The organism is Quadrisphaera setariae (genome assembly GCF_008041935.1).
In the GTDB taxonomy this organism is placed as follows: Bacteria; Actinomycetota; Actinomycetes; order Actinomycetales; family Quadrisphaeraceae; genus Quadrisphaera; species Quadrisphaera setariae.
The window spans coordinates 115,344-346,029 of record NZ_VKAC01000005.1; the positions used below are offsets into that span (position 1 = coordinate 115,344).

The 230,686-nt window shown below is 74.9% G+C and carries 202 protein-coding genes and 2 tRNA genes (1 of these 204 running past the window's edge); 139 read left to right on the forward strand and 65 right to left on the reverse strand.

Translation table 11 applies throughout. The annotated features are described in order from the left end of the window. Together FMM08_RS09505 and FMM08_RS09510 are read right to left on the reverse strand one after the other, a co-directional pair. Window positions 1-854 carry the 5' portion of a glycosyltransferase gene (locus FMM08_RS09505; RefSeq protein WP_147926131.1) on the reverse strand. It extends 385 nt beyond the left edge of the window, so 854 of the gene's 1,239 nt are visible here — the first part of the coding sequence; the start codon lies at window positions 852-854; its stop codon lies off the left edge, out of view. Between the two features lie 228 nt (window positions 855-1,082). Continuing rightward, window positions 1,083-2,240, reverse strand: coding sequence for a glycosyltransferase family 4 protein (locus tag FMM08_RS09510; protein WP_222710611.1), 1,158 nt, complete (start codon window positions 2,238-2,240; stop codon window positions 1,083-1,085). Window positions 2,241-2,318: 78 nt separating this feature from the next. On the opposite strand from FMM08_RS09510, the gene FMM08_RS09515 reads away from it, so the two are divergent. After that, complete coding sequence (locus tag FMM08_RS09515; protein WP_147926132.1) at window positions 2,319-3,512, forward strand: aminotransferase class I/II-fold pyridoxal phosphate-dependent enzyme; 1,194 nt, start codon at window positions 2,319-2,321, stop codon at window positions 3,510-3,512. A 149-nt stretch (window positions 3,513-3,661) separates the two neighbouring features. Further along, window positions 3,662-5,341, forward strand: a complete 1,680-nt coding sequence (locus FMM08_RS09520) for a glycoside hydrolase family 16 protein (RefSeq protein ID WP_147926133.1) — start codon at window positions 3,662-3,664, stop codon at window positions 5,339-5,341. 36 nt (window positions 5,342-5,377) lie between these two features. On the opposite strand, the gene FMM08_RS09525 is transcribed toward FMM08_RS09520, so the two are convergent. The 3 genes from FMM08_RS09525 to FMM08_RS09535 form a co-directional block, all read right to left on the reverse strand. Then, window positions 5,378-6,745: a UDP-glucose dehydrogenase family protein gene (locus FMM08_RS09525; protein ID WP_147926134.1), complete on the reverse strand. Its 1,368-nt coding sequence runs from the start codon at window positions 6,743-6,745 to the stop codon at window positions 5,378-5,380. Window positions 6,746-6,897: 152 nt separating this feature from the next. Then, window positions 6,898-7,311 carry a DUF805 domain-containing protein gene (locus tag FMM08_RS09530; protein WP_147926135.1) on the reverse strand — a complete coding sequence of 138 codons (414 nt, stop codon included), beginning with the start codon at window positions 7,309-7,311 and terminating at the stop codon, window positions 6,898-6,900. 104 nt (window positions 7,312-7,415) lie between these two features. Continuing rightward, on the reverse strand, window positions 7,416-8,165 hold the full coding sequence (locus tag FMM08_RS09535; protein ID WP_147926136.1) for a neutral zinc metallopeptidase: 750 nt from the start codon (window positions 8,163-8,165) through the stop codon (window positions 7,416-7,418). Window positions 8,166-8,427: 262 nt separating this feature from the next. On the opposite strand from FMM08_RS09535, the gene FMM08_RS09540 reads away from it, so the two are divergent. The 9 genes from FMM08_RS09540 (at window position 8,428) to FMM08_RS09580 (ending at window position 16,951) form a co-directional block, all read left to right on the forward strand. Then, window positions 8,428-8,640, forward strand: a complete 213-nt coding sequence (locus FMM08_RS09540; RefSeq protein WP_147926137.1) for a hypothetical protein — start codon at window positions 8,428-8,430, stop codon at window positions 8,638-8,640. Window positions 8,641-8,727: 87 nt separating this feature from the next. Beyond that, window positions 8,728-9,243, forward strand: a complete 516-nt coding sequence (locus FMM08_RS09545; protein ID WP_147926138.1) for a DUF427 domain-containing protein — start codon at window positions 8,728-8,730, stop codon at window positions 9,241-9,243. Between the two features lie 272 nt (window positions 9,244-9,515). Continuing rightward, a complete protein-coding gene (locus FMM08_RS09550) occupies window positions 9,516-10,568 on the forward strand; it encodes a LacI family DNA-binding transcriptional regulator (protein ID WP_187279660.1) in 1,053 nt (350 codons plus the stop codon). 159 nt (window positions 10,569-10,727) lie between these two features. Next, the gene (locus FMM08_RS09555) at window positions 10,728-11,963 is read left to right on the forward strand and encodes a sugar ABC transporter substrate-binding protein (RefSeq protein WP_147926331.1); all 1,236 of its coding nucleotides are present in this window, start codon (window positions 10,728-10,730) and stop codon (window positions 11,961-11,963) included. Between the two features lie 11 nt (window positions 11,964-11,974). Beyond that, window positions 11,975-12,976: a carbohydrate ABC transporter permease gene (locus FMM08_RS09560; protein WP_147926140.1), complete on the forward strand. Its 1,002-nt coding sequence runs from the start codon at window positions 11,975-11,977 to the stop codon at window positions 12,974-12,976. A 131-nt stretch (window positions 12,977-13,107) separates the two neighbouring features. After that, window positions 13,108-13,860, forward strand: a complete 753-nt coding sequence (locus FMM08_RS09565) for a carbohydrate ABC transporter permease (protein WP_147926332.1) — start codon at window positions 13,108-13,110, stop codon at window positions 13,858-13,860. A 47-nt stretch (window positions 13,861-13,907) separates the two neighbouring features. Further along, the gene (locus FMM08_RS09570) at window positions 13,908-14,795 is read left to right on the forward strand and encodes a ThuA domain-containing protein (protein WP_147926141.1); all 888 of its coding nucleotides are present in this window, start codon (window positions 13,908-13,910) and stop codon (window positions 14,793-14,795) included. Further along, entirely contained in the window at window positions 14,792-15,913 is a 1,122-nt protein-coding gene (locus tag FMM08_RS09575) for a Gfo/Idh/MocA family protein (protein WP_255472222.1), read from the forward strand. Before FMM08_RS09570 ends, FMM08_RS09575 begins: the two co-directional genes overlap by 4 nt. Before the next feature lie 183 nt (window positions 15,914-16,096). Further along, the gene (locus FMM08_RS09580) at window positions 16,097-16,951 is read left to right on the forward strand and encodes a substrate-binding domain-containing protein (RefSeq protein WP_147926142.1); all 855 of its coding nucleotides are present in this window, start codon (window positions 16,097-16,099) and stop codon (window positions 16,949-16,951) included. A 32-nt stretch (window positions 16,952-16,983) separates the two neighbouring features. Here the strand turns inward: FMM08_RS09580 and FMM08_RS22985 are convergent, their stop codons facing one another. Both FMM08_RS22985 and FMM08_RS09590 read right to left on the reverse strand, forming a co-directional pair. Continuing rightward, the gene (locus FMM08_RS22985) at window positions 16,984-18,105 is read right to left on the reverse strand and encodes a hypothetical protein (RefSeq protein WP_187279661.1); all 1,122 of its coding nucleotides are present in this window, start codon (window positions 18,103-18,105) and stop codon (window positions 16,984-16,986) included. A gap of 197 nt (window positions 18,106-18,302) precedes the next feature. Further along, complete coding sequence (locus FMM08_RS09590; RefSeq protein ID WP_147926143.1) at window positions 18,303-18,716, reverse strand: hypothetical protein; 414 nt, start codon at window positions 18,714-18,716, stop codon at window positions 18,303-18,305. On the opposite strand from FMM08_RS09590, the gene FMM08_RS09595 reads away from it, so the two are divergent. Together FMM08_RS09595 and FMM08_RS09600 are read left to right on the forward strand one after the other, a co-directional pair. Further along, window positions 18,706-18,975 carry a hypothetical protein gene (locus FMM08_RS09595; protein ID WP_147926144.1) on the forward strand — a complete coding sequence of 90 codons (270 nt, stop codon included), beginning with the start codon at window positions 18,706-18,708 and terminating at the stop codon, window positions 18,973-18,975. The two genes, FMM08_RS09590 and FMM08_RS09595, sit on opposite strands and share 11 nt — an antisense overlap. A gap of 9 nt (window positions 18,976-18,984) precedes the next feature. After that, window positions 18,985-19,767 carry a hypothetical protein gene (locus FMM08_RS09600; RefSeq protein ID WP_147926145.1) on the forward strand — a complete coding sequence of 261 codons (783 nt, stop codon included), beginning with the start codon at window positions 18,985-18,987 and terminating at the stop codon, window positions 19,765-19,767. Here the strand turns inward: FMM08_RS09600 and FMM08_RS09605 are convergent. Both FMM08_RS09605 and FMM08_RS09610 read right to left on the reverse strand, forming a co-directional pair. Further along, the gene (locus FMM08_RS09605; protein WP_147926146.1) at window positions 19,736-21,106 is read right to left on the reverse strand and encodes a hypothetical protein; all 1,371 of its coding nucleotides are present in this window, start codon (window positions 21,104-21,106) and stop codon (window positions 19,736-19,738) included. The genes FMM08_RS09600 and FMM08_RS09605 overlap by 32 nt on opposite strands. 151 nt (window positions 21,107-21,257) lie before the next feature. Next, window positions 21,258-22,463, reverse strand: coding sequence for a hypothetical protein (locus FMM08_RS09610; RefSeq protein ID WP_147926147.1), 1,206 nt, complete (start codon window positions 22,461-22,463; stop codon window positions 21,258-21,260). Window positions 22,464-22,606: 143 nt separating this feature from the next. Here FMM08_RS09610 and metG point away from each other — a divergent pair, with 143 nt between their 5' ends. The 8 genes from metG (at window position 22,607) to FMM08_RS09650 (ending at window position 33,622) form a co-directional block, all read left to right on the forward strand. After that, window positions 22,607-24,403, forward strand: a complete 1,797-nt coding sequence (gene metG, locus FMM08_RS09615) for a methionine--tRNA ligase (RefSeq protein WP_147926148.1) — start codon at window positions 22,607-22,609, stop codon at window positions 24,401-24,403. A 271-nt stretch (window positions 24,404-24,674) separates the two neighbouring features. After that, the gene (locus tag FMM08_RS09620) at window positions 24,675-25,589 is read left to right on the forward strand and encodes a hypothetical protein (protein ID WP_147926149.1); all 915 of its coding nucleotides are present in this window, start codon (window positions 24,675-24,677) and stop codon (window positions 25,587-25,589) included. Window positions 25,590-25,745: 156 nt separating this feature from the next. Beyond that, the gene (locus FMM08_RS09625) at window positions 25,746-26,627 is read left to right on the forward strand and encodes a TatD family hydrolase (protein ID WP_255472224.1); all 882 of its coding nucleotides are present in this window, start codon (window positions 25,746-25,748) and stop codon (window positions 26,625-26,627) included. Between the two features lie 311 nt (window positions 26,628-26,938). Beyond that, entirely contained in the window at window positions 26,939-28,057 is a 1,119-nt protein-coding gene (locus tag FMM08_RS09630; protein WP_187279662.1) for a resuscitation-promoting factor, read from the forward strand. A gap of 36 nt (window positions 28,058-28,093) precedes the next feature. After that, complete coding sequence (gene rsmA / locus FMM08_RS09635) at window positions 28,094-29,014, forward strand: 16S rRNA (adenine(1518)-N(6)/adenine(1519)-N(6))-dimethyltransferase RsmA (RefSeq protein WP_147926152.1); 921 nt, start codon at window positions 28,094-28,096, stop codon at window positions 29,012-29,014. A gap of 158 nt (window positions 29,015-29,172) precedes the next feature. Next, on the forward strand, window positions 29,173-30,666 hold the full coding sequence (locus FMM08_RS09640) for a sugar transferase (RefSeq protein ID WP_147926153.1): 1,494 nt from the start codon (window positions 29,173-29,175) through the stop codon (window positions 30,664-30,666). A 49-nt stretch (window positions 30,667-30,715) separates the two neighbouring features. Further along, window positions 30,716-31,705, forward strand: a complete 990-nt coding sequence (locus tag FMM08_RS09645; protein ID WP_147926154.1) for a 4-(cytidine 5'-diphospho)-2-C-methyl-D-erythritol kinase — start codon at window positions 30,716-30,718, stop codon at window positions 31,703-31,705. Window positions 31,706-31,759: 54 nt separating this feature from the next. Beyond that, complete coding sequence (locus FMM08_RS09650; RefSeq protein WP_147926155.1) at window positions 31,760-33,622, forward strand: ABC-F family ATP-binding cassette domain-containing protein; 1,863 nt, start codon at window positions 31,760-31,762, stop codon at window positions 33,620-33,622. Window positions 33,623-33,631: 9 nt separating this feature from the next. Here FMM08_RS09650 and FMM08_RS22990 read toward each other — a convergent pair whose 3' ends face one another. The 3 genes from FMM08_RS22990 to FMM08_RS09665 are packed head-to-tail and all read right to left on the reverse strand — an operon-like array spanning window position 33,632 to window position 36,529. After that, on the reverse strand, window positions 33,632-34,507 hold the full coding sequence (locus FMM08_RS22990; protein ID WP_187279663.1) for a hypothetical protein: 876 nt from the start codon (window positions 34,505-34,507) through the stop codon (window positions 33,632-33,634). Window positions 34,508-34,520: 13 nt separating this feature from the next. Further along, window positions 34,521-35,522: a hypothetical protein gene (locus FMM08_RS09660; RefSeq protein WP_147926156.1), complete on the reverse strand. Its 1,002-nt coding sequence runs from the start codon at window positions 35,520-35,522 to the stop codon at window positions 34,521-34,523. Beyond that, complete coding sequence (locus FMM08_RS09665; protein WP_147926157.1) at window positions 35,519-36,529, reverse strand: toxic anion resistance protein; 1,011 nt, start codon at window positions 36,527-36,529, stop codon at window positions 35,519-35,521. Before FMM08_RS09665 ends, FMM08_RS09660 begins: the two co-directional genes overlap by 4 nt. A 176-nt stretch (window positions 36,530-36,705) precedes the next feature. Between FMM08_RS09665 and rfbA the strand changes: the two genes are divergently transcribed. Both rfbA and rfbB read left to right on the forward strand, forming a co-directional pair. Beyond that, window positions 36,706-37,629, forward strand: a complete 924-nt coding sequence (gene rfbA / locus FMM08_RS09670; protein ID WP_147926158.1) for a glucose-1-phosphate thymidylyltransferase RfbA — start codon at window positions 36,706-36,708, stop codon at window positions 37,627-37,629. Further along, window positions 37,626-38,660 (forward strand): dTDP-glucose 4,6-dehydratase, encoded by a 1,035-nt coding sequence (gene rfbB, locus FMM08_RS09675; RefSeq protein WP_255472226.1) that lies wholly within the window; start codon window positions 37,626-37,628, stop codon window positions 38,658-38,660. Before rfbA ends, rfbB begins: the two co-directional genes overlap by 4 nt. 97 nt (window positions 38,661-38,757) lie before the next feature. Here rfbB and FMM08_RS09680 read toward each other — a convergent pair whose 3' ends face one another. The 5 genes from FMM08_RS09680 to FMM08_RS09700 form a co-directional block, all read right to left on the reverse strand. Continuing rightward, window positions 38,758-39,879 (reverse strand): LCP family protein, encoded by a 1,122-nt coding sequence (locus FMM08_RS09680; protein ID WP_147926159.1) that lies wholly within the window; start codon window positions 39,877-39,879, stop codon window positions 38,758-38,760. Between the two features lie 155 nt (window positions 39,880-40,034). Continuing rightward, window positions 40,035-40,904: a dTDP-4-dehydrorhamnose reductase gene (gene rfbD, locus FMM08_RS09685; RefSeq protein WP_147926160.1), complete on the reverse strand. Its 870-nt coding sequence runs from the start codon at window positions 40,902-40,904 to the stop codon at window positions 40,035-40,037. Continuing rightward, a complete protein-coding gene (locus FMM08_RS09690) occupies window positions 40,901-41,557 on the reverse strand; it encodes a dTDP-4-dehydrorhamnose 3,5-epimerase family protein (RefSeq protein WP_147926161.1) in 657 nt (218 codons plus the stop codon). The genes rfbD and FMM08_RS09690 overlap by 4 nt, the downstream gene beginning before the upstream one ends. A gap of 55 nt (window positions 41,558-41,612) precedes the next feature. Then, complete coding sequence (locus tag FMM08_RS09695; protein ID WP_255472227.1) at window positions 41,613-42,143, reverse strand: MarR family winged helix-turn-helix transcriptional regulator; 531 nt, start codon at window positions 42,141-42,143, stop codon at window positions 41,613-41,615. A 6-nt stretch (window positions 42,144-42,149) separates the two neighbouring features. Further along, window positions 42,150-42,752, reverse strand: a complete 603-nt coding sequence (locus FMM08_RS09700; protein WP_147926336.1) for a TetR/AcrR family transcriptional regulator — start codon at window positions 42,750-42,752, stop codon at window positions 42,150-42,152. Between the two features lie 179 nt (window positions 42,753-42,931). On the opposite strand from FMM08_RS09700, the gene FMM08_RS09705 reads away from it, so the two are divergent. The 13 genes from FMM08_RS09705 (at window position 42,932) to FMM08_RS09765 (ending at window position 63,245) form a co-directional block, all read left to right on the forward strand. Further along, window positions 42,932-43,189: a hypothetical protein gene (locus tag FMM08_RS09705; RefSeq protein WP_147926162.1), complete on the forward strand. Its 258-nt coding sequence runs from the start codon at window positions 42,932-42,934 to the stop codon at window positions 43,187-43,189. Window positions 43,190-43,369: 180 nt separating this feature from the next. Then, on the forward strand, window positions 43,370-44,905 hold the full coding sequence (locus FMM08_RS09710; protein ID WP_147926163.1) for a sugar transferase: 1,536 nt from the start codon (window positions 43,370-43,372) through the stop codon (window positions 44,903-44,905). A 141-nt stretch (window positions 44,906-45,046) separates the two neighbouring features. After that, window positions 45,047-46,342, forward strand: a complete 1,296-nt coding sequence (locus FMM08_RS09720; RefSeq protein ID WP_187279664.1) for an alginate lyase family protein — start codon at window positions 45,047-45,049, stop codon at window positions 46,340-46,342. 69 nt (window positions 46,343-46,411) lie between these two features. Continuing rightward, complete coding sequence (locus tag FMM08_RS09725; protein ID WP_147926165.1) at window positions 46,412-48,556, forward strand: alginate lyase family protein; 2,145 nt, start codon at window positions 46,412-46,414, stop codon at window positions 48,554-48,556. Between the two features lie 125 nt (window positions 48,557-48,681). Continuing rightward, on the forward strand, window positions 48,682-49,929 hold the full coding sequence (locus FMM08_RS09730) for a DUF1972 domain-containing protein (RefSeq protein WP_222710612.1): 1,248 nt from the start codon (window positions 48,682-48,684) through the stop codon (window positions 49,927-49,929). Window position 49,930: 1 nt separating this feature from the next. Further along, a complete protein-coding gene (locus tag FMM08_RS09735; protein ID WP_147926166.1) occupies window positions 49,931-50,590 on the forward strand; it encodes a hypothetical protein in 660 nt (219 codons plus the stop codon). Between the two features lie 70 nt (window positions 50,591-50,660). Continuing rightward, the gene (locus FMM08_RS09740) at window positions 50,661-52,151 is read left to right on the forward strand and encodes a hypothetical protein (protein WP_147926167.1); all 1,491 of its coding nucleotides are present in this window, start codon (window positions 50,661-50,663) and stop codon (window positions 52,149-52,151) included. After that, the gene (locus FMM08_RS09745; RefSeq protein WP_147926168.1) at window positions 52,148-53,545 is read left to right on the forward strand and encodes a tyrosine-protein kinase domain-containing protein; all 1,398 of its coding nucleotides are present in this window, start codon (window positions 52,148-52,150) and stop codon (window positions 53,543-53,545) included. Before FMM08_RS09740 ends, FMM08_RS09745 begins: the two co-directional genes overlap by 4 nt. Window positions 53,546-53,963: 418 nt before the next feature. Beyond that, window positions 53,964-54,119, forward strand: a complete 156-nt coding sequence (locus FMM08_RS23360; RefSeq protein ID WP_222710613.1) for a hypothetical protein — start codon at window positions 53,964-53,966, stop codon at window positions 54,117-54,119. A gap of 204 nt (window positions 54,120-54,323) precedes the next feature. Then, window positions 54,324-59,513, forward strand: a complete 5,190-nt coding sequence (locus FMM08_RS09750; protein ID WP_187279665.1) for a PKD domain-containing protein — start codon at window positions 54,324-54,326, stop codon at window positions 59,511-59,513. A 134-nt stretch (window positions 59,514-59,647) separates the two neighbouring features. Further along, on the forward strand, window positions 59,648-61,099 hold the full coding sequence (locus tag FMM08_RS09755) for a lipopolysaccharide biosynthesis protein (RefSeq protein ID WP_187279666.1): 1,452 nt from the start codon (window positions 59,648-59,650) through the stop codon (window positions 61,097-61,099). Beyond that, the gene (locus FMM08_RS09760) at window positions 61,096-62,235 is read left to right on the forward strand and encodes a glycosyltransferase family 4 protein (RefSeq protein WP_147926171.1); all 1,140 of its coding nucleotides are present in this window, start codon (window positions 61,096-61,098) and stop codon (window positions 62,233-62,235) included. The genes FMM08_RS09755 and FMM08_RS09760 overlap by 4 nt, the downstream gene beginning before the upstream one ends. Continuing rightward, window positions 62,232-63,245 carry a glycosyltransferase family 2 protein gene (locus FMM08_RS09765; protein ID WP_222710614.1) on the forward strand — a complete coding sequence of 338 codons (1,014 nt, stop codon included), beginning with the start codon at window positions 62,232-62,234 and terminating at the stop codon, window positions 63,243-63,245. Before FMM08_RS09760 ends, FMM08_RS09765 begins: the two co-directional genes overlap by 4 nt. Window positions 63,246-63,321: 76 nt before the next feature. On the opposite strand, the gene FMM08_RS09770 is transcribed toward FMM08_RS09765, so the two are convergent. Both FMM08_RS09770 and FMM08_RS09775 read right to left on the reverse strand, forming a co-directional pair. Further along, a complete protein-coding gene (locus FMM08_RS09770) occupies window positions 63,322-64,416 on the reverse strand; it encodes a glycosyltransferase family 4 protein (RefSeq protein ID WP_187279667.1) in 1,095 nt (364 codons plus the stop codon). Continuing rightward, window positions 64,413-65,225 carry a CDP-alcohol phosphatidyltransferase family protein gene (locus tag FMM08_RS09775; protein WP_147926173.1) on the reverse strand — a complete coding sequence of 271 codons (813 nt, stop codon included), beginning with the start codon at window positions 65,223-65,225 and terminating at the stop codon, window positions 64,413-64,415. The genes FMM08_RS09770 and FMM08_RS09775 overlap by 4 nt, the downstream gene beginning before the upstream one ends. A gap of 288 nt (window positions 65,226-65,513) precedes the next feature. On the opposite strand from FMM08_RS09775, the gene FMM08_RS09780 reads away from it, so the two are divergent. Further along, window positions 65,514-66,965: a tyrosine-protein kinase domain-containing protein gene (locus tag FMM08_RS09780; RefSeq protein WP_187279668.1), complete on the forward strand. Its 1,452-nt coding sequence runs from the start codon at window positions 65,514-65,516 to the stop codon at window positions 66,963-66,965. Here FMM08_RS09780 and FMM08_RS09785 read toward each other — a convergent pair. Continuing rightward, window positions 66,949-67,368: an FAD synthase family protein gene (locus FMM08_RS09785; protein ID WP_147926175.1), complete on the reverse strand. Its 420-nt coding sequence runs from the start codon at window positions 67,366-67,368 to the stop codon at window positions 66,949-66,951. The two genes, FMM08_RS09780 and FMM08_RS09785, sit on opposite strands and share 17 nt — an antisense overlap. Before the next feature lie 148 nt (window positions 67,369-67,516). On the opposite strand from FMM08_RS09785, the gene FMM08_RS09790 reads away from it, so the two are divergent. The 10 genes from FMM08_RS09790 (at window position 67,517) to FMM08_RS09835 (ending at window position 75,241) form a co-directional block, all read left to right on the forward strand. Continuing rightward, window positions 67,517-68,545 (forward strand): DUF6492 family protein, encoded by a 1,029-nt coding sequence (locus FMM08_RS09790; RefSeq protein ID WP_147926176.1) that lies wholly within the window; start codon window positions 67,517-67,519, stop codon window positions 68,543-68,545. A 28-nt stretch (window positions 68,546-68,573) separates the two neighbouring features. Further along, window positions 68,574-69,149 carry an arsenate reductase/protein-tyrosine-phosphatase family protein gene (locus FMM08_RS09795; protein ID WP_147926177.1) on the forward strand — a complete coding sequence of 192 codons (576 nt, stop codon included), beginning with the start codon at window positions 68,574-68,576 and terminating at the stop codon, window positions 69,147-69,149. Between the two features lie 42 nt (window positions 69,150-69,191). Beyond that, window positions 69,192-70,145, forward strand: coding sequence for a helix-turn-helix domain-containing protein (locus FMM08_RS09800; RefSeq protein WP_147926178.1), 954 nt, complete (start codon window positions 69,192-69,194; stop codon window positions 70,143-70,145). A 7-nt stretch (window positions 70,146-70,152) separates the two neighbouring features. Next, a tRNA-Gln gene (locus FMM08_RS09805) sits at window positions 70,153-70,224 on the forward strand. A gap of 128 nt (window positions 70,225-70,352) precedes the next feature. Further along, the gene (gene glmU, locus FMM08_RS09810; protein ID WP_147926179.1) at window positions 70,353-71,852 is read left to right on the forward strand and encodes a bifunctional UDP-N-acetylglucosamine diphosphorylase/glucosamine-1-phosphate N-acetyltransferase GlmU; all 1,500 of its coding nucleotides are present in this window, start codon (window positions 70,353-70,355) and stop codon (window positions 71,850-71,852) included. Continuing rightward, on the forward strand, window positions 71,849-72,829 hold the full coding sequence (locus tag FMM08_RS09815) for a ribose-phosphate diphosphokinase (protein WP_147926180.1): 981 nt from the start codon (window positions 71,849-71,851) through the stop codon (window positions 72,827-72,829). The genes glmU and FMM08_RS09815 overlap by 4 nt, the downstream gene beginning before the upstream one ends. A 61-nt stretch (window positions 72,830-72,890) precedes the next feature. Then, window positions 72,891-73,133, forward strand: coding sequence for a hypothetical protein (locus FMM08_RS09820; protein ID WP_147926181.1), 243 nt, complete (start codon window positions 72,891-72,893; stop codon window positions 73,131-73,133). 136 nt (window positions 73,134-73,269) lie between these two features. After that, complete coding sequence (locus FMM08_RS09825; RefSeq protein WP_147926182.1) at window positions 73,270-73,947, forward strand: 50S ribosomal protein L25/general stress protein Ctc; 678 nt, start codon at window positions 73,270-73,272, stop codon at window positions 73,945-73,947. Beyond that, window positions 73,944-74,600 carry an aminoacyl-tRNA hydrolase gene (pth, locus tag FMM08_RS09830; protein ID WP_147926183.1) on the forward strand — a complete coding sequence of 219 codons (657 nt, stop codon included), beginning with the start codon at window positions 73,944-73,946 and terminating at the stop codon, window positions 74,598-74,600. Before FMM08_RS09825 ends, pth begins: the two co-directional genes overlap by 4 nt. After that, the gene (locus tag FMM08_RS09835; RefSeq protein ID WP_147926184.1) at window positions 74,597-75,241 is read left to right on the forward strand and encodes an arsenate reductase/protein-tyrosine-phosphatase family protein; all 645 of its coding nucleotides are present in this window, start codon (window positions 74,597-74,599) and stop codon (window positions 75,239-75,241) included. The genes pth and FMM08_RS09835 overlap by 4 nt, the downstream gene beginning before the upstream one ends. A 96-nt stretch (window positions 75,242-75,337) precedes the next feature. Here FMM08_RS09835 and FMM08_RS09840 read toward each other — a convergent pair whose 3' ends face one another. After that, window positions 75,338-76,771, reverse strand: coding sequence for a tyrosine-protein kinase domain-containing protein (locus FMM08_RS09840; RefSeq protein WP_187279669.1), 1,434 nt, complete (start codon window positions 76,769-76,771; stop codon window positions 75,338-75,340). Window positions 76,772-77,130: 359 nt separating this feature from the next. Here FMM08_RS09840 and FMM08_RS09845 point away from each other — a divergent pair, with 359 nt between their 5' ends. From FMM08_RS09845 to FMM08_RS09860, 4 genes are all read left to right on the forward strand, one after another. After that, complete coding sequence (locus FMM08_RS09845) at window positions 77,131-77,412, forward strand: isoamylase early set domain-containing protein (protein WP_222710615.1); 282 nt, start codon at window positions 77,131-77,133, stop codon at window positions 77,410-77,412. 154 nt (window positions 77,413-77,566) lie between these two features. Further along, the gene (locus FMM08_RS09850) at window positions 77,567-78,409 is read left to right on the forward strand and encodes a sugar phosphate nucleotidyltransferase (protein WP_147926186.1); all 843 of its coding nucleotides are present in this window, start codon (window positions 77,567-77,569) and stop codon (window positions 78,407-78,409) included. Between the two features lie 5 nt (window positions 78,410-78,414). Further along, window positions 78,415-79,590, forward strand: coding sequence for an alpha-hydroxy acid oxidase (locus tag FMM08_RS09855; RefSeq protein WP_222710616.1), 1,176 nt, complete (start codon window positions 78,415-78,417; stop codon window positions 79,588-79,590). Window positions 79,591-79,828: 238 nt separating this feature from the next. Continuing rightward, window positions 79,829-81,640 carry a GMC family oxidoreductase N-terminal domain-containing protein gene (locus tag FMM08_RS09860; RefSeq protein WP_222710617.1) on the forward strand — a complete coding sequence of 604 codons (1,812 nt, stop codon included), beginning with the start codon at window positions 79,829-79,831 and terminating at the stop codon, window positions 81,638-81,640. Here the strand turns inward: FMM08_RS09860 and FMM08_RS09865 are convergent. Beyond that, complete coding sequence (locus FMM08_RS09865) at window positions 81,603-82,790, reverse strand: glycosyltransferase (RefSeq protein ID WP_147926188.1); 1,188 nt, start codon at window positions 82,788-82,790, stop codon at window positions 81,603-81,605. The two genes, FMM08_RS09860 and FMM08_RS09865, sit on opposite strands and share 38 nt — an antisense overlap. Further along, window positions 82,787-84,007 carry an amidohydrolase family protein gene (locus tag FMM08_RS09870; RefSeq protein ID WP_147926189.1) on the reverse strand — a complete coding sequence of 407 codons (1,221 nt, stop codon included), beginning with the start codon at window positions 84,005-84,007 and terminating at the stop codon, window positions 82,787-82,789. The genes FMM08_RS09865 and FMM08_RS09870 overlap by 4 nt, the downstream gene beginning before the upstream one ends. Before the next feature lie 156 nt (window positions 84,008-84,163). On the opposite strand from FMM08_RS09870, the gene mfd reads away from it, so the two are divergent. From mfd to FMM08_RS09900, 6 genes are all read left to right on the forward strand, one after another. Next, window positions 84,164-87,769, forward strand: coding sequence for a transcription-repair coupling factor (gene mfd, locus FMM08_RS09875; protein WP_147926190.1), 3,606 nt, complete (start codon window positions 84,164-84,166; stop codon window positions 87,767-87,769). A gap of 106 nt (window positions 87,770-87,875) precedes the next feature. Next, the gene (locus FMM08_RS09880) at window positions 87,876-88,727 is read left to right on the forward strand and encodes a hypothetical protein (protein ID WP_147926191.1); all 852 of its coding nucleotides are present in this window, start codon (window positions 87,876-87,878) and stop codon (window positions 88,725-88,727) included. Window positions 88,728-88,914: 187 nt separating this feature from the next. Continuing rightward, the gene (locus tag FMM08_RS09885) at window positions 88,915-89,781 is read left to right on the forward strand and encodes a DUF8692 domain-containing protein (RefSeq protein WP_147926192.1); all 867 of its coding nucleotides are present in this window, start codon (window positions 88,915-88,917) and stop codon (window positions 89,779-89,781) included. A 217-nt stretch (window positions 89,782-89,998) separates the two neighbouring features. Beyond that, window positions 89,999-90,973 (forward strand): DUF8692 domain-containing protein, encoded by a 975-nt coding sequence (locus FMM08_RS09890; protein WP_147926193.1) that lies wholly within the window; start codon window positions 89,999-90,001, stop codon window positions 90,971-90,973. Further along, a complete protein-coding gene (locus FMM08_RS09895) occupies window positions 90,970-92,232 on the forward strand; it encodes a DegT/DnrJ/EryC1/StrS family aminotransferase (protein ID WP_147926194.1) in 1,263 nt (420 codons plus the stop codon). Before FMM08_RS09890 ends, FMM08_RS09895 begins: the two co-directional genes overlap by 4 nt. Continuing rightward, window positions 92,229-93,182 (forward strand): hypothetical protein, encoded by a 954-nt coding sequence (locus FMM08_RS09900; protein ID WP_147926195.1) that lies wholly within the window; start codon window positions 92,229-92,231, stop codon window positions 93,180-93,182. Before FMM08_RS09895 ends, FMM08_RS09900 begins: the two co-directional genes overlap by 4 nt. Before the next feature lie 107 nt (window positions 93,183-93,289). Here the strand turns inward: FMM08_RS09900 and FMM08_RS09905 are convergent, their stop codons facing one another. The 6 genes from FMM08_RS09905 to FMM08_RS09930 all read right to left on the reverse strand — a co-directional run bounded on the left by FMM08_RS09905 (window position 93,290) and on the right by FMM08_RS09930 (window position 99,784). Further along, a complete protein-coding gene (locus FMM08_RS09905) occupies window positions 93,290-94,447 on the reverse strand; it encodes a glycoside hydrolase family 26 protein (protein ID WP_147926196.1) in 1,158 nt (385 codons plus the stop codon). 56 nt (window positions 94,448-94,503) lie between these two features. Beyond that, window positions 94,504-95,709, reverse strand: a complete 1,206-nt coding sequence (locus FMM08_RS09910) for a glycosyltransferase (protein ID WP_187279670.1) — start codon at window positions 95,707-95,709, stop codon at window positions 94,504-94,506. Between the two features lie 76 nt (window positions 95,710-95,785). Beyond that, window positions 95,786-97,078 (reverse strand): NAD(P)H-dependent oxidoreductase, encoded by a 1,293-nt coding sequence (locus FMM08_RS09915; protein WP_147926198.1) that lies wholly within the window; start codon window positions 97,076-97,078, stop codon window positions 95,786-95,788. Continuing rightward, the gene (gene rfbC, locus FMM08_RS09920) at window positions 97,075-97,626 is read right to left on the reverse strand and encodes a dTDP-4-dehydrorhamnose 3,5-epimerase (RefSeq protein WP_147926199.1); all 552 of its coding nucleotides are present in this window, start codon (window positions 97,624-97,626) and stop codon (window positions 97,075-97,077) included. The genes FMM08_RS09915 and rfbC overlap by 4 nt, the downstream gene beginning before the upstream one ends. Then, the gene (locus tag FMM08_RS09925; RefSeq protein ID WP_147926200.1) at window positions 97,623-98,648 is read right to left on the reverse strand and encodes an NAD-dependent epimerase/dehydratase family protein; all 1,026 of its coding nucleotides are present in this window, start codon (window positions 98,646-98,648) and stop codon (window positions 97,623-97,625) included. The genes rfbC and FMM08_RS09925 overlap by 4 nt, the downstream gene beginning before the upstream one ends. Window positions 98,649-98,827: 179 nt before the next feature. Continuing rightward, complete coding sequence (locus FMM08_RS09930; protein ID WP_147926201.1) at window positions 98,828-99,784, reverse strand: glycosyltransferase; 957 nt, start codon at window positions 99,782-99,784, stop codon at window positions 98,828-98,830. A 365-nt stretch (window positions 99,785-100,149) separates the two neighbouring features. Between FMM08_RS09930 and FMM08_RS09935 the strand changes: the two genes are divergently transcribed. Next, on the forward strand, window positions 100,150-101,292 hold the full coding sequence (locus FMM08_RS09935; protein WP_147926202.1) for a glycosyl hydrolase: 1,143 nt from the start codon (window positions 100,150-100,152) through the stop codon (window positions 101,290-101,292). A 113-nt stretch (window positions 101,293-101,405) separates the two neighbouring features. On the opposite strand, the gene FMM08_RS09940 is transcribed toward FMM08_RS09935, so the two are convergent. Next, the gene (locus FMM08_RS09940; protein ID WP_147926203.1) at window positions 101,406-102,326 is read right to left on the reverse strand and encodes a hypothetical protein; all 921 of its coding nucleotides are present in this window, start codon (window positions 102,324-102,326) and stop codon (window positions 101,406-101,408) included. Between the two features lie 225 nt (window positions 102,327-102,551). Between FMM08_RS09940 and FMM08_RS09945 the strand changes: the two genes are divergently transcribed. Continuing rightward, window positions 102,552-103,628, forward strand: a complete 1,077-nt coding sequence (locus FMM08_RS09945; RefSeq protein WP_147926204.1) for a glycosyltransferase — start codon at window positions 102,552-102,554, stop codon at window positions 103,626-103,628. Next, window positions 103,625-104,983: a hypothetical protein gene (locus FMM08_RS09950; RefSeq protein WP_147926205.1), complete on the forward strand. Its 1,359-nt coding sequence runs from the start codon at window positions 103,625-103,627 to the stop codon at window positions 104,981-104,983. The genes FMM08_RS09945 and FMM08_RS09950 overlap by 4 nt, the downstream gene beginning before the upstream one ends. Before the next feature lie 388 nt (window positions 104,984-105,371). On the opposite strand, the gene FMM08_RS09955 is transcribed toward FMM08_RS09950, so the two are convergent. Both FMM08_RS09955 and FMM08_RS09960 read right to left on the reverse strand, forming a co-directional pair. Next, window positions 105,372-106,676: an MATE family efflux transporter gene (locus tag FMM08_RS09955; protein WP_147926206.1), complete on the reverse strand. Its 1,305-nt coding sequence runs from the start codon at window positions 106,674-106,676 to the stop codon at window positions 105,372-105,374. Between the two features lie 128 nt (window positions 106,677-106,804). After that, entirely contained in the window at window positions 106,805-109,273 is a 2,469-nt protein-coding gene (locus tag FMM08_RS09960; protein ID WP_147926207.1) for a cell wall-binding repeat-containing protein, read from the reverse strand. A 289-nt stretch (window positions 109,274-109,562) separates the two neighbouring features. On the opposite strand from FMM08_RS09960, the gene FMM08_RS09965 reads away from it, so the two are divergent. The 3 genes from FMM08_RS09965 to FMM08_RS09975 all read left to right on the forward strand — a co-directional run bounded on the left by FMM08_RS09965 (window position 109,563) and on the right by FMM08_RS09975 (window position 114,372). Beyond that, a complete protein-coding gene (locus tag FMM08_RS09965; protein WP_147926208.1) occupies window positions 109,563-110,825 on the forward strand; it encodes a glycosyltransferase in 1,263 nt (420 codons plus the stop codon). Window positions 110,826-111,068: 243 nt separating this feature from the next. Further along, the gene (locus FMM08_RS09970; RefSeq protein ID WP_147926209.1) at window positions 111,069-112,739 is read left to right on the forward strand and encodes a hypothetical protein; all 1,671 of its coding nucleotides are present in this window, start codon (window positions 111,069-111,071) and stop codon (window positions 112,737-112,739) included. Between the two features lie 172 nt (window positions 112,740-112,911). Continuing rightward, window positions 112,912-114,372, forward strand: coding sequence for a sugar transferase (locus FMM08_RS09975; RefSeq protein ID WP_147926210.1), 1,461 nt, complete (start codon window positions 112,912-112,914; stop codon window positions 114,370-114,372). Window positions 114,373-114,457: 85 nt separating this feature from the next. Here FMM08_RS09975 and FMM08_RS09980 read toward each other — a convergent pair whose 3' ends face one another. Beyond that, a complete protein-coding gene (locus tag FMM08_RS09980) occupies window positions 114,458-114,850 on the reverse strand; it encodes a phosphomannose isomerase type II C-terminal cupin domain (protein ID WP_147926211.1) in 393 nt (130 codons plus the stop codon). A gap of 176 nt (window positions 114,851-115,026) precedes the next feature. Here FMM08_RS09980 and eno point away from each other — a divergent pair, with 176 nt between their 5' ends. The 3 genes from eno to FMM08_RS10000 all read left to right on the forward strand — a co-directional run bounded on the left by eno (window position 115,027) and on the right by FMM08_RS10000 (window position 117,619). Beyond that, the gene (gene eno, locus FMM08_RS09985) at window positions 115,027-116,304 is read left to right on the forward strand and encodes a phosphopyruvate hydratase (protein ID WP_147926212.1); all 1,278 of its coding nucleotides are present in this window, start codon (window positions 115,027-115,029) and stop codon (window positions 116,302-116,304) included. A 140-nt stretch (window positions 116,305-116,444) separates the two neighbouring features. After that, the gene (locus FMM08_RS09990; RefSeq protein WP_187279671.1) at window positions 116,445-117,080 is read left to right on the forward strand and encodes an FtsB family cell division protein; all 636 of its coding nucleotides are present in this window, start codon (window positions 116,445-116,447) and stop codon (window positions 117,078-117,080) included. After that, complete coding sequence (locus FMM08_RS10000; protein WP_147926213.1) at window positions 117,077-117,619, forward strand: DUF501 domain-containing protein; 543 nt, start codon at window positions 117,077-117,079, stop codon at window positions 117,617-117,619. The genes FMM08_RS09990 and FMM08_RS10000 overlap by 4 nt, the downstream gene beginning before the upstream one ends. Window positions 117,620-118,039: 420 nt before the next feature. Here the strand turns inward: FMM08_RS10000 and FMM08_RS10005 are convergent, their stop codons facing one another. Then, a complete protein-coding gene (locus FMM08_RS10005; RefSeq protein WP_147926214.1) occupies window positions 118,040-119,686 on the reverse strand; it encodes a sensor histidine kinase in 1,647 nt (548 codons plus the stop codon). Window positions 119,687-119,961: 275 nt separating this feature from the next. Here FMM08_RS10005 and FMM08_RS10010 point away from each other — a divergent pair, with 275 nt between their 5' ends. From FMM08_RS10010 to FMM08_RS10025, 4 genes are read left to right on the forward strand one after another with little or no spacing between them, the layout of a single operon-like run. After that, window positions 119,962-120,336, forward strand: a complete 375-nt coding sequence (locus tag FMM08_RS10010; RefSeq protein ID WP_147926215.1) for a response regulator — start codon at window positions 119,962-119,964, stop codon at window positions 120,334-120,336. Continuing rightward, window positions 120,333-121,550: a HEAT repeat domain-containing protein gene (locus FMM08_RS10015; protein ID WP_147926216.1), complete on the forward strand. Its 1,218-nt coding sequence runs from the start codon at window positions 120,333-120,335 to the stop codon at window positions 121,548-121,550. Before FMM08_RS10010 ends, FMM08_RS10015 begins: the two co-directional genes overlap by 4 nt. Then, the gene (locus tag FMM08_RS10020) at window positions 121,547-123,139 is read left to right on the forward strand and encodes a glycosyltransferase family 2 protein (protein WP_222710618.1); all 1,593 of its coding nucleotides are present in this window, start codon (window positions 121,547-121,549) and stop codon (window positions 123,137-123,139) included. Before FMM08_RS10015 ends, FMM08_RS10020 begins: the two co-directional genes overlap by 4 nt. Further along, a complete protein-coding gene (locus tag FMM08_RS10025; RefSeq protein ID WP_147926217.1) occupies window positions 123,136-125,208 on the forward strand; it encodes a sensor histidine kinase in 2,073 nt (690 codons plus the stop codon). The genes FMM08_RS10020 and FMM08_RS10025 overlap by 4 nt, the downstream gene beginning before the upstream one ends. Before the next feature lie 107 nt (window positions 125,209-125,315). On the opposite strand, the gene FMM08_RS10030 is transcribed toward FMM08_RS10025, so the two are convergent. After that, window positions 125,316-126,890, reverse strand: coding sequence for a phytoene desaturase family protein (locus FMM08_RS10030; protein WP_147926218.1), 1,575 nt, complete (start codon window positions 126,888-126,890; stop codon window positions 125,316-125,318). A gap of 36 nt (window positions 126,891-126,926) precedes the next feature. Here FMM08_RS10030 and FMM08_RS10035 point away from each other — a divergent pair, with 36 nt between their 5' ends. From FMM08_RS10035 to FMM08_RS10060, 6 genes are all read left to right on the forward strand, one after another. Further along, window positions 126,927-127,928: a Ppx/GppA phosphatase family protein gene (locus FMM08_RS10035; protein WP_147926219.1), complete on the forward strand. Its 1,002-nt coding sequence runs from the start codon at window positions 126,927-126,929 to the stop codon at window positions 127,926-127,928. Further along, window positions 127,925-128,785 (forward strand): CPBP family intramembrane glutamic endopeptidase, encoded by an 861-nt coding sequence (locus FMM08_RS10040; protein WP_222710619.1) that lies wholly within the window; start codon window positions 127,925-127,927, stop codon window positions 128,783-128,785. The genes FMM08_RS10035 and FMM08_RS10040 overlap by 4 nt, the downstream gene beginning before the upstream one ends. A gap of 177 nt (window positions 128,786-128,962) precedes the next feature. After that, window positions 128,963-129,295: a PadR family transcriptional regulator gene (locus FMM08_RS10045; protein ID WP_147926220.1), complete on the forward strand. Its 333-nt coding sequence runs from the start codon at window positions 128,963-128,965 to the stop codon at window positions 129,293-129,295. Further along, window positions 129,292-130,368, forward strand: a complete 1,077-nt coding sequence (locus FMM08_RS10050) for a hypothetical protein (protein ID WP_147926221.1) — start codon at window positions 129,292-129,294, stop codon at window positions 130,366-130,368. The genes FMM08_RS10045 and FMM08_RS10050 overlap by 4 nt, the downstream gene beginning before the upstream one ends. Before the next feature lie 231 nt (window positions 130,369-130,599). Then, the gene (locus tag FMM08_RS10055) at window positions 130,600-132,567 is read left to right on the forward strand and encodes a hypothetical protein (protein WP_147926222.1); all 1,968 of its coding nucleotides are present in this window, start codon (window positions 130,600-130,602) and stop codon (window positions 132,565-132,567) included. Window positions 132,568-132,673: 106 nt separating this feature from the next. Next, window positions 132,674-133,879, forward strand: a complete 1,206-nt coding sequence (locus FMM08_RS10060; protein WP_147926223.1) for a LysM peptidoglycan-binding domain-containing protein — start codon at window positions 132,674-132,676, stop codon at window positions 133,877-133,879. Here FMM08_RS10060 and FMM08_RS10065 read toward each other — a convergent pair. Further along, window positions 133,857-134,348 (reverse strand): helix-turn-helix domain-containing protein, encoded by a 492-nt coding sequence (locus tag FMM08_RS10065; RefSeq protein WP_222710620.1) that lies wholly within the window; start codon window positions 134,346-134,348, stop codon window positions 133,857-133,859. The two genes, FMM08_RS10060 and FMM08_RS10065, sit on opposite strands and share 23 nt — an antisense overlap. A gap of 236 nt (window positions 134,349-134,584) precedes the next feature. Here FMM08_RS10065 and FMM08_RS22995 point away from each other — a divergent pair, with 236 nt between their 5' ends. From FMM08_RS22995 to FMM08_RS10090, 5 genes are all read left to right on the forward strand, one after another. Next, a complete protein-coding gene (locus FMM08_RS22995; protein WP_187279672.1) occupies window positions 134,585-134,893 on the forward strand; it encodes a hypothetical protein in 309 nt (102 codons plus the stop codon). Window positions 134,894-135,001: 108 nt separating this feature from the next. After that, window positions 135,002-136,444, forward strand: coding sequence for a hypothetical protein (locus FMM08_RS10075; RefSeq protein WP_147926226.1), 1,443 nt, complete (start codon window positions 135,002-135,004; stop codon window positions 136,442-136,444). Between the two features lie 55 nt (window positions 136,445-136,499). After that, on the forward strand, window positions 136,500-137,435 hold the full coding sequence (locus FMM08_RS10080) for a uracil-DNA glycosylase (protein WP_147926227.1): 936 nt from the start codon (window positions 136,500-136,502) through the stop codon (window positions 137,433-137,435). A gap of 144 nt (window positions 137,436-137,579) precedes the next feature. Then, window positions 137,580-138,983: an NAD(P)/FAD-dependent oxidoreductase gene (locus FMM08_RS10085; RefSeq protein WP_147926228.1), complete on the forward strand. Its 1,404-nt coding sequence runs from the start codon at window positions 137,580-137,582 to the stop codon at window positions 138,981-138,983. A 90-nt stretch (window positions 138,984-139,073) separates the two neighbouring features. Beyond that, window positions 139,074-139,150: transfer RNA gene (locus tag FMM08_RS10090), tRNA-Leu, on the forward strand. Window positions 139,151-139,153: 3 nt separating this feature from the next. Here the strand turns inward: FMM08_RS10090 and FMM08_RS10095 are convergent. Genes FMM08_RS10095 through FMM08_RS10105 form a run of 3 tightly spaced genes read right to left on the reverse strand, consistent with a single transcriptional unit; the run spans window position 139,154 to window position 143,310 of the window. Continuing rightward, window positions 139,154-140,998, reverse strand: coding sequence for a sugar phosphate isomerase/epimerase and 4-hydroxyphenylpyruvate domain-containing protein (locus FMM08_RS10095; RefSeq protein WP_147926229.1), 1,845 nt, complete (start codon window positions 140,996-140,998; stop codon window positions 139,154-139,156). A gap of 30 nt (window positions 140,999-141,028) precedes the next feature. Continuing rightward, a complete protein-coding gene (locus FMM08_RS10100) occupies window positions 141,029-141,934 on the reverse strand; it encodes a shikimate dehydrogenase (RefSeq protein ID WP_147926230.1) in 906 nt (301 codons plus the stop codon). Further along, on the reverse strand, window positions 141,931-143,310 hold the full coding sequence (locus FMM08_RS10105) for an MFS transporter (protein ID WP_147926231.1): 1,380 nt from the start codon (window positions 143,308-143,310) through the stop codon (window positions 141,931-141,933). Before FMM08_RS10105 ends, FMM08_RS10100 begins: the two co-directional genes overlap by 4 nt. A 131-nt stretch (window positions 143,311-143,441) precedes the next feature. On the opposite strand from FMM08_RS10105, the gene FMM08_RS10110 reads away from it, so the two are divergent. From FMM08_RS10110 to FMM08_RS10125, 4 genes are all read left to right on the forward strand, one after another. Next, window positions 143,442-144,467 carry a LacI family DNA-binding transcriptional regulator gene (locus FMM08_RS10110; RefSeq protein ID WP_147926232.1) on the forward strand — a complete coding sequence of 342 codons (1,026 nt, stop codon included), beginning with the start codon at window positions 143,442-143,444 and terminating at the stop codon, window positions 144,465-144,467. A gap of 131 nt (window positions 144,468-144,598) precedes the next feature. Next, a complete protein-coding gene (locus tag FMM08_RS10115) occupies window positions 144,599-145,423 on the forward strand; it encodes a Bax inhibitor-1/YccA family protein (RefSeq protein ID WP_147926233.1) in 825 nt (274 codons plus the stop codon). A gap of 35 nt (window positions 145,424-145,458) precedes the next feature. Further along, complete coding sequence (locus tag FMM08_RS10120) at window positions 145,459-145,785, forward strand: hypothetical protein (RefSeq protein WP_147926234.1); 327 nt, start codon at window positions 145,459-145,461, stop codon at window positions 145,783-145,785. 72 nt (window positions 145,786-145,857) lie between these two features. Further along, on the forward strand, window positions 145,858-147,282 hold the full coding sequence (locus FMM08_RS10125) for a cystathionine beta-synthase (protein ID WP_222710621.1): 1,425 nt from the start codon (window positions 145,858-145,860) through the stop codon (window positions 147,280-147,282). Between the two features lie 97 nt (window positions 147,283-147,379). Here the strand turns inward: FMM08_RS10125 and FMM08_RS10130 are convergent, their stop codons facing one another. After that, window positions 147,380-149,026 (reverse strand): helicase HerA-like domain-containing protein, encoded by a 1,647-nt coding sequence (locus FMM08_RS10130; RefSeq protein WP_147926235.1) that lies wholly within the window; start codon window positions 149,024-149,026, stop codon window positions 147,380-147,382. Between the two features lie 87 nt (window positions 149,027-149,113). After that, complete coding sequence (gene yczR / locus FMM08_RS10135; protein ID WP_147926236.1) at window positions 149,114-150,586, reverse strand: MocR-like transcription factor YczR; 1,473 nt, start codon at window positions 150,584-150,586, stop codon at window positions 149,114-149,116. Window positions 150,587-150,747: 161 nt separating this feature from the next. On the opposite strand from yczR, the gene FMM08_RS23000 reads away from it, so the two are divergent. Then, on the forward strand, window positions 150,748-150,918 hold the full coding sequence (locus FMM08_RS23000; RefSeq protein ID WP_187279673.1) for a hypothetical protein: 171 nt from the start codon (window positions 150,748-150,750) through the stop codon (window positions 150,916-150,918). A gap of 164 nt (window positions 150,919-151,082) precedes the next feature. Here FMM08_RS23000 and FMM08_RS10140 read toward each other — a convergent pair whose 3' ends face one another. Beyond that, window positions 151,083-151,703, reverse strand: a complete 621-nt coding sequence (locus tag FMM08_RS10140) for a class I SAM-dependent methyltransferase (RefSeq protein ID WP_147926237.1) — start codon at window positions 151,701-151,703, stop codon at window positions 151,083-151,085. A gap of 72 nt (window positions 151,704-151,775) precedes the next feature. After that, a complete protein-coding gene (gene msrA / locus FMM08_RS10145; protein ID WP_222710622.1) occupies window positions 151,776-152,444 on the reverse strand; it encodes a peptide-methionine (S)-S-oxide reductase MsrA in 669 nt (222 codons plus the stop codon). Between the two features lie 113 nt (window positions 152,445-152,557). Between msrA and FMM08_RS10150 the strand changes: the two genes are divergently transcribed. The 5 genes from FMM08_RS10150 (at window position 152,558) to FMM08_RS10170 (ending at window position 158,162) form a co-directional block, all read left to right on the forward strand. Further along, on the forward strand, window positions 152,558-153,730 hold the full coding sequence (locus FMM08_RS10150) for a cystathionine gamma-synthase (protein WP_147926238.1): 1,173 nt from the start codon (window positions 152,558-152,560) through the stop codon (window positions 153,728-153,730). Between the two features lie 22 nt (window positions 153,731-153,752). Beyond that, window positions 153,753-155,042 carry an AI-2E family transporter gene (locus FMM08_RS23365; protein ID WP_222710623.1) on the forward strand — a complete coding sequence of 430 codons (1,290 nt, stop codon included), beginning with the start codon at window positions 153,753-153,755 and terminating at the stop codon, window positions 155,040-155,042. Between the two features lie 4 nt (window positions 155,043-155,046). Next, on the forward strand, window positions 155,047-156,273 hold the full coding sequence (ilvA, locus tag FMM08_RS10160) for a threonine ammonia-lyase (protein ID WP_222710624.1): 1,227 nt from the start codon (window positions 155,047-155,049) through the stop codon (window positions 156,271-156,273). A 150-nt stretch (window positions 156,274-156,423) separates the two neighbouring features. Next, on the forward strand, window positions 156,424-157,362 hold the full coding sequence (locus FMM08_RS10165; protein WP_255472234.1) for an ATP-binding cassette domain-containing protein: 939 nt from the start codon (window positions 156,424-156,426) through the stop codon (window positions 157,360-157,362). Beyond that, window positions 157,359-158,162, forward strand: coding sequence for an ABC transporter permease (locus tag FMM08_RS10170; RefSeq protein ID WP_147926241.1), 804 nt, complete (start codon window positions 157,359-157,361; stop codon window positions 158,160-158,162). Before FMM08_RS10165 ends, FMM08_RS10170 begins: the two co-directional genes overlap by 4 nt. 70 nt (window positions 158,163-158,232) lie before the next feature. Here the strand turns inward: FMM08_RS10170 and greA are convergent, their stop codons facing one another. Both greA and FMM08_RS10180 read right to left on the reverse strand, forming a co-directional pair. Then, complete coding sequence (greA, locus tag FMM08_RS10175; RefSeq protein ID WP_147926242.1) at window positions 158,233-158,730, reverse strand: transcription elongation factor GreA; 498 nt, start codon at window positions 158,728-158,730, stop codon at window positions 158,233-158,235. Window positions 158,731-158,876: 146 nt separating this feature from the next. Next, on the reverse strand, window positions 158,877-159,284 hold the full coding sequence (locus tag FMM08_RS10180; protein ID WP_187279674.1) for a DUF4307 domain-containing protein: 408 nt from the start codon (window positions 159,282-159,284) through the stop codon (window positions 158,877-158,879). A 131-nt stretch (window positions 159,285-159,415) separates the two neighbouring features. Between FMM08_RS10180 and mca the strand changes: the two genes are divergently transcribed. The 7 genes from mca to FMM08_RS23370 all read left to right on the forward strand — a co-directional run bounded on the left by mca (window position 159,416) and on the right by FMM08_RS23370 (window position 165,981). Continuing rightward, window positions 159,416-160,294 carry a mycothiol conjugate amidase Mca gene (mca, locus tag FMM08_RS10185; protein WP_147926346.1) on the forward strand — a complete coding sequence of 293 codons (879 nt, stop codon included), beginning with the start codon at window positions 159,416-159,418 and terminating at the stop codon, window positions 160,292-160,294. Beyond that, window positions 160,291-160,728 carry a hypothetical protein gene (locus tag FMM08_RS10190; RefSeq protein ID WP_147926244.1) on the forward strand — a complete coding sequence of 146 codons (438 nt, stop codon included), beginning with the start codon at window positions 160,291-160,293 and terminating at the stop codon, window positions 160,726-160,728. Before mca ends, FMM08_RS10190 begins: the two co-directional genes overlap by 4 nt. Window positions 160,729-160,798: 70 nt before the next feature. Beyond that, a complete protein-coding gene (locus FMM08_RS10195) occupies window positions 160,799-161,587 on the forward strand; it encodes a LysM peptidoglycan-binding domain-containing protein (protein ID WP_147926245.1) in 789 nt (262 codons plus the stop codon). 147 nt (window positions 161,588-161,734) lie between these two features. Continuing rightward, window positions 161,735-162,370, forward strand: coding sequence for a hypothetical protein (locus tag FMM08_RS23005; protein ID WP_187279675.1), 636 nt, complete (start codon window positions 161,735-161,737; stop codon window positions 162,368-162,370). A gap of 175 nt (window positions 162,371-162,545) precedes the next feature. Further along, the gene (locus tag FMM08_RS10205; protein WP_147926347.1) at window positions 162,546-163,301 is read left to right on the forward strand and encodes an isoprenyl transferase; all 756 of its coding nucleotides are present in this window, start codon (window positions 162,546-162,548) and stop codon (window positions 163,299-163,301) included. A gap of 139 nt (window positions 163,302-163,440) precedes the next feature. Further along, entirely contained in the window at window positions 163,441-164,748 is a 1,308-nt protein-coding gene (gene phoH2, locus FMM08_RS10210) for an RNA 5'-3' helicase PhoH2 (protein ID WP_369431701.1), read from the forward strand. A 351-nt stretch (window positions 164,749-165,099) separates the two neighbouring features. Continuing rightward, a complete protein-coding gene (locus FMM08_RS23370; protein ID WP_222710627.1) occupies window positions 165,100-165,981 on the forward strand; it encodes an aggregation-promoting factor C-terminal-like domain-containing protein in 882 nt (293 codons plus the stop codon). Between the two features lie 101 nt (window positions 165,982-166,082). Here the strand turns inward: FMM08_RS23370 and FMM08_RS10220 are convergent, their stop codons facing one another. From FMM08_RS10220 to FMM08_RS10230, 3 genes are all read right to left on the reverse strand, one after another. After that, window positions 166,083-167,507: a class II fumarate hydratase gene (locus tag FMM08_RS10220; protein WP_147926248.1), complete on the reverse strand. Its 1,425-nt coding sequence runs from the start codon at window positions 167,505-167,507 to the stop codon at window positions 166,083-166,085. 75 nt (window positions 167,508-167,582) lie between these two features. Continuing rightward, the gene (locus tag FMM08_RS10225) at window positions 167,583-168,269 is read right to left on the reverse strand and encodes a carbonic anhydrase (protein WP_255472242.1); all 687 of its coding nucleotides are present in this window, start codon (window positions 168,267-168,269) and stop codon (window positions 167,583-167,585) included. Window positions 168,270-168,343: 74 nt separating this feature from the next. Beyond that, window positions 168,344-169,273 carry a carbohydrate kinase family protein gene (locus FMM08_RS10230; protein ID WP_222710628.1) on the reverse strand — a complete coding sequence of 310 codons (930 nt, stop codon included), beginning with the start codon at window positions 169,271-169,273 and terminating at the stop codon, window positions 168,344-168,346. A 100-nt stretch (window positions 169,274-169,373) separates the two neighbouring features. Here FMM08_RS10230 and FMM08_RS10235 point away from each other — a divergent pair, with 100 nt between their 5' ends. Then, on the forward strand, window positions 169,374-170,072 hold the full coding sequence (locus FMM08_RS10235; protein WP_222710629.1) for a DUF4245 family protein: 699 nt from the start codon (window positions 169,374-169,376) through the stop codon (window positions 170,070-170,072). Between the two features lie 2 nt (window positions 170,073-170,074). On the opposite strand, the gene FMM08_RS10240 is transcribed toward FMM08_RS10235, so the two are convergent. Continuing rightward, complete coding sequence (locus FMM08_RS10240) at window positions 170,075-170,293, reverse strand: exodeoxyribonuclease VII small subunit (protein ID WP_147926251.1); 219 nt, start codon at window positions 170,291-170,293, stop codon at window positions 170,075-170,077. Next, window positions 170,286-171,617, reverse strand: a complete 1,332-nt coding sequence (gene xseA / locus FMM08_RS10245; protein ID WP_255472244.1) for an exodeoxyribonuclease VII large subunit — start codon at window positions 171,615-171,617, stop codon at window positions 170,286-170,288. The genes FMM08_RS10240 and xseA overlap by 8 nt, the downstream gene beginning before the upstream one ends. A 1-nt stretch (window position 171,618) precedes the next feature. Here xseA and FMM08_RS10250 point away from each other — a divergent pair, with 1 nt between their 5' ends. Together FMM08_RS10250 and FMM08_RS10255 are read left to right on the forward strand one after the other, a co-directional pair. Further along, on the forward strand, window positions 171,619-172,707 hold the full coding sequence (locus FMM08_RS10250; protein WP_369431702.1) for a 4-hydroxy-3-methylbut-2-enyl diphosphate reductase: 1,089 nt from the start codon (window positions 171,619-171,621) through the stop codon (window positions 172,705-172,707). Between the two features lie 5 nt (window positions 172,708-172,712). Next, on the forward strand, window positions 172,713-173,066 hold the full coding sequence (locus FMM08_RS10255; protein ID WP_147926253.1) for a hypothetical protein: 354 nt from the start codon (window positions 172,713-172,715) through the stop codon (window positions 173,064-173,066). Between the two features lie 100 nt (window positions 173,067-173,166). On the opposite strand, the gene FMM08_RS10260 is transcribed toward FMM08_RS10255, so the two are convergent. Then, window positions 173,167-174,981: a glycoside hydrolase family 15 protein gene (locus tag FMM08_RS10260; protein WP_147926254.1), complete on the reverse strand. Its 1,815-nt coding sequence runs from the start codon at window positions 174,979-174,981 to the stop codon at window positions 173,167-173,169. Window positions 174,982-175,003: 22 nt separating this feature from the next. Beyond that, complete coding sequence (locus FMM08_RS10265) at window positions 175,004-176,260, reverse strand: DNA recombination protein RmuC (RefSeq protein ID WP_187279678.1); 1,257 nt, start codon at window positions 176,258-176,260, stop codon at window positions 175,004-175,006. 168 nt (window positions 176,261-176,428) lie between these two features. Here FMM08_RS10265 and ychF point away from each other — a divergent pair, with 168 nt between their 5' ends. Then, window positions 176,429-177,514: a redox-regulated ATPase YchF gene (gene ychF, locus FMM08_RS10270; RefSeq protein WP_147926256.1), complete on the forward strand. Its 1,086-nt coding sequence runs from the start codon at window positions 176,429-176,431 to the stop codon at window positions 177,512-177,514. Between the two features lie 30 nt (window positions 177,515-177,544). On the opposite strand, the gene FMM08_RS10275 is transcribed toward ychF, so the two are convergent. Together FMM08_RS10275 and FMM08_RS10280 are read right to left on the reverse strand one after the other, a co-directional pair. Then, on the reverse strand, window positions 177,545-178,654 hold the full coding sequence (locus tag FMM08_RS10275; RefSeq protein ID WP_147926257.1) for a tyrosine-type recombinase/integrase: 1,110 nt from the start codon (window positions 178,652-178,654) through the stop codon (window positions 177,545-177,547). Window positions 178,655-178,656: 2 nt separating this feature from the next. Then, on the reverse strand, window positions 178,657-179,178 hold the full coding sequence (locus tag FMM08_RS10280) for a hypothetical protein (protein ID WP_147926258.1): 522 nt from the start codon (window positions 179,176-179,178) through the stop codon (window positions 178,657-178,659). Window positions 179,179-179,286: 108 nt separating this feature from the next. Between FMM08_RS10280 and FMM08_RS10285 the strand changes: the two genes are divergently transcribed. From FMM08_RS10285 to FMM08_RS10410, 27 genes are all read left to right on the forward strand, one after another. Then, on the forward strand, window positions 179,287-179,481 hold the full coding sequence (locus tag FMM08_RS10285) for a helix-turn-helix domain-containing protein (protein ID WP_147926259.1): 195 nt from the start codon (window positions 179,287-179,289) through the stop codon (window positions 179,479-179,481). Further along, window positions 179,478-179,687: a hypothetical protein gene (locus FMM08_RS10290; RefSeq protein ID WP_147926260.1), complete on the forward strand. Its 210-nt coding sequence runs from the start codon at window positions 179,478-179,480 to the stop codon at window positions 179,685-179,687. Before FMM08_RS10285 ends, FMM08_RS10290 begins: the two co-directional genes overlap by 4 nt. A gap of 103 nt (window positions 179,688-179,790) precedes the next feature. Continuing rightward, entirely contained in the window at window positions 179,791-181,404 is a 1,614-nt protein-coding gene (locus FMM08_RS10295; protein WP_147926261.1) for an AICE element replication initiation protein, read from the forward strand. Window positions 181,405-181,739: 335 nt separating this feature from the next. Next, complete coding sequence (locus FMM08_RS10300; RefSeq protein WP_147926262.1) at window positions 181,740-182,501, forward strand: hypothetical protein; 762 nt, start codon at window positions 181,740-181,742, stop codon at window positions 182,499-182,501. Next, the gene (locus FMM08_RS10305; RefSeq protein WP_147926263.1) at window positions 182,498-182,833 is read left to right on the forward strand and encodes a hypothetical protein; all 336 of its coding nucleotides are present in this window, start codon (window positions 182,498-182,500) and stop codon (window positions 182,831-182,833) included. The genes FMM08_RS10300 and FMM08_RS10305 overlap by 4 nt, the downstream gene beginning before the upstream one ends. A 65-nt stretch (window positions 182,834-182,898) precedes the next feature. Further along, window positions 182,899-183,156 carry a hypothetical protein gene (locus tag FMM08_RS10310; protein ID WP_147926264.1) on the forward strand — a complete coding sequence of 86 codons (258 nt, stop codon included), beginning with the start codon at window positions 182,899-182,901 and terminating at the stop codon, window positions 183,154-183,156. Beyond that, a complete protein-coding gene (locus FMM08_RS23620; RefSeq protein ID WP_255472247.1) occupies window positions 183,153-183,287 on the forward strand; it encodes a hypothetical protein in 135 nt (44 codons plus the stop codon). The genes FMM08_RS10310 and FMM08_RS23620 overlap by 4 nt, the downstream gene beginning before the upstream one ends. After that, the gene (locus FMM08_RS10315) at window positions 183,284-183,802 is read left to right on the forward strand and encodes a hypothetical protein (protein WP_147926265.1); all 519 of its coding nucleotides are present in this window, start codon (window positions 183,284-183,286) and stop codon (window positions 183,800-183,802) included. The genes FMM08_RS23620 and FMM08_RS10315 overlap by 4 nt, the downstream gene beginning before the upstream one ends. A 141-nt stretch (window positions 183,803-183,943) precedes the next feature. Beyond that, window positions 183,944-184,786 (forward strand): phage major capsid protein, encoded by an 843-nt coding sequence (locus FMM08_RS10320; RefSeq protein ID WP_147926266.1) that lies wholly within the window; start codon window positions 183,944-183,946, stop codon window positions 184,784-184,786. Between the two features lie 302 nt (window positions 184,787-185,088). Beyond that, window positions 185,089-185,271: a hypothetical protein gene (locus FMM08_RS10325; RefSeq protein WP_147926267.1), complete on the forward strand. Its 183-nt coding sequence runs from the start codon at window positions 185,089-185,091 to the stop codon at window positions 185,269-185,271. Continuing rightward, window positions 185,268-185,750 (forward strand): hypothetical protein, encoded by a 483-nt coding sequence (locus FMM08_RS10330; protein WP_147926268.1) that lies wholly within the window; start codon window positions 185,268-185,270, stop codon window positions 185,748-185,750. The genes FMM08_RS10325 and FMM08_RS10330 overlap by 4 nt, the downstream gene beginning before the upstream one ends. Continuing rightward, window positions 185,747-186,175, forward strand: a complete 429-nt coding sequence (locus FMM08_RS10335; RefSeq protein ID WP_147926269.1) for a hypothetical protein — start codon at window positions 185,747-185,749, stop codon at window positions 186,173-186,175. Before FMM08_RS10330 ends, FMM08_RS10335 begins: the two co-directional genes overlap by 4 nt. After that, a complete protein-coding gene (locus FMM08_RS23010) occupies window positions 186,172-186,738 on the forward strand; it encodes a WhiB family transcriptional regulator (protein WP_187279679.1) in 567 nt (188 codons plus the stop codon). Before FMM08_RS10335 ends, FMM08_RS23010 begins: the two co-directional genes overlap by 4 nt. A 358-nt stretch (window positions 186,739-187,096) precedes the next feature. Beyond that, complete coding sequence (locus FMM08_RS10345; RefSeq protein ID WP_147926270.1) at window positions 187,097-187,312, forward strand: hypothetical protein; 216 nt, start codon at window positions 187,097-187,099, stop codon at window positions 187,310-187,312. Between the two features lie 320 nt (window positions 187,313-187,632). After that, window positions 187,633-188,208, forward strand: coding sequence for a TerD family protein (locus FMM08_RS10350; protein WP_147926271.1), 576 nt, complete (start codon window positions 187,633-187,635; stop codon window positions 188,206-188,208). A gap of 99 nt (window positions 188,209-188,307) precedes the next feature. Beyond that, window positions 188,308-188,886 (forward strand): TerD family protein, encoded by a 579-nt coding sequence (locus FMM08_RS10355; protein ID WP_147926272.1) that lies wholly within the window; start codon window positions 188,308-188,310, stop codon window positions 188,884-188,886. Window positions 188,887-188,919: 33 nt separating this feature from the next. Then, window positions 188,920-189,612 carry a TerD family protein gene (locus FMM08_RS10360; RefSeq protein WP_147926273.1) on the forward strand — a complete coding sequence of 231 codons (693 nt, stop codon included), beginning with the start codon at window positions 188,920-188,922 and terminating at the stop codon, window positions 189,610-189,612. Between the two features lie 67 nt (window positions 189,613-189,679). After that, complete coding sequence (locus FMM08_RS10365) at window positions 189,680-190,255, forward strand: TerD family protein (RefSeq protein WP_147926274.1); 576 nt, start codon at window positions 189,680-189,682, stop codon at window positions 190,253-190,255. Between the two features lie 74 nt (window positions 190,256-190,329). Next, window positions 190,330-191,556: a toxic anion resistance protein gene (locus FMM08_RS10370; RefSeq protein WP_147926275.1), complete on the forward strand. Its 1,227-nt coding sequence runs from the start codon at window positions 190,330-190,332 to the stop codon at window positions 191,554-191,556. 52 nt (window positions 191,557-191,608) lie between these two features. Next, the gene (locus tag FMM08_RS10375) at window positions 191,609-192,121 is read left to right on the forward strand and encodes a hypothetical protein (protein ID WP_147926276.1); all 513 of its coding nucleotides are present in this window, start codon (window positions 191,609-191,611) and stop codon (window positions 192,119-192,121) included. Window positions 192,122-192,167: 46 nt separating this feature from the next. Next, window positions 192,168-192,722: a TerD family protein gene (locus FMM08_RS10380; protein ID WP_147926350.1), complete on the forward strand. Its 555-nt coding sequence runs from the start codon at window positions 192,168-192,170 to the stop codon at window positions 192,720-192,722. Next, window positions 192,719-193,726 (forward strand): hypothetical protein, encoded by a 1,008-nt coding sequence (locus FMM08_RS10385; RefSeq protein WP_147926277.1) that lies wholly within the window; start codon window positions 192,719-192,721, stop codon window positions 193,724-193,726. Before FMM08_RS10380 ends, FMM08_RS10385 begins: the two co-directional genes overlap by 4 nt. A gap of 40 nt (window positions 193,727-193,766) precedes the next feature. Next, window positions 193,767-194,924 (forward strand): HpcH/HpaI aldolase/citrate lyase family protein, encoded by a 1,158-nt coding sequence (locus tag FMM08_RS10390; protein WP_147926278.1) that lies wholly within the window; start codon window positions 193,767-193,769, stop codon window positions 194,922-194,924. Continuing rightward, window positions 194,921-197,545 (forward strand): phosphoribosyltransferase, encoded by a 2,625-nt coding sequence (locus FMM08_RS10395; RefSeq protein ID WP_187279680.1) that lies wholly within the window; start codon window positions 194,921-194,923, stop codon window positions 197,543-197,545. Before FMM08_RS10390 ends, FMM08_RS10395 begins: the two co-directional genes overlap by 4 nt. Continuing rightward, on the forward strand, window positions 197,542-198,414 hold the full coding sequence (locus tag FMM08_RS10400) for an HAD family hydrolase (RefSeq protein WP_222710632.1): 873 nt from the start codon (window positions 197,542-197,544) through the stop codon (window positions 198,412-198,414). The genes FMM08_RS10395 and FMM08_RS10400 overlap by 4 nt, the downstream gene beginning before the upstream one ends. A 235-nt stretch (window positions 198,415-198,649) precedes the next feature. Then, window positions 198,650-199,702, forward strand: coding sequence for a glycosyl hydrolase (locus FMM08_RS10405; protein ID WP_147926280.1), 1,053 nt, complete (start codon window positions 198,650-198,652; stop codon window positions 199,700-199,702). Window positions 199,703-199,821: 119 nt separating this feature from the next. Further along, window positions 199,822-201,399, forward strand: a complete 1,578-nt coding sequence (locus FMM08_RS10410) for a methyl-accepting chemotaxis protein (RefSeq protein ID WP_255472265.1) — start codon at window positions 199,822-199,824, stop codon at window positions 201,397-201,399. Here FMM08_RS10410 and FMM08_RS10415 read toward each other — a convergent pair. The 7 genes from FMM08_RS10415 to FMM08_RS23015 form a co-directional block, all read right to left on the reverse strand. Then, entirely contained in the window at window positions 201,396-202,958 is a 1,563-nt protein-coding gene (locus FMM08_RS10415) for a PucR family transcriptional regulator (RefSeq protein WP_187279681.1), read from the reverse strand. The two genes, FMM08_RS10410 and FMM08_RS10415, sit on opposite strands and share 4 nt — an antisense overlap. Beyond that, the gene (locus FMM08_RS10420) at window positions 202,955-204,055 is read right to left on the reverse strand and encodes an S-methyl thiohydantoin desulfurase family protein (RefSeq protein WP_222710633.1); all 1,101 of its coding nucleotides are present in this window, start codon (window positions 204,053-204,055) and stop codon (window positions 202,955-202,957) included. Before FMM08_RS10420 ends, FMM08_RS10415 begins: the two co-directional genes overlap by 4 nt. Window positions 204,056-204,101: 46 nt before the next feature. Next, a complete protein-coding gene (locus FMM08_RS10425; RefSeq protein WP_147926283.1) occupies window positions 204,102-205,223 on the reverse strand; it encodes an S-methyl thiohydantoin desulfurase family protein in 1,122 nt (373 codons plus the stop codon). Next, window positions 205,220-206,323 carry an S-methyl thiohydantoin desulfurase family protein gene (locus FMM08_RS10430; RefSeq protein WP_222710634.1) on the reverse strand — a complete coding sequence of 368 codons (1,104 nt, stop codon included), beginning with the start codon at window positions 206,321-206,323 and terminating at the stop codon, window positions 205,220-205,222. The genes FMM08_RS10425 and FMM08_RS10430 overlap by 4 nt, the downstream gene beginning before the upstream one ends. Continuing rightward, entirely contained in the window at window positions 206,320-207,951 is a 1,632-nt protein-coding gene (locus FMM08_RS10435; RefSeq protein ID WP_147926284.1) for a hydantoinase/oxoprolinase N-terminal domain-containing protein, read from the reverse strand. The genes FMM08_RS10430 and FMM08_RS10435 overlap by 4 nt, the downstream gene beginning before the upstream one ends. Before the next feature lie 32 nt (window positions 207,952-207,983). After that, window positions 207,984-209,336, reverse strand: coding sequence for a purine-cytosine permease family protein (locus FMM08_RS10440; RefSeq protein ID WP_147926354.1), 1,353 nt, complete (start codon window positions 209,334-209,336; stop codon window positions 207,984-207,986). A 190-nt stretch (window positions 209,337-209,526) separates the two neighbouring features. Continuing rightward, window positions 209,527-210,294: a C40 family peptidase gene (locus FMM08_RS23015; RefSeq protein WP_187279682.1), complete on the reverse strand. Its 768-nt coding sequence runs from the start codon at window positions 210,292-210,294 to the stop codon at window positions 209,527-209,529. A gap of 175 nt (window positions 210,295-210,469) precedes the next feature. Here FMM08_RS23015 and FMM08_RS10450 point away from each other — a divergent pair, with 175 nt between their 5' ends. From FMM08_RS10450 to FMM08_RS10490, 9 genes are all read left to right on the forward strand, one after another. Beyond that, a complete protein-coding gene (locus tag FMM08_RS10450) occupies window positions 210,470-212,692 on the forward strand; it encodes a diguanylate cyclase (protein WP_187279683.1) in 2,223 nt (740 codons plus the stop codon). Window positions 212,693-212,702: 10 nt separating this feature from the next. Then, window positions 212,703-213,380 (forward strand): DedA family protein, encoded by a 678-nt coding sequence (locus tag FMM08_RS10455; protein ID WP_187279684.1) that lies wholly within the window; start codon window positions 212,703-212,705, stop codon window positions 213,378-213,380. A gap of 189 nt (window positions 213,381-213,569) precedes the next feature. Further along, window positions 213,570-215,318, forward strand: coding sequence for an ABC transporter family substrate-binding protein (locus FMM08_RS10460; RefSeq protein WP_147926288.1), 1,749 nt, complete (start codon window positions 213,570-213,572; stop codon window positions 215,316-215,318). Window positions 215,319-215,545: 227 nt separating this feature from the next. Continuing rightward, a complete protein-coding gene (locus FMM08_RS10465) occupies window positions 215,546-217,075 on the forward strand; it encodes an ABC transporter permease (RefSeq protein ID WP_147926289.1) in 1,530 nt (509 codons plus the stop codon). Next, on the forward strand, window positions 217,072-218,079 hold the full coding sequence (locus FMM08_RS10470; protein WP_147926290.1) for an ABC transporter permease: 1,008 nt from the start codon (window positions 217,072-217,074) through the stop codon (window positions 218,077-218,079). The genes FMM08_RS10465 and FMM08_RS10470 overlap by 4 nt, the downstream gene beginning before the upstream one ends. Continuing rightward, entirely contained in the window at window positions 218,076-219,197 is a 1,122-nt protein-coding gene (locus FMM08_RS10475) for an ABC transporter ATP-binding protein (RefSeq protein ID WP_222710638.1), read from the forward strand. The genes FMM08_RS10470 and FMM08_RS10475 overlap by 4 nt, the downstream gene beginning before the upstream one ends. A 104-nt stretch (window positions 219,198-219,301) precedes the next feature. Then, entirely contained in the window at window positions 219,302-220,333 is a 1,032-nt protein-coding gene (locus FMM08_RS10480; RefSeq protein ID WP_147926355.1) for an ABC transporter ATP-binding protein, read from the forward strand. Window positions 220,334-220,371: 38 nt separating this feature from the next. After that, on the forward strand, window positions 220,372-220,806 hold the full coding sequence (locus FMM08_RS10485) for an NUDIX domain-containing protein (protein WP_439653558.1): 435 nt from the start codon (window positions 220,372-220,374) through the stop codon (window positions 220,804-220,806). A 237-nt stretch (window positions 220,807-221,043) separates the two neighbouring features. Further along, window positions 221,044-224,055: a glycoside hydrolase family 78 protein gene (locus FMM08_RS10490; protein ID WP_147926291.1), complete on the forward strand. Its 3,012-nt coding sequence runs from the start codon at window positions 221,044-221,046 to the stop codon at window positions 224,053-224,055. A gap of 27 nt (window positions 224,056-224,082) precedes the next feature. Here FMM08_RS10490 and FMM08_RS10495 read toward each other — a convergent pair whose 3' ends face one another. From FMM08_RS10495 to rhaI, 4 genes are all read right to left on the reverse strand, one after another. Continuing rightward, window positions 224,083-224,571: an SRPBCC family protein gene (locus FMM08_RS10495; RefSeq protein ID WP_147926292.1), complete on the reverse strand. Its 489-nt coding sequence runs from the start codon at window positions 224,569-224,571 to the stop codon at window positions 224,083-224,085. Window positions 224,572-224,645: 74 nt separating this feature from the next. Beyond that, on the reverse strand, window positions 224,646-226,118 hold the full coding sequence (locus FMM08_RS10500; protein ID WP_147926293.1) for a rhamnulokinase: 1,473 nt from the start codon (window positions 226,116-226,118) through the stop codon (window positions 224,646-224,648). Between the two features lie 79 nt (window positions 226,119-226,197). Continuing rightward, the gene (locus tag FMM08_RS10505) at window positions 226,198-228,291 is read right to left on the reverse strand and encodes a bifunctional aldolase/short-chain dehydrogenase (RefSeq protein WP_147926294.1); all 2,094 of its coding nucleotides are present in this window, start codon (window positions 228,289-228,291) and stop codon (window positions 226,198-226,200) included. 2 nt (window positions 228,292-228,293) lie between these two features. Beyond that, window positions 228,294-229,463, reverse strand: coding sequence for an L-rhamnose isomerase (rhaI, locus tag FMM08_RS10510; RefSeq protein ID WP_147926295.1), 1,170 nt, complete (start codon window positions 229,461-229,463; stop codon window positions 228,294-228,296). Window positions 229,464-229,590: 127 nt separating this feature from the next. Here rhaI and FMM08_RS10515 point away from each other — a divergent pair, with 127 nt between their 5' ends. After that, window positions 229,591-230,610 carry a LacI family DNA-binding transcriptional regulator gene (locus tag FMM08_RS10515; protein ID WP_147926358.1) on the forward strand — a complete coding sequence of 340 codons (1,020 nt, stop codon included), beginning with the start codon at window positions 229,591-229,593 and terminating at the stop codon, window positions 230,608-230,610. Window positions 230,611-230,686 lie beyond the last annotated feature (76 nt).

Sequence of the window (230,686 nt, forward strand, 5' to 3'; positions counted from 1 at the left end):
TCCACCGGCACGATCCCGAAGTCCTCCACCCCCGGCATGAGCAGCGCGCGGCAGCGGCGGAACAGGTCGCGCAGCCCGGCGTCGCTGACCCGTCCGACGAACTCCGTGCGCGGCCCCGCGAGCGCCTCCACCTCCGCGCGCGAGCGTCCCTCGCCGGCCACCACCAGCCGCACACCCGCGCGGGCGGCGGCCTTCACGGCCAGGTCGGGCCGCTTGTACGGCACCATCCGGCCGGCCAGGAGGAAGAAGTCCTCCCGGGGCCCGGCCGGGGCGGGACTGAAGTAGCCGGTGTTGACCGGCGGGGCCACCACGTGCGCCTCGCGGCCCCACCAGCGGCGGATCCTCTCCGCCACGAACGTCGAGTTGGCCACGAGCGTGTGCACCCGCTGCGCGGCGCGCACGTCGAACGGCTTGAACACCGCGGAGAACGCCGCCAGGCCCGCGACCCCCGGCCCGCTGCCCTCGCTCGTGCGCATCGACGCCTCCCACACCCAGCGGGCGGGCGTGTGCACGTAGGCCACCACCGGCACCCGGCTGCCGCTGCTGCTCAGCGCCACCTGCGTGGCGAACGCGTGGTGGGAGGCGACGACGACGTCGGCGTCCGGCAGCCGCAGCGACCGCATCGCCACCGGCAGCGCGGGCAGGAGGTGGGCGTACCCGCTGCCGCGCAGCAGCCGCGACAGGCGCGTGCTGCTCAGCCGGGCCTCGAGGTCCGCCGGGAGCACCCCGGGGGCGGCGACCGGGGCGAGCAGGGGAGCGGCCGGCCACTGCCGCGCGAGCGCCTCGACCACGGCCTCGGACCCCGCGTACTCGGTGAACCGCTCGTGGACGATCGTGACGCGCGGCTGGGTCATCGGGGGGTGGCCTTCCGGGGCTCGGGAGCGTGGGGCAGCGGGCCCGCGGGCGCCCCCGGCGCCGCAGCAGCGGACCGAGGGCCGCGTCGCCCGTCGTCACCCACCCGAGCGGGATCGGCGACCCGTCCAGCATGGACCATGAGCGAGGCCCCCATCGCGGAACGCGGCCAACGGGTCGGGCCCCCCGTGAGGACAGCGCTGGACACGAGCGCGGCGCCCGCCGCCGGCTCAGCCGCGGCGGAGGACGGCGCGGACGGTGTCCTCGGCGACGTCGTCCCAGGTCCGCGCCGGCTGCGGGGACGAGGCCGGTGCCGAGCGCCCCCGGCCCGGGGCGTCGAGGTGCAGGTGGTCGGCCACGGCGCGGGCCCAGCCGTCCACGTCGAGCGCGGGCACGTGCTGCGCGCGGTCACCGCTGACCTCCACCAGCGCCGCGTCCGTGCTCGTCACGAGCGGGGCGCCCAGGTCGAGCGCCTCCACCGCGGGCAGGCCGAACCCCTCCACGAGGCTGGGGGCCAGCACCACGGCGGCGTTCTCGTAGCACCAGCGCAGGCTCGCGTCGTCGACGCCCTGCAGCTGCACCACGTGGCCGGAGGCCGCCAGCGCGGCGTGGTCGGGCCCGTAGGCCTCGGTGCCCCACGCGGGCGGGCCGACCAGCGCGAGCACCGCGTCGGCGTGCTCGGGGTGCGCGCGCAGCGCCCGCGCCCACGCCGAGACCGCCGTCGCCACGTTCTTGCGCTGCGTCGTGTCACCGACCACCAGCCCGAAGCGGCGCCCGGCGAGCACCTCAACGGGCGTCGGGTGCGCCTGCAGCAGCGCGGGGCTGGTGGCCGACAGCACCACCGACGTGCGGCCGGCCACCTGCGGGTGGTGGGCCAGCAGCCGGTCGCGCGTGGCCGCGCTGACGCAGATCACCGAGTCCGCCTGCCGGATCGAGGCGGCGTACGGGCGCTGCAGCAGCACGCGCTTGGCGGCGGGGAAGTCCGCGGGCCGGTCGGCGAGGATCATGTCGTGCACGGTGAGCACCGTGCGGGCGGTGAAGCCCGGCGCGCGCTGCGGCACGAGGTGCTTGGACCCGTGGACGACGTCGAAGCCGCCCCGCAGCCGCCACCCCAGCACGAACCTCTCGTACGGCGGCAGCAGCGGACCGGCGCGCCCGTCGAGCACGGCCGGCACGGCGTGCACGCGCGCGGGCCCGCCCACCAGCTCGGCCAGCGGACCGGCGGCAGCGGCGGACGTCAGCAGGTGCACCTCGACGTCGTCGCGGCGCTGCAGCGCCCGCGCCACCTCCACCGTGTACCTCACGATGCCGCCCAGGCGCCCCGACGCGGGGACGTGCGTGGCCATGACGAGCCAGCGGGGCCTGCGCGTCCGGGGAGTCGAGGTCACGGGGGCTGCCTACCACGAGGCCTTCTGCGCCCGCTTGGCCCGCTCGCGGTGACCTCCGCGGACGTAGGGTGACCGGCCATGGAGTTCCGGCGCATCCAGGGCCTGCCCCCGTACGTCTTCACCATCATCGACGGGCTCAAGCAGCAGGCGCGCCGAGCCGGCCGCGACGTCGTCGACCTGGGGTTCGGCAACCCCGACCTGCCCTCCCCGGCCACCGCCGTGGAGAAGCTCGCCGAGGCCGCGCACAACTCCCGCAACCACCGCTACTCCTCCTCGCGCGGGCTGCCCAAGCTCCGCGAGGCGGTCGCCGGGCTGTACCAGCGGCGCTTCGGGGTGCACCTCGACCCCGACACCGAGGTCATCAGCACCATCGGCGCCAAGGAGGGGTTCTCCCACCTCATGTGGGTGCTGCTCCAGGCGGGGGACGCCGCGCTCGTGCCGTCGCCGTCCTACCCGATCCACATCTGGGGCCCGTACTTCGCCGGCGCCGACGCCCGGCAGGTGCCGATCGGCCCGAAGGACGCCAACGGCGTCGCCCACGACTACGTCGAGAACGTCATGGAGGCGTGGGAGTACGGCTGGCCGAAGCCCCGCGTCGTCGTCCTGTCGTTCCCGCACAACCCGACGACGGCGATCGCGTCCAAGGAGGACCTGCAGCGCCTGGTCGACTGGGCGCGCGAGCGCGACGTGGTGCTCGTGCACGACTTCGCCTACGCCGACACCACCTTCGACGGCTGGAAGCCCCCGTCGATCCTCGAGTGCGAGGGCGCCAAGGAGGTGGCCGTCGAGCTGTACTCGATGACCAAGTCGTACTCGATGGCCGGCTGGCGCGTGGCGTTCCTCGTGGGCAACCGCGAGGTGGTGGCGGCCCTCGCCAAGCTCAAGAGCTACCTCGACTACGGCACGTTCCAGCCCATCCAGATCGCGGCGACCGTGACCCTCAACGAGGAGCTCGAGTACCCGCAGTGGACCTCCTCGGTGTACGAGTCGCGCCGCAACGCGCTGGTCGAGGGCCTGGAGCGCGCGGGCTGGGCGCTGCCGAAGCCCCGGGGGACGATGTTCGCCTGGGCGCGCATCCCCGAGCCGTACGCGGAGCTGAAGTCGATCGAGTTCGCCAAGCTCATCGTCAACGAGTGCGACGTGGCGGTCTCCCCGGGCGTCGGGTTCGGGCCGCAGGGCGACGACTACGTGCGCTTCGCGCTCATCGAGAACGAGCAGCGCATCGCGCAGGCCGCCCGCCAGCTCAAGCGCGGCCTGACCAAGCTCGGCTGACGCCGTCCCACCCCTGCACAGCCGGGCGCCTGGCTGCGGTCCGGAGCGCTTCGGGAACCGCAGCCGGGCGACCGCTCGCGGTCCCAGGGGGCGACGCGCCGGGGCGCAGCCTCCCGCGGTGACGCGCTACCTGCTGCGAGGGTCGGAGCATGCGGAGGTCTGCGCTGGCCGCGGTGCTCGCCGCCGCGGCGCTGGTGACCCCGCTCGCCGGAGCGCAGGCCGCCGGCCCGACCACCACCGCGACGGCGTCGAGCGGCGAGGCCGCCGCCCTGTCCGACGGGGCTCCGGCCTCCGCGCGCCTGGGCGCCGAGTGGTCCGCGAGCAGCGGTGACACCGCCCCGTGGGCGCAGCTGACCTTCCCCAGCGCCCGCCGCACCGCCAGCGTGCAGGTGTTCGGCTCCACCGCCGACGCCTCCGACCCCGCGCAGTCCACCGCCGCCGCCCTCTACGGCACGCTCCGCTTCTCCGACGGCTCCTCCGTGGACGTGCCCGGCATCGCCGCCGGCGCTGGCATGCCCACCACCGTCGCCTTCACCCCGCGCTGGGTGACCTGGGTGCGCCTGGAGCTGCGCCGCCAGATCGCCTCCGCGCCCGTGGCGCTGCGCGAGCTCACCGCCTACGACGCCGGCACCACCCCGCCGCAGTGGGCGGCCCCCGCGGGCTCACCCACCTACGCGGTGACCCCCGCGACCGCCAGCTGCCCGAGCTCGGCCGCGCCCGTGGCACCGGCGCTCGCGGGCCGCCTGACCCTGGCCTGCCCGACGCCGGGGTCGAGCGTGGACGCCGCGGCGACCGTCGTCGTCGGCGCCCCCGCGGGCAGCCAGCTCACGGCGTGGCTGTCGGTGCCCAGCGGCAACGCCCTCGACCTGCCGCTGCGGCGCGCGGCCACGGCCACCGCCGACGCCAGCGGACGCGCGGTGCTCACCGCCGACGTGCGGCGGCTGCCGCAGGGCCCGTTCGCGCTCAAGGTCACCGGGACGACGACGGCGGGCGCCGCGCTCGACCCGCTCTACGCCCAGCTGTTCCGCTCCGGCGGACAGGCGGCCTCCACGCCGTCGGCGCCGGCCGGCTCCAGCCCGCCGGCGGGCATGACGCTGCAGTACAGCGACGACTTCGACGCGCCGCTGTCCGTCAGCGCCTCCGGCTGGGGCACCCGGTACGCCGCGGTGAAGCCCGAGCCGTGGGGCGGCTCGCAGTTCGGCGACGCCCTCTTCGCCGACCCGGCCTGGGGCGCCGGCACCCTCGCGACGCTGCCCGGCGGCTACCTGCGCGTGCGCGCGCAGCCGATCGGTGTGCTCGCGCCGAAGCAGACCTGGGGCCAGGCGCACGCCGCGGGGATCCTCTCGTCCCAGCGCTGGGGCGGGTCCGGCTTCAGCGCCCAGCACGGCTACTTCGAGGCGCGCATGCTCGGCGCCCCCGGGCCCGGCTCCTGGCCGGCGTTCTGGATGCTCAACAGCTCCAGCGGCACCGGCCGCGCCGACGGCAGCGCCGCCGAGGTCGACGCGGTGGAGCTGTACGGCCACGACACCGACGCCGCCTGCCACACCACCCACAGCTGGGGCCCGGTCAAGGGCGGCCAGAAGGCCTGCCAGGGCTACCCGATGGACTGGGCGGCCGAGTGGCACACGTACGGCGTCGAGGTCGGCGACGGCGACGCGCAGTTCTACCTCGACGGACGCCGCGTGGCGTCGCTGGGAGAGCTGTCGCACACCGACGAGCCGTTCTTCTTCATGCTCGACCTCGCCACCGGCGGCGGCTGGCCCGTCGACCTCGCGGCGACGGGCCAGACCACCGACCTCTACGTGGACTGGGTCCGCGTCTACACCTGAGCCGGGGACGAGCCGCGGTGCTGCTCGTCGTCGTCCTCAGGCGTTGGGGCGGCCCAGGGCGCGGTAGGTGAAGCCGGCCGCGCGCCAGGCGGCGGCGTCCAGCACGTTGCGGCCGTCGATGACCTGGCGCCCGCGCGCCAGGGACGCGACGTGGGCGGGGTCGAGCTGGACGTACTGGGGCCACTCGGTGAGCAGCAGGACGACGTCGGCACCGCGCAGCGCCTCGTCGGTGTCCACCGCGTAGGTCAGGTCGCCCCACAGGCGCTGGGCGTTGGCGACGCCCTCGGGGTCGGTGACCACCACGTCGGCGCCCTGCAGGCGGGCCATGGCGGCGATGGAGATGGCGGGGGAGTCGCGCACGTCGTCGCTGTGGGGCTTGAACGCGGCGCCCAGCACGGCGATCTTGCGGCCGATGAAGGAGCCGCCGCAGGCCTCGCGGGCCAGGTCGACCACCTTGGCGCGGCGGCGCATGTTGATGCTGTCGACCTCGCGCAGGAAGGTGAGGGCCTGGTCGGCGCCGAGCTCCCCGGCGCGGGCCATGAAGGCGCGGATGTCCTTGGGCAGGCAGCCGCCGCCGAAGCCGACGCCGGCGTTGAGGAACTTGCGCCCGATGCGGTCGTCGTGGCCGATGGCGTCGGCCAGGACCTTCACGTCGCCGCCGGCGGCCTCGCAGACCTCGGCCATCGCGTTGATGAAGGAGATCTTGGTGGCGAGGAAGGCGTTGGCGGCGGTCTTGACCAGCTCGGCGGTGGGGTAGTCGGCGACCAGCACGGGGGTGCCGTTGGCGATGGGCCGGGCGTAGACGCGGCGCAGGAGCGCCTCGGCGCGCTCGCTGGTCACCCCCAGCACGAACCGGTCGGGGGCGAGGGTGTCGGTGACGGCGTGGCCCTCGCGCAGGAACTCGGGGTTCCACGCCAGCTCCAGGTGGCCGGCGCGGTGGGCCAGGTCGTCGGCGAGGCGGGCTGCGGTGCCGACCGGGACGGTGGACTTGCCCACCAGCAGGGCCGGGCCCTCCACGACGTCGGCCAGGGACTCGAAGGCGCGCTGGACGTAGGTGGTGTCGGCGGCCAGCTCGCCCTTGCGCTGGGGGGTGCCCACGCAGACGAAGACGACCTCGCAGGCCTTGAGGTCGGCCACCTCGGTGGTGAAGGCGATGGACCCGTCCGCCTCGCCGGAGGTGACGCGGGTGAGCAGCTCGGGAAGGCCGGGCTCGAAGAAGGGGGCGCGGCCGGCGGCGAGGGCGTCGAGCTTGGCCTGGTCGATGTCGTAGCCGACGACCTCGTGGCCGAGCTCGGCCATGCAGGCCGCGTGCACGGCGCCGAGGTAGCCCAGGCCCACCACTCCGACGCGCAGAGGGGCCAGACCTTCAGCGGTGCTCTCGACCGAGGAGGGGGAAGTCGTCATGCGGCCATGATGCTCGTCGCGCACGGGGCGGTGGGGGCGCTCGGGAGAAGGCACCCTTCCGGACGGCACGACCGGCGCGGAGATCACCCCACCGGGCCACAGGCCGGCGGCCCCGCGGGACGGGGCCGCTGACCTGCGGCGACGCGGGTGGGTCAGACCTGCTGGTAGCCGTAGCCGGGGGCGAACCCGGCCACGGCCCCGCCGCGCGGGGCGCCGTGGGCGTTGGGCAGCGGGTCGGACGGCGTGCACAGCGCGACGAGCAGCAGCACCGGCCCGGCCAGCGGGATGAAGCTCATGAAGTAGTACGCGCCGGAGCGGCCCGAGTCGTGCAGGCGACGCACCGTCACCGCGAGCATGGGAACGACCGACGCCGCGATGACCAGGAAGGTCAGCGGCGTCACCGGGACGCCCAGCACCCCGACGAAGAGCGCGGAGTCGATGGCGGAGGCGGTGATCGCGGCGGCGGAGTAGGCGCCGACGAACCACCACAGCTCCGACCGGGAGGCTCGACCGCTGAAGACGGCGTACTGGCGGAGGGCGGACGTGACGGCCTGGACGGGGGACATGGCTTCTCCTGAGGGGGTCTCGTGAGCTGCGGGACGCAGGTGGTCGGGTCGGTCGGGCTGACCGGCGAAGGGCGGTGAGCGCTGGTCAGGCGCTCACCGCGGGGTCACGGCTGCAGGCCGTCGTAGAGGCAGCCCTCCACGCCCTCGTCGACGCCGTGCTGGAAGAAGGCGATCCGCTCCTCGGCGCTGCCGTGCGAGGTGGTGTCGGTCCAGCCGGTCTCGTCGGCGACGGCCTGCAGGCCCACGGCCAGCTCCTCCTCGTCGCCCTCGTCCCACGACAGCAGGCCCTGGTCGGTGGCCTCGGCGAGGGTGGCGCCGGCGATGCAGTCGGCCTGCAGCTCCGTCCAGGGGGCGGTCCAGCCCGGCTGGCGCTGCTGGATGGCGTGGGCCCACTCGTGCGCCACCACCGCGTAGACGAAGGCGTCGCCGATCTGAGCCGTGCCCTCGTGGAGGAGGTCGTCGCTCATGGCGATCCAGTCCTCGCCGACGGGCTCGGCGCAGTGCAGCGCGTTGGAGGGCACCAGGCCCTCCTCGCCGCCGCAGGCGTAGCTGTCGACGCCGGAGGTGTACATGCCCTGCACGCCCTCGGAGCCGGTGTAGACCAGCGGCGCGGTGTACTCCTCGCCGAAGTACCACTCGTAGTTGTCGGTCCAGTACTGGTCCACCACCGTGAGGGCGTCGGTGAGCTCCTGCTCGGGGGTGACGTCCTCCGCGGCCGGCGTCGCGGCCGCGGGGACCGCGGCGGCGATGACGGCGCCTGCGGCGGCCAGGGCCGCGGCGAAGCCCCGGCGGGCGGTGCGGCGGGAGCCCCGCGCGGTCGTCCGGGAGGCGGTGCGGGGGGAGGTGGCGGACATGGCGGAGGGGTTCCTTCCTCACAGGGCCCCGGGCTTCTCCCGTGGGCCGTCTGGGTGACGAGGAGGAACCTGGCGGTGTCCGCTTGCGCCCGGGTTGCAAGCGCCTTGCGGCGTCCGGAGAGCTCGTGCAGAGATCGCAGAACCGCCCTCTGACCTGGAGAGATAACGGGAAGGACACGACGGGTCACGGTGTGGACACGACACGCTCGCGACACGCCGCAGGCCGTTCCGCCGCGGGGTCGCGCGCGCCGAACATCTCAGCGTGATCCTCCTCGCCGTCGCGCTGCTGGCCCTCGTCGTCGTCGGTGTCCTCGGGGTGGTCGTGCTGGGCGTCTGGGAGTCGCGGACGTCCGCCGCCGCGCCCGCGCGCCCCGCCCTCATGGAGGTGCTCGACGAGGTCCTCGCGGACCGCCCCGAGGCTGCCGAGGCCCCCCGCCCGGTGCGCGCGCTGCGCGCCGTGCTCGCCGCCGCCTGACGGCTCCCGCTCGCCGACGGCCCGCGGCCCGCGCGCAGACAGCGTCGTCTGCTCGCGGACCACGGGCCGTCGTCGCACCATGCGGGGGTGAGCCCACGCCCCGTCCCCGAGCCCGCCGGCCCCGGCCAGGAGTCGGTCTGGGACTACCCGCGCCCCCCGGCCGTCTCACCGTCGTCGAAGCGGGTGGTGGTGGCCTTCTCCGACGACGACGGCGGGGGCGTCCTCGCCGACACCACCGGCGCCGTGCGCGTGCTGGAGACCAGCCACCCGCCCACCTGGTACGTGCCCCGGGCCGACGTCGACGCCTCTCGGCTGCGCCCCAGCGCCGCGCCGCAGACCTCGTGCGAGTTCAAGGGCCGCGCCACCTACTGGGACGTCGTGACCCCGCGCGGTGAGGTGCTCGAGGCGGCGGCGTGGAGCTACGAGACGCCCTCGCGCGGCTTCGAGGCGGTCGCGGGGATGCTGTCGCTGCGCCCGGCCCGGCTCGTGTGCTCCGTGGACGGCGAGGTGGCGCGCCCCCAGGAGGGCGGCTTCTACGCCGGCTGGATCACCGACGACGTGGTCGGCCCCTTCAAGGGAGCCCCCGGCACCTGGGGCTGGTGACCGCCGCTCCGGAGGTGGCCGACCGCCCATGACCACGGACGACCTTGCGTGATCATGGGGGTTCGGCCACCTCGGTCACCTCGGCCGCTCCGCGGTGCTCCGGGCGGGCGACGTCTGTCCCGCGGTGCCCGCTGGTGATCACACTGCGTTCCGCTCAGAAGGTCACGACTGCGTCACGGGGCCTTGCCAGGTGGTGCCAGCTGCCCCTACCTTCCTCGTCATCGATCCGTATCGACGACGACGCGGACGCGAGCAGCGAAGGAGGTGCTCTGGTGCCCACCAGCCGTGACGTGGCCAAGCTGGCCGGCGTCTCCCAGAGCACCGTCTCCTACGTGCTGTCCGGCAAGCGCCCCATCTCCCCGGAGACGCGCAAGCGCGTCGAGGGCGCCATCGCCCAGCTGACGTTCCAGCCCAACGCCGGCGCCCGCGCCCTGGCCAGCCAGCGCACGCAGGTCATCGGCCTGGTCGCGCCGTTCGGCGTGACGTCGGACCACTCCGGGCTGCTGCCCTTCATCGAGACGATCGCCCGCAGCGTCCGCGACCACGACCACGACCTGCTGCTCGTCACCAACGACGAGGGGGCCGACGGCCTGGTGCGCGTGGCCGGCCGCCGCATCGTGGACGCCCTCGTGGTCATGGAGGTCGAGGCGCGCGACGAGCGCATCCCCGTGGCCGCCGGCCTCGACGTCCCCGTGATCCTCATCGGCGTCCCCGACGAGCGCGCCGGGCTGCCCTGCGTCGACCTCGACTTCCACGCCGCCGGAGCCCTCGCCGTCGCCGAGCTGGCCGCGGTCGGCTGCCGCAGCGCGGCGGTGCTCGGCTACTCCTCCGCGGAGATCGACAGGGGCATCAACTACGTCCCCCGGTTCCTCGAGGGCGTCCACGCCGGGGCCGCACGGCTCGGGCTGCCGCTGACCGTGGTGTCGCCCGTGGAGCTCGAGAGGGCGTCGGTCGACGCCGCGCTCGACGAGGTGCTCTCGGTGGAGAGCGACGAGGGCGAGCTGCCGGGCCTCGTGCTGCCGCACACCGAGGGGGTTGCGGGCGTGCTGCGGGCCCTGGCGGACCGCGGCCTCGTGCCCGGCCGGCACCTCGGTGTGGTGGCCATGAGCACCGACGCCGCGGCGGAGGAGTTCACCACCCCGCTGACCAACGTCTCCCTGGAGCCGCGCGACGTGTCGCGCCGCGCGGTGGAGACCCTGTTCCGCCTGCTCGAGGCGCCCGCGGACGCAGAGGCGCCCGGCATCGAGCTGGTCCAGCCCCGGCTGACGCGCCGCGCCAGCACCGCCCTGCCCCCGGCCCTCGCGGCCGCCCAGCTCACGGCCTGACCCCTGCGGGGGAGGAGGCCCCGCATCGACCGGACCGTCATCGATACGCATCGACCACCGCGAGTGCCCCAGCACTCACTGCACGTCAGAAACCGGTACGGCTGGGACCCCAGCCGCAGACGAACCCCGCGATGACGCGGGGAGGAACGGATGACCACCATGGCTCGACGTCGAGTTCTCACCACCGCGCTGGCCGCTGGCGCGGCGGTGCTGCTGCCCTTCTCCCTCGCCGCCTGCGGCGGCGGCTCCAGCGACGAGGGCTCCACCGGATCTGGCGGCTCGGCGAAGCTGACCATCCAGGACTACTACAACGACGACCCGGGCAAGACCGTCTGGGAGGGCGTCTACAAGGCCTGCGCGCAGACCGCGGGCGTCGAGATCGACATCGTGCACATCCCCGGCTCCGACCTCATCGCCAAGGTGCTCCAGCAGGCGCAGTCGAAGACCATGCCCGACGTCCTCATGCTCGACAACCCCGACCTGCAGCAGATCGCCGCCTCCGGCGCCCTGGCCGACCTGTCGCAGTTCGACGTCTCCACCGACGGCTACGCCGACGGCATCGTCAAGGCCAGCACCTACGACGGCAAGCTCTACGGCCTGCAGCCGATCACCAACTCCATCGCGCTCTTCTACAACAAGAAGACGCTCGCCGACGCCGGCATCCAGCCCCCGCAGACCTGGGACGAGCTGAAGACCGCCTCCGCCGCGCTCACCAAGGACGGCAAGTACGGCCTGGCGCTGTCGGCCATCAACACCTACGAGGGCACCTGGCAGTTCCTGCCCTTCTTCTGGTCCGCCGGCGGCGACGAGAAGGACATCAACACCCCCGAGGCCGCCAAGGCCCTGCAGCTGTGGGTGGACATGTTCAAGGCGGGCTCCATCTCCCAGTCCGCCGTCAACTGGACCCAGGCCGACGTCAACGACCAGTTCAAGGCCGGCAACGCCGCGATGATGGTCAACGGCCCCTGGCAGTTCCCCAGCCTGGCCGAGTCCGGCATCGACTACGGCGTCGTCCCGATCCCGGCCCCGCAGGCCGGCGAGCCCACCGTCTCCCCGCTGGGCGGCGAGACCTGGACCGTCCCCGAGACGGGGAACAAGGACAAGCAGGCCAAGGCCGCCGAGATCGTCAAGTGCATCAACTCCGACGACAACCAGAAGCTGCTGGCCGAGAAGAACAACACCGTCCCCACCAAGACGGCGATCGCCGAGGAGTACGGAGCCACCAACCCGGCCGTCAAGGGCTTCGCCGACCTGGTGCCCGACCTGCGGGCCCGCACCGGTGAGCTCGGTGACAAGTGGCCCGACGCCGCCACCAAGATCTACACCGCCATGCAGGAGGCCATCGTGGGCGGCAAGACGCCCGAGCAGGCCCTGGCCGACGCGCAGAACGGCTGAGAGGGAACCTCATGTCCACCCGAGCAGACGCGGGCACGCTCGCGTCCGCGAGCGGCGCGGCTGCTCGGCAGTCCCGGGACGGCGGCGCCACGCCGCCGTCCCGGGACGGCCGGTCCGGCCGGTCGTCCGCCCGCACCAAGGCCCGGATCGCGGAGCTGGCCTTCCTGGTCCCCGCCCTGGTCTACCTGGTCCTGTTCTTCGGCTACCCGGTGGTCAAGAACGTGCTCATGGGGTTCCAGGAGTACACGACCAAGACCTTCTTCACCGGTGAGGCGCCCTTCGTCGGGCTGGACAACTACTCCGCCGTCCTCAGCTCCTCGCTGTTCGACAAGGCGCTGCTCAACACGGTCCTCTTCACCGCCGGCTCGATCCTGGGCCAGTTCGTCCTCGGTCTGGCCATCGCGGTGTTCTTCCGCAGGTCCTTCCCGCTGAACAACGTGCTGCGCGCGCTGCTCCTGCTGCCGTGGCTGGTGCCGCTCATCGCCTCCGCGGCGGTGTGGCGCTGGATCCTCGACACCGACTACGGCGCGCTCAACCGCTTCCTGGGCGCCCTGCCGTTCGTGGACGGCAACCCGGCGTGGCTGACCAGCACCTCCCTGGCCCTCATCGCCGTCATCGGCGTCAACATCTGGCTGGGGATCCCGTTCAACGCCACCATCCTCTACGGCGGCCTGCAGGAGATCCCCGAGGAGCTCTACGAGGCCGGCGCCCTGGACGGCGCCACCGGCTGGCGCGCCTTCCGCCACATCACCTGGCCGCTGCTGCGCCCGGTGGTCACCGTGGTGCTGGTGCTGGGCGTGGTCTACACGCTGAAGGTGCTCGACATCATCCTGGGCCTGACCAACGGCGGCCCCGCCAACAGCACCCAGACCATCGCCACCTACAGCTACTTCACGTCCTTCAAGGAGTTCGACTTCGGCCAGGGCGCTGCGCTCGGCAACGTGCTCGTGCTCCTGTCGCTGCTGTTCGCCGTCATCTACCTGCGGCTCAACCGGAAGGCGGTCGACGAGTGAGCGCCGTCCCGATCTCCACCACGACCACCGACGGCGACGGCGGCGCACCCGTCACCAGCGCCGCCAAGGTCAGCCGTCCATCAGCGCACCGGTGGGTCTCCACGGCCGCGGGCGTGGTCATCATCGCGGTGATGCTGTTCCCGCTGTACTGGATGGTCAACGTCTCCCTCCAGAGCGGCGGCGGCGCCGTGGCCACCCCGTGGTTCCCGGCGGCGCCCTCGCTGGACGGGTACGTGCGAGCCTTCAACGACCAGGGCCACAACCTCGTGACCTCGCTGGTCGTGAGCCTCGGGTCCGTCGTCCTCAGCCTCGTCATCGCCGCCCCGGCGGCCTACGCGCTGGCGCAGTTCCGGATCCGCTGGGCGACCTGGGTGCTCTTCGGCGTGCTCATCACGCAGATGATCCCCGGCATCGTCGTCGCCAACGCCCTCTACAGCGCCTTCAGCGACCTCGGCCTGCTCAACTCGATCCCGGGCCTGATCCTCGCGGACTCCACCGCCGGCGTGCCGTTCGCGATCATCGTGATGCGGGCGTTCATGGGCAGCATCCCGCCGTCCATCGTCGAGGCCGCCCGCGTCGACGGCGCCGGCCAGCTCCGCGCGTTCGTCTCCGTGGTCCTGCCGATGAGCCGCAACGCCCTCATCACCGCCGGGCTGTTCACGTTCCTCTTCGCCTGGGGCGACTTCCTGTTCGCCCTGACCCTGACGACGACGGAGGACGTGCGCCCGGTGACCCTGGGCCTCTACCAGTACATCGGCACCTACGTCAGCGACTGGTCGCCGATCATGGCCACCGCGGTCCTGTCGTCGCTGCCCGCCATCGTCCTGCTCCTCGTGGCCCAGCGGTACGTCGCCGCCGGCGTCACGGGGGGTGCTGTCAAGTGACCACCCCCATGAACAGCCCCACGAACAGCGCAGGGAGCACCACCCCCATGACAGACATGCAGACCGGCGACCACGGCGAAGAGGGCGGACGCCGCTTCGCGGTGACCGGCCCCGACCGCGGCACCGACACCAGCGTCGCCGCCACCGGCCGGCCGATCCGCGTCACCGTGTGGGGCGAGAACGTCCACGAGCGCAACGAGCCGGAGGTCGCCGAGCGCTACCCGACCGGCATGCACGGCGCGGTGGCCGAGGGCATCGAGGCGCACCTGGGGGAGCGGGCCGTGGTCCGCACCGCCACCCTCGACTCGGGCGCCGACCACGGCCTGTCCGAGGAGGTGCTGCGCGAGACCGACGTGCTCACCTGGTGGGGTCACGCCGCCCACGACCAGGTCAGCGACGAGGTCGTCGAGCGCGTGCACCGCCACGTGCTCGAGGGCATGGGCCTGATCGTGCTGCACTCCGGCCACTGGTCGAAGATCTTCACCAAGCTCATGGGCACCACGTGCACGCTGCGGTGGCGCTCCGAGCACGACCGCGAGCTCATCTGGACGGTCGACCCCACGCACCCCATCGCGCAGGGGATCCCGCACCCGATGGTCATCGACGAGGACGAGATGTACGGCGAGTTCTTCGACGTGCCCGCCCCCGACGAGCTGGTCTTCCTCTCCACCTTCTCCGGAGGTGAGGTGTTCCGCTCCGGCATGACCTACAAGCGCGGCCACGGGAAGATCTTCTACTTCCGCCCCGGAGACCAGGACTACCCCACGTACTTCCACCCGGGCGTCCGCAGGGTCATCGCCAACGCCGTGGAGTGGGCCGTCACGCTGCGCGCCCGCCGCGAGTACCCCGTGCTCCTGCGCCACGACACCGAGGACTTCTACCGCGGCTTCGACTACACCGGCGCTCTCGACCCGTCTGCGAGGGTGGGCTCGTGATCGGGACGGGTTCCACCGGGCGCGCGGACGCCCTCAAGGTCGTGCAGGTCGGCGCGGGCGCCATGGGTGGCGCCTGGCTGTCGATGGTCGCCGAGTCGGCCGACGTCGAGCTGGTGGGCCTGGTCGACCTCGACCTCGACGCCGCGCGCCGCCAGCTCGCCGAGCGCGGGCACGCCGACGTCGCCGTGGGCACCGACGCGGTGGCGCTGGCCGAGCAGACCGGCGCCACCGCCGTCCTCGACATCACCGTGCCCGGCGCGCACCACCCCGTGACCACGGCGGCGCTGTTCGCGGGGCTGCCCGTGCTGGGGGAGAAGCCGTGCGCGGCCACCCTCGCGCAGTCCCTGTCGCTGGTGGCGGCCGCCGAGGTCACCGACCAGCTGTTCATGGTCAGCCAGTCGCGCCGGTGGAACCCCCAGCTGTGGGCCTACCGCGACCTGCTGCGCGGCCTCGGCGCCGTCGGCCTGCTGCAGACCGACTTCTTCAAGGCCCCCCACTTCGGCGGGTTCCGCGACGAGATGGCGCACCCGCTGCTGGTCGACATGGCCATCCACCAGTTCGACATGGCCCGCTTCCTGCTCGGCGCCGAGCCCGTTTCGGTGACCTGCGAGGAGTGGAACCCCACCTGGAGCTGGTACGCCGGGGACGCCTCCGCCACCGCCGTCTTCGAGTTCGCCGGCGGCGCCCGCTACGTCTTCAACGGCTCCTGGTGCGCACCGGGCGCCGAGACGTCGTGGAACGGCGCCTGGCGCGCGGGCGGCGAGAAGGGCAGCGCCCTGTGGGACGGCGACCACGAGCCGACCGTCGACGTCGCCGACGAGGGGACCGCCGTGCCCGAGCCCGGAGCGCGCCTCCCGCACGACGGCATCGCCGGCGCGCTCGCGGTCTTCGTCGAGGCGCTGCGCACCCGCACCACGCCCCAGAGCGAGGTGCACGAGAACGTGCTCAGCCAGGCGATGGTGGAGGCCGCTGTCGAGTCGGCTGCCGTCGGGCACCGCGTCCAGCTGGACGACGTGCTCACCCGCGCCTGGGAGCAGGCGGTGGCCGAGGAGCGCCGCGAGGACGTGCGCGAGCAGCTGCGCTCGTGGACGTCGGTGCGCACCGCCCTCGGCGGCTGACCTCCGCCTTCCTCCGCTCCACCCGCACCCCCTCCCCACCCGGCGGCGATCGAGGGAGCGGCGCACGTCCCGCGTGCCCGGCTCCCTTGATCGCCGCAGGTCAGAGGGGGTGCGGTACGTTGACCGGCCTCAGCGCGCGGCAACGGGGGTGCGTCGGTGAGATCTCGTCCAAGGTCACGGGTGGTGGGGCTCGTGGCGCCCTTCGGCCCGCGGTCCGACCACGTGGGCATGCTGCCCTTCGTCGAGACGGTCGCCCGGAGCCTGCGCGAGCGCGACCACGACCTCCTGCTCGTCACCGCTGACGAGGGAGCCGCCGGCCTGCAGCGCCTCGCCGACCGCGGCGTCGTCGACGCCGTCGTCGTCATGGAGGTGGCGGCCCACGACGAGCGCATCGCGGTGGCCCGTCAGCTCGACCTGCCGGTGGTCTTCATCGGCGTCCCCGAGGACCCCACCGGCGTGAACTGCATCGACGTCGACTTCGCCGCCGGCGGCGCCCTGGGTGTGGCGGAGCTGGTCGCGTCCGGCTGCCGCTCCGCGGCCCTGCTCGGGCACCCGCGCAGCACGAACGAGCGCGGGATCGGCTACGTGCGCCGCTTCCAGCGCGGAGCGCTGCAGGAGGCGCGCACCCGCGGCCTGCCGCTGCAGGTGGTCTCGCCGGTCGAGCTGGAGCGCACCTCGGTGGACACCGCCCTCGACGTCGTCCTGTCCGAGGAGGACGAGCAGGGCGTGCTGCCCGGCCTGCTGCTCTCCCACGACGAAGCGCTCCCGGGGGTGCTGCGGGCGCTCGAGGACCGCGGGCTGGAACCCGGCGTGCACCTCGCCGTGGTGGCGCTGTGCACCGACGAGCTCGCCGCGTCCCTGGCTCCACCGCTGACGAGCGTGTCCCAGGAGCCGCGCGAGGTCTCCGAGCGCGCCGTGGCCGCCGTGTTCCGGCTGATGGACGCCACCGAGGACGACGACGCGCGGCCTCGCGTCGAGCTGGTGCAGCCGCGGCTCACGCGCCGCGCGAGCACTCCCGCGACGCGGATCGTCTGGTAGTCAGCGAGTCAGCGGGTCAGCGGGTCAGCGGGTCAGCGGGCGCGGCGGCGCTTGCGCTCCTGCGCCGACAGGCCGAGCACGCCCGCCAGCAGGGCACCGCCGACCAGCAGCGGGGCCAGGATCCCGGCGAGGTCCTGCACCGACGTCCGCGCCGACTGCGCGTCCACCGGGCCCAGCGTCTGCGCGCCCTCCGCCACGAGCTTCGCGGCCTCCGGCAGCACCGGGGCGGCCTGGGCGAGCTGCCCGGCAGCGCCGAGGTCGTCCACGGTCACCGCGTCGGACAGCGGCACCACCGACGGGGCCGACGCGGCGGACGAGGCTGCGCTGGGGAGCAGCGAGGCCAGCGACGGCGCGGACGACGCCGCCCTCGGAGCCGCGGCCGCGGGCGCCCGCGACGGACGCGGCGCGGCCGGCGGCGTGGTCGAGGCCGGTACCGGGACCGGTGCGGCGCTCGACGGCAGAGCCGTGGCCGGGGCGGTGGTGGCGGGCGGGGCCGTGGTCGGGGGTGCCGTGGTGGGGGGAGCGGTCGTCGGAGGAGCCGTGGTGGGCGGCGCGGTGACCGGGGGCGCCGTGGTGGGCGGCGGCGTCGCCGTGCCGGTGCCGGTCTCCGTGCCGCCGGACCCCGTTCCCGTGCCGCCGGTGCCGGTGCCGGTGCCGGTGCCGGTGCCCGTTCCGCCGGTACCAGTGCCGCCGGTGCCGCCCGTTCCGGACCCGATGGTCCCGGTTCCGCCCGTGGTCGTGCCGGTGCCCGCACCACCCGTGCCGGTGCCCGCACCACCCGTGCTGGTGCCCGACCCGCCGGTGCTACCCGTTCCGGATCCGACGGTTCCGGTCCCGCCCGTGGTCGTGCCGGTGCCCGCACCACCCGCGCTGCTGCCCGACCCGCCGGCACCGCCGGTGCTCGTCCCGGAGCCGTTGGAGCCGGAGCCGCTGGTGCTGCCCGCGCCGCCTGCCCCTGCGCCCGTGCTGGTGGACGACGAGCCCGCGTCAGCGCCGGCGGCCGCCCCGACGGTGCCGGTCTCGCCGGAGGTGGCGGCGAGGGCGGTGCCGGGGGCGAGCAGGACGGCGGTCGCGACCAGCGCGCCGACACCCGCCGCGCGCACGCGGCGCGCCGTGGGGCGGGCGTCAGGTCCGGTGTGCTGCAGGCCCTCCACGGCCGTTCCCCTCTCGTCGCGCTGCGAGGACCGTGCGGGCCGCGCAGCACCCCATCGTGCGACGAAGCGGACGAACGGGGGAAGTCCGACCGGCGCGCCGTGACGTCGCTGTGACACTCGTCGCGGCACGTCAGCGACTCTTCGTCACCTCCGGTGTACGCGTCGTGACGTCTCGCTGCCCGCCGGGGCAGCGTCGCTCAGCGCAGCGCGCGCCGCCCGCGCCCGCGGGCCACGGCAGCGCGCACCCGCTGCCGGCGCGCCGTCTCCAGCACCGTCCCCGCCAGGGCCAGCGCAGCGCCCGCGGTGGTCAGCAGGAGCAGCGTGTCGGGCGAGCCCACCGCCGCGGTCCGCTGGGCAGCGGCGGTGGTCGACAGCAGCGACGTCCCGCCGCCCGCCGGAGCCGCCAGCGCGCCGAGGGAGGTCCCGGGGGCCGCGTCGGCGGAGTCCTGGCCGTCACCGGCGCCGCCCACCACCGCCGAGAGCAGCTGCACCGTGTCGACGGGGCCGGTCGCGCGGTGGTGCGCCCTGCCCTGCTGGAGCTCGGCGCCCTCCCGCAGCGCGTCGACCAGCGCCGACCCGTCCACGTGGCGGCCGGAGGCCGTGGCGAGCACCCCGGCTGTGGACGACGGCGACGCCGAAGGCGGCCCGGACACCGCGCCCGCGCCAGAGGCTGCAGAGCCCGCACCCGGAGCGGCAGAGCCCGTGGTGGACGCGCTCGCCCAGGACCCGTCGGACGTCGCGGTCCACCGCGGCTGCCAGGCGGTCTGGGGAGGCACCACTGACTGCGCCGGGCTGGGCACCTGGGGCGGGGCCGACGAGGGCGTCCGCGCAGGCGTGCTCGAAGGGGGCGTCGACGAGGGCGGTCCGTAGACGGCCCCGGTGCCCGGCGACGCTGCGGGCGCCTCCGACGGCGAGGACCAGCTCGGCGAGCTGGACCCGGAGGGCGCCGGGGAGCTGGACGGCGAGGCGTCGGACGGCGAGCTGGACGACGACGGCGGACCGGTCACCGGCGCGCTCGACCCGCTGCCGGAGGGCGTCGTCGGACCCGAGGGGGGAGAGGGGCTCGCGCCCGGCCCGGCCACGCCCTGCGTGGTGGTCGCTGACGGCGTCGTCGCCGACGCGCTGGGCGAGCTCGCCGCGGTCGGCTGCTCCGACGCCGACCCCGAGGGCGATCCCGTGGACGACGGCGAACCGGACCCGGTGCTGTCCGCGCTCGCCGTCGCGCCGGGCGACGCCGCCGACGAGGGGCTGGTGGTGGCCTCGGGGGTGCTCGACTCCCCGCCAGGGGCCTCGGAGGCCGACGGGGGCGTCGTCGTCGTCGCGCAGGTGGACGTGACCGCCTGCTCCGCGGGGGCGCACTCGGACGCCGTCACCGCCGGGGTCTGGTCGGCGTGGGCGACGGCCGGGACCGCGAGCACGCCCAGACCCGACAGGCCGATGACGCCGAGGGCACGGGCTCCGCGCACCACGGCCGTCACCGGAGGTCTCCAGGGCAGGGGCGCACGGGCGGGCTCCTCAGCGGGGTCCGTCGGCGCAGACCCGCGCCGAGAGGGCACCGCAGGGGGGACGGCGCGGGCTCAGGATGCCCGATCCCTCCCGGTTCGTGAAGTCCGGTGCGGCACCCCGGCGATCACGAGGCGCGGGCGCGGCGCTTCCTCATGACGCCCTCCGCGCCGCCCAGGGCGGCCACCAGGCCCAGGCCGATGCCCATCGGGACCAGCCACCCCTCGCTGCCGCCCTGCTCCTCGCCGCCGGTGGGAGCGGTGCCCAGCGCGGTCGGCCCGCTGGCCACGGCCACCGGGCCGAGGCGGGTGCCGACGCCGGAGCTCTCACCCGCACCCGACCCCGCCACCGGGGCGCCCTGCACGTACGTGCCGCTGCCGCTGGCGAGCGCGTCCGTCCCGCTGTCCGCGGTCGTGCCGGTGCTCGCACCGGAGTCGGCGGCGGCGGGCAGCAGCTCGGCCACCGGCGCCACCGGGCCCTGCACGCGGTGCTTGGCGGGGGTGGTGCGCACGGAGCGCGACGCGCTGTCCGGCTGCGCGGCCGCAGCGCGGCGGCCGCTGGCCTTCTGCTCCGGAGCGGGAGCCTCGGCCGGGGCCTGGAAGGTGGCCACGGCGGGGACCGCCACCGCGACGGGCGCCGGAGCGGGCTCGGTCACCGTCGCGGCGAGCGCCACGACAGCCGCCGCCGCCACCGGGGCCGGCTGCTGCTGTGCGGCAGGCTGTTCGGCGGCCGGCTGCTGCTCGGAAACCGGCTGCTCGGCGGCCGGCTGCTCGGCGGCCGGCTGCTGCCCGGAAGCCGGCTGCTCGGCGGCCGGCTGCTGGTCGTCACCGTGCTGGTCGCTGTGGTGGTCGCCGCCCTCGTCGGGGTGCCACACCTCGACGGGCTGGGTGGGCTGGCTCGGCTCGGACCACTCGCCGTCGGTGCTGCCGCCGTCGCCGTGGTGGCCGTCGTCGGGGGTGGGCGGCTCAGGCTCGCACCGCTGGTCGTCGGAGTGGTCCTGGGGCTGCTCCTCGGACCCACCCTCCGCGTGGTCGTCCGAGTGGTCCTCGGCGTGGTCGTCGTCGGAGTGGTCGTCGACCACCTCGGGCGCGGTCTCCTCGTGCTCGGTCGCACCGTCGCCGTCGTGAGCGCCGTCCGTCGCGTGCTCGTCGTCCGAGCCCTGGTCGGAGCCCTGGTCCGAGTCCTGCTCGGCGTCGTCGTCGGCGCGGTGCGCGCCGCGCGAGCCGCCGGGGCCCTTGTCCGTCCCGTCGGACGAGCCGGCCGAGGAGCCGTCACCGCCCTCGGAGGCCGCGGAGCTGCTGTCGGACGGCTGCGTCGCGTCCTCGGAGGCGTGCGCAGCACTGGGCTCGGGGGTGTCCGTCGAGGCCAGTGCCGTGAGCGGTGCGGCCACCACGCTCACTCCGACGAGGCCGAGCACGCCCGCAGCGCGCAGCGCGCCCTTGCGGACCGCAGGTGCGGCGTCGTCCGGAGCGAGGGGGCTCTCGGGGTGGCGCGGCATGAACGGGTCCTCTCGACGTCCGGCGCGACCCCTCTGGGCGCGCCGATCGTCATGCTGCCCGCTGCACAGCGCTGTGCGCAGGCAAACCCACCGATCGTGACACGCCTCCCCCGGAAGGGGGTGTGCGACACGCCGTGGAGGGGCTGCGTCCTCAGTCCCTCCCGCCGCGTCGCGCCAGCCGCCGCCGCAGACCGGACGAGCCGGTCAGCGCGACCAGCAGCGCCCCGCCCACGAGCAGCGGCATGCCGTACGTGCCGAGGTCGTCCAGCCAGCTCACGGCCTCGGTGGCCACGGGGGTCGCGGGAGCGCTCGCCGCGTCCTGCGTGGCTGCGGGAACGGGCTCGGCGCCGAGCAGCAGCGACTCGTCAGGCGTCGGCGCCGTGAGCGCGGGGTCCGTGGCCACGAGCAGCGTCGCGGTGGGGACGGGCAGCGGGACCCGCTGCCCCGGGAGCGCGCCCGACAGCGACGCGACCGCCACGGCCACCGACACCCCTCGGCCCGCCGTCGAGGAGCGCCGGTCGCCGCTGAGCGCGACCGTCTGCGCGCGCCGTGGCGCGACCGGCGTCACCGACACCGCGGGGCCGACCGGGCCGCTGGACGCCGTCGGCGCCGCCGTCGGCACCTCGGCGGGGGAGGTGGCCGAGGCGCTCGGCGCGGGGGAGGCGGCGCACGTCGGCGACGGCGTCGCGACGGCGGGTGCGGTGGTGGTGCTGGTGCTCGGTGTGCCGCTGGGAGCCGGGGCGGTCGCCTCGGTCGGGCTCGCCGTCGCCGACGCGCTCGGGGTCGCCGCCGGGGCGGCCGCTGACGAGGACGACGACGGCGCCGACGAGGACGGCGCTGCTGCCGACGACGGCGACGGGCACGAGGGGCTGCCCGTCGGGCTGGTGCTCGGGTCCGCCGCGGGAGTGGTGGGGCCGCTGGTCGGCGCGTCCGACGGCGTCGCCGACGCGCTCGGCGCCCCAGACGGGGTCGGGGTCCCCGAGGTGCCGGGGGTCGCCGTGGTGCCCGGGGTCGGCGACGCCCCGGAGGGGGTGCCCGAGGGGACGCTCGACGAGGGGGGCGGCGCGGCGCTCGTGCTGCTCGAGCCCGCCGTCGCCGAGCCCGAGCCCGCCGTCGCCGAGCCCGAGCCCGCCGCCGTCGACGACGCGGGGGACGCACCGTCGCCGGGCGGCGTGACGAACACGTCCAGGGGGCTCGCGGGCGCAGCGGACGGCGAGGCGCCCGCGCTCGTCGTCGTCGTCCCCTCCGGGAGCAGCGCCGCCTGCGCGGGGGCGGCGAGGAGCAGGACCCCCGCGGTCAGGGCGGCGGTGGCGAGCGCGCACCGCGCCGCTGCCTGCGGCGAGGCGGGGCTCGTCATCGGTGCTCCACGGCTCGCTGGACCCGGCCGCGCAGGCGGCGGGACGCCGGCAGACCCGGCACCCGGCCAGCGTGCCGCGCGAGGCCCCTCCGCCGTGGGATGTTCGCGGACCTCGGCGTGTCGGCGCTCACTACGCTCGTGCCATGACCCACGTCCTGTCCGCCGTCGCCTGGCCGTACGCCAACGGCCCGCGCCACATCGGCCACGTCGCCGGTTTCGGCGTCCCCTCCGACGTCTACAGCCGCTACATGCGGATGGCGGGTCACGACGTGCTCATGGTCTCCGGCACCGACGAGCACGGGACGCCGATCCTCGTGCAGGCGGAGAAGGAGGGCGTCACGCCGCAGGAGCTGGTGGACAGGAACAACCGGATCATCGTCGAGGACCTGGTGGCCCTCGGCCTGTCCTACGACCTCTTCACCCGCACCACCACGCGCAACCACTACGCCGTGGCGCAGGAGCTGTTCGCCACCGTCCACCGCAACGGGTACATGGTCGAGCAGACGACGATGGGCGCGATCTCCCCGTCGACCGGGCGCACCCTGCCCGACCGCTACATCGAGGGCACCTGCCCCATCTGCGGCTACGGCTCCGCCCGCGGCGACCAGTGCGACAACTGCGGCAACCAGCTCGACCCGGTGGACCTCGTCGACCCGCGCTCGCGGATCAACGGCGAGACGCCGCGGTTCGTCGAGAGCCAGCACTTCTTCCTCGACCTGCCGGCGCTGGCGGAGGCGCTGGGGGAGTGGCTGCACGGGCGCGACGAGGCCGGCGCGTGGCGGCCCAACGTGCTCAAGTTCTCGCTCAACCTCCTCGACGACGTGCGCCCCCGCGCCATGACCCGCGACATCGACTGGGGCATCCCGGTGCCGCTCGACGGGTGGCGCGACCAGCCGAACAAGCGGCTCTACGTCTGGTTCGACGCCGTCATCGGGTACCTGTCGGCGTCGGTGGAGTGGGCGCGCCGCTCCGGGGACCCGGAGGCGTGGCGGAAGTGGTGGTCGACGCCCGAGGCGCGGTCCGCCTACTTCATGGGCAAGGACAACATCACCTTCCACTCCCAGATCTGGCCGGCGGAGCTGCTCGGCTACGACGGCCGGGGCTCGCGCGGCGGTCAGCCCGGGGAGTACGGCGCGCTGGAGCTGCCCACCGAGGTGGTCTCCTCGGAGTTCCTCACCATGGAGGGCGGCAAGTTCTCGTCCTCGCGCGGCGTGGTCATCTACGTGCGCGACTTCCTCGCCCGCTACCAGCCCGACGCGCTGCGCTACTACATCGCGGTGGCCGGCCCGGAGAACCAGGACTCCGACTTCACGTGGGAGGCGTTCGTCCGGCGCACCAACGACGAGCTGGTCTCCACGTGGGGCAACCTCGTCAACCGGACCGCGTCGATGATCGCCAAGAACGTGGGCTCGATCCCCGCCGCAGGACCGCTCACCGACGACGACGAGGCGCTGCTCGCGGCGGTGCGCGGCGGCTTCGCCTCCGTGGGCGGGCTCATCCAGGGGCACCGCCAGAAGGCGGCCATCACCGAGGCGATGCGGCTGGCCGGCGATGCCAACCGCTACCTGGCCGCGCAGGCGCCGTGGCAGCTCAAGAAGACCGACCCGGCGCGCATGGAGACGGTGCTCCACGTGGCGGCGCAGGCCGTGGTGGACCTCAACACGCTGCTGTCGCCGTTCCTGCCGCACTCCTCCTCCCTCGTGCACCGCGCGCTGGGCGGGTCGGGGGAGTTCCAGCCGATGCCGGTCATCGCCGAGGTCGAGGACCTCGACGGCGGCCCCGGCTACCCGGTCATCACCGGCGACTACTCGGCCGCGCCGGCGTGGGCGCCGCGCGACGTGGTGCCCGGCACCCCGGTGGCGGCGCCGTCGCCGATCTTCACCAAGCTCGACGAGTCGGTGGTCGAGGAGGAGCTGGCCCGCCTGCGCGGCGACGCCTGATCCCTCCTCGGGATCACTCGGGCGCGCTGGCACGAGGGGTGCAGTCCGTCCGCCTCGGCGTCCTCGGCGCCTGAGGGGAGGTTTCGGTACGAGGTCCGCCCCTTCCTGTAGATCCACGCCCCTTGCCGCGAGTTCCTGCCCCATGAAGGGCTTCCACGGGGCGGGAACTCGTGGCAAGGGGCGGAAGCTCGGGGCATGGCATGCGGACCTCTGTCCACAGGCAGTGCCTCGGACCCAGCGAGCGGACTCTCGGCTGCGCCACGGTGCACGGGTGCCTCACGTCAGGACCCCGCTCCCGGCCCAGCTGCGCCAGCGCCCGTTCACCGTGGCCGAGGCGCGGAAGCTGGGGGTGAGCGACAAGCGGATGAGGTCATCCGACCTCCGCGCGCCGTACCGAGGAGTACGAGTCAGCACCGGACTGGGGTGGTCACTGCTGCTGCGCGCGCACTGCGCGCTGCTCACGGCGCCTCCGGGGAGCGTGGTCACCGGAGCGGACGCCGTCGAGATCCTCGGACTGCCGACGCCCTTCGGGGCGCGGCCGGCGATGGACCGGGACGTGACGATCGCCGTCCCTGCTGGGACCCGCGGTCCTGAACGGCTGGGCGTGACGGTGCGAGCCCGCCCCCTCCACCCGGCCGCCCGCCGCTGGATCATCGGTGATGTCGGGCTTCCGGCGCTCGAGGACCTCTGGGCGGACCGGTGCGCCGACCTCGACACCGAGAGCGCCATCGCCCTCGGTGACGCCGTGCTCAGGCGGCTCAAGGACGACCGCGCTGCGATGTCCGCCGCTGTCGAGAGGCTTCCCCTGAGCCAGCAGCCCCAGGCGCGCCGAGTCCTCGCCCAGGTCCGCTACGAGGTGTGCTCACCCGTCGAGACGCGAGCGCGCCTCGTGCTCCTCGCTGCCGGTGTGCCCGAGGCGAGCCACTTCGGTGCGGCACTGCCTCGTGAGGGCGCGGCGAAGATCTGGCCCGACCTGCAGTGGGAGTCCGTGAAGGTCGCTCTCGAGATCGATGGACCCCACCACGCTGCCGACCTCCAGCACGAGAGCGACATCCGCCGCAACCGGCGGACCGGCGAGCACGGGTGGACCCAGGTGGTCGTCTCCTCGCGCGAGGTGATGGCACAGCCGGACGACGTCGTGCGCTGGGTCAGCGACGAGCTGCGGAAGGCAGGTCTCCGCTGGTGAGCCTCGTCCCGCCCCATCGCCCGGATGCGCGCCCCTTGGCTCGGAGAGTCGCCCCATCGTCCGGCTCGATGGGGCCGAACGCCGACCCATGGGGCGGTCGTCCGCGTCATGGGGCGCAACATCGGGGTGAGGGCGGCGTGGGGCAGGGTGGACGGCGTGCTGGAGAGCCGTGACGTGACGGAGCTGCCCGAGCTGCCGGAGGGGTACCCGCCGGTCCCGGAGCCGCTGTCCCTCGCGGGCGGCGCGGGGGTGGTCGACGACCACACCCACCTCGACCACCTCGACGACGACGACGTCGAGCGCCTCCTCGCCGCCGCCGCGGCCGCGGGCGTGCCGCGCGCGGTGCAGATCGGCTGCGACGCCGCCGCGCGCACCTGGACCGACCGCGCCGTCCGCCGCTGGCCGCAGCTGCTCGGCGGCGTGGCCGTCCACCCGAACGAGGCGCCCGAGCTGGCCCGCCGCGGCCAGCTCGACGCGGCGCTCGAGGAGGTCGAGCGCCTCGTCACCACCAACGACCGGATCCGCGTGGTGGGGGAGACCGGCCTGGACTCCTTCCGCACCGACTGGGACGACGACGCCGCCCGCCGCGCGCAGCTGGACAGCTTCGCCGCGCACGTCGCGATCGCCAAGCGCACGGGGGCGACCCTGCAGATCCACGACCGCGACGCCCACGCGGAGGTCATCGACGTGCTTCGCGCCGAGGGCGCCCCGGAGCGGGTGGTGTTCCACTGCTTCTCCGGCGACGCCGCCATGGCGCGCGTGTGCGCCGAGAACGGCTGGTACCTGAGCATCGCCGGGACGGTCACCTTCAAGAACAACCACGTCCTCCGGGAGGCGGTCGCCGCGGTGCCGCCCGTCATCCTCCAGGTGGAGACCGACGCCCCCTACCTCACCCCGGTGCCGCACCGCGGACGGCCGAACGGGAGCCACCTCGTGCCGCTCACGGTCCGCGCTGTGGCGGGCGTGACGCGACACGACGAAGAGGAACTGGTGGGAATCCTGAGCCTGAGCAGTGAATTCCTCTACGGTCAGTGGTGATGTCCACACAGACCGTCACCCTTCCCCCCGGGTGCGCCACTGAAGAGGCGTGGGAAGGTCAAGAAACCTTCAACATTCCGCGTCCGCGCAGGCGAGGTCTGGACGAATCGGGCACGTCCACCTACGGTCGTACCCCGACAGCCGGGATCGGAAACGTCCCGGACGACGACTCCCTCAGCGAGACCGCCCCGCTTCCCAGCCACCGCGGGCGTCGCCGGGCCGAGCCGCCGGCGCGCGCACCTCGCCGCCAGGCAGCTGCACGTGAGCGCCGTCCGGTTCCTGTGCCCGGGGACACCGAAGCTAGGGAACTCGTGCGCCTCATCCCCTCCGGCCGGGCGACCCGCATCGCGGGCCAGGCCGTCGTCGTCACCGCCCTCGTCGCAGGGACCGCCGCCTGGGCCGCCAACGACACGACCGTCAACCTGGACGTCGACGGGCGCACCCAGCAGGTCCGCATGTTCGGCACCACCGTCGACGCGGCCCTGTCCGCCGCGGACGTGGAGCTGGGCAGCCGCGACGCGGTCTCCCTGCCCGAGACCGCCAAGGTCGGCGACGGCGACACGATCGTCGTGCGGCACGCCCGCCCGATCACGCTGACGGTGGACGGCAAGACCCAGACCCGCTGGACCACGGCCCTGACCGTGGGCGACGCGCTCTCCGACCTCCAGGTGCGCGCCGACGGCGCCGCCGTCTCCGCCTCCCGCTCCGCGCCGCTCGGCCGCGCCGGCATGGCGCTGACGGTGAGCACCCCCAAGACCGTGCAGGTCACCGTCGACGGCGCCACCACGCCCGTGACGTCCACCGGCGCCACCTACGCCGACCTGCTCCAGGCCGCCGGCGTCACCCTCGGCCCCGACGACGAGGCCTCCGCGCCGCTGACCGACACCGTCGTCGACGGCGCCGCGCTGCAGGTCTTCCGCATCGTCAAGCAGAAGGTCACCGAGGACTCGGCGATCCCCTTCGAGACGCAGAGCACCGAGTCGGGTGACCTGTACAAGGGCGACACCGACATCACCACCAAGGGCGTCAAGGGCGTCCAGCAGACCACCTTCGAGGTGGTCACCAAGGACGGCCAGCAGGTCTCGAAGAACCAGGTCGGCGCCCCGAAGGTCACCACGCCCCCCGTGACGCAGGTGCAGGTCACCGGCACCAAGGAGAAGCCCGCCCCGGCGGCGGCTCCCGCGGTCGGTGGCGGCTCGGTGTGGGACGCCATCGCCAAGTGCGAGTCCGGCGGCAACTGGTCGATCAACACCGGCAACGGCTACTACGGCGGGCTGCAGTTCTCCCAGGGCACGTGGCGCGCCTACGGCGGGGCCGGCTCGGCGAGCTCGGCCAGCCGCGAGGAGCAGATCGCCGTGGCCCAGAAGGTCCAGGCCGCGCAGGGGTGGGGCGCCTGGCCGTCCTGCACCCGCAAGCTCGGCCTGCGCTGACGCCCCGCCCACCGGCGATCGTCTAGCCTCGACACCCTGAACACGCTTCCAGCTGACGACGGCCTGCTGGGACCCGCTGACGTGCGGGCCCTGGCGGGCCGTCTCGGCGTGCGCCCGACCAAGCAGCTCGGCCAGAACTTCGTCCACGACGCCGGCACCGTGCGCCGCATCGCCGCCAAGGCGGGCGTGCAGCCGGGCGACGTGGTGCTGGAGGTCGGCCCCGGGCTGGGCTCCCTGACGCTGGCGCTGCTCGCGGCGGGAGCCCGCGTCGTCGTCGTCGAGATCGACGAGCGGCTGGCCGCCGAGCTCCCGGCCACCGTGGCGGCCCGCCGCCCCGACCTCGCCGCCGACCCCGACGGCCGCCTGGCCGCGCACCTGCAGGTGGTGCGCTCCGACGCCCTCGACGTGCACGACCTCCCCGCGCTGGCCGGCGGGGCGGGCGCCGCTGCCGGCGCCCCCACCAAGCTGGTGGCAAACCTGCCGTACAACGTGGCCGTCCCCGTGATCCTGACGCTGCTGGCGCGGATGCCGCAGCTGGAGCAGGTGCTGGTCATGGTGCAGACCGAGGTGGCCGAGCGGCTCGCCGCCGTCCCCGGGAGCAAGGTCTACGGCGTGCCCAGCGTCAAGGCGGCCTGGTACGCCGAGGCGTCGATGGCCGGCGCGGTGGGCCGGCAGGTGTTCTGGCCGGTGCCGAACGTCGACAGCGCCCTCGTGCGGCTCGTCCGCCGTGACCCGCCGAGCACGACGGCCTCGCGGGAGGACGTCTTCGCCGTGGTCGACGCCGCCTTCGGGCAGCGACGCAAGACGCTGCGCGCCGCGCTGGCGGGGTGGGCGGGCTCACCCGCCCGCGCCGAGGAGGTGCTGCGCGCGGCCGGGGTCGACCCGACCCTGCGCGGGGAGCGGCTGGACGTCACCGCCTTCGCCCGCATCGCCGAGGCGCGCGCGGCGGGTGCCTGAGGCGGGTCGTCCCTCGCCGGGGGAAGTGGTGATGGGCAAATCCGGAGTAATCCGGTCACGCGCTGTGCCCATCCAGTAGAAGTAGTGCAGGGCTCGATGACGATGCGTCCTGGGCTCGGCTCCGCTGCGCCCCCGGCGCCTCCACGACAGGGGATCGCATGACGCTGGACGTCCATCCGGTGGCGGACACCGCGTTCGCCCTCCCCGGTCGCATCAACCGGGTCGCCAGGCCCAGCACCCACTGGGCGCCGGCGTACCAGCGCCGCGTGGTGGCCGCCGACCTCCTCGCGATCCTCGGGGCGACGCTGCTGGCGTACCTGCTGCGCTTCGGCTCCGCCCACTCCCACCCGCTGCAGAGCCTGGGGATGCTGGCCATCATCCCCGTGGCGTGGTTCGCGGCGCTGTTCGTCTTCCGCGCCTACGAGGCGCGCTTCATGGGCCTGGGCAGCGAGGAGTACGACAGGGTGCTCCGCGCGAGCATCTTCACCCTCGCCGCCGTCGGGACGACGTCGTGGGCGTTCCAGCTGGACATCGCCCGCGGCTACGTGATCATCGCCATCCCGCTCGGCACCCTCCTCGTGCTGGTGCTGCGGTACGCGACGCGCCAGTGGCTGCACGCCCAGCGCGACCGCGGCAACCACATGCAGTCGGTGCTCGTGGTGGGCCACCGCGAGGGCGTGCTCGCGATGGTCCGCCAGATCAGCCGCGCCAGCTACCACGGCATGCGGGTGGCCGGCGTCTGCCTGCCCCCCACCGCTTCCGGGCGGCCCGACGCCGAGGAGAAGGCGCTCGCGCTGCTCGGCGTCCCGGTGCTGGGGACCCTGGACGACGCCGCGGACGTCAGCGTGGCCGAGGGCGTCGACGCCGTGGCCGTGCTCCCCACCCCCGAGGTCGACGGCGCGTTCCTGCGCCGCCTGGGCTGGGTGCTGGAGGACACGCACGCCGAGCTGTACGTGGCGCCCGCCATCACCGAGGTGGTCGGACCGCGCGTGGCGATCCGCCCGGTGTGCGGCCTGCCGCTGCTGCACCTGGAGCGCCCCGAGCTCACCGGGTTCCGCCGCCTCGTGAAGGGCACCTTCGACAGGGTCGCCTCCGGCCTGGGCGTGCTCGTGCTGGCGCCCGTGCTCGTGGGCATCGCGCTGGCCATCAAGCTGGACAGCCGCGGGCCGGTCTTCTTCCGCCAGGAGCGCGTGGGCCTGGAGGGCCGCACCTTCGGGATGCTGAAGTTCCGCAGCATGGTGGTGGACGCCGAGGCGCGCCTGCGCGACCTCGCCGCCTCCAGCGAGGGCAACGCGGTGCTGTTCAAGATGAAGGAGGACCCGCGCGTCACGCGCGTGGGCCGGGTGCTGCGCCGCCTGTCGCTGGACGAGCTGCCCCAGCTGTTCAACGTGCTCCTCGGCCACATGTCGCTCGTGGGTCCGCGCCCGCCGCTGGCGCGCGAGGTGGCCGTCTACGGCGACGACGCTCGCCGCAAGCTGCTGGTCAAGCCGGGCCTGACGGGTCTGTGGCAGATCAACGGCCGCTCCGACCTGGACTGGGACGAGTCGGTGCGCCTGGACCTGCGCTACGTGGAGAACTGGTCGTTCGGGTTCGACTTCATGATCCTGTGGAAGACCTTCGGCGCCGTCGTCCGGAGCCGCGGCGCCTACTGACCCGCTCTCGGGTGAGGGGGCGAGCGCGGAGTCCCGTAGGGTTCGCCGGGTGACGGCACCGGGGGAGCGGGTGGTCGTCCGGGCCCCTGCCAAGATCAACCTCGCGCTGCGCGTCGGCGCGCTCGAGGACGACGGCTACCACGACGTGGTGAGCGTCTACCAGGCCGTCTCGGTCTTCGAGGAGGTCAGCGCCTCCCTCCCGCGCGACGGGGTGACGGGCGTGACGGTCTCGGTCCGCGGCACGGGCGCCGCCTCGACCCCGCTCGACGGCTCCAACCTCGCCGTCCGCGCCGCCCACCTCCTGGCCGAGCGCGCGGGCGTGCCCGCCGACGTCGCCCTCTCCATCCGCAAGAGCGCCCCCGTGGCCGGCGGCATGGCGGGCGGCTCCGCCGACGCCGCTGCCGCGCTGCTGGCCTGCGACCTGCTGTGGGGCACCGGCGCCGGTCGCGACGAGCTGGAGCGCATGGGCGCCGAGCTGGGCGCTGACGTGCCGTTCGCGCTCATGGGCGGCACAGCGCTGGGCGTGGGCCGCGGTGACCAGCTGACGCCGGTGCTGGCGCGCGGGGAGTTCCACTGGGTGCTGGCCCTCGCCGACGAGGGCCTGTCCACCCCGGCGGTGTACCGCGAGCGCGACCGGCTGCTCGCCGACGCCGGCGAGCAGGCCCCCGCGCTCGACGCGGAGGTGCCGGGCGGGCTGGCGCAGGCGCTGCGCAGCGGTGACGCCGCCGCGCTGGGCGCCGCGCTGGTCAACGACCTGCAGGACGCCGCCTGCTCCCTGCGCCCGGCGCTGCGCCGCGTGCTCGACCTCGGCCGCGACCACGGCACGCTCGGCTCGCTGGTCTCCGGGTCGGGGCCCACGGTGGCGCTGCTGGTGCCCGACAGGTCCGCGGCGCTGGAGCTGGCGGTGGCGCTGACGGCGTCCGGGCTGACCTCCGACGTGCGCCGGGTCACCGGGCCGGTGCACGGCGCCCGCCAGGTCGACGCCGTGGCGCCCTCCCCGTTCCACCCCTCCACGGGAGCGAACCCCACGGTGAGGTGACGGTGCGCTGAGCGCGCGACGGGCCCACCTGCGCGGTCGGGGAGGATGGGGGGTGTGGCCCACCTCCTGAACCTCGAGGGCGCGACCGTCGTCCACGGCGCCCGCACCGTGCTGGACGGCGTCTCCCTCGGACTCGACGACGGCGCGCGGGTCGGCGTGGTCGGCCGCAACGGTGACGGCAAGTCGACGCTGCTGCGCGTGCTGGCCGGCACGCAGGTGCTCGACGGCGGCCGCGCCACGCGCAGCCGCGGCACGACGATGGGCGTGCTGTCGCAGACCGACGACCTCGACCCCTCGCACACCGTGCGCCGCGCGGTGGTGGGCGACGTGCCCGACCACGTGTGGGCCTCCGACGCGCGGATCCGGTCCGTGCTCGACGGCCTCCTCGGCGACATGCTGGAGGGCCCGGCCGCCGCACCCGGTGGCGCGGAGGCCCTGGTGGGCCAGCTCTCCGGCGGTCAGCGGCGCCGCGTCGCGCTCGCGCGGCTCATGGCCGGCGACGACGACGTGCTGCTCCTCGACGAGCCCACCAACCACCTCGACGTCGAGGGCGTCGCGTGGCTCGCGGAGCACCTGCGCACCCGCTGGCAGCCCTCGCAGGGCGCGCTGGTGGTCGTCACGCACGACCGGTGGTTCCTGGACGCCGTGGTCGAGAGGACGTGGGAGGTGCACGACGGCGTGGTCGACTCCTACGACGGCGGGTACGCCGCGTACGTGCTGGCCCGTGCCGAGCGCGCCCGCATCGCCTCGGTGACCGCCGAGCGGCGCGACAACCTGCTCCGCAAGGAGCTGGCGTGGCTGCGCCGCGGCGCACCGGCGCGCACGAGCAAGCCCCGCTTCCGCATCGAGGCGGCCAACGCCCTCATCGCCGCCGAGCCGCCGCCGCGCGACTCCTTCGCGCTGGCGCGCACCGCGACGGCCCGGCTGGGCAAGGACGTCGTCGACGTCGAGGGCGCGTCCCTGGCCGTGGGCGAGGGCGACGAGCGACGGGTGCTCCTCGACGACGTCACCTGGCGCCTCGGGCCGGGGGACCGGATCGGGGTCGTCGGGGTGAACGGCTCGGGCAAGACCACCCTGCTCAAGCTGCTGCTGCAGCAGGTCCAGCCCGACGCCGGGCGCGTGAAGCTCGGCAAGACGGTCGTGACCGGCGTCCTCAGCCAGGACCTGCGCGAGCTCGACGCCGTGGCCGACCAGCGCGTCCTGGAGACGGTGGAGCGCGAGGCCACCAGCGTGCTCGACGTCGCCACCGGCAAGGAGCTCACCGCCTCCTCGGTGGTGGAGCGGCTCGGGTTCCCCGCGGCGCGCGCCTGGACGCACGTGCACGACCTGTCCGGTGGCGAGCGCCGCCGCCTGCAGCTCGCGCGGCTGCTGGTGCGCGGGCCCAACCTGCTGCTGCTCGACGAGCCCACCAACGACCTCGACACCGACACCCTCGCCGCCGTCGAGGACGTGCTCGACGGCTTCGCCGGCACCCTCGTGGTGGTCAGCCACGACCGCTACCTCCTGGAGCGGACCACCGACCGCCAGGTGGCGCTGCTCGGCGACGGCGCGATCCGCGACCTCCCGGGCGGGGTGGAGGAGTACTTGCGCCTGCGCCACGCCGGCGCGGGGGTCGCGGGCGCAGCCGCCACCTCCGTGGCCACCGCGTCGTCGTCCTCCCGTGACGACCGGGGCGGTTCGACGCAGCCCACCGGGGCCAGCGCTGCCGACGCCCGCGCCGCGCGCAAGGAGGTGGCGCGCCTGGAGCGGCAGCTGGCCAAGCTCTCCGAGAAGGAGGCGAAGCTCCACGACGCGCTCGCCGCCAGCGCCGCTGACTACGCTGCGGCGGCCAAGCTCGACGCCGAGCTGCGCGAGCTGCTCTCCGAGAAGGAGGCGCTGGAGGAGGAGTGGCTGGAGGCCGCCGAGGCCGCTGGGTAGACCTCCCCGCTAGAGGTCCAGGCCGCTGGGGCGGAACTTCTCCTCGAGGAAGCGCGACTGCGCCTGCTGGCGCGCCACGTCGGAGCGCAGCACCGCCTCCTGCAGCTGCTCGCACCCCGTGAGGAGCAGGTCGAGCTGGGTGCGCAGCTCCTCCAGGGGCGTGCGCCCCGCCGAGTTGCGGCTGGTGCGGACGTGCTCGGCGGGCAGCGCGAGGTAGGCGTCCACGCTGTCGGGCAGGTGCTCGGTGGCGATCTTCTCGACGTCCTGGCGGACCAGCGGGTCGGCGTCCGGTTCGGCCACCTTCGCGAGCAGCGGGAAGAGCACGTCGGCGAGCTCGCTGACGAGCACCGCGTCGCGCCGCTCGAAGCGCTCGGAGGTCTCCACCCGGCGCAGCGTCCGCGACAGCGCGCGCTCGGCGGGGCTTGCTGACAGCGACGGCGCCGGCTCGGTCGGGGCCTGCCGCTCGGAGGTCGCCGGACCGGGGGCCGCAGGGGCGCTGGCCAGCGCCGCGGGGACCTCGCTGGGGGAGACCGCCGCGGCAGCGCCGCTGCCCGCGGGGAGACCGCCGCGCGCGGCGATGTGCGCCTGGATCTGGCGCTTGCGCTCGCGCCGCAGCACCTGCCGGTGCTTCGCGTAGGCGCCGTTCGCGGCGACCCACGCGAACATCACCACGAGCGCCGCGGCCGTCCACCCCGCTGCGAACAGCGCGATCCACACGCCCAGCCACGTGAAGCGCACGACGTTGACGACCACCTCGGGAACGAACCTCCCGCTCGGCGTGGTCAGCCCGATCGGTGTGAGGGTGCGCTCGTCGATGCCGTAGCGCTCGATGTCGCGCGCCTCGGCCTCGGCGGCCTTGTCGTCGTCCTTGTCCTCCTTGCTCACGCCGCTCCTCCGCTCACGAGTCCAGGTCCAGGTCCGAGCGGCGGACCTTCTCGCCGAGGAAGGCCGCCTGCACGCGCAGCTCGCGGGCGTCGTGCTCGTGCACCCTCTCAGCCACCTCCGCGAGCAGGTCCACCATCGACCGCAGCTGCGCCAGCAGCGCCTCGGCGGGCGTGGGGCCGCCGGCTGCGGTGTCGGGCACGTAGCCGGGCGGCAGCGCCAGGTACTGCCCGAGCGCGGCGGGCAGGTGCTCGCCCACCACGGCCTCCACCTCGTACAGGTCGAGCGCCGGCACCGGCCGGCCGCGGCTGGCGGCCCGGGCCAGCAGCGGCAGGGCGGCGTCGTGCACCTCGCGCACCAGGGGCAGCACCGCGGGCGGCAGGGCCGTGCCGGCGCGCGCGGCCACCTCCACCAGCTCCTCCAGCCTGAGCTGGTGCAGGGCCGCCCGCTCGGCCGGGTCCGCGGTGACCGCTCCGCCCGCCCCCGCCAGGAGGGCTGAGGACGACGACGCCCCGGTCAGCGGCGGCAGCCACGGGGCCGAGGGGTTGGGCGACAGCGCCGCGCTGGTGCGCAGCCACCGGGGGTTCGCGACCAGGCCGTGGACCACGCCGGCGCCCCAGCCGCCACCGGCGACGAGCACGCCCAGGACGGTCGTCCACCACTCGCCGGCGGTCAGCGCGGTGACCGCCCCCGCCGACACCCCCAGGTGCACCGCCGCGGCACCGGCCCACTGCGGGCGGCGGGCCTTCCACCCGATGTACCCGAACCCCACCCACGGCAGCCCCGCCACCGGCAGCAGCAGCCACGCCGACTTCCGCGCCCGCCACCCCTGGCGGCGCGCGGCCGTGCCGACCTGTCGGCCGACGTCCTGGCCGACCCGGCGCGCCACCTCCGCCGAGCGCGCGCGCAGCTCGGCGAGCTCCGGGCGCTCGGTGCGCGCCTGCTGGCCCGCAGGACCGGCGCCGTCAGCGCTGCCGGTGCTGCGGGTGCTGTCCGTGCCGTCAGGCGGCGTGCTCACGGACGGCCCCCGCCCTGGGCCGCGGCCTGGAGCCCGGAGGTGTCGACGGCGTCCACCGCGGCGAGCACCTCCTCGACGGCGCGGTGCAGCGCCTCCACGTCCACCGCGGAGCTGAGGGCGCCGACCTGGTCGAGCACCCGCTGCTGCCGCGACAGCGCCTGCGCCACGACGACGGCGGTGCGCAGCGCCGCCACCGTGGTGGTCTGCGCCCTGTCGACCCCCTCGATGAGCTCGGCGTTGGTGCGGCGCACGAGGTCGAGCGCGAGGTGGCCCTGGGCGCTGACCGCGAGCTGCGCCTGCAGGTCCTGGTGGCGCCGCCGGACGGGGAAGAGCGCTGCGCCGGCGAGCGCGTCGGCGGCCTCCGGGTCGGTGAGCGACAGCTCGGCGACCTTCTCCTGGACGGCGGCGTCCAGGGCCCTGGCCAGCACCGCGTGCCGCGTGAGCCTGCTCCTCACGACCCGCAGCTCGGCCTCCTCCTGCTCGATGGCGGCGTTGTCGCGCCGCAGCGCGTCCTGGCCGGTGGCCAGGGCGCGGACGATCCCGTCGAGCTGGCGCTGCGCGTCCTGGTGGTACTCGGCAGGGCGGGTGACCTGCTTCGCCCCGGGCAGCAGCCCCAGGAGGCGGCGGGGGCCGCGCGGGTCGGCACGGCCCGGGTCGAGGTCGGTGATGGTGCGGCGCAGGGCGGCCAGGGCGTCTGCCACCTGCTCCTGGGCGTCGGTCGCTGCCCCCCCGGGGCGGGACGAGGGGCGCTGCAGCAGCCGGTGGGAGACCTGGGAGGCGGCGCGCACGTCGCGCTGGCCCAGGCGGGCGACGTCGTCCAGCGTGCGCTGGAACTGAGGGCTGCGGGGGTCCGTCCTCGCGAGGTCGTCCACGAACGCGCGGGCCCGTTCGACCAGCGCCGCGCGGGTGGCGGGGTCGAGCGGGACCAGGCCAGCGGCCTCGTCCTCCGGGACGACCTCCACGGGGGCCGCGCCCAGGTCCAGCAGGCGGTCCGACGGGTCGGGCATCCGGAGCGACTCCTCCTCCTGCGGCGGTGGGCGGCCTGCCCCCATTGTGGACGCTGCTGGCCGCAGGCACCGAACCGACGCTCTGCCGCGCCTGGGGCCGCTCGACCCGTCCGGGCGCCGACCAGAGGAGTGGAGCTCGCCCCCGACCACCCTCTGCGCCGCTACGGTCATCGACTGTGAAGGGGATCATCCTGGCGGGCGGATCGGGGACGCGGCTGCACCCGCTGACGCTGGGGACGAGCAAGCAGCTGGTGCCGGTCTACGACAAGCCGATGGTCTACTACCCGCTGTCCACGCTGATCGCGGCGGGCATCCGCGACGTGCTGGTGATCACCACCCCGCACGACGCGCCGGCGTTCCAGCGGCTGCTGGGCGACGGCTCGCAGTTCGGCGTGGCCATCAGCTACAAGGTGCAGGCCGAGCCCAACGGGCTGGCCCAGGCCTTCGTGCTGGGCGCCGACTTCGTGGGCGGTGACACGGTGGCGCTGGTGCTGGGCGACAACATCTTCTACGGCCCGGGCCTGGGCACCCAGCTCTCGCGGTTCGTCGACATCGACGGCGCCTCGATCTTCGGGTACTGGGTGGCCGACCCCACGGCGTACGGCGTCATCGAGTTCGACGCCGCCGGCCGGGCGGTGTCCCTGGAGGAGAAGCCGGCCGCGCCGCGGTCCAACTTCGCGGTGCCGGGCCTGTACTTCTACGACAACGACGTCGTGGCCATCGCCCGAGACCTGCAGCCCTCGCCGCGCGGGGAGTACGAGATCACCGACGTGAACCGCACCTACCTGGAGCAGGGGCGGCTGTGGGTGGAGGTGCTGCCGCGCGGCACGGCGTGGCTGGACACCGGCACGGTCGACTCCCTGCTGGACGCCGGCACCTACATCCGCACCATCGAGCAGCGGCAGGGCCTGAAGATCGGGGCGCCCGAGGAGGTCGCCTGGCACCAGGGCTTCCTGTCCGACGACGAGCTGCGCGAGCGCGCGCAGCCGCTGGTGAAGTCCGGGTACGGGACCTACCTGCTGGAGCTGCTGGAGCGCCGCCACACCGGTGGGCCCAGCGCGGTGACCAGCACGACGACGAGCACGGGAGACGCGCTGTGAGCGAGATCCGCACGCTGCTGGTGACCGGCGGGGCCGGCTTCATCGGCGCCAACTTCGTCCACGCCACGGTGCGCGAGCGCCCCGACGTCGAGGTCGTCGTCCTCGACAAGCTGACCTACGCCGGTGACCGCGCCACGCTGCACGACGTCGCCAGCCGGATCACCTTCGTCGAGGGCGACATCGCCGACACCGCGCTCGTGCGGAAGCTGGTGGGGGACCTCGGTCCCGGCGGAGCGGTGGTGCACTTCGCGGCGGAGTCGCACAACGACAACTCCCTGCACGACCCGTGGCCCTTCGTGCACACCAACCTCATCGGCACGTACTCGCTGCTGGAGGCGGTGCGCGCCCACGGCGTGCGCTACCACCACGTCTCCACCGACGAGGTCTACGGCGACCTGCCGCTGTCCGAGCCCGCGGACGACCCCGCGCGGGAGAAGTTCACGCCCGACACCCCGTACAACCCGTCCTCGCCGTACTCGGCCACCAAGGCCGGGTCTGACCTGCTGGTGCGGGCGTGGGCGCGCTCGTTCGGCATCGAGGCGACCATCTCCAACTGCTCCAACAACTACGGGCCCTGGCAGCACGTGGAGAAGTTCATCCCGCGCCAGATCACCAACATCCTCGACGGGGTGCGGCCCAAGGTCTACGGCGCCGGCACCAACGTGCGCGACTGGATCCACGTCGACGACCACAACCGCGCGGTGTGGGCGGTGCTCGGCCGCGGCCGCACGGGCGAGACCTACCTCATCGGTGCCGACGGCGAGGCGAACAACCTCCGCGTGGTGCGGGCGCTGCTGGAGATCGCGGGTCAGGACGCCGACGCGTACGACCTCGTGGCCGACCGCCCCGGCCACGACCTGCGGTACGCCATCGACGCCTCCCTGCTGCGGGACGAGCTCGGCTGGCGCCCCCTGCACTCCGACCTCGAGTCCGGTCTGAAGGCGACCTTCGACTGGTACAGGGACAACGAGGCGTGGTGGCGGCCCCGCAAGGCCGCCACCGAGGCCAAGTACGCCCAGCTCGGGCGCTGACACGGCTGACCGGCCGCTGACCGGCCGCTGAGCCCAGCACGACGAGAGCCCCCGGCCGGCCGGCCGGGGGCTCTCGTCGTGCCGGGGGGCTCGCCAGCTACCTGACGCTGTCACCGAGCCCGGCGTCCGGGTGGGCCGCCTCCCAGGCAGCGAGGTCGTCGGCCTTGACCGCCGTCCACAGCTCGGCGCCCGCGGCAGGGTCGAGGTAGACCACGGACTGCGAGCCCTCGCGCCCGGTGGCCGGTGAGGCCAGCGGAGCCTGCAGGAACGCCACGTCGTCGGTGCGCAGGTCGCGGTGGTCCAGCGCCAGGGAGAGCAGCTGCGGCTCGCCGAGGGCGTCGTCGGTGCGCACGGACGCCGCCAGCTCGCGCACCACGGCGGTGAGCTTCACGGGGTCGCTGAGCAGGTCGCGGTCCGTCGCGCCGGCGATGACCGAGCGCACCCAGTTCTGCTGGCGGCGCTCCCTGTCGAAGTCGCCGCCGGGCAGCGTCTTGCGCTGCCGCACGTACGTGAGGGCCTGCTGGCCGTCCATCACCTGGCATCCCGCCGCCACGGTGCCCAGGTGGTCGGAGACGGCCTGCGGCACGCAGATGCGCACGCCGCCGAGCGCGTCGGTGACGCGGGCGAACCCGGAGAAGTCGATCGCCACCACGTGGTCGATGCGGACGCCGGTCAGCTGCTCCACGGTGCGCACGGCGAGCGGCGCGCCCCCGTAGGCGAACGCGGCGTTGATCTTGGTGGTGCCGTAGCCGGGCACCGGCACCCAGGAGTCGCGGGGGATGGAGACCATCGCCGCGCTGCGGCCGTCGGCGGACAGGTGGAGCACGGCGAGCGCGTCGCTGCGCTGCCCGCCGCGGGTCCAGTCCGCCTCCTGACCGGCGGGGACACCAGCGGAACCGTCCGGACCGTCCTCGTCGGAGCCGTCGCCGTTGGCGCGGCTGTCGGACCCGATGAGCAGGATGTTCTGCGCCGTCCCGGCCGCGGCGTCCACCGACGGCCGCTCCGCGGCGGGGATGGTGGAGAACGGGTCACCGAGGTGACCGACCTCCGGCGCCGCGCGCCACAGCGCCACCGCGCCGGCCGCCAGCGCCACCACCAGCAGGCCCGCCACCACCAGCACCAGCCGGGCCCAGCGCCGCCGGCGCGGGGCCCGGGGCGCGTCCGGACGCGGGGCCAGCACCCGGTCCACCGCGTCGGGGTCGTCCTCGACGATGCTCACGGGCGGCTCCCTGCAGGCGTGCGGGAGCACCTGGTGGCGCTCCCTCCGGCAGGCACGCTAGGTCAGCGGGGGAGCCGGCCGACAGACCGTGACCGAGAGGTCACCCGACGGCGCGGCTCGCCGTGACCCGACCGGCCCACCGCTCTCAGCCGCTCTCAGCCGCCGAGGACGGCGGGGGCGGCGGCCTCCCAGCGCTCCGCCCAGTCACCGATGGGCTCCACACCCGCCGCCACGAGCGCCTCGTGCCCCAGCACCGACCACGCCGGCCGCGGCGCCGGCCGCGCGAACGCCTCGCTCGTCGTCGGGCTCGCCGCCGCCGGGTCCACCCCCGCCGAGGCCAGCACCGCCTGCGTGAACCCGTACCAGCTGGTCCGCCCGCTCGAGGTCGCGTGGTAGGTCCCCGCGGGTGCCCCGACCTCCAGCAGGTCCGCCACGACGCGCGCGACGTCCGCGGTCCACGTCGGCTGGCCCACCTGGTCGTCGACCACGCTCACCGCGCCGCGCTCGCGGGCGGCCCGGGCGATGGTCGTGGGGAAGCACCCCTTGCCCGCGCCGTACAGCCAGGCCGTCCGCACCACCAGGGTGTCGGGCTGGGCCCGGCGCGCCGCCCGCTCGCCGTCGGCCTTCGTGCGCCCGTAGACCGAGCGCGGCGCCACCGGCGCGTCCTCGGCGTACGGCAGCGGTCGCCCGTCGTCGTCGAGGTCGGCCCGCCCGGAGAAGACGTAGTCGGTGGAGACGTGCACGAGCCGCGCGCCCGCGGCCGCGCAGGCCTCCCCGAGCAGCCCGGGGGCGGTGGTGTTGAGCAGCTCGGCGGCCTCGACGTCGGTCTCGGCGGCGTCGACGGCGGTGTGCGCGGTGCAGTTGACCACCGCGTCGTGGCCCGGCACCGCCGCGCGCAGCGCGGCGGCGTCGGTGACGTCGACGTCGGAGCGGCCCGCCGCGGTCACCTCGTGCCCGCGCTCGCGCAGGAGGGCCACGACGTCCTGGCCGAGCATGCCGGCGGCGCCGGTGACGAGGACCTTCACGCGCGGGCCGCCTCGTCGTCGTCGCCCTGCACCGAGGGGGCGTCGGCCGGACCGGCGTAGGCGCGAGCGGTCTCCCACACGGGCAGCAGACCCGCCTCGCGCGCCTGCGCCAGGGTCGGCGCGGCCTCGTCCTTGGTGGACAGCTCGTAGACCAGCGGCTGGCCGTCGCGCCCGTGGGTGGGCCAGGCGATGCCGATCTCCGGGTCGAGCGGGTGCACGCCGTGCTCGCCCGTGGGGTTGTAGCCGGTGGAGCACAGGTAGGTGACGGTGGAGCCGTCGGCCAGGGAGACGAAGGCGTGGCCGAGGCCCTCGGCGATGTAGACGGCGCGCCGGTCGACGTCGTCGAGGAGCACCGAGGTCCACTGCCCGTAGGTGGGGGAGCCGACCCGGACGTCGACGATGACGTCGAGCACCGCACCGACGGTGCAGGTGACGTACTTGGCCTGGCCGGGGGGCACGTCGGCGAAGTGCACGCCGCGCACCACGCCCGCGGCCGACACCGAGCAGTTCACCTGCGCGACGGTCAGCGGGTGGCCGATGACGTCGGCGAGGGCGTCGTTCTTGAAGGCCTCGAGGAAGGTGCCGCGGTCGTCCCCGAACTGCTTCGGGGTGATGGACCAGGCGCCGCGGAGGGGAAGGGGCTCGATCAGCACGCCAGCGACGGTAGCGGCGGCCTGCCCCCGCGGGCGCGGACTGCGCCCGGCCGGGTCAGCGGGGACCCTCGAACGGCGCCAGGAGCCGCCGCAGAAGGTCCGCGAGCTGCGCGGACCGGTCGGGCCCGAGGACGTCGAGCACCGACCGCTCCCGCACGAGCAGGTCCGCCAGGGCCGCGTCCACCCGGCGGGCGCCCTCGTCGGTCAGCCGCACGAGCACCCCGCGCCGGTCCGCCGGGGCGGGGCGGCGCTCCACCAGCCCGCGGGCGGTGAGCCTGTCGATGCGGGTGGTCATCGTGCCGGAGGTGACCAGCGTCGCCGAGGCCAGGGACGACGGCGACAGCTCGTGCGGCGCCCCCGAGCGCCGCAGCGCCGCCAGCACGTCGAACTCCCACTGCACCAGGTCCGTGCCGGCGAACGCCTCGGCGCGGGCCCTGTCGAGGTGGTGCGCCAGCCGCGAGACCCGCGAGAGCACCAGCAGCGGGGAGGCGTCGAGGTCGGGCCGCTCGCGCGCCCAGGCCGTGACGAGGCGGTCGACCTCGTCGTCAGCGCGCGCCTGCAGGTCGTCGTCCACCGCGTCGGCCACGGGCGGTCAGCCCGCGTGCGGCGTGAGCCGCGGGCTGGGCTCCATGCCCGACAGCCCGTTCCACGCCAGGTTGACGATGTGCGCGGCCACCACCGCCTTGTCGGGCTCGCGCGAGCCGAGCCACCACTGGCCGGTCAGCGCGACCATCCCCACGAGCATCTGCGCGTACATGGGGGCGGCGTCGACGCTGAGCCCCAGCCGGCGGAACTCGTCGGCCAGCATCTCCTCGACCTGCGTGGCCACGTCTCCGAGCAGGCTCGCGAACGTGCCCGTCGTCTGGGCGACGGGGGAGTCGCGCACGAGGATGCGGAACCCGTCGGTGTTCTCCTCCACGTACCCGAGCAGCGCGAGCGTGGTCCGCTCCAGCAGCACCCGAGGGTGGGCGCGGGCGTCGAGCGCGGAGCTGAGGGCGTCGAGCAGGGCGCGGACCTCGCGGTCGACGATCACCGCGTACAGGCCCTCCTTGCCACCGAAGTGCTCGTAGACCACCGGCTTGGAGACGCGGGCGCGGGCGGCGACCTCCTCGACGCTGGTGCCGTCGAAGCCCTTCTGCGCGAACAGCCCGCGGCCGACGACGAGCAGCTGCTCGCGCCGCTCAGCGCCGGTCATCCGCGTGCGGCCCACCGGGCCATCGTGCCCTACCCGTCCGAGGGGGGCGGCGCTGCTGCGGACGGGTGAGCCGGGCGCCCGGGTGCTTCCGGGGCTCAGGTCCGGAGATCACCGTGCCGACAACGCCACTGGACGCGCCGTCCCTCGGGCCGGGGTGCGTGAGCGCGTCAGATCTGATCTTGGCTGACCTGGAGGACGAGATGCGCCTGGCTGTGGAGATCCTCGTGGTGTGGCTCGTCGCGAGCCCGGTGGTGGGCGTGCTGCTCGGCGTGGCCATCGCCCGCGCCCGCCGCGCCGCCTCGCACCGCGAGACACCGCTGCGCCTGATCGACGCCGCTCCGGCGGGGGCTCTGACGCCAGGCGCGGCGCTCGCCGTCATCCCCGCGCCCGCCACCTCGCCCGAGGTGCTGCACCTCCGCCTGGCGCCGCCCGCCTGACCTGAGCACCGCCGCTCCTGCCGACCGCGCAGCGACATCAGTGATCACGCGGCGGTGCCACCGTCCCCCGGGTGGAGCAACCCGCCCGGGTGAACAACGCGTGAACCCCTTCATGCTCCTGCGGGGTCTCGCTTCGATCACGACGCAAGGCCCCTCCCCGCCCACCCGACTTGGAGAACCATGACCTCCGTCGTCCCCGTGCCCGGCCGCCTGTCGGAAGCGGTTCCGGTGCAGGACGGCGCAGGTGCCTTCGACGCACCGGGCCGCGTGCGGCGCGTGGCCCCTCCCCGCACGCACTGGACCTCCCACTACCTGCCCCGCGTGGTGGCGGCCGACCTGCTGGCCGTCGCCGTCTCCGTGGTGCTCGCCTACGCGGTGCGGTTCGGAGACGTGAGCACCACCAGCGGCCAGGAGTCGCTGCTGCTGCTCGTGGTGCCGGTCATCTGGTTCTCGGCGCTCGTGGCCAGCCGGGCCTACGAGCGGCGCTTCATGGGCCTGGGCAGCGAGGAGTTCGGACGGGTCGCCCGCGCCAGCATCCTCACCCTGGCCATCGTCGCCACCACCTCGTGGGCCTTCGACCTGGAGATCGCGCGCGGCTACGTGCTGGTGGCGCTGCCCCTCGGGGCGCTGCTGCTGCTGGCCTTCCGCTACCTCACCCGCCAGTGGCTGCACCGCCAGCGCGAGCAGGGCCTCCACATGCAGACGCTGCTCGTGGCCGGCCACCACGAGGGGGTGCTCGCGACGGTCCGCCAGGTGCAGCGCGCCCGCTACCACGGCATGGCCGTCGCGGGCGTCTGCCTGCCCGCCGCCCAGGGCGGCCGCCGCGGCGACGAGGCCTTCGTGCTCACCCAGCTCGCCGAGATGGGCGTGCCGGTGCTCGGGGAGCTCCGCGACGTCGCCGAGATCAGCGTGCGCGCCGGCGTGGACGCCGTGGCCGTGCTGCCCACCGCGGAGACCGACGGACCGTTCCTGCGGCGCCTGGGGTGGGCCCTGGAGGACACCCACGCCGACCTCTTCGTGGCGCCCGCCGTCACCGAGGTGGTGGGCCCGCGCGTGGCCATCCGCCCGGTGTGCGGCCTGCCGCTCATGCACCTGGAGCGCCCCGAGCTCACCGGCGTGCGGCGCATCGCCAAGGGCACCGTCGACGTGGCGGTCGCCGCGCTGGCCCTGCTGCTGCTCTCCCCGGTGATCGCGCTCATCGCGCTCGCGGTGAAGCTGGACAGCCGCGGGCCGGTCTTCTTCCGCCAGGAGCGCATCGGCATGGAGGGGCGCACCTTCACGATGCTCAAGTTCCGCAGCATGGTGGTGGACGCCGAGGCGCGCCTGCGCGAGCTGGTCGGCTCCAGCGAGGGCAACGCCGTGCTGTTCAAGATGAAGCACGACCCGCGCATCACCAGGGTGGGACGCCTGCTGCGCAGGCTCTCCCTGGACGAGCTGCCCCAGCTGTTCAACGTGCTGGTCGGCCAGATGTCGCTGGTGGGCCCGCGCCCGCCGCTGGCCCGCGAGGTGGCCGTCTACGGCCACGACGTCCGCCGCCGCCTCATGGTCAAGCCGGGCCTGACGGGTCTGTGGCAGATCAACGGCCGCTCCGACCTGGACTGGGACGAGTCGGTCCGGCTCGACCTGCGGTACGTGGAGAACTGGTCCTTCGCGTTCGACTTCATGATCATGTGGAAGACGGTGGGGGCCGTCCTCAGGAGCCGCGGCGCCTACTGAGGGGCCCCTCCCGGTGCCCGCCGTGGACACCGCGCAAGGCCGACTCGAGCCGGTCGAACGCGCGCGGCCCTGAGCGGTCGCGGTGGACCGGGTGTCCGTTTTGGCACCCTTCGTCCTCGATCGTGGCTATGGTCCCTCCTCGTGCGACTTCCCCAGCCGCCCCGACGGCCCTTCCTGGAGCTGCCCCTGGGCTCCCTCGTCCTCGCCGTGGCCCTGGTGGCGGCCTTCCTCGTCGAGCCGGGCCAGGGGACGCGCTCCGGCGCCTCCTCCGGCGCGGGCCCTGAGGACCGGTCATCCGTGGTGACCCTCGACGACGCCGTCCCGACGGCCTCGGGTCTCGTGCACCCGGGCATCACCACCAGCTCCGCGCAGCTCGCCTTCGTCAAGCAGAAGGTCGCGGCGCGCGCCGAGCCGTGGTTCGGAGCCTTCGAGCGCGCCCGGACGTCCTCCTTCGGCAGCCTCAGCTACACGCCCCGCCCGGTCGCCTGGGTCGGGTGCGGGTCCGGCAACTCCCCCGACGAGGGCTGCACGGCGGAGATGAACGACGCGCAGGCCGCCTACACCCACGCGCTCCTGTGGGCCTACACCGGTGACAAGCGCTACGCGGCCAAGTCGATCCAGATCCTCAACGCCTGGTCCTCGACCCTCCAGGGCCACCGCTTCGACACCACCACCTACAAGAACGGCCACCTGCAGGCGGCCTGGGCGGGGTCGGTCTTCCCCAAGGCCGCGGAGATCATCCGGCACACCGGCGCGGGCTGGGCGTCGGCGGACGTGGCGCGCTTCGAGGCGGTGCTGCGGAACGCCTTCCTCCCGATGGTGCGCGACGGCTGGGCCGGCGGGGGCGCCAACTGGATGATGTCCATGAGCGAGGCGACCATCAACATCGGCGTCTTCCTCGACGACCGCTCGGTGTTCGACGACGGCGTGAGCGACTGGCGGGCCACGGTCCCCTCCACCATCTACCTCTCCAGCGACGGGGCCAAGCCCGTCCTGCCGCCGGCGCGCGCCGTCAAGAGCACCAACCTCGACGCGTACTGGTACAACCCCACCCGCTACGTCGACGGCCTGCAGGGGGAGACCTGTCGCGACATGGACCACGTGGTCATGGGCCTCGGGGCGACGCTGCAGGCCGCGGAGACCGCGCAGATCCAGGGGGTCGACCTCTTCGGCGAGCAGCAGCGCCGGCTGACGGCCGCCATGGAGTACAACGCCCGCTACCTCAACAACCCCAGCGCCTCGGGCTGGGCGTGCCCCAAGCCCCTGAAGACCATCGGGACGACGGTGCGGCACGGGTGGGAGCTCGGCTACGCCCACTACGCCGGCGACCGGGGCGTGTCGCTGCCGCAGTCGCGGCAGTACATGCAGCAGTTCCGCACCCGGGCCTGGACGGAGCTGCACCTGAACTGGCAGACGCTCACCCACGCCGTGCCCTGACCGGGGGGCGCGCGGGCAGATCGGTCATATGCGCCCGCGGGCGGACGAAGCCACCTAGGTTCGTCATCCATGGCGATCACGCGGCGCGGTGCCCGCGCTCACAGGGCGTCCGCGACCACGAGGTCCCAGCTGCTGGTGGCGGCCGTGGTCGCGGCTCTGGTGGCGGTCCTGCTCGGCACCGCGGTGGCGCAGGCGGCAGGTGACGACGGGACCGGAGCCGCCGAGCCGAGCTCCCCGCTGCTGCTCACCCCGCCCTTCGCCCAGGGCACCGTCACCACCACCAAGGGCACCGAGACGACCTCGCCGGCCCCGGGCCGGCTGGTCGTGGGGGAGGTGCAGCCTGGCGGCAGCTACACGGCGGCCCTGGCCACGGCACCCGTGGCCGACGTCGACGTCACGCACAGCCTGGTGCTCCACCACGTGGACGCGAGCAACCCGGGCCTGTACGAGCAGACGCAGGCTCGCGTGCAGCCGGACGGAGACCGCTACGGCTTGACCGTGCTCGTGCGCCACAGCGGCCACGTCGCGCTCCGCGTCGACCGCGTGAGCGGCGGCCAGTACACGGTGCTGAGCCGCACGGGCAAGGTCGCCGTGCTGGCGGAGGACGCGCCGCTGCTCGTGCAGGTGCGAGTGGTGGGCAGCTCGCCCGTCGTGCTCCAGGCCCGCGTGTGGCGGATGGGCGCTGAGCGCCCCGACTGGCAGGTGACCGTCCGCGACGAGGACCCCGAGCGCCTCCAGGCGCCGGGTGCCGTGGCGCTGCAGGGGTACCTCTCGCGCAAGGCCGAGCCCCTCCGGCTGACCCTCGCCGACGTGTCCGTGGCCGGGTTCGGCCAGGAGGGCGCTGCCGCCGGTGGTGGAGCGGTCGCTGAGCCCGCGACGGCGCCGAACGGCTCCTCGGGTGGTGCGCCGGCCACCGGACCGACCACCACGTCGCCGGACCCCGCGACGGCCCCGTCCACCGACCCGTCGGCAGGACCGTCCGTCGAGCCCTCGACGACGCCGTCCTCGAGCCCGCCTCCGGTCGACCCGAGCACGGAGCCGACCAGCGAGCCCGCCTCGAGCCCCTCCCCGAGCGCGTCAGCCAGCACGGGGGGCAGCCAGACGTCACCGGCGGGCTTCGTCCATCCCGGCATCATGACCAGCGCCTCCCAGCTCGCCGCCGTCCGTGCGAAGGTCGCCGCCGGTGAGGAGCCGTGGGCCAGCGCCTTCGCCAAGGCGAAGGGCTCGAGCTGGGCGAACCTGTCCTGGCAGCCCCAGCCGGTGCCCGTGGTCATGTGCGGGGCGTACAACCGCATCGACATCGGCTGCACCGCCGAGACCAAGGACGCGCAGGCGGCGTACACGATGGCGCTGATCTACACCTACACCGGTGACGAGCGCTACGCCCGCAAGGCCGTCGAGATCCTCGACGCGTGGTCAGGGGTCCTGCAGAGCCACAGCTTCGACACCACCACCTACGTCAACGGGCGCCTGCAGGCCGCCTGGGCCGGTTCGGTCTTCCCCAAGGCCGCCGAGCTCATCCGCTACAGCGACGCCGGGTGGAGCCCCGACCGGGTGCAGCGCTTCGAGGGCATGCTCCGCACCGCCTTCCTGCCGATGGTCCGCGACGGCTGGGTCGGGGGCAACGCCAACTGGCAGATGTCGATGGCCGAGGCCACGGTCAACATCGGGATCTTCCTCGACGACCGGTCCGTCTTCGACGACGGCGTGGGCGACTGGCGCGCCCAGGTGGTGTCCTCCGTCTACCTCACCTCGGACGGTGCCAAGCCGGTCCTCCCCGCCGGCACCTCCATCACCGCGGGGCGCGTCGACAGCTACTGGTTCTCGCCCGAGCGCTACGTCGACGGCCTGCAGGGGGAGACCTGCCGGGACGCCGACCACATGATGATGGGGATGGCCGCCGCCCTCGACGTCGCCGAGACCGCCGGCATCCAGGGGGTCGACCTCTACCGCGAGCAGCAGCGACGGCTCGTCGCCGGCCTCGAGTACAACGCCCGCTACCTCAACGACCCCTCCGCCCCCGGGTGGGTCTGCCCGGCGCCGCTGAAGAAGATCGGCACCGCGTCCAACCAGGGCTGGGAGGTCGGGTACGCCCACTACGCGGGCGAGGGCGTCTCGCTGCCCCAGACGCAGCAGCTCGTGCGCTCGCTGCGCCCCCGCAACGGCACCGAGCTCTTCATGAACTGGTCGACGCTCACCCACGCGAGGTCCTGACCCCGCGGCGGGCGGGGCGCCCGCTGCGGCTGCGGCGTTCGGATGACCGCAGCCGCACGGGCGTCAAGGTGGAGGTGGAACTCCCGATGGCAGGTGTGGACCCACCCGCCACCTGAGGAGCTCCGGTGACTGACCTGGACGTGCAGCGCGACGCTGCCGCGCACGAGCGCGCGCGGCCGCTGTCGATCGCCCTGGTGGGGACGCGCGGCGTACCCGCCCACTACGGAGGTTTCGAGACCTGCGTCGAGGAGGTCGGCGCCCGGCTCGCCGACCGCGGCCACACCGTCCGCGTCTACTGCCGGCGCGTCGACGGCGACGACGGCGAGCTGCTCGAGAGCCACCGCGGCATGGAGCTGGTGCACCTGCCCGCGCTGCGCTCGCGGACCCTGGAGACGCTGTCGCACACCGGAGGCTCGGTGGCCCACCTCGTGCGGCACCGCACCGACGTCGCCGTCGTCTTCAACGCTGCCAACGCCCCGTACCTCCCGCTGCTGCGGGCCCGCGGCATCCCGGTGGCCACGCACGTCGACGGCCTGGAGTGGAAGCGCTCCAAGTGGGGCGCGACCGGCCAGCGCTACTACCGCCAGGCCGAGGCCCTGGCCGTGCGCTTCTCCGACGACCTCATCGCCGACGCGGTGGGCATCCAGGACTACTACACGGAGCGGTTCGGCGTGCCGACCACGCTCATCACGTACGGCGCCCCCGTCGTCGAGGGGGGCGGTGACCCCGCCCGCCTCGCTGAGCTGGGCCTCACCCCCCGCGGCTACCACCTCGTGGTGGCGCGCTTCGAGCCGGAGAACCACGTCGACGTCATCGTCGAGGGCTACACCGCGAGCCGGGCCTCGCTGCCGCTGGTCGTGGTGGGCAGCGCGCCCTACTCCGACGAGTACACGCGCCGGGTGCACGCCCTCGCGGACGACCGCACCACCTTCCTCGGCGGCGTGTGGGACCAGGACCTGCTGGACCAGCTCTACGCCGGCTCGCTGACCTACCTGCACGGGCACTCGGTGGGAGGCACCAACCCCTCCCTGCTGCGCGCCATCGGCGCCGGCGCGGCCGTGAGCGCCTACGACGTCTCCTTCAACCGCGAGGTGCTCGAGGACGCCGGGCTGTTCTGGTCCGACGCCGCCTCGGTGGCCCGGGTGGTGCAGCAGGCGGAGGACGACGGCGAGGGCGCACGTGCCCGCGGCGTCCTCGCCCGCGGGCGGGCGGCCCTCTACGACTGGGACGTGGTGGCCGACGGCTACGAGGCGCTCTGCCTGCGGCTGGCCCGCCGCCGGGGCCGGCTGCTGGGCCGTCAGGGCGCTGCCCAGAAGGCCCAGCAGCCCGAGCGCGGGACGGCGGACCGCCCCGCACCGACGACAGGAGCCTGACGTGGGAGTGACCAGCAAGCGCCCGTCCCGTCGTACCGCGGCCGCCGCGGCCGCCGCAGCAGCGGTGGTCCTCTGCGTGGGCGTGCTCGTGTCGTGCACCTCGTCGAGCTCCGACGGCACGGCCCCGACCGCCTCGCCCACGACGTCCAGCGCCGGTGGTCCGACTCCGCCGTCGTCCACCGCGACGGGGCCGGCGGCCAGCACCCCCAGCCCGCCACCGTCCAGCACCTACGCGGGGCCACCCCCGGCCACCGCGCCGGTCGTCGGGGCCACCACCCTGCCGCCCGTCCCGACCGGGAGCCCGGCCGCCTTCGGCGACGGGCTCGTGGCCACCGTGTCCGCCGTGCGCGAGGCCCAGGCCTCGGGGAGCGTCCCCGGCGACGTCGCGGGGCCGGCGGTCGCGGTGAGCGTCAGGGTCGAGAACGGGTCCGACGCGCCGGTCGACCTCGGCGGTCTGACCGTCACGGCCACCTACGGCGCCGACGCCGTCCCCGCGACCCTGCTCACCGGAGCTCCGAGCGCTCCGGCCGAGGGCGTCCTCGCGCCCAGGAAGAGCGCCGAGGGCGTGTGGGCCTTCACCGTCCCCAGCGGCCAGGCGTCGTCCCTGGTGCTGACCATCAGCTCGATCAGCTCGGGGACGACCGTGGTCGTCAGGGGCTGACGGCAGCCGCACGGGTGCCGGTGCGGTCCTCCCGGTCAAGGTGCACGGCGCACGCGCCGATGCCTCCGAGGTGAGCCTGCACGCACCCGTCGTCCTCCCCGGGGGGCCTGCCGCCCCCCGGGTGGCCGGCCGGCGCGGGCGGCGGCGGGCGCGCCACCTGCCTGCGGCGTGGCCGCTGGTGCTGACGGGCCCCCTCGTCACCCTGGCCTCGGTGGTGCTCGCGGGCCGCACCGGGCCCATGACGGCGGTCCTGCTGGCGCTGGTGGCGACCGGCGCGGTGTCGGTGGTCCTGTGCCGCGACCCCGCGCGGCGCGCCGAGCGCGCACTGGTGTTCAGCGCGGTCATGTGGGCGGCGATGCCGGCCACGCGGATGTCGGGCGGCACCCCCCTGCAGCTGATGATGGTCGGGGGAGCGGGGCTGACCCTCGCCGTGCTCCTCGGGCGCGGCACGGTCAAGGGCTCTCCCTGGGTGGGCGCGGTGCTGGCGCTCTTCGCGGTCATGCTGGCCAGCACCGCGGCCTCGCACGACCAGGGCGCGGGCTTCCGCCTGCTGCTGACCGTGATCGCCGTCCTCCCCGCACTGTCACTCCCCGGGGCGCTCGATGCGCGGGGACGGCGCACCGTGGTGGCCTCGCTGGTGGCGCTCGGCGTCGTCCAGGGGGTCGTGGCCGCGGTCGAGCCGACCCTCTTCCCCGAACACCTGTGGGTCCCCGCTCAGCGGGGCGCCGACGGGCTGCCGGTACCGCTGCTCAACGAGCTCCTCGGCAACGGGGTGGAGCGCAGCCAGGGCACGCTCGGCCACCCGTTGCCGCTGGGCCTCGTGCTCGTGGCGAGCGTCGCGCTCACCGTCCGCGGGATGCCGGGCCTGCGCTGGGGCGTGCGGCTGGTGCTGCTGGTCCCGCTGTTCGCCGGGCTCGTGGCCGCCGGCGCGCGCGCCTCCTTCCTGCTGGCGGTGGTGGTGGTCGTGGTCTTCGGCGGCCGGCGCACCACCGTCGAGCGCGTCTACCTGGCCGTGGCCGCTGCCGCGCTCGGCGGGGTCGCGCTGTCGGCCGCCACGCCACCCTCGCTGGGCGACACCGCGGAGTCCGGGTCCGTCACCCACCGCCTGGGAGCGCTGACCGCAGCGCAGGAGCTGCTCGCGCGCCAAGACCTGGTCCACGTCCTGTTCGGGAACGGCTTCGGCTCCATCGGCAGGATGTTCGACGAGGGCCTCCTCCAGGACGACGGCCTGCGGGCCATCGACAACCAGTTCGTCTCCGTCCTCGTCCAGGGCGGCCTGGCCGCCGTGGTGCTCTTCTCAGCGGTCGTGGTCGCCTCCGTGGCGGCCGCTCCGCCGACGCTGCGTCCCGCCCTCGTCTCCTGCGTCGCGTCGCTGTTCCTCTTCGACGTCCTCGCCTGGCCGGCGGTGGCGTTCGTGATCTTCCTGCTCATGGGGCTCGCCACCACCCGCGCCGCCGACGACGGAGCGGTCCCCGTCCCGTCGAGCGGTCCGCCGGCGGACCCGCCGTCCACCGGACCGGCCGTCCACCGGTCCCCCCACCGCCTCGGAGGCGTCGAGTGACCCTGCACGAGCTCGTCCAGGTGCTGCGCAAGCGCTGGCTGATGGTCGGCATCATCACGCTGCTCGCCGTCGGGGCGGCGACGGCCCGCTCCGTGACCACGCCTCCCACCTACCAGGCCACGGCCGGCACCTTCGTCACGGCCTCGGCCGGGGCGCAGACCGGCATCGCCTCCCAGGGGTCGCAGTTCGCGCTCCAGCGAGTGGCCTCGTACGTGGCGGTGGCCTCGAGCACCCTCGTGCTCGAGCCCGTCGCGGAGGAGCTCGGCGGCACCACCACCGCGCGGTCCCTGCGGTCGGCCGTGAGCGCCTCGAACCCCAACGGCACCGTGATGATCGACATCACGGCCACCTCCGGCGACCCCGAGGTGGCGGCTCGCACGGCCAACGCCGTCGCTCAGAGCTTCTCCCGCGCGGTCGAGCGGCTGGAGCGCACCGACGCGTCGCAGCCCTCGCCCGTGATGGTCACCGTCATCGAGCCCGCCACTGTTCCGCGCTTCCGCATCGCGCCGCGGACCACCGTCGACGTCGTCGTCGCCGCGGTCGTCGGGCTCTTCGTCGGGACCGGCGCCGCCCTGCTCCGCCACCACCTCGACACCAGGCTCAGGACCGCCCTCGACGTCCGCGCCACCACCGGGAGGGCGCCGCTCACCGCCACCGTGCGCGACAAGCGCGCCGCCGTGGTCGAGGTCGACCCGACGCGGCAGACGCACTGGTCCGAGGCCCACCGCGGGCTGCGCGACAAGCTCGCCCTGCTCGACGTGGACGACCCGCCCCGCAGCTTCGTCGTGACCTCGGCCAACCCCGCCGAGGGCAAGTCGACCTCCTCGGTGGGGCTGGCGGTGGCCATGGCGCAGTCGGGGGCCCGCGTGGTGCTCGTGGACGGAGACCTGCGCTCGCCGTCCGTGGCCGAGCGGCTGGGTCTGGAGGGAGGGGTGGGCCTCGTGGACGTCCTGGCGGGGCGCCTCTCCGTGCAGGACGCGCTGCAGGAGTCGGTCCACCCCTCGCTGCGGGTGCTCTGCGCGGGGCCGGTGCCGCCGGACCCCGGGGCCCTGCTGGGCTCTCGCCGCATGCGCGAGCTCCTCGAGCGGCTCCGCGAGGACTTCGACGCGGTCGTGATCGACGCCCCACCGGTGCTGCCCGTGCCCGACGCCCTCGTCATGGCGGCGCTGGTGGACGGCGTCCTCCTCGTGGCGCGGAGCGGCCGGACCCGGAGCCAGGACCTCACCTCGGCGGTGGACCAGCTGGCGACGGCCCGCGGCAGGGTGCTCGGCGTGCTGCTGGCGGCGGTGCCGCGCCGCGAGACGGAGGAGCGGTACTACGGCGCTCCCGTCGTGCGGAGGCGGAGGGGCCTGGGCAGCGGGCGGCGGGGGCTCGCCAGCGGCGCCGCCCGCTGAGGGCGGGGACGATCCTCCGATGAGGTGACCTGCGACGACCCTGCGTGATCCCGTCCTGCCCCTGCCCTGCATCCCGACGAGACCCCGGTGCGGTCCTCGGACCCCGCCCGGGGACGGGCTGCGGTGGGCGGCCGCAGATCGGGAGTGCGGATGACACGTCGCACGAAGCGCAGCCCGGCGCTGTCGGCGGCTTCGGCCGTCGTCGCCAGTCCGCTGGTGCCTTTCAGCGGGACCGCTCTCGCCGCCACCGGTGATCCCGCTGCGGCTGGGCCGGTGCGGCGACCACCACCGCGAAGTCGGCGTTCCGGGACCACGAGCGCCCGACGCTGGTCGACCGGGTCGACCGGGTCGACCGGGTCGACCGGGTCGACCTCGGCCGACTCCGACGGCACGGTGGCCTCCTGCGCGTGGGACCTCGGTGACGGAGCCGCGGGCACCGGCAGGACCGCGTCGCACGCCGACGCCGCTGCAGGCGCCGGGCTCGGTGGGGGTGCAGGGCCTCCTGTCCGCCTCCTCCACCCACGCCCCGGTGGCCCTGCGGGTCGACGACCTCAGCGCCAACACCCCCCGATGAGCGCTCGGTGACCACCCTCTGACCGTCTGTTGACAGCGCGCGGGTGATGACCGTGCACCTGACCGAGTGACGATCGGTCACAGGGCGTGGTTCTCGTGCTCCTGATCTCTACGTTCCTCCTGAGCGCACGGCCCGGCTTCGGGAGCTGTGTGGGGGAGGCCGCCGGTGGGTGGCCGCAGATCGGGAGTGTGGATGACACGTCGCATGAAGCGCAGCCTGGCGCTGTCGGTGGCTTCGGCCGTCGTGGCCAGTTCGCTGGTGCCTTTCGGTGGGGCCGCTTTCGCCGCCGCCGGTGACCCCGCTGCGGCTGGGCCGGTGCTGCCGCCGACGGTGAGCGCTGATGCGCTGCCGACGGTGCAGATCAACGGTGTGGTCTGGGCGCAGCTGGTGGTCGGCAACACCGTGTACGTCACCGGTGACTTCACCAGCGCGCGTCCGGCGGGGGCGGCTGCTGGGACGAACGAGACGGCGCGGCGCAACATCCTGGCCTACGACATCCGCACGGGGAACCTCATCACGTCGTGGGCCCCGACGCTGAACTCCACGGGGCTGGCGCTGGCGGCCTCTGCTGATGGCCGCACGATCTACGTGGGCGGCAACTTCACCAGCTCCAGCGGTGTGGCCAGCAGCCGCATCGTGGCCCTGGACGCCACCACGGGTGCTGTCGTGCGCAGCTTCAGCGCCGCTGGGGCCAACGACAAGGTGCGTGCGCTGGCCGTGGTCGGTGACACCGTCTACGCGGGTGGGACCTTCACCGCTGCCGGTCCGGCCGGTCAGCAGACGGCGCGTTCCCGCCTGGCCGCGTTCAAGGCCTCTGACGGGTCGCTGACCGACTGGGCGCCGCAGGCGGACGCCGAGGTGCTGGCGATGGTGGCGCCGTCGTCCACGCCGGAGATCGTCATCGGTGGTCGCTTCGCCGCCGTCAACGGCGCGCAGGCGCTGGGCACCGCGGCGGTGGACCTCACCAGCGGTGCCTCCCTGCCGTGGGAGATCAACAAGACCGTCTACGAGTACGGGGCGAAGTCGGCGATCTGGAGCCTGTCCACGGACGGCACGTCCGTGTACGGCACCGGTTACGACACCGACCGCATCGGCAACCTCGAGAACGCCTTCGCCGCTGACGCGAACGGGGGCGGCATCCGGTGGGTCAACGGCTGCCTGGGTGACAGCTACAGCTCCTTCCCCATGAACGGGGTGCTGTACACGGTGGGGCACACCCACGAGTGCGAGTCCCTGCCGGACGGCATCGTGGACAAGGCGCCGCGGGCCTACCAGAACGCGATCGCCATGACCACGGCGAACTTCGGCAACGTCAACAAGACCAACGCCTACGGCTGGTCCGGTGGGCTGCCGGGGCCCTCGCTGCTGCACTGGCTGCCGACGCTGACCAGTGGGACGTACACCACGAGCAAGCAGGCGGCGTGGTCGCTGGCGGGCAACAGCCAGTACCTGGTGATGGGTGGGGAGTTCCCCACCGTCAACGGCACCGCCCAGCAGGGCCTCACCCGCTTCGCCGTCCGCTCCCAGGCGCCGATGAAGCAGGGCCCCCAGCAGGCGTCCACGATGGCCGTGGACGTGGCGAACACCGGACCCGGCCAGGTCAGCGCCTCCTTCCTGGCAGCGTGGGACCGCGACGACGAGTCGCTGACCTACGAGCTGCTGCGCGGTCCGGCTGCCAGCCCGACGGTGGTGGCGACCGCCACCGCGAAGTCGGCGTTCTGGGACCGCAAGCGCCTGACGCTCGTCGACCCCTCGCCGGTCGTGGGGACGCTGACCTCCTACCGGGTGCGCACCACTGACGGTTCGGGCAACGTGCAGGTCAGCCCGCCGCAGGCGATCACGGCGACGGCGACGATGCCCAGCACCGCCTACGACGACGCCGTGCGCGCCGACGCCCCCGACCACTACTGGAGCCTGGGTGAGGCCTCCGGGGCTGCGGGCTTCGACACCTCCGGCAGCGCGGTGACGCAGTCGCTGTCGGTGGACCCCAGCGCCACGCGCGGCGCTGAGGGCCAGGTGGCGGGCACGACGGCCACCACCTTCACCGGCACCGTCGAGGTGCCGATCCCCGGCGCCGGGATCGGGGCGAAGACCGAGGTGATCGCTCACGCGACCACGACGCAGCCGGTCGTGGCGCCGCAGACCTACTCCACCGAGGCGTGGTTCAAGACCACCAGCACCTCCGGCGGGGAGATCATCAGCTTCGGCAACCGCCGTGAGGACTTCCGCAGCTCCGCCTACGACCGCAGCACCTACCTCACCGATGACGGGTCGGTCATCGGGGGCGTCTACGACGGCCGGGTGCGCACGATCCAGTCCAAGCCCGGTTACAACGACGGCCAGTGGCACCACGTCGTGCAGACCAAGGGGGCCGGCGGGCTGGCGATGTACGTCGACGGCGTGCTGGTCGGCCGTGATGCCGGTGTGTCCGGCATCCAGGACTACGAGGGCTACTGGCGCCTCGGGGGTGACAACCTGGGCGGCTGGCCGGGGCAGGTCTCCAGCAGCGCGCTCGCCGGCTCGGTCGAGGACGTCGCGGTGTACGGCACGGCGCTGACCAGCGCGCAGGTGGCCAACCACTACCGCGCCAGCGGCCGCACCCCCGCCGGGGCCGTCCGTCCGGCGGACTCCTACGGGCAGGCCGTCTACGACCTCGGCCCGGACAGCTTCTGGCGCCTGCAGGACGCCGCCGGTGCCACCAGCGCCGCCGACTCCGGCCCCGCGGGTGTGGGCGCCACCTACCTCGGGGGAGCCACCCCCGGTGCGGCCGGCGTGCCCGGCATCGCCGGCTCGACGGGCGTGCAGCTCGACGGGCAGGACGACGCCATCGTCTCCACCCAGCGGGTCGAGAGCCCCCGCACGTACTCGATGGAGCTGTGGTTCAACACCACGACCACCCGCGGTGGGCGCCTCATCGGCTTCGGCGACCGCAACGACGGCCTCAGCAACAACTACGACCGCCACGTCTGGATGCAGGACGACGGCAAGCTCGTCTTCGGCGTCTGGACCGGCCAGGAGAACCGCGCCACCTCGTCGAAGGCCTACAACGACGGCAAGTGGCACCACCTGGTCGCCTCCCAGGGCGCCGCGGGCATGGTGCTGACCGTCGACGGCTCCGTGGTGGGCACCAACTCCCAGCAGGGCTCGCAGGAGTACGCCGGCTACTGGCGCGTGGGCGGTGACCGCGCGTGGGGTGGCAACTCCAGCCAGTACTTCGCCGGCACCGTCGACGACGTCGCGATCTACCCCTCGCAGCTGACCACCGCCCAGGTGGCGGACCACGCGAAGAGGGGCGGGGTCGACACGGCGCCCACGGCCGCGTTCACGTCGGCGGTGAACGGCACGACGGTCTCCGTCGACGCAGGAACCTCGGCGGACCTCGAGGGACCCATCGCCTCGTACGCGTGGACCTTCGGTGACGGAGCCACGGCCGCAGGGGCCACGGCCAGCCACACGTACGCCGCCTCCGGCTCCTACGCCGTGACCCTCACGGTCACCGACTCAGCCGGCCAGACGTCGACGAGCACCAACCAGGTGGTCATCCGCCCGGCTGCTCCCGCTGACGCCTACGGCGCGGCCGTGTACGCCGACGCGCCCGACGTCTACTACCGGATGGACGGCGCCGCCGGCAGCACCAGCGTCGCCAACAGCAGCCAGCCCGGCAACCCCGGTCTCCTGCGCGGCGGAGCGGTCACCGGCGTGCCGGGTGCTCTCGGCGGGGGTCTGCGCCTCAACGGCAGCGACGGCTACCTCGTCGAGGACCAGGGCCAGCAGCGCCCGTCGACCTACTCCGCGGAGCTGTGGTTCAACACGACCACCACGCGCGGCGGCAAGCTGATCGGCACCGGCAACGCCAAGGACGGGACCAGCTGGTCGAACGACCGCAACGTCACGATGCAGGACGACGGCCGGCTGTCGGTCAACGTCTGGACCGGTCAGGAGAACCGCTACACGACCGACGCATCCTACAACGACGGCACCTGGCACCACGTCGTCCTCACCCAGGGCGCTGCGGGCCTCCGTCTCTACGTCGACGGCGCCGTCGTGCTCAGCAACGCTCAGACCGGCAACGAGAGCGGGTACGGCTACTGGCGCGTGGGTGGTGACACCACGTGGCGGGGCACGAGCAGCAGCTTCTACCTGGACGGCACCGTCGACGAGGTGGCGATCTACGACCGCGCACTCAGCGCGGAGACCGTCGCGAACCACTACAAGGTCTCCGGACTCGTGAAGAACGCGGCTCCGACGGCGTCGTTCACCTCCCAGGTGAGTGACCTGGGGGTGGCGCTGGACGCCTCGGCCTCTGCCGACTCCGACGGGACGGTGGCCTCCTACGCCTGGGACTTCGGTGACGGGGCCACGGGCACGGGGGCGACGACGTCGCACACCTACACCGCTGCGGGCACGTACACGGTGAAGCTGGTGGTGACCGACGACAAGGGCGCCACGGGCGAGGTCACGCGCAGCGTGACGGTGGCGCCGAGGCCGAACGCGGCTCCGACGGCGTCGTTCACCTCCCAGGTGAGCGACCTGGGGGTGGCGCTGGACGGGTCGGGCTCTGCGGACTCCGACGGGACGGTGGCCTCCTACGCCTGGGACTTCGGTGACCAGAGCACCGGCACGGGCAGGACCACGTCGCACACGTACACCGCGGCGGGCACGTACACGGTGAAGCTGGTGGTGACCGACGACAAGGGCGCCACCGGCACGGTCTCGCGCAGCGTGACGGTCACCGCTCCGGTGGTGGCCCCGACCGGGCTGCTGACCGACACCTTCACCCGCACCGCGACCAGCGGGTGGGGCACGGCCGACGCCGGCGGCGCGTGGACGCCGACCAGCGGCGCGGCGAACTTCTCGGTGGACGGCAGCACCGGCCTGCTGGTCATCCCGGGGGCGTCGAACACGAGGTCGATCTACGCCTCGTCGCTGTCGAGCACCAACGTGGACCTGGTCTCCACGCTGGCGCTGGACAAGCTGCCCACCGGTACCGGGACCACGGTGTCGCTGCTGGGGCGGCGCATCTCGGCGACCACCGACTACCGGGTGCAGGCCCGCATCAGCTCCACCGGGCAGGTGGTGCTGGGTCTGGGCCAGGTGGTGAACGGGACGTACACCTCCCTGGGCCAGCAGACGGTCTCGGGTCTGAAGTACACCGCGGGGGCGCCGCTGCGGATGCGCCTGCAGGTGGTGGGCACCGGCACCACGGCGCTGCGGGCCAAGGTGTGGGCCGCGGGCACTGCTGAGCCGACGGCGTGGAACCTCAGCGCCACGGACAGTGCGGCGGCGCTGCAGGCGCCGGGTTCGGTGGGGGTGATGGGCTTCCTGTCCGCCTCCTCCACCAACGCCCCGGTGACCCTGCGGGTCGACGACCTCAGCGTCACCACCGCGCAGTGACCTTGCAGTAGCAGCACCGCGCACCGGGAGGTGCGCAGGACCGAGGGGCGCAGGCCCGGGCGAGAACCCGGACCTGCGCCCCTCGGCGCGTGGAAGGCGTCAAGGTGGAGCGCCCACCGGCCGATGGCAGGAGGGTGACCACCGAAGCCCCGGCCTTCTCCGGCCGCACCGCCGCCCGGGCGACGCGGTGGAGCGGCCTCGCCGTGGTCGTGCGCCAGGGCGCGCAGCTGCTCTTCGCCGTGCTGCTCGCCCGCTGGCTGGGACCCGCCGAGTTCGGCGTCGTCAGCCTGGCGACGATCTACGCCACCCTCATGGCGCTCCTGCTGGACCAGGGACTCAGCTCGGCCTACGTGCAGCGGCGCACCCTGCCCGAGGGGGCGGCCGGCGCCGTCGCCGGCGTCAACCTCCTGGCAGCGGTGCTCCTGGGCCTGGCGACCGCCGTGGCCGCCGGCCCCGTGGCCGCGTTCTTCGACGCGCCCGGCCTGGAGGTGGTCCTCCACGTCCTCGCCGCGGGCCTGGTGGTCAAGGGGGCCGCCGTGGCTCCGCGGGCCGTGCTCACGCGCCGCCTCGACTACGGGGCCGTGGCTGCCGGTGACGTCTCGGGCGCGGTGGCGGGCGCCGCCGCCGGCCTGGTGGCCGCTCTGCTGGGCGCCGGGGCGCTGTCCGTGGCCGTGCAGGTGCTCGTCACCGACGCCGTCGTCCTCGTCGTCCTCCTGGCCCGCAGCCGCGGGCCGGTCCCGAGCCTGCGGCTGGCGCCGCTGCGCGAGCTGCTGCCCACCAGCGCCGCGGTCTTCGCCTCCAACGCGGTGGCCCAGCTCTCCCGCAACACCGACAACGTGCTCGTCGGCAAGTTCCTCGGCACCGCTGCCCTGGCGCACTACGCGATGGCCTACCGGGTGCTCGTGGTGCCGGTCCAGTTCATCGGCCTCACCGTCAAGCGCGTCCTGTTCCCGGCCTTCTCGAGGATGGCCGACGACCGCGCCAAGCTCGCGGCCACGCTGGTGAGCGCCACGGAGCTGCTGGCCTTCGCCAGCGTGCCGCTCATGGCGCTGCTCGCCGTGGCCGCGCCGCAGCTGGTCGAGGTGGTGCTCGGCCCGGCCTGGGCCGAGTCGGCACCGCTCATGACCGTGCTGGCCCTGGCCGGAGCGCGCGAGACGATCTTCTACATCACGCCCTCGCTGCTCACCGCGACCGGGCGGGCGGGGTGGACGCTGCGCTTCGAGCTGGTCTCCACCGCCGTCCAGGTGGCGGGCATCCTCGCCGGCCTGCCGTTCGGCATCCTCGGCGTGGCCGTCGGCTACGCCTGCGCCGGGCTCGTGCTCACCCCCGTGCTGCTGGTGGTGCAGCGGCGCACCACCGGCGTGCGCGTCCGCGACCAGCTGGGAGCCATGGCACCGGCGCTGCACGCGAGCGCCTGGGCCGCGCTGGCCTACCTGGCCTGGCGGTGGTCGGGCACCGGCACCTGGACCACGCTGCTGGCAGGCGCGGTCTCCTACGCGGCGGTGCTGGTGGGCGTGCTCCTCCTCGTGCACCGGACGCCCGCCCTGCGCACCGCGCGCCGGCTCGCCGCGGTGGTGCGGCGGTGAGCGCGCGCCGGGTCGTGCTGCTCACGCCCAACTTCGAGAACAACTCCCTGGGCCGCACCTACTGCCTGTGGCTGCTCGCGCGGCACCTGGGCTGGCGCACCGAGGTGCTCGGCGTGCGCGGCGAACGGGTGTGGTCGCCGCTGCAGGGCACGGCGTTCGCCGACGACTGCGTGCTGCCCGACCCCGGGACGAGCGAGGCCCTCCGCGAGCGGGCGGTCGCCGAGCGGGCGCACGGCGCGGACCTGCTGCTGGCCGTGAAGTCCCTGCCCACCAGCTTCGGCGTCGGTCTGCGCCTGGCCGAGCGCAGCGGCACCCCGCTGCTGCTCGACGTCGACGACCCCGACGTCGAGGTGCGCACCACCTGGCAGCCACCGGTCGACCGCCTGAAGGCCCTCGTGCGACACCCGCGCCGCTACCGCGACCTGCTGCGCCTGCGGCGGGCCGCGGCCGACGTCCCCGTGATGGTCAGCAACCCCGTGCTCCAGGAGATGTACGGCGGCGTGCTGGTGCCCCACGTCCGCGACGTCCCCGACCAGCCCCCGCCTCCGGGGGCGGGAGGTCCCCGCCCGGTGGTCAGGTTCGTGGGGTCGCCCCGCGGGCACAAGGGCGTGGAGCAGCTGCGCGAGGCCATCGCGCCGCTCGGCACCGAGGGCTACCGGCTCGAGGTCACCGGGACCGCCCCCGCCGACGCCGCGGCGTGGGAGAGCTGGCTCGGCACCACCACGCTCGCCGAGGGGGCCTCCCTGGTCGCCACCGCCGACGTCATCGCCCTGCCGAGCCTCGCCCGCAGCTGGTCGGGAGCGCAGCTGCCGGTCAAGCTGGTCGACGCCATGGCCGTCGGGCGCCCGGTGGTCGCCTCCGACCTGCCCGTGCTGCGCTGGGCGGTCGGGGACACGGGCGTGCTGGTACCGCCCGCCGACGTCGTCGCCCTGCGCGGTGCGCTGCGCGACCTCGCCGACCCGGACCTCCGCGCGGAGCTGGGCCGGGCGGCCCACCTCCGGGCCCAGCAGCTCTTCTCGCTGCCTGCGGTCGCGCCCGCCTTCGCCGAGCAGGTGCAGCGCGCGCTCGGCAGCTCCGCACCGCCCCCGCCTCCCGGCACGCCCCCGACCCCCGCCTCCGCAGGAGCCCCCTCGTGAACGCCACGCCGACCGCCGCTCCGACCACCGCCGCGTCCCCCGCCGCCGCCACCACGCCGGAGCGGCGCCCGTCGGTGGTGCTCGCGGCCCTGACCTACCGGCGCACCGAGCTGCTGCAGACGCTGGTCGAGGCCCTGGCGGTCCAGGCCGCGTCGGTGCCCGAGGACGTGCGCCTGCTGGTCGTCGACAACAACCCCGGCGGCGACGCCCGCGAGGCCGTCGAGCGGCTGGCCGCCGCCGGGCACCCGGTCCACTACGCGCACGAGCCCGAGCCGGGCATCGCCGCAGGCCGCAACCGCGCCCTGACAGCCGCAGCGGAGGCCGGAGACGACCTGCTGGTCTTCATCGACGACGACGAGCTGCCCTCACCGCAGTGGCTCGCGCACCTCCTGCGCACCTGGCACGAGCACCCCGGTGCCAGCGGCGTGGTCGGCTCGGTGGTGTCCTCCTTCGACGGCGCACCGGAGCCGTGGGTGGCCGCCGGTGACTTCTTCCGCCGCCGCCGCCTGGCCACCGGCACACCGGTGCACGTGGCCGCCACCAACAACCTCCTGGTGGACCTGCACCTCGTGCGCCGCCTGGGTCTGCGCTTCGACGCGCGCTTCGGCATCAGCGGCGGCTCCGACACCCTCTTCACCCGCCAGCTGACCAGCCGCGGTGCGCCGCTGGTGTGGTGCGACGAGGCCGAGGTCACCGACGTCGTCCCCGTGGCGCGCACCACGCGCGCGTGGGTGCTGCAGCGAGCGCTGCGCAGCGGCAACTCCTGGAGCCGCACCAGCCTCGTGCTGGCCGGTCCCGGGCCGCGCTCCCTGCCCGTGCGCGGGCGGCTGCTCGCGGACGGCGGCGTCCGCCTGCTCGGCGGCGCGGTGCGCTGGTCGGCGGGTGTGGCCACCCGCTCCCTGGCCCAGCGCGCCCGCGGGGTGCGCACCCTCGCCCGCGGCACCGGCATGGTGACCGGCGCCTGCGGCTGGACCTACCTGGAGTACCGCCGCAAGCCCACCGCCGGCTGACCGTCTCGCGGCCAGCGGCACCGGGACGCACGAGCCCCCGGCACCCGAACGGGTGCCGGGGGCTCGTGCGTCCCGGTCAGCGGCGCCAGCGGTCCAGCGCGGCGGCCAGCTCCTGCGCCGAGGCGTCCCAGGTGTGCGCCCGCACCTGCGCGAGGGCGAGCTCCGGGTCGTGGGGGAGGGTCCCCTCCAGAGCGCTGTCGAGGAGCCCGGCCAGCACCTGCTCGGCGCCGGGGACGCCCGGGTCGAAGTACGTGCACGCCGGGCCGCCCGCCTCGGGGATGGCGGTGCGGTCGGACGCGAGCACCGGGCAGCCGTGCGCGAGCGCCTCCAGCACCGGGATGCCCCACCCCTCGCCGAGGCTGGGGAAGACCAGCGCGGAGGCCGTGCGGTACAGCTCCTCCAGGTGCTCGGGTGAGACGGAGCCGAGGTGCTCGACGCCCTCGGTCTCCTCCAGCGCGCGCAGCACCTCCGGCGACTCGCCGTCAGGGCTGCCCACGACCAGGAGGCGACCTCCGCTCGACCCGCGGGCGGCGAAGGCCCGCAGCAGCAGCGCGGTGTTCTTGCGCGGCTCCAGCCGGCCCACCGACAGGACGAACGGGGTCTGCTCGTCGCGGGCGCGCGTCACCTCGTCCGGGGGCAGCGAGGCGCCGTTGTGCACGACGCACACCTCCTCGGCCGGGATCCCGTACGCCGAGGCGATGGCCCTCCGCGAGTACTCCGAGACCGTCAGCACCTGCGCGGCCCGCCGCGCCGAGAGGCGCACGAGCAGTCGGTTGCGCCAGCGCGTGCGCGGGGGGAAGAACTCCGGGAAGTCCTCGAAGAGCACGTCGTGGACCACCACCACCTGGCGGCGCGCCGGCACCGGGGGGCAGAAGTACTGGGTCAGCAGCGCGTCGAGGCGGTCGCGCCGCACCGCCCAGGGCCAGAACGCGAGCAGGCGGACGACGGCGGGCACGTGGGGCAGCGCACGCAGCTCGACGTTCGGCGCGGGGTAGGTGCCCCGGAGCTCCTCGACGTCGCTGGTGTAGACGACGAAGTCCACGTCGGGGCGCAGGTGCGGCACCCGCAGCAGCAGCTCGTGCAGCCACGTCCGCGTGCCCTGCCTCTTGCCGGTCAGGATGTGGCCGTCGACCCCGATCCGGGTGCGGCGCACCCCGGAGGCCGGGCTCACGCCGGCGCGTCGAGGGCGGCGGCGTCCCGGTACCACTTGACCATCGAGGCCGCGGAGACCAGGGCGTTGCCGGCGAACAGCAGCCCGTAGACCCACGGGAAGCCCTCGGACCAGCCCCACAGGGCGACGACGACGCACAGGACACCGTAGTCGACCGGCATCGACGCCACGGAGCGCAGCCGGGAGTGCTGGCGGGCCTCGCCCGCGGCGACGACCGCCTGGCCGTCGCGCGTGCCGGCCAGGCGGCGCAGGTGGTCGTTGAGGATGATCGTGAAGAACCAGGTGCTCGCCACCACCGCGAAGCCGAGGGGCACCAGCAGGAACCACGCGCCCGGCGACGCCGCAGAGTCCAGCTGCCGGTACAGGCCGACGGCCACCGCCAGGTGCAGCGACGGCGTCTTGGCCGCGTCGACCACGTGGTCGAGCCACTCCCCGGACTTCGACCCGCCACCGCGCAGGCGGGCGAGCTGCCCGTCAGCGGCGTCGAGGGCGTACCCCAGCACCAGCAGCGCCGCGGCCAGCAGGCCCGTCCACCACTGCACCGGGGCCACGGCGAGGGTGAGGATCCCCAGGCCCGTGCAGACGCCCGAGGCCGCCGTGACCTGGTTGGGCGTGCGGCCCGCCACGTGCGCGAGCGCGGCCAGGCGGCGGCCCAGCGGCCGGTTGACGTAGCGGCTGTAGGCCGGAGCCCCCTTGGCGCTCTTCTGGCGGCTCGCCAGCTCGGCCACGGACGCCGCGTAGGTGGGCCGCGCGGAGGTCGCGCCGGTCGGGTCCGGCCGCTGTGACGGCGGTGCGCTCGTGGGGCTCATGCCTGCTCCTCGGGGAAGGGGCGGCGCCGGGCGCCGCGGGGGCGGTCGGCCGCGGGACCCGGGGTGCCGCACGGAGCGTCCCCGGCCGCCTCGCCGTCCAGCGCACAACGCTAGCGGCGGATGAATCCCCAGGTCAGGGGCCGATCGGGTGAGATCGGCACCCTCGGTGCCCGAGCGCCCCCTCCGGACCGGCTCAAGACGCCGCCCGGCTCTGCCGAAGGGGTGACGACGTCCCCGCTGACCGGCCCCCCACCCGGGCCGCGCTGCGCGGGCGAGAGGAGGACCACCATGACGCTGCGGGACCTCGTCGGCGCGCTGCGCCGCCAGTGGGTCGTGGTGCTCACCGCCGTGGTGCTCGCCACGGCCGCCGCCGGCTGGTCCGCCGCGACCGCGGCGCCCACCTACCGGGCCAGCGCCTCCGCCTTCGTCACCGCGACCGGGCAGTCCGCCGGCACCGCTCTCCAGGGCTCCCAGTTCGCGCTGCAGCAGGTCGGCTCCTACGCCACCCTCGCCACCAGCGCCACCGTGCTCCAGGCCGCCGCGAACGACCGGGCCCTCGGCGAGTCCGTGGCCGACCTGCGGCGCCGCGTCACCGCCTCCAACGCCGACGGCACCGTCCTCGTCACCCTCACCGCCACCGGGCCGACCGCCTCCGACGCCGCCGCGCTGGCCGACCAGGTCGCGGTGAGCTTCGCCGCCGCGGTCGAGGACCTCGGGCAGCAGGGCGGTGCGGGGTCCGCCCCCGTCGCGGTGACCGTCGTCGACCGCGCCGCCGGCACCGCCACCCGCTCGGGCAGCCGCCCGGCCCTGGTCCTCCTGGCCGGCGCGCTCGCGGGGCTCCTGCTCGGCGGTGGGGCCGCCGTGGTCCGCCACCTCCTGGGGCGCCGCCTCGCGACGGCCGAGGAGGTGACCGCGCTGCTCGGCGCCCGCCCCCTCGGTGTGGTCGCGGCCCACCGGCGCGCCGCGGCCGACGTCCCCGCGGGCCTCGCCGAGCCGACCTGGACCGAGGGCTACCGCACCACCCGTGACGCGCTCGGCCTCGTCAGCCCCGACGGGCCGCCGCAGGTGCTCCTCGTGACGTCCGCTGCGCAGGGGGAGGGCAAGTCGACCACGTCCTGCCACCTGGCCCTGGCGATGGCCGCGGCCGGCTCGCGGGTGCTGCTGGTGGACGCGGACCTGCGCCGCCCGGTCGTCGCCAGCCGCCTCGGGCTCGAGGCGTCGGTGGGCCTGGTGGACGTCCTGGCCGGCCGACTGGAGCTCCAGGACGCCGTGCAGCCGTCCCTGCACCCCGGCCTGTCCGTGCTCGCCGCCGGCCGCACGCCGCCGGACCCCGGCGCCCTGCTCGGCTCCCGCCAGATGCGCGTCCTGCTGGACGCGGCCCGGCAGCAGCACGACGTCGTCGTCGTCGACGCGCCCCCGGTGCTGCCCGTCACGGACGCGGGCGTGCTGGTCGGGGCCACCGACGGCGCGCTGCTGGTGGTCCGCGCCGGTCGCACCGCCCGCGCCGAGGTGCTCGAGGCGCAGGAGCGCCTGGAACAGGGGTCGGGGCGGGTGCTGGGCACCGTGCTGGTCGCCGCCCACCCCCGGGACGTCCCGCACGGCCAGCTCGCCGGAGCGGGCCGGGACCAGGGCGTCCAGCGGGGCTGGCCGCCGGCGCCGCGGCGCGCGCCGCGTGCGGCGACCGGTGCGGCGCCCCAGCGGGCGGACACCGCCCCCGCCGAGATCAGCCCTGGGCGGTGAGCAGGCCGCGCAGCAGGGTGCTCGACGTCGAGTGCGTGTAGGGCAGGTAGACCACGCGCGCGCCGACCAGGGCCATGCTCGCCTCGAGCTGGTCGCCCTTGGGCGTGCCGCGCCAGTCGTCGCCCTTGAACAGCGCGTCGAAGTGCAGCCGCTCCCACATCGGCAGCTTGTCGCTGCCGCAGTCGTCCGCGACCACCCTGTCCACGATGCCGACGCTGGACAGGATCTCCATGCGCTCGGTGAGGGGCACCACGGGCCGCTTGCCCTTGGTCAGCTCCACCACCTCGTCGGTCACCGCGCCGACCACCAGCACGTCGCAGTCCTCGCGAGCGCGCCGCAGGATGTTGAGGTGCCCGATGTGGAACATGTCGTACACGCCGGGCACGTATCCCATGACGCTCACGTGTGGCCTCCGCAGGGGGGTGGGGTCGTCGTCCCTGACGACTCTGGGCAGACCGGCGGGCCCTGTCAGGACCCGCGGGTGCGCTCCACCCACCCGGAGCGCACGCGATCACCCGCACGGCCCAGCGCGTGCTGCCTATCCTCACGGAGTGCACACGGCCGCTGAGCTGCTCACCCTCGTGACCGTCGTCCACGAGGGCGCGCTGCCGCTCCTGGAGCTGCAGGCCCGGTCGCTGGCCCGGCACCTCGACCCGGACGCCGTGCTCGACGTCGTCGTCGTGGACAACGGCACCCCCCGACTCGGCGCGCGCGCCGCGGAGGAGCTCCGGGCCCTGTACGGCCCGGTCGCCCCCCGCGTGCGGGTGCTGCGCGCCCGCGACGTCGCCCGAGTCCCGCTCACCACCGGGTGGCGCAGCCAGCAGGTGCTCAAGCTCGAGGTCGCCCGGCAGGTGCGCACCTCCCAGTACGTGGTGCTGGACGCCAAGAACGTCTTCGTGGCCCCCGTCGACCCCGCCTTCTTCCGCGCGCCCGACGGCCGCCCCCGCTCGATGCGCACCGTCTACGCGCAGCACCGCCTGCGGCCCGACCTCGAGCGCACCCTGCGCTACCTCGGCGTCGACCCCGCCACCGCCACCTCCGCCGCCGGGTTCACCGCCACCACCACCCCCTTCGTCCTCGACACCGCCACCGCGACCGCTCTCCTCGACGACGTCGAGCGGCGCTCCGGGCGACCCTTCGCCCGCGAGTTCGTCGCCCGCGGAGTGCTGGAGTTCTTCCTCTACACGGGGTGGGTGCTGTCCACCGGGCGCTCCTTGGACGAGGCCTTCGACGTCTCCATGCCCACCTGCCCCGTGCTGTGGCCGAAGGCCGCCGACGCCGCCGGAGCGCGCGAGGCCGTCGAGCGCTCCCGCACCAGCGGCACCCCCCTCTTCACCGTCCACCAGGGAGCGCTCGAGCGCCTCGACGCACCGGCGCGCGCCGTGGTGGCCGCCTACTGGGCCGAGCGCGGCGTCTTCCCCGACCAGGCCGCGGCCTCCGCCGCCCTCGACCACGTGCAGGCCCGCATCGCCCGCGCCTCCCGCCCGCGGCGCCTCGCCGAGGTGCCGCTGCGCGGCCTCGCCCGAGCACGCCGCCTCGCCGACCGCGGCCACCCGCTGCCGGGACGCCCGGCGGCCTGACGGCTGCCGGGCCGCTACCGTCGGCCGCGTGGCGCTCCACCTCCTCGTCGTCTGCACCGGCAACGTCTGCCGGTCCCCCCTCGCCGAGGTCGTCCTCCGCTCCGGCCTGCAGCACAGCGGAGACAGCGGCGTCCAGGTCACCAGCGCCGGCACCGGCGCCCTCGTCGGCGCCCCCATGCCCGACGAGGCCGTGGAGCTGGCGGTCAAGGCCGGTGGCAGCGCCCGCCTCGCCGCCCAGCACCGCGCCCGAGCCCTCACCCCCGGCGACCTCGCCTCCGCCGACCTCGTCCTCACCGCCACCCGGCAGCACCGCGCCGACGTCGTGGCCCAGCGCCCCGCGCTCCTGCGCCGCACCTTCACCCTCCGCGAGGTCGGACGCCTCGCCCCCATGGTCTCCGGCTGGGTCGAGGGGCACCTGCCCGAGCAGCGCCTCGCCTCCCTGGTCGGCCAGCTCCCCACCGCCCGCGGCCGCTGGCCCGTCACCGGCGGCGAGGACGACCTCGTCGACCCCTACCGCCAGGGCGCCGCCGTCTGGCGCCGCTGCGAGCAGGAGGCCCTGCCCGCGCTCGCGGCGCTGCTCGACGTGGTGGCGCCCCGCTCCTAGCGCTCCGCCCGGGCTGTCGGTGGTCACCCCCATGATCGCCGTGTGGACGACGACGCACGCGACCGCAGGTCAGGGGCCGGTGGGCGGCCGTACGCGGCAGAGCTGCGGGTCCGTGCGGCCGAGCTGCGCCGCGACGGCGTCGGGAGCCGGCAGGTCGCGGAGCAGCTGGGTGTCAGCCGCGCCACGGTGTGCCGGTGGTTCCGCGAGGATGGCGTGCTGCCGCTCGACCTCGAGCGGCACGAGCGGGCGAAGGTCTGGGCCGCGGAGCAGGCCGCACGTCGGGCGCTGGACCCTGCGCGCTCCTACCCCGGCCACCGCCGGCACGACCCCGAGCTGAGGGAGGCCGCCGCCGAGATGCGGCGCCAAGGCCTGCCTCGCGCGGAGATCGCCCGAGAGCTCGGTGTGGGCTTCTCCACCGTGGCCCGATGGTTCCGCGAGGACGAGGTCTCCTCCGGGACCGACCTCCGGACCACCTTGCAGAAGCGCCGCGACTCCTACGGGCGCACCGTGGAGGAGCGCCGGGCCGTCGAGGACCGCGAGATGACTCGCTGGGCGGCCGAGGTGGGAGACCTCTCGGAGCGCGACCTGCGCATCATCGCTGCCGTCCTCTACTGGGCCGAGGGGTCGAAGTCGAAGCCGTGGCGTCGCAGCCACCGCGTCATCTTCGTCAACAGCGACCCCGACATGGTGCGGCTCTTCCTGCGGTGCCTGGCCGTCCTGGGGATCGAGCGCAGCCGCATCACGTGCCGGCTGTCCATCCACGAGTCAGCGGACGTGGAAGCCGCGACGCACGGGTGGCGGCGCGACGTGGGGGACGACCTCGTCTTCGCCCGTCCCACCCTGAAACGGCACAACCCCGTCACCGTGAGGCTCAACACGGGCGAGGACTACCGCGGGTGCCTCGTCATCACCGTCGCCGAGAGTGCGAGCCTGTACCGACGGCTTGCGGGTACGTGGAATGGTGTGGTTGCCTCAGCGGAGGCAAGGTTCAGTTGACGAATCTTCCCCTGTGGTGTAACGGTCAGCACGGATTACTTTGACTAATTCGGACGAGGTTCGATTCCTCGCGGGGGAGCCGACGATCGGGGTTCGACACCGTCTGGGCTCGTGCTCTGGCCGCGGTCGGGGCCTGGCGCTGCCACGTCGTCGTCCCAGGTAGTGTCCGGGGACGTACCCCACCCCCTCGCCAGGGAGCGCGTGCGCGTGAGCTCGACCCGCCCGGCCGTCGTCGTCGTCCTCGCCGCAGGGGAGGGCACCCGGATGCGGTCCGCGACCCCCAAGGTGCTCCACGCGATCGGGGGTCGCACCCTGCTGGGGCACGCGCTGGCGGCGGCCCGCGGTGCGCAGCCCGAGCGCCTCGTCGTGGTCGTGCGGCACGAGCGCGAGCGCGTCGCGGCGCACGCGCTCGAGGTGGACGCCGACGTCCTCGTCGCCGACCAGGACGACGTGCCCGGCACCGGCCGCGCGGTCCAGTGCGGGCTCGACGCGCTGGTGCGCGAGCGCGGCGAGGGCGCGGAGCCGCTGGCGGGAACCGTGGTGGTGACCTTCGGCGACGTACCGCTGCTGCGCGCGCAGACCCTCGTCGACCTGGTCGCGGCGCACGAGGGCGAGCGGAACGGCGTGACGGTGCTGTCCGCCGTCCTGGCAGACCCGACCGGCTACGGGCGCATCCTGCGCGACGACGACGGCGCCGTGGCCTCGATCGTCGAGCAGAAGGACGCCACGGACGCGCAGCGCGCGGTCACCGAGGTGAACACGGGCATCTGGGCGTTCGACGCCGCCGTGCTGACCGCCGCCCTGCCGCAGGTCGGCCGCACCAACGCGCAGGGCGAGGTCTACCTCACCGACGTGCTCGCGCTGGCCCGCGCGCAGGGCCACCGCGTGGCCGCCCGCCCGGTGGCCGACACCGCCGAGGTGGAGGGCGTCAACGACCGCGTGCAGCTGGCCGCGCTGGGCGCCGCGCTGAACCGGCGGACGCTCGAGGCGCACATGCGCGCCGGCACCACCGTGGTCGACCCGTCGACCACGTGGGTGGACGTCCACGTCGACCTCGGGCGCGACGTGGTCCTGCTGCCCGGCACCCAGCTGCTCGGCGCCACCAGCGTGGCCGCCGGCGCCGTCGTCGGGCCGGACACCACCCTCACCGACTGCGAGGTGGGGGAGGGGGCCGTGGTGCAGCGCACGCACGGCACGCTCGCCGTGGTCGGTGGCGGCGCCACCGTGGGGCCGTTCTCGTTCCTGCGGCCGGGCACCCGCCTCGGCGCGGACGGCAAGATCGGCGCCTTCGTGGAGACCAAGAACGCCGTCATCGGCGCGCACAGCAAGGTGCCGCACCTGTCCTACGTCGGCGACGCCGAGATCGGGGAGCGCGCCAACATCGGCGCCGCCACGATCTTCGCGAACTACGACGGCCAGACCAAGAGCCGCACGGTGGTGGGCGACGCCGCCTTCGTGGGCAGCGACAGCGTGCTGGTGGCCCCCGTGACGATCGGTGCGGGCGCCTACACGGCGGCGGGCTCGGTCATCACCGAGGACGTGCCGGCCGGGGCGATCGGCGTCGGCCGCGGCCGGCAGAAGAACATCGACGGCTGGACGGAGCGCAAGCGCCCCGGCAGCGCGTCGGCCCGCGCGGCGGCAGCCGCGCGAACCGCACCCGCGGACGCGCCCGCGGGTGCGCGGGACGAGCAGGAGGAGAAGGCATGACCGGCATCACCACCACGGGGGAGAAGCGCCTCGTTCTCATCAGCGGGCGGGCCCACCCCCAGCTGGCCGAGGAGGTCTCCGCCGAGATGGGTGCGGCCCTCGTGCCGACCTCGGCCTACGACTTCGCCAACGGCGAGACGTACGTGCGCTTCGAGGAGAGCGTGCGCGGCTGCGACGCGTTCGTGCTGCAGAGCCACTGCGCCCCCATCAACCAGTGGATCATGGAGCAGCTCATCATGGTCGACGCGCTCAAGCGCGCGTCGGCCAAGCGCATCACCGTGGTCGCCCCGTTCTACGGCTACGCCCGGCAGGACAAGAAGCACCGCGGCCGCGAGCCGATCTCCGCCCGCCTCATGGCCGACCTGTTCAAGACCGCCGGCGCCAACCGCCTCATGTCGGTGGACCTCCACACGGCGCAGATCCAGGGCTTCTTCGACGGCCCGGTCGACCACCTGTGGGCGCTGCCGCTCCTCGCCGACTACGTGCGCGGCCGTGTGGCGGACACGGGCAGCATCACCGTGGTGTCCCCGGACGCCGGGCGGGTGCGCCTGGCCGACGTGTGGTCGGACCGCCTCGGCGCCCCGCTGGCGATCATCCACAAGCGGCGCGACCCCAACCGCCCCAACCAGGTGCAGGTGCACGAGCTGGTCGGTGACGTCGCGGGGCGCACCTGCGTGCTCGTCGACGACATGATCGACACCGGCGGCACCATCGTCCAGGCCGCGCAGGCGCTCAAGGACAACGGCGCCAAGGAGATCATCGTCGCGGCGACCCACCCGATCCTCTCGGGCCCCGCGGCCGCGCGCCTCAAGGACAGCCCGATCTCCGAGGTCGTGGTCACCAACACGCTGCCCATCCCCCCGGCGCACCAGTTCCCCAGCCTCAAGGTGCTCTCCATCGCCCCGCTCATCGCCCGGGCGATCCGCGAGGTCTTCGACGACGGCTCGGTCACCAGCCTCTTCGACGGCAACAGCTGACCCTCGCCCGGTCGGCCCCTCGACGCGGTCGCCGCGCAGCCCGCGCGGTTACCGTGTCGTCGTGCCTGACGCGGTGAGCAGAGACCTCGTGCGCCGGGCCCTCATGGGCCTGGCGGTCGTCGGCGTGCTGTCCGTGCTCGCCCTCGCGGTGGTGGTCGGCGACCACCGCTTCCAGGGGCCGGTGGTGCTGCCGCTGACCTGGAGCCACGGGCTCCACCTCGGTGACGGGCTGGTCGGGCTGGCCTGGTTGCTCTGCGTCGGGATGGTCGCCCGGCTCGTCGTCGCACCCGCCGCGAGCCGGTAGGCTGTCGGCGCTCCTCGGCGAGGGAGGCGCCCGCGAACCGGGTGCGCTCCGTGATCGACGCGGCGGCCGGTCCTCCGGCCCGCACCTCGGTCCGCCCCGAGGCAGCGGAGACCGTCGAGGAACCAGGAGACCCCCCATGGCCAAGAGCACCGGCACGCAGCTCGCTGCCGCCGCCCGCACCGAGTTCGGCAAGGGCGCTGCCCGCCGCATCCGCCGGGCCCACCAGATCCCCGCGGTCGTCTACGGCCACGGCCAGGAGCCGCTCCACGTGACCCTCCCGGGCCACGAGACGATGCTGCTCATCAAGAACCCCAACGCCCTCGTCGACCTGCAGCTCGACGGCGGCGCGACGCAGCTCGCCGTGGTCAAGGCGATCCAGGTCGACCCGGTGCGCCGCGCGATCGAGCACGTCGACCTCGTCGTCGTGCGCCGCGGCGAGCGCATCGAGGTGCAGGTCCCGGTGCGCACCACCGGTGAGGCCGCCCCGCAGACCGTCGTCTCCGTCGAGTCCGGCACCCTGGCCGTCACCGCCGAGGCGACCCACCTGCCCGAGGTCATCGAGGTGGACGTCGAGGGCCTCCAGGCCGGCACGCTCATCACCGCCGGTGACGTGAAGCTCCCGCAGGGCGTGGAGCTGGCCGTCGACGCCGAGGCCGGCGTGGTCAACGTCTCCGCCGCCCCGACCGCCGAGGAGCTGGACGCCGAGCTCGCCGAGGCCGAGGCCGAGGCCGGCATCGAGAAGGACGCCCCTGAGGACGAGGCCGCCGAGGGCGCTGAGGCGTCCGAAGGTGGCGAGGAGTCCTCGAAGGAGTGAGCAGCTCCTCGAGCGCCGCGCCCGGCGGCGGGGGCACCACCCCCGCCGCCGGGCGCGAGCTCGTCGACGGGCCCTGGCTCGTCGTCGGGCTCGGCAACCCCGGGCCCGAGCACGCCGCCGACCGGCACACGGTGGGCGCGATGGTCCTCGACGAGCTCGCCTCCCGCCTGCGCACCGGCTTCAAGGCCTCCAAGCAGCGCGCGGCCGTCGCCGAGGTGCGCCTCGGCCCGCCCGGCCCCACCAGCCAGCGGGTGGTGCTGGCCAAGCCGACGTCGTGGATGAACGAGTCCGGCGGTCCGACCGCGGGGCTGGCGCGCTTCTACGGGGTCGACCCGCTGCGCGTGGTCGCCGTCCACGACGAGCTCGACATCGACGCCGGCGCCGTGCGCCTCAAGCGCGGCGGGGGCGAGGGCGGCCACAACGGCCTCCGCGACATCAGCAAGGCCCTCGGGACCAAGGACTACGTCCGGGTCCGCGTGGGCATCGGCCGACCTCCCGGCCGGATGGACCCCGCCGACTTCGTGCTGCGGGGCTTCTCCGCCACCGAGCGCAAGGAGCTCCCCTTCCTGCTGTCCGACGCCGCCGACGCGGTGGAGGCCGTCATCACCGACGGCCTGGAAGCGGCTCAGCAGCGCTTCCACGGACCGCGATGAGCGCCCCCGAGGCCGGTGGCCCCGCCGCCGCTGCCGCGGAGCCCGGGCCGTCCGTGCTGGTGGTCTGCACCGGCAACATCTGCCGCTCACCCGTCGCGGAGCGGGTGCTGCAGGCGGCCCTGGACGCCGTCACCCCGCCGGGCGCCCCCCGCGTGCGGGTGGCCAGCGCCGGGACCGGCGCCGTCGTCGGCCACCCGATGGAGCCGGAGGCGGTCGACGTCGTGCGGCGAGCCGGGTGCCGCGCCGAGGGGCACGTGGCCCGGCACATCACGGCGGATCAGGTCCGCGAGGCCTCTCTCGTGCTGACCGCCACGCGCGAGCACCGCAGCGCCGTCGTCCGCCTCGTGCCGGCGGCCGTCCGGCGCACCTTCACCCTGCGCGAGGCCGGTCGGATCGCCGCCGCGCGCGCACAGGACGTCCGGGGTGCAGACCCCGCGGCGCGGCTCGCGTCGCTGGCGGACGTGCTCGTGCGGTCCCGAGGCGCTCTGGCGTCGCGCGAGGCCGACCAGGACGACGTGGTCGACCCGTTCCGCACCGACGCCGCCACGTGGGAGCTGGCAGAGGCCCAGCTGCTGCCGGCGCTGCACGCCGTCGCCGGGGCGCTCACCCCCGCGGCCGAGCCCGGGGCACCGACCGGCTGACCGTGCGACCGGGCGCACGGACGGCGCCAGCACGTGCAGGAGGGCCCGGGACGGTGCGTCCCGGGCCCTCCTGCACGTGCTCTGCTGACCGGGGGGTCAGGCCTTGCGGTCACCCGCGGCGCCGGGCTGCTGCGCCGGCCGGGGACCGCGCCTGCCACCGGGCTGCGTCTCCTCCCCGACGGGCTGGTAGCGGTAGTAGTACGTCTGGTAGGCGTCGGCGCCCTTGGTGGGCAGCATGGTGACCACGGCGCCCAGCACGCTCGCGCCCACGGCCGACAGGGCCTGCAGGGAGCGGGCCAGCTGCGGGCGGGAGCTGCGGCCGGAGCCGACCACGAGCACGGCTCCGCCCACGGACTCCGCGAGGACCGCGGAGTCCGTCACGGCGAGGAGCGGCGCGCCGTCGAAGATGACCACGTCGAAGCGGTGCTCGAGGTCCTGCAGGAGCTTGGCCATCGGCTCGGACGCGAGCAGCTCGCTGGGGTTCGGCGGCACTCCGCCCGCGGCCAGCACCGACAGCGCGCCGTCCTCGCCCCACGTCTGCAGCACGTCGTCGAGGGACGCTTCGCCCACGAGCACGGTGGTCAGGCCCACGGCCCCCTCCAGGCCGAGGTAGGTGGCCACCATCGGCCGGCGCAGGTCGGCGTCCACGAGGACCACGCGGGTCCCCGCGCCGGCCATGGTCAGCGCCAGGTTGATGGCGGTGGTGCTCTTGCCCTCGCTCTCGATGGAGGAGGTGACCACCAGGGAGCGGGCGCCGTTGGCGGCGGTGGCGAAGGCGAGGTTGGTGCGCAGCTGGCGGAAGCTCTCCGCACGCACGCTGCGCGGGTCCGTCACCACCACCAGCGGGGTCTCTCGCGCCTTGTCGTCGTAGGGCATCCCCGCCAGGACCGGGACGCCGAAGTGGGCGACGTCGTGCTCGCCGCGGACCGTCGTGTCGAGCGTCTCGCGCAGCACGGCGAGCCCCACTCCCACCGCCAGGCCCACGAGCAGGCCCAGCGCGAGGTTGAGCGGCGTGTTGGGGGACGACGGCGCGGCGGGCACCACGGCGGGCTGGGTGGTGGTGAGCTGCACCGGCGTGCTCGTGCCGGTCCCGTTGCCCTCCAGCTGCGCCACGGCCGTGATGAGCGAGGTCCCGACGGCGTTCGCGATGGTCGCGGCCTGCTGCGGAGAGGGGTCGGTGACGGTGATGTTGATGAGCACCGTGTCGAGGGGCGCCTCGGCGGTGATGTGCTGCGCGAGCTGGCCGGGGGTGGTGTCCAGCCCCAGCTCGGAGATCACCGGCTCCAGGACCATCGGCTGGCTGGCGACGTCCGCGTAGGACTGCACCCGCTGCTGCACGAAGGTGTTGCCCTGCTGCAGGTCGGAGTTCGACGACGCCCCGGAGGCCCTGACGAACAGCTTGGTCTGGGCCTGGTACTCCGGCGTCGCCGCGAGCGTGGCCGCCGCAGCGCCGGCGAGGGCCAGCGCTGTGAGGACCACGATCGACAGCCACCTCTTGCGCAGCACGCGCAGGTAGTCGGTGAGCTCCACGCTCTCCCCCCTCGTCCGTGGCGACGATCGTGGCACAGGGTCCGGGCACCGGACACGGCCTCGACCTGCCTCGGCCCTCCTGAGGGGTCCCGGGAGCCCCGGGAGCCCCGCCCGAGGGCGGCGCGCCCCCGAGCGGGGGACGGTCGGGTGACGCTCGCAGGAGGGCTCCGCCCGCCTCCGGGCGGCCTGGGCGCGCCCCCGCGGTGCGCCCCGTGCGCCTCCTGTGCCGGACGCGACCCGTGGGGCGCCGTCAAGGGTCGCCGCGTCGTCGCAGGTGCTGCGGCGTGTCGCGCTCCGGTACGGTGCGCCACACCGCCACTCGATCGGAGGCGGCCAGCACATCGCCGAGGAGACCGACCGTGACGATCACCACCAAGACGACCAAGGGGTCTGAGGACGTCAAGGTGACGTTCTCCCTGTCCGCGGAGGACTACTCCGAGCCCGTCTCCGTCGTGGGCAACTTCAACGACTGGAGCCCCTTCGCCCACGTCATGAAGAAGCGCTCCAACGGGAGCCGCTCGGCCACCGTCACCGTGCCCAAGGGCTCGAGCGTCCACTTCCGCTACCTGGGCACGGACGGCCACTGGTTCGACGACGAGGACGCCGTCGTGGACGACCAGGGCAGCACCTACCAGGTCTGAGACGGGGCCGGTGCGGGCCGTCGGGCCCGCACCCGGGGCCAGCGCATGACCCGACCGGGCGTCGCCCGGTCGGGTCCATCGCTGTCAGTGACGGTCGGCGGCCCCTCCTACAGTGGCCGGGACGCCACCGCTGGCCCCTGAGGAGGACTTCCCGATGACCGCAGCCCAGAGCGCCGAAGGCTCGAGCCAGGGCGTGCAGCCCGCCGACATCCCGGTGGTGATCCTGTGCGGAGGCATGGGCACGCGCCTGCGCGAGGCCAGCGAGCAGCTGCCGAAGGGCCTCGTCGACGTCGGCGGCCGCCCGATCCTGTGGCACATCATGAAGCTGTACTCCGCGCACGGGTTCCGGAAGTTCGTGCTGTGCCTGGGCTACAAGGGCGACATGATCAAGTCCTACTTCCTGGACAGCCGCGTGCGCTCCTCGGACCTCACGCTGCACACCAACGGCGCCAAGCCGCTGGAGTTCCACACGGACACCTCCGACGAGGACTGGGAGATCACCTTCGTCGAGACGGGGCTGACCACGGCCACCGGCGCCCGGATCGCCCGCGCCGCCAAGTACCTTGACGCCCCCCGCTTCGCGCTCACCTACGGTGACGGGATCGGCTCCGTCGACGTCTCCGCCGCGCTCGAGCAGCACGTCGCCTCCGGCCGGACCGGCACCCTGACGGGGGTCCACCCCAGCGGCCGCTACGGCGAGATGCAGGTCGAGGGCGACGCGGTGAAGGAGTTCAACGAGAAGCCCACCACGCAGACCGACTACGTCAACGGCGGCTTCTTCTTCTTCGAGCGCCCCTTCGTGGAGGGCTACCTCGACGCCGACCGCACCGAGGAGATGCTCGAGCACGCCCCGCTGGGGCGCCTGGCCCGGGACGGGCAGCTGGGCGTCTACAAGCACGAGGGCTACTGGCTGGGCATGGACACCTTCCGCGACTGGAAGGAACTCAACGGGCTCTGGGACGCGGGCAGGGCCGAGTGGAAGATCTGGCGGGACTGAGCACGGTGCCCACCGCACCCACGGGCCCCTCGGCGCCAGCGCCGGGGGGCCTGCCCCTGCTGCGGGCCCAGCGCGAGGCCGCCGCGTCCGCGCTGCCGCCCGAGGTGCTCGACTACTACGACGCCGGCGCCGGTGACGAGGTCACGCGCCGCGAGGGCGCCCTGGCGTGGGCCTCCTACCGGCTGCGCCCGCGCGTCCTGCGCGACGTCGGCGCGGTGAGCACCGCCACCACGCTGCTGGGCCAGCAGCTGGCCCACCCGGTGGGCATCGCCCCGATGGCGTTCCACGCCCTGGCGACCGAGGCCGGCGAGCTGGCCACCGCCGCTGCGGCCGGGCGGAACGGCGGCCTGCTCGGGCTGTCGACGCGCTCCTCGCGCTCGCTGGAGGAGGTGGCCGCCGCGGCCGCCGAGCACGGCGCCCCCTGGTGGTTCCAGGTGTACGTCATGAAGGACCGCTCGCTCACCGAGGCGCTCGTGCGGCGTGCGGTGGCCGCGGGCGCTGGCGCCCTGGTGCTCACCGGTGACACGCCCTACGTGGGCCGCAAGCGCCGCGTGACCGGCACCCGCCTGTCGGTCCCCGACGACCACTTCCTCGTCAACCTGGCTCCGCACTTCGGCGAGCGCGTGGCCGCCGGGGCAGCGGCGCTGTCGGTGGCCGAGCAGCGCGCCGCCGCCGAGCAGGACCCGACCATCGACCTGAGCACGATTCGATGGCTCGCGGAGGTCTCCGGGCTGCCCGTCCTCGTCAAGGGCGTGCTGCGCGGAGACGACGCGGTGGCCTGCCTGCAGGCGGGCGCGGCGGGCGTGGTGGTGTCCAACCACGGCGGGCGCCAGCTGGACCGGTCGGTGCCGAGCGCGCTGGCCCTGCCCGAGGTGGCCTCCGCCGTGCGCGAGCACGTGCGCCAGGCCGGACCGCTGCCGTCGGGCCACGCCCCGGTGGTGCTGGTGGACGGCGGCGTCCGCACCGGCACCGACGTGCTGACCGCGCTGGCGCTGGGCGCCGACGGCGTGCTCGTGGGCCGGCCGGTGCTGTGGGCGCTGGCCGCGGGGGGCGCCGAGGCGGCGCAGGCGTGCGTGGCGGAGGTCGTCTCCGACCTGGCGCACGTCATGGCCCTGGCGGGTGCGGCGAGCATCGCCGAGGTGACCCCGGACCTGGTGCACCAGGTCGTCCCGACGGTCTGACCGGCCGGCCCGGGGCCCGGCTTGACCATCTCTTGACCATCTTTTGACCAAGCCTTGACCAGGTCATTCACCGCTCTTGGTGGAGTTCCGCCCGATCGGGTGGTGTGCTGGCGGGCACGGGTGCGCTGCGCGGTCTCGCACTGCGCCCAGCGCTACGTTGGCCCGTGATCGACCGAGCAGGGGGGTGCTCGCTCGCCCACGGGCGCCAGGACGTCTGACACGGATGAGGAGGCACGCTGTGCGCGGCCACGGACACGCGATCCCGCGAGCACGACGGGGCGGGGTCTCCGCTCACACCGAGCACGTCGACGTCGTCGTCGTGGGGGGCGGTTCCGCGGGCAGCGTGGTGGCCGGCCGGCTGGTCGAGCGCGGCGCCGGGTCGGTGCTGGTGCTCGAGGCCGGAGCTCCCGTCCACCCGTGGGACGTCGAGGTGCGCATGCCGCTGGGCATGTACCGCGCCGTCGGCGACCCCCGCTACGACTGGAAGTACACCAGCGAGGAGGAGCCCTGGCTCTTCCGCCGCAAGATCGTGCTGCCGCGCGGCAAGGTGCTGGGCGGCTCCAGCGCCATCAACGGCATGCTCTACCAGCGGGGTCACGCCGCCGACTACGACGGCTGGGCAGCCTTCACCGGTGAGCAGGGCTGGGACTACGCCCACCTGCTGCCCTACTTCCAGCGCGTCGAGGCGGCGCTGACGCCCGCGGCCGGCCCGAGCCGCGGCCGCGCCGGAGCGCACGTGCTCACGCCGGATCCCGCCGACAGCCCGCTGCACCAGGCGTTCTTCGAGGCCGCCCGCCAGGCGGGCCACCCGGTGGCCACCGACCCCAACGACGTGCAGGACGGCGTCGGCCGCTTCGAGAAGGCCGCCCACCGCGGTCGGCGCGTCACTGCCGCGGACGCCTACCTGACCCCCCACCTGCACGGACGCACCGGCCGCGGGGCGCTGCGCGTGCAGACCCGAGCGCTGGTCACCCGCGTCGTCGTCGAGGGTGGCCGCGCCGTCGGGGTGCGCTACCGCGTGCTCGACGCCTCGGGAGCCGCCGGCCCGGAGCAGGAGGTGCGCGCCGGTGAGGTGGTGCTCGCCGCGGGCGCCTTCGAGACCCCGAAGCTCCTGCAGCTGTCCGGCATCGGCGACCGGGACGAGCTCGCCGCGGCAGGTGTCGACGCCGTCCACCACCTCCCGGGCGTGGGCCGCGACCTGCAGGACCACCTGGGCGCCTTCGTCCAGCACCGCTGCAGCCAGCCCGTGAGCATGGCCAGCATCAAGCACAAGCCGAACCTCCTGGCGGCTGCGGCGCAGTGGGTGGCGCTGGGCACCGGGCCCGGGGCCAGCACCCACATCGAGGCCGGCGGCTTCCTGCGGACGAGCCCCGAGCAGGTGGTGCCCGAGGCGACGGTGTTCTTCTCCAGCCTGGTCTGGCCGGTGGCCGGCATGCCCGTGGTCGACGGCCACGGCTACCAGCTGTACGCCTACCCCGGCCGCGTCACCTCCCGCGGCCGGGTCTCGCTGCGCTCGACCGACCCCTCGGCCGCGCCGGTCATCGTCAACAACTACCTGTCCACCGAGAGCGACCGGGAGGCGTGGGTGCGCGTGCTGCGCACCGTGCGCGACGTGCTGTCGCAGCCGGCCTTCGCACCGTACGACGGTGGCGAGGTGGTCCCCGGCACGCACGTGGTGACCGACGAGGAGCTGCTGGCCTTCGTGCAGCGCACCGCCCGCACCGGTCTGCACCCCACCTCGACGGCCCGGATGGGCGTCGACGACGGCGCGGTGCTCGACCCCACCACGCTGCAGGTGCACGGGATCGAGGGCCTGCGGGTGGTGGACGCCTCCGCGATCCCGGTGATGCCCAACGGCAACAGCTACGCGCCGGTCATGGTGCTGGCCGAGAAGGCCGCGGACCTCATCTCCGGCGCGACGCCCCCGGCGCCCGGTGACGTCCCGGCGGCGGCGCGCGCCCTGCCGGGCTCGCTGCCGGTCCTGCCGGAGGCCGCCCCGGTGCGTCCCGAGGTCAGCGGCGGACCGGCTGCGGGTCTCGCTCCCGCCTGACCGGCCCCACCAGGGGCGCCAGCTCGCGCGCCGCAGCGGCCACCCACCGCTGCGGCGCGAACTCCTCGGCGCGCCGTCGGCGCTGCTCGGCTGTGGCGCGCAGCCGCGACGGGTCCTCGGCGTGCGCGGCGAGGGCGCGGGCGAGCGCCTCGACGTCCTCCACCGGGACCAGCGCCCCCAGCTCGCCGTCGCGCAGCAGCTCCCTGGGGCCCGACGGGCAGTCGGTGGCCACCACGGGCGTGCCGTGGGCCATGGCCTCCAGCAGCACGAAGCTGCCCATCCCCTCGTACCGCGAGGACAGGACGAACAGCTCCGCGCCCGCGAGGGCCGCCTGCAGGTCCGTGCTGAAGCCCGGCAGGCGCACCGACCCGCCCAGCCCCAGCTGGTCGACGAGGGCCTCGAGGTGCTCCCGCTCGGCACCCTCGCCGAGCAGCAGCAGCCGCTGCGGGCGCACCGCGGGTGAGCTCTCCCGGGCCTGCGCCCAGGCCCTCAGGAGCACGTCGAAGCCCTTGGACGACGACAGCCGCCCCGCGGCCACCACGAGCGGGCCGTCGTCGAGGGCCGAGGCCACGGCGTCGCCGGGAGGGCTCAGGGCGGCCCGGCGGACCGCCTCGACGTCGACGCCCACCGGGACCACGGCGGTGCGGGACTCGGGCAGCCCCGCGGCCACCACCGAGGGCACCAGCCCCGCCGAGACGCACAGCGCCAGGTCGCTGCGGCTGTGCACCCACCGCGTGAGGCGGTGCAGGCGCCGCGGCACCCACTCGTGCAGCGCCTGGGACAGCTGGCTCTGCACCACCACGGCGAACGGGCGGCCCGCCAGGCGGGCCGCCAGCCACGCGGACAGGAAGCCGTAGCCGATCTCGCTGCCCGACACCACGACGTCGCAGCGGCGCGCCTCGCGGACCAGCCGCACGAGCCCCGGCAGCAGCGTCCAGCGCAGCTGGCGGGGCCGCGAGGACCCGTGCACCACGTCCACGGACGGGGCGGGCACGAGCACCGGGTGACCGGGCGGGGTGCGCTGGAGCACGAACAGCCGGGCGGGCAGACCCTCGCCGGGGAGGCGGCGCACCAGCTCGTGGGTGACGCGCACGCCGCCGCTCTCCTCCAGGTGCGCCTCCACGAGGAGCACCGCCGTCCGACGGCTCATCGGCCCAGCGCCGGGACCCACGCCCGCGCCGCCCCCGCGTACGCGGCGCGCAGCGCCTGCTCGTCCGCGGCGCGCAGGTCCAGGCCCGAGACCGCCCAGCGGCCCTGCGGCGGGACCGGCGCCGGGGAGTAGGGGAAGTGCTCGTCGTCGGTCTCGAGCAGGCGGAACCACGTGCGGACCTCCTCCACGTCGAACCCGAACGAGTCGCTGCCCCACAGCACCCGGCCCGCGTGGCGGCGCAGCAGCCGCGCCGCGGCGCGCGGCTGGCGGCCCAGCTCGGCCAGCCGCCCGGACAGGTCCACGGCGAGGTTCGGGTGGGCGTCGAGCAGGGCTGAGGCGGCCGCGAGGTCCTCCGCGGAGCTGGCCAGGTGGGCGGCGATGAAGCGCGTGCCCGAGTGCGCCCCCACCAGGGCGTCCAGGGCCCGCAGGAGGCGGGCGTGGCTCGGCGCCCCCGTGCCGTGCAGGGCCCAGTCCGGGTGGGCCAGCAGCTCCTCCAACCGCTCGTTGTGCCGGTCGACGGGGTCGAAGAAGGCCACCGGGTCCGCCACGTGCACCAGGACGGGCAGGCCCAGCTGCCCGGCGCGCTCCCACAGCGGCGCGAGGCGCTCGTCGTCGGGGAGCACCCGGGCGCCGGAGCCGTCGCGCAGGGACAGGCCGAGGTCCTTCCAGACCTTCAGGCCCGCGGCCCCGGCGGCGGCCCCGGCCTCGAGCTGCGCGACCAGCCGGGCACCGGCCCGGGCCGGCTCGGCCAGGGCGGCGGCGAGGTCGACGTGGCAGAAGGTGGCGAACCGGCCTGGGTGGGCGCGGTCGTACCTGTCGAGGTTGGCCTCCAGCTCGGCGCCCCAGCGGCCGTCGAGGTTCACCACGGCCTCCACGCCGGTGGCGTCCATGGACGCGAGCAGCGCGCGCACGTCGGGCGCCATCCACCGCGCGCCGTCGTTGAGCCACAGCCCCAGGTGGTTGTGTGCGTCCACGGCCGGACAGGCGGCGCGCTCCACCCGCTGCTCGGGCACCCGCAGGGCGGAGCGGGGCGCGTAGCGGCCCAGGGGCACGGCCGCCAGGCGGGCTCTCGCGCGCAGCGCGGAGGCGGTGCGCAGCGCGCGGCGCCCGCCGCGGCGGGCGAGGGCGCCCCAGCCGGTCGGGTCGACGGAGGGGGGCGGCGCGGACGGGGCGGCGCTGCCACGCCCCTGCCCGGGCTGGTGCTCGGCGGGACGCATCGCCTCGAACCTACCTGCGGAGCCCCTGTGCGTCCGCCGGAGGGAAGCGGAGGCAGTGGTGAGCCCCACAGGACCTGCGCCCGGCCCGCGACCGGCGCGGGGCGGGAGGCGGCGGCTGTCGGCAGGTGTCAGCGCCGCGACCTACCCTGGGTGCTCGTGCCGCTGACTGGGATCGTCTCCGCCCTGCTGCCCGACCGCGGGTTCTCCCTCGCCGTCGCGAACGCCCGCTCCGGCGACGTCCCGCTGCTCGACGCCGCCGTCCCGGCCGGCGTCCGCCCCGCGCTGCTCGCGGCCCTCGCCGGGCCGCAGGAGAGCGGCGGTGCCGGGCGCACCGTGCTCGCCGTGACCGCCACCGGCCGCCAGTGCGAGGACCTGGCCGCCGCGCTGCGCTGCTTCCTGGAACCGACGTCGGTGGTGGAGTTCCCCAGCTGGGAGACGCTGCCGCACGAGCGCCTCTCGCCGCGCTCGGACACGGTGGGCCGCCGCCTCGCCGTCCTGCGCCGGCTCGCCCACCCGGGTTCGCTGGGCGGCGAGGACGGGCCGGTCCGCGTGGTCGTCGCCCCTGTCCGGGCGGTGCTGCAGCCGCTGGTGGCGGGCCTGGGGGACCTGCGCCCGGTGCAGCTGCGCGCGGGCGACGTGGTGGACCTGGAGCAGGTGGTGGCCGACCTCGCCGCCGCGGCGTACACCCGCACCGAGATGGTGGAGCGCCGCGGTGACGTCGCCGTGCGCGGCGGCATCCTCGACGTCTTCCCGCCGACGTCGGACCACCCCCTGCGGGTCGAGCTCTTCGGCGACGAGGTGGAGGAGGTCCGCGCCTTCTCCGTGGCCGACCAGCGCTCCCTGGAGGTGGTGCCCGAGGGCCTGTGGGCGCCGCCGTGCCGCGAGCTGCTGCTCACCGACGAGGTCCGCCGCCGCGCGGCGGCGCTCAAGGAGCAGCTCCCGGGCGCGGCGGAGATGCTCGACAAGATCGCCGGCGGCGTCGCGGTGGAGGGCATGGAGTCGCTGGCCCCCGCCCTCGTCGACGGCATGCAGCCCCTCCTGGACGTGCTGCCCGCCGGCACGCACGTCGTCGTCCTCGACCCCGAGCGGGTCCGCAGCCGCGCCCACGACCTCGTGGCCACCTCCGAGGAGTTCCTCGCCGCGGCCTGGGCCAACGCGGCCTCCGGCGGGCAGGTGCCCGTCGACCTGGGGCTGGACCGGGCCAGCTACACCACCTTCGCGGCCACCCGCGCTCACGCGCTGACCACCGGCCGCCCCTGGTGGTCGCTGAGCTCGTTCACCGCCGACGAGGAGACCGCCACCTTCGACGGCGGGGACAGCGCCGTCGTGGTCACCGTCGGGGCCCGTGAGGTGGAGGGCTACGCCGGCGACGTGCCGCGGGCCCTGGCCGACCTGCGCGGCCTCGTCAGCGACGGGTGGCGCCTGGTGGCCACCGCTGCCGGCCACGGCTCGGCGGACCGCCTCGCCGAGGTGCTGCGCGACGCCGACGTGCCCGCCGCCCGCGCGGACGAGGTCGACGAGGTGCCCGATCCCAGCGTGGTGCGGGTGACCACGGCGAGCCTGGGCCACGGGTTCGTGGCTCCCGGCCTCAAGCTCGCGGTGCTCACCGAGGCCGACGTGCTGGGCACGTCGGGGCCGATGTCGGCGAAGGACGCCAAGCGGATGCCCTCGCGGCAGCGGCGCAACGCCGTCGACCCGCTGCAGCTCAAGACCGGCGACTTCGTGGTGCACGAGCAGCACGGGGTGGGCCGCTACGTGGAGATGGTGCAGCGCACGCTGCAGGGCGCCACCCGCGAGTACCTCGTCATCGAGTACGCCCCCTCCAAGCGGGGTCAGCCGGGCGACCGCCTGTTCGTGCCCACCGACACCCTCGACCAGGTCACCCGGTACGTGGGTGGCGAGGCCCCAGCGCTGAACAAGATGGGCGGCGCCGACTGGGCCAAGACCAAGGGGCGGGCGCGCAAGGCGGTCAAGGAGATCGCCGGTGACCTCATCAAGCTCTACAGCGCCCGGATGGCCACCAAGGGGCACTCCTTCGCCGGCGACACGCCCTGGCAGCGCGAGCTGGAGGACGCCTTCCCCTTCGTGGAGACGCCCGACCAGCTGGTGACCATCGACGAGGTCAAGGCCGACATGGAGCGCGTCGTGCCCATGGACCGCCTGATCTGCGGTGACGTCGGCTACGGCAAGACCGAGATCGCCGTGCGCGCGGCCTTCAAGGCCGTGCAGGACGGCAAGCAGGTGATGGTGCTCGTGCCCACCACGCTGCTCGTGCAGCAGCACCTGGAGACCTTCTCCGAGCGCTTCGCCCCGTTCCCCGTCACCGTCCGGGCCCTGAGCCGCTTCGTGTCGCCCAAGGAGTCCGAGGCGGTCAAGGCCGGCCTGGCGGACGGCACCGTCGACGTGGTCATCGGCACCCACCGCCTCCTCGGCGGGGAGTACCGCGCCAAGGACCTCGGCCTGGTCATCATCGACGAGGAGCAGCGCTTCGGCGTGGAGCACAAGGAGCTCCTCAAGACGCTGCGCACCAACGTGGACGTGCTCGCGATGAGCGCCACCCCCATCCCGCGCACGCTGGAGATGGCCGTCACCGGCATCCGCGAGATGTCGACGCTGGCCACCCCGCCGGAGGAGCGCCACCCGGTGCTCACCTACGTGGGGCCCTACGAGGAGAAGCAGGTGGCCGCCGCGATCCGGCGCGAGCTGCTGCGCGAGGGCCAGGTCTTCTACGTGCACAACAAGGTCGAGTCGATCGACAGGGCGGCGGCGCGCCTGGCCGAGCTCGTCCCCGAGGCCCGCATCGCCACGGCGCACGGGAAGATGCCCGAGCACCGCCTCGAGGAGGTCATCGTCGACTTCTGGGAGAAGCGCTCCGACGTGCTCGTGTGCACCACGATCGTCGAGACCGGCCTGGACATCTCCAACGCCAACACGCTCATCCTCGAGCGGGCCGACCTGCTGGGCCTGAGCCAGCTCCACCAGCTGCGAGGCCGCGTGGGCCGCGGCCGCGAGCGCGCCTACGCGTACTTCATGTACCCGGGGGAGAAGCCGCTCACGGAGACCGCGCACGACAGGCTGGCCACCATCGCGTCCCACACCGACCTCGGTGCCGGCATGCAGGTGGCCATGAAGGACCTCGAGATCCGCGGGGCGGGCAACCTGCTGGGCGGGGAGCAGTCCGGGCACATCGCGGGAGTCGGCTTCGACCTGTACGTGCGGCTCGTCGGCGAGGCCGTGGCGGAGTACCGCGACGGTCCGAAGGAGGAAGGGCTGCCCGAGGCGAAGATCGAGCTCCCGGTCGACGGGCTGCTCCCGCACGACTACGTGCCGCACGAGCGGCTGCGCCTGGAGGCCTACCGCAAGCTCGCGGCGGCCACCTCCGACGACGACGTCGCCGCCGTGCGCGCCGAGCTGGTCGACAGGTACGGCGAGCCGACCGAGCAGGTGGAGAACCTGCTGGCCGTGGCGCGCTTCCGGGTGCGCGCCCGGGCCTCGGGGGTCAGCGAGGTGTCGCTGCAGGGCCGGAACATCAGGTTCGCGCCGGTGGAGCTGCGGGAGAGCCAGGAGCTGCGGGTGCGGCGGCTCTACCCGGGCACGCTGGTGAAGCCGGCCCTGCGCACGGTGCTGGTGCCGCAGCCGATGACGGCGCGCGTGGGCGGGCAGCCGCTGCGCGACCGGGCGGTGCTGGAGTGGGCCACGGCCCTGCTCGACGCGGTGCTCCCGGCGGAGCAGCCGGTGGGGGCCGGCGCCGCCAGCAGCTGACCGCGCGCGCACGGGCGGGCGGGTGGCGGCGAGGCCGCCACCCGTTCGCCCGTGCCCTGGCCTGCGGGTTTGCCTGGCCGTCATGTGACCGGGTGAGGATGGGCGCGTGGATCACCTCGTGTACATCAGCTTCGGCCAGGGGCGCCACGTCGACGAAGTGCGCTTCTCGGTGCAGACGGCGGCCCGCCACCTGGAGACCTCCGGGGGCCGCCGGTGGCAGATCGACGTGTGGACCGACACCCCTCGGCTGTGGAAGGACCTCCCCGTCGAGGTGGTCGAGGTGGCCCCCGAGCAGGTGGACGCCTGGATGGGCCCGCACCGCTACGTGTGGCGCTCCAAGATCGAGGTGCTGCGCGCAGCGCTCGAGCGCTCCGAGGGGGGACGCTGCCTCTACGTGGACGGCGACACCTGGTGGCGTCGCTCGCCGTCGGTGGTCTTCGACCGCATCGGCCCGGGCCGCAGCGTCATGCACCTGCGGGAGGGGCGCCCGCCGGCCCCGGAGGTCGCCGCGCTGGAGCACGTGCTCCAGCGGTACCAGCCCGTCGACACCTCCGGCCGGGCGTGGGTGTTCCCGCCGGACCGCGACTCCTGGAACGCCGGTGTCATCGGGCTCGACCCGGCCGACGCCGTGGTCTGCGCGGAGGTCGCGCTCCTGACCGACCAGCTGCTGGAGCACGGCTTCGGCGACCACTCCCACACCTCCGAGCAGCTGGCGTTCGCGGTGGGCCTGGCCGCGCGCACCACGGTGTCCGAGTCCCGCGACGCGGTCGTCCACTACTGGCCCTCGGAGATGCGCGAGCCGTTCGGCGCCGCGCTCGCGGAGGCGAGGGCGGCCGACGGGGTCGACCAGGACGTGCTCTTCACGCGCCTGTGGGACCAGCGTCCCCGCCCGTCGGCGCAGCGCGCCGCCAAGGACACCGCCAAGCGCCTGCTGCGGCGGGTGGGCGTGCGCCGCTGACCCCACCGTCCTCGTGGTGAGTCGTCGTCACCCTCCGTGCACGACAGCCGCTCGCCCGGGTGAGGCCACGGCGTCCCGCGGAGCACCGAGCCACTCCCTGTTCACCTGACGGCCCCGCAGCGGTCACCATGGCCGCTGCGGGGGGTCCAGAGGGGCGCCCTCCGCCGGAGCGAGGGGGGCGGTCCGCATGGCCGCACGGTCCAGGACGTCGAGCGCTCGGGTCGCGGAGGACTCCGCGGTCCGGGAGGGCGCGGGTGGCGGCGCTGCCCCCGACCTGCGGGGGCGACCGCCGGCGTGGCGGAGGCCGGCACGGCTGGTGCGCCCGCTGGCGGTGGTCCTGGCCGTGCTCGTGGTCGTGGGGCCCCTGGTGCGCCTGGCGGTGGACGGCGTCGCCGGCCGCCCCGACCTGCCGCAGGCGTGGCTGACCGAGGCCGCCCGGCTGGTCGACCTCGACGAGGAGGGCAACCTCCCCACGTACTTCTCGGCGGCGCTGCTGGCCGCCACGGCGGCTGGGCTGGCGGTGGCGGCCGCGCTGGTGCGGGCCCGCGGCCTGCGGGCCTGGCCGCTGGCGGTCCCCGCGGCCGTCGCGGCGCTGCTCTCGGTGGACGAGCTGGCCTCGCTGCACGAGCAGCTGGCGCTGCTCGCCGACCTCCTCGGCGTCGACGCCGGCCTGCGCTTCTCGTGGGTGGTGCCCGGCGTCGTCGTCGCCGCGGTGGTGGGGGCGGGGCTGCTGCTGGTGGCGCGCCGGATGGCGCCGCGGCTGCGCTGGCGCCTCGTGGTGGCCGGGGCGGTGTACCTGCTCGGCGCCCTGGTGGTGGAGACCGTCACGGGTGGGATGTTCCGCCCCGCGCCGCCCGGTGGCCTTGAGCCCGTGCAGAGCACCGCGTACGTGCTGCTCAACGCCGTCGAGGAGGGGCTGGAGATGGTCGGGGCGCTGCTCGCCCTGCGGGCCGTGCTGCTGGCGCTGCGCGTGACCGCCGCGCCGCACGGCCTCGTGGTCGACCTGGACCCGGACCGTCCCGTCCTGGCCGCGCAGGCCCGCGTGGCGGCCTAGACCGCTGCACCGCGCGCTGGGCCGCACGGGGGATCCCGCCGCTCCGGTGGGCCTGCTCCTCGCCGGGTGGACTGGGCGGTTCCGTTGCCGAGGGGCATGATCCTGCGATCACCCCCGCCGGTCCCACCTGGCGCGGGTGCTGCGGTCCGGCGGTGCAGCCGTGACGCGGGGGGATCTGGAGCGCGGGCACGCACCCGCGTCGGAAGGGTGGTGGGCCGTGGTCCTCACGAGGAGCGCGCAGCGTGGTCGGGCGGAACCGGGAGCGGGGCGGCGGCGCGGCCGGGTCTGGTCCGAGGGGGACCTGCTCCGCCTCACGCCGCTGGTGAAGGTGCTGGCGGTGGTCGCGCTCGTGCTGGTGGTCGTCGGGCCGACGGTCCGGATCGCCGTGGAGGCGGTCCAGTCGGACGCGGCGCTGCCGCTGGCCTGGCTCGACGAGGCCAAGCGGCAGACCGACCTCGACGGCGAGGCCAACCTGCCCGCCACCTTCAGCGCCGCGCTGCTGGCCCTCGTCGGCCTCGGGTTCCTCTTCCTGGCCGGTGAGCGACGCTCGCGCGGCGAGCGCGCCTGGCCGGTGGTGCTGCTGGCCGCGGTGGCCGGCTACCTCGGGCTGGACGAGGCGTGCGAGCTGCACGAGTCGCTCGCGCTCATCGCCGACCGGCTGCACGCGACCCTCGGCCTGCACAACTTCGCGTGGCTCGTGCCGGGGGTGCTGCTGGCGCTCGCCGGCGGCGTGCTGGCGCTGCGCCTGGCGCGTGCGCTGCCGCCGCGCCTGCGCACCCGGCTGGTCCTGGCCGGGGTCGTCTACCTCTTCGGCGCCATCGTCATGGAGTACGTGACGAGCCTCTTCCTCGTCGACCTGCCCGGCAGCGCCGAGCTGACCGCTCCGCAGCCCGTCTCGTACATCCTCCTCAACGCCGTCGAGGAGGGCTCGGAGATGGCCGGGGCGCTGCTCGCGCTCGCGGCCGTGCTGGCCGAGCTGCGCCTCCGGGTGGTGGCCGGGGGCGTGGCCCTCGTGGGGGCCGGTGCGGCCGACCGAGGTGTGGGCGAGGCCGCCGCTGTCCGCCAGACGGGGGGAGCTGAGCACGGGACGTCCCTCGGACGGCCCGCCTCGCCCAGCCACGACCCAGCAGGAGTGACTACCGTCAGCGACGAGCAGCAGGGAAGCCTGCGCGGGGGAGAAGGAGACCGATGAGCACCGACACCAGCCTCGACAGCAGCCTGGACAAGACCCTGGGCGCAGACCAGGACGCTGCGTCGGGCCTGGGCGTGGCCACGCTCAACGACCTGCGCTACCCGGCGCTGGGCTCCGACGAGCCGGTGCCGGTCTACCGCCCCTACCTCGGGGCCGAGGTGCAGGAGGCCGCGCGTTCCGCCCTGGAGGTGGGCTGGCTCGGCATGGGCAAGCTCAGCCAGGACTTCGAGCTGGGCCTGGAGTCCTTCCTCCACCTCGGCGGGAGCGGCCGCCGCGCGGTCTCCACGAACTCCTGCACCGAGGCGCTCCACCTGGCCGGGCAGCTCATCGGCCTGGGCCCCGGTGACGAGGTCATCGCACCGTCGTTCACGTACGTCGCCGGCCACCAGGCCATGAGCCGCACCGGCGCGTCCGTCGTGTTCGCCGACGTCGAGGACCGCCGCCTCTGCCTCGACCCGCAGCGCGTCCGCGAGGCGATCACCGAGAACACGAAGGCGATCCTCGCGGTGGACTACCTCGGGCTGCCCTGCCAGCTGGACGAGCTCCTCGAGATCGCCGACGAGCACGGCCTGCGCGTCATCGAGGACGCCGCGCACGCCTTCGGCACCACCTCGGACGGGCGGCCCGTCGGCTCCTTCGGCGACATCACCTGCTTCAGCTTCGGCCCGGTGAAGACCATCACCACCCTCGAGGGCGGCGCGATCATCACCCGGGACCCCGCCGACGTGCAGGCCCTGCACGAGCTGCGCCACCTGGGCATCGACGCCGACACCGACGCGCGCTACAAGAACCAGCGCAACTGGGAGTTCGACGTGGTGCGTCAGGGCTTCCGCTGCCACCTCGGCTCGGTGCCCGCCTCCATCGGGCTGGCCCAGCTGGCGCTGGTGGACGAGTTCATCTCCAACCGCCGCAGCTACTGCCAGGCCTTCGACGCCGCGTTCGCCGACCTCGCCGAGGCCGGCCACCTGCAGCTGTTCGACACGGACTGGGAGGGCGTCGCGCCCTACATCTACGTCATCCGGCTGCGCGACGGCTCACGCCGCCAGGACCTCATCGCCCACCTCAAGGCGCGCGGCATCGGCTCCGGCATCCACTTCCTCGGCGCTCACGAGTTCTCGTTCTACGCGGACTCCCGCCGCGGCCCGCTGCCGGTGACGGACCTGGCCACCAGCCAGGTGCTCACCCTGCCGCTGCACCCCTACATGGACCCCGCCACCATCGACCGCGTGGTCGACGGCGTGCGGTCGTTCTTCGCATGAGCGTCCCGGAGGGCGGCTGGGAGCACACCGCGACCCTCGCGCAGGTCCGCGGCGGCAGCACGGGCCGCCTGCGGGTCGTCTACCGCTCCTACGGCGGCGACAACCTCAAGAACCGCCCGGCGTACTACTCCAAGACGACGTCGCTGCTGTCCTTCCTGCGCGCGCTCGACCAGGTCGAGGCCGACGTGGTGTTCATGAACAACGGCCCGATCCCCGAGGAGCGCCTGGCGCTCATGCGCGGCCGCGGCGAGATCGTGAGCATCGGCCCGACGAACATGCAGGGCTCGTGGATGACCATGCTCAAGCTGGCTGCTACCTGGGGTGACGACCTCGTCTGGCTCGCCGAGGACGACTACCTCTACACCGAGGGGTCGCTCGCGGCGCTCGTGGAGGCCGCCTCGGCGCTGCCCGACGTCGACTACTTCGCCCTCTACGGCGTCACGGAGAACTCCTGGTACCTGCCGCCGGGGCTGGACCAGCCGCGCCCGCGCGGCTGGACCGACCGCGAGGAGTGGGTCGGTGGCCGTCGCTGGCAGCGCATCGACTCCACCGCCAGCACCTTCGCGGTGCGGGCGAACGCCCTCGCGCAGGACGTCGGCATCTTCCGGCTGGCGATGGTCCCGCACCGGAGCATGTACCGCGACCACGACATGTTCCACAACGTCCAGGGCTACGAGACGCACCTGTGGAGCGACCTCGGCCGCACCCTGCTGCTGCGCGGGGAGGGCAGCCTCTTCCGCAAGCTCCGGCGCGTGTACCTGGCGCCGTTCCTCGCGGCGAGCAACCTGCGCTCCCACCGGCGCCCGGAGAACCGCCGCACGCTCATGGCGGTGGACCTCAACCTCGTCGCGCACATGGAGGTGGAGCTGCTGCCGCCCAACCACGACTGGGCCGCCGAGGCGGCCTCCGTGCTGGAGTGGGCCGAGCAGCGCCACCTCGTCTCCACCTGACGGCGCTCGTCCACCGACGCTGATGATGACGACGCCCGGCCGCCCCCCCGAGGGGCGGCCGGGCGCTGTCGTCCGTGCTGGCGTCGGTGCTGTCGGGGTGGCCGGGCTCAGGCTCCGAAGCAGCGGCGGTACTCCGCCGAGGCCCGGGGCAGCTCTCCCGGCGGCAGGAGCGTGAAGGCGCCCCCGAAGCCGGAGCTCACGTTGAACTGGCACGCGTAGAGCACCTGACCCGCTCCCGCCCCCGCGTGGGTGGTCAGCCAGTCGTGCAGGGCGGTGACGAACTCGGGGGCGTCACCGCCGGAGCCGTCGGCGCACAGCGACCACTCCGGCACCGCCAGCGGGAGCCCCCAGGTGGCAGCCAGGGCCCGGAAGGCGTCGAGCCCGGCGGGACCTCCCCAGCGGTCGCGCGCGGGCAGCCACCCGGCGAAGTCCGCGGCGGTGGCGAGGTAGGGGTAGCGGTTGTAGTAGCCGACGCCGAGCACGTCGGCCTGCCCGGAACCCGGGTGGAGCACGGAGCTGTCGGCGTCCAGACCCACGGTGTTGTGGTTGAGGGAGAAGACGAGCCTGGCGGCCGGGAACAGCCGCTGCTGCAGCGCCCGGTAGCGCTGCCAGCCGCGCTGGAAGTCGCCGACCTGGTCGGGCGCGACGCTCCAGGGGTACCAGTTGCCGTTCATCTCGTGGGCGAAGCGGATGAAGGTGGTGCCGGTGGCACCGGCGCGCAGGCGGGCGAGCAGGGTCAGCGAGGTGGTCCACGCCTCGTCGCAGGCGCCGTCCGCGGCCTGTGCCCACGTGGTCCCCGCTCCGAAGGCGCCGAGCGAGACGTCCAGCGCCCGAGTCCACCCCGCCAGCTCGCCGCCGGCCTGCAGCACCGGCAGGTGGGTGCTGGCCCAGGTGCTGTCCGCCCACGTGGCCGTGAGGTCGAGCCGTCGGCCGAGCTGGCGCTCGTACTCGCCCGAGGCCACGCCGTCCCCGGCGGCGCCCAGCATGAACGGCAGGCCGCTCGCCGAGGTCTGGAGCAGCGACGCCGGGGTCGCAGTGACGGGTCGCGCGGCGCTCACCGCGGTGGTGCGTGCGCGGCGCGCTGCCTGCGTCGGCGCGGCAGCGGCCACCTGGGCGCCCACCAGCGCACCGCCCACCGCGGACGCCGCTCCCGCGAGCAGCGCGCGCCGCCCCGGCGCGCGGCCCGCTCCGGCGCCGGACCCGACGTCGGCCCCGTGGCTCGAGGCAGAGGCGGAGGCGGAAGTGGAGGCTGGGCGGGGTGTCACCCGTCGATCATCCCCCAGGGGGGACAGAACGGGCAGACGGGGCGTGTCGGACGGCGTCACCCGCCGCCAGGACCGCGGGTCCCGGAGGTCCTCCCGGCGGTGGTGGCGCTGCTGAGGGCGCGCGCCCACCCCTCGGCCATGACCCCGACGTCGAACTGCTCCACGTGCCGCAGGCCCGCGGCGGCCTTCGCAGCCAGCGGTGCCGGGTCTCGCAGGTGCGCCTCGAGGGCGGCGGCGAGCGCGGGCACGTCCCCCACCGGCACCAGCTCCCCGGAGCGCCCGCCGTCGAGGACCTCGCGCACCCCGGCGCTGCTCTCGGAGGCCAGGCACGGCACGCCCAGCGCGACGGCCTCGATGAGCGCCAGCGGCAGCCCCTCGTGCCGGGACGGGAGGCAGAACAGGTCCGCGCGGGCCACCTCGGGCAGCGGGGAGTCCACGGCGCCTTCGAACGACACCGACTCCACCACCCCCAGCTGCTCGGCCAGCGCCAGCAGCGCCGCGCGCTCCGGACCGTCGTTGAGCACGCGCAGCCGGTGCGGGACCCGGCGCACCACGTCAGCGTGGGCGCGCAGCAGCAGGTCGTAGCCCTTCTGCGGCGCCAGGCGCCCCGTGGCCACGACCACGGGCACCCGCCGGCCGGCCGCGTCGCCGTCGTCGTCCTGGTGGGGGGAGGGGAGCAGCGCGGGCGCCGCGGCGGCCGCGCGCACCGCCGCCAGGTCCACGCCGTTGCGGACGACGTGCAGCCGCTGCGGTGGCAGGCCGTTGGCCAGCACGGGAGCGACGACGCCCGCGTCGATGCACACCGCGGCGTCGGCGCGGCGGTGCACCAGCCGCAGCAGCGGGCGCGCCGGCGCGGGGACCCACTCGCTGAGGGCGTCCTCGAGGTCAGCGTGCACCGACACCACGAACGGCCGCCGCGCCAGGCGCGCCGCCAGCCAGGCCAGCACCACCCCGGGACCGATCTCGGAGGTGGCCAGCACCACCTCGTGCCGGCGGGCCAGGCGGACCAGCCGCACCAGCGACGGCACGGCGCTGGCCCGCATCCTCTGGCCGGCCCCGGCCAGGTGGAGCACGAGGACGTGGGGGCCGGGGGCGAGCAGGGAAGCGCCTTCGGGGGCCTGCAGGACCGCCAGCTGCGCGCAGCCGGGTCCCCAGCGCTCGAGCAGGGACAGCACGACGCGCGTGGCACCGGTGCGGAACAGCGCGTCGGCCACCATCAGCGTGCGAGGGGGACGGGGCGCCGCCCCGGCGGCGTCACTCACGGGGATCATCGTGGTGCACGCACAGGGCGCCGGACCGCACGGGGGTGCGGTCCGGCGCCCGGACGGGTGAGGACCTTCAGCCCAGCGGGGCGAGGCGGGCGTCCTGCGCGGCGCGCAGCTCGTCCACCAGGCGCCCCGAGGGCACCTCGACCATGTCGTAGGTGATGACGGCGTCCTTCGGGACGTCGACCTTCAGGGTGCAGCCGGGTGCCAGGCCCAGCGGCAGCAGCCGCTGCTCGCGGGCGGTGGCGGCGTCCTCGGCCTCCCCGTACACGTGGTACCCGCCCAGGCCGTCGATGGTGGTCCCCGCGGCGAGGTCGGTCTTGGCCGTGGTGAGCACCTCCACCTTCAGGTCGCCGGCGGCCACGAGGGCGGCGTCGTCGAAGTCGACGGCGCGGACCACCGTGGTGGGCACCTCGAAGTGGCACAGGTGGTACGGCGTGTAGAAGGAGTACAGCGGTCCCTCGCCCAGCTTGTAGAGGTTGAGGTAGTGCTGCTGCTTCGGGTCGTCGTGGGTGGCGAGCACGTAGACGCCGGGGCCGGGCTTCGAGCCGACGACGTAGTCGACGACGCCGCCCTTGGCCTTGAGCTCCTCGACGTCGTAGTGCGACGTCAGCTCGTCGACGTGGCCGCGGTGGTCCCAGCCGTTCATGCCGCGCTTCGGCACGGTCATGCCCCACGCGTTGGCGACGATGGCCTGCTCGAAGGAGATCTTCGTGCCGTCGGCGAAGCTCGTGACCATCCAGGGGTCCTGGCCCCACTTCTCGGCGAAGCCCTGCTGGGTGGTGGGCGTGCGGTACGGGTCCTGCAGGCCCTTGATGTTGCCCGCCACCAGCGGCGTCAGGCCGATGCCGCGCACGAAGCGCAGCAGGTTGACCGTCACGCCGGGCTGGTCGCCGTCGGCGCCGGTGAACATCACGCCCGCGGCGGCGAAGCGACGGGCGATCTCCGGTCCGACGGTGGCGTCGAGCTCGGCGTTCATCGTCACGACGGGCGTGCCGGCCTCCAGCGCGGCCATCGTCACCCGGGCGCCGTGCTCGACAGCGCCGGTCACGTCGACCACGCAGTCCACGCCGTCGGCCGCGACCAGCTCGAGGGCGTCGGCGACGACGGCGGGGGTGCCCTCGCGGATGCTGCGCTCCAGCTCGGCCCGCGAGTCCACCACCTTCGCGGCGACCCCCGCCTCCTCGTAGGCGCGCAGTCCCTTGGCCTCGGTGCGGTTGGCGACCGCCACCAGCTCCATGCCCGGGGTGCTGTTGATGATCTGGTTGGCCAGACCCCGCCCCTGGAAGCCGGCGCCGACCATGCCGACCCGGATGGGCCGGCCCTCGCGCTGCCGCTTCGCCAGGGCGCTGTCAGTGATGATCACGAAGGGGCCTTTCCGCCGTTCTCGGCCAGCAGGGGCCAGGAGGCGTCCTTGTCGGAGATGACGGCCACCGGCACCGGCCACGACAGGCCGAGGTCGGGGTCGTCGTGGCGCAGGCCGCGCTCGACGCCCGGGGTGTAGGGCGCGGAGACGTTGTAGGTGGCCTCGGTCTCGTCCACGAGGGTGATGAACCCGTGGGCGAACATCGGCGGCACGTACAGCGCCACGTGGTTGTCAGCGGTCAGCTCCACCGAGACGTGCTGCAGGTACGTGGGGGAGTCCGGGCGGACGTCCACGATCTGGTCCAGCAGCGCCCCTCGGGTGCACCGGACGAGCTTGGCCTCGGGGGCCACGGGCAGCTGGTAGTGCATGCCGCGCAGCGTGCCGGCCCGCTCGTTGAAGGAGATGTTCGCCTGCACGAGCTCGGTGTCGAGCCCGGCCTCGGCGAAGGCCGCCTTGTCGAAGGAGCGGGCGAAGAACCCCCGCTCGTCGGTGTGCGGCTCGATGCGGATGATGGCGACGCCCTGGATGGGCGTCGTCTCTATCCTCACTTGCTGGTCCAGAACAGCTCGGCGTCGATCTGGCCGGTGCTCAGCAGGTGCTCGAGCTGCTTGAGGCGGGTGTGGCCGCGGCCGTTGAAGGTGGCCTCGTCCAGCTGGATCGCCTCGAAGACGTCGTGCAGCTGCTGGGCGCCGCGGGCGGCGTCCCACTGGCACTCGAAGTCGGGCAGGACCTTCTTGATCTTGTCGAAGTTCACCTTGTAGGAGCGGTTGTCCGCGCTCGCCGGACCGAAGCTCAGCTCGCAGCCCGGGAACGCCGCCGCGACCTTCTCGGCGATGTCGCGGACCTGGTAGTTCTGCTCCTCCGAGCCGACGTTGAGCACCTCGCCGCGGACGGCCTCGACCGGTGCGGTGAGCACCCGGCGGATCGCCTGGGCGATGTCCAGGCCGTGCACCAGCGGGCGCCAGGGGGTGCCGTCGCTGTTCATGGCGATCTTGCCCGTGGTCCACGCCAGGCCGGCGAGGTTGTTGAGCACGATGTCGAAGCGCATGCGAGGGCTGGCGCCGAAGGCGGTGGCGTTGCGCAGGAAGGTCGGGGCGAAGGTCTCGTCGGCCAGCGGGGCGACGTCGCGCTCGACGCGCGCCTTGCAGATCGCGTACGCGGTCTGGGGGTTGACCGGGCTGGTCTCGTCGACGGTGCCCTCGGCGACGCCGTACACCGAGCAGCTGGACATGTAGACGAACCGGCCGACGCCGGCCTCCTTGGCCACCGTCGCCAGGCGCACGGAGCCCTTGTGGTTGACCTCGTAGGTCACCTCGCCCAGCAGGTCGCCCAGGGGGTCGTTGCTCAGCTCGGCCATGTGGACCACGGCGTCGAAGCCGCGCAGGTCCTCGACCTGGACGTCGCGGATGTCCTTGGCGATGGTCGCCACGGTGCTCGTGACGCCGTTGTAGAGCCAGCCGTGCTTGTAGTAGCCGGTGTCCAGCCCCGTCACGTCGTGGCCGTCCTCGACCAGCAGGGGCGCCAGGAGGCAGCCCAGGTAGCCCTCGGTGCCCGTCACAAGGATCTTCATGGTGGAAGCGGCCCCCGCCTGTCGTCGTGTGTCCGTCGTGTGTCGTGGTGTGACGTGAGAATCGCCGCCCACGCTAACGGGCCGTGACGGGAGTTCCGCTCCGCACGTCCGGCGGACGGGTGAGCCTGCTGCGGCCCGTCACACGTCTGACGGAGCGGCCCTCGCCGCTGACCTGCGCGTCAGCCGCGCGTGACGACCCGTCCGCCGACCGTCGCCGTCGTCGTCGCCGCACCGACCGCGTACGCCCAGTGCTCGCGCGCCCGCCGGCGGTCGCCCTTGGCCACCTGCTCGGCGGCGCGCACGGCGTAGCCGGCGGCGGTCAGGGCGCGCATCGCCAGGGCGGGCACCAGCGCGTGGTGCTTGCGCACGTAGCGCGCCATCGACGCCCCGCGCAGCCGCATCATCTCCAGGCTGGGCGCCCCGGAGCCGCCGCTGGCGCCGGGGACGAGGACGTCGGTGCGCAGCACCTCGCGCAGGCCGGCGGCGCGGGCGGCGCGCCCGAAGGCCATGTCCTCGTTGTAGACGTAGAAGTCGGTGTCGAACCCGCCCAGGCGCTCGAAGACCTCGCGGCGCACCGCCATGCAGCCGCCGCTGACCCAGTCGACGCGCAGCGGCGCGTTCGCCAGCGGCTTGGCGTAGACCCCGGCGGTGGGCAGGCGCTTGTGCAGGCCGGCGGCGTGCACGGCCACGCGGGTCAGCGTGGGCTCCCACCCGCCGCAGCCGATCTGCGGCTGCCCCGCCTCGGGTCCGTCGGCGTCGACGACGCATGCTGCACTCGCGGCCAGGGTGGCGTCAGAACGGACGTCCGCGACCACCGCCGCGAGGTGCTCGGGGGTGGGGCGCACGTCGGGGTTGACGAACAGCACCACCGAGGCGGTGGAGCTCAGGGCCCCGCGCGTGGCGGCGCGGGCGAACCCGACGCCCCCGCCGACCAGGTACCGCCCGTTCGGCCGCCCCTCCACCACGTCGCGCAGCCCGTCCGAGCCGTCGGAGTTGTCGACGACGACGAGGGGGAGGTCCGCGGGCAGCCCGGCGAGCATCTGCTCGACCTGGGCGCGGCTGCGGTAGGCGACCACCACCAGCTCGACGTCCTCGAGCGCCTCCGGGGCGGTCTGCGGCGGGGTCTGCGGGGGCACGGGTCCTCCAGGTGGGTCTGCGATCAGCGGGGAGCGGTGCGTGACGTCAGTCACCCGACCGGGTGAGCGGTGGTGTCAGCCGCCGGTCTGCGGGAAACCCTCACCCCGCGGGAACGTTACGCGAGGAGCGCAGATCACACCCTCGTCCGGACGCGGCGGTTCGCCCGCTCGGCTCCCGGTGGGGGACGATGAGGGGCGGACCCGCGCCGCCCCTCCGGGGCAGGACGCGCCGGTCACAGCACACCACAGGCCGCGACGAGCCCCGCGACCGCCCTCCGGCCGGCGGGGCAGCAGCACCACGCCAGCACCACGCCAGCACCGAACGAGCACTGAGCCCGCACCAGCCGACCACGGGGAGCCCGCCGATGGCCGCCACGCCGCCGTCCACGTCCGAGAGGCCCGCCGCCTCCACACCGCCCGAGCCGCACCACCCCTCCCGACGTCGCGCCATCGGCATCGGCGCGGGAGCGCTGGCCTCCGCCGGCCTGGCCGCCTGGGCGGGTGTGCGCCTGTTCGGCGCCGAGGACGAGGCCCCGGCGCCGGTCCCCGCGCCCGTGGAGTCGCCCAGCCCCACCGAGACGCCGTTCGTGCCCGCCGAGTGGATGTCCGGCGCCGCCGGCGTGGGCGTGGCCGACGGGGCCTACGCCGCCGCCCGGGGCAGCGAGCTGGACATCTCCGCCACGTGGTTCGACAACAACGAGGCGATGCTCAAGCTGTACACGCTGCAGCCGGGCGAGGAGTACGCGGACTGGACCAAGCCGCTGGACGTGGCCGTCGGCGCCATCGACCTGGACGAGGGCGAGTCGTGGGCGCGGGCCGCCACCGGCGCCTACGAGGACCGCTGGCGCCAGTCCCTCACGCTCCTGCGCGACACCTGGGGCGCCCGCCAGGCCACCATGTACATCCGCTTCGCCCACGAGCTGAACGGAAACTGGTACGGCTGGCGGGTGCGCTCGGACGAGGTCGAGGACTTCAAGACCTCCTGGCGGCGCTACCGCGCGCTGCAGCAGGAGGTCTTCCCCGCCGCCAAGCTGGTGCTGTGCATGAACCGCGAGACGGTGCGTGACGAGGAGGCCGGCGACGCGGGCATCGACTGGCGCACGCTGTACCCCGGCGAGGGGCAGGTCGACGTGATGAGCGTCGACTACTACAACCAGTTCCCCTCCGTGGAGTCCGACCAGGGCTGGGACGCCGCCATGGCGCTCAAGGACCAGTGGGGTGCGCCCAAGGGCCTGCAGGGCCACCTCGACTTCGCGAAGAGCGTCGGGCTGCCGCTGGCGGTCTCGGAGTGGTCGGGCAACGCCGAGGAGGGCGACATGCCCGTCTTCGTCAAGCGCATGCACGACTTCTTCGCCCGCCACGGCGGCACCGGCGCCGGGCAGGTGCTCTACGAGGTGCAGTTCAACGTGATCATGGATCAGACCGACGTGCCGGACCAGTGGCTGCTCGTCGGGTCCGGCACGCGGATGCCGCGCTCGCAGGAGATGTACACCAGCCTCGACTGGTGACGGCCTGGCCACCCCGCGGTGGTGGCGGCACGACGAGGGCCCCGGACCAGCAGGTCCGGGGCCCTCGTCGTGGTGCCTGGACCGGCGCGGTGGCGCCGGCCCGGCGAGCCCGGTCAGGCGTTCGCGCCGTCGGAGGTGAGCCCGCGCTCCGCGCCCCAGGCCAGGGACTCCGCCGAGACGCGGTCCCAGTCGGTGCCGGTGGCGATGCGCATCTTCTCCAGGTGCGTGGCCAGGTTGGGCTCCACGGCCAGGAACGTGCGGCGGCGGCTGGGGCGGCGGCTCAGCGCGCGCACGACCGTGGCCAGCAGGAACGGCAGGATGAGCGCGTCGCGCACCCGCATCTTCAGGCTGCGGCCGCGCTCGTACAGCGGGTGCAGCAGGTCGTACGGGCGGTAGGGGCTGAAGCCCTGCACCACCACGCACGTGTCGTGGTCTCGCAGCATGTTCTTGTGGGGCAGCATGCAGAGCCTGAAGATCCCCTTGTCCTCGCGCAGCGCACCCAGGCGCACCCCGAGGCTGGAGGTGGTGCTCTGGATGCGCACCCAGTCGCGGCCCTCGGAGCGGAACGGACCCAGCTGCACCCACCCCGGCGGCGGCTCCGACGGCGGCTCGTCGGGTCCGTGCACGGTGCGGTCCGGCGTGGAGCCGTACAGGCCGAAGTACTGCGCCGGCACCGCCTCGGGCCCGTCCGCCGCCGCCACCAGGGCCGTGAAGGCCTCCGGGTGGTAGAGGTAGTCGTCCTCGCTGAACCAGACGACGTCGTCGTCGGACCAGTCGGAGTCGGTGGCCAGCGTGATCGCGCCCCAGTAGGAGCCGCGCATCCCGGCGGCGGACAGCTCCACCACGCGGCCGGCGCCGTCCATGAGGCGCCGCAGCTCCGGGGCCACCGGGCCGTCGTTGAGGAAGACGACGTCGGCCTCGACCGCCTGCGCGGCGCGCAGGAAGGAGACCAGGCAGGTCAGCTTGCTGTAGCCCTCGGGCCTGTCCTTCTCGTTCTCACCGCCCCAGGAGCGGTACACCACCCTCAGCGCCACGTGCAGTCCTTCCTCGGGCCTTCTCGGTCAGGCCGGTGCTTGCGGACCCGGCCACGGGTCAGTCCGAGCACGCCTGCGTGCCCCTCGTCGACGGTACCGCCCCTGCGCCGGGAGGTTGACGTTGCGGCAGGGCGGTGTCACCCGACCGGGTCGCTGCGCGCAGACGACCCCCGCCGAGCCGCGTAGATTTCCTCGCTGTCCCCCGTCACCACCGAGGAGGTGCGCGTGAGCGCCCTGACCGACACCGCCCCCGCGGGCGGGCCGGCGCCCGACGCGCAGGGCACCACCAGCCCGGAGCGCAGCCCGGGCCCCGCACCAGCTGTCGAGGTGACGGTGCTGGTGCCCGCCCGCGACGAGCGCGGCTCCATCGAGCGCTGCCTCGGCTCCGTCCTCTCCCAGCAGGGCGTCGACTTCGAGGTCGTCGTGGTCGACAACGGCTCGACCGACGGCACCACCGAGCTGCTGGAGGCGCTCGCCGAGCGCGACCCGCGCGTGGTGGTGGTGCCCCAGCCGGTGCCGTCCATCCCGGTGAGCCTCAACGCCGGCCTGGCCCGCGCCCGTGGCCGCTGGCTCGTCCGCGTCGACGCGCACTCCACGATCAGCGAGGGCTACCTCGCCCACGCCGTGGAGCGGCTGCGCGAAGGCCGGTGGGCAGCGGTGGGCGGACGCAAGACGGCCGTCGGGCGCACCCCCGTCGGACGCGCCGTCGCCGCCGTCCTCAACTCCAAGCTGGCGGTCGGCGGGTCGACCTACCACTGGGGCACCGAGGAGCAGGTGGTCGACCACATCCCCTTCGGCTGCTACCCCACCGAGCTGGTGCGCCAGCTGGGCGGGTGGGACACCGAGATCGCCAACAACGAGGACTTCGAGTTCGACCAGCGGCTGCGCCGCCAGGGCGAGATCCTCTTCGACCCCGCCCTCACCATCGACTGGGACTCCCGCGAGACCGTCGGGGCGCTGTACCGGCAGTACCGCCGCTACGGCACCGGCAAGCCCGGCGTCGCGCTGCGGCACCCCGGCAGCCTCAAGCTGCGCCACCTCGCGCCACCGCTGCTCGTGGCCTACCTCGCCGGCGCCGCGGTGCTCGGGCTGCGCCGGCCCGGGCTGGCGCTGGCCGCCGTCGCGCCCTACGCGGCGGGCGTGGTCGCGGTCGGGTCGCGCATCAGCAGGTCGGCTCCGGAGGGCGCCGACAGGGCCGCCGTCCCGCTGGCGCTGGCCGCCATGCAGGTGGGCTGGGGCGTCGGGTTCTGGCGGGGCGTCAGCACGCTGCTGCGCCGCCGGGTCGCGAAGGGCGACGCGTGAGCGCCACCGTCGCTGCGCTGGCGCGCGTCGCGCGCGGAGCGGGAGCGGCCCGCTCGCGGGAGACCCCGCACCTGCACCCGGTGGACGAGGTCCGCCCCACCCGCACCGACCTGCGCATCGTCAGCGTCTTCACGGTGCTGCTGGTGCTCACCAACCGCATCGGTGTGCCCGCCGGCGAGACGGCCATCTCCGTGGGCATCCCGCTGGCCTACCTCTTCTCCGCGGTGATGCTGTTCCGCGGCGTCCTCCGCGTGGACCGCCTGCGCGGGGAGCTGTACCTGCTCGCCGTCGGCGCCACGCTGGCCACCACGGCGTACATCGCGATCTCCGGGCGCGACTTCTCCATGACGTCCTACCTGCTGCTGGTGGTCGTCTACCTGCCGTGGATCCTCAGCTCCGGCGGCCGCGCCGGGCGCGACGTCGTGGTGACCGCAGGACGGGCCTTCGTCGGCACGATGCTCGTGCTGTCCGTGGTCGGCGTGCTGCAGTTCGTCAGCCAGGTGGTCGGCGTGTGGAGCTTCACCGACTACCTGTCCGACTGGGTGCCCACCGGCTGGATCGTGCCGTTCTACAACTTCGACAACCCGCTCGGGTACGACAACCCGATCCGCAAGGCCAACGCCTTCGTCCTGCTCGAGCCGTCGTTCCTGTCGCAGTACGCGGCGCTGGCGGTGCTCGTGGGACTGGTCATCGGGGTGCGCGCCTGGAAGCAGGCCGTGCTGCTGGCGGGCGTGGCGTCCGCGGTGTCCGGCACCGGGGTGGTGCTCCTCGCGGTCGGCGGCCTGCTGGTGCTGGCCCGGGCCCCCAAGCTCGTGCGCCCCAGCCACCTCGTGGCCGGGGCGATCGGCGTCCTGGTGGTGTTCGCGACGCCGGTCGCCGACACCCTGCTGAGCCGGCGCGACGAGCTCTCCGAACCCGGGTCAAGCGGCTACGCGCGCTTCGTCTCCCCGTACGCGGAGGTGCTCCGGGGCCTGGCGGACGAGACGCAGCGCAACGTCGTCGGCGCCGGCGCCGGCATGACCGAGCGCCTGCTCGCCTCCAACCGCTACGGCGGCGGCGACGACGTGCTCTACGGCGTCATCCCGAAGCTGTTCTTCGAGTACGGCCTCATCGCCGGTGGTCTCGTGCTCCTGTTCATCGTGCTGGCCGTGCTCGACAGGGCCCCGCTGCCCGTGCTGCCGGTCGCCATGCTCTTCATGGTGCTCGTGCTCTCCGGGGCGCTGCTGCAGCCGCAGACCGCCTACCTCGTGTGGTTGCTCTCGAGCATCGGCGGTGGCGACGTGGTGCGCCGGGTGGTGCTGAGGCGGCAGGAGGCGCGCAGCGCGCCACCGGCCGAGCTCGCGTCGTCGTCCTGATCCGCTGAGGGGGCCGGACCCGCCCCGGCCCCCGACGCACCTGACCGCGGTCACCTCCGGAGGTGACCGCGGTCATCTGCGTCCGGGGCCGCTGGGCTGACGCGTCAGCACCTGACCGTGGTCACCTGCGCAAGGGGCGCCTCGCACCCGCGCGCCCTCCTGTGCGCCCCCGTTCCTCTTCGCACGTGCCGCGGAAAGTGCGGAACCGGGGGCCCCCTTGGTGCACTTGCCGCGGAAAGTGCGAGTGGGGCGGGCGGTGACGGCGCAGCGCCGGAGGGCGAGCGCCGACGAGGTGCGTGCTGGAGGGACGAGCGGCCGTGTGGCCAGGCCGGCCAGGCCGGCCAGGCCGGCCAGCGGTCAGGTGGCCAGCGGCCAGGCGTTCAGGCGCTCAGGCCGAGCGCTCGGAGGCGGCGAGGTCGTCGCCGGAGCCGTGGAGGCGCATCAGGCGGATCACCATGAACCACTGGATGGGCGTGACCACGCACTGGGCCAGCGAGAGCCCCAGGGCCGCGCCGTAGGCGCCGCCCAGGTGCAGGCCCAGCAGCCCGAAGCCGATCAGCGCCGGACCGAGCACGAGGTTGGTCCAGAAGGTCTGCTTGGCGAAGCCGAGGGCCACGAGCAGGGTGCTGGCGCCGAACCCCGCGCCGATGGCCACCAGGCCCACCAGGGAGGCGCCCAGCACCGAGCGGGCGCCGTCCCAGGTGGCGCCGAAGGCGAGCTCGCCCCAGCTGTCGGGGATGGCCAGCACGAGCAGGCCGTAGGCGAGCTGGGACACCACGAGCACCGCGGACAGGCCCACGCCCACCAGCAGCGCCTTCTTGCCCCGCAGGTTGCGGCGCGCGATCTCCGGCGTCGCGAAGGCGGCCAGCGCGTAGCCGATGAGGTTCAGCGGGCCGAGCACCACCTGGGCGGCGCGCAGCGAGCCGACGATGACCTTGCTGCCGATCGCGGCGATGAGCAGGATCGCCAGCTGGTTGGCGCCCAGGACGGACAGGAAGCTGGCGAGGTAGTAGCGCAGCAGGTCGCGCTGGGCCCACAGCCACGGGAGCGCGGCGCGCAGGCGCGGCCCGCCGCCGAAGAGGCGCCCGCCGACCAGCCCCGACACCAGCGCGGTCAGCCCCCAGGCGAGCAGCAGCGTGCTGGCGGTGGCGTGGCCGCTGGCCTGCACGGCGATGACCGCGCCCAGCTGCCCCACCGCCCAGACGGCGTCGACGACGACGGCGCGCTGCGGGCGCCCCTCCGCGATGAACGCCAGGCGCCACAGGTCCTGCAGGAGCAGACCGGGCAGGAGGATCCCGATGACGATGAGGGAGGGGCCCGACCCGTCGGTGGTGAACAGGCCGACGACGGCGGTGACCAGGCCGGCGGCCGCACCGAGCAGCACCCCCGCGCCGGAGGCGGCGCGAGCGGCCTCGAAGAACCTGTCGTCGCCCTCTCCGGTGAACCTCACCACCAGCGGCTGGTTGACCAGCGCCCGGCTGCCGCCCACCACGAGCGAGTAGACGGCGAAGGCCACCGCGAAGGCGCCGAAGCCCTCCTGGGACAGCGCCCGGGCCACCAGCACGTTCAGCGCCATGTTGGTCAGGCTGACCAGCACCTGGTCGCCCGTGGTCCAGCCGGCGCGGCCGAGCAGCTTGACCACCTGCTGGCGGCGCGTGGGGGGCACCACGAGCGGAGGGGTGGGGGAGGTCACCGCAGGACGGTACCTGCGGCACCCGGGTGCTCGCGGCGCCGCGCGCGACGACGCCCCCCGACCGGGTGGTCCGGTCGGGGGGCGTCGCTCAGGCGGCCCAGCGCCTGGTCAGCGTCTGCTGAGCGGGCTCAGAAGAGCTTCTGGTACATCTCCGCGGACTTCGGCATCTTGCCCTGGTAGAGCATGAACTTTCCGCCGCCCATGTCGCAGTTGAACTGGACGTCGTAGAGGATCTGCCCCGGCCCGGAGCCCGCGTTCTTGGAGAAGAACTCGTACATGCCCTGGATGAAGCCGGGGGAGTCGGCGTTGTCGGAGATGCCCGACCACTCGTTGACCGACAGCGGCAGCCCGACGCTCTTCGCGAAGTCGGCGTGCGCCTGCAGGCCCTTGGGGGCGCCGTACCCGTCCTTGGCGCCCAGGGCGCCGTTGAAGTCCTGCAGCGAGTTCGCCGTGGGGTACTGGTTGTAGTAGTCGACGCCCATGACGTCCACGTACTGCTTGCCCGGGAACGACTCGGTCCAGTTGAAGCCCGAGTTCACCGACTCGCGGTTCACGGAGAAGACCAGCTTGGATTTGGGGAAGATCTCCTGCTGCAGCGCGCGGTAGCGCTTCCAGCTGGCCACGAAGGCGTCCTTGTTGCCCTTGTTGACGCTCCAGTCGTACCAGTTGCCGTTCATCTCGTGCGCGAAGCGGATGTAGACCGTGCCGGGCTTGCCGCCCCACAACGTCTTCATCTTGGTCAGCGACTGGCGCCAGCGGTTGTCGTAGGCGCCGGTGGAGGCGGCCTGCCAGCTCTCCCCGCCACCGATGGCGCCGACCGCGATGTCGATGTTGCCCTGCCAGGAGCCGAACTCCTGGCCCGGCTGCATGCCCCAGGCCTCCACCATGGCGGAGTTGTTGTCCGACCAGGTGCCCACGATGCCCAGCTCGCTGCCGCGCCACTTGGCGAAGCTGCCGTCGCTCACGCCGGTGCCGGAGGCGCCGGAGAACCACTTGCCGGCGCCGGCGCCGGTGATCGCGCTGCCGCCACCGCTCGCAGCGCCGCCGGCGGCGCTGGCGGACGGGGTCCCGGAGGGGCTCGTCGACGGGCTGGCGCTCTTCGACGGGCTGGTGGAGGAGCTGGGCGACGCGCTGGCGCTCGGTGACTGCGCGGCGGCCGGGCGCTTGGCCTTCACCTCGGAGGGCGCGACGCCGGAGGCGATCTGCGCGGCGTCGTCGGCGGCGTCGGCGGACACCGCCCGCTCACCGCCCACCACGAGCACGCCGTGCACGTCGGAGGCCGCGGCGTGGATGGCGTCGGCCACCGAGTCGGGCAGCGTGCTGGCCTCGGTGAGCAGCACCGGCCGGTGGTAGGTGCCGCCGACGAGCGCGTCGGCGTAGTCGGCGCCGCTGGCCAGCACCACGGGGCCGGAGCTGGTCTCGGCGCGCACGGCGGGCGCGTACTGGGCGTCCTGCTGGCCCGGGTCGGACGCCGAGGCCGAGGGAGACGAGGAGGACGACGCCGACGGCGACGCCGCGTCCGCGGGGGCCACCTGCGCGGTCTCGGCCAGGTCGCCGTCGTCGGCGAGCTCGGAGGCGTCGCCGGCCGCGGCGTCAGCGGCCTCGACCTTCCTGGCCTCGACCTTCGCGGCCGCGACCTCCTCGCCGGAGACGGCCAGCTGCATGAGCTTGGCGGAGGTCTCGTAGCGGTCCTTGCCGACGACCGTCTCCAGCTCCACGCCGGAGGGCAGGGCCGCGGACTGGGCGGCCTTCGCGGCGGGACCGCCGACGGCCGTGGCGGTGCTGCCGGCCTTCGTGCAGGCGGCCAGGGCGGCGCGCGTGGCGAACGGCATGGAGTCGCCCATCGTGTAGAGCAGCGGGCGGTGCGCGGTGACCACGCCGGAGGCCGCAGCGCCGTCGGCGAAGCTCTGGCCGGTCACGAGCAGCGCGTCGCACTGCCCGGTCGGGCTGGCCTCGGCCACCTGGGAGGCGATGACGGCGGCGGTGGCGTAGCGGTCCTTGCCGGCCAGGCGCACCGGCTCGCCGCCGGCGGCGGTGACGGCGTCGTCGGTGGCCGGGGCGAGGGCCTTGGGGCCGCCGAGCACGTACACCTGGCCGCCCTTGGCGAGGTGGGCGCGCAGGTCGTCGGCGACGCGCGGGTCCAGCCCGCCGCGGCCGCTGAGGAGCAGGGGGGCGCCGACGGCGTCGGCCAGGGCGGAGCCGGCGAGGGCGTCGGCGAAGTCGTCGGCGCTGGCCAGCACGGCGCTGGGGTAGCCGGAGGGGAACCTGTCGCCGGAGACGGCGATGGCGGTGGCCACGCGGTCGTCCCCGAGGACGCGCTTGACGCCGTTGTCCGAGGTGACCACGGCCACCTGCTCGGTCTCTCCCAGGGTGCCGACGGCGGGCAGGCCGCTGCCGGCGTCGGAGTTCACCGCGCCCGGGGCCGCGCCCGAGGCCCGGTCCACCGCGGGCAGGTCGCTGCCGCCGTGCGCGACCAGCGTGGCGGCCACGGCCGTGGCGACCGTCAGCGAGACCGCGGAGGCCCACGCCAGGCGGCGGCGCCGGCGCGGAGGTCGGGCGCGGTGGCCGGTCGCGCCGGCAGCTCGGTGGGTCGACATGCGGTCTCCAGGTGCTTCGGTGGCAGGAGCGGCCCAGGGCCGTTCCGGGCGCGCCGTCCGAGCTGCCCGGTCGTGCTTGACCTCGGCGGACCGGTGCCAGCACTTGCGCGACCTCGTCGTCGGTCACCCGGACGGTGGAGTCCGAACCAGTAGCGCTCTGCCATCGTGGAGGCACGGAGGGTGGCTGCGGGTGAAAACGGACCAACCCGCCTGAACTCGCAGAGACCGCGCGGCGCGTCGTGCGGCCTCCTGCTCCGTCCGTGGTGTAGGCGGGCGGGGGTGCGCGGGAGTGCGCCACCCTGGGGGGTGGGGCCGCTCGCTGGCCCTCCACGACCCCGTGCGGGACCCGAGCCCGGGTCGCGCACGAGCCCTGAACACCCTCGACCGAGGAGCGATCCTGCGCAGCACCGTCGTCGCCAAGTTCCTGCCGTGGCCGCCCAACAGCGGTGACAAGCGGCGCACCCTCGGCGTGTGCCGGGCCCTCCTCGAGCGCGGACCGGTGACCGTCGTCGCCTACAGCGGGGCCGACGAGGACGCCGCGGGCCTGCGCGCCCAGGGGTTCGACGTGGTCACCGCCCCGTGGCGCCGGCACCCGGTCGACCTGGCCCTGGGGCTGCTGCGCAGCGGCTCGCTGAGCTCGGCCCGCTTCTACGACCGCGCCCTGGAGGGCCTGGCCCTGCGGCTGCCTCCCCCCGACCTGCTGGTGGTGGAGCACGTCCAGCTGCTGCCGCTGGCGAAGCGCCTGCGCGGGGACGTGCGGGTGCTCGACATGCACAACGTCGAGTCGGTGCTCGCCCAGCGCGTGGCCGCCACGACGACCGGCCTGAAGAAGCTCGTGTGGGCGGTGGAGGCCCGGGCGCTGCGTCGCGTCGAGGCCGGGCGCCACGCGGACGTCGTCGCCGTCACCAGCGCGGTGGACGAGCAGGCGCTGGCGCGCGTCGCGCGCCACGAGCGCGTCGTCGTCGTCCCCAACGCCTGGGACGAGCCGGCGCCCCTGCCGCCGGCGGCGGATCCGGTGGTGAGCTTCGTGGCGCTCATGAGCTGGACGCCCAACGTCGAGGCCGCGGTGTGGTTCACCCGGGAGGTCTGGCCGCTGGTGCTGCAGCGGGTCCCGCAGGCGCGGCTGCAGCTGGTGGGGCGGAACCCGGCGCCGGCCGTGCAGGCGCTGGCGGGGGAGTCGGTGGTGGTCACGGGCACCGTCGACAGCCTGGAGCCCTGGTACGCGGCCACGAGGGTGGCCGTGGCCCCGCTCCTGGCGGGAGGCGGCTCTCGGCTGAAGATCCTCGAGGCGCTGGCCGCGGCCCGCCCGCTCGTCGCGACGACGGTGGGCGCCGAGGGCCTGGAGGACCTCGTCGGGCGCGGCGTGGTGGTGGCCGACGCCCCCGCCGACCTCGCCCGCGAGGTCGCCGACCTGCTCCAGGACCCGGAGCGGGCTGCGTCGCTCGGCACCGCCGGGGCGCACGCCGTGGGCACCGACCACAGCTGGCGGGCGGCCGTGGCGCCCCTCACGGCGGCCGTCGACGCGCTGGGCCGGGGCCGGAACCGGGAGTAGGGTCGGAGCCCGAGCCCCCCACCGCCCCTGCGTCCCCTGCGGACTCCCAGGGTCTCCACAGCCGGTGCGGAGGTCGCTCGAAGGGCGCAGTAGTGCGCTGACCTGCGCCCACGCTGGGAGGTGCGGGCACACGGGTGGCCCTGGCGGGCCCGTTCACCCTGGTGGATCAACCGCACCTGTGGGGCCGGGAACGCCTCAGGCACCTTTTCTTCCATGTCCGCGTCGTCGATGGGTAGGAGAAGCATGTCGGAGCTGGAGCCGAGGGCCGACGAGCCGGCGGGTCGTTCCGTGGTGTTCTCCGCCCTCGGGCGGTCGTGGAAGTGGATCCTCATCGCCACGATCGTCGTGGGCGTCGCCGCCTGGGAGCTGAGCCTGCTCACGCCCAAGCAGTACGAGGCCCAGTCCACCGTGGTGCTGCGGAGCACCCAGCCGTTCAGCGCGCTGGGCGACCAGCAGGGCGGCGGGGACCCGGAGCGCTTCCTCGCCAACCAGGTGGCGGTCGCCAGCTCGACGACGGTGCTGCAGCAGGCCGCCGAGGCCGACGGGGTCGACGCCACCGGTGCCCAGTTGTTCGACGAAGTGAAGATCACTCCGAGCACCGCCAGCGACGCGTTCACGGTGACCGCCGTGGGTAGCACCGGTGACCAGGCCGCCGCCCGCGCCAACGCCGTTGTTGCGGCCTACAGCGCCCAGGTGCAGGCCCAGGTGACCGCTGCGGCGCAGCTGGCCATCAAGAACAACACCGACGCCACCACCGCTGCAGCGCAGGCTGCGGCCGCGGGGGCGCCGGCGGGTGACGCCGACGCCGCCCAGGCCGCCCGCGACGCCAACCGTGAGGGTGCCCAGCAGGCGGGTCTGATCGCCACGCGAGCGGCGTCGTACGGCAACAACGTCGCCTCGGTCGACTCCGCCGTCGCCCCGACCTCGCCGACCGAGCCCAAGCCGGCCCGCAACGGGTTCATCGGCGCCGTCCTCGCCGCGCTCATCGCCAGCGCGATCGCCATCTGGCGGCGCGGCCGCTCCCGGGAGGACGTCGAGGGCCTCGTGCGCGGCTCCGGCGTGCCGCTGCTGGGCGTCGTGCCCGTCACCGGCCGCCGCGACCAGCCCGTCGCCGAGGCGCTCGCGCCGCTGGTCTCCCTGCGCTACCTCTCCTCCGGTCGCGCGAAGGGCCCGGTCCTCGTCACCGGTCTGCAGACCGGTGACGCGACCGCCGAGGTCTCCCTCGCGCTCGCGGCGGCCGCCGCCCGCGACGGCCGCTCGGTGCTGGTCCTCGCCCCCGCGGACGACGAGGCGGGGCTGGTGCACGCCAGCGGCCTCCCCGTGGCACCGGCCCCGCTGACGGCCCGCGCCGCCGGTGGGACCACCCCGCCCGGAGCGTTCGCCCCGGTCCCGGCCCTGTCGCACCTCTCGGGACGCGCCTCGCTGGGCGTCCTCGACTCGACCCTGCTCCACGGCGACGCGCTCGGCGACGTCCTGGCGGACCTCAGCGGCCAGCACGACCTCGTGGTGGTGGCCGCCGGCCCGCTGGCCCGCAGCCCGCGCGCCTTCGCGGTGCTCGGCGCGGCGGCCACGTCCGTGGCCGTGGTCCGCTCGGACCGGCCCGCCGCGCAGCTGTCCGCCTCGTGGGACGAGCTGCAGGACCGGCTCTCCGTGGCCGGGCGCACGCTCGACGGCGTCGTGGTGACGCAGAAGGGCCGCAAGGCCCGCGCGGCTCGCGGCGGTGGCAGCACGGCGGTGGGTCCCGCCGCCGGCCAGGGGGCCGCTCCGGCCGCGGTGCGCCCCGCGCCCGTCGCGCCGGCCGCCAAGACCACCGGTCCGCTGAACGGGGCGCAGGGCGCCCCCAGGCAGCAGGCCCCGCAGCAGAAGGTCGACGGAGGCCCGAAGGCAGCGCCGGCCGAGCCGCGGAAGTCCTGAAGCACGACCGGGGGGTGGAGCGGGCGCAGCGCGCCCGTTCCACCCTTTCGGGCCCGTTTGATCCCCGATCGGCTGGACGCGGGCAGGTGCGGGCATCCAGACTCTGCGGTGGCCACATCGGGTCGGCGAGGGAGCCTGGCGCGGAGCACACGATCGACCAGGGGGGCGAGGAGTGACGATCAGCGGACGCAGGCACCCGGCAGAGGGGCTTGCGGGCACGGGGGACGCGGACGTCTTCAGCAGCGCGAGCGCGCAGCTGCGGTCGCGGGCCCATCACCTGCCGGAGCGCCGGCGCGGATGGCAGGGCGTCTTCCTGTCGATGTCGGCGATCCTCCTGGTCGCCGACGTGGCGGCGTGGGCGGTGTCGCTCATGCTCAGCTACGCCGGGGACACCCTCGAGGCGACCATGGTCGTCATGGTGGCGCTGTCGCTCGCCGCGCAGCGCCTCTACCAGTCCCACCTCACGGCGTCGGTCCTGGACCAGCTGCCCGGCATCCTCGTGGCCTGCTCCAGCGGGTTCGTGCTGACGCTCGTCGTGGTGAAGCTGCGCTGGTTCGACGTCTCCACCCTCAGCGTCTTCCTGCGGGCGCTGACCTTCGCGCTGTGCATCATCGCGTTCCGCGCCGTGGCGCTGGCGCTGGTGCGCTACGCGCGCCGCAAGCGGATCATCGCCCACCGGACGCTGGTGCTCGGCGCCGGCACCGTGGGCGCCGCCCTGCTGGACCGGCTGCACAACCACCCCGAGGCCGGGCTGCTGCCCGTCGCGGTGCTGGACCCGTTCCCGATCCACACCGACAAGACCATGGGCGTGACCTGGCTGGGCAGCGTCGACGACCTCGCCGCTGTCATCGAGGAGCAGCGCATCAACGTGGTCGTGGTCGCGTTCTCCAGCGTCCGCGAGGCCGACCTCGTGGAGGTGCTGCGCACCTGCGACCGCCTCGAGTGCGAGTTCTTCTTCGTGCCGCGCCTGTTCGAGCTGCAGCACGTCAACGGCGACATGGAGCAGGTCCACGGCATGCCGCTGGTGCGGGTGCGCCGTGCGGCGTTCCGCACGCCGGCCTGGAAGGTCAAGCGGCTCTTCGACATCGCCTTCTCCGGGGCGCTGCTCGTGCTGGCGGCGCCCGTCATGGCGGCCATCGCGGCGGCGGTGCGCCTCGAGGGCGGCCCGGGCGTGCTGTTCAAGCAGGTCCGGGTGGGCCTGGACGGGCGCCCCTTCACGATGCTCAAGTTCCGCTCGATGAAGCCGGTGAACGACGCCGAGCAGCAGACGCAGTGGAACATCAGCAACGACAAGCGCGTCGGTCCGGTCGGCAAGGTGCTCCGGGTGACCTCGCTGGACGAGCTGCCGCAGATCTGGAACGTGCTGCGCGGCGACATGAGCATCGTCGGCCCGCGCCCGGAGCGCCCGCACTTCGTCGACGAGTTCTCCTCGCACATCCCGCGCTACACCGGCCGCCACCGCGTACCGGCGGGTCTGACGGGCCTCGCGGCGGTGCACGGGCTGCGCGGCGACACGTCGATCTCCGAGCGGATCATGCTCGACAACCACTACATCGAGAACTGGTCCCTGTGGCTGGACGCGAAGATCCTGCTGCGCACGGTCGGTGCGCTCTTCCGCCACCCGGGCTCCTGAGGCCGCTGCCCCGCCTGCGGCGACGCACAGCGCCCCGCCACCCTCCGGAGGGTGGCGGGGCGCTGTGCGTGCGTCTGAGGGGCTCTCAGGCCTCGGGACGGGCGTAGTCGTCGTGGAGGCGCTCGATGTCGGCCTCGTCGAAGTCGCCGAAGGCGATCTCGAGGATGCGTCCGGTGCGGGTGCCGGAGTTGCCCAGGCGGTGCAGGCTGCCCTTGGGGGTGTAGACGATCTCCCCGACCTGGGCGGTCCAGGACTTCTCGCCGACCTGGACGTCCAGGGGGACGTCGAGGACCTGCCACATCTCGTCGCGCTCGCCGTGCTTCTGCAGGGAGAGGCGGTGGCCGGGCTCGACGGTGATGACCTTGACGGTGCAGACCTGGTTGAGCACGAACTGCTGGAACTGGCCCCAGGGGCGCTCGGCGACGAAGACGGCGCTGCGGCGCTCCGCCTCGAGGGACTCGGCGGTGGGCGTGCTCATGTGGCCTCCTGGTGGGCGGTCGGGGACGAGCCTGCACAGAAGTGTGCAGGGTCGGGCGGACCCGATGAACCCCGTGCAGCGGATCCGCCCCGATCGGGGGGCGCCCGTTCCGGCTAGGGTCGGGACGACCGGTGCGCTGAGCGCAGCACGTCCCACCCCTTTCAGGAGGCACGCCCGTGGCCAGCATCGAGGCCGTCGGCGCCCGCGAGATCCTCGACTCGCGAGGCAACCCCACCGTCGAGGTCGAGGTCGCCCTCGACGACGGCACCATCGGCCGTGCGGCGGTGCCCTCAGGCGCCTCCACCGGCGCGTTCGAGGCCGTCGAGAAGCGCGACGGCGGCAGCCGCTACGGCGGCAAGGGCGTCGAGGGCGCGGTCTCCGCCGTCCTCGACACCATCGGCCCGGAGGTCGTCGGGTTCGAGGCGTCCGAGCAGCGCCTGCTCGACCAGGCGATGATCGACCTGGACGGCACCGACAACAAGGGCGCACTCGGCGCGAACGCCATCCTCGGCGTCTCGCTGGCCGTGGCGCGCGCGGCCGCCGAGTCGGCCTCGCTGCCGCTGTTCCGCTACGTCGGCGGCCCCAACGCCCACACCCTGCCCGTGCCGATGATGAACATCATCAACGGCGGCGCCCACGCCACCACGGGCGTGGACGTGCAGGAGTTCATGATCGCCCCGATCGGTGCCCCGACGTTCCGCGAGGCGCTGCGCCAGGGCGCGGAGGTCTACGCCTCCCTGAAGTCCGTGCTGAAGAAGCAGGGCCTGCCCACCGGCCTGGGTGACGAGGGCGGCTTCGCCCCCGACCTCCCGGGCACCGCGGCCGCGCTCGACCTCATCGCGCAGGCCGTCGAGGCGACCGGTCTCACGCTGGGCACCGACGTGGCGCTCGCGCTGGACGTCGCGGCCACCGAGTTCCACGAGGGCGGCACGTACACCTTCGAGAAGCAGGGCCGCACCAGCGAGCAGATGATCGAGTTCTACGCGAAGCTCGTGGAGGACTACCCGCTCGTCAGCATCGAGGACCCGCTGGACGAGTCCGACTGGGAGGGGTGGACCGCCATCACCTCCGCGCTGGGCTCCCGCGTGCAGCTGGTCGGCGACGACCTCTTCGTCACCAACCCGGCCCGCCTGCAGCGCGGCATCGAGAGCGGCGCCGCCAACGCGCTGCTGGTGAAGGTCAACCAGATCGGCACCCTCACCGAGACCCTCGACGCGGTCGCCCTGGCCCACCGCAACGGGTACCGCTGCATGATGAGCCACCGCTCCGGCGAGACCGAGGACACCACCATCGCCGACCTGGCCGTCGCCACCGACTGCGGCCAGATCAAGACCGGTGCCCCGGCCCGTTCCGAGCGCGTGGCCAAGTACAACCAGCTCCTCCGCATCGAGGAGGAGCTGGACGACGCCGCCCGCTACGCCGGGCGCGCGGCCTTCCCGCGCTTCAGCGCCTGAGGCAGCACCGCACCGAGGCCCCCGGGCGCGCACCGCGCACCCGGGGGCCTCGGCCGTGCCAGCCCCCGTGCGGCGGGTCGTGCCCCGCGGAGGGCACGACCTGCCGCGGGCACGCCCGCACGGCTGAGAGACTGGGGCGCGTGGCCCCCGCGAGACCCTCGTCCCGGAGCGCGGCCGCCGGTGCCCGCCCCGGGGTCCGGCTGCGCCGTCGCCCCGGTCGTGCCCCCGGCGAGCCGGTGAGCAGCCGCCCCGCACCCGCGGCCCGACCGCGCACCACCGACCCGGACGCCGGCGGTCGCGGCAGGCGCCTCACGGCCCGCGGCGCCGCGCTCCTCGCGGTGGGGCTGGTGGCCGCGGCGTCGCTGCTGGGCCCGGTCCGCGCCTACGTCGAGCAGCGCTCCGAGCTGAGCGCCCTCCAGGACGACATCACCGCCCGCGAGCAGCGGGTCGCCCAGCTGCAGGCCGAGTCGGCCCGCTGGGACGACCCGGCCTACGCCGCCGCGCAGGCGCGCGCCCGGTTCGGCTACGTGGTCCCGGGGGAGACGGGGTACACCGTGCTCGGCGCGCCCGCCTCCGCGACGCCGGGCCCCGGCGCCGCCTCGCCGACCGCCACGGCCACGCCCGCCCCCAGCTCGCTGCTCGACCGGGTGCGCTCCGGCCTGGGGCTGGGCGGGGGCGCCGCGACGCCCACGCCGACGGTGACGCCGGCGGACATCTCCTCGCCCACCGCCGCCGCGCCGGCTGCCGTGCCCTCGGCCACTCCGGTGGCGCCGTGAGCGAGCCGGAGCCCCCCGCGCAGGCGGACGACGGCGACCTCGGGCCGGCCCTGTCCCCGGAGGACCGCGAGGCGGTGCGCCGCCAGCTGGGCAGGCCCCCGCGCGGCGCCGCCAGCACGGCGCACCGCTGCCCGTGCGGCCGCCCGGACGTCGTGGCCACCGCCCCGCGCCTGGAGGACGGCACCCCCTTCCCCACCACCTTCTACCTGACGTGCCCGCGGGTGTCGTCGCTGGTGGGCACCCTGGAGGCCTCCGGCCTCATGAAGGAGATGGCGGCGCGCCTCGAGGACGACGACGAGCTCGCGGCCTCCTACCGCGCGGCCCACGAGGACTACCTCGCCCGGCGCGCCCAGCTGGAGGCACGGCTGGGGGAGGTCCCGGAGATCGCGGGCGTCTCGGCCGGGGGGATGCCCACCCGGGTGAAGTGCCTGCACGCGCTGCTGGGGCACGCCCTCGCGGCCGGTCCGGGCACCAACCCCCTCGGCGACGAGGTGCGCGAGGCGCTGGGCGAGTGGTGGGCCGAGGGACCCTGCGCCTGAGGGCGCCGCGCGCACGCGCGTGACCACCACCCCGGTGCCAGAGGCTCGCCGTGGCGGGGGGCTCCTCGGAACCCTGGGGAGAGGGGCCCTCTCCTGCCGTGGTGCTCACTCGGAGGCCGCCCGCCGCCATCGACCCAGCGCAGCCGGATGACGCCAGGCGGTGACCACGAGGCCTCGTCGGCGAGGCCCGCAGACGTCCTGCGCGCCTCGACCGCCACTCACCCCGCTCGCTCGGGTGCGCTCTCGGCCCCGTGGATGCAGGTGACGCCCCATCGGCAGCTCTGATGGGGCGTCACCCGCATCCACGGGGCGTCAACTGCACGGAAGGGGCGTCGTCGTGGCGCTGCCAGCGCTTCGGTGAGGCGGCGGGCAGGCGCACGTGGCCCTGAGGTCCTCGATCCTCGTCAGAGGAGGGACTGCTCACTGCCGGGGGAGGCGCACCCTCACGGTGAGGCCCCCGCCGGGCGTCTCGTCCAGCGCGATCCGCCCGCCGTGGCGGGTCACGATGCGCTGCGCCGTCGCCAGGCCCAGCCCGTGCCCCGCCACCGCTGCGCCGGTGGCGGGTGCGGTGCCGGTGCGGTGGGCGCCGCGCTCGAAGGCGCGGAACACCGCGGCGCGCTGGTCGGTCGGGACGCCGGGACCCTGGTCGGCCACCTGGAGCTCCCAGGCGCCGGGCAGCTCCTCGACGGCGCAGGTGACCACCGCAGGCTCCCCGGGCCGGGTGAACTTCAGCGCGTTGCCCACGAGGTTGGTCAGCAGCTGGTGCAGCTGCACCGGGTCACCGACGAGCACCGGCGACGTGGTCGGCAGCGCCACGACGGCTCCCTCGGGGACGGTCAGGTCGGCCAGCACCGCCTCCAGCAGGGGGCGCAGCGGCACCTCACGCTGGGGTGCTCCGCTGGGCGCCCCGGCGGTGGCGTAGGCGAGCAGCCCCTGCAGGAGCGAGGCCATGCGACCCGCGCTGCGCCGGGCCGTGGTGGCCCACCCGACGGCGCGCGCGTCTGCGCGGTCGGCGGCGTCGTCCTCGAGGACCTCCAGGTAGCCGTCCACCACGGTCAGCGGCGAGCGCAGGTCGTGGGCGGCGATGCCCGCGAAGGCCTCCAGCTCGGCGTTGGACCGCTCGAGCTCCGCGCGGACGGCCCGCTCGGCGCTGACGTCGGTGAGGGAGGCGACCACCCCGGAACGCTCCCCGGAGCCGGTGGTGAGGGCCCGCGTCCGGCACACGCAGGTCACGGCGGCGCCGTCGGCGCTGGTGAAGACCAGCTCGGTCTCGGCCTCGCCGCCTGCGGCGAGCGTGCCCAGCAGGGGCCCGCGCACGGCGGACAGCACGGTGCCGGGCGGGTCGGCGCACAGCGCGGTGGTGGCGGCGCGGGCCGCGCCCGGCGCGTCCAGGTCCTCGGGCAGGCCCGCCCAGGTCCGCACGAGGGGGCTCAGCACGCTGACGCGGCCCGCGGCGTCCAGCGCGACCACGCCGACGTCGGCGGTGTCGAGGACGGCCTCGAGCAGGTCGTGGCGGTCAGCGAGGCCGGCCTGCGCCAGCGCGACGCGCTGGTCCGCGGCGGCGACGGCGGCGGCGAGCCCGCTCAGGGCCCGGGACTGCCGATCGGCCGTCACCGAGCTGGCGGCGAGGAGGGCGAGGTCGGCCAGGGCCTCCTCGCGCTCCCGGCTGGGGGGGTGCGGCACCTCGTCGCGCGCCACGATCACGGCCAGCAGGCCGCCGCCGGGACGGGTGACGGGCACCGCGGCGAGCGCGCGGGTGCGCGCGATGCGCCCGTCCACCCACGGGCTGCCGGCCGTCTCGGGTGCCGCGGCCGCGTCGGGCAGGTGCACGGCGGTGCCGCGCTCGGCGGCGAGGGCGCCGAGGGAGGTGGGCAGGAGCTGCTCGGCCAGCTCCAGCGACGCCCACGGCCAGCCGGTGGCGGCGCGCACGCGGCGCAGGAGGGCGGTCCGGGCGTCGGTCTCGCGCGGCGCCGTCGACGTGCCCGGTGCGACCGGTGCGATGGCCGCGGCAGCTGTGGTGAGCGGCGCTGCGACGGCGGCCTGCTGCTCGACCGGGCTGCTGGGCACGGGAACCTCCTGCACGGGCCGCGGGTGCGGCGGTGTCCACCTGGCCTCGGCGCACGCCCTGTGGACCTTGAGCCGGACGGGTCACCGGGTGTCTGCCCGAGTGTCTCCCTCGAGCGCCTCCGCGCGGCAGCGGCGCGCCGGGACGTGCCGTCACCCGTTCGGCTCAAGCCCGCGGCGCTCGCTGCCGATGCCGCACCTGACGCCGCAGCGCCCAGCGCTGACCGAGCCGCACGCTCCGACCGACCAGCAGGCACCGCCCCACACCTGGAGGCACCATGACCACCGTCCTCGTCGCCGACGACGACCTCGACATCCGCGAGCTCGTCGCCTTCAAGCTCACGCAGGCCGGTTACGAGGTGCGCTCCGCTCCCGACGGCGCCGCGGCGCTCGACGCGGCCCGCGCCGGCGGGGTGGACATCGTGGTGCTCGACCTCATGATGCCGGGGCTGTCCGGCCTCGACGTGTGCGCCGAGCTGCGCCGCAGCGAGCAGACCGCCGAGCTGCCGGTCATCATGCTCACCGCCCGGGCGCAGGACCAGGACGTCGCCAGCGGCTTCGCCGCCGGTGCCGACGACTACGTGGTCAAGCCCTTCAGCCCCCGCGAGCTCGTCAGCCGCGTCCAGGCCGTGCTGGGGCGGACCCGGCCGTGACCTTCCTCGCCGTCGTCGTCGCCGGCCTCGTGGCCGTCTCGGCCGCGGTGCTGGCGCTGGCCCTGGCGATCGCCGCCGCCCGCGGTCTGAGGGCGCGCCGCGAGGCGCGCCGCCGGGCCGTCGCCGAGCCGCTGCGCCCCCTCATCCTGGAGGTGGCCGTGGGGGAGGGGGAGGAGTCCGCCGCTGCTGCCGACGACCTCTCCGCGCTGGACCCCGCGGCCTGGCGGACCGTGGAGCCGGCCGTGCTGGCCGTGCTGGGCAAGGTGCGCGGCGACGGGCAGCGGCTCCTCGTGGAGCTGCTGGCCGTCCGCGGGGTCGTCACGCGCGAGCGGGAGCGCCTGCGCTCGGCCAGCGCCGTGCGCCGCGCCGCCGCGGCCGAGCTGCTGGGCGCGGCCGCGTACGCGCCCGCCGTGACCGAGCTGGCCGACCTCCTGCACGACCGCGACGCCGAGGTGCGCCTCGTCGCGGCGCGCGCCCTCGGCCGCGCCGGCGCCCCCGGCGCCGTGGGCGTGCTCGACGACGACGCCACAGCCCGCGCCGCCCGGGCGCTGCTCGGGGCGCTCGCCGGCGAGCGCCCCGCCGCGCCCCCGGACGTGGTGGCCCGCTCGCTGCTGCTGCTCGGCGCCCCGGCCGCTGAGGCGCTGCGCGCCGCGCTCGCCGACCCGGCGGCGCGCGTCCGCCTGACCGCCGCCGAGGTGCTCGGCCGGCTCGGTGCGAGCGCGGCCAGCCGCGACCTGGAGGACCTCGTGCTGCGTGACCCCTCGGACGAGGTGCGCGCCCGCGCCGCGACGGCGCTCGGCCGCATCGGCGCGCCCTCGGCGGTGTCCGCCCTGCGCGCCGCGACGAGCCCGTCGAGCGCCGCCGCCGTGCGGCGCGCCGCCGTGGTGGCCCTCGGCGAGGTCGGCGACCCCGCGGCGCTGCGCTGCCTGTGGACCCTGCTCGGGGACGACGACGACCACCTCGCCGACGCCGCCGCGGCGGCCCTGCTCGCCCTGGGCGCCCCCGGTGTGCGGGTGCTCGCCCAGGTGGCCTCCCAGGCGGACGGCGGGTCGGCGCTGGCGGTGGACCGCGCCCACGGCGTGGTCGCCTGCGCCGTGCTGGCGGAGGTGCTGCCCGCCGCAGGCCTCGCCGAGGTCCAGGCCGTCGAGGCCGCGACCGCTGCCCGTGACGCCGCCGCCCGTGACGACTCCGCGCTCGTGGGGGCCGGCGCGTGAGCGGGCTGCTGGCGGACGCGCTCGGCGCCGTCGCCGACAGCGCCGGCGCCTGGGGCCTGCAGGCCCAGGCCGACCTGGCCAGCGGCACCGTGCGCGGCACGGTCGCGGTGCTCGTGCAGGTGCTGGCCGTGCCGGTGCTCCTGTACGTGCTGGCCATCAACTCCAGCTACCTCGTGCTCATCGGCCTGGCCGGCGTGGACATGGTCCGCTACCTGCGCCGCGGCTTCTTCCGCGGTGTGGAGGACGCCAGCGCCTCCCCGCTGACGCAGTCGGTGTCCGTGGTGATGCCCGCCTTCGACGAGGAGGCCTCCGTGGTGGGCTCGGTGAGCGCCATGCTCGCTCTGCGCCACCCGCGCCACGAGGTCGTCGTCGTCGACGACGGCTCCACCGACGCCACGTTCGCGCTGCTGCGCGAGGCCTTCGACCTGGTCGAGGTGCCCCGTCGTCTCCCCACCGACGTCCCCGTGCGCGGTGCGGTGCGCAGCGTGCACGTGCCCCGCGGCGGTCGCTCGCCGCTCGTGGTGGTCCGCAAGGACAACGGCGGCCGCGCCGACGCCGTGAACGCCGGGATCAACGCCGCTCGCCACGACCTGGTCTGCATCACCGACGCGGACTCCGTCCTGGACCCCGACGCGCTGCTCACCGTCTCCCGGCCGTTCGCCGACGACCCCGAGCGCGTGGTGGCCACCGGTGGTGCCGTGCGCGCCGTCAACGGCTCGACGCTCGTCGGTGGGCGTGTGGCCGACGTCCGGATGCCCCGCGGCTGGGTCGCCCGCTTCCAGGTGGTGGAGTACCTGCGCGCGTTCTGCGTGGGGCGCGCGGGCTGGTCACGCCTGCAGTCGCTGGTGCTCATCTCCGGCGCGTTCGGCATGTACCGCCGCGACGTGCTGGTGGAGGTGGGCGGCCTCGACCCGACGTGCATCGGGGAGGACTTCGAGCTGACGCTGCGGCTGCACCGCCACATGCGCGAGAGCGGCCGCGACCACCGCGTGGTGTTCGTGCCCGAGCCGGCCAGCTGGACCGAGGTGCCCGCGACCAGCGCCGTGCTGGCCCGCCAGCGCCGCCGCTGGCAGCGGGGCCTGGCCGAGACGCTGTGGCGCCACCGCGCGATGGTCGGCAACCCCCGCTACGGCCGCATCGGCCTCCTGGCGCTGCCGTACTACGTGCTCTTCGAGCTGGTCGCCCCGGTCATCGAGCTGGTGGGTGTGGTGCTCACCCCGCTCGCGGTGGCCTTCGGGGTGGTGCCGTGGAAGGCGGCGCTGCTGCTCATGGTCCTCTGCTACGGCTACGCCGTGGTGGTCACGGTGGCGGCGCTGCTGGTGGAGGAGCTCTCCTTCCACCGCTCCCAGCGCTGGCGCGACCTGGCGCGCGGCCTGGCCGCCGCCGTGCTGGAGAACGTCGGGCACCGCCAGCTCACCGCCCTGTGGCGCGTGCAGGGGCTGTGGTCGCTGCTGCGCGGCCAGCAGCAGGTGTGGGGTGCCATGGACCGCCAGGGCCTGGCCGCCGGCGCCTCCGCCGACGGCGGCGACGTGGTGCACCTGCCTGAGACCCGCGCCTCCCGGCGAGAGCTCGCGGAGGCCGGCCGGTGAAGGGGGCCCAGCCGCTCGCCGTCGGCCTGCGCGGCTGGCTGGCGCTGCTCGTGGTGCTGCTCGTGGTGCTCGGAGGGGCTGGCGCAGCCTCCCTGCTGCTCAGCGACGCCCGCCACACCGCCACCGCCCGCCTGGACGCCCTGTCCCGCACGAGCAGCGCCCTCGTGGTGGCCGCCTCCGACGCCGGCGCGGCCCGGGGCCCGCAGGCGCAGGCCGTGGAGGTCTCCGCCCTCGCGCGGAAGGTGCGGGCCCTGGCCAGCACAAACGCGGAGCGCCGCGCGGTGGAGCGCGAGGTCTCCGCCGCGCAGGCCCGGGTCCAGCGCGGCCCGTCAGCGGCTGCACCGGCGCCGGGAGACCCTGACGACCTGCTCGCCGCGCACCAGGCGCTGGCCGAGGGGGTCTCCACCGAGCTGGCGCGGCTGCGCGAGCAGCAGGCGCGCGCCCGGGACACCTCCCTCGTCGTCGTCGGGCTGCTCCTCGCGGGCGCCCTGACCCTCACGCTGCTCCTCGCCGTGCAGGTCCGCCGGAACCTGGTGGAGCCGCTCGTCGACGTGTCCTCCGTGCTGGGCGCGCTCACCTCCGGCGACCACGCGCGCCGCGCCGACACCGCTCGCGGTCCCGCCGAGGTGCGCGCCGTGGCGGGCTGGGTCAACGCCTTGGCCGACGAGGGCGCCCGCACCCGGGCCGCCGCGGAGCGGTCGGCGGAGCTGCGGCGCCTGGCCAGCGAGGTCGGACGGCTGGCGCGCGACCCGATCGACCCGCAGGCCTCCCTCGACGAGGCCCTGCGCGTGCTCGGCGAGGGCCTGGCGGTGGACCGGGCCTGGGTGCGTCTGGTCGACACCGCCCAGGGCGCCCCGTGGGGGCTCCGCAGCGACGGCCTCGACGGCCTCGACCGCGCCGACAGCACCGACCGCACCGCCACCGGCAGCGCCATGGCCCCCCTGCAGGGCAGCTGGAGCCGGGACGGTGCACCCGCGGTGGTCGAGGAGGTGGGGGAGGCCGCCGCGTCGCTGCCCGACTGGCTCCAGCGGGCGTGGGACGCGGACGGGCACTTCGCCGTCGCCGACCTGTCCGCACTCGTGGCCAGCGGCGCCGCCGAGCCGGCCACGGTCGACTTCGCCGCCCGCACCGGAGCCGCCGCGGTGCTGCTCGTGCCGGTCGGTGCCGGTGAGGCCGCTGTCGGCGTGCTCACCGTCTTCACCCACGAGGGCCCCCGCGCGTGGACCGACGAGGAGGTGGCCCTGCTGCGCTCGGTGGCCTCCGACCTCGGTCGCGCCGTGGTGGTCACGCGCCTGTTGGCCGGCTCCGAGGCGCTGGTGGAGCAGCTGCGCGAGCTGGACGTGCGCAAGTCGACGTTCCTCGCCACCGTCTCCCACGAGCTGCGCACGCCGCTGACGAGCATCGCCGGCTACGTCGAGATGCTGCGCGAGGGCGGCGCGGGGGAGCTCGACCCCGGCGTGGACCGCATGCTCGCCGTGGTCGAGCGGAACACCGTCCGCCTGCGGGTGCTCATCGAGGACCTCCTCGCCCTGTCCCACATCGAGGACGGAGCGCCGCGCGGCGTGCACGAGCCCGTGGCCGTGGGGGAGCTGGTCCGGGAGGTGGTCGACCGGCACCGCGCCGCTGCAGCGGCCGCCGGCGTGCGGGTGGAGGTGGACGTCGACCTCGACGCCGAGCTCCTCGGCGCGCTGCGCGTCGCCGGGGACCCGGCCTCCCTGGGCCGAGCCCTGGCCGGGCTGGTCTCCAACGCCGTGAAGTTCACGCCGTCCGGCGGGTCCGTGCTGGTGCGCGCGCTGCGAGAGGGCCCGCACTGCCTGGTGGAGGTGGTCGACACCGGCATCGGCATCCCGCTGGGGGAGCAGGGCGGGCTCTTCACCCGCTTCTTCCGCGCCAGCAACGCCACAGCCCTCGCCGTGCCCGGGGCTGGGCTGGGTCTGACCATCGCGCGCTCGCTCGTGGAGCACCACGGCGGTCAGCTGTCCATCGCCTCCACCCCCGGCTCGGGGACGACGGCGAGGGTGCTGCTGCCCAGCGCCGCCCCCGCCGAGGCGGTCCCCACCCCGTCCTGACCCCCTCGCCGTGATCATGGACGCTGCCGGCAGAACTCCCCGTGATCATGGACTTCGCCGACGGCGGCTCCCATGATCACGGCCGGTGGTGCCGGCAGCGTCCATGATCATGGCCGGGTGGGGGGCTGTTGGGGAGCGGAGGCGCGGGCGGCGCGGACCAGGTCGAGCGGGTCGCGGCGGTCTCCGAAGCGCTGCCGCAGCACCCGCCGCGCGGTGTGGACGCCGTTCATGCCGTGCACGGCCGGCCCGGGCGGCGTCGCCGCGCCGCACAGGTAGGTGCCGTCCAGGCCCGGGACCCGGTACGGGTCCCACCGCGGCAGCGGGCGCATCACGAGCTGCCACGGCGTGACGGCCCCGGCCGCCACGTCGCCGCCGGGGATGCTCGGGTTCTCCGCGCCCAGCTCGGCGGCCGTCGTCGTCGTGCTCGCCAGCACGAGGTCGCGGAAGCCCGGCGCGAAGCGCTCGACCTGCGCGGTGACGTCGGCCTCGAGGTCGCGCCGGGAGCCGCGCGGGGCGTGGGCGTAGGTCCACAGCGTGTGCCTCCCCGCCGGGGCGCGGGTCGGGTCGACCACGCCCGGCTGCACCACGATGCAGAAAGGCCGGCGCGGGTGGCGGCCGGCGCGCACCTCCCGCTCCGCAGCGCGGACCTCCGCGCGCGTGCCCCCGAGGTGCAGCGTGCCCGCCTCCGCCAGGCCGGGCGCGGCCCAGGGCACCGGGCCCGACAGCGCGTAGTCGACCTTGCAGACCGCCCCGCCGTAGCGGTAGCGCCGCAGCTGCGCGGCGACGCTCGCCGGCAGCCGGTCGCCGGCGACGTCGAGGAGCCCGCTCGGCGTGAGGTCCAGCAGCAGCGCCCGCGCCCGGGGCAGCTCCGCGAGGTCGTGCACCCGGTGACCGAGCACCACGGACCCGCCGAGGCGCTCCAGCTCGGCGACCAACGCGTCGGCCAGCGCCTGGCTGCCACCGCGCGCCACGGGCCAGCCACCGGCGTGCGCCATCGCGGCCAGGTAGAGGCCGGCACCTGCCGACGACAGGTCGCGCGGGTCGCCGATGTTGTGCGCCGAGGCGCCCGTCAGCAGCGCCGGCGCCTCCTCGGTGCGGAACCTGAGGTCCCACGCGGGGGTGCCCTGCTCCAGGGCCCGCAGGCCCAGCCGCACCGCCGTCGCGGCGGTGGCCGCGACCCCGGCGGGCGTCCGGGGGACCCCGGGGAAGGTCCGCAGGTCGGACTGGGTGAGCGAGACGACCTCCCGCGTGCGCTCGACCAGCGGCCCCAGCAGCGAGCGCCAGGCGGCGCCGTCGCGGCCCAGGCCCTCGGCGGTGCGCTCCAGGCTCCTGTGGGCCAGGGCGGCGCGGCCGCCGTCCAGGGGGTGGCCGAAGGGGGTGTCGGGCTGCAGCCACTCCACGCCGGAGGCGCCGAGGTCGAAGGCGTCGAAGAACGGGCTGACGGCGCCGGCGGGGTGGGCGATGGAGCAGTGGTCGTGCCGGAAGCCCGGCAGCGTGTTCTCCACCGTGCGCGTGCCGCCGCCGGCCTGCTCCGCCTGCTCGCGCACCTGCACCCGCAGCCCCGCGCTCGCCAGCACCACCGCCGCTGAGAGGCCGTTCGGTCCGGCTCCGACGACGACGACGTCGACGTCCTCGCCGTCGTGGGTCCTGCTGCCGCTGGGCCGGACCGGTGGGGTGCTCACCTGCTCGAGGCTAGGCAGGTCCGGGAGGATGGGCGCGTGGAAGACACCCGGGTCCGCGTGGCCGCGATCGACTGCGGCACCAACTCCCTGCGCCTGCTCGCGGCTGACGTCGTGGTGGACGCCGACGGCGCGCCGCGGTCGCTGGCGGACGTCGTGCGCACCATGGAGGTGGTGCGGCTCGGGCAGGGCGTCGACTCCACGGGTGAGTTCGCGGCTGAGGCGCTGGAGCGCACGCTCGCCGAGACCGCGAGGGTGAGGGACCTCCTCGTCGAGCACGGCGTCCCGCTGGACGCCGACCACGTGCGGTTCGTGGCGACCTCCGCCAGCCGCGACGCCCGCAACGCCCACCTGCTGGTCGACGGCGTGCGGGAGCTGCTGGGGGTGGCGCCGGAGGTCATCACCGGGGCCGAGGAGGCGTCGCTGAGCTTCCTCGGCGCCACCGGCGAGCTGACCGGCGCCGGCGTGCACGGTCCGCACCTGGTCTGCGACCTGGGCGGCGGCTCCACCGAGCTGGTGCTGGGGGAGCAGGACGTGCAGGCCGCCCGGTCGGTGGACGTCGGCTGCGTGCGCCTGCACGAGCGGCACGCGCTGTCCGACCCGCCGACGCCCACCCAGGTGGAGGCCCTGGTGGCGGACGTGCGCTCCGCGCTGGGCGTCGCCGCGGCCGCCGTTCCGCTGGAGGAGGCCCGCACGCTCGTGGGCGTGGCCGGGACGGTCACCACGGTCACCGCGCACGCGCTGGGCCTGCCCACCTACGACTCCGCACGGATCCACGGGTCCGTGCTCCCCGTGGCCGACGTCGTCGCCGCCTGCGACGAGCTGGTGGCCATGCCCCGCGAGCAGAGGGCGGCCCTGCCGTACATGCACCCCGGCCGGGTGGACGTCATCGGCGCGGGCGCGCTCGTGTGGCGCGAGGTGGTGCACCGGGTGGCCGCCTGCGCCGGCATCACCGAGGTCCGCACCAGCGAGCACGACATCCTCGACGGCACCGCCCTCGCACTGGCCCGCCGCGCCGCGCGCACCAGGACCTCCCCGTGAGCGCCGCGGCGGCCCCCGCGGGCTCGACGGCCGCGGCCGCTCCCGACCCGGTGCGGCCGGGCGGTGCGCTGCGGCTGCTGCCGTCGGCGCTGCTCGTGGTCTCGGGCGTGCTGCTGTTCGCCCTGGAGGCGCGCCCGGAGGGCTGGGCGGTGCTCGTGGCCGGCGTCGTCGTGGCCGGGCTGGTCGGGCGGCGCGAGCGCTCGTCCTACGGGCGCGACCACCTGCTGGCGGCCACCGGCCTGTGCGTCATGAGCCTCGTGCCGGTCACCACCGACATCTCGTGGGCGCACATGACCACGATGGGCGCGGCGATGGTCGCGGCGGTCGGGGTGCCGTACGCGCTCTCGCGGTGGGCCTTCCGCGACCACGCCATCACCTTCCCCGTGGCCACCGGTCGCCGGTGGAACCGCTTCGAGTGGTGGTGGCTGGCCGCCGTCGTCGTGCTGGGGTGGACCGCCCTGCCGTTCTACCTGATCACCAGCGGCGTCTACGAGAACTGGCCCGCCGCCCGCACGGCCGACGAGCTGGGGCGGTTGTTCCTCGGGACCAACGCGCTCGGCATCTGGGACGAGCTGTTCTTCATCTGCACCGTCTTCACGCTGCTGCGCCGCCACCACCGAGCGTGGGTGGCCAACCTGCTGCAGGCCGTGCTGTTCACCGCGTTCCTCTACGAGCTGGGGTTCCGCGAGTGGGGGCCGCTGCTGGTCTTCCCGTTCGCGCTCATCCAGGGGCTGACGTTCGCGGTGACGCGCTCGCTGAGCTACGTGGTGGCCGTGCACCTGACCTTCGACGCGATCCTCTTCATGGTGCTGGTGCACGCGCACACCCGGGAGTGGTTCCCGCTGTTCCTGTACTGACGCCGGGGGCGCCGAGGGCGTGACGCCGGGCGGGCAGGACCTCTCCGCTGACCGGCTCCCGGGGTCTCGGAGCGACGTCTGCACGTCGGGCGTCACGGCGCCCGCGCGGCTCACCGGTCCCGATCGCCGGTGTGGCGCACTGGAGGGTACTGCGCTTCGCGCACTAGTGTGCGGTGCGTGGACACCACGCAGCTCCTCAAGGGGGTGCTCGACGCGGCCGTGCTGGCCGTGGTCGAGGACGACGACGGCTACGGCTACGACGTCGTGCGGCGCCTGCGCGGCGCCGGTCTGGAGGACGTCGGTGACGCCTCCGTCTACGGCACCCTGCGGCGCCTCTACGCCGCCGGCGCGCTGAGCAGCTACGTGGTGCCCTCCGAGGAGGGGCCGCACCGCAAGTACTACGGCATCAACCCCCGCGGACGGGAGCTGCTGGAGGCCCAGCGCAAGAGCTGGCGCGCGTTCAGCGAGACCGTCGACCACCTGCTCGCGCCCGAGGGAGACCCCCGATGAGCACCACGCTGCCCCTGCCCGCGCCCGGTCTCGACCCCGCCGCTGAGGCCCGCGGGTACTCCGCCGCGGTGCGCGCGGAGCTCGCCGACCTGCCCGTCGAGGTGGTCGAGGAGCTCACCGGCGGCCTCGAGGCCGACCTGGCCGAGCTGGCAGCGGAGACCTCCACGCCGCTGCTCGACAGGCTCGGCAGTCCCCGCTCCTACGCCGACGAGCTGCGTGCCGCCGCGGGGCTCGCAGGTCGGACCGGCGAGGCACCGGCAGCGCGGGGGAGCCTGTGGGGTGCGCCCCTGGCCGAGGCCCGTCGCGACGCCCGGCGCCTCAAGGACCACCTGAGTGCGCGCCCGTGGTGGCCCGGCGCCCTCGAGCGCGCGGTGCAGCTGCGCCCCGCCTGGTGGGTGCTGCGCGGAGCCCTCGGCGGGTGGCTCTGCGCCGCCGTCCTCGGCGGTCGCGGGCTGCTGGGGCTGCTCGTGGTCCTCGCCGCTGTTGCGGCCAGCGTGGAGGTGGGCCGCCGCCCCTGGGGCGAGCACTGGCAGCGCGTCGCTCTGGCCAGCGCGAACGCCTTGGCGATCATCGTCCTGCCGTTCGCCCTCGTCGCCGTGGCGTCGGGTCCCACCACCGAGTACGTGTACCCCACGGCCGACTCGGGCCAGGTGTTCGACGGCACTGGCGAGATGTCGCAGGGCGTGTGGTCCGACGGGCAGGTGGTCACCAACATCTACCCCTACGACGCGCAGGGTCGGCCGCTCACCGGGGTGCAGCTGCTCGACGACTACGGCCGCCCGCTCGTCACGTCGACGGGTGACGAGTCCGACTGGTCCGGTGCCGAGGCGTCACCGCTGGTCCCGTCCGTCGCGGTGGACGGCGCCCTGCGCTGGAACGCCTACCCGCTGCGCGCCCAGTCGGGGGTGGCGGGTGCGGTGCCCACCACGCCGCCGCTGCCGGAGCCGACGCTGCCGCCGCTGCTGGGCATCGGCACCGGCGCTGGCGCCCCCAGCGCTGCGCCGACGCCCACCGCCCCGGCGGTCGCTCCTGTCGCCACCGAGCCGGCCGTCGAGGGCGCGCTCGGCCCGTAGCGGTGCAGCCCGAGCGCGCGTGGGGACGCCCGGTCCCGGTGGGGCCGCTGCATCCCGGTCATGGGTGCCGTGGACGGCACTGAGCGTCCCCACCGGGACTCCGCGTCCCCAGATGTGGGGGCGCCCGCGCCCGTTTCGCGGCGGTTTGGCCCCGTCCGGGGCCGGGTACGGTCGTAGTCGGACCGCAGCGGCAGCGATGCCGCTGGGAGCACTCGCGTCGGGGGGCGGAGGTTGACGGCGACCAGGGCCGTGCGCACGCTGGTGACCACCGCGCTGCTGGCTTGCGCGTTCGCGGTCCTCTGGGTGGTCCTCGTGACGCCCAGCGCCTCCGCGGCCGACCGCGACGACACGTCCGGCTCGTCCTTGCTGGCCGGTGTCACCGGTGCCGCGGACGGAGCTGTCGACGGCGTCACGAAGACCCTTGCGAACGTCGCCCCCACCTCGCACGACGCCGAGGCGCCCGCGCAGCTGCCAGTGCCTGACGCCCCGGCGACCAGGAGGCACGAGGACGACGACGAGCAGGCCCAGCCGGCTGACGCCGCCCCTGCGTCGTCGCCGCACCAGGCCGCTGACGAGCCCGCGGCGCAGTCGGCCGGCTCCACGGACGACGAGACCGCCGCGAAGGACCGGGTCACCTCGCAGCCGGCGCGCGACGACGGCCCGGAGGCCGCCGACCAGGCGGAGGCTCAGCCCGTCGACCAGGCCGCTGAGCAGGCTGACGACCGCGCCGATGACCAGGCCGCCGCGACGCCCGCCCACCAGGACGGCGACCGGGGAGCCGACGAGAGCGCCCAGCGCCCCCACGAGCCCCAGGACGTGCTGAGCGGCGCCCTCGCGACCGTCGAGGAGGCGGTGCCGGCGGCGGAGCCCGTCTCGAGCGCTGTCCAGCCCGTCGCCTCCGCCCTGGCGCCCGCCACCGCCGCCGCCGCTCCCGTGGTCGACCCGGTGGCCCGCGCCGTGGAGCCCGTCGTGGAGCCCGCGGTCACGGAGGTCGTGCAGCCGGTCGCAGCGCCCGTCTCCCACGTCGCCGAGCCGCTGGCCCGAGCCGTCGAACCGGCGGTGGAGGCCGCGGCCGACCCCGTCGTCGCCCCTGGTGCAGCCGCCCTCGAGCCCGTCGTGGCCGACGTCGCAGCGCCCGTCGTCGCGCCTGTGGCCGATGCCGCTGCGCCGCTCGTGGAGCAGGCGGTCGTCCCCGTCGTCGAGGCCGCGTCCAGGGCGACCGCACCCGTGGTCCAGGACGTCGCAGCGCCCGTCGTCGTGCCCGTCGCCGCTGTGGCCGGCGACGTGTCCGACGCCGTGGTGGTGCCCGTCGTCCAGTCCGTCGCGGACGCTGCTGCCCCCGTCGTCAGCGGCGCGGCCGTCCCGGTGGTGGAGCCGGTCACCCGGCCGCTGGGGTCCCTCGGCGGCCTGGTGGCCGAGACCGCGGTCGTCCCGGTGGTGGAGGCGGTCGCAGACCCCGTCGTGAGGGGTGTCGCCGCCCCCGCCGTCGACGGCGTCGCCGGGGGAGTGGTCGAGCCGGTCGTCGCGGGCGCCGTCGGTCCTGTCGCGGCGTCCGTCGTCGCCCCTGCCGTCGCCGCTGTCCCCGTCGCCGTCCCGGTGGTCCCCGCCGTCCTGACGCCGCTTCCTGCGGCCCTCACCGCCACCGCCGCTGGAGTCCTGCCGACGGGCGTTCCGCGCGTCGTGGACGTGCCGTCAGCGAGCGGCCCCAGCGCCGCCGCCCGTGCCGCGACCACGCCGGCCCCGACGACCCAGACCACGACGACGACCGCGCCCACCCAGACCGCAGCGGATGCGGTCGGCCCTCTCGGGCCCCCGGCGCCCCTGACGTCCGCCGGTGCGCCGGAGCTGGTGCTCGCGCCCCCGGCGCCCAGCGCTGCCGCCGCAGACGTCCTGCAGACCCTCCTCGCGGCCGGTGCGCGCGCCACGGCCACCGACACCGCCATCGCGACCGGCGCTGCGGGCGGTGCCCCGGCCCCGGCCGGTGGGGCGCCCGGCTCCCCTGCGGGCCCGCACGCGGTGGTGCTCTCCGGCGTCGGCGCCACGAGCTCCGCCTCGGGCGCGAGCGGTGGCCACGACGGCCCCAGCGCCGTCCTCCCAGCCTTCCTCGTCCTCGCCGCGGCCGGATGCGCCGGTCGCGCCCTGGCCCGCTCCACGCGGCCCCCGCAGCGCGCGTCGCTGCCCCTCGTCCGACCCGCCTGACACCTCTCCCTCCCGACGGCTGCGGCCGCCCGGCACTGCCCGTGCGCCCGCTGCGGACCTCGCCGTTCCGCACCCCGGTCGAAGCTCGGAAGAGAGAAGTCCCGCCATGTCCGTGCGCACCTGCCTGCGCGCGCCGGCCGCTCTGCTCGTGTCGCTCGTCGTCCTGCTCCCAGGACTGCCCGCCACCGCGCAGCCGGTCACCGCCGCGCCCGTTCCTCCCGTCACCGCCTCCGCACCAGACGCCGCCGCCCCCGTCAGCGGGGCCACCACCGCCACCAGCACCCGCGAACCCGCCTCTGGAGGTGCGACCTACGTCGTCGCCTCCGGCGACACGCTCACCGGCATCGCCCGCGCCTTCGGCACGCCCGGTGGCTGGCCCCAGCTCTACGCCGCCAACCGCGACGCGATCGGGCCCTGGCCCGACAGGTTGCGGCCCGGCACCCAGCTCCTGCTCTCCGGCGCGCCGCCGGTGGCCCAGCCAGCGGACCAGTCCGCGCAGGCGGCGTACGCGGTCGCCCGGGGCGACTCGCTGCGCTCCGTGGCCGCTCGCCTCGGCGTCGAGGGCGGTTGGCCCGCCCTGTACGCCGCCAACCGGGACGCGGTCGGACCTGACCCCGACCGCCTCGCCGTGGGCACCCGGCTCGTGCTGCCCGCGAGCTCCGCGGCCGGGGCGCCGTCCGCGGACGCCGTACCGCCGCCAGCGCCCGACGGGGGAGTGGGCACCCGTCTGGGGGCGGCGCCCGAGACCTCGTCAGCAGCCCCCGTCACGCCGAGCGCTCCCGCCGAGCCGGGTCGGCCCGCTGCGCCGGCCGCCCCGGCTACCCCGGCCACCCCGGGTGCGGAGCCGGCCGTGCCGGGCTGGGTGGTCTGGCCGCTCGTCGTGGTGGGCGTCCTCGCGGCGGCGGTGCTCCTCGGCGACCCGCTGGTGGCCCTGCTGCGCCGGCGCCGCGCCGCCACCGCCTCCGGGGCCTCCGGCGCCTCCCGCGCCGCCCGTGACGAGCAGCAGCGCGCCCCGCTCAGCCTGGTCCGGCCCGTCGTCGACGTCGGCACTCCGGACGAGGCGTCCCCGTCGGCCGGCGCCGCCGACGCTCCCGCCGTCCACGTGGCGCAGCACCCGACGCTGCTCGTCAGCTACAGCCCCGCGGACGACCTCGTGCTCCTGCTGCTCCCCGAGGAGCACGACGTCGACGACGTGCTGCAGGTGGCGCGGGTGGCCCTGCCCGAGCGCGCCTACCGGGAGGTGGAGCGCCGCCTGCCCACGCCGCTGCGCCCGACGGCCCGCGGGCCGGTCAGCGCTCGGTGGGCGGGGTGACGCGGCGGGCGCTCGCGGCGCGCAGCGACTCGACGAGCGCCGCCACGTGGCGGCGGTCGTCGGGGGAGAGGTCGGCCAGGCCCGCGACGATCACCGCGGTGTCGGGCTCCACCTCGACGGTGCCGTGCGACAGCCCCGTGGCCTCGGCGACGGCCGCCTGCAGCGTGGTCAGGGGCAGCTCGAGCGCGCCGGCGAGGGCCTCCAGCCGGCTGGGCCGGGGAGCGCGCTGGATGGGTGTGGTGGCGAGGTGGTGGACGGTCGAGCGGGGCAGGCCGCTGCGACGGGCGACGTCTCCGTAGGACCAGCCGCGCTCGCGCATGCGGTCCTGCAGGAGGCGCTGCACCGCGCCCCGCGGACCGTCCAGCGGGCCGGACGGAGCGCCGTCGCCGGCTCCCTGCTCGGGACGCTCGGCCGCCTGCGCGGCCGGTCCGTCCACCCCGCGCGCCGAGGGGTCGGGATGCGTGCTCACCACCACTGCTCCGCCGTCCTCCCGGTCGCTGCCCGTCCTGCGCTCCGGGAAGTGCACCACAGAGCCGGGTCGGCGCGGGGGTTGCACATCGCTGGAACGCCGCCTACTGTACAAGTTACTTGGACAGAACGTCCAAGGGTGTTGGTCGACAGGTCGAGCCGGGATCTCCCAGGGGGGGCGGTTCGACCGGGCTCGGCCAGCACCTGGGGCACCACAGAGGCACAAGGAGACGTGCGATGACTGTTCTCACTGCAGCCGACCTGGCACTCGAGTCCGTCGAGATGCTCCCGACCCGCGAGACCCTCAACGCGTACAGCGGCGGTCACGGATCGCTGATCTCCGTCGGCGACGTCCTCAGCGGCAACGACGTGCTGAGCGACAACGACGGGAACTTCAGCGGCAACTTCAGCGGCAACGAGTACACGGACAACTCCGACAACTCCGTCGACAACTCCGACCACTCGACCAACGACTCGTACAACGACTACGGCCACGACGGCTGGGGCGGCGGCCACCACGACTGGAACGACGACTGCGAGTGGTGACCTGCCGCGCCTGAGCGGCTGCAGGGCCGCCCCCGGTGCTCCCGGGGGCGGCCCTTCCTCACGCCAGGGTCGACGACGACCGGATGAGCACCTGCCAGGGGAGGCGGCATGACCGCGCAGCTCGACCACCGGGACCCCGCAGCGGCCCTTCTCGCGGCTCCCGCGGCAGCGGACGGACCTGCGCCCGCGCCGGCCACGACCCGCCGCCCGCCGGCGCGCGCCGCCGGGCTGGAGCTGCTCGGCGAGCTCCGCGGCTCCGGCTCGAAGCAGCCGCCCGGGCTGGTGCGCCGCAGCGACGGGCAGGTGCTGCAGCTGACGCCGCTGGCCTACCGGGTGCTCGAGTCGCTGGACGGCGTCCGCTCCTCCGCCGAGGTCGCCGAGCACGCGTCACGGGGTGACCTCAGCGGAGGTGCCGAGCTCGACGCCACCGGGGTGCGCTTCCTCGTGGCGAAGAAGCTGGCGCCGCTGGGCCTGCTCGACGACGAGCTGTCGGCCCCGCCGCCGCGCGCGAACCCCCTGCTGGCGCTGCGCGCCCGCACACCGCTGCTCGGCCCGCGGGCCGTGGGCGCCGTGGCCCTCGCCCTGCAGCCGCTGTTCCGGCTGCCGGTGGTGCTGGCCGCCGTGGCGGCGCTGGCGCTGCTGGACGTGTGGCTGCTCGCGGTGCACGGCCTGGGCGGCGCGCTCGGCGCCGTGGTCCGCGACCCCGTCCTCGCGCTCGCGGTGGTCGGCACGGCGGTGGCCGCGGCGCTGTTCCACGAGTGCGGGCACGCGGCCGGCTGCCGCTTCAGCGGCGCGCGGCCCGGTGCCATCGGGGTGGGCCTCTACCTCGTCTACCCGGCCTTCTACACCGACGTCAACGACGCCTACCGCCTCGGACGGGCCGGGCGGCTGCGCACCGACCTCGGCGGGCTCTACTTCCACACCCTCGCCGTGCTGGCCCTGGGCGGTGCCTACGCGGTCACCGGCGCCGAGTGGCTGCTCCTCGCGGTGCTGCTCATCCAGCTGGGCATGCTCGAGCAGCTGCTGCCGCTGGTCCGCTACGACGGCTACCACGTGCTCGCGGACCTCGTGGGCGTCCCCGACCTGTTCGCCCGCATCGGCCCCGTGCTGCGGCACACCGCGCGGCGCGGCTCGGGTCGCGACCCCCGCGTGGTGGGCCTCAAGCCGTGGGTGCGGGTGGTGGTGACCGCGTGGGTCGCCGTCGTCGTCCCCTTCCTCCTGGTGGCCCTCTCGCTGCTGCTGTGGCACCTGCCCCGGCTGGTCGGCGCCCTCGGAGGCGCGGGGCTGGCGGAGGGCGGGGTGGCGGTGCGCGCTCTCCGGGCCGGTCAGCTCGCCGGCGGGACGGCGGCCGCCCTCAACGCCGGGCTGCTGCTCCTCGTGGTGGCCGGCGTGCTCTACGTGCTCGGGCGCGTCCTGAAGGCGGTGTCGAAGACCGCGTGGCGGTGGTCGGCGGGGCGCCCGCGCCGGCGCGCGGTGCTGCTCGCGGTCGGCGGCGTGCTCGTGGTGGCGCTGGTGGCGGGGTGGGCCACCACCGGGCAGTTGCCCCTCTGACGGGTCCGGCAGGCGCCGGGCCGCCGTCCGGCCGCCCCGCGCCCACACTGGGGCGGTGCCACCGCAGCGCCCGGAGCTCCTCCCGCACCCGCTGACCGGGCGTCCGGCGACCTCGCCGGTGGCCCCGGGCACCGGCTGGCCCGAGGACCCGGCCGCTCCCGGCACCCGTGTGACGCGCACGCCGGCCGGTGTGGCGCGCGCAGCCGCGTCGGCGCGCACCACCGCGCAGCTCGACGCCCGGGTCTCGGTCTGCCGCGCCTGCCCCCGCCTGGTGGCCTGGCGCGAGGAGGTCGCCGCCACCGGCCGGCGCGCCTACCGCGACCAGCCCTACTGGGGCCGCCCGGTCCCGGGCTGGGGTGACCCGCACGCGCCGCTGCTCGTGGTGGGCCTCGCGCCCGCCGCCCACGGCGGCAACCGCACGGGCCGCGTCTTCACCGGCGACAGGTCCGGTGACTGGATCTTCGCCGCCCTCCACCGCGCCGGCCTCGCGGCGCAGGAGCGCAGCGACCACGCCGGTGACGGCCAGCACCTCACCGGCGTCCGCATCGCCGCGGGCGTGCGCTGCGCCCCGCCCGACAACCTCCCCACCCCCGACGAGCGCGCCGCCTGCGCGCCGTGGCTCGACCGCGAGGTGCAGCTGGTCCGCCCGCGCGTGCTCCTGGCCCTGGGCGGCATCGCCTGGGACGCCTCGCTGGCGTGCGCCCGCCGCCTCGGGTGGGCGGTCCCGCGGCCGGCGCCCCGCTTCGGGCACGGCGCCCGCGCCGTCCTGGCCCTCCCGGAGGAGGACGACGACGAGCGCGGCCGGCGCCCCGGCGGTGCGGTGCACCTGGTGGGGAGCTACCACGTCAGCCAGCAGAACACCTCGACGGGCCGTCTCACGGAGGCGATGCTCGACGACGCGCTCGGCCTGGCGGCCGCCCTCGCCGGCCTGGGCACCGCTGGTCAGCCGCTGGGCCGACCGGGTGACCGCGGACCTGCGCCGACCGGATGACGGGGCGCTCCCTGCGGGTGCTTCGGGTCGCACGCGACCCGACTGGAGGCGATGATCTCCCCCTCACCCCTGCGGGTGCCTCCTGACGGTGGAGTCTGGTGGCCCCGCTACACGTCGTGCCCCGGCGAACCGTAGATTTCCGGTATGACCGCCCCCGCTTCCCTGGAGTCCCCCGTGCCCGCCGCGGCTGGACGCCCCCGGATCCTGCTGCTCGGCGGCGGCTTCGTGGGCCTCCTCACGGCGCGCCACCTGCTCAAGCAGCTCAAGGCTGGAGAGGCCCAGGTCGTCGTCGTCGACCCGCGCCCCTACATGACCTACGCGCCGTTCCTGCCCGAGGTGGCCGGCGGCTCGATCGAGGCGCGCCACGTCGTCGTCTCCCTGCGCCAGGCGCTCAAGGGCGCCGACGTCGTCACCGGCACGGTGACCGGCATGGACCCGGCCCGCAAGGTCGCCTTCGTGCAGCCCCAGGAGGGCGAGCAGGTCGAGATCTCCTACGACCAGGTGGTCGTGGGCCTCGGTGCCGTCTCGCGCGTCTTCCCGATCCCGGGCCTCATGGAGCAGGCGATCGGCTTCAAGTCCGTCGAGGAGGCCACGGCCTGCCGCGACCACATCCTCGACCGCCTCGACGCCGCCGCCGTCATGACCGACCCGGCTGCCAAGAAGCGCGCCCTCACCTTCGTCTTCGTCGGCGGCGGCTACGCCGGCATCGAGGCGATGGCCGAGCTGGAGGACCTCGTCCGCGCCTCGGTGAAGAACCACTCCGGCATCTCCCAGGACGAGATCAACTTCGTCGTCGTCGAGGCCCTCGGCCGCATCCTCCCCGAGGTCGGCCCCGAGATGGGCCTGTGGTCGCTGCACCAGCTGCGCGAGCGCGGCATCGACATCCGCCTCGACACCCAGCTGAAGTCCATCGAGGGCGGCCACGCCGTGCTCTCGGACGGCACCGAGTTCGACACCGACACGGTCGTGTGGACCGCCGGCATCAAGTCCAACCCCGTGCTGGCCAGCACGGGCCTGCCGCTGGACAAGCTGGGCCGCCTCACCGTGCGCGCCGACCTGCGCGTCACCGGCGAGGACGGCGTGGTCGAGGGCGCCTGGGGCGCCGGCGACGCGTGCGCCGTGCCCGACCTCACCAAGGAGCCGGGCCAGTTCTGCCCGCCCAACGCCCAGCACGCCGTGCGCGAGTCCAAGGTGCTGGCGGCCAACATCGTCGCCACCCTGCGCGGCGAGGGCCTGACCGAGTACCGCCACAAGTACATCGGCACGGTCGCCTCGTTCGGCATCGGCAAGGGCGTCGCCAACACCTTCGGCCTGAAGGTCAAGGGCTTCCCGGCGTGGCTGATGCACCGCGGCTACCACCTGTACGCGATGCCGACGCTCGACCGGAAGATCCGCATCGCCCTCGGGTGGGCGGCCTCCGGCATGGGCGTGACGCGCGACCTGGTGGCCATCGGCCGCCAGGCCCGTCCGCGCGAGGAGTTCGTGGCGGCCGGCGCCAAGCCGCCGGCGCCGCGCCCCGTGGGTGACCCGGCCCCCAGCAAGAGCTGAGGACCTGACGACGACGGCGGAGCCGGTGCACGCGCACCGGCTCCGCCGTCGTCGTCGTCCTGAGCCTTCGACCTGAGCCGTCGTGGGCCGGCCCCCGTAGCCCAACCGGCAGAGGCAGGCGCCTTAAAAGCGCCTCAGTGCGGGTTCGAACCCCGCCGGGGGCACCACCGTCAGGCCTGGGCGGCCAGGCGCACGTGCGTGGAGGCGCCGCCGTACCCCGCGTAGCCGCCGCGCCGCTCCAGCAGCTCCACGTGGAAGCCCGTGGACAGCACCGCGGTGTACAGGTGCACCAGCTCGCCCCCGTCGGTGTCGCGGTCGTAGAGCAGCCCGTGGGCCCGCAGGTCTGCCAGCGCCTCGTCCGGCAGCGAGAACCGGGCGCCGAGGTCGACGTAGTAGTTGTCGGGCACGGGCATGAGCGGCACCCCCGCCTCCCGCAGCCGCACCGCCTCGGCGCGGACGTCGGTGACGGCGTACGCCAGCTGCGTCACGCCGCGCCGCCGCGGGGCTCCCGCGGCCGTCTCCGGCGCGTTGAGCACCAGCCGCAGGCCTCCGCTGGCCGGTCGCAGCGCCCGGGAGCGCAGCCGTCCGTGCGGCTCCACGAACTCCTCCACCGGCCCCGGCTCCAGCCCCAGCAGCGTGCGGTGGAACGACACCTCCTGCGCCAGCAGGTCCGGCGGCACGGCGACCGCCACGTGGTCCAGGCCCACCCAGCCCGCCCCCGCGGCGCCGCCGGCCTCCAGCCCTCCGGTCGCGCCGGGGGGCAGCGCCGCGAAGTCGCCGCGCCAGTGGTCGGCCTGGCCGGGCTCGGCGGACAGCAGGACGTGCAGGCCGGAGGGCGTGGCCAGGCCCGGGAGCACGGCCTCGCCGCGGGACCTCACGACGTCGACGGCGGGCCACAGCAGTGCGGCGGCGCGCGCGGCGACGTCGGCCACCGGGGGAGCGACCACCCCGAGCGCGGTCGCGCCGCCGGTGGCCATCGCCTCGGCGGGAGCCTCGGAGACGACCACGTGGGCGCCGCCGTTGCGCCACAGGGCCACCGGCCTGGAGCGGTGGCGGCCGGCGGCGACGAACCCCAGGGCCTCCAGGAGCCTCTCGACGTCCGCGCCGGGGCTGGCGGCCAGCTCCACGAAGGCGGGGTCGACGCGGGCGGCCGCCGGGGGAGAGGCCGTCACCACCTCCCGTGCGGGGGAGCCGGCCGGCAGCCGGGTGGCCAGCTGGTCCTCCAGGAAGACCAGGGAGCGCTTGGCGTCCCGCGCGGTGACGGCGGGTGCGGCCTCCCGGACGAGGTCGCTGAACACCTCCAGCGACAGCGGCCCGCGGTAGCCGGCCTCCAGGACCGCCGCGACCACCCCGGCCACGTCGAGCGCGCCCTGCCCGGGGAAGCACCGGTGGTGGCGGCTCCACTCGAGCAGACCCATCTCCAGTACCGGGGCGTCGGCCACCTGCAGGAAGCCGATCCGGTCTCCGGGCACCCCGGCCAGGGCCTGCGGCCCGTCGCCGCGCGAGAGCAGGTGGAAGGTGTCGACGGCGAGGGTCACCGCCGGGTGGTCGGCCCGCCGGACCACCTCCCACGCCTGCCCCACCCGGTGCACGTGGCGTCCCCAGGCCAGCGCCTCGTAGGCGATGACCACCCCCGCCTCGGCGGCCAGGTCGCCCAGGCGGTGGAGCTGCTCGGCCGACAGGTCGACGTCGTCGACGGCGTCGGGCAGCGCGTTGGAGCAGCACAGCACCGTCGTGGCGCCCAGCTCGGCCATGACGCCCAGCTTCACGCGGAAGCGGTGCTCCACCGCGCCGAAGCGGTCCGGCGCCACGCCCTCGACGTCGCGCACGGGCTGGAACAGGTCGATGCCCAGCCCCAGGTCGGCGCACCGGGCGGCCACCTCCCGCGGGGTGAGCGCCGAGGCGACGAGGTCGTTGTCGAACAGCTCCAGCCCGTCGAAGCCCGCCGCGGCGATGGCGGGGAGCTTGTCGACGAGGCGCCCGCTCAGCGAGACGGTCGCGATGCCCTGGTGCACGGCGGCTCCTCCTCTCAGGTCGTCGGGACGTCAGGACGCGGAGGCGGCGGGGGCGGCGGTGGCGGGCCGGCGGGCGCCCGTCAGCTCGAGGAAGTGCTGCTCGACCCGGTGGGCGTCGGCGGCGAGCCCGGTGAACAGCTCGAAGGCGCCCACCGCCTGGTGCACCGCCATCCCGCCGCCGGGGAGCACGCGGCACCCGCGGGTGCGCGCCGCGGAGACCAGCTCGGTCTCGAGGGGGAAGTAGACGACGTCGCTGATCCACAGCCCGTCGTGCAGCAGCTCCGCCGGCACCGAGGCGCCGGGGTGGCCGTGCATGCCGAGCGGTGTCGCGTTGACCACGCCGGACGCTCCCGCCAGCGCAGCGGGCAGGTCGGTCGTGGCGCTGACGCGGTCCGCGCCGAAGCGCGCGGCCAGCCGGTCGGCGCAGGCCGCGGCGCGCCCGCGGTCGGCGTCCACCACCGCCACGTGCTCGGAGCCGGCGTGCAGCAGCGCGTACCCGACCGCCGACCCCGCACCGCCGGCGCCCACCAGCACCGCGCGGTCGTGCACCGCGTCGGGCAGCCCGGCGCGGAACGCCCGCGCGTAGCCCGACCAGTCGGTGTTGTGGCCCACCGCGCGCCCGTCGCGGAGCACCACGGTGTTGACCGCGCCCAGGTCCGCGGCGTCGGCGGAGACCTCGTCGAGCAGCGGCACCACGGCCTGCTTGAAGGGGTGCGTGACGTTCAGCCCCGCGTAGCCGAGGCGACGCGCCCACAGCAGCAGCTGGGGCAGGTCGGCCGGGCCGACGCCGAGCTCGTCGGCGTCCAGGAGCCGGTAGTGCAGGTCGAGGCCGTTCCAGCGGCCCTCGCGCTCCTGCATCGCCGGGGTCAGGGACGCGCCGATGCCCTGCCCCACGAGGCCGAGCTGGACCACCGGCTGCGGCTGCTCTGTGCTCACGCGGCGCTCGCGGTGGTGCGGGCGACGGCGGGCGCAGCGCTGCGCGGCAGGCCCACCTCGGCGGTGGGGAGCAGGTGGGTGGCCCGCGGGCCGGTGAGGACGGCGACGCTGGAGACCAGGCAGGCCCCGAAGGCGAACAGGGCCACCTTCCACCAGCCCTCGGGGCTGCCCCCGACCAGGGCGCCGGCGATGCTGGGGGTGAACCCGGCCAGGGCGAAGCCGAACTGGGTGCCGACGGCCATCCCGGACAGGCGCACCGAGGTGGGGAAGTACTCGGCGTACGTGGCGGGCCACACCGCGTTGGGCATCGAGTAGACGACTCCGGCCAGGGCGATGCCGAGCACGAAGACGAGCGTCACGCTCCCGGTGGAGATGGCCCACAGGAACGCCGCCGTGAGGACCCCGCTGCCGAGGGCGCCGGTGACGAAGACCTGCTTGCGCCCGATCCTGTCCGACAGCGTCGCCCAGGCCGGGATGGTGGCGATGGCCACGAGGTTGGAGACGATCGCCAGCCACAGCATGGTGTTGCGGTCGATGCCGATGCCGTAGTCGTCGGAGGTGGCGAAGTTCAGGGCGAACACCTGGAACGTCGTGTTGACCATGGCGATGAAGGCGGCGAAGAAGACGCGCAGCACGCCGGAGCGGTGGTCGCGGAAGAGCTCGGCCAGCGGGGTGCGCGGCGGGCGGGCGGCCTTCTCGGCGGCCTGCGCCGTGAACTCGGGGGTCTCCTCCAGGGAGCGGCGGATGAGGAAGCCGACGACGAGCAGCACGGCGCTGAGCCAGAACGGCACCCGCCAGCCCCAGCTGAGCAGCTGCTCCTCGGGCATGACGGCCGCCACCGGCAGGAAGACGGCCGGGGCCAGCACCTGGCCCGCCTGGGTGCCGCTGAGGGTGAAGCTGGTGAAGAAGCCGCGCCGGCGGTCGGGTGCGTGCTCGAAGCTCATGCTGTTCGCACCGGCTTGCTCACCAGCGGCTGACAGGCCCTGCAGCAGCCGCAGCGCGACCAGGAGCGCAGGAGCCAGCAGCCCCACCTGGCTGTAGGTGGGCAGGACGCCGATGAGGAACGTCGAGACCCCCATCAGCAGCAGCGTGCCGATGAGCACCGTCTTGCGGCCCAGCCGGTCACCGATGTGCCCCATGAGGAAGGAGCCGAACGGCCGCGCCACGTAGGCCACGCCGAACGTCGCCAGCGAGGCGATCGTGGCGGCGTGCCCGTCGCCCTCCGGGAAGAAGATCTTCGGGAAGACGAGGGCGGCGGCCGTCCCGTAGATGGCGAGGTCGTAGTACTCCAGGGCGCTGCCGCTCCACGCGGCCACGGCGGCCTTGCGGGGTGTGCGCCCGGTGGGGGCGGGGTGGGTGCTGCTGGTGCTGGCCATCGTCGGCTCCTCCAGGGGGTGGGCGCTCGGGGGCGCCCGGCTCGTCGTCGAGGTGCCGTGACGCTAGGAGCGCTGGCAGGTGCGTGACAAACGTTTGCCATCCTTTGCCGCGCCCCGCCTACCCTGTCGTCGTGGAGCGCCCGCGCCGCCCGACCATCACCGACGTCGCCGCCGAGGCCGGCGTCGCCGCCTCCACCGTCTCGCGGGCCTTCACCCACCCAGGACGGGTCAACCAGCACACCCGTGCGCACGTGCTGGAGGTCGCCGCCCGCCTCGGGTACGCGCCGAACCCCCTGGCCCAGGCGCTGGAGTCCGGGCGCACCAGCACGGTCGCCCTGGTCGTCCCCGACATCGCCAACCCGTTCTTCGTGGGCTTCGTCAAGGGCGCCGAGCGCGCCCTCGCCAGCTCACAGCGCACCCTCGTGCTGGCTGACGGCCGCGAGAGCGCCGTCGCCGAGGAGGCCGTGGTGCAGCGCCTCCACCGCTCCGTGGACGGGTTCGTGCTCGTGGCGTCCCGTCTCGACGACGACGCCCTGCGCCGTGCCGCCGCCCTCGCCCCCGTCGTCCTCGTCAACCGGGTGACCACCGGCCTGCCCGGCGTCGTGGCCGACTACGTGGGGGGAGCCGAGCAGATCGTCAGCCACCTCGCCTCCCTCGGGCACCGCCGCGCGGTGGTGCTGGGCGGCCCGACCGGCTCCTGGTCGGGGGCCCGCCGGTGGACCGGCCTGCAGGTCGCCGCGGGGCGCCACGGCGTGGAGGTCGAGCGCCTGGGGCCCTTCTCGCCCACCTTCGAGGCCGGCGCCGCAGCCGCGGACGCGGTGCTGGGCCTGCGGTCGGCGGCAGGCCGGGACGCGCGTCCCACCGCCGTCGTCGCCCACAACGACCTCCTCGCCATGGGCGTGCTGGCGCGCCTGGCCGAGCGCGGGGCCTCCGTGCCGGACGAGCTCAGCGTGGTCGGCTTCGACGACGTCTTCGGCGCCGCCCTGTGCTCCCCGCCGCTGACCACGCTCGCCGAGAGGTCGGAGCGGGCCGGGGCGCTCGCCGTGGACGCGCTGCTCAGCGGCGGCGCCCCCGTGGGCCCCGGGCAGCCTCCGCAGGTGGTGCCGACGCACCTCGTGGTGCGCCGCTCGACGGGACCGGCCCCCGCCCCGGCGTGACGCCGGCCGCTGTGAGTGCGCTGTGAACACCCGTCCGGGCGCGTCTGCGACGGCCGCCTCTTTACCAATCCATTACCATCAGAGGCAACGAGACCGGCGCCCGCCGGTGTCGAGTCCTCGGAAGGACGCGCATGGAGAGCAACAACCCGGCGCTGCGCAACGCGCCGCAGTTCAAGCGCGGCGGCTACGCGGGCTTCGACGCCACCCCCCGCGGTGGCGCGAGCACCGCCTCGTACGGCCAGCCGACGCTCGAGGAGATGTACAAGGCGCCGTCGGCGGGCCCCGCCGAGACCGGGCGGATGACCTACGACGACGTCGTGGTCCGCGCCGGCATGACGCTGGGCACCGTCGTGGTGCTCGGCGCCGTCAGCTACTTCCTCGGTAACCCGCTGCTGATGATCGTCGGCATGCTCGGCGGTCTGGTGCTGGGCCTGGTCAACTCGTTCAAGCGCGAGCCCAGCCCCGTGCTGATCCTGGCCTACGCCGCCCTGCAGGGCCTGTTCATCGGCGGCATCAGCCGCTTCATCGACAACCAGTACCTCGGCGGGAGCAGCGTCGCGGTCCAGGCGGTCATCGCCACCGTCGCGGTGTTCGCCGTGATGCTGGTGCTGTACCGCAGCGGCGCTGTGCGGGCCACGCCGAAGTTCCGCAGGATCCTCATCGGCGCGGTGCTCGGCTACGCCGTCTTCTGCCTCATCAACTTCATCTTCGCGATGTTCAGCTCCGGCCTCGGCCTGTGGTCCGGTCCCCTGGGTCTGGTCGTCGGCGCTGTGGGCGCGGTCCTCGCGTCGCTCTCGCTCGTGCTCGACTTCGACTTCATCGAGACCGGCGTCAAGAACGGCATCCCGCAGCGCTACGCCTGGACCGCCGCGTTCGGCCTCACGGTCACGCTGGTCTGGCTGTACATCGAGATGCTGCGCATCCTGTCGATCATCCGCTCCATGGCGGGCGACTGACGGGTAGCACTCCCCACCACTGACACAGTGGAGCGGTGACCGACTCACCGCGCGAACGGGCCGAGCGCGAGCTCGGGCGGGTCCTCACCCGCCTGGCGGCGCTCGGCCCGACTCGTCTGTCCCGGCCCGCGGACGGCGGCGGCCCCTCCCCGGCGGACGCGGTGCGCCCGGTCCTGCAGGAGCTCGCCGACGCGGCGGCCACGGCCGAGGGACGGGCGCCCGTCGTCGTCCCCGTCCTCGCCGAGCGCGCCCTGGGCGACCAGCTGGCCGTGCTCGGCCGCGACCTGCTGAGCGCCGCCGGTGACGACGCGCCCCTCGAGCGCGCCGCCGCCCGCCTCGAGGCCCTGCGCCGCGCCCTCTGACCGCCGGTGGGTGGCCGACTGCCCGTGATCACGGTGATCATGGGCAGTTCGCCACCTGCGCGGGATGGGAGGATGCTGGGCGTGCAGTACGCCGAGAGCATCGTCGACCTGATCGGCGGCACGCCGCTGGTCAAGCTGAACCGCGTCACCGAGGGGATCGCCGCCACCGTGCTGGCGAAGGTCGAGTACCTCAACCCCGGCGGCTCCGTGAAGGACCGCATCGCCGAGCGCATGATCGAGGAGGCGGAGCGCTCCGGTGCGCTGCAGCCCGGCGGCACGATCGTCGAGCCGACCAGCGGCAACACCGGCGTCGGCCTGGCCCTGGTCGCCCAGCGCAAGGGCTACCGCTGCATCTTCGTGTGCCCCGACAAGGTGGGCGTGGAGAAGCGCGACGTGCTGCGCGCCTACGGCGCCGAGGTGGTCGTCACGCCGACCGCCGTGGCCCCCGACAGCCCCGAGAGCTACTACTCCGTCTCCGACCGCATCGCCGCGGAGACCCCCGGCGGGTGGAAGCCCGACCAGTACTCCAACCCCGCGGGCCCAGCCAGCCACTACGCCTCCACCGGCCCGGAGATCTGGAAGGACACCGACGGCCGCCTCACCCACTTCGTGGCGGGCGTCGGCACCGGCGGCACCATCACCGGCACCGGCCGGTTCCTCAAGGACGCCAGCCGCGACCGCCTCGGCGACGACGGCACCGCCCGTCCCGTGCGCGTGGTCGGCGTCGACCCGGAGGGCTCGGTCTACTCCGGGGGGACGGGACGCCCCTACCTCGTCGAGGGCGTCGGGGAGGACATCTGGCCCCCCGCCTACGACCCGTCCGTGCCCGACGAGGTGGTCGCCGTCTCCGACGCGGAGGCGTTCGCCATGACCCGCCGCCTCGCCCGCGAGGAGGGGCTGCTCGTCGGCGGCTCGTGCGGCATGGCCGTGGTGGGCGCGCTGCGCATCGCGAAGGACCTGCCCGCTGACGCCGTCGTCGTCGTCCTGCTGCCCGACTCGGGCCGCGGCTACCTCGGCAAGATCTACAACGACGCGTGGATGCGCTCCTACGGCTTCGACGTCGACGCGCCCGGCACCGCCGCCGTCGGAGGAGCGACGGCCGGTGACGTGCTGCGCGGCAAGTCCGGGCGCCTGCCCGACCTCGTGCACACCCACCCCACCGAGACCGTCCACGACGCCATCGAGATCCTCCGCGAGTACCAGGTGTCCCAGATGCCGGTCGTCGGGGCCGAGCCGCCCGTCATGGCCGGCGAGGTGGCCGGCTCGGTCACGGAGGAGGGCCTGCTGGAGGCCGTGTTCTCCGGGGCGGCCTCGCTGTCCGACGCGGTGAGCAAGCACATGGTCGAGCCGCTGCCGCTGGTCGGCGCCGGCGAGCCCATCACCGACCTGCGCGAGACCCTGCGCGTCAACCGCGCGGTGCTCGTGGCCGTGGACGGCAAGCCCGCCGGCGTGGTCACCCGCGCCGACCTGCTGGCCTTCCTCGCCAGCCGCCGCTGACGCCCGCCTCCTGGACCGCGACCGGGCGCCCGGTCGCGGTCCAGGAGGGGGTGGGAACCGCAGCCGAGCGCCCGGCTGCGGTTCCGGTGGCGCCGGCTCAGCGCCGGCGCACGCCGAAGATGCTCCGGGTGATCTCCCGGCCCAGGCTCGAGGCCGCCGACCGCGCGAAGCTGCGGAACGCCGACGAGCCGAGCACCTGCTCCACCACGGAGCGCTCCTCGGGCTCCGCCTTCCTCCGGGTCGGGGCGCGCGGCGACGACGGGCGCTGAGGCTCGTCCCAGGAGTCCCCGGACGGCAGCCGGGCGTCGTCGTCGTGGTCGGCGGCCTTCCCGGCCCGATCAACCCGGTCGGCGCGCGGCGGTGCTGCGGTCTTGCGGACCAGGCGCTCGTAGGCGGAGTCCCTGTCGACGGGCGTGCCGTACTCCGCCTGCAGGGGCGACGCGGCCACGATGCGCTGCTGCTCGGCCTCCGGCGCCGGTGCCATCAGCGACTGCGGAGCGCGCAGCCGGGTCCACGCGACGGGCGTCGGCACGCCGTTCTCGGACAGCACCGTCACGACGGCCTCCCCGGTGCCGACGCTGGTCAGGAGCGTCTCGGTGTCGTACTGGTCGCTCTTCGGGTAGGTCGAGGCGGTGGCGCGCAGGGCCTTCGCGTCGTCGGGGGTGAAGGCGCGCAGGGCGTGCTGCACGCGCGAGCCGAGCTGGGCCAGCACCTCCCTGGGCAGGTCGGTGGGGCTCTGCGTCACGAACACCACGCCCACGCCCTTGGACCGCACCAGGCGCACCGTCTGCGCGACCTGCGCGACGAAGTCCCTGCTGGCGCCGGCGAAGAGCAGGTGCGCCTCGTCGAAGAAGAACACGAGCTCCGGCTTGTCGAGGTCGCCGACCTCGGGCAGCTCCTCGAAGAGCTCGGCGAGCAGCCACAGCAGGAACGTGGAGAACAGCGCCGGACGGCCCTGCACGGCGGGCAGCTCCAGGCACGACACCACACCGCGCTGCTCGCCGCCGGTGGCGGGCACCGTGCGGAGGAGGTCGTGGACGTCCAGCTCCGGCTCGCCGAAGAAGGCGTCGGCGCCGCCGTCGGCGAAGGCCAGCAGCTCGCGCAGCAGCACCCCGGCGGTCTGCTTGCTCAGGCCGCCCAGGCCCTCGAGGTCCGCCTTGCCCTCGGGGGAGACGAGGTGGGAGATGACGGCGCGCAGGTCCGCGAGGTCGAGCAGCGGCAGACCGGCCCTGTCGGCCCAGTGGAAGACCAGCGCCAGGGAGGACGACTGCACCTCCGACAGGTCCAGCACCCGCGCCAGCAGCGACGGGCCGAAGCTCGTGATGGTCGCGCGCACGGGCACCCCCGTGCCGATGCCGCCCAGCGCGAGCAGCTCGGTGGGGCAGCCCTCGGGCGCCCACTGCTGGCCGACGTCAGCGGCGCGCGAGGTCACCCGGTCGGACGCCTGGCCGGGCAGGGCGATGCCCGACAGGTCTCCCTTGACGTCGGTGAGGAACGTCGGCACGCCGTGGGCACTGAGCTGCTCCGCGACCAGCTGCAGCGTCTTCGTCTTGCCCGTGCCGGTGGCGCCGGCCACCAGGCCGTGGCGGTTGAGCACCGACAGCGGCAGCTGGACAGGCGCGTCCGGGTGGGCGGTGCCGTCCACCACGAGCGCCCCGAGCTGCACGGCCGGGCCGGTGGTGGCGTAGGCGTCGCGGACCGCGGCGACGAAGGCGGTGCTGTCGGCGGAGCCGGGGGTGGTCACGGCGCGGACGCTAACGCCGTCGTCACCCTCCCGCCACCACCAGCAGAGCCGCCGGGGCGGCGACCGCGCCGGGTGGCGGACCCGCTGTCACACCAGGTGGCGACGGGGGGCGGCGGGGGAGCGTCCGGCGCTGGCGCCGGTGGCCTCCACGAGGAGCTCCACCGCGCGCTCCAGGTCGGCGACGGGGGCGGTGAAGGGCAGGCGGAGCCTGTCGTCGAAGGCGTGCCCGGCGCCGAAGCGGGAGCCGGTGGCCAGCCGCAGGCCCAGCTCCTCGGCCGTGTCGACCAGGACGGACGACGACACCCCCGGCGGCAGGTGGCACCACAGCGACTGCCCGCCCGGCGGCACCGGGACCTCCCAGCCGGGCAGGTGCTCGCGCAGCGCGGTGACCAGGGCGTCGCGCTGGGCGCGCAGCTGCACCCGGCGGCGGGCGGCGATGCCGTCGTACCCGTCCAGCAGCGCGCAGGCGGCCAGCTGGTCGACCAGGGAGAACGACCCGTGGTCGCGGGAGGCCGCGGCGGCGGCTCGGGCGATGACGTCGGGCTCGGCGCGCAGCCACCCGACCCGCACGCCCGCCCAGACGGCCTTGCTGATCGAGCCGGCGCTCAGCACCGCGCCGGGGCGGCCGTGGGCGGCCAGCGGCGCGAGCGGTTCCTGGCCGTCGAGGGCGAGGTCGGCGAGGGCCTCGTCCGCCACCACGGTGACCTCCTGTTGCTGCATGGAGACCATCAGGGAGCGCCGGTCGCCCTCGGTGAGGGTGGCGCCGGTGGGGTTGGAGAAGTCGGGGACGACGTAGAGCGCCCGCGCCGAGGTCTGCCGCGCCGCGCGGTGCGCCGCGGTGACGAAGCCGGGGCCGGACGCGAGGTCGCGGGGGACCGGGACGAGGCGTGCGCGCAGCTCGCGGGCGACGTCGAGGGCGTTCGGCCACACCGGGTGCTCCACCACGAGGCGGTCGCCCGCACCGAGGACGGCGCGCAGCGCTGAGCTGACGGCACCGCCGGCGCCGCACGTGACGAGCACCTGCTCGGGAGTGGTGGGCAGCCCACGGGCGGTGTAGCGCTCGGCGATCCGCGCCCGCAGCTCGCCCAGCCCCAGCGGGGTGTAGCCGTGGCCGCCGAGGTGGCGGGGCAGCTCGGTGAGGGCCTGGGCGTAGGCGTCGGTGACCTCCGGCGGTCCGGGTGGGGCGGCGTAGGACAGGTCGAGCACGCCCTCGCGCGGACCTCCGGGCACCCACGCGGCTACGACACCGCTGGTGGCGGGCAGCTGCGTCCAGGTGCCGGAGCCCTGGCGCGCGTCCGCCCAGCCGGCCTCGCGCAGCCGGCCGTAGGCGGCGGAGACGGTGACGCGGCTGACGCCGAGGGCTGCCGCGAGCTCGCGCTCGGCGGGCAGGCGCACGCCCACGCCCAGGCGCCCGTCGCTCACCAGCCCCTGGATCCCGGTGGCGAGGCTGGCGTACATGGGCGGGTGCAGGGTGCCCGCTCCGATGAGCTCGGCGAGGCGCTCGGCCGACGTGGCCGTGGGGGAAGAAGCTCCGACGACGCTGATCGGTCCGGTGGTCATCGACACCAGGCCACTCTGCCACGATTGGCCTGGTCCGGGAAGGTGCTGACGTGGCCCAGGTCACGTCCGCGGAGGGCGTCTGGGCTCGATCGGCGCAGTTCAGGCCACTGTTCCTGGATTGGCATGGTGCCGCCAGTCCAATTCTGGTCGATCATTGATGCATGACGGTCTTCGTGCTCCTCGTGACCCTGTCCCTGCTCTCCCTGGGTGCGCTGTACGCCCTGGCTCGCGTCATCGACGGCGACGGCTACGGCGACCGCCCGGCCCCCCGCAGCCACGACGGCTGGGGCGTCATGCTGCCCTCCGTCCCGCCGGCCGCGGTCAACCGCTGAGCCCGCGCGGCGGCCCCCGGGTCGCCAGCGCCGCCGACCGCGCCGACGCCGCGCGTCCCGCAGCACGTCGAAGGCCCTGCACCTGTTGAGGTGCAGGGCCTTAGACGTCTGCTGACGCTCCGTCCGTCCCGCGCGTGCCGCGGAGAGCGCGGAGCGGAGGCCCCTCAGGGACGGCGGTCCGCGACGAGGACGGCGTCCACCTGGACCCGGCGCTCGTCGTCGTCCCAGACCACCGGACGCTCCACCTCCGCCGCGAGGCGCACCCGCAGCCCCGCCTCGCGCGCACGGTCGCGCAGGGCCGTCACGTCGTGGAGGAGCCGCTCGTCGCTCGGCCCCCCGGCACCGCGCACGGCGTTGGCCAGGGCGTGCCCGACGACGACGACGCGACCACCCGGCGCCAGCCACTGCGCAGCGCGCTCGACCAGCAGCGGCAGGGCCACGAACGCCACCACCACCAGCGCGACCGGCGCCTCCGGCCGCCAGGTGCGCGCGTCGGCGACCACCCAGCGGCACCGCTGCTCCACGCCCTGGTCACGTGCGGCGCTCGCCGCGACGGCGAGACCGCCGGGGGAGGAGTCGACGCCCACCACGTCCCACCCGCGCCGCGCCAGCCAGCGCGCGTGGCGCCCGGTGCCGCACGCCAGGTCGACCGCGGTGCCGGGCTGCTGCAGCAGGCACGCGGCCCGCACGGACGGGTCGACGTCGTCGTGGGCGCCGCGGTCGCGGTGCCTGGCGTCCCACCACGCGACGTCGTGCCCGGGCTGGTCCGTCCGTCCAGCGCTCATGCGCTGCAGCCTGCCCCGCGCGCCCGGGGACGTCCACGCCACTCCCGACGTGGCACGGCGAGGCGAGAGCGGTCAGGCGCCGACGACGCCCACCGGGCAGGTCACGCCCGTGCCGCCCAGGCCGCAGTAGCCGTTCGGCACCTTGTGCAGGTACTGCTGGTGGTAGTCCTCGGCGAGGTAGTACGGGCCGGCGTCCTCCGCCGACCGCAGCTCCGTGGCCACCGGGCCGAACCCCGCGGCGCGCAGCTGCGGCTCGAACGCCGCCTTCGTGCGCTCCACCGCCTCGCGCTGCTCCTCGGTGGTCCAGTAGACCGCCGAGCGGTAGGTGGTGCCCACGTCGTTGCCCTGCCGGTTCACCTGCGACGGGTCGTGCGACTCCCAGAACACCTTGAGCAGGGCCTCCGCGGAGGTCTGCGCCGGGTCGTAGGCCACCATCACGGCCTCGGTGTGGCCGGTGCGCCCGGTCACGGTCTCCTCGTACCAGGGGTTGGGTGTGAAGCCGCCGGTGTACCCGACCGAGGTGGTCACCACGCCCGGCTGGCGCCAGAACGTCCGCTCGGCGCCCCAGAAGCAGCCCATCGCCACGTAGAGCACCTGGGTGCCCTCGGGCCACGGGCCCTCCAGCGGCGTGCCGAGCACGGCGTGGTGGGTGGGGACGGGGTACGGGCGGACGTCGCGGCCGGGCAGCGCCTCCTCGCGGGTCACCATGCGGGACTTCAGCGAGCTGCCGAACAGGGCCATGCGGTTCCTCCAGACGTTCGGGATCTGTCCTCTCCAACGCCGCGTCGCGCGCGATCCATCCCGCCGGTGCCCATGGGGGACGACGACACCGAGGGGGCCGTAGCCTCGGAGGCGTGAGCGAGCAGCACGACTGGTCCGGGTCCGGGTTCTCCACGCGCGCCATCCACGCGGGCTCCGAGCCCGACCCGCGCACCGGCGCGGTGATCCCGTCGATCAGCGTCTCCACCACCTACAAGCAGGACGGCGTCGGCGGCCTGCGCTCGGGCTACGAGTACTCCCGGTCCGCCAGCCCCACCCGGGACGCCCTGCAGGAGTGCCTGGCCTCCCTGGAGGGCGGCCGCTCCGCGTACGCGTTCGCCTCCGGCCTGGCCGCCGAGGACACGCTGCTGCGCGCCGTGCTGACCCCCGGCGACCACGTCGTCGTCCCCGACGACGCCTACGGCGGCACCTACCGCCTCATCGCCCGCGTGCTGGGCCGCTGGGGCGTGGAGCACACCCCCGCCGACATCTCCGACGCCGACGCGGTGGCCGCCGCCGTGCAGCCCGGCCGCACCAAGCTCGTGTGGGCCGAGACCCCCACCAACCCGCTGCTGACCGTCGGTGACATCGGCGCGCTCGCAGCCGTCGCGCACGACGCCGGCGCGCTGCTCGCCGTCGACAACACCTTCGCCACCCCCTACCTGCAGCAGCCGCTGGCGCTGGGTGCGGACGTCGTCGTCCACTCGACCACCAAGTACTGCGGCGGCCACTCCGACGTGGTCGGCGGCGCGCTGGTGGTCGGGCAGGGCGACCACCTCGAGGCCGTCGCCGAGGCCGTCGGCTTCCACCAGAACGCGATGGGCGCGGTCGCCGGCCCGTTCGACGCGTGGCTCGTGCTGCGCGGCCTCAAGACCCTCGCGGTGAGGATGGAGCGCCACTGCGACTCCGCCGAGGCCGTCGCGGCGTGGCTGTCCGAGCACCCGGGCGTCGACTCCGTGCTGCACCCCGGGCTGGCCGGCCACCCCGGCCACGACGTCGCCGCGAAGCAGATGCGCCGCGGCGGCGGCATGGTCAGCTTCCGCGTGGGCTCGCGCGAGAAGGCCCTGCGGGTGTGCGAGCGCGCGCAGGTCTTCACCCTCGCCGAGTCCCTCGGGGGCGTGGAGTCGCTCATCGAGCACCCGGCGGCCATGACGCACGCGTCGGTGGCGGGCTCGGCGCTGGAGGTCCCGGACGACCTGGTGCGCCTCTCGGTGGGTCTCGAGGACCTCGACGACCTGATCGGGGACCTCGACCGCGCACTCGGGTGACACCCCCGCCACACTGGCGGGCGTGCCACCGACCCAGAGCCGACTGACCCGCACGCCCCGCCCCGAGCGCTCGGCCGCGGACGCCGTCCCGTTCCCGGTGAGGGTCTCGGCGGCGTGGGCGTGGCGCATCGTCGTCGTCGCCGTCGTGCTCTACGGCGTCGGCCGGGTGCTGGCGTACTTCTCCGAGCTGACGGTCGCGCTGTTCGTCTCGCTGCTGCTCGTGGCGCTGCTCGTGCCGTTCGTCGACTTCCTCGACCGGCACGGCTGGCCGCGGGTGCTGGCCACGCTGGTGAGCCTGCTGCTGGGCATCGCGCTGATCGTCGGGCTGTTCACCCTGGTCGTGACGCAGATCGCCTCGGGCTTCGACGACCTCGCGCAGTCGGCGTCGCAGGGCATCACGCAGCTGCAGACGTGGCTGTCCAACGGACCGCTGGGCCTGTCGACGGGGCAGATCAACGACTACATCACCCAGGCGCGCACCGCGCTGCAGGAGAACAGCCAGTCGCTCATCAACGGCGCGGTGGCGGTCGGCGGCACCGCCGCGACGCTGCTCACCGGCAGCTTCCTCGTGCTCTTCTTCACGATCTTCCTCACGTGGGACGGCCGCCGCGTGTGGTCCTGGCTGGTGCGCCTGCTGCCCGGCCCCGCTGAGGCGCCGTTCGACGCCGCCATGCACCGCGGCTGGGTGACGCTGACCTCGTACGTGCGGGCCACGATCATCGTCGCCGCCGTCGACGCGATCGGCATCGGCCTGGGCGCCTTCTTCCTGAACATCCCGCTGGCCGTGCCGCTCGCCGTGCTGGTCTTCCTCGGTGCCTTCGTGCCGATCCTCGGCGCCGTGGTCACCGGAGCCGTGGCGGTGCTGGTCGGCCTGGTGTCGCAGGGACCCGTCACCGCGCTGATCATGCTCGGCGTGGTGCTGGCGGTGCAGCAGCTCGAGAGCCACGTGCTGCAGCCGATCCTGCTGGGCAAGGCCGTCTCCGTGCACCCGCTGGCCGTGTTCGTGGCGATCGCCGCAGGCGGCACCCTCGCGGGCATCCCCGGCGTGCTCTTCGCGGTGCCGATCATCGCAGTGGCCAACACGGTCGTCGTCTACCTGGTCAGGGGCGATGCGGCGCTGCCGAAGGGCCTCGTCAAGCACTTCGACGACGACGACGACGAGGACGACGACGGCGGGGAGGGCGGTGCCGCCACGTCCGACGCGCAGCGCCGCGACGCCGACGAGGTGGCCTCCCGCCAGGCCCGCGAGGAGGGCGAGCCGCCCGCCCCCGGACGGCTGGACGAGCGCGCCGGGGACGACGGCGCCCGGTGACCCGGTGACGCTCGTGCCGCCGGTCGGCCCGGAGGACGTGCTGGCGGCCCGCCCGCTGCTCGAGCACGTGGTGCGGCGCACACCGGTGGTCCGCAGCCGAGCGCTGTCCGACCTCGTCGGCGGCCCGGTCCACCTGAAGCTGGAGAACCTCCAGCGCGGCGGCTCCTTCAAGGTGCGTGGCGCGTACGTGCGCGCGGCGCGGCTGTCCGAGGCCGAGCGCAGCCGTGGGCTCGTGGCGGCCAGCGCCGGCAACCACGCGCAGGGCGTGGCCATCGCCGCCCGCGAGCTGGGCGCCCCCGCCACCGTCTTCATGCCGGTGGGCGCCTCGCTGCCCAAGCTGGAGGCGACGGGGCGCTACGGCGCCCGCGTGGAGCTGGCGGGCACCACGGTGGACGAGGCGCTGGTCGCGGCCCGCGAGCACGTGGAGGCCACCGGCGCGGTGCTCGTGCACCCCTTCGACCACCCCGACGTCGTCGCGGGCCAGGGGACGGTGGGCCTGGAGCTGGTCGAGCAGGTCGCCGGGCTGCGGACGGTGCTGGTGTGCCTGGGCGGCGGGGGCCTGCTGGCGGGGACCGCCGCGGCGCTGTCGGGGGTGGCGCCCCACGTGCGCGTGGTGGGCGTGCAGGCGGCGCAGGCCGCCGCGTGGCCGGGCTCGCTCGCGGCGGGGAGGCCCGTGCCGCTGGAGCGGATGTCGACCATGGCGGACGGCATCGCCGTCGCCAGGCCCGGGGACGTGCCGTTCGGCGTGGTGCGGGCGCTGATGGCCCCCACCGACGTCGTCACCGTCTCCGAGGAGGACGTCTCCCGCGCGCTGCTCCTCCTGCTCGAGCGGGCCAAGCTGGTGGTGGAGCCCGGGGGAGCGGCGGGCGTCGCCGCCCTGCTGGCGGACCCGTCCGCCTACGAGCCGCCGGTGGGCGTGGTGGTCTCCGGCGGCAACGTCGACCCGCTGCTGCTCATGCGCGTCATCCGCCACGGCATGGCCGCCGCGGGTCGCTTCCTCACCCTCGCGGTGCGCCGCGTGCCCGACCGGCCCGGCGCGCTGGCGGCGCTGCTCGCGCTGGTGGCGCAGGTCGGCGCGGACGTCATCGACGTCGGCCACGGGCGCACCTCCGAGCGGGCCGCCGTCGACGAGGTGGAGGTGGACCTGCGCCTGCAGACGCAGGGCCCCGCGCACGCCGAGGGCGTGGTCGCGGCGCTGAGGCGAGCCGGCTACGAGGTGCACGTCGGCTGAACGGGCGCGTCCGGCGGCCCGGTCGTCGGTGGCCGGCCCTAGCGTGCTGGACGTGATGGGGACGACGACGTGACGAGCGGCGGCCAGGGGCTCGCGGTGCGGGCCAGGGGACTGGTGAAGACGTACGGCAGACCGGGGAGGGGCGGCGGGGTGACCCGCGCGCTCGACGGGGTCGACCTCGACGTGCCCGAGGGCACGGTGCTGGGCCTGCTGGGGCCCAACGGCGCCGGCAAGACCACCACGGTGCGCATCCTCACCACGCTGCTCGAGCCCGACGCGGGCGAGGCGCACGTAGCAGGGGTGGACGTGCGGCGCGACCCGCAGGAGGTGCGCCGGCGCATCGGCGTCTCCGGGCAGTACGCCGCCGTCGACGAGTACCTCACGGGCTTCGAGAACCTGCGGATGATCGGCGGGCTCTACCACCTGGGCTCCCGGCGGGCCGCGCAGAGGGCTCGCGAGCTGATGGAGCTCTTCAGCCTCACCGACGCCGCCGACCGGCCGGTGAAGGGCTACTCCGGTGGGATGCGCCGCCGCCTCGACCTGGCCGGGGCGCTGGTCAACGACCCGCCCGTGCTCTTCCTCGACGAGCCCACCACCGGTCTCGACCCGCGCAGCCGCGCCGACATGTGGGAGCTGCTGCAGGGCATGGTCCGGGGCGGCACCACCGTGGTGCTCACCACTCAGTACCTCGAGGAGGCCGACCTGCTCGCCGACGACATCGTCGTCATCGACCACGGCCGCGCCATCGCCCGCGGCACGTCCGACCAGCTCAAGGCGCAGGTCGGTGGGGAACGGGTCGAGCTCGTCGTCGACGACGCCGCCCACCTCGACACCGTCCGCTCCCTGCTCGCCGCGGTCGCCGTCGGCGAAGTCGAGGTCGAGCCGCACACCCGGCGCCTGACGGCGCCGGTGGAGGGCGGGGCCGCCGTGCTGGTGGGCCTGCTCGCGCAGCTGCAGCAGCGCGGTGTCCACCTGTCCGACGCAGGCACCCGCCGGCCCACCATGGACGACGTGTTCCTGACCCTCACCGGCAAGCGCACCGACGAGGCCGGCAGCACCGACGAGCAGAAGGCGGGGGTGGGGGCGTGAGCGCGCTCGGGTCGGCCATCAGCGACGGGGCGACCATCGCCCAGCGCAACCTCATCAAGGTCAAGCGGGTCCCGGACCTGCTGGTCGGCACGCTCATCTCGCCGATCATGTTCATCCTGCTCTTCGTCTTCGTCTTCGGCAGCGCCATCCCGGTGCCAGCGGGGACGAGCTACGCGGAGTTCCTCGTGCCGGGCATCTTCGCCCAGACCGTGATCTTCGGGGCCACCGTCACGGGCAGCGGACTGGCGGACGACATGCAGAAGGGCATCATCGACAGGTTCCGGTCGCTGCCCATCGCACCGTCGGCGGTGCTCGTGGGGCGCACCTCCTCCGACGTCGTCACCAACGTCCTGGTGATCATCATCATGACGGCGACGGGCCTGGCGGTGGGCTGGCGCATCACCACCTCGCCGCTCGAGGCGCTGGCCGGGTTCGCGCTGCTGCTGCTCTTCGCCTACGCGTGCTCGTGGGTGATGGCGCTGGTCGGCCTGCTGGTGCGCAGCCCGGAGGTGTTCAACAACGTCAGCTTCATCGTGATCTTCCCGATCACCTTCATCGCCAACACCTTCGTGCCCACCAACAACTTCCCCGCGGTGCTGCGCGTCATCGCCGACTGGAACCCCGTCTCAGCGGTCACCCAGGCCAGCCGCGACCTCTTCGGCAACCCCTCGCTCGCCGGCGGGTCCGGTGCGTGGCCGCTGGAGCACGCGGCGCTGTACACGCTCATCTGGTCCGTGGTGCTCGTCGCGGTCTTCCTGCCGCTGGCGACCCGCCAGTTCAAGCGCTCCGCAGCCCGCTGACCCCTTCCAGCACGCGAGAGGCGCCCCACCCGGTCCGGGTGGGGCGCCTCTCGCGTCGCGGGTGGGCGCGTCAGCCGGCGTACGCCTCGACGTCGTCCACCACCACGGACAGCTCCTTGCCGTTCGGCGCGGTGTAGCTGGCCGAGTCGCCCTTCTTCTTGCCCAGCACCGCCGAGCCGATGGGCGACTTCTCGCTGTACACGTCGAGGTCGGTGGTGCCGACGGCCTCGCGGCTGCCCAGCAGGAAGCGCATCTTCATGCTGCCGTTCACGGTGGCCGAGACCACGGTGCCCGGAGCGACGACGCCGCTGGCGGCGGCGGGGGCCTGGCCGACCTGCGCGTCGCGCAGCAGCTGCTCGAGCTGGCGGATGCGGGCCTCCATCTTCCCCTGCTCGTCCTTGGCGGCGTGGTAGCCGCCGTTCTCCTTGAGGTCGCCCTCCTGGCGCGCGGCGTCGATGCGCTGCGTGATCTCGAGCCGGCCCGGCCCGGTCAGGTGGGCGTGCTCGGCCTGGAGGCGGTCGTAGGCCTCCTGCGTCAGCCAGGTGGTGGCAGGCGTGGTGTCGGACACCGGTCCTCCTCGGTCGGTCTCAGGGCTGTGCTCCGCGGCCAGGACGACGCTGGCCGGTCTGGGGCAGAAACGACGAGGCTACCAGCGGTGCCCGTCCCGGCTGGCGACGCGGGCAGCCCGCCGGCCGGCTCCCGGTCGGCAGGCGCTCAGGCGGGGACGCAGTCGTCGACGACGCCCGTGACGGCCCGCTGCTGCGTCTTCACGGTGACGGTGTGCACGCTCGCGGCGCCGTCCTGGGGGCCGACGGGCACCTCCTGCAGGCCCACCACGGCGGCGGTGGAGCTGAGCGCCTGTACGCGGCACACGACGGCCTCGTCCGCGGGCTTGGAGACGCTGAAGACGACGATGGTCGAGGAGTCGTCCACCACGCGGTAGCTCTGCTCGGAGGCCTGCACGTGCGAGGAGGCGTCGCCCAGCCCCGCCCACACCGCCCACGCCGCCAGCGCCAGGCCCAGCACCACCGACACCACCAGCCGGGCGCGGCGCCGCAGGGGGCCGCGGGTCCCGTAGCGCCCGGCGGGCCGGGTCGGCGCGGCGTGCGGGGTGCTGCTCACGGACGGGTGCTCCTGCGTCGACGGGTGCTGCGCTGTGACGAGCGTGGGAGATGATTGTCCCCCACCCGTGCACCCGGAGGTCACCTCCCGTGAGCAGTCCCCTGCCCCGCCCCACCGAGCCGCTGCGGCTCATGGCCGTCCACGCCCACCCCGACGACGAGTCGAGCAAGGGCGCCGCGACGTGCGCCCGCTACGTCAGCGAGGGCGTCGAGGTGCTGGTGGTCAGCTGCACCGGCGGCGAGCGCGGCTCCATCCTCAACCCCAAGCTCGCCGACGACCCCCGCGTGCTGCGCGACATCTCGCAGGTCCGCCGGGAGGAGATGGCCGCGGCCGCAGCCGCGCTCGGCGTGCAGCACGAGTGGCTGGGCTTCGTCGACTCGGGCCTGCCCGAGGGCGACCCGCTGCCGCCGCTGCCGGAGGGCTGCTTCGCCCTGGAGCCGGTGCACGTGGCCGCCGAGGCCCTGGTGCGCGTGGTCCGGCGCTTCAAGCCGCACGTCATGACGACGTACGACGAGAACGGCGGCTACCCCCACCCCGACCACATCATGTGCCACAAGGTCTCCGTGGCGGCCTTCGAGGCCGCGGGGGACCCCGACGCCTACCCGGCCGAGGGCGAGCCCTGGACGCCGCTGAAGCTGTACTACAACACCATGTCGCGCGGCCGGATCCTGGCCATCCACGAGCACCTGCTGCGCGAGCGCGGCGAGTCGCCGTACACGGAGTGGATGAAGCGCTGGGAGGAGCGCGAGGAGCGCCCCGTCACCACCCGCGTGCTGGTGGCGGAGTTCTTCGCCCACCGCGACGCCGCCCTGCTCGCCCACGCCACGCAGATCGACCCGGACGGGTTCTGGTTCGCCGCCGGGCGCGACCTCGAGGCCCGCCTGTGGCCCACGGAGGACTTCGAGCTGGCCCGCTCCCGCGTCCGCCTGCCCGCCCTCGCCGAGGGCGAGGTCGAGGACGACCTGTTCACCGGCGTCCGCGAGCACCTGGCAGCCGGCAGCGCGGCGTGAGCCCGCTCCTGGGCCCGCTGACCAGCGCCACCGTCCTCCTGGGCGGCCTCGGCCCCAACCCGGTGCCGGCCCCGACCGACGGGCCGCGACAGCTCGACCCGAACACCGTGACGCCGGGCGTGCTCGGCTTCCTGGCCACGGCCGCGGTGGTGTTCGTCTCGATCCTGCTCATCGTCAACCTCGTCCACCGCATGCGGCGGATCCGCCACCGCGGCGCGGTGGAGGAGGCCGCTCTGGCGGCCCGCGAGGAGGCGCTGCGCGAGCGCTCCCTCGACTCCTCCGTCGTCGATCACGACGACGACGAGCGCCGCGCCGCCGAGGCGGCGTCCGCCCACGACGTGGTCCAGGGCGAGGTGAGGGGCGAGGCCCGTGAGGCCCGTGCGGCGGGGACGCACCGCCACGAACCGGACTCCCCGGACTCGCCGCGCACCTAGAGTGACGGATCTGCCGGGCGTCACCCGGCGGTCGGAGGGCGCCTCGCCGGGCGCCGAGCGCGGAGGTGGCGTGGACGCACGGGCATGGCGCATCGCCGGCGGTGCTGCGGTGGCGCTGCTCGTGCTGGTCGCCCTGGTCGCCTGGCGGGCGGACGCGCTCTCCGGCGGCTGGCTGCTGGCGCTGCGCCTGACGGGCCTGCTGGCCGTGGTGGGTCTGCTCGCGGCCGTGGTCCTGGCCAGCCTCGCCGCGCTGCGGCCCCCGACGCCCCCGCAGGTGCTCGTGAGGGTGCCGCTGTCCGGGGCGCCGCGAGCCACCGCGGCGCCCGGCCGCGCGGCCCTGGTGCCGCTGGCGGGCCTGGTGCTCCTGGCCGTGGTCTCGTCGGCTCCGGCGCTGGTGGTGCTCGTGCTGGCGCGCGGTGACGGAGCCGCGGACACCCCCGGCGCGGCGGCGGTGGGCGCGGAGCCGACCGCCACCGCGACGCCCAGCGACCCGCCGTCCTCGACGCCGGCGCCGTCATCGTCCTCCCCAGCGGCGTCCAGCTCAGCGCCCCCGTCGTCGTCGCCGCCTCCCTCTGCCGCCCCCACGACGTCGGCGGCGCCGACCACGGACGACCCGGGCTCCCCGCCCCCCGCCTCGCCGGCGCAGCTGCCCAGCGAGGCCGCCTCCGGCGTCGTCTGCGAGCTGGTCGTGGCCCCCGGCGACTCCCTGTGGTCGCTCGCCGCGTCCCAGCTGGGCCCCGCCGCCAGCGACGCCGACGTCGACGCGCGCTGGCGCGCGCTCTACGCCCAGAACGCCGACGCGGTGGGCCCCGACCCCGACCTCGTGCGTCCGGGCCTGCAGCTGCGCAGCTGCGCCTGAGCGCCTGGCCCCGCGGAGTTCGACGGGGCGTCGGCTGTGAGCTCGTGGCGACGATCACACAGATGCGCGCTGAGCCGCGCCGGGGCGACCACGGAGGAGATGCCCGGTTCGCCCGTGGCGCGCGGGCGCCTGGCCCACGATGGAGCCGTGACCCGCTCGGCCCGCACCACCAGTCGCTTCCGCTCGACCACCCCCGGCCGCCGCCGGCTGGTCGGCCCCGCAGCGCTGGCCGGGGTCGTGCTGCTGGGCGGGCTGCTCGCGGGGTGCAGCGGCGCGGACGCGCCGCAGGACGGCGGTGCGTCGTCCGCCGGCGCGAGCGCGTCGGCGCAGCCCTCCTCGTCGTCCCCGTCCTCCACCGCGGGACCGTCGGCCAGCGGAGCGCCGACCACCACGGTCGTCACGTCGATGACCACGTTCACCTCGCCGACCGGCAACATCTCCTGCTACCTCGCCCCGGTGCAGGGCGCAGACCCCTACGCCCGCTGCGACCTGGCCGAGCAGTTCTGGGCCGAGGACGAGCCGGAGGGCGGCTGCAGCGAGGGCGACTGGGGCGGTGACGGTGACGGCTACGGCAGCGTGGGCGTGGGCGGCGGCGATGCGCAGCCGCTCTGCGTGGGCGACACCATCGCCGACCCGAGCGCCCCGAAGCTGCCCTACGGGTCGTCGATCACCCTGGAACCCCTGACGTGCACGAGCGTGAGCGACAAGGTGGGGATGACCTGCGAGAACTCCAAGACCGGCCACGGGTTCACCGTCCGCAAGGAGAAGCTCGAGCGGTTCTGAGCGTCCCCGGGCGCACGCTGGGTGAGCGGCGCGCGGCGGACCACCTAGGCTCGCGCACGTCGGACAGGAGGCGGTCGTGGTCGCAGCGGACGACGGTGCGCGCGCTCGCGCGCTCCGCGGTGCTCAGTGCGCCCGGCAGTGGGTCGCGCCGCGCCTGAGGGCGCTGCGGGCCCCGGTGCGCGCGGTGCTCGAGCGGGGGTACGAGCGGCGACTGGCCGCCACGGTCGACCCGAGCCGCGCCCCGCGCCACGTGGGCGTGATCCTCGACGGCAACCGCCGCTGGGCGAAGGCGTCCGGCTTCGAGACCCGCTCGGGCCACCAGGCCGGCGCCGACAAGGTGCTCGAGCTCACCGAGTGGTGCGAGCAGGTCGGCGTGGAGGTGGTGACGCTGTGGATGCTCTCCACCGACAACCTCACGCGCCCCCCGGCAGAGCTCGAGCCGCTGCTGGCGATCATCGAGGACACCGTCGACAGGCTGGCCCGCGACGGCCGCTGGCGCGTCCACCCGGTGGGGGCGCTCGACCTGCTGCCCTCGAGCACGCGCTGCACCGTGGAGGAGGCCGCCAAGGCCACCGCCGGGCACACCGGCCTGCACGTCAACGTGGCCGTCGGGTACGGCGGCCGGCGGGAGATCGCCGACGCCGTCCGCTCGCTGCTGTCCGAGCACGCCGCCCGGGGCACCACGCTGGAGGAGCTGGTGGAGGTGCTCGACGTCGAGCACATCGCCGAGCACCTGTACACGGCGGGCCAGCCCGACCCCGACCTCGTCATCCGCACGTCCGGGGAGCAGCGCCTGTCGGGCTTCCTGCTGTGGCAGAGCGCCCACAGCGAGTACTACTTCTGCGAGGCCTACTGGCCCGACTTCCGCAGGGTCGACTTCCTGCGGGCGCTGCGGGCGTACGAGCAGCGCGAGCGCCGCTACGGCAGCTGACGCCGGTGCGGCCGAGGCGGTGACGGACCGTCACCCGAGCGGGCGTTCCTCACCGTCCTCCCGCGCGGTGTCGGTCATCGGGGCTAGCGTCGGTCTCGTGAGCGACGCTTCGGCCGTCCAGCAGTCCGTCTCCTCGCCGGTGCCCTCGACGGCGCCGACCGTGCGGACCTTCGTGCTCGACACCTCCGTGCTGCTGGCCGATCCGAAGGCGCTGCTGCGCTTCGCCGAGCACCAGGTGGTGCTGCCGGTGGTGGTCATCACCGAGCTCGAGGGCAAGCGGCACCACAGCGAGCTGGGCTACTTCGCCCGCGCCGCGCTGCGCCTCCTGGACGACCTGCGCATCAAGCACGGCCGCCTCGACGCGCCGGTGCCGGTCGGGGACGACGGCGGCACCCTCGTGGTGGAGCTCAACCACACCGACCCGGCGGGCCTGCCCGACGGGTTCCGCCTCGGTGACGCCGACGCCCGCATCCTCGCGGTGGCCGCCAACCTCGCCGCCGAGGGCCACCGCGTCACCGTGGTCAGCAAGGACCTCCCGATGCGCGTCAAGGCGTCCGCGGTCGGCCTGGCCGCCGAGGAGTACGTGGCGTCCGGGCCCGTCGACACCGGCTGGACCGGGGTGGTGGAGGTCGACGCGACCACCGAGCAGGTGCAGGGGCTCTACGACGACGGCGCGCTCGACCTCGAGCCCGCCCGCGACCTCCCGTGCCACAGCGGCCTGGTGCTCCTGTCGCCGCGCGGCTCCGCGCTGGGCCGCGTCGGCGTCGACAAGCAGGTCCACCTCGTCAAGGGCGACCGCGAGGTCTTCGGCGTGCACGGCCGCAGCGCCGAGCAGCGCATCGCCATCGACCTCCTGCTCGACCCGTCGGTGGGCATCGTCTCCCTGGGCGGGCGCGCCGGCACCGGCAAGTCGGCGCTGGCGCTGTGCGCAGGGCTCGAGGCCGTCATGGAGCGCCGGCAGCACCGCAAGGTCATGGTCTTCCGGCCGCTGTACGCGGTCGGCGGCCAGGAGCTCGGCTACCTGCCCGGTTCCGAGGCCGAGAAGATGAACCCCTGGGCCCAGGCCGTCTTCGACACCCTGGGGGCGCTCGTCAGCCCCGCCGTGGTGGAGGAGGTCATGGCGCGCGGGCTGCTCGAGGTGCTGCCGCTGACCCACATCCGCGGCCGCAGCCTCCACGACGCCTTCGTGGTGGTCGACGAGGCGCAGTCCCTGGAGCGCAACGTGCTGCTCACGGTGCTGTCGCGCATCGGGCAGAACTCGCGCGTGGTCCTCACGCACGACGTCGCCCAGCGCGACAACCTCCGCGTGGGCCGCCACGACGGCGTGGCCGCGGTCATCGAGGCGCTCAAGGGCCACCCGCTGTTCGGCCACGTCACGCTGACGCGGTCCGAGCGGTCTCCGGTGGCGGCGCTCGTCACGGAGATGATGGACGTCCTCGAGGTGTGACGAAGCCCTCACGGGGGTCCGTCACCGCCCGGGCTGACCAGGTCACCCTCCGTGGGGGGCCCGGTCACCCGGACGGACGAGGGTGGTTGAACCTGGACAGACCGGGCACCCGGATGGCACTGTCGGCGACGACAGCGCTCCGGGTCTCCCGGGGAGCCCGCCTGCCACCGCGCGCGCCGGCCCCCTGACCCTGCGTCCTCGCACCAGGCCCGCCCTTCCCCCGGGTCCCAGCGGACCACCCGGGGCACTCCTGCGCGCCGCGTGCGAGGTGCGCCGCCCGGAAGGCCCTGAGTGCTCCACCCCCGTCGTCCTGCCGCCCGCCGAGCAGGGGAAGCCCGCCGTCCGACGCCCGTGCCGCTGCGCATCACCGCGGGGGCGGCAGCCCTCGGCGCCGTGGCGCTCACCGTCACCGGTGGAGCGCTGGTGGGTCCGGCCAAGCAGGAGGCCGCCGCTGAGGCCAAGCAGGCCTTCGTGGCGCAGCAGGTGGCGCAGGTGTGGCGCTCCGCCGGGTCCTCGGGCCTGCCCGGGGCGTCTCAGGGGGCGGGCGCGTCGTCGTCGGCGTCGTCTCCCGAGGTGGTGGCGCTGCAGGCAGAGCTGGTCAGCGAGCGCGGAGGGTCGGCGAGCCGCAGCGAGGACCGCCTCGCCGCGGCGCAGCCCGCCGCCCCGTCCTCGACCGCCCCGTCCCCGGCCGCAGACCCGTCCTCCGCCGCGCCGGCTGACCCCGCGGACCCGGTGGCGCAGGCCGAGCAGCGCGTGCAGGAGCTGGTGGGGCAGCAGTCCGCCGACTCGGCCGACGCCTCCCAGACCACCAGGGCCTCCCAGGTGCCGGCCTCGCAGGCCCTGGCGGCCGTGAGCGCCGCCGAGGCCCAGCGCGCCGCCGCTGAGGCCCAGCGCCTCGCCGAGGAGGCCGCAGCACAGCTCGCCGCGGCCCAGGCCGACCCTCGCGCGGTGGCCGCACCGATGGTCGCCGCTCACGGCTGGGGCGCCGACCAGTTCTCCTGCCTCGACAGGCTGTGGACCAAGGAGTCCGGCTGGAGCTGGTCTGCCGACAACCCGACGTCGAGCGCGTACGGCATCCCGCAGTCGCTGCCGGGGAGCAAGATGGCCTCCCACGGCGCGGACTGGCAGACCGACCCGCGCGTGCAGATCGCGTGGGGACTCGACTACATCGCCGCCTCCTACGGCACCCCGTGCCGCGCGTGGGCGCACAGCCAGTCCGTCAACTGGTACTGACGCGCGCCGGCACCGACCGGCGCCGCGCCACCTCCGGTGAGCGCTGAGGGCCCGCAGACCGCCTGGTCTGCGGGCCCTCAGCGCTCCGCCGCGGTGCGGGATCAGGCCTTGGACGGGGGCCGCGTCATCGACATGACGTCGAGGGCGGTGTCGAGCTGGGCCTCGGTGACCTCGCCGCGCTCCACGAAGCCGAGGTCGATGACCGCCTGGCGCACGGTGACGCCCTTGGCCACGGCGTGCTTGGCGACCTTGGCCGCTGCCTCGTAGCCGATGACGCGGTTGAGCGGGGTGACGATCGACGGGGAGGCCTCGGCGTAGTGGCGGGCCTGCTCGACGTCGGCCTCGAGCCCGTCGACCACCTTGGCGGCCAGCACGCGGGAGCCGTTGGCGAGCAGGCGGGTGCTCTCGAGCACGCCCAGGGCCATCACGGGGATCTGCACGTTGAGCTCGAAGGCGCCGGAGGCGCCGGCCCACGCGACGGTGGCGTCGTTGCCGATGACGCGGGCGCACACCATGAGCACAGCCTCGTTGATGACCGGGTTGACCTTGCCCGGCATGATCGAGGAGCCGGGCTGCAGGTCGGGGATGCGCAGCTCGCCCAGGCCGGTGTTGGGGCCGGAGCCCATCCAGCGCAGGTCGTTGTTGATCTTCGTGAGGGAGACCGCGATGGTCTTCAGCTGCCCGGACAGCTCCACCAGGCCATCACGCGCCGACTGCGCCTCGAAGTGGTCGCGCGCCTCCGTCAGCGGCAGGCCGGTGTCCTCCGCGAGCAGCTCGATGACCCGCTGCGGGAAGCCAGCGGGGGTGTTGATGCCCGTGCCGACGGCGGTGCCGCCCAGCGGCACCTCCGCCACGCGCGGCAGCACCGCGTGCAGGCGCTCCACGCCGTAGCGGACCGCGGCGGCGTAGCCGCCGAACTCCTGGCCGAGGGTGACCGGGGTCGCGTCCATGAGGTGCGTGCGGCCCGACTTCACCACCTCGGCGAACTCGGAGGCCTTCGCCTCCAGGGAGGCGGCCAGCACCTCCAGCGCCGGCACCAGGTCGTTGACGACGGCGGAGGTCGCGGCCACGTGCACGGACGTGGGGAACACGTCGTTGCTGGACTGGGAGGCGTTGACGTGGTCGTTGGGGTGCACCGCCTCGCCCAGCGAGCGGCTGGCGAGGGTCGCGATGACCTCGTTGGCGTTCATGTTCGACGACGTGCCCGAGCCGGTCTGGAAGACGTCCACGGGGAACTGGTCGTCGTGGGCGCCGGTGGCCACCTCCTCCGCTGCGGCGGCGATGGCGTCGGCCACCGGCTGCGGCAGCACGCCCAGCTCGGCGTTGGCCAGCGCAGCGGCCTTCTTCACCCGGGCGAGCGCCTCGATGTGGCTGCGCTCCAGGGGGGTGCCGGAGATCGGGAAGTTCTCCACGGCGCGCTGCGTCTGCGCGCGCCACAGCGCGGCCGCGGGCACGCGGACCTCGCCCATGGTGTCGTGCTCGATGCGGTACTCGGCGCCGTCCTGCGTGACCTTCTCTTCAGCCATGGCACCGATCGTCGCAGAACCGCGCCGGGAGCCGTCAGCGGCTCCCGGCACGGTGGCCTCGCTGAGGCGCGCTGGTCAGGAGGCGGAGACGGAGTCCGCACCCTCCAGGAGCGACACCCGGCCGGTGGCCAGCTCGTAGGCGGCGCCCACCACGGCGGCGCGACCCTCGGCGACGGCAGCTCCCAGCACCGCCGACCGCTCGCGCAGGAGGTTCGCCGTGGCCCGCACGTGGGAGGCGCCGACGATCGCGGCCTCCGCGGTCGGGTCGTCGTCGCGGGCGCGGCCCTGGCGGGCCCACAGGATGCTCGGGGCGACGCGCTCGACGATGTCGCGCACGTACCCGCCGGGCACCGACCCGCCGTCGAGGGCGTCCAGGGCCGCCGCCACCGCGCCGCAGCGCTCGTGGCCGAGGACGACGACGAGCGGTACGCCCAGCACCTGCACGCCGTACTCGACCGAGCCCAGCACCGCGGCGTCCACCACGTGCCCGGCGGTGCGGACCACGAAGAGGTCGCCCAGGTCGGCGTCGAAGACGAACTCGGCCGGGACGCGGGAGTCCGAGCACCCCACGACCAGGGCGAACGGGCGCTGCTCGGTGACCAGCTCGGCGCGGCGCGAGGCGCTCCCCGCGCCGGAGCTGCGCTCCACGGCGAAGCGCTCGTTGCCCTCGGCGAGGGCGGCCCACGCCTGCGCGGGGGTCGAGGGCCGGCCCTCGGAGGGCGGCGGGCTGTCGGGGCGGACTGAGGGAGGCAGAACGGGCACGGCCGCATGATGCCCTAGACGCGCACGGGGCGCCCGCCGTGATCGACAGGCGCCCCGTGGCGCTTGCTCCCTGGTCAGACGCCCAGCAGCTCCCGACGCCACGGCGGGTCGGCACCCGGGCGGGAGACGGTGACGGCGCCGACGCGGGCGGCGTGCACGAGCAGGGTCTGGACGTCGTCGGCCGAGATGTCGCGCAGCGCCTGGCGCTTGTCGGCGCCCAGCAGGTCGTGCTCGGCCAGCCCGTCGATGAGCGCTGCCATCACGGAGTCGCCGGCACCCACGGTGTCAGCCACCACCACCTTCGGCGCCTTCACCTCGGCGCGGCCGCTGCGGGACAGGGCCACCAGGCCCTCCGCACCCCGGGTGAGCACGGCCAGGGACGCCCCGCGCTCCAGCCACGAGGCCAGCAGCGCCTCGTGGTCGCCGTCGGGCTGGAGCCAGTCGGCGTCCTCGTCGGACAGCTTCACCACGTCGCAGTGCTCCACGAGCGCGTCGATGCGCTGGCGCACCAGCGACGGGTCGCCCATGAGGGAGGGGCGCAGGTTCGGGTCGAACGTCGTGGTGGCGGTGTCGCGGTAGCGCTGCACCAGCCGGCTCACGGCCGCGGCGCCCGGCTCGTACCAGGAGCCGATGGACCCCGTGTGCACGGCCGCGGCGCTCTCCGGGAGCGCGGCGTCGAGCGCAGCCCCCTCCGGCAGCTCCCACGTGATGTCGAACACGTACGTGGCCGACCCGTCGGCGCCCAGCGTCGCCTGCGCGGTGGAGGTGGCGCCGGGCCGCACGGTGCCCTCGACCACCTCGACGCCCGAGGCGCGCAGGTGCGCGAGGACCACCTCACCGCGCGCGTCGTCACCGAGGTGCGCCAGCAGCTGCGCGGGGCGTCCGAGCCTCGACAGGCCGATGGCCACGTTCAACGGGCTGCCGCCCGGGTACTCCTGGACCCCGCCGTCCGAGGAGTGGACGACGTCGACCAGCGCCTCGCCGATCACGAGCACCGAGCTCACGGGTGACCCTCCTGTCCGGCGCCCGCGAGCACGAGCGCTGGGAGCGGACTGTAGCGGCTGAGCAGGAGGGCCCCTCCGCGCCGAGTGCGAGCATGGGGGTGTGAGCGAGCCCGTGGCAGCACCCGGCCCCGCGCCGTCGTCATCGCCGCCGGCGCCCGGCCGGGCGCCGGCGGCGCCGCCGTCCGGCAAGCGCCCCCGCGGCTTCGAGACCTCCGGAGACATGCTGCGGACGGTGCTCTTCGTGCTGGGCCTGGTGCTCGTGGTCTTCTTCCTCACCGCGCGCCCGCAGGGGGACCAGCGCCCCCCGGCCGACGTCGCCGCCTCAGCCGCGCAGGCCAGCGCCGCTGGCGTGCCGCTGTCCGCGCCGCAGCTGCCCGAGGGCTGGAAGGCCTCCACCACCCGCTTCGGGCCTGACGTCGACGAGGGCCTGCCCACCTTCGAGGCCGGCTACCTCGACCCCGCCGGCGCCTACGGCGGCATCAGCGCCACCGCGGCCGCGACCCCGGGGTGGGTGCGGGGCATCGCCGGTCAGGACGCCGCCTCTGACGGCACGCGCGAGGTCGCCGGCCGCACCTGGGAGGTGTGGACCACCACCGACCCCCGCAGCACCACCCTCGTCAGCGACCCCTCCAGCAGCGGTGGGGGTCCGGCCCTGGCCGTCACCAGCCGCGGGAGCGAGGCCTCCCTCGACGCCCTCGCGCAGGCTGCGGTCGCCGCGGTCGGCAGCGCGCCGACCGCCAGCGCCACGGCCCCGGCGAGCCCCAGCGACGCGGCCAGCAGCGCCCTGACCGACGGCTGACCTCAGCCCTGGGCGCGTGCCGCCTCCAGGCGCTCGCGCGCCCCGTCCAGCCACTGCTGGCAGCGCGTCGCCAGCGCCTCACCGCGCTCCCACAGGCGCAGCGACTCCTCCAGGCTCGCGCCGCCGGTCTCCAGGCGGCGCACCACCTCCACCAGCTGGTCCCTCGCCTGCTCGTAACCGAGCTGCGCGACCTCCTCGGGCAGTGCCGGTGCGTCAGCCATCGTCGTCCTCTCCGAAACCCTCGTCGTCCTCGTCCTCTGAGTCGACCACCTCGACGACGATCGACCCGCGCGCCAGCCGCGCCCGCAGCCACTCACCTGTCGGCGCGTCCTCGGGGGAGCGCACCACCTGGCCCTCGTCGGTCTGCAGCACCGCGTAGCCGCGCTCCAGCACCGCCGCGGGGCTCAGCGCGCTCACGCTGGCGGCCAGACCGGCCAGCACTCCCGCCTGCTCGCGCAGCCGACCCTCCAGCGCCCGACGCCCGCGCTCGCGGGCGTCGGTGACCGTGCGGGTCGGCTCGGCGAGCAGCGCGCGGGGGTCGGCGAGCACCGGACGCGACCTCAGCTGCGCCAGCGCGGTGGTCTCGGACTCCACCAGCCGCAGCACCGTGCGGCGCAGCCGCCCGCGGGCGGCCTCCAGGCCGGCCAGCTCCTCGGCGACCGCGGGGACCACGCGCCGGCCGGCGTCGGTGGGGGTGGAGGCGCGCACGTCCGCCACGAGGTCGAGCAGGACGTTGTCGACCTCGTGGCCGATGGCGCTCACCACGGGCGTGGTGCAGGCAGCCACCGCGCGGCACAGGGCCTCGTTGCTGAAGGGCAGCAGGTCCTCCAGGGACCCCCCGCCGCGGGCGACGACGATGACGTCGACGTCGGGGTGGTCGTCCAGCTCCGCCACGGCCGCGCTGACCTCCGAGACGGCGCCGGTGCCCTGCACGGCCACCTGCCGGACCTCGAAGCGCACGCCGGGCCAGCGGTCGCTGGCGGTGCGCACCACGTCGCGCTCGGCGGCGCTGGCGCGCCCGCAGACCAGGCCCACGCAGCGCGGCAGGAACGGCAGCGGCTTCTTGCGGTGCTCGTCGAGCAGGCCCTCGGAGGCCAGCACCCGCTTGAGGTGCTCGATGCGGGCCAGCAGCTCGCCCACGCCGACCGGGCGGATGTCGGTGGCCTGCAGCTGCAGCACGCCGCGCTTGGTCCAGAACTCGGGACTGGCCCGCACCACCACGCGGGCGCCCTCGGCGAGCCCCCCGGGCAGCGCGTCGAGCAGCCGCACGTGCGCGCTGACCGGCAGGGACATGTCGACGTCGGTGTCGCGCAGGGTGAGGTACGCCGTCGTCGTCCCGGGGCGCCGGGTGGCCTGGACCACCTGGCCCTCCACCCAGACCTGCGGCATCTTCGCCACGTAGTCGCTGATCTTCATGGTGAGCAGCCGCACCGGCCACGGGTGCTCCGCGCTGGTCTGCCCGGCGGTCGGCGGGAGGGCCTGCGGGGACGTCGACGACGGCTCACGAGCCCCCCGCTCGGCCGTCTGCGCTCCGGCTTCCACCACGCTGCGACCTTACGATGGGGGTGTGACAGCGCTGGAGACGAACGCCGCCCCTGCGGACGGCGCAGCCGAGGCTCCTGAGGGGCGGCCCCGCCGCAAGCAGGTGCTGCTCGCGGCGCCCCGCGGCTACTGCGCCGGTGTCGACCGGGCCGTCGAGACGGTGGAGAAGGCGCTGGAGCACTACGGCGCCCCCGTCTACGTGCGCAAGGAGATCGTCCACAACAAGCACGTCGTGGAGGTGCTGAGCCGCCGCGGCGCGGTCTTCGTCGACGAGACCGACGAGGTGCCCGAGGGCTCCCGCCTGGTGTTCTCCGCCCACGGCGTCTCCCCGGCCGTGCGCGAGGCCGCCGCGGCCCGCTCGCTGCAGACCCTGGACGCCACCTGCCCGCTGGTCACCAAGGTGCACCGCGAGGCCGTGCGCTTCGCCCGCGACGGGTACTCGATCCTCCTGGTCGGCCACGAGGGCCACGAGGAGGTCGAGGGCACCGCCGGTGAGGCCCCCGACCACGTCACCCTGGTCGACGGGCCGGACTCGGTCGACGCCGTCGAGGTGCCCGACCCCTCCAAGGTCGTCTGGCTCTCCCAGACCACGCTCAGCGTGGACGAGACCATGGACACCGTCCGCCGCCTGCGCGAGAAGTTCCCGCAGCTGGCCGACCCGCCCTCGGACGACATCTGCTACGCCACCCAGAACCGCCAGGTGGCGGTGAAGAAGGTGGCCGCGCGCGCCGAGCTCGTCATCGTGGTCGGCTCGGCCAACTCCTCCAACTCCGTCCGCCTCGTCGAGGTGGCCCTCCAGAACGGCGCGACGTCGTCCTACCGGGTCGACTCCGCCGCCGAGCTGCGCGACGAGTGGTTCGACGGCGTCGACGTGGTCGGCGTGACCTCGGGCGCCTCGGTGCCGGAGATCCTCGTCGACGACGTGCTGGCCTCCCTCGCCGAGCGCGGCTACGGAGAGCCGGAGGAGGTCCGCACCGCCACCGAGGACCTCGTCTTCTCGCTGCCGCGCGAGCTGCGCACCAACCTCGGCCTCACGCCCACGGGCGGGTCGGGTCGCGGTGGCGCTGCGTCGTCGTCCTGCTCCACCAGCTGACCGCCGTGGCTGCTGGCGGTGGCCCGCTCGTCCCCCGCAAGCGGGAGGTGCCCCCAGGTGACTGGGTCTCAGGAGAGCGGGTCTTCGGCCCGCCGGCCGGCACCTTCGACGCCGACTGGCTGGTCCCCGTGGTGCGCGAGGCCGCTCCCGACGCCTCCCACGAGCGCGCCCGGGAGGCCGTGGTCCGCGTCTGGGCGGTGCTGCGCGAGGAGGCAGCCCTGCGCGGCTGCGCCCCGGCCGACGTGCCGGAGGACGTGGTCGGCTCGCGCCTGGGGTCCTCGGACCAGCCGGCCGACCGCGTCGACGAGGCGGCCCTGACCGCCGTCCGCGCCGCCGTGCGGGCCTACGGCGCCCGCTGACCCCTACCTGCTCCGGGGGCGAGCCAGCACTCTCCCGCGCGAGTGCCGGTGTGGGGGCCGCTGGGTCGGCACTCTCCCGTGCGAGTGCCGGTGCGGGGGGTCAGCCGCCGAGGGCGCGGTCGAGGTTCACCGCGGCGCTGATGAGCGCCAGGTGCGTGAAGGCCTGCGGGAAGTTGCCCAGCGCCTCACCGGCCGGGCCGATCTCCTCGGCGTACAGCCCCAGGTGGTTGGCGTAGGTGAGCATCTTCTCGAAGGTGAGGCGGGCTTCCCGGAGCCGCCCGGCCCGGGTCAGCGCCTCCACGTACCAGAAGGAGCAGAGGTTGAAGGTGCCCTCGTCGTCGTCGAGACCGTCGTGGCCGTCGATGGCGTAGCGGGAGACCAGGCTGTCCGCCACGAGCGTGTCGCCGATCCTGTCGAGCGTGGACAGGAAGCGCGGGTCGGTGGGACCGGAGAACTTCACCAGCGGCATGACAAGCAGCGACGCGTCGAGCGTGCGGCTGCCGGGGTACATCGTGTAGGCCCCGAGCTCCGGGTCCCAGCACTCCTCCTGCACGAACCGGTAGGCCTTGGCGCCCAGGCGCCGCCACCGCTCGGTGGGCGCCGGCAGGCCCCGGGAGCGGGCCAGGCGGACGGCGCGGTCGTACGCGACCCACGTCATGAGCGCCGAGTACGTGAACCTCTGCCGCGGGCCGCGGACCTCCCAGACGCCCTCGTCGGGGGTGTCCCAGTTGTCGCCGAGCCAGTCCAGCCGGCGCGACAGGGTGGACCACAGGTCCCACGAGATGGGCACCTCGCGGTTGAAGAGGTAGACCGAGTCCATCAGCTCGCCGTAGACGTCGAGCTGGCGCTGACCGACGGCGTTGTTGCCGATGCGGACGGGGCGCGAGCCGCGGTAGCCCTCGAGGTGGTCGAGCACCTGCTCGGGGATGTGCTCGCTCCCGTCCACCGCGTACATGATCATGACGTCGCGCTCGGCGTCGGCCGCCTCGCAGCGCCGCTGCACCCAGTCCATGAACGCCGACGCCTCGTCCAGGTACCCCAGGCGCATGAGCCCGTAGGTGGTGAAGGCGGCGTCGCGCAGCCACGCGTAGCGGTAGTCCCAGTTCCGGGAGCCGCCCAGCGCCTCCGGCAGCGACGTGGTCGGCGCCGCCACCAGCGCGCCGGTGGGGTGGTAGACGAGCAGCTTCAGCGTCAGCGCGGAGCGCTGCACCACCTCGCGCCAGCGGCCGCGGTAGCGCGACTGCGCCGACCACCGCTGCCAGTAGTCGCTGGTGGTGTCGAAGAGCTCGTCCACCTCGCCGTCGGCTAGGGGACGCACGTCACCGCGCCACTCCAGGACGACGTCGACCTGCTCGCCGTCCTCCAGGGCGAACTCGGCGACGACGCCGGGGCCGCCCTGGCCGCCGTCGGTGACGCGCAGCTCCACCGGCGGCTTGACCCGCAGCACGAACCTCCCCGCGGGTGAGGTGAAGACCGCCCCGACGCCGTCCACCAAGCGCACCTCGTGCCGGGCCCGCCCGTAGTCGAACGCCGGGGAGCAGTCGAGGGTGAACACGGCCCGTCCGCGGACCGCCCGCGCCCGGCGCACCAGCAGGTCGCGAGGGGCGGCGACGCTGGAGGTCTCCGGGACCATGAAGTCGATGACCTCGCCGACGGCGTCCTTGCCGAGGAACCGGGTCAGCAGGATGTTCGTGTCCGGCAGGTACAGCTGCTTGGGCCGCGACGCGGTCCGCGCGCTGAGGCGGAACGAGCCGCCGCGCTCGGCGTCGAGCAGGGACGCGAACAGCGAGGGCGCGTCGAAGCGCGCCGGGCAGTACCAGTCGACGGTGCCGTCAGTGCCGACCAGCGCTGTGGTGCGCAGGTCACCGATGATCCCGTGCTCCTCGATCGGCAGGTAGCGCTCGCGCTCAGGCACGACCCCCGACCTTAGTGACCGATCACGGGTTCCGCTGGGCGTGCAGCGACCACCCGGTGAGGTCCGCCATGGCTCCAGTCCTGGCCGCCGCCTCGGGCTCGTCGCCGCGCTCGTGCGCGGACAGCGGCACCACGAGCTCGGGGGCGGTCAGCGGACGGGGCAGCGTCTCGACCACGGGCACGTCGGGCACGGTGACGTCGGTGAGGTCCAGCGCGCCCATGCGCCGCGCCGACACCAGCACCCGGGTCTCCAGGGTGCCGACCACCTTGTTGTAGTCGTCGACGGCGCGCGCCAGGGTGCGGCCGAGCTTGCCCGTGTGCTCCCCGAGCGTGGCGAGGCGCCCGTGCAGCTCCCGTCCGATGGTGAACAGCTCGCGCGCACCGTCGGACAGGGCGGCCTGCTGCCAGGTGATGGCCACGGTGCGCAGCAGCGCCAGCAGCGTGGTGGGCGTGGCGAGCACCACCTTGCGGGCCATGGCGTGCTCGAGCAGGGCCGGGTCGGCCTCGCAGGCCGAGGCGAGGAACGCCTCACCGGGCACGAAGCAGATGACGATCTCCGGGGCCGGCTGGAACGCCGTCCAGTACTGCTTGCCGGCCAGGGCGTCGACGTGGCCCCTCAGCGCGCGAGCGTGCTCGGTGGCGGCCGCCGCGGCGCGCCGCTCGCCCAGCGCGGCCCCGGGCGCGAGCCCGTCGCGCGCGTTGAGGAAGGCGGCCAGCGGCGCCTTGGCGTCCACCACGACGTGCTTGCCCCCGGGCAGGTGGACCACGGCATCGGGGCGGACCGCCTCGCCGTCGCCGTTGATGCCGACGGCCTGCACGTCGAAGTCGACCCGCTCGAGCATCCCGGCGTGCTCGACCACGCGCCGCAGCTGCACCTCGCCCCAGGCGCCGCGCACGTTGGGGGAGCGCAGGGCCCCCGCCAACGACTCGGTCTGGTGGCGCAGCGCCTCCCCGGAGGCGGCCACCTGCTGCAGCTGCGCGCCGAGGCGCCCGTACTGCTCGGCCCGCTCGCGCTCGAGCTGCTGCACCTGCCGCTCGATGCGCGCCACCGAGCTGCTCACCGGGGCGAGCACGGCGGCGAGCTCGCGCTCCTCCTCGTGCTCGGCGGCGAGCCGGGCCTCCAGTGCCGAGGCCCGTGCCGCGAGGATGTCCCGCTCGGCGACCACCTGGGCAGACGCCAAGCGCTCGCGCCCGGTCACCACCTGCCAGGCGCCGGCAGCACCGATCGCCACCCCGGCCACCAGGGCGAGCAGCACCACCACGAGCGAGAGCGCGTCCACGAGCCGAAGGTGCCACGCGCCACCGACAGCCGGTGGGTGATCCGCCCGGCCCGGCGCGTCGCGGGGCCTGACGGAGACGCCGCAGGTGACCCCAGCACGCCGTCGCGGCCCCGGTGACGGCCCTCGCGGTCCGTGGCCGGGCCCGCGCTCGCGTAGGCTCACCTGCCCGTGGCGCTCACCATCGGCATCGTCGGCCTGCCCAACGTCGGCAAGTCCACCCTCTTCAACGCCCTCACGAAGAACTCGGTGCTGGCGGCCAACTACCCGTTCGCGACGATCGAGCCGAACACCGGCGTCGTCCCGCTGAACGACCCCCGCCTGGACCGGCTCGCCGAGGTGTTCGGCAGCGAGCGCACGGTGCCCGCCACGGTGACCTTCGTCGACATCGCCGGCATCGTCCGCGGCGCCTCCGAGGGTGAGGGCCTGGGCAACAAGTTCCTCGCCAACATCCGCGAGGCCGACGCGATCTGCCAGGTGGTCCGCGCCTTCGCCGACCCCGACGTCGTCCACGTCGACGGCCGCGTCGACCCGAAGTCCGACATCGAGACCATCGCCACCGAACTGGTGCTCGCCGACCTGCAGACCCTCGAGCGCGCGGTGCCGCGCCTCGAGAAGGAGGTCAAGGGCAAGAAGGCCGACCCCGCGGTCCTCGCCGCCGCGGTCGCCGCCCAGGGCGTGCTCGACACCGGCACCACGCTCTTCGCCGGCGCTGCCGCCGCCGGCGTGGACGTCGAGCAGCTGCGCACCCTCGGCCTGCTCACCACCAAGCCGTTCCTCTTCGTCTTCAACGTCGACGAGGCCGGCCTCGTCGACGAGGCGCGCCGCTCCGAGCTGGCGGCCCTCGTGGCCCCCGCCCAGGCCGTCTTCCTCGACGCCCAGCTCGAGGCCGACCTGGCCGAGCTCGACGACGACGAGGCCGCCGAGCTGCTGGCCAGCGTCGGCCAGAGCGAGCCCGGCCTCGACATCCTCGCGCGCGCCGGCTTCGAGACCCTCGGCCTGCAGACGTACCTCACGGCCGGGCCCAAGGAGTCGCGCGCGTGGACCATCCGCCGCGGCGCCACCGCGCCCGAGGCGGCCGGTGTCATCCACACCGACTTCCAGAAGGGCTTCATCAAGGCCGAGGTCATCGGCTTCGAGGACCTCGTCCAGGCCGGCTCGGTGGCGGAGGCCCGCAAGAGCGGCAAGGCCCGCATCGAGGGCAAGGAGTACGTCATGGCTGACGGCGACGTCGTGGAGTTCCGCTTCAACGTGTAGTGGGTCATATCGCCGCTGGTCAGGGCGTCGTCAGCCCTGGCTAGTCCGCAGGGAGTCCGCAGCAGCGTTCGCGACGGCCGCCGCCAGACCACCGGCGGCGGCCCGCGTGCGGTCCTCGGCGGAGGGCCACAGGTGGCTGTAGGTGCCCAGCGTCACGGTGGCCGAGCGGTGCCCGAGGGCGCGCTGGACGGTCACCACGTCGCACCCGGCGGCGATCAGTCCGCTGGCGTAGAAGTGCCGCAAATCGTGCAGGCGGATGCCCGCCACGCCTGCCGCACGGCAGGCGGTACGCCAGCGGTGCCCGGCGGAGTTCTGGTGCAGGGGAGCGCCATCGCTGCCCGCCAGCAGCCAGCGCGAGGCATCGGTGCCCTGGCGGTGCTCGGCGATGTAGGCGGCCAGCGCGTCGAGCAGCGCGGCGGGCACGAACACCTCGCGCTCGCTCCCGTACTTCGGGGGAGTGATCTCGACGGCGCCGCCCTCGGCGCGCTGCACCTGGCGCTGCACACGGATGGTGCGGCGCAGGAAGTCGATGTCGCCGACCTGTAGGCCGCACGCCTCGCCGAGGCGCAGCCCGGCGAAGGCCGCCAGGGAGGCCAGAACCTTGGTGGCGGCGTCGCTGGCGGCCAGGATGCTGGCGACCTCGCCCGTGGTCGGCAGGCGCATGGCGGCCTCGCGACGCCGGAGCCGGGGGAGGCGCACGCCGACGCTGGGGTCGACGGCCAGGTGGCGGTCGACGACGGCGCCGCGCAGCACCGAGCGCACGTTGCCGACGCGCGTCCTGACGGTGCCGGGAGCCAAGCCCCGGTCGGTCATCCCCTTGATCCATGCCTCGACGTGGCTACGTCGCAGTCGGGCCAGCGGTACGTCCGCGAAGGTGCAGTCGCGCATGGCGAGGTTCATGGCGGCCGTGGTGCCGCTCGCCCACGTCTGGCGCGTGGCCCACGTCTCGTAGAAGGCCGCCAGCGTCACCTGGCCCGCCGCTGGGTCGACGTAGGTGCCTGAGACGACGGCCGTGGTCACCTCGTCGAGCCACCGCTGGGCGTCGACCTTGCGCGTGAAGTGCTTCGCGTGCTCGCGGTCGGCGTCGTCGCGGTAGCGAGCACGCCAGCGGCCGTCGGGACGGCGGGCGATGGAGGCCATCGTCAGCGCCCCCAGCGTGCAGGGGCGCCCCCAGCGGTAGCCACCTCATCGGGGCGCAGGTAGCCGCCGGCCCTAGCAGCCGCGACCCGTCGGGCGGCCGTCGCGCGGGAGACTCCGAGAGCATCGGCGATGTAGAGGTTCGGGGCCTCCCCGAGCAGTCGGGCCACGCGGTAGCGCAGCGCGACCATCCGCAGTTCGACGGCCTCGTCCGAGCGCTCGTCGCCGTCGTTCGGAGCGAGCACGGGACCGAGGTTCTTGCTCGTGATCAGCCCACTGACGCCGCGCTTGATGACGGCAGCCAGGGGGAGTCTGCGCAGCGCCTCGCCGGAGACCTGACGCCCGTCGGCAGCGGTGACACTGACCTCGCGCGCGACGTAGCGGCCCTCGTGCAGGCGCAGGACCACGTGCAGGTGCAGGCCGGGCTCATCGGGCAGTGTCGCGTCGACGGTGATCTCCGAGGGCACTTTCAGGCCGGGCGCGACCTGCCTCAGGTCGTCTGATCCGCTCGCCTTGACATCCTCCATGCAGCCAATGATGACACGGCATTGACGATGCTGGTTGCGCGAGCCGCTTCAATGGTGTCTCATAGTGGTGAGTCGCTTACCGCGATGCCGTCTCACCTAGGGGCTGTGATGTCTGACCTGCTGACCGTCGATGAGGTTGCCGCGCTGGTTCGCACTAGCCCGAGCACGGTGCGCTACTGGCGATACCGGGGCGAGGGGCTGGAGTCCTTCCGCGTGGGGCGGCGGGTCCTGTTCCGGCGCGAGGCCGTTGAGCGGTGGATGGCGGCACAGCGCGCCGCGACCGCCGTCGGGGGCGTCGCGTGACCGGCCTGGCGACTGCCGCCCTCGACGCTCGCCTGGCGGCCCTGGGCTCCCGGGGTGTCACCGAACCGCGCGCAGCCCTGGCGGAAGTCGAGCGCGCCGTTGGGCGTCGCGTGCTCGCCGACCTGGTGGAGCGCGACCACGTCAACCGCCACGACGTGCGCGTGCTGCGCGAGGCGCGCCGCCGCCTCGCGGCCCTGCCGCACTGAGCGGCACCGCCCCTGTCCCGCCGTCGGAAGCCGACGGCACCCCCGCTGCGGTCAAGTTGGCCAGCGGGTTTCTCGCCCTTGAGACACCCCTGGAGCCACCGCCGTGACCATCGACATGCAGAACGGGGCGCGGACCCCTAGTCCGCGCCCCGCGCCCAGCACCCCTGCCGCACCCTCAGCCGCCACCGAGAACAGTTCTCAGTCTATCTCTGACGCGCCCGAGGTCGACCTCGCCACAGCGAGCACGGGCAAGGGCGACGACGGCCCGAAGGTGGCCAGCGTCGAGCACGCCATCGAGGTGTTCGACGCCGGGTTCACCGCCTTCCGCAGCCTGGAGGGCCAGGTCTACGTGGTCGACCGCCACGACCCGAGCGCACGGCCGGTGCTCCACACCGGTGGCTCGCGCAGCCCGGCCGTCGCGCTCATCGCCGAGCGCATCCTGGCCAGCCACGACAAGTTCATGAAGGGCGAGGACCGCGCCGCCCTCGGGGACTACATCGGCTTCCGCGCCGACAAGGCCGCGCCCCGGCCGGTGCTGCTGCGTAGCGCGTGGAACGGGTGGCGCTTCATCGTCGACATCGGCGACGACTCCGGCCGCGTCATCGTCATCACCGCTGAGGGATGGCACGCGACCGACACCGTGCCCCCCGGCGTGCACCTGCGCCGCTCCAGCGTGACTGCGGCCCTGCCCACCCCGGCCCGCACCGGCGACCTGGACGCGCTGTGGACGCTGGTGCCGGTGACCGAGGCCGACCGGCCCCTGGTGCTGGCGCTGCTGCTGTCCGCGTGGATGACCGGCACCCCGCAGCCCGTCGTGTTCATCACTGGCCCGCAGGACGCGGCCAAGACCACGACGGCGCGCTACCTGCTGCGCTTCGCGGACCCGGTCTCTAACGTGCGCGGGCGGTCGCTGCCGACCAGCGAGCCGGACTGGAAGGCGGCGGTCAACCCGTACCTGGTGGTCCTGATCGACAACGTCTCAGGCATCACCGCTGCGCAGTCAGACATGCTGTGCAAGGTCTCCACCGGCGGCGAGGCCACCGCCCGCGCCCTCTACACGAACGCCGACACCCACATCACGTCGCTGCAGGCGTCGCTGTGGCTGACCTCCATCGGCGTCGGCGCCCTGCGCGGTGATCTCGGCTCGCGCCTGGTGCGGTTGGAGATGCCCGCCATCACCCCCGAGCGGCGCCGCTCCCTCAGTGAACTGGAGGCTGCGCAGGACGCCGCAGCCCCGGCCATCATGCGCGGGCTGCTGGACTTGGCCGTGGAAGTGCTCGGCGTGCTGCCCACCACTGACCGCACCCGGCTGCGCCACCGCCTGACCGACTTCGAGGTGCTGGTGCGCGCCATCGACTCGGTGATGGGCACCAGCGGCGCCGACCGCCTCGCCGAGCAGGCGGGCGCGCTGGCCGAGGACGTGCTGGACGGTGACGTGGTTGCCCAGGCGCTGCTCTCGGCGCTGGAGGCGGGCCGCATCCCCGACGGCCGCATCACCCCCAAGGGGCTGCTGGACACCCTGACCGCCGAGGCCGAGCGCCAGGGCAGCGCCCGCAGCACGGGCTGGCCGCGCACCCCGCGCATCCTCACCGACCACCTCGTGCGCATCGGTCCGGCGCTGGAGTCGGCGGCGGGCGTCACCGTCACGCGCGGCCCCAAGTTGAACGGCGTGCGCGCCATGATCGTCGCCCAGCACCGCCCGGCGGTGACCCCGTGAGCCCTGCGCCCACCCTCGCGGCCGACAGGGTCGAAGCAGGGTCGAAGCAGGGTCGAACTTGCCGCCCCAGGGTCGAAGGCAGGGTCGAACTTGCGGGCCCGGAATGGCCGACTGACCTGCAGACACCCCGAAACAGGGTCGCAAGGGTCGAACTTGAGGGGGCCTCACTACTTGGAAGGTCAGAGTTTCAGGGGTGTGCCCAGGGGGCTGACAAGGCTCCCGCAGGTTCGACCCTTGCGACCCTGCCTGGCCCGGTAGGGGCGGGCGGCTACACCCCCGGCTCCTGGCTGCACGCGCTGCTTGACCTCGTCGGCGCTGGACCGGCTGGCGGGGCGATGCGGCAGTGCCCCGCGCACGCCGACTCCGCCCCGAGCCTGCACGTCACCGTGGCCGACGACGGGCGCGTGCTCGTGCACTGCTTCGCGGGCTGCACCGTCGAGGAGGTGCTGGCCGCGCTGCACTGCTCGTGGAAGCACCTGCACGACCGCCCGTGGTTGACACCGCAGATCCACCACGCGACGTGGGGCCGGTCGGCCTGGCCGACGTTCCCGGCGTTGGACGCCCGCGCCGGTGCCCACCCGGCTGCGCGCGGCATGCGGCTGGTCAGCGTCCACCGCTACGGCGACGGGCGGTGGCTGCTGGAGCGGTGGCGCTCGCCTGGCGGCGCGAAGGACCTGCGCTGGACCACCCGGCGCGGACGCACCTACCTGCCCGGCATGTTCGGCGTGCCGACCAGCGCGCTGCCGCTGTACCGAGAGCGCGAGGTGCGCATGGCGGTCGGCGCGGGCGAGCCCGTCATCGTGGTCGAGTCCGAGTCCTCCGTCGACGCCATCTGCCGCGCAGGCACCTACGCCACGACGTGGGCGGGTGGGGCCGCCAGCCCCAACCTGGACCGCCTGGTGGCCGTCCTGCGGGGCGCGGACGTGGTGCTGGTGCCTGACCACGACGAGCCCGGCCTGGCCTGCGCCCGGCGCGTGTGGGCTGCCCTGCGCCCCGTCACGCGCTCCCTGGTCGGGGTAACCCCCGAGCCCGGCCAGGACGCCCGCGACCTGCTCGCGGCGCGCGGCGTGGCGGGCCTGCTGGGCGGTGCCCGGTGAGCGCGCCCGTGGTGGCCCTGTGGCTGCTCGACGGCGGCGAGCACGTCGTCGTACGCCTCAGCACCGGTGCCCGGCTGGTGCGCGCCATCGGTCAGCCCGGCGAGGCGGTGCCCGTGCTGACCGTCGAGGTCGTCTTCGACCTCAGCCACGGGGCCGGCTGGTGCTGCTACTGCGGCGCCCGCGTCGCCGTGCCCTACCGCGTCGGCGCCCTCCGGCTGCCCTGCTGCGGCGGCCGCGCCTGGCCGCTGCCCGCCTGGCCCGAGGAGGGCGCCATCGTGCGCCCCACCCGGCGCCCGGCCTCGCGCCGCACCGCGTGGCGGTGGCCGTCGTGAGCCGCGCGCCGCCTGCGCTGTCGTCAGAAGCAGCCAGACCGCATTAGCAACCTCGGAGGTTCCCGTTGTCCACGAACACCACCGCCCTGCCTGACGCCAACGACATCGCCATCGCGCTGGCCACCCGTGCCCGCACCGCTGGCAACGACCCGGCGCCCGTCCTCGCCCTGCTCGGCACCTACCTGGACGAGCGCCCGAGCGACGACGACCGCCGCAACCTGATGTTCGAGTTGGTCGCCGTGCAGGCCCACGCCATGGGCACTGCTGGTGACCTGCTCGACGCCATCCACGCCGCCCAGCAGGACGACGGCGGTGCGCTGTGACCCGCCACGAGGCCGAGGCGCTCGGCGCCCTGGTTACCGCGCAGTTGTGCGGCCCGCGCGCCGACCTGGCGCCCAGCCTGCTGGCCGCCGCCATCTCCGACCTGACCAGCACCACCGGAGGCACCCGATGACCACCACCGACGACATGACGCCCGCCGACACCGCCGAGCAGCCCGACCCCGCCGAGGGCCAGCAGCCGGACGACGGCGGCCGGGAGCCCGACGAGGAGGGCCAGGAGCCCGACGAGGAGGGTCAGCAGCAGCCGGAGGGCGACCGCGGCGCCCGTGAGGCGGCGAAGTACCGCCAGCGTGCTCGCGCAGCCGAGGCCGAGCGCGACAGGCTGCGCGAGCGGCTGGAGCGCTACCAGCGCGCCGAGGTGGAGGCCATGGCTGCCGAGGTGCTGGCCGTCGGCGGCGACCTGCTGGCGGTGCGCCCCGACATGGCTGGCTACCTCGGTGAGGACGGCCACGTCGACCCGGCCAGGGTGCGCGAGGCGGCTGAGGCCGTGGCTGCCGAGCGCCCGCACTGGCGCCTCGACGACGGCGAGGAGCCCGGCCGGGCCCAGGTGCGCGGTCGCCCCAAGCCCTTCCGGAACATGCCCAAGGCCTCCGGTTGGGATGCGGTGATTTCTCCTCGCCGGGGTTAGTGGAGTAATATCGGCGGTGCTCGGAGATATCGCCTGGTGCGACTCTCCGGGCACCGTCAGCCTCAGCGGGGCGACCGGGCCGAGTCTGCGACTCCCCGGCATGGAATCCATTCAGACTTCCCATGCCTTTAGGAGTTCGCGATGACTGCTACGACTAAGACTTTTGCTGCTCTCACGCAGCAGCAGATCTACACGCTGATCGTGGAGCCGGTGCAGGCGCAGAGCGTCGCCCTGCAGGTTTGCACCCGCGTGCCGATCTCCAAGCCCTCTCTTCGACTGCCGAAGATCGTCGACACCGGCACCGCCGCGTGGGTGGAGGAGGGCGCCGCCATCCCGATCTCGGATGCGGCCGCCGACGAGGACGAGGTCACCCCGAAGAAGGTCGCGGGACTGCGCACCATCACCAGCGAACTCGCGGACGACTCCGACCCTGCTGCTGTGCAGCAGGTGGGAGCCACCATCGTGACGGCCATCGCCCTGGAGGTCGACCGCGCGTTCTTCGGCCCGACGCAGCCGAGCCCGGCACCGGCGGGCCTGCGCAGCATCGGCGCAGACGCCAACGCGCTGGTCCTGCCCAAGACGCTCGTGAACGTCGACCCGCTCCTGGCGGCCATCGCGCACGGCCGTGACGTGGGCGCTCCGGTGACCTCGTTCGTGACGAGCCCGGCGCTGGCGCTGGAGTTGGCTACCTTGAAGGACGCCAGCGGTTCGCAGCGCGGACTGTTGCAGCCCGACCCGACGCAGCCGGATCGGAATGTGGTCGGAGGCGTGCCCATTCTGACGAGCCCCTTCGTTGAGGCCGGCGACGTGTGGGCCATCCCGGCCTCGCGCACTTTTGGTGTCGTGCGCAAGGACGCAAAGGTCGAGGCTTCGACTGAGTTTCTTTGGGCCAACGACTCCGTTTCTGTGCGCGGCATCATGCGTGTGGCGTTCGGAATGGTTTCTCCCTCTTCGATCTCGCGCATCCGTCGCGCGACCTCGTAACAGGCTGGGCTGCGGTGGTTGACCTCCGGCCGCAGTCCCTGCCGCCGGTTGATCGGGGTCCGTACCCGGCGGCACCCGGCCCACCCGTGACGCGTGAGGACCGTCGCGGGTGGGCCCCCGAGGCGCCCCGCCCGTCGTGCTGGACAACCACGGCGGGCGGGGTCACTCAGGGTGGTCAATCGATCACGAGAGCGGTTCTCGAACCTCGAAACCCAGGCTGATCTCTACACGCAATATTCAACGGTGAGAGTCATTCCCATCAAGAAGGGGTCCTCCCCCCACTCCCGACAGGAGCACCAGCGATGACCACCACGACGCCGGTGGGCGAGGCAGGCCGCGCACTGCTGCGCGCGCTGGAGCCCCTGGCCACCACCGAGCACGAGCGCGCCCGCGTGCTGTGCGCCGCCCTGGGCGCCGATGAGGTCGCCGACGCCGAGCGCTGGGCCCGAGCCCGCCGCGCTGAGCACTGGAGCGAGCAGCGATGAGTGAGCAGACCGCCCCGCTGATCCGCCGTGCTGACCTGGCCGTGTGGGCGCGCACCGAGGTGGAGCCCGACGACCGCTGGGCCACCACCTGCATGGCGGTGGCCAGCGCCCTGGTGCGCGAGGAGGCCCGGCAGCCGGACTGGACGGTGGACACCGCGCCGGTGATGGCGCGCATCATCACCGCGCAGTGCGCGGTGCGCGCCTACCTCAACCCGCCCGAGGGCGAGGTCTCCACCAGCATCGGTCCGCTGGGCTCGCGTCTGCTGGACGCCGTGGCCGAGGGGATCTACCTGACCGAGGCCGAGCGCGAGCGGCTGGCGGGCTACGCCCCCGCGCAGGACCGCGCCCGAGGCTCGCGCACGTGGGTGGCCTCCATGGCGTCCGAGAGCAGCCCGCCAGTGACCAGCGCGCTGTACCGGCTGCCCGAGGGCGCCGGGCCCACCGAGCCCGCCGAGGTGGTCTGGGTGGCCGAGTCGTGAGCGTCCCGACCGTCGCCGAGCGCGAGGCCACCGTGCGCGAGATCTCCGAGTTGGCCGACCACGTCAGCGTCGAGGTGCTGCGCGGGGTGCTGCTGCCCGCGTGGCGGCAGTCTGGCGAGGCGACGCTGGGCACCGAGCGGTGGCTGACCCTGTTCCGCCGGGTCGGCTACGTCATCGAGACCAGCCCCGCGCCGCGACCTACCGAGCCGGTGCGGCTGTGGCGGGCGGGGCATCGAGCGCGTGGCATGGCCTGGACTTCGCGGCGCAGCATGGCCGAGCAGTACGCCACCAACGGTGAGCGGCGGGCAGCCGAGCCGCTGTGGACGACGCTGGCGCCCTCGGAGGCGCTGCTGGCCTACTCGGTGGCCGAGGCCGAGCACGTCGTCGACCCGGCGCTGCTGGGCACCATCGAGGCGGTGCGGTGACCCGTCGCGCCGCCGTCGAGGCGCCCATCGACCACGGCTGGACCGACCACGCCGCCTGCCGCACCGCCACCCCCGTCGAGGCCGACGCCCTCACCGAGGTGACCAGGCTGGCCGAGGCGGCGCCGCTGGTGGCCCGCTGGTGTGCGGGCTGCCCGGTGAAGGCGCTGTGCGAAGCCCAGGGCCGGGCGCTACGCGCCGACGGCGTCTGGGGCGGTGAGGTGCTGCGCCTGGGGCGCACGTCGCGCGACCGGCGTCCACGCGCTGCATCGCCGCGCCCGGTGCCGCAGCAGCGTGCGCCGCGACCGCCGCGCGTCCGCAAGCCGCGCCCGGTCCCCGTGCAGGTGCTGGAGCCGACACCTCTCAAGCGGCGCGTACCCGGTCAGCCCCTGCGCGCGCCGCGCACCACCCCGGCCGAGCGCGAGGCCATCCGCCTGCACCTGTCGCGCGGCCTGTCGGCGACGGCCACCGCCCGCACCGTGGGCGTCAACCGCTCCACCGTCACCCTGCTGATCGAGCGCGAGAGGCTTCGGGTCAATGCCAAGGATGCAGCAGAAGAGGAGTAGTCATTGCGTGGTCCGTGAATGGCCCAAAAGAGCTATGGCGGTGTCTAGTCACGGCAAACAACACTGGTGAAACCTCAAAAAGAGGGCGGGGGGTTGGCGTTGCACCGCCAACCCCCCGGACCGCAACGAGTTCCTGTGGGGTCCTCATGCACGGTTCCGTCACCGTATCCGCGTCTCTATGCGTTTGGGAATCGCCCACGCGTATCGATTCTGACGCCGCCCGTGTCGTCGTTGTCATCGTCGTGGCTATCGCCACGCTCGTGCGCCACGGATGCGGACTGATCTGACGCCACTCCCAACGACGGCGCCGTGCACTCCAGCACGGCGCCGTTCGTCGGTTCGGTGGGAGGCTTCAGACATGTTCTATCGACTGGTGCGCATCGACTCGCAGACCCGTGAGCCCGTGCAGGTGGCTGCCTGGCATGCCCAGGACGACCTAGACGCCATCCCGTCGGCGGCGCTGCTGGCAGACGAGGAGCGACAGGTCGGCGGCGATCGTGGTGGCTACGTGCTGGAGCGCCGGGCGGACAAGGGCTGGGAGCCCGTGCACGCCGTTGGAGGCGTAAGCAACTAAGGCGGTAGTCCGCACCCGGTCCGCAGCAGGTCCGCAAAGCACCGGATGTAGCCAACAGCAGCCAACGCAATAAGCGCAGGTCACAGCGGTTTCCTGCGTATCCGCCCTGGTCAGCGACACGCCGTCAACGTTCCGCTTCAACGTCTGAGGCCATCTGCGCGTTCCCCGCTCACAGCACCTCGTCCCCCCGGCGAGAGCGGGAGAGCCGTCGCCGGCAGCGCCGTCTAGGGTTCTTGGTGACGCTGGGGTCCAGCGTCCTGGAGCGGACCCTCCGACGGTCCCGCCTCCGGTGCCAGGGAACTCGCAGAAGGAGTCATCACGTGGCAGTCAGCCTCAGCAAGGGCGGCAACGTGTCCCTCACGAAGGCGGCCCCGGGCCTCACCGCGGTCGTCGTGGGACTCGGGTGGGACGCCCGCACCACCGACGGCAAGCCGTTCGACCTCGACGCCTCGGCCATCGGCTGCCGTCCCGACGGCAAGGCGGTCTCGGACGAGCACTTCGTGTTCTTCAACAACCTCAAGAGCCCCGACGGGGCGATCGAGCACACCGGGGACAACGTGACCGGTGAGGGCGCCGGCGACGACGAGCAGATCAAGGTCGACCTGGCCGGCGCTCCCGCCGACCTCGACAAGGTCGTCTTCCCGGTCTCCATCTACGAGGCCGACGGCCGCGGACAGAGCTTCGGCCAGGTCCGCAACGCCTTCATCCGCGTGATGAACCAGGCCGACGGCAGCGAGATCGCCCGCTACGACCTCTCCGAGGACGCCTCCACCGAGACCGCCATGGTCTTCGGCGAGCTGTACCGCAACGGCTCGGAGTGGAAGTTCCGCGCGGTCGGCCAGGGGTACTCGACGGGCCTGGGCGGCATCGCCAAGGACTTCGGCATCAACGTCTGAGCACGAGCGGGGGCCGCCGCCCGGCGGTGCACGAGCAGCGGCCCCGGCCCGTCGACGGCACGGCGGGCTCCTCGGTCGACCGATCACGGAGGGTGCAGGGTGGGCGTCAGCCTCAGCAAGGGCGGCAACGTCTCGTTGACCAAGGAGGCACCGGGTCTGACCACGGCGCTCGTCGGGCTGGGCTGGGACGCCCGGACGACGTCGGGGAACGCGTTCGACCTCGACGCCTCGGCGCTGCTGGTCGGTGAGGACGGCCGGGTGCTCTCCGACGGGCACTTCGTCTTCTTCAACAACCTGTCGTCCCCGGACGGCTCGGTCACCCACACCGGTGACAACCGCACGGGCGCCGGAGACGGCGACGACGAGGCGCTGACCGTCGAGCTCGGAGCGGTGCCGCACGCTGCGGCCCGCATCGTCTTCGCGGTCTCCATCTACGACGCCGAGTCCCGCGCGCAGTCGTTCGGGCAGGTGCGCAACGCGTACATCCGGGTGGTCGACAGCGCCGACGGCACCGAGGTGGCGCGGTACGACCTCTCGGAGGACGCCTCCACCGAGACCGCGATGATCTTCGGTGAGGTCTACCGCCACCGGTCGGAGTGGAAGTTCCGGGCCGTCGGCCAGGGCTACACCTCCGGCCTGGCCGGGATCGCGAAGGACTTCGGCGTCAACGTCGGGTGACCCGCCAGCGCGCTGGCAGAGACGAGGCTGCACGTGCCGATCGACTACACCAAGCGACCCGCCCAGCAGCCGCCTGCCCCGCAGCAGGCGGCTGGCAGCACGACCGGGCAGGCCCCGCGCAAGGTGACGCTCACCAAGTCCGCGCCCACCATCTCGCTGACCAAGCGGGCGGGTGCCGGAGGCGTCCTGCGCGTCAACCTCTCCTGGACCGCCAGGTCGGGAGACCAGGGCGGCTTCTTCCGGCGCCGTGAGCCCGACATCGACCTCGACCTGGGCTGCCTGTACGAGTTCACCGACGGCTCCAAGGGCGTGGTGCAGGCGCTCGGCGGCTCCTTCCGGGCCGGCGTCGCCGGGGTGCCGACGCCGGTGGTGTGGCTCGACGGGGACGACAGGTCCGGCACCCGCGAGGGCGGGGAGAACCTCCACGTCGACCTCGCGCACTCAGCCCTGGTGCGGCGCGTCCTCGTCTTCGCCTACATCTACGAGGGCACCCCGAACTGGGCGGGCGCGAACGGCGTGGTCACCCTGACCCCGCCGGAGGGTCCGCAGGTGGAGGTGCTCCTCGACGAGCCCCGGGCAGGGGCCCGCACCTGCGCCATCGCGCTGCTCACCCCTTCGGCCGGGGCCCTGTCGGTGCAGCGCGAGGTGCGCTACGTCGACGGCGCGCAGCCCGAGCTCGACGCCGCCTACGGCTGGGGCATGCGCTGGACCAGCGGCCGCAAGTGAGGCACCGACGCCCGACCGCTGGCGCAACGGCAGAGCACGACCTGACCACCACGCAGGAGGAGATCGCATGTCCGTGAACCTGAGCAAGGGCCAGAAGGTCTCGCTGGCCAAGCGCGACGGCGGGCAGCTGACCCGCGTCCGCATGGGCCTGGGCTGGGACGCCGTGAAGAAGAAGGGGTTCTTCGGCACCAAGTCGCAGTCCATCGACCTCGACGCGTCGGTGCTGCTCTTCAACGCCTCGGGGCAGCTGGTCGACCAGGTCTGGTTCCAGCAGCTGCGCAGCCAGGACGGCTCGGTGCAGCACACCGGCGACAACCGCACCGGAGCGGGCGACGGGGACGACGAGGCCATCCGCGTGGACCTCACGGCGCTGCCCGGGGCCGTCACCTCGCTGGTGTGCACGGTGAACTCGTTCACCGGCCAGGACTTCTCCCAGATCGCCAACGCGTACTGCCGCCTGGTCGACGAGACCACCGAGACCGAGATCGCCCGCTACGAGCTGAGCGGAGCCGGGCAGCACAACGCCCAGATCATGGCCAAGGTGTCCCGGGACGGCGCAGGCTGGTCCATGACGGCCCTCGGCGTGCCGGCCACGGGACGCACCTTCCGCGACCTCCTCCCGGCCATCACGCCCACCCTCTGACCCACCCCGCCCCACAGCCCACTGCCAGCACGCCACCAGCCCGCCACCAGCGCAGCAGCACCGAGGAGCCCCCCGTGTCCGAGCTCGACCTGGGATCGACGTCCGCCCCGAGGACGACCGCGCCGGGTGGCGCCGCCGGCGGTGAGCTGGTGCTCACCCCGCCGGCGCCGGTCGTCGTGGTCAAGCCCGAGCAGGCCCCGGGGGCGGTGCCGCTGGAGTCGGGGCGCCAGGTCGAGCTGCAGGGCAAGGCACAGGCCTTCGTGGCCGACCTGGTCTCCCTCGACGTCGGCTCGCCGGCCTTCACCCAGAAGGTCGGCTCCATCACGTCGATGGGGGAGAAGGAGATGCGGGCCTCGGCCGCGGTCTCCAACCGGATGCTGGAGCGCCCGGCAGCGGCCATGGGCAAGGGCGGCAAGGGGGGTGACGCGCAGACGCGGGTGTCCAACACGCTGGTCGACCTGCGGCGCACGGTCACCGACCTCGACCCGGGCCGCGCCGAGCTCACCGGCATCAAGAAGGCCTTCAAGTGGCTGCCGGGCGCCGACAAGGTGGACCGGTACTTCGACAAGTACAAGTCCGCGCAGTCGCACCTCAACGCCATCATCAAGGCGCTCGACTCCGGGCAGGACGAGCTGCGCAAGGACAACGCCGCCATCGAGACCGAGAAGGCCTCGATGTGGGCGACCATGGGCAAGCTGCGGGAGTACGACGAGCTCGCCTCCGCCCTGGACCGGGCCCTGGAGGACAAGGTCGCCGAGCTGGAGGCCGCCGGCCGCACCGACGACGCGAACACCGTGCGCTCCGACGCGCTCTTCCCGGTGCGCCAGCGCCGCCAGGACCTCATGACGCAGATGGCGGTCGCGGTGCAGGGCTACATGGCCCTCGACCTCGTGCGGCGCAACAACCTCGAGCTCATCCGCGGTGTCGACAGGGCCCAGACCACCACGGTCGCGGCCCTGCGCACGGCGGTGATGGTGTCCCAGGCGCTGAGCCGCCAGAAGCTGGTGCTCGACCAGATCACCGCCCTGAACACCGTCACCTCCGACCTCATCCAGTCGACGTCGGAGCAGCTGCGGATGCAGGGCGCGGCGATCAACCAGCAGGCGTCGTCCTCGACCATCGACGTCGAGAAGCTCCAGGCCGCGTTCGACAACGTCTTCGCCACGATGGACGCCGTCGACACCTTCCGGGCGCAGGCGGTCGACTCGATGGCCCAGACCGTGCGGGCGCTCGAGGGCCAGATCGAGCGGGCCCAGCCCTACCTGGAGCGCACCCGCCGCGCCGACGGCGCCGGCGGCTGATCCCGCGGCGGCGCGAGCAGCAGGACGACGGTCGAGGAGGGAGGACGACGACGTGGCGTGGTTCCGCAGGTCCGAGCCGCCACCGGCCCGGCAGGCCGCCCCGGCGGTCGAGCCGTCCGACCCGCACGCCGACCTCCCCGCGGACGACCGCCCCGACGCCCTGCGCGAGGCCGTCCGGGGCGTCGTCCGCCTGGTGAACGCCTCTGCGGGCGCCCTCCCCGTCGAGGCGGTGGTCGCGGCGCGCCGCACCACCGACCTGCTGGTGCAGGTGGTCGACACCTCCGAGGTGCGTCCGCTGGACGTCTACGCCGCCATCTCCGTGCGGGCGATGGCCACCGACTACCTGCCCACCACGGTGCGCACCTACCTGGCCGTGGGACCAGACCTCGTGGACGTCCCCGTGTCGGGCACCACGCCCCGGCAGGCGCTGCTCGCGCAGCTGGCCGACCTGGAGCAGGGCGCCGCGGACGTGCTCGACGCGACCCGCCGCCAGGACGTCGCCGCCCTCATGACGCAGGGCCGCTTCCTGCAGACCAAGTTCACGGGCTCGGACCTGGACCTGTGACCGTCCCGACCGCAGACGACCCGAGGAGACCGACCGCGTGGCGCGCATGATCCGGGGCGCCAACGTCGCCCTGACCCGAGAGATCCCCGACCTGCGCGGCGTCGTGGTGGGGATCGACTGGGACGCCGGCACCGAGGTGGTGCTCCAGGACAACCTGGTGCTCGCCGCGCTGCTGTGCGGTCCCGACTCCCGGGTGCTCTCCCACGAGCACGTGGTCTTCTTCAACCAGCTCGCCTCGCCCGAGGAGTCGGTCGCGGTGCGCGACGCGGCGCTCCACGACGACCAGGAGCAGATCGAGGTCGACCTGCGCGACGTGCCGCCGGAGGTGGCGCGCATCGTGCTGGTGACCTACATCAACGAGGGCACCGCCCAGCGCCGCACGCTCGGGCAGCTGAAGCGCGTGGCGGTCGTGGTCCGTGAGGCCGGGTCGCTGCGCGAGCTGGTGCGCTCGGAGGACTTCGCCCCCGTGCTCCAGAGCGAGACGGCGCTCGTGCTGGCGGAGGTCTACCGCCACGGCGGCGACTGGAAGTTCAAGGTGGTGGGGGAGGGGTACCGCAACGGGATCGCCGGGGTCGCCGCCGACTACGGGGTCCCCCTGTGATCGAGGACCCGCGGCCCCGACCCGACCTCACCTGGCTGCGGCACCGCAGCCGGCGTCGACCGGGCCCCGCCGCCGCGCCCCCGCCGCCGGTCCGCACGCCGGTGCACGCCCCGCCCCCCTCGGCTCCCTCGACCAGCGCGCCCCTCCGCTCCGGGGGCGACGACCTGGACCTGTCCGCGCCGTCCTCGCCGTCCGGGTCCTCCGGCGGCGACCTCGACCTCTCGGCTCCGACCCCTCCAGCTCGCTCGACGGGCTCTGACCTCGACCTCTCCGCCCCCGCCCCGCCGAGCACCCCGGAGCGCAGCAGCTCGTGGAGCGCCGACCTCGACCTGTCGGGGCCGTCCCCAGACCACGCGCCGAGCCCGGCGCCGAGCCCCGCGCAGCAGCAGCGACCGGCGTCCGGGCCGTCCGGGCCCCCGGCTCCTGCGCGCCGCGACCGTCGCACCCGGCGCGGCGGCCCGACGCTGCTGACGCCCAGGGAGCCGACGGTCACCCTCGACCGGCTGGAGTCGGGCATCGGTGCGCTCACCGCGACCGCCGTCTGCCCGCCCTCGGCGGGCGACGTCGTCCTGGGGGCGCTGTACCAGCTGGCCGACGGCACGTCCGGGGCGGTCGGCGCCGCGGTGGGCGTGCCCGGGGGGCCAGCGCGCTCGCGGCGGCCCGTGCTGTCGGCGCCGCCGCCGCGCAGCGAGCGGGTGGTCGTCGACCTGCGGCAGAGCCGTGCGCTGCGCCGGCTGCTCGTGGTCGCCAGCTCGGCGTCGGGCTGGCCGCTCCAGCTCGACGGCACCCTGGTGGTGACCACCGCGGGAGGGGCGCGCGTGGAGGTGCCGCTCGCGACGGGGCGGCCGGTGCTCACACTGGCCGTGCTGTCGCTGTACGCCGTCGACGGCGAGTTCGTGCTCCGGGCGGAGCTGGAGCCGTTCGACGCACCGCTGCGCGAGGTGGCCCGGGCCTACGGCTACGGAGCGCTGTCCTGGGCCGACGACCGCACGCCCGTGCAGTGAGCCCGTGCCGTGAGCCCCGTCCCGTGAGAGGCGTCCGTCCGTGCGGCACTTCGACCACCTGAGCCCCGACCAGGAGCACCAGCTGTTCCTGCACCCGCCGCAGCCGGTGGACGTCGACGACGACCCGGCCCTGCTGGCCGTGGCCCTCGGAGCCACGCTGTACCTGCCCGCCGACAGGCCCGCGCTGTCCTCCGACGTGCTGCGCCAGCGGGCCGCGGGCGTGCTCAGCGTGGTGCTGTGCCTCGAGGACGCCGTCGCCGACCACGCCGTCGAGGCCGCCCAGCGCAACCTCGTGCACCACCTGCGCGCGCTCGCCGCCTCCGGGGCCGACGGCCCGCTGGTCTTCGTGCGGGTGCGCCGCCCCGAGCAGGTCGGCGAGCTCGTCGCGTCCCTGGGGGCCGACGCCGGCGTCCTGACGGGCTTCGTGCTGCCCAAGTTCACCGCTGCCACCGGTGAGCCCTTCCTGCGCGCGGTGGAGGACGCCGCGGTGGCCGCCGGGCACCAGCTGCGCGTCATGCCGGTCGTGGAGTCTCCCGAGGTGGCCCACCTGGAGACGCGCGTCGCATCGCTCGAGGGGATCCGGGCGCTGCTGGCCCGGCACCGCGAGTCGGTGCTGGCGGTGCGCATCGGCGCCACCGACCTGTCGTCCGCCTTCGGGCTGCGCCGCCGGCGCGAGCTGACGGTCTACGACGTGCGGGTGGTGGCCGACGTCATCGCCGACGTCGTCAACGTGCTCGGGCGGCCCGGGGACGACGGCCACGTGGTCACCGGGCCGGTGTGGGAGTACTTCACGCGTCCGGAGCGCGTGTTCAAGCCGCAGCTGCGCGAGACGCCGTTCCGCGTGCACGACGAGCGCCCGCTGCGCACGGAGCTGCTCGCCGAGGGGCTGGACGGGCTGATCCGCGAGGTGGTGCTCGACCAGGCCAACGGGCTGACCGGCAAGACGGTCATCCACCCGTCGCACGTGGCGGTGGTGCACGCGCTCTCGGTGGTGGCGCACGAGGAGCACGCGGACGCCCTCGACGTGCTCGGCGCCGGCGGTGGCGGCGTCGCCGCCTCCTCGTACGGCAACAAGATGAACGAGGCCAAGCCGCACCGCGCGTGGGCGGAGCGGTTGAGCCGCCGGGCCCGGGTCTTCGGCGTGGCGCGCCCGACCACCTCCTTCGTGGACCTGCTGGGAGCGGTGACGGCCCGGTGAGCGGTTCGAGCACGGGTCCGAGCGCTGGCTGGAGCGGTGCGTGGGTGGCGCGCGAGCTGGGCGTCGACGTCCGGACCACCGCCGCCACGGGGTCGCTGAGGGTCACCGACCTCGTGGGCCTGGCGGTGCGTCGCAACCCCCGCCGCGCCCACCTGCTGGTGAGCCGGGTGCTGGGCAAGCACGTCCCCGCCGACCCCCGCCTGGTGCGGGGTGCGGGCCTGCTGCTCGGCACGCTCGTGGGAGACCTCCTGACCGGCCGCGGTGGGGACGGCGGGGCGGCGGCTGAGGGTGGTGACCTGCTCGCTGCGGCCCTGCGGACCCCCGAGGACGACGACGCCGCCGACCGGCTCGTCGAGCTCTGCTCGGCGGCCGCCCGCGAGCGCCCTCGGGTGGAGGCGCTGGTGCTGGGGTACGCCGAGACGGCCACCGGGCTGGGGCACCTCGTGGGTGACGCCCTCGACGTCGCCGTGCTGCACTCCACGCGGCGCTCGGTGGGGCGCCCGCCGGCCGGCGCCTTCGAGGAGGCGCACTCCCACGCCACGGGGCACCTCCTGCTGCCCGACGACCCCGGTCTGCTGACGGGGGAGCGGCCGGTGGTGCTGGTCGACGACGAGCTGTCGACGGGTGCGACGGTGATCGACACCGTCAGGAGCCTGCAGCGGGTGGCGCCGCGGGAGCGCTGGGTGGTGGCGACGCTGGTGGACCTGCGCTCCGAGGCCGACCGGACGCGGATGGCCGAGGCCGCCGCAGAGCTGGGTGTCCGCCTCGACGTCGTCGCGCTGGCCTCGGGGACCGTCGACCTGCCGCCGGACGTGCTGCGCCGCGGCGCGGAGCTGGTCGCGCGCGTGGAGGGCACAGCCGCGCAGCAGCGACCGGAGCCCGGCGTGGTGACCCCTGCTGGTCGTCCGGCTGGTCGTCCCGCTGGTCGACCGAGCAGCGGGCCGGTGGTCGAGGTGGCTGGCCGGGTGGCGCGCGGCTTCCGCGACGGGGGGCGCCACGGGTTCGCGGATGAGCACCGTTCGGGCACCGCCGCCTCGGTGCCGGGGATGGCCGCCCAGGTGGAGGTCGCCCTCGGGCCGGAGCTGGGCGCGGGCGGGCGGCTGCTGGTGCTCGGCACCGAGGAGCTCATGCACGTGCCGCTGCTCGTGGCCGACGAGCTGCGCCGCCGGCTGGCGCCTCGCCGCGTGGTGGTCCGCAGCTCCAGCACCACGCGGTCTCCGGTGCTGGCCGTGGACGACCCGGGCTGCGCCGTCCGGACCGCGCTGCGCTTCGCCGCGCACGACCATCCCGACGACGCCCGCGACGCCTCGCAGGCGGCGAGGTACGCCTACAACGTCGCCCCCGGTGAGGGGCAGGACGCGTACGACGCCGCGGTCCTCGTGGTCGACTCCGCGAGCGGCGACTGGGACGGGCCCCCGTCGTCGTCCTCGGAGCCCCCGCTGCCCCGCCTGACCGACGTCCTCACCAGCGCCGTGGCAGGACCGGTGGTGGTGCTGGAGGTGCCCAGCCACCGGCCCGCGCCCGAGCCGCTGCGGGGACCCGCCTTCGGCTCCTGCGCCGGCGAGGAGGTCGGGTGGCTGCTCACAGACCTGTCCGGCGCGGCGCTGGAGGCGCCCGTCGAGGACCGCGAGCGCGCGGTGCAGACGGGAAGGGCCCACTACTCGGAGTCGCTGCCGGTCGAGCGCCGTCCCGACGCCGCCTACCTCGCGCTGTTCGAGCAGGCCCTGCAGGCCTCCGCGGCCAGGGTGGCGCTGGCGGTGGGGGTGGTCACCGAGCTCCTGCTCGCCGAGCGCTCCCGGCCGCCGGTGCTGGTGTCGCTGGCCCGCGGCGGCACCCCCGTCGGGGTGCTCGTGCGCCGCTGGGCCGCGCAGCGGGGCCACCGCCTCGAGCACCTCTCGGCCTCGATCGTGCGGGGCAGGGGCCTCGACCCCCGCGCCCTCGACCACCTCGCCCAGCAGCACGACCCCCGCGACGTCGTCTTCCTGGACGGCTGGACCGGCAAGGGGAGGATCACCACCGAGCTGGGCGCCTCGGTGCGCTCCGCCGAGGCCCGCCAGCCCCGCGGCTTCACCCCCGCGCTCGCGGTGCTCGCCGACCCCGGCAGCTGCACGCCGGTCTTCGGCACCCGCGAGGACTTCCTGGTGCCCTCGGCCTGCCTGGGCGCGACGGTCTCGGGGCTGGTCTCCCGCACGGTGGTGCGCCCCGACCTCACCGGGCCCGGCGGGTACCACGGCGCCAAGTGCTACCGCGAGCTCGCCGCCGAGGACGTCACGGCCCGCTTCCTCGGCGCGGTGACCGCCCGCTTCCCCGAGGTCGCCGGCGCCGTGGCCGACGCCCTGGCCGAGCGGCGCCACCTCGACACCACTCCCACGTGGTCGGGGCTGGCCGCCGTCGAGCGCATCGCCGCCGAGCTGGGCGTCTCCGCCGACCTGGTCAAGCCCGGCGTGGGGGAGACGACGCGGGTGCTGCTGCGCCGCGTCCCGTGGAAGGTGCTGGTGCGGCCCGACGCCCTGCCGCAGCTCGCGCACGTGCTGCACCTGGCGGCCGAGCGCGGCGCCGCCGTGGAGGAGCGGCCCGACCTGCCCTACGCCTGCGTCGGCGTCATCAGGCCGGCGCGGTGAGCGGCACCTCGGGCGTCGCGGACGTCGCAGACCGCGCGGCCGTGGACGAGCGGGTGCTCATCGCCACCGACCTCGACCGCACCCTCGTCTACTCGCGGGCCGCGGCCGGGCCGCCGCGGCCGGGCGAGCCGGCGTGGGTGGTGGTCGAGCACCTGGAGGGCCGGGAGATCTCCTACCTCACCCCCACCGCCGCCGAGCGCTGCGCGGCGCTCGCGGCGGCGCGCCGTCTGGTGCCCGTCACCACCCGCACACCCGAGCAGTACGCCCGGATCACGCTGCCCGGGCCGCCGGCGCAGTACGCCGTGACCGCCAACGGCGGTGTGCTGCTCGTCGACGGCCGGCCCGACGCCTCCTGGGACGCCCGGGTGCGCTCCGCGCTGCGGACGGTGGCGGGGCTGGAGGAGGCGCGCGGGGAGCTCGTGCGGGCCTGCGGGTCCGACCCGTCGGCGCAGGTCCGCACGGTGCCCGAGCTCTTCTGCTATGCCGTGGTCGACAGGCCCCGCCTCGACCCGGCCTCGCTGGACCGGCTGCACGCGTGGGGGAGCGCTGCCGGATGGGTCGCCTCCCTGCAGGGCCGCAAGCTCTACCTCGTGCCGGTCCCGCTGACCAAGGCCGCCGCGACGGCGGAGGTGGCGCGGCGCACCGGCGCCCGGCACGTGCTGGCTGCGGGCGACTCCCTGCTCGACGTCGACCTGCTCGAGCTGGCCGACCTCGGCGTCCGCCCGGGGCACGGGGAGATCGCCGACAGCGGCTGGTCGAGCCCCACGGTGACCGCGCTGGAGACCACGGGGATCCGCGCGGGCGAGGAGGTGCTGGCCTGGTTCGCCGCCCGCGCGGAGGAGCTGGTGGGCCGACCGGGGGAGCGCTGATCGGCCGTGCGTGCTGCCGGCCGGGCGCTGCGTTGCCGCTCCCAGGTCCGTGTGGTCACCTGATCTCACGATCCGAGGGGGGTCAACGGTGGCCGATCAGCAGCCAGCACCGAAGGGGCCGGGGGGCTCCGCGTCGTCGCAGGTCCAGGAACCCGATGAGGGGAGGGCCGGCGGGGCCGGGGAGGAGCGCCGCAGGCACGCCGCTTCCACTCGGTCAGGACCGTCCCGGCGCGCCGTGCTCGGCACCGCGGCGGGCGTGGTCGCGGCCGGGGGCCTCGCCACCTGGGTGGCGCTGCGCACCGGCGGCGGCACGGACGCGCCGGGCGGCAGCGGGACTCCCAGCACGTCCCCGTCGCAGACCGAGACGCCGTTCGTGCCGCGCCAGTGGATCTCCGGCGCGTCCGGGGAGGGCGTGGCCGACGGCTCCTACGCCGCGGCCCGCGGCACCGACGTCGCCGTCTCGGCCACCTGGTTCGACAACAACCAGGCGATGCTGGAGCTGTACACGCTGCAGCCCGGCGCGGAGTTCGACGGCTGGGACAAGCCGCTCGACGTCTCCCTCGGCGCCATCGACATGAAGGACGAGGGCGAGACCTGGGCCGACGCGGCCGCCGGTGCCTACGACGACCGCTGGCGCGAGTCCCTCACCCGCCTGCGCGACGTCTGGGGCGGGCGACAGGCCACCTGCTACGTGCGGTTCGCCCACGAGATGAACGGCGACTGGTACCCGTGGAAGGTCGTCTCCGACGACGTCGCCGCCTTCAAGACCGCCTGGGGTCGCTACCGGGCCATCCAGCAGAGCGTGTTCCCCGCCTCCAAGCTCGTCCTCTGCTTCAACCGCGAGTCGTCGAAGTCGGGCTACGACTGGCGCGAGCTCTACCCGGGTGACGGCCAGGTGGACGTCATGGGCGTCGACTACTACAACCAGTTCGGCGCCGTCGAGACCGCGGAGCAGTGGGACGCGTCGATGACCTCGAAGGACGCCTTCGGCGCCCCCAAGGGGCTGCAGGGGCACCTCGACTTCGCCAAGGAGGTCGGTCTGCCGCTGGCGGTGTCGGAGTGGTCCGGCAACGCCGACGAGGGCGACTACCCCGTGTTCGTGCAGAAGATGCACGAGTTCTTCTCCCGCAACGGCGGCACCGGGCCCGGCGAGGTCCTCTACGAGGTGCAGTTCAACGTGGACATGCAGGGAGCCAACGGCAAGTTCCTGCTCATCAGCCCCCAGACGCGGATGCCCGAGTCGGAGAAGGCCTACACCAGCCTGCGCTGGGGGAGCCCGACCGCCTGAGCCTGCCGCGCCGGCCGGCGCGCCGACCGCCGTCGTCCTCAAGGTCGCGATCTTGTCGTCCGATGTGGGGACGAGGGGTGCAGACGGCGCCCCGGACGCGAGGGAGCTCTGACGTGGCGATGACGAGGTGGGCCGACCTGCGCCTGGGCACCAAGCTCACGACGCTGGTGGCCGTCGGCGCGGCAGCGACCCTGGCCATGGGCGGCATCGCCGCCGCGGCGCTCTCGAGCGTCGGTACGCAGGTCGACGCCCTGGCCGCCACGAACAGCGCCACCCAGCACGCCCTGCAGGCCGACATGATGCACGACGCCGTCCGCGGCGACCTGCTGCGGATGATCGTCACCGCCGACGCCGGGGAGCGCCAGAAGGCCGCGCAGGAGATGGCCGAGCACCGGAAGGCGCTCACCGACGCCCTGGCCGCCGTGGGCGCCGACCACCTCGGGGGCGGCGTGGACCAGGCGCTGCGGCGGGTGCAGCCCGACGTCGACGCCTACCTCGCCGCCGCCACGACCTCCTCCGACGTCGCCGTCCGCGACCCGCAGGCGGCCCTGGCCGGCTACGACGACTTCCAGAAGGCCTTCTCCGCGCTGGAGGACTCGATGCCGACCATCGGCGACGCCGTCGACGAGCGCGTCACCGCGGCCACGAGCGACGTCGCCGCCCAGCGCCGGTCCGCCGGGCTGCTCCTGACCGCCAGCGGCGTGCTCGGCCTCGCCGTGCTCACCGCCCTCGGCGTCGCGGTGACGCGCTCGGTCACCCGCCCGCTGCGCCGGGTGACGGACGTCGTGACGGCGCTCGCGGACGGCGACCTCACGGGCAGCTGCGACCTCGCGCGCCGCGACGAGCTGGGTGTCACCGCGGACGCGCTCGACCGCGCCCTGGTGGCGCTGCGCCGCGTGCTCTCCGGGGTGGCGGCCCAGTCCGACGCCGTCGCGAGCGCCTCCGAGCAGCTGCGCGGCACCACGGCCCAGATCGCCGCGGCCTCCGAGGAGACCAGCGCGCAGTCGAGCGCGGTCGCCGGTGCCGTGGAGGAGGTGTCCTCCGGCGTGCAGACCGTCGCCGCGGGCGCCGGTGAGATGGGTGACGCGATCCGGGAGATCGCCAGGTCCACCGAGGAGGCGACCCGGGTGGCGGGCAGCGCCGTCGCCGCCGCCACCGCGGCCACCGAGACGGTCACGGGCCTGGGCGAGGCGAGCCGGCAGATCGGTGACGTCGTCAAGGTCATCACGAGCATCGCCGAGCAGACGAACCTGCTCGCGCTGAACGCCACGATCGAGGCCGCCCGCGCCGGTGAGGCCGGGAAGGGCTTCGCCGTGGTCGCCGCGGAGGTCAAGGAGCTCGCCCGGGCGACGGCTGCGGCCACCGAGGACGTCGCCCGCCGCGTGGAGACCATCCAGCAGGGCGCTTCCGGCGCCGTGGACGCCATCACCGGGATCTCCGACGTCATCGCCGAGATCTCCGACCACCAGAGCACCATCGCCGCCGCCGTGGAGGAGCAGACCGCCACCACGCAGGAGATGTCCCGCTCTGCAGGAGAGGCGGCCGGTGGTGCCGGGCGGATCGCCGCCACGGCCTCCACCATGTCCGGCACCGCCTCCTCGACGAGCCGGGCGCTGGGCGAGGCCCGCACGGCCGTGGACGACCTGGCCGGGCGAGCCGCGGCGCTGCGCCGCGAGGTCGCGGCCTTCCGCTTCTAGAGCCCCGCGGGCCCCCGCGGGCCGGACGGGTCCTGCGACCGGGCGCCCGGGCCCACCGCCCGGCACGCCAGCTGCAGCGCGAGCCGCTGCTCGTGGTCGCTGAGGCTGACCCGCAGCAGGCGCTCGATCCGGGTCACTCGCTGCGCCACGGTGTTGCGGTGGACGCCGAGGACGGCGGCGGTCTCCGACAGCGACGACTCCGCGTCGAGGTAGGCCGCCAGCGTCCGCACGAGCGAGGGATCGGAGAGCAGCGGCTCCAGCAGGCTGCGTGCGGCCGGCTCGAAGGTCTCGGTGCGGGTCCAGGCGAGGAGCGTCTGCGCCACCCCCAGCTGGTCGACGTGGAGGAAGCGGCCCTGCTCCGGGCGTCCCGCGGCGAGCAGCGCGGCGTCGGCCGCCTCCGAGAGGGTCCTGGCGACCCCCGCCGGTCCCTGGTGGGGCCTGCCGACGCCCGTGGCGCACCCGGTCAGCTGCCGCAGCCCGTCGTGCAGGCGCCGGAACCGCTCGGCGAGCTGGCGCACCTCCACCGCGCTGGGGGAGCGGTCGGTGCTCCACCACCCGCTCCAACCGTCCCCCTGCTCGGCCACCACGAGCTGCAGGCCGGCCTCGGCGGAGCGGCGGACCGCCTCGGCGCGCAGGCCGGCGACGTCGGTGGCGCTGCCGGTCCGGATGCGCACCCCGACGTGCCACCCGGCCAGCGGCCACCCCGCGGCGGCGGCCCGCTGGCGCAGCTCGGGGCTGGGCTCGCCGGTGAGCCGCAGGACGTCGGTGAGCAGCGCGGCCCGCCCGCGCGCGTCGCGCTCCACCGCCGTCCGCTCGGCGGCGAGCCAGCCGGCCACGGCGGTGGCCGCGGCGGCCAGGACGTCCTCGGCGGGTCCCACCGCAGCAGGGCCGCGGTCTCCGGGCACCCTCACCACGAGCCAGCGCTGCACACCGCGCAGACCCGGCAGGAGCACGGGCCGGGCCGCGGTGGTCCCGGCCCCGGTCCGCTCGCGCTGCGCCACCGGCTCCGAGGGGCGGGGGACCACCAGCGCGCGGTCGCCGTGGAGCACGGCGCCGGAGGCGTCGCAGAGAGCCACCGGAACGCCCAGCAGCTCCGCGCACAGGCCGACCAGCCCGGCGGGCGTGCCCACCCTGCCGTCGGCGACGGCGCGCGAGACGCCGAGCACGGCCCGGGCGGACGCCACCTCCGGGGCGGCCAGGTGCACGGCCGCCGCGGCGGCGAGGTCGAGCAGCGGGGTGTCCGCACCGACCACGCACAGCTCCAGCCGCGTGCACAGCAGGCGAGTGGGGACGGGCAGCGCGTCCGTCCCGGCCAGCAGCACGGCCCGAGCGCCGGCGTCAGCTGCGCGGCGCAGCACCGCGTCGAGCTGCCAGGCGGGGGCGAGCCGCCAGGAGGCGCCGGTCAGCACCACGAGCGCCGGCACCGCGGCGGTCTCGTCCAGCTGCCCGGGGGCCTCCAGGAGGACGACGCCGCGCAGCGCCACCCCGCCCGGTGCGCCGGCGAGGACCTCCGCTCCACCCCAGGCGGGCAGGGCGAGCACCGCGCTCAGCTCCGTCACCACAGCGTCCCGTCCGGACGTTCGCCGAGCACCGGGTCGAGGTCGAGGCCGAACGCCCGCGGCGCCACCCGGTCGGTGCGCCCGGGCCGGCTCCAGAAGGAGGGGGCGGGGAGCCGGAGCACCACCACGTCGTCGCCCCGGCGGATCCTGTCGCACGCGACGACGCGGGCGCTGCGCCGCTCGAGCACCACGAGCGGGTCGGGGGTCGTGGCCACGGGGGCGCCGTCCTCGAACGCCACGAGGTACTCGTTCTCCATCTCCAGCCGCAGCAGCGCGCTGGTGCGCTGGTCGCGCACGCAGGCCGAGCCCCGTCCGAAGCCGGCGCCGGCGCGCCGGGCCACCTCCACCACGCGGCCGGCTCCCAGCAGCTCACCGCCGGCGGCGACGGCCACGTCCTCGGTGGTGGCCGAGGGCCCCAGCGCCTCCAGGCGGGCTCCCACCTGCAAGCAGCGCCGCGTGGTCCGCACCGGGCCGGCGCCCGACCAGGGGGCGCGGCGCACGGGGCCCGTCGCGATGGCGGCCCACCCGCCCTCCGCGGCGAGCACCGCGCGCACGACCCGCTCGCACCGGACGCCGTCGCCGCCCTCCACCACGAGCACCTGGCCGCTGGGCAGGGCGAGCGCGAGCGGTGGGAGCGCGCCGTCCACCACCGCCAGGGAGAACTGCTCCAGCCGTGGCAGGGCGCGGCCGCACAGGTCGACGTCGACCACCGGGAGGTCGACCGAGACGGCGGTGGCCAGCGCGGTCAGCCCGTTGAGCCCGGCGGCCTCGATCGAGGCCAGCGCCGTGGCCCGCTCGCCGGTCCACCGCTCCACGGCGCGCACCGCCCGTGCGAACTCCTCCCCGCCGGGCAGCTCCTCGGTGAAGGCGCTGACGGCGCCGACCATCCCCACGAACGAGACGGCGTGGCCCGTCGCGCGGGCGGGGTCGAGCAGGGGGACCGCCCCGCTGCCCACGGCGTGGGCGAACAGCAGGCCGGCGGACCGCGCGTCGCCTCCGCCGCCGGAGCCGAGGACGTCCGCGCCGCGCACGAGCGCCGGGACGTCCGCCGCGGTCACGGCGCGGACGTCCCAGCCGTCGTCCCGGGGGTCGCGCACGGCGCACACCCTGGCACCGCCCGCCCCGGCCGGGCGGGGCGGGGCCTCAGACGGCCAGCGGCTGCCGGACCTCGTCCGTGACGAGCTGCTCGATGGGCACGAACGGCTGGTCGATGCCGAACGCCGCCGGCCCGAAGACCGCCAGGGCCTCCGGCGTGCGCATGATGTCGGGCGTGGAGATGCCGAGCACCACCACGCGCTGGCCGTAGCGCAGACCCTCGGTGGTGATGGGCTCGGCGGTGGTGTCGTCGACCACGCAGATGAGGTCGGGCACCACGCAGACGGGCACGCCGTCGCGCAGGGCGAGCAGGTGCTCGTTCTGGAAGCGCAGCTCCAGCACGCCGTCGTCGTGGCCGGTCACCGTGCAGGCGCCGCGGGTGAACCCGCCCGTGGTGCGCCGCTCGACGTCGGTCACCTTGCCGCGGAAGAGCGGGCGCACGTTCCGGTAGATCGTGCCCGCGAAGTACTCGGCCAGGGCCGCGAACGGGTCGCGGTGCGCCTCGCGGGCCTCCCGGATCGCGCGCCCGGCGCCGATGCCCAGCGACAGGGTGCGCGGGATGGCCACCCGCTTCACGTCGGCGCCGGTCATGGCGTACTCGGCGATGAGCGCCGCGCCGCCGAACTGGATGGCGCAGGCGCGGGCGAGGCGCTCCATGCGCACGTCGTCGTCACCGGTGTCGATGACGACGGTCTCGTGGCGGTCGCCGGCCACCACCATGGGGGAGGCGTGCACCCCGTAGACCCCGAACGTCTCCATCTGCAGCTCGGGGAAGGCGCGGCCCATCCCGTCCGCGTCGACGACCGGCAGACCGGCGCGGGCCGCCACCAGCAGCGGGACCATCGAGTTCAGGCCGCCGCACTCGATGGGCATGGTGGCCTGGGCCCTGCGGCCCAGGCGCTCCTCCAGCGTGCGCAGCGCCACCACCGGCTCGGTGCCGCGCGGCACCTTCTCCACCATGACGGTGGGGGCGCCCATCATCGCGGTGGGGATGACGAAGAGGTCGTCGTCCACCTCGTCGGGGTCGAGCACGGTGATGGGGCCGTGCTCCTTGATGGCCTCGGCGACGAGCAGGCGCCCGATGTACGGGTCGCCGCCGCCGCCGGTGCCCAGGAGGGTCGCGCCGCGCGCGAGGTCGGCCAGGTGGGTCTCGTCGAGCAGCCAGCTCATGCGGGAACTCCTTCGAGGAGGACGGCGTCGTCGGGGTAGCCGAAGGCGGCGGGTCCGGCCAGCGCCAGCCCCTCGGGGGTGCGCCAGCGGGGGTCGCACGGAGCCACGACGGCGCTGACGCGGTGGCCGAAGCGCAGCTGCTCGGTGGTGATGGCCGCGCCGGAGGCGGTGTCGAGCAGGCAGATGAGGTCCGGTGCGGTGGCCAGCACGTGGTCGCCGTCCCGCAGGACGAGGTTCTCGTTCTGGAAGTCCACGGTGAGGCGCCGGCCTGCGTGCTCGCCGGCGCCCTCCAGCACGGCGGTGCCCCGGGCGAACCCCGTGGTGGTGCGCCGCTCGACGTCGACGACCTTCGCGCGCACCGCCACGCGTCCGCCGAGGTGCGCCGCCACGGCGGAGGCCGGGTCCTCGCCGGCCACCCCGGGCTCGAGCAGGGCCCCGACGGACGCCGCCAGGGAGAGCGTGCCCGGCACGAGGCCGCGGCGGGCAGCGGCGCCGTCCATCGCGTAGTTGGAGATCATCGCAGAGCAGCCCATGTCGATGGTCACCGAGCGGGCCAGCCGCTCGGCCCACCGGTTGTCGACGGTGTCGATGACCGCGCAGTTGCCCTTCTCGTCCACCACCGCCATGGGCGTGGCGCGCACGCCGGTCAGCGTGAGGAGCACCTGCTGCAGCTCCGGGAAGGCGCGCCCCATGCCGTCGGCGTCCACCAGCGGCAGGCCCAGCTCGGCCGCCGCGGCCACCGGCACCAGGGAGTTGACCCCGCCGGCCTCGATGCACGCGACGTGCGTGACCTCCAGCCCGAGGTGGCGTGTGAGGACGTCGACGGCCCGGCCGACCTGGTCGGCCGAGGGGATCTTCTCCACCATGACGGTGGGCGCGCCCATCATCGCCACCGGCAGCACCACGGCGCCGTCCGGCAGCTCGGCCAGCGGGGTCAGCGCCACCGGGCCGTGCGTCCTGATGGCGGCGGCGGCCATGAGGGCGCCGATGTGCGGGTCACCGCCGCCACCGGTCCCCAGGACGGCGGCGCCGCGGGCGATGGCACGGACCTCGTCCAGCCCCACCTGCCGCAGCTGGCGCGGCGCGGCGGCGGAGCTCACGCCCTGCTCCCCGCCGCCACCGGCTCACCGCGACGCGCGCCGGAAGCCGTGCCGGACGACGGGCCGGGGGTCAGCGCGAGGTCGCCGACGGCCTTGACGCGGATGCGGGTGGCGCCTCCGGGCAGGTAGGGCAGCGGCACCTCGTCGATCTCGAGCACCTCGACGCTGGAGGGCACAGCACCGTTCGCGACGGCGCGCTCCACGGCCTCGGCCCGAGCGGCCTCGAGGACGTCGCCGCGGCGCCCCGGCTCGATGGCGAAGACCCTGTCCACCTCGCCCCCCACCTGTGCGATCGCCGCGCCGATGGCGTTCGCCACGGCGAAGTTCTCCGGGCGGAGCACCTCCCCGCTGCCGGCGAGGTGGTCGGGCAGGAGGACCGAGCCGCCGCCGACCGCCACCACGGGCAGGGGCTGGGAGGACGTCCGCATCCTGTCGACGGCGTCCGCGACGTCGGCCGCGATGCGCGACAGCGCCGCGCGGACCAGGTCCGGGTCGAGGTGCGCCACCAGCGAGGCGTCGCCGATGTCCGCGCGCCCGGCGGCGACCGCGATGTCGGTGGCGGTGAGGGTGTCACCGCCGAAGACCAGCGCCCGCTCGGTGAGCCGGTAGCCCACCGAGTCCGGGCCCACGCTGACGCCTCCGCCCGCCCCGCCCGCTGCACCGCGGACCAGGGAGCCGCCGCCGATGCCGATGGACAGCACGTCGGGCATGCGGAAGTTGGTGCGGATGCCCGCCACCGACACCTCGGTGGTGGCCTCCCGCGGGAAGCCGCGGGTGAGGACGCCGACGTCGGACGTCGTCCCCCCGACGTCCACCACCGCGCACGTGGACACCCCGGAGAGCACCGCCGCCCCGCGCATCGAGTTGGTGGGGCCGGAGGCGAAGGTGGACACGGGGTAGCGGCGGGCGTGCTCGACGTCCATGAGTGTGCCGTCGTTCTGGCTGAGGTAGATCGGCGCGTCGATGCCGGCGCCCGACACGGCGGCGAACAGGCCGCCCACGATGTCCGAGGCCAGCTCGCGCAGCGCGGCGTTGACGACGGTGGCGTTCTCGCGCTCCAGGAGGCCGATGCGCCCGATCTGGTGGGACAGGGAGATCGCGACGTCGGGCAGCTCCTCGGCCAGCACCTCCGCCGCGCGCAGCTCGAACTCGGTGTTGACGGGGGAGAACACCGAGGTGATGGCCACGCTGCGCACGCCGTGGGCGGCCATGTCGGCCGCGTGGCGGCGCAGCTCGTCGGGGTCGAGCTCGGAGATGGTGCGCCCGTCGAACTCGTGGCCGCCGTGCGCCAGGTACGCGCGGCCGGAGACCGCCGTCACCAGGCGCTGGGGCCAGTCGACCATGGGCGGCAGGGCCGCGGTGGCCGGCAGGCCCAGGCGCAGCGCCGCCGTGGGGGCCAGGCGCCGCGCCTCGACCAGGGCGTTGATGAAGTGCGTGGTGCCGATCATCACGGCCCTCACGCCGGCGGGGTCGAAGGCCCGCACGCCCTGCAGGGACGCCAGCGAGGCGGTGATGCCGCTGGAGACGTCGGAGGTGGTGGGGCTCTTGACGGCGGCCAGCACCGCGTCGTCGTCGCCCAGGAGGACGGCGTCGGTGTTGGTGCCGCCCACGTCGATGCCGATGCGCACGGGGGTTCTCCTCGTCCTTGCGGGTGCGGGGGTCAGAGCGCCGCGGTGGGGGCGGTGCGGGCGGGGGTGCCCGAGCTCTCGGCGTCGGTCACGTCCACGACGTCCGCGGAGGCGTCCGTGGTGCGGGACAGCCCGACCTCGCGCAGCAGCCCGGTCTTGCCGGCCACCACGTAGAGGACGAACGCGATGACGAGGGAGTTGATGGACCCGAGGCCCACCGTGAGGAAGTAGCCGCTCACCGAGGCGACGGCCCACACGGCGATGGTGGCCGGCACCCAGGTGGGGGAGCTGGCGGGCACGGCCCCGCCGTCGGCGCGGGACGCCTCGAGCTCGCCGCGCCAGCGCTTCACCACGAAGTACTCGGCCACCATGATCCCGGCGACCGGCGGGAAGACGACGCCCAGGATGATGAGGAAGTCGGTGAAGCGGGTGAGGATGCCCGCCGCCGCCAGCAGGCTGCCGGCCAGGCCGAGCAGGCCGGTGACCAGCGCGCGGTTTACGGTGCGGCCGGTGAGCGTGCCGATGAAGTTCACCACCGCCAGGCCGGACGAGTAGAGGTTCCAGTCGTTGATCTTCACGGTCCCCAGCAGGACGACGAGCACGGCCACCCAGCCGACCGAGGAGGTGAGGATGGCGGTGATGTCGCTGGAGCCGATGGCGTGGGCGAGCAGCACGCCGGACATGCCGATCAGGTACTCACCGATGGTGAAGCCGACCACGGTCTGCTTCACCACGTCGGCGCCGGACCGGTTGTAGCGCGACATGTCCGGGGTGATGACGGCGCCGACGATGAAGCCGCCGGCCACGAGCGTGGTGCCGGTGGCGAGGTCGATCTGCGGGCCCGGAGGGGCGGAGCTCATGAGCGCCGTGACGTCGGTCTTCGACAGCTCGCTGATGATCGCCCAGCCGACGAGCACGAGGAACGACGGCACCGTGAGGTAGGCCGTCCAGGCCATCGAGCCGAACCCGAAGACGCAGATGGCCGTCACCACGAGGCCGAAGACGATGGACCAGCCCCAGACCGGCAGGACGCCGACCGTGGAGGCCAGTCCCTGGGCGGACACCGCCGACTGCACGCCGAACCAGCCGACGAGGCTCATGCCGATGGCCAGGCCCATGAGGGCGGAGCCACCGCGGCCGAAGCCCAGCCAGCGGGCCACCAGCGAGGTCGACATGCCCTCGCGGCAGCCGATGACCCCCACGAAGATCGAGACCACCTCGAGGATGACGGCCCCGAGGGTGAAGGCCAGGAACGCCTGCCAGAAGCCCATCCCGAAGCCGAGGGCGGCCCCCAGCAGGAACTGGCTGAGCGCCGACACCTGCCCGAAGCGCTGCACCGCCACCGAGAACCACGAGTAGCGGGCGCCCACGGGCACCCGTCCCATCGCGTAGTCGTCAACTCCGTGCGTCCCACCAGCCACGGCCCTGCCTCCTTCTCCACCGTCGAGCGATGGAGCGTGAACGTAGGGTCGTGCGCCGGCGGCGTCAGTGGGCGAGGTGCACGGGTCGCGCCTCCGGGCAGTGCAGTGCGCACTGCGCAGCACCCGGAGGGCGGGCTGCGCCGGTGCGCCGGCCTCAGGCGACGCGGCGGAACTGCACGTCGTCGGTCCACAGGGAGCGGACGGAGACGCTCTCACCGGTGCGCGGCGAGTCGATGATCTTGCCGTCGCCGGCGTACAGCGCCACGTGGCCGTAGGAGTTGAAGAGCACCAGGTCGCCCACGCGCGGCTCGGAGACCGCGTACCCGGCGGAGCGCATGGCCCCCGAGGTGCGGGGGAGGGCCACGCCGACCTTGGAGTAGGCGTACTGCACCAGGCCGGAGCAGTCGAAGCCGCTGGTCGGGCTCGTCCCGCCGAAGCGGTAGGCCAGTCCCACGTGCTTCTTCGCCTCGGCGACCGCGGTCTCGCCGGCGCTCGTCTCGCGCGCCGGGGCGGGTGCCGCTGCCGGTGCGGCGGGGGCCGCGCCGGCTCCGGGGACGGCGAGGACCTGCCCGGGGTAGATGGTGGAGCTCCACGAGAGCCCGTTGGCGGCGAGCACGGCCTGCGTGCTGACCCCGGCGGCCCGCGCGATCTTCGAGACGGTGTCACCGGCGCGCACGGTGACCGATCCGCCGCCCAGCGCCCCGTTGGCGGCGACCGGTGCGGCGGCGACCGACAGGTGCGCCGCCGCCTTCACGGCCGGGGTCCCGCTGTGCGAGGTGCCCGGCACCGCCGCCGACGCCGCACCCGCCGTCGCGATGACGGGGACGGCGGCGAGCGCACCGGTGGTGACCACGGCGCGGGTCACGGCGCCGACGTCGACGAGGGGGCGCACCGGTGCGCGGTGTCGTGCAGTTCGAGCCACGGCAGCGACGCTAAGTGATCGATTCGTCACCGTCTGGCGAATCCCAGATCCCCAGGAACTTCCCACGGACGGCTGCAGCGGACACCTCCCGCCCGCCGGGCGCCGACCGGACGCGCGGAGCGCGACCCGCGGACGGGAGACACAGGTCCGCGCCGGAAGAGCCGATGCTGGTGGTGTGGAGAGCGCACGGCCCGCGGTGGCGGCTGCCCGCGGGCCGGCGGTCCCCAGCGGTGCGCTGGACTTCTCCGCAGCCACCCGCAGCGCCTTCGCCGACCTCTCCGGGCGGACCGGGCTGGAGCACTGGTGGCTCGTCAGGCGGCGCGGTGACGAGCAGGTGGTGCTGGCCGACCTCGCCGGTGCGGGCGCGCGCAGCTCCGCCGTGCCGTGGCGCTCCGGGGTGCCCGCCGCAGCCCTCGACGGCGGCGCTCCGCCGGTGGCGCCCGTCGTGGCGGACGTCCCCGCCTTCGCCGCGGCGTGCGCCGCCAGCGGCCTGGACGCCGCCTCCCTCGTCGTCGTCCCCGTCCTCAGCGGCCAGGGCGCCGTCGTCGGGGCCCTGTGCGGCGCGAGCGAGCTGGCCCGCCCCGACCTCGCCGCGCACCTGCCCGGCGTCCGCGCCGCGGCCGACCTCCTCGGCCTGCTGCTCGAGCAGGTGCTGGCCCTCGACGACGTCGTGCGCCGCGCCGAGAACGCCGAGGCCGCCGCGCACACCGACCCCCTGACGGGCCTGGGCAACCGCCGTGCCTGGGACGCGGCCCTCCTCGCCGAGGAGGAGCGCGCCGCGCGCCACGGCACGCCCACCGCGGTGCTGGTGCTCGACCTCGACGGCCTCAAGCAGCTCAACGACACCGCCGGTCACGACGCCGGGGACGACGTGCTCCGGCAGGCGGGCGCTGCGCTGCGCGCCCAGGTCCGCGGGCAGGACGCGGTGGTGCGCCTCGGGGGCGACGAGTTCGGGGTGCTGCTGCCCGACACCGAGAGGGCGGTGGCCGTGGCGGTCGCCGCCCGGGTGCGCTCCGCGCTCGGCGCGGCGGGCATCGGCGTGTCCTGCGGGGTGGCGACGCGCACCGGGCAGGACGGGCTGCTCGGTGCCTGGCGCGCTGCGGACGAGGCCATGTACGCCGACAAGCGGGCTCGGCGGGGACGCCGCAGCGCGCCGCTCAGCAGCTCGGGCGTGTGGTCGGTCAGGGCCCCGGGGACGGCCGGCGGCGCGGTCCCCGCGGTGGGCGGGCGCCCGCCGGTGCCCGCCGCCGTGGACCGCGGCGTGGACGCGCTGCTGGAGGTGGCCAGGGCGCAGGTGGGCGTCGACGTCGCCTTCATCAGCGTGCTCGAGGGCGGTCAGCGCCGCTTCCGCAACGTCGTCGCCCGCGTGCGGGTCCCCTTCGCCGCCGGGACCTCCGAGCCCCGGGAGGGCACCGTGTGCGACCTGCTCGTGCGCGGCCGGCTCCCGGGCGCCGTCCCCGACACGGCGGACTCCGCCGTCGCGTACCACCCCGACGTGCGCGCCATGTCGATCGGCTCCCACGTGGGCGCGGTGCTGCACCGCGCCGACGGCACCCCCTACGGGACGCTGTGCGCCTTCTCCCAGCGCCCCGACCCCCACCTGGGGGCTCCCGACGCCGAGGCGCTGGCCGCGCTGGGGCGCGCCGTCATGGGTCTCGTCGAAGCGGAGGACGCCGCGGAGGGAAGAGCCCGCGCGGTGCGCTCGCGGCTGGAGGGGCTGGACGAGCAGGGCGGCCTGCGCACCGCGTTCCAGCCGGTGCTGTCGCTCGCCGACGGCGCGCTCGTCGGGCACGACGCCGAGACCGCCTTCCCCCGGGGCACCGCCGCTCCGGGCGCCTGGTTCTCCGAGGCCCGTGCCGTGGGCGCCTCCGGCCCCCTGGAGGCCGCCGCCCTGGCCGACGCCCTCGACGCGTCGCGCGACCTGGCGGGGTGGGTGCTGGTGAGGGCCAGCCCCGCCACCGCGACGATCCCGGCGTTCGCGCGCCGCACGGCCGCGGTCGACCCCTCCCGGCTGGTCCTGCAGGTGCTGGGGGAGGCCGAGGCCGGCGACCTGGACCAGCTGCGCTCCGCGCTCGCACCCCTGCGCCGCGACGGGCTCCGCCTCGCCCTGGAGGTGGGGGCCGCCGTGGACCGCGGCGGCGAGCGCGTCCTGGCCCTCGAGCCCGAGGTGGTCGTGGTGCACCGGCGCGTGGTGGCCGGCGTGGCGACCAGCCGCCACCGGCGAGCGCTGGTCACGGGGCTGGTCGCGTTCTCCGAGGCGCTCGGGGCCCAGCTCCTGGCGCGCGGGCCGACCTCCGCGGAGGAGCTCGCCTGGCTGCGGACCGCGGGCGTCCCGCTGGCCCACGGGGTGGCACCCGACGCCGCAGAACCGGCTCCAGGGCCCGTCGGCGGACCCTAGCCTGGGAGGTGTGACCCCGATCCTCGCGCTGGGCCCGTCGTGGCTGGACCCCGACACGCTGATCCGCACGCTGGGCTTCGTGGGCATCCTCGCGATCGTCTTCGTGGAGTCGGGTCTGCTCGTCGGCTTCTTCCTGCCCGGCGACTCCCTCCTGTTCACCGGCGGGCTCCTCATCGCCACCGGTGTGCTGCAGGTGCCGCTGTGGCTGGCCCTGGTGCTGGTCCCGCTGGCGGCGGTGCTGGGCGACCAGTGCGGCTACCTCATCGGGCGGCGCCTCGGCCCGGCGGTCTTCAAGAAGCAGGACGCCCGGTTCTTCAAGCCGAAGTACGTCGAGGACGCCTACGCCTTCTTCGACAGGTACGGCGGTCGGGCGGTGCTGCTGGCGCGCTTCGTGCCGGTGGTGCGCACCTTCGTCCCCGTCGTCGCCGGCGTCGGGCGCATGGACTACCGCCACTTCGCGGCGTGGAACGTCGCGGGGGGAGTGCTGTGGGGGGCCGGGGTCACCACCCTCGGCTACCTGCTGGGCGGGATCGCCTTCGTGCGGGACAACATCGAGGTGATCCTCATCCTCATCGTGCTCGTGTCCGTGCTCCCGGTGGCCGTGGAGCTGCTGCGGGCCCGGGCTCGCACCCGGTCCGAGGGCGTCGCCGCAGGTCGATCGAGCGGCAGAGGGGCTCACCGCGCGTGATCATGCGGTGAACAACGGGTGTTCACCGTTCCCTCGTCCGGTTGCGAATCGGTAACGGCGAGCCGGGAATCCGCGTCAGCCTGTTGCGGACTTGCGGATGTGCGGGGTGGAGTGAGCCGTCCACACGGGCCGCGCCGCACGACCTGCAGCGCGCCCGAACCGCGACGCCCGACGAAGGGTCCTCCCCGCGTGATCACCTCTCGCAGAGCCACTGCTGCTCTCGCCGTCCTCGCCGGCGGCGCCCTGCTCATCTCCGGATGCTCCGCCGACCGCGGCGGGAGCACCGGTGGTGCCAGCAGCGGCTCCAGCTCCGCCGGCACGAGCAACGCCACCATCACCGTGGCCCACGAGCAGGAGTTCAACTCCTACAACAACAACACGGCGGACCAGAACGCGGTGCAGAACACCGTCGTGCTGAACAACGTGCTCGGGGGCTTCTGGGACTTCGGTCCGGACGGCGGCGTGCTGGACGACAAGGAGTTCGGCACCGTCGAGAAGACGAGCGACGACCCGCTGACCGTCAAGTACACGTTCAACGACAAGGCCGTCTGGTCCGACGGGCAGGCCCTCGGCTGCGAGGACATGGTCCTCGCCTGGGCCGCCAACTCCGGCAAGTTCACCAGCCAGGAGAAGGACGAGAACGGCAACCCGCTGTCGGGCTTCTCCTCGGCCGGGACCACCGGCTACGAGGACATGAACATCCCCCAGTGCAAGGCCGGGGACAAGACGGTCACCGTGACCTACACCAAGGTCTTCGCGGACTGGGCCGGCATGTTCGGCGCCGGCTCGATCATGCCCGCGCACATCGTCGCGAAGAACGCCGGCGTCTCCGACCTCATCGGCGCCATCACCAACAACACCTCCGACCAGGTGGCCGCGCTGGCGAAGTTCTACAACACCGGCTTCATCGGCAAGCCCGGGACCGTCGACAAGGACAACTGGCCGTCCTCCGGCCCGTACATGATCGACTCCTGGCAGGCCGGGCAGTCCATCACGCTGAAGGCGAACCCGAAGTGGTGGGGCACCCCCGCCAAGACGGGCACCATCGTCATCCGCTTCATCGACGCCACCGCCCAGGCCCAGGCCCTGGCCAACGGCGAGATCCAGGTGGCGCGGCCGCAGCCGGCGCAGGACATCCTCAAGCAGCTGCAGGCCATCGGCAGCTCGGTCAAGATCGACCAGGGTGACGAGTACACGTTCGAGCACCTGGACTTCAACTTCCAGGGCGAGTTCAAGGACGCGAACCTGCGCAAGGCGTTCGCCCTGTGCGTGCCGCGCCAGCAGATCGTCGACAACCTCATCAAGCCGGTCAACGAGAACGCGACCGTGCTGAACTCCCGCTACAAGCTGGCGTTCCAGGAGGGCTACCAGCAGGTCGTCCAGGCCTCCTACGCCGGCCAGTACGACCAGCCGAACATCGAGCAGGCCAAGCAGCTGCTGGGCGGCAAGACCGGCGTGACCGTGCGCGTCGGCTACCAGACCCCGAACCAGCGCCGCACCGACGAGGTCTCCCTCATCAAGGCCTCCTGCGACCAGGCCGGCTTCAACGTCGAGGACGCGGGCCAGCAGGACTTCTTCGGCAACGGCCTCGCCGCCGGCAACTTCGACGTGGCGCTCTTCGCCTGGTCGGGCTCGCCGCTGGTCTCCTCCTCCGCCTCGACCTACGTCACCGGCGGCGGCAACAACAACGGCAAGTACTCCAACCCCCAGGTCGACCAGCTGACCGCCACGCTGCTCTCGCAGACGGACGCGGCCCAGCAGGACCAGACGATCGGCCAGATCGAGAAGGTCCTCTGGGACGACGTGGCGACCCTGCCGATCTTCACCTTCCCGGGTCTGCAGGCCAACAGCACCGAGGTCACCGGTCCCGCGTTCCAGCCGGCCCAGAGCCAGCAGACGTGGAACGACAACGAGTGGGCTGTCGCGCAGAAGTCGTGACCTGCCCCGTCAGCCGGCCCCCGCGCTCAGCGGGGGCCGGCTGACGGCCGTCCCCGTCCGCACCGACGGGCTCGAGCACCCCCCCCGCCTCCACGCTCCGTGGAGAGCAGGAGCAACCTAGGTCGGTCGTGGGCGCGCGCCTGCGCGCCACGCGGACCGACCTGGCCCTGTGCCGGGGTGCCCAGCGTGCTCGTCCGGACCGTCCGTCCGCAAAGGGGTTTCCACCCGTGGTCGCTTTCGTCCTGAGGCGCCTGCTGATCTCGATCGGCGTCTTCTTCGTCGCCACGTTCCTCATGTACGTGCTCGTCGCCAACGCTGGCGACCCGCTCGAGGACCTGTACGGCATCACCAACCCCGGTGACCGTGCCGCCCGCATCGCGTCGCGCACCGAGATCATGCAGCTCAACACCCCCGTGGTGCTGCGCTACTTCCACTGGCTGGGCGACCTGCTCGGCTACCTCTGGGGGGCCGGCAGCCTCGGTGTGAACCGCACCGGCCAGGCCGTCGCACCGCTGCTCGGCCTGGCGCTGAGCAGCACGCTGCGCCTGGTGCTGCTCTCCACCGTCCTGGCCATCGTCACGGGCATCGCGGTCGGCATCGTGTCCGCGCTGCGCCAGTACACGAGCTTCGACTACACGATCACGTTCTTCTCCTTCGTCTTCTACTCGCTGCCCATCTTCTGGGCGGCCGTGCTGCTCAAGCAGTTCGGCGCGATCGCCTTCAACGACTGGCTCGGTGACCCCGCCGTACCGCTCCCCGTGCTGCTGGTGCTGGCCGTGGTCGGTGGCCTCTTCGGCGCCAGCCTCGTGGGCGGGCGCACCTGGGCCCGGCGCGGCGTCGCCTTCGCGGGCGGCTTCCTCGTCGTCGCCGCGGTCCTGGTGGTCGTCTCGCAGACGGACTTCCTGGCGCGTCCGAGCCTCGGGCCCGTCGGGGTCTCCGTGCTCGGCCTGGCCGCCGCCGTCGGCATCACCGCGCTGGTCTCCGGGCTCGCGGCGCGCCGCGTGCTCTACGCCTCGCTGGCCGGAGCCGTCGTGGGGATCGTCATCTACGTGGCCACGGTCGGCGTCCTCGCCGACCCGACGTGGCCGCTCCTGCTGGGGCTGTTCGTCGTCACGCTGGTCGTGGCCGGCGGCATCGGAGCCGGCATCGGCGGCATCGACAGGAGCCGGGCCGCTCGCGCCGCGGTGCTCTCGGCCGCGGTGGTCGCCGCGCTCAGCTTCGCCGACTGGCTCATGTACGCCTGGCCCGACTACGTCGCGAACTCCTTCGGGCGACCCATCGCGACCATCGGCTCCAACACGCCCAACTTCACGGGCACCCTCTGGCAGACCACGCTCGACACGCTGACGCACCTGGTGCTCCCGAGCGTGACGCTGGTGCTCATCTCGTTCGCGCAGTACACGCGCTACACGCGGTCGAGCATGCTCGAGACGATGAACCAGGACTACGTGCGCACCGCGCGCGCCAAGGGCCTGACGGAGCGCACCGTGATCATGCGCCACGCGTTCCGCAACGCGCTCATCCCCGTGACCACGCTGGTGGCGCTGGACTTCGCCGCCGTCGTCGGCGGTGCGGTCATCACCGAGCGCATCTTCGGCTGGCAGGGCATGGGTGCGCTGTTCATCAGCGGCGTCTACACGGTCGACCCACCACCGGTGATGGCGTTCTTCATCGTCTCCGCTGCCGCGGTGCTGCTCCTCAACATCGTGGCCGACCTCGTCTACGCCTACCTCGACCCGAGGATCCGCCTCTCATGACCACCACCGACCCCCGCACGACCGCCGGCGAGCCCAGCGGACCGGGCTCCACCGGTGACGCCGGCGACGCCTCGGGGCTCTCCGTCGTCGCCCTGTCCCAGGGGCAGCTGGTCCGCCGGCGGTTCTTCCGCCACCGCGGGGCCCTGGGCGGCATGGCCGTGCTGCTCTTCGTGGTGGTGCTGGCGTTCAGCTCCATCGGCTTCGCCGGCATCCCCGGCTGGTGGCACTACGGCTTCACGCAGCCCACGCCCATCGAGAACGGCGGGCGTCCCACGCTCGACCTCATCCCGTGGTTCGACGGCGACGGTCTGGCCTGGGGCGACCACCCCTTCGGCCAGGACAACATCGGCATCGACTACTTCGCGCTCACCATGCGCGGGGCGCAGCGGTCGCTGATCATCGCCTTCATGGTCGGCATCGTCGCCACGGTGATCGGCACGCTCGTCGGGGCCCTCGCCGGCTACTACCGCGGCTGGGCCGACAGCCTCCTCATGCGGGTCACCGACGTCTTCATCACCATCCCGGTGATCGTCATCGGTGCGGTCCTCGGCCGCCGCTACGGGGCCCTCCCGATCGCCCTGTTCGGGGCGATCCTCGGCGTCCTGCTCTGGACGTCCCTGGCGCGCCTCGTGCGCGGCAGCTTCCTGTCCCTGCGGGAGAAGGAGTTCGTCGAGGCCGCGCGCGCCATGGGCGCCTCCAGCAGCCGCATCATCTTCAAGCACATCCTGCCCAACAGCCTCGGCGTCATCATCGTGTCCGCCACGCTGACCATCGCCGTCGCGATCCTCGTGGAGAGCGCCTTGAGCTACCTCGGTCTCGGAGTGCGGCCGCCGGAGACCTCCCTCGGCCTGCTCATCAGCAACTACGAGTCGGCCTTCACCACCAGGCCCTGGCTGTTCTGGTGGCCCGGCCTGTTCATCGTGCTCATCGCGCTGAGCGTCAACTTCATCGGCGACGGCCTGCGCGACGCCTTCGACCCGCGCCAGGCGAGGGTGCGCTCGTGAGCGCCGCCCAGCAGGCCGCGGGACGGGCCGAGCAGCCGGTGCTGCAGGTCGAGGACCTCACCGTGGCCTTCCCCACCGAGGACGGCGTCGTCCGCGCCGTGCGCGGCATGACGTACTCCGTGGCGCCCCGCGAGGTGCTCGGGATCGTCGGGGAGTCCGGCTCCGGCAAGTCCGTCTCGTCCATGGCGGTCATGGGCCTGCTGCCGCGCAGCGCCCAGATCACCGGCCGGATCCTGTTCCGCGGCGAGGACGTGCTCACGATGAGCGCGCGCCAGCAGCGGGGGCTGCGCGGCCGCCGCGTCAGCATGATCTTCCAGGACCCGATGACGGCGATGAATCCCGTCTACACGGTCGGCGACCAGCTGGCCGAGGCGGTGCGCTCCCACAGCGCCGTGCCGCAGAAGGTCGCGCTCAAGAGGGCCAAGGAGATGCTCGACCTCGTCGGCATCCCGCAGGCCGAGGCGCGGCTGCGGGCCTACCCGCACGAGTTCTCCGGCGGCATGAGGCAGCGCGCGATGATCGCCATGGCGATCATCAACGACCCGGACGTCATCATCGCCGACGAGCCGACCACCGCCCTGGACGTGACGGTGCAGGCGCAGGTGCTGGACACCCTCATGTCCGTCAAGGACGCGGTCGGTGCCGCGATCGTCTTCATCACCCACGACCTCGGGGTCATCGCGCAGGTCGCCGACCGCGTGCTCGTCATGTACGCGGGCAAGCCGGTGGAGATCGGCACGACGCGCGAGGTGTTCAGCAAGCCCCTCATGCCCTACACCGTGGGGCTGCTGGGCTCGACGCCGTCGGCGGAGGGCAGCCGGGCCGGTGAGCGGCTCCGCCCGATCAAGGGTTCCCCGCCCTCGCTCATCTCCCTGCCGCGGGGCTGCCCCTTCGGTCCCCGCTGCCCGCTGGTCCGCGAGGACTGCCGGGCCAGCGAGCCCGAGCTGCGCCACCGCGGAGCGCCCGCGTCGGCGGCTGGAGCAGCGGGCGCACCCACCGGTCGGGTGCTGCCCGTGGTCAGCCCCGACCACTTCGCGGCGTGCCACCACAGCGACGAGCTGCTGGCCGCCGAAGACCCCACCCTCTTCTTCCGCGCTGAGAGCGAGGTCTCCTCGTGAGCACGCACCAGACACCGGGCACGGGGCAGCACACCCCGCAGTCCCCGGTGCGCCCGTCGGACGCCGAGCGCGACACGCACCTGCTCGACGTGCGCGACCTGGTCATGAACTTCCCCGTCCGCGGGGGCGGCGTGATCCAGCGCGTGGTCAACCACGTGCAGGCCGTCTCCGGCGTGAGCTTCAGCCTCGACGCCGGCGAGACCCTCGGCGTGGTGGGGGAGTCGGGCTGCGGCAAGTCGACGACGGGCCGCGCGCTGCTGCAGCTGCACAAGCCGACGTCCGGCTCGGTGCGGTTCGACGGCAAGGAGCTCATCGGCCTGTCCGAGAAGGACCTGCGGCCGGTCCGCCGCGACCTGCAGATCGTCTTCCAGGACCCGTACGCCTCGCTCAACCCGCGGATGCCGGTCAACGACATCATCGGCGAGCCGCTGGTCATCCACGGGACCGTGCCCGACAAGGCCGCCCGCAAGGAGCGCGTGCGCGAGCTGCTGCAGCTGGTGGGGCTCTCGCCCGAGCACGGCAACCGCTACCCGCACGAGTTCTCCGGCGGCCAGCGCCAGCGCATCGGCATCGCCCGCGCGCTGGCCCTCGGTCCCAAGCTCCTCGTCCTCGACGAGCCGGTCTCCGCCCTGGACGTGTCCGTCCAGGCGGGCATCGTCAACCTCCTCGAGGACCTGCAGGCCGAGCTGGGCATCGCCTACATGTTCATCGCCCACGACCTCTCGGTGGTGCGCCACATCTCCGACCGCGTCGCGGTGATGTACCTGGGCAAGGTCGTGGAGATCGGACCCAAGGACGACATCTACGACCGTCCCATGCACCCCTACACGCAGGCGCTGCTGTCCGCCGCCCCCTCGGCGGACCCCGAGGTCGCGCGGACCGCGGCGACGGAGCGCATCGTGCTGGAGGGCGACGTCCCGTCCCCGCTGAACCCGCCCTCGGGCTGCCGCTTCCGCACCCGCTGCTGGAAGGCGCAGGAGGTCTGCGCGACCACCGAGCCCCCGCTGGTGGAGAAGGACGGCGGCGGGCCCGGCCACCAGATCGCCTGCCACTTCGCCTCCACCGACGTCGGCCACCCCGGTGGCCGCACGTCGCTGCCCGTGAGCAGCGTCCGGGCCGGCGGCGAGGCCGCCTGACGTCCGGCGAGCAGCCCACCACCGGCGGCCGAGGGCTGCTGGTGGTGGGCGCTGCGCTGGTCGACGACCTCGCGGCGCCCCGCCGCCTGCTCGCCGCCCGGCGCAGAAGGCCGTCGGCGCTGGCCGGCGGGTGGGAGCTGCCCGGCGGCAAGGTGGAGCCGGGGGAGGTACCGGCCGACGCGCTGCGGCGCGAGCTCCGCGAGGAGCTGGGCGTGCAGGTGGAGCTCGGGGCGGAGCTCGTGCCGCACGCCGGTGAGGGCACCGGCGGGCTCTACGCCGACGCCGGCGTGTGGCCGCTGCCGGGCGTGGGCGTGATGCGCGTGTGGTGGGCCCGGGTGCTCGAGGGTGAGCCGCGCCCCCTGGAGGACCACGACGCCCTGCGCTGGCTCGAGCTCGACGACTGGCTGGGCGGGGTGGCGTGGCTGCCCGCCGACATGCCCGTCATCACCGCCCTGCGCGCCGCGCTGCGCTGACGCGCCCGCCCGCTGTCGTCGTCGTCCTCCTCGTCCCCGTCATTCCCGCACTTTCCGCGGCAAGTGCGCTTCTCGGGCGCCCCATGGCGCACGTTCCGCGGCAAGTGCGGGAGAGGAGGGGGACAGGGGCGGGCAGACGGGTGTGCGGGGAGGTCCGCTAGCGGGTTGACACGAGTGGGGCGCGGACCCGTAGGGTCAAGAATGAAACGTTCCAAAACGAGATGGTGAGGCGCGTCGATGACGACGGACCAGGCAGCGACCACCCCCGCCCCCACGTCGGCCGGGGCGGCCCCGAGCGTGGCGGTGCTGCGGGTGGAGCACCACCGCGCGGGTGAGGCGGTCGGCATCGGTGGCGGCGCGCCGCGGCTGTCCTGGCAGGTCGCCCCCGGCCCCCGCGACTGGGTGCAGGCCCGCTACGAGCTGCGCCTCGTCGACGACGACGGCCGGGTGGTCGCCGCTGCGGCCCCCGTGGACTCCGCCGACCAGGTGCTCGTCCCCTGGCCCTTCGCCCCGCTCACGAGCGGCCAGCGGGTCAGCGCCCAGGTGCGCGCCACCGGCGCGGACGGAGCCACCTCGCCGTGGTCGGCGCCCGAGCCCGTCGAGGCGGGGCTGCTGCGGCGCGAGGACTGGAGCGCCGCCCTCGTCACCGCCGACCCGCCCGGCGAGCCCGGCGCCCCGGTCGCCTCGCCGGCTCCGCGCCTGCGCCGCATCTTCACCGTCCGTCCCGGTCTGGTCCGCGCGCGCCTCCACCTGACCGCGCACGGCCTCGTGGAGGCGCACCTCAACGGCCGCCGCGTGGGGGACGAGCTGCTCGCACCGGGCTGGACCGCGTACCGCTCCCGCCTGCGGTACCGCACCCACGACGTCACCGACCTGCTGGTCGAGGGCGACAACGCGGTGGGTGCGCTGCTCGGCAGCGGCTGGTGGCGGGGGCGCCTGGCCTGGGGCGGGCGCCGCGCGCTGTACGGCACCCAGCGGGCGCTGCTCGCCCAGCTCGAGCTGACCTACGCCGACGGGAGCACCGACCGCGTCGTCACCGACGCGAGCTGGCGGACGAGCCCGAGCGAGGTGCTGGAGGACGACCTCTACGACGGCGAGCACGTGGACCTGCGGCTCCGCGACGACGCCTGGCTGCAGCCCGGCTTCGACGACGGCGACTGGCAGCCCGTCATCGAGCTGCCCCTGCCGGAGGCCGAGCTGGCGGCTGCGGACTCCGCCCCGGTGCGGGCGGTCCGCGCGGTCCGGCCGCAGGCCCTCGAGGTGCTCGACGGCCCCGGGGCCGGCGCGGACCCCGGCCAGACGACGGTCCGCGTCGACCTCGGGGAGAACGTCGTCGGGCACCTGCGCCTGCGGCTGCGACCGGAGCTGGCCGTGCAGGAGGGCGACCGCGTCGTCGTCCGCCAGGCGGAGGTCCTCGAGCACGGCGCGCTCGGCGTGCGGCCGCTGCGCACGGCGAGGGCCACCGACACCTACGACCTCGCGGCGGGCGCGTCGGCGGGCGCGCAGGTGCTCGAGCCGCGCTTCACCTTCCACGGCTTCCGCTACGCCGAGGTGTCCGGTCCGGCCTGGTTGACGCACCTGACCAGCGACGACGTCGAGGGCGTCGTCATCACCTCGGACCTCGAGCCTGCGGGGGGCTTCTCCTCCTCCGAGCCGCTGCTCGACCAGCTGCACGCCAACGTGCTGCGCGGCTGGCAGGGCAACGCCGTGGACGTCCCCACCGACTGCCCGCAGCGCGACGAGCGCCTCGGCTGGACCGGCGACGCCCAGGTCTTCAGCCCCACCGCGTCCTTCCTCACGCGATCGGGCGGCTTCTGGACCAGCTGGCTGAAGGACGTCGCCGCCGACCAGGTGGACGGCGCGGTGCCGTTCGTCGTCCCCGACGTCCTGTCGGGTCCGGGCGTGTTCGGCGCTGACGGCGCGCCGGTCCCGGCGGCGGCGTGGGGCGACGCGGGCGTCGTCGTCCCGTGGGTGGTCTTCGAGCGCACCGGCGACACCGCCGTGCTGGCGCGCCAGTGGCCGAGCATGGTCGCCTGGGTGGAGCGCCTGCTGCGCGAGGCGGGGGAGGACCTGCTGTGGGCGGGCGGGTTCCAGTTCGGCGACTGGCTCGACCCGACCGCGCCCCCGGACGACGCCGCCGCAGCTCAGGCGGACCCGGACGTCATCGCCACCGCCCACCTGGCCCGCGGTGCCGAGCTGCTGGCCCGGACCGCACGGGTGCTGGGGCGTGACGAGGACGCCGCGCACTGGGACGACGTCGCGCAGCGGGTGCGGCGGGCCTTCACGGCCGAGTACGTGACGGGCTCCGGGCGCGTGCTCTCGGACTGCCCGACCGTCTACGCCGTGGCGATCTGCTGGGACCTGCTCCCCGACGGCGCCCGCCAGCACGCCGGCGACCGCCTGGCCGACCTCGTGCGCACGTCGGGCTTCCGGATCAGCACCGGCTTCGTGGGGACGCCCCTGGTGACGGACGCCCTCACGCTGACCGGGCACGTCGACGTGGCGCACCGCCTGCTGCTGCAGCGGCGCGTGCCCAGCTGGCTGTACCCGGTGACCATGGGCGCCACGACGGTGTGGGAGCGGTGGGACTCGATGCTCCCCGACGGCACCATCAACCCCGGCGAGATGACGTCGTTCAACCACTACGCGCTCGGCGCCGTGGCCGACTGGATGCACCGCACCCTGGCCGGGCTCGCGCCGGCCTCCGACCCCGCCGGTGACCCGAGCACCGCGGGCTACCGCGAGATCGTCGTGGCGCCGCGGCCCGGTGGTGGGCTGACCAGCGCGTCCGCGTGGCACGACACCCCGTACGGCCGGGCCTCGGCTGGCTGGCGCGCGGAGGGCGGCGCCTGGCGCCTCGACGTCGTGGTGCCGCCGGGCGCGCGGGCGGTCGTCCACCTGCCCGACGGCAGCGAGCCGGTGCGCGTCGGCAGCGGCGAGCACGCCTTCTCCCTGCCGCTGGCCGCAGCCCTCGGCCGGCCGTCCCGGCCCGTGGGCCTCGGCTCCTCCGTCCGCGAGCTCCTCGACGACGCCCGCGCGTGGGACGCCGTGTCCGCGGCGCTCGTCGCAGCCGGGGTGGGGCAGGACGACGCCGAGGCCGCCCGGCGGATCGCGCCGCTGCTCGAGCGCGACGTGCGGACCATGGCGCTCTCGGCGTCCGCGCCCGGCAGCGTGCCGTCCGGCTCGCCGCTGCTCGACGCCGTCGAGCAGGCGCTGGACGGAGTGGCGTCGACGTCGTCGTCGAGCTGAGGGCCGCGCGGCCGGCGACCCGAGGGCTCAGCCGGCCGTCTCGGACGCCTCTCCCGCTGCCCGCTCGGCGGCGGGGGAGGCGTCGAGGCGTCCCACGGCGAGGTCTTCCAGGCGGGCGAGCAGCTCCTTGTTGCGCAGCCCGATGACGAGGGCCCGCAGCGGCCGGGGGACCCAGCTGCCGGGACCGGAGACGGCGTCCTCCTCGATCGTGACGATCGTCCCGTCACCGCGGCCGAGCAGGGAGATCACCACGCGCGCCTCACCCAGCGGCCATCCCTTCGCGGTCAGCTCGAGGCGCTTCCCCGGGTCCACGCCGTCGAGGGTCGACGTGCCGCGCTGCATGAGCGGCCAGGCCCCGAAGGAGTGGTGCAGCACCGCCCCGACGACCGGCCAGTCGCCCTCGACGGCGCGCAGGTGAGCCGTGCCGACCACGAACACCGGGTAGTTCCACGGGTCGCTCAGCACCTCCCACACCAGCTCCGAGCGGACCGGGACCCAGTGGTGCCGTGTGCTCACGCCCCCACCCTGGCCCGTCGGGCGTCGACCGCCAGCCGAGGTGCCGGCCGGGAGCGCCGGTCGGCCTCCTGCCGTCAGCGGGGGTCGTACCGGAGGAGGTGGTGCGTGTCGCGGACGAGCGCGCGCAGGTCCTCCAGCTCACCGGAGAGCGTCCCGGCGGCCCGCGCCTGCACGAGCACGTTGCCCAGCGCGGTGGCCTCCACCGGACCGGCGAGCACCGGGCGGCCGCAGGCGTCGGCCGTGAGCTGGCAGAGCAGGGCGTTGCGCGCACCCCCGCCCACCACGTGCACCACGTCGACCTGCTTGCCCGACAGGCGCGCCGCGTCGTCGACGGCGCGGGCGAACGCTGAGGCCAGGCTGTCGAGGACGCACCTCACGACGGCGGGACGCTCCCGCGGCACCTGCTGGCCGGACGCGCGCGCGGCCTCGCGGAGGCGCGCCACCATCGGCCGGTGGGCGCTCGGCGGGGCGAGGAAGGCGGGGGCGTCGACGTCCACCACCACCCCGCCGACCTCGGCGGCCGCCGCCTCGAGCAGGCCCGGCAGGGCGTCGGCGTCCAGGCGCCAGTCGGCCAGGCAGCCCTGCAGCACCCACAGACCCATGACGTTGTGGAGGTACCGGACCCGCCCGTCCACGCCGCGCTCGTTGGTGAACCCCGCGGCGAGGCTCTCCGGGCTGGTCACCGGTCCGGCGAGCTCCACGCCCACCAGGGCCCAGGTGCCGCAGGCGACGTAGGCGAAGCGCTCGGTGGCTGCGGGGACGGCGACGACGGCTGAGGCGGTGTCGTGCGTGCCCACCGCCACGAGCTGCGCGCCCTCGAGCCCGGTGGCGGCGGCCACCGCGGGGCGCAGCTCCCCGAGCACGCGGCCGGCGTCGTGCACCGGGGGGAGCAGGGGCCCGACGTCCACGCCGCCCGCGCTCGCCAGGGCCACGAGGTCGGGCGCCCAGCGGCCGGTGCGGACGTCGGCGAGGCCCGTGGTGGAGGCGTTGCTCGACTCCGCGCCCACGTGCCCGGACAGCCAGTACCCGAGGAGGTCGGGCAGCAGGAGCAGGGTGCTCGCGCGGTCGAGGTGCGGGCCTCGGGCCTCGGCGAGCAGCTGGTAGAGGGTGGTGAACGGCAGCCGCTGCAGGCCGTTGCGCTCGTACAGCCGCTCGGGGCTGGTGCGGGCGTCGAGCTGGTCGAGCAGGCCGTCGGTGCGCTCGTCGCGGTAGGACCGCGGGTTCCCCAGCAGCGACCCGTCGGCGGCGAGGAGGGCGTAGTCGACGGCCCAGGTGTCCACGCCGACCGTCTGCACGCGCCCGGCGCGCCCGCCGGGGAGCTGCGCCGCCAGCTCACCGGCGCGGCGCAGCCCGGTGAGGGCGTCCTGCCACAGGCCGAGCACGTCCCAGTGGAGGGCGCTGTCGAGGGTGCCCGCGCCGGCGGACACCTCGACGCCCCCGTTGCGGAAGCGCGCGGCCTCCACGAGGTCCAGGCGGCCGCCGCCGACGTCGCCGAGCATCACGCGGCCGCTGGAAGCTCCGAGGTCGACCGCCGCGTGGAGGCTCACCGCCCCCTCCGGGTGGCCGATCGTCCACGATCACGGCGGAGGGTGCTCCGGACGTCCATGATCACGGCGGGGGAGGGGGTCATCGGAGGAAGGCGGCGGCCACGCCGCTGTCGACCGGCACGTGCAGGCCGGTCGTCCGCGACAGCTCCCCGCCGGTGAGCACGAACACCGCGTCGGCCACGTGCTCGGGCAGCACCTCGCGCTTGAGCAGCGTGCGCTGGGCGTAGAAGGAGCCCAGCTCGGACTCCTCCACCCCGTAGACCTCCGCTCGCGAGGCCCCCCACCCGCCGGCGAAGATCCCGGACCCGCGCACCACGCCGTCGGGGTTGATGCCGTTCACGCGGATGCCGTGCTCGCCCAGCTCGGCGGCCAGCAGCCGCACCTGGTGGGCCTGGTCGGCCTTGGTGGCGGAGTAGGCGATGTTGTTCGGCCCCGCGAAGACGCTGTTCTTGGACGAGATGTAGACGACGTCGCCGCCCATGCCCTGCGCGACCATCACGCGCGCCGCGGCCTGGGAGACGAGGAAGGAGCCCTTGGCCATGACGTCGTGCTGGAGGTCCCAGTCGCGCTCGGTGGTGTCCAGCAGCGGCTTGCTCAGCGACAGGCCCGCGTTGTTGACCACGAGGTCGAGCCCGCCGAACGCCAGGACCGCCTCGGTGACCGCCGCCGCCACAGCGGCGCTGTCGGAGACGTCGACGGCGACGCCGACCGCCACGTCCGCCCCTCGCTCCGCACCCACGAGATCGCCGATCTCAGCGGCCGCGGCCTGCGCCTTCGCGAGGTCGAGGTCGGCGACGACGACGCAGGCGCCCTCGCGGGCCAGCCGCTTCGCCGTCGCCAGGCCGATGCCCGACGCAGCGCCCGTCACCAGGGCCACGCGGGTGGCGAGGGCCTTCGGCTCCGGCATCCGCGCGAGCTTGGCCTCCTCCAGCGCCCAGTACTCGATGCGGAACTTCTCGGCCTCGGCGATGGGCGCGTAGCTGCTGACCGCCTCCGCCCCCCGCATGACGTTGATCGCGTTGACGTAGAACTCGCCCGCCACCCGCGCGGTCTGAGCGTCGCGGCCGTAGGTGAACATCCCCACCCCGGGGACCAGGACCACCAGCGGGTCGGCGCCCCGCACCGACGGGGAGGTGTCGGGCCCCTCGGTGACCGCGTGGCGGTGGTAGTAGGCCAGGTAGTCCTCCCGGTAGGCCCGGTGCAGCTCGGGCAGCCGCGCCAGCACCTCCTCCAGCGACGCCGTCGCCGGGAGGTCGACCACCATCGGGCGGACCTTGGTGCGCAGGAAGTGGTCGGGGCAGCTCGTGCCGAGCGCCGCCAGCCGCGGGTGCTCGGCCCGCGCCAGGAACTCCAGGACGACACCGGCGTCGGTGAACGCCCCGACCTGCGGCGCGTCCGTGCTCGCCAGCCCGCGCAGCACCGGTGCCAGCGCGGCGGCGCGCTCGCGGCGCTCGGCCGGCTCGAGCGGGCCGTACCCGTCGAGCTCGGCGCCGAAGGGGTGCTCACCGCGGGCCGCCAGCTCGGCGGTCTTCGTGTCCAGGTACCGCTCGGCGGTGTGGATGATCTCCAGCGACCGCTGCCGGCACTCCTCGCTGGTCGCACCCCAGGCGGTGATGCCGTGCCCGCCGAGGACGCAGCCGATGGCCTGGGGGTTGCTCGCGGCGACCTCGGCGATGTCGAGGCCCAGCTGGAAGCCGGGGCGGCGCCACGGCACCCACACCACGCGGCCCCCGAAGACCTCCCCCGTCAGCGCCTCGCCGTCGGCGGCGGTGGCCAGCGCGATGCCGGCGTCCGGGTGGAGGTGGTCGACGTGGGCGGCCTCCACGAGGGCGTGCATGGCCGTGTCGATGGACGGTGCAGCGCCGCCCCTCCCGAACAGGCAGTGGTCGAACGCGGCGACCACCTCGTCCTCGCGCTCCACGCCGGGGTAGACCCCGCGCAGCGCGCGCACCCTGTCGAGGCGCAGCACCGCCAGGCCCGCCTCGGTGAGCGTGCCGAGGTCTCCGCCGGAGCCCTTGACCCACAGCAGGTCGACGTCGGAGCCGGTGACCGGGTCGACGCCGGTGCCCTTGGCGGAGGTGTTGCCGCCGGCGTAGTTGGTGTTCTTCGGGTCGGCACCCAGCTGGTGCGAGCGCTCCAGCAGCTCGCCCACCGCGGCGTTCGTCGTCGTCATCGTCAGGCCCCCCAGCTCGCCTGGGCCCCGCCGATGCGCTCAGCGGCGATGCGGTCCAGGTACCCGGTCGCGGCGAAGGCGGCGTACGGGTCTCGCGGGAGGCCCTGGCTCTCGCGCAGGTCGGCGAGCAGCCCGCGCACGTCGGTGTTGTAGGCGTCCATGAGGACGCCGTTGGCGCCGAGCACGTCCCCGGAGGTCTGGGCCTCGGCGAGCGCCTCCCTGTCGACCAGCAGCGCCTTGGCCGTGGCCTCCTGCACGTTCATCACCGAGCGGATCTGGCCGGGGATCTTCGGCTCGATGTTGTGGCACTGGTCGAGCATGAAGTTCACGCCGGAGGTCGGCAGGTGCGCGCCGGCGCCGACGATCTCGCTCATGATGCGGAAGAGCTGGAACGGGTCAGCGGCGCCCACGATGAGGTCGTCGTCGGCGTAGAAGCGGCTGTTGAAGTCGAAGGCGCCGAGGCGGCCGGCGCGCAGCAGCTGCGCCACGACGAACTCGATGTTGGTGCCGGGCGCGTGGTGGCCGGTGTCCAGCACCACGGACGCCCGCTCGCCCAGGGCCAGGCAGTGCAGCAGCGAGGTGCCCCAGTCGGGCACGTCGGTGGCGTAGAACGCCGGCTCGAAGAACTTGTACTCCAGGAGCAGGCGCATGTCGGCGTCCAGGCCCGCGTAGACCTGCGCCAGCCCCTCGGCCAGGCGGTCCTGACGGGCGCGCAGGTCGTCCTGGCCGGGGTAGTTCAAGCCGTCGGCCAGCCAGATCTTGAGGTCCGTGGAGCCGGTCTGGCGCATGACGTCGATGCAGGCCAGGTGGTGCGCCACCGCCTTGGCGCGGATGCGCGCGTCGGGGTTGCACAGGGAGCCGAGGCGGTAGTCGTCGTCCTGGAAGACGTTGGAGTTGACCGCCCCGATGGTGACGCCCTCGTCGGCGGCGTGGGCGGCGAGCTTGCCGTAGTCGTCGACGAGGTCCCACGGGATGTGCAGGGAGACGCGGGGGGCGGCGCCGGTGTGGCGGTGCACCTGGGCCGCGTCGCTGACCTTCTCGAAGGGGTCGCGGGGCACGCCGGGGGTGGAGAACACCTTGAAGCGGGTGCCGGAGTTGCCGAACGCCCAGCTCGGCAGCTCGATGGTCTGCTGGGCCAGCGCTGCCAGCGCCTCGTCGCGCAGGTCGGTCACGGTGGGGCTCCCGGAAGTTGATGAAACGATTCAATGACGGTAGCCGCGGTGTTCGGCCCGTGTCAACGCCTCCATCGGAGCACGCCCGGCGCGGTGCGCGCTCCGCGGCGGCTAGCGTGCGGTCGTGGTGGTGGGCATCAAGGACGTCGCGCGCGAGGCGGGCGTCTCCGTCGGCACGGTCAGCAACGTGCTGAACCGCCCCGACAGCGTCAGCCCCGCCAAGCGCGCTCTGGTCGAGGCCGCCGTCGAGCGCCTGGGGTACGTGCGCAACGAGTCGGCCCGCCAGCTGCGCGCCGGCTCCTCGCGCACCATCGCCCTGGTGGTGCTGGACGTCGCCAACCCCTTCTTCGCCGACGTCATCGCGGGAGCCGAGGAGGCCGCCGAGGACGTCGGCGCGCTCGTCGTCGTCTCCAACAGCGGCGGCAGGCCCGAGCGCGAGGCGCGCCACCTCGCGCGCCTGGAGGCCCAGCGCGTCATGGGTGTGCTGCTGTCCCCGGTGCGCGACGGCGAGAACGCCGCCGCCGCGGAGCTGGAGCGCCGCGGGACGCCCGTGGTGCTGGTCGACCGGGTCTCGGGGTCGGCCACGTCGCCGTCGGTGGCCGTCGACGACGTGCGGGGCGGGCGCCTCGCGGGAGAGCACCTCCGGGACCTCGGGCACCGCGCGGTCGCGTTCGTCGGCGGCCCCGACCACCTCGGCCAGGTCCGGGACCGGCTCGCAGGGCTGCGCGTCGCCGCGGGGGAGGTCGTGCGCGTCGAGGTGGTGGCCAGCGACGACATGTCCGTGCGCGCCGGCAGTGCGGCGGCCGCGCGGATCTTCGAGCGCTGGCCGGACCCCGCCGACCGGCCGACCGCGGTCTTCTGCGCCAACGACCTCCTCGCCCTCGGGGTGCTCAACGAGTGCGTGCGCCGCGGCGTGCGGGTGCCCGACGAGCTCGCGCTCGTCGGGTACGACGACATCGGCTACGCCGGCACGGCGGCGGTGCCGCTCACCTCGGTGCGCCAGCCGCGCGAGCTGCTGGGGCGCACGGCGGTGGAGCTGCTGCTCGAGACCGTCGACGGCGGTGCCGACGGGCGGGCGGGGGCGGGGCGGCACGTGCACTTCACGCCCGAGCTCGTCGTGCGCGAGTCCACCCAGCCCTCTCGCTGAAGCCCGCGGAGCGGCTCCGCCCGCGCCGCTCCCGCGGCGCTCCCCGGCGCCGGTGCGGCGGGTGGGTGGCGCCGAG

Bases quoted from the DNA above. Each gene is read 5' to 3' on its own strand.
- FMM08_RS10315 (WP_147926265.1), top strand. From the start codon at position 183,284: ATGACCACCACCGACGACATGACGCCCGCCGACACCGCCGAGCAGCCC.
- FMM08_RS10140 (WP_147926237.1), bottom strand. From the start codon at position 151,703: ATGAGCGCTGGACGGACGGACCAGCCCGGGCACGACGTCGCGTGGTGG.
- FMM08_RS09865 (WP_147926188.1), bottom strand. From the start codon at position 82,790: ATGAGCCGTCGGACGGCGGTGCTCCTCGTGGAGGCGCACCTGGAGGAG.
- FMM08_RS10425 (WP_147926283.1), bottom strand. From the start codon at position 205,223: ATGAGCTGGCTGCTCGACGAGACCCACCTGGCCGACCTCGCGCGCGGC.
- FMM08_RS09605 (WP_147926146.1), bottom strand. From the start codon at position 21,106: ATGCCGCGCCACCCCGAGAGCCCCCTCGCTCCGGACGACGCCGCACCT.
- mca (WP_147926346.1), top strand. From the start codon at position 159,416: ATGGCCGTCCACGCCCACCCCGACGACGAGTCGAGCAAGGGCGCCGCG.
- FMM08_RS10240 (WP_147926251.1), bottom strand. From the start codon at position 170,293: ATGGCTGACGCACCGGCACTGCCCGAGGAGGTCGCGCAGCTCGGTTAC.
- FMM08_RS10380 (WP_147926350.1), top strand. From the start codon at position 192,168: ATGATCCGGGGCGCCAACGTCGCCCTGACCCGAGAGATCCCCGACCTG.
- metG (WP_147926148.1), top strand. From the start codon at position 22,607: ATGACCCACGTCCTGTCCGCCGTCGCCTGGCCGTACGCCAACGGCCCG.
- FMM08_RS10490 (WP_147926291.1), top strand. From the start codon at position 221,044: ATGACGACGGACCAGGCAGCGACCACCCCCGCCCCCACGTCGGCCGGG.
- FMM08_RS09710 (WP_147926163.1), top strand. From the start codon at position 43,370: ATGACCTCCGTCGTCCCCGTGCCCGGCCGCCTGTCGGAAGCGGTTCCG.
- FMM08_RS10285 (WP_147926259.1), top strand. From the start codon at position 179,287: ATGTCTGACCTGCTGACCGTCGATGAGGTTGCCGCGCTGGTTCGCACT.
- FMM08_RS10440 (WP_147926354.1), bottom strand. From the start codon at position 209,336: ATGGGACGGGTGCCCGTGGGCGCCCGCTACTCGTGGTTCTCGGTGGCG.
- FMM08_RS09850 (WP_147926186.1), top strand. From the start codon at position 77,567: ATGACCGCAGCCCAGAGCGCCGAAGGCTCGAGCCAGGGCGTGCAGCCC.
- FMM08_RS10085 (WP_147926228.1), top strand. From the start codon at position 137,580: ATGACCGCCCCCGCTTCCCTGGAGTCCCCCGTGCCCGCCGCGGCTGGA.
- FMM08_RS09530 (WP_147926135.1), bottom strand. From the start codon at position 7,311: ATGTCCCCCGTCCAGGCCGTCACGTCCGCCCTCCGCCAGTACGCCGTC.
- FMM08_RS10105 (WP_147926231.1), bottom strand. From the start codon at position 143,310: ATGGCCAGCACCAGCAGCACCCACCCCGCCCCCACCGGGCGCACACCC.
- FMM08_RS10275 (WP_147926257.1), bottom strand. From the start codon at position 178,654: ATGGCCTCCATCGCCCGCCGTCCCGACGGCCGCTGGCGTGCTCGCTAC.
- FMM08_RS10280 (WP_147926258.1), bottom strand. From the start codon at position 179,178: ATGGAGGATGTCAAGGCGAGCGGATCAGACGACCTGAGGCAGGTCGCG.
- FMM08_RS10300 (WP_147926262.1), top strand. From the start codon at position 181,740: ATGCGGCAGTGCCCCGCGCACGCCGACTCCGCCCCGAGCCTGCACGTC.
- FMM08_RS09885 (WP_147926192.1), top strand. From the start codon at position 88,915: ATGGCCGCACGGTCCAGGACGTCGAGCGCTCGGGTCGCGGAGGACTCC.
- FMM08_RS09725 (WP_147926165.1), top strand. From the start codon at position 46,412: ATGGCGATCACGCGGCGCGGTGCCCGCGCTCACAGGGCGTCCGCGACC.
- FMM08_RS09520 (WP_147926133.1), top strand. From the start codon at position 3,662: ATGCGGAGGTCTGCGCTGGCCGCGGTGCTCGCCGCCGCGGCGCTGGTG.
- FMM08_RS10060 (WP_147926223.1), top strand. From the start codon at position 132,674: ATGTCCGTGCGCACCTGCCTGCGCGCGCCGGCCGCTCTGCTCGTGTCG.
- FMM08_RS09925 (WP_147926200.1), bottom strand. From the start codon at position 98,648: ATGAAGATCCTTGTGACGGGCACCGAGGGCTACCTGGGCTGCCTCCTG.
- FMM08_RS09555 (WP_147926331.1), top strand. From the start codon at position 10,728: ATGGCTCGACGTCGAGTTCTCACCACCGCGCTGGCCGCTGGCGCGGCG.
- FMM08_RS09560 (WP_147926140.1), top strand. From the start codon at position 11,975: ATGTCCACCCGAGCAGACGCGGGCACGCTCGCGTCCGCGAGCGGCGCG.
- FMM08_RS09570 (WP_147926141.1), top strand. From the start codon at position 13,908: ATGACAGACATGCAGACCGGCGACCACGGCGAAGAGGGCGGACGCCGC.
- FMM08_RS09775 (WP_147926173.1), bottom strand. From the start codon at position 65,225: ATGAGCCCCACGAGCGCACCGCCGTCACAGCGGCCGGACCCGACCGGC.
- FMM08_RS09665 (WP_147926157.1), bottom strand. From the start codon at position 36,529: ATGCCCGACCCGTCGGACCGCCTGCTGGACCTGGGCGCGGCCCCCGTG.
- FMM08_RS10220 (WP_147926248.1), bottom strand. From the start codon at position 167,507: ATGGCTGAAGAGAAGGTCACGCAGGACGGCGCCGAGTACCGCATCGAG.
- FMM08_RS23000 (WP_187279673.1), top strand. From the start codon at position 150,748: ATGACGGTCTTCGTGCTCCTCGTGACCCTGTCCCTGCTCTCCCTGGGT.
- msrA (WP_222710622.1), bottom strand. From the start codon at position 152,444: ATGGCCCTGTTCGGCAGCTCGCTGAAGTCCCGCATGGTGACCCGCGAG.
- FMM08_RS10480 (WP_147926355.1), top strand. From the start codon at position 219,302: ATGAACTTCCCCGTCCGCGGGGGCGGCGTGATCCAGCGCGTGGTCAAC.
- FMM08_RS10345 (WP_147926270.1), top strand. From the start codon at position 187,097: ATGTTCTATCGACTGGTGCGCATCGACTCGCAGACCCGTGAGCCCGTG.
- FMM08_RS09640 (WP_147926153.1), top strand. From the start codon at position 29,173: ATGACGCTGGACGTCCATCCGGTGGCGGACACCGCGTTCGCCCTCCCC.
- yczR (WP_147926236.1), bottom strand. From the start codon at position 150,586: ATGACCACCGGACCGATCAGCGTCGTCGGAGCTTCTTCCCCCACGGCC.
- FMM08_RS10010 (WP_147926215.1), top strand. From the start codon at position 119,962: ATGACCACCGTCCTCGTCGCCGACGACGACCTCGACATCCGCGAGCTC.
- FMM08_RS10320 (WP_147926266.1), top strand. From the start codon at position 183,944: ATGACTGCTACGACTAAGACTTTTGCTGCTCTCACGCAGCAGCAGATC.
- FMM08_RS09960 (WP_147926207.1), bottom strand. From the start codon at position 109,273: ATGTCGACCCACCGAGCTGCCGGCGCGACCGGCCACCGCGCCCGACCT.
- FMM08_RS10325 (WP_147926267.1), top strand. From the start codon at position 185,089: ATGACCACCACGACGCCGGTGGGCGAGGCAGGCCGCGCACTGCTGCGC.
- FMM08_RS09515 (WP_147926132.1), top strand. From the start codon at position 2,319: ATGGAGTTCCGGCGCATCCAGGGCCTGCCCCCGTACGTCTTCACCATC.
- FMM08_RS10410 (WP_255472265.1), top strand. From the start codon at position 199,822: ATGACGAGGTGGGCCGACCTGCGCCTGGGCACCAAGCTCACGACGCTG.
- FMM08_RS10050 (WP_147926221.1), top strand. From the start codon at position 129,292: ATGAGCACCACGCTGCCCCTGCCCGCGCCCGGTCTCGACCCCGCCGCT.
- FMM08_RS09895 (WP_147926194.1), top strand. From the start codon at position 90,970: ATGAGCACCGACACCAGCCTCGACAGCAGCCTGGACAAGACCCTGGGC.
- FMM08_RS10330 (WP_147926268.1), top strand. From the start codon at position 185,268: ATGAGTGAGCAGACCGCCCCGCTGATCCGCCGTGCTGACCTGGCCGTG.
- FMM08_RS09700 (WP_147926336.1), bottom strand. From the start codon at position 42,752: ATGACCGGCGCTGAGCGGCGCGAGCAGCTGCTCGTCGTCGGCCGCGGG.
- FMM08_RS09610 (WP_147926147.1), bottom strand. From the start codon at position 22,463: ATGACGAGCCCCGCCTCGCCGCAGGCAGCGGCGCGGTGCGCGCTCGCC.
- FMM08_RS09815 (WP_147926180.1), top strand. From the start codon at position 71,849: ATGACCGGCATCACCACCACGGGGGAGAAGCGCCTCGTTCTCATCAGC.
- FMM08_RS09535 (WP_147926136.1), bottom strand. From the start codon at position 8,165: ATGTCCGCCACCTCCCCCCGCACCGCCTCCCGGACGACCGCGCGGGGC.
- FMM08_RS09825 (WP_147926182.1), top strand. From the start codon at position 73,270: ATGGCCAAGAGCACCGGCACGCAGCTCGCTGCCGCCGCCCGCACCGAG.
- FMM08_RS10365 (WP_147926274.1), top strand. From the start codon at position 189,680: ATGTCCGTGAACCTGAGCAAGGGCCAGAAGGTCTCGCTGGCCAAGCGC.
- FMM08_RS09750 (WP_187279665.1), top strand. From the start codon at position 54,324: ATGAAGCGCAGCCTGGCGCTGTCGGTGGCTTCGGCCGTCGTGGCCAGT.
- FMM08_RS09935 (WP_147926202.1), top strand. From the start codon at position 100,150: ATGGCCGCCACGCCGCCGTCCACGTCCGAGAGGCCCGCCGCCTCCACA.
- FMM08_RS09870 (WP_147926189.1), bottom strand. From the start codon at position 84,007: ATGCGTCCCGCCGAGCACCAGCCCGGGCAGGGGCGTGGCAGCGCCGCC.
- FMM08_RS22995 (WP_187279672.1), top strand. From the start codon at position 134,585: ATGACTGTTCTCACTGCAGCCGACCTGGCACTCGAGTCCGTCGAGATG.
- FMM08_RS09780 (WP_187279668.1), top strand. From the start codon at position 65,514: ATGACGCTGCGGGACCTCGTCGGCGCGCTGCGCCGCCAGTGGGTCGTG.
- FMM08_RS09525 (WP_147926134.1), bottom strand. From the start codon at position 6,745: ATGACGACTTCCCCCTCCTCGGTCGAGAGCACCGCTGAAGGTCTGGCC.
- FMM08_RS09970 (WP_147926209.1), top strand. From the start codon at position 111,069: ATGTCGGAGCTGGAGCCGAGGGCCGACGAGCCGGCGGGTCGTTCCGTG.
- FMM08_RS10075 (WP_147926226.1), top strand. From the start codon at position 135,002: ATGACCGCGCAGCTCGACCACCGGGACCCCGCAGCGGCCCTTCTCGCG.
- FMM08_RS10125 (WP_222710621.1), top strand. From the start codon at position 145,858: ATGCTGGGCGTGCAGTACGCCGAGAGCATCGTCGACCTGATCGGCGGC.
- FMM08_RS10470 (WP_147926290.1), top strand. From the start codon at position 217,072: ATGACCACCACCGACCCCCGCACGACCGCCGGCGAGCCCAGCGGACCG.
- FMM08_RS09900 (WP_147926195.1), top strand. From the start codon at position 92,229: ATGAGCGTCCCGGAGGGCGGCTGGGAGCACACCGCGACCCTCGCGCAG.
- FMM08_RS10115 (WP_147926233.1), top strand. From the start codon at position 144,599: ATGGAGAGCAACAACCCGGCGCTGCGCAACGCGCCGCAGTTCAAGCGC.
- FMM08_RS09980 (WP_147926211.1), bottom strand. From the start codon at position 114,850: ATGAGCACGCCCACCGCCGAGTCCCTCGAGGCGGAGCGCCGCAGCGCC.
- FMM08_RS10505 (WP_147926294.1), bottom strand. From the start codon at position 228,291: ATGACGACGACGAACGCCGCGGTGGGCGAGCTGCTGGAGCGCTCGCAC.
- FMM08_RS09565 (WP_147926332.1), top strand. From the start codon at position 13,108: ATGCTGTTCCCGCTGTACTGGATGGTCAACGTCTCCCTCCAGAGCGGC.
- FMM08_RS09835 (WP_147926184.1), top strand. From the start codon at position 74,597: ATGAGCGCCCCCGAGGCCGGTGGCCCCGCCGCCGCTGCCGCGGAGCCC.